Origin of the sequence: Peribacillus sp. NPDC094092, from assembly GCF_050279365.1 — a bacterium.
Taxonomy (GTDB): Bacteria; Bacillota; Bacilli; order Bacillales; family DSM-1321; genus Peribacillus.
On the sequence record NZ_JBNNUC010000001.1, the window covers coordinates 1,038,089 to 1,268,774 of the forward strand.

232 protein-coding genes, 1 pseudogene and 2 other annotated features (2 of these 235 cut by a window edge) are annotated in these 230,686 nt (G+C 41.6%); of the genes and pseudogenes, 49 read left to right on the forward strand and 184 right to left on the reverse strand.

Annotated elements, in window-relative coordinates:
• The 13 genes from ftsY to ACQKNS_RS04935 form a co-directional block, all read right to left on the reverse strand.
• Positions 1-670 carry the 5' portion of a signal recognition particle-docking protein FtsY gene (gene ftsY / locus ACQKNS_RS04875; protein WP_427641445.1) on the reverse strand. The gene continues 347 nt to the left of window position 1, outside the view, so the window shows 670 of its 1,017 coding nt (coding positions 1-670); the start codon lies at positions 668-670; its stop codon lies beyond the left edge, outside the window.
• 27 nt (positions 671-697) lie between these two features.
• A complete protein-coding gene (gene smc, locus ACQKNS_RS04880; protein WP_427641446.1) occupies positions 698-4,261 on the reverse strand; it encodes a chromosome segregation protein SMC in 3,564 nt (1,187 codons plus the stop codon).
• Between the two features lie 24 nt (positions 4,262-4,285).
• Positions 4,286-5,026: a ribonuclease III gene (gene rnc / locus ACQKNS_RS04885; RefSeq protein WP_427642134.1), complete on the reverse strand. Its 741-nt coding sequence runs from the start codon at positions 5,024-5,026 to the stop codon at positions 4,286-4,288.
• A gap of 264 nt (positions 5,027-5,290) precedes the next feature.
• Positions 5,291-5,524, reverse strand: a complete 234-nt coding sequence (locus ACQKNS_RS04890) for an acyl carrier protein (protein ID WP_034313729.1) — start codon at positions 5,522-5,524, stop codon at positions 5,291-5,293.
• A 57-nt stretch (positions 5,525-5,581) separates the two neighbouring features.
• The gene (gene fabG / locus ACQKNS_RS04895) at positions 5,582-6,325 is read right to left on the reverse strand and encodes a 3-oxoacyl-[acyl-carrier-protein] reductase (RefSeq protein ID WP_427641447.1); all 744 of its coding nucleotides are present in this window, start codon (positions 6,323-6,325) and stop codon (positions 5,582-5,584) included.
• The gene (gene fabD / locus ACQKNS_RS04900; protein WP_427641448.1) at positions 6,322-7,269 is read right to left on the reverse strand and encodes an ACP S-malonyltransferase; all 948 of its coding nucleotides are present in this window, start codon (positions 7,267-7,269) and stop codon (positions 6,322-6,324) included. The genes fabG and fabD overlap by 4 nt, the downstream gene beginning before the upstream one ends.
• 17 nt (positions 7,270-7,286) lie before the next feature.
• Positions 7,287-8,282, reverse strand: a complete 996-nt coding sequence (gene plsX / locus ACQKNS_RS04905; RefSeq protein WP_427641449.1) for a phosphate acyltransferase PlsX — start codon at positions 8,280-8,282, stop codon at positions 7,287-7,289.
• Between the two features lie 24 nt (positions 8,283-8,306).
• Complete coding sequence (gene fapR, locus ACQKNS_RS04910; protein ID WP_427641451.1) at positions 8,307-8,864, reverse strand: transcription factor FapR; 558 nt, start codon at positions 8,862-8,864, stop codon at positions 8,307-8,309.
• 119 nt (positions 8,865-8,983) lie between these two features.
• On the reverse strand, positions 8,984-11,035 hold the full coding sequence (gene recG / locus ACQKNS_RS04915; RefSeq protein WP_427641452.1) for an ATP-dependent DNA helicase RecG: 2,052 nt from the start codon (positions 11,033-11,035) through the stop codon (positions 8,984-8,986).
• Entirely contained in the window at positions 11,032-11,916 is an 885-nt protein-coding gene (gene sdaAA / locus ACQKNS_RS04920; RefSeq protein WP_427641453.1) for an L-serine ammonia-lyase, iron-sulfur-dependent, subunit alpha, read from the reverse strand. Before sdaAA ends, recG begins: the two co-directional genes overlap by 4 nt.
• Positions 11,917-11,953: 37 nt before the next feature.
• Positions 11,954-12,616, reverse strand: coding sequence for an L-serine ammonia-lyase, iron-sulfur-dependent subunit beta (sdaAB, locus tag ACQKNS_RS04925; protein WP_427641454.1), 663 nt, complete (start codon positions 12,614-12,616; stop codon positions 11,954-11,956).
• 202 nt (positions 12,617-12,818) lie between these two features.
• On the reverse strand, positions 12,819-14,489 hold the full coding sequence (locus ACQKNS_RS04930; protein WP_427641455.1) for a DAK2 domain-containing protein: 1,671 nt from the start codon (positions 14,487-14,489) through the stop codon (positions 12,819-12,821).
• Between the two features lie 18 nt (positions 14,490-14,507).
• On the reverse strand, positions 14,508-14,870 hold the full coding sequence (locus tag ACQKNS_RS04935) for an Asp23/Gls24 family envelope stress response protein (protein ID WP_048684651.1): 363 nt from the start codon (positions 14,868-14,870) through the stop codon (positions 14,508-14,510).
• Between the two features lie 253 nt (positions 14,871-15,123).
• On the opposite strand from ACQKNS_RS04935, the gene rpmB reads away from it, so the two are divergent.
• Positions 15,124-15,312, forward strand: a complete 189-nt coding sequence (rpmB, locus tag ACQKNS_RS04940; RefSeq protein ID WP_034313767.1) for a 50S ribosomal protein L28 — start codon at positions 15,124-15,126, stop codon at positions 15,310-15,312.
• 186 nt (positions 15,313-15,498) lie between these two features.
• Here rpmB and spoVM read toward each other — a convergent pair whose 3' ends face one another.
• The 17 genes from spoVM to ACQKNS_RS05025 form a co-directional block, all read right to left on the reverse strand.
• Positions 15,499-15,579, reverse strand: a complete 81-nt coding sequence (gene spoVM / locus ACQKNS_RS04945; RefSeq protein ID WP_034313769.1) for a stage V sporulation protein SpoVM — start codon at positions 15,577-15,579, stop codon at positions 15,499-15,501.
• 122 nt (positions 15,580-15,701) lie between these two features.
• Positions 15,702-16,355, reverse strand: coding sequence for a thiamine diphosphokinase (locus ACQKNS_RS04950; protein ID WP_427641456.1), 654 nt, complete (start codon positions 16,353-16,355; stop codon positions 15,702-15,704).
• A gap of 101 nt (positions 16,356-16,456) precedes the next feature.
• On the reverse strand, positions 16,457-17,104 hold the full coding sequence (gene rpe, locus ACQKNS_RS04955) for a ribulose-phosphate 3-epimerase (protein WP_427641457.1): 648 nt from the start codon (positions 17,102-17,104) through the stop codon (positions 16,457-16,459).
• Between the two features lies 1 nt (position 17,105).
• Positions 17,106-17,987: a ribosome small subunit-dependent GTPase A gene (gene rsgA, locus ACQKNS_RS04960; RefSeq protein WP_283901805.1), complete on the reverse strand. Its 882-nt coding sequence runs from the start codon at positions 17,985-17,987 to the stop codon at positions 17,106-17,108.
• Positions 17,988-18,010: 23 nt separating this feature from the next.
• Positions 18,011-20,044: a Stk1 family PASTA domain-containing Ser/Thr kinase gene (pknB, locus tag ACQKNS_RS04965; RefSeq protein WP_427641458.1), complete on the reverse strand. Its 2,034-nt coding sequence runs from the start codon at positions 20,042-20,044 to the stop codon at positions 18,011-18,013.
• Positions 20,045-20,049: 5 nt separating this feature from the next.
• The gene (locus ACQKNS_RS04970; RefSeq protein ID WP_427641459.1) at positions 20,050-20,799 is read right to left on the reverse strand and encodes a Stp1/IreP family PP2C-type Ser/Thr phosphatase; all 750 of its coding nucleotides are present in this window, start codon (positions 20,797-20,799) and stop codon (positions 20,050-20,052) included.
• A 4-nt stretch (positions 20,800-20,803) separates the two neighbouring features.
• On the reverse strand, positions 20,804-21,898 hold the full coding sequence (rlmN, locus tag ACQKNS_RS04975; protein ID WP_427641460.1) for a 23S rRNA (adenine(2503)-C(2))-methyltransferase RlmN: 1,095 nt from the start codon (positions 21,896-21,898) through the stop codon (positions 20,804-20,806).
• Positions 21,898-23,250, reverse strand: a complete 1,353-nt coding sequence (gene rsmB / locus ACQKNS_RS04980; RefSeq protein WP_427641461.1) for a 16S rRNA (cytosine(967)-C(5))-methyltransferase RsmB — start codon at positions 23,248-23,250, stop codon at positions 21,898-21,900. The genes rlmN and rsmB overlap by 1 nt, the downstream gene beginning before the upstream one ends.
• Complete coding sequence (gene fmt / locus ACQKNS_RS04985; protein ID WP_427641462.1) at positions 23,237-24,196, reverse strand: methionyl-tRNA formyltransferase; 960 nt, start codon at positions 24,194-24,196, stop codon at positions 23,237-23,239. Before fmt ends, rsmB begins: the two co-directional genes overlap by 14 nt.
• Positions 24,193-24,678 (reverse strand): peptide deformylase, encoded by a 486-nt coding sequence (def, locus tag ACQKNS_RS04990; RefSeq protein WP_427641463.1) that lies wholly within the window; start codon positions 24,676-24,678, stop codon positions 24,193-24,195. The genes fmt and def (ACQKNS_RS04990) overlap by 4 nt, the downstream gene beginning before the upstream one ends.
• 95 nt (positions 24,679-24,773) lie before the next feature.
• Complete coding sequence (priA, locus tag ACQKNS_RS04995; protein WP_427641464.1) at positions 24,774-27,185, reverse strand: primosomal protein N'; 2,412 nt, start codon at positions 27,183-27,185, stop codon at positions 24,774-24,776.
• A 6-nt stretch (positions 27,186-27,191) separates the two neighbouring features.
• On the reverse strand, positions 27,192-28,400 hold the full coding sequence (gene coaBC / locus ACQKNS_RS05000; protein WP_427641465.1) for a bifunctional phosphopantothenoylcysteine decarboxylase/phosphopantothenate--cysteine ligase CoaBC: 1,209 nt from the start codon (positions 28,398-28,400) through the stop codon (positions 27,192-27,194).
• Positions 28,401-28,660: 260 nt separating this feature from the next.
• Entirely contained in the window at positions 28,661-28,864 is a 204-nt protein-coding gene (gene rpoZ / locus ACQKNS_RS05005) for a DNA-directed RNA polymerase subunit omega (RefSeq protein WP_076366615.1), read from the reverse strand.
• A 3-nt stretch (positions 28,865-28,867) separates the two neighbouring features.
• The gene (gmk, locus tag ACQKNS_RS05010) at positions 28,868-29,482 is read right to left on the reverse strand and encodes a guanylate kinase (protein ID WP_076366617.1); all 615 of its coding nucleotides are present in this window, start codon (positions 29,480-29,482) and stop codon (positions 28,868-28,870) included.
• A 10-nt stretch (positions 29,483-29,492) separates the two neighbouring features.
• Complete coding sequence (remA, locus tag ACQKNS_RS05015) at positions 29,493-29,756, reverse strand: extracellular matrix/biofilm regulator RemA (protein ID WP_034313813.1); 264 nt, start codon at positions 29,754-29,756, stop codon at positions 29,493-29,495.
• 53 nt (positions 29,757-29,809) lie between these two features.
• On the reverse strand, positions 29,810-30,685 hold the full coding sequence (locus tag ACQKNS_RS05020; RefSeq protein ID WP_427641466.1) for a YicC/YloC family endoribonuclease: 876 nt from the start codon (positions 30,683-30,685) through the stop codon (positions 29,810-29,812).
• 155 nt (positions 30,686-30,840) lie between these two features.
• On the reverse strand, positions 30,841-33,519 hold the full coding sequence (locus ACQKNS_RS05025) for a calcium-translocating P-type ATPase, SERCA-type (RefSeq protein WP_427642136.1): 2,679 nt from the start codon (positions 33,517-33,519) through the stop codon (positions 30,841-30,843).
• Positions 33,520-33,915: 396 nt separating this feature from the next.
• Here ACQKNS_RS05025 and ACQKNS_RS05030 point away from each other — a divergent pair, with 396 nt between their 5' ends.
• Complete coding sequence (locus tag ACQKNS_RS05030) at positions 33,916-35,637, forward strand: Rqc2 family fibronectin-binding protein (RefSeq protein ID WP_427641467.1); 1,722 nt, start codon at positions 33,916-33,918, stop codon at positions 35,635-35,637.
• A gap of 53 nt (positions 35,638-35,690) precedes the next feature.
• Here ACQKNS_RS05030 and pyrE read toward each other — a convergent pair whose 3' ends face one another.
• The 23 genes from pyrE to spoIIGA form a co-directional block, all read right to left on the reverse strand.
• The gene (gene pyrE, locus ACQKNS_RS05035) at positions 35,691-36,326 is read right to left on the reverse strand and encodes an orotate phosphoribosyltransferase (protein ID WP_427641468.1); all 636 of its coding nucleotides are present in this window, start codon (positions 36,324-36,326) and stop codon (positions 35,691-35,693) included.
• On the reverse strand, positions 36,320-37,036 hold the full coding sequence (gene pyrF / locus ACQKNS_RS05040) for an orotidine-5'-phosphate decarboxylase (RefSeq protein ID WP_427641469.1): 717 nt from the start codon (positions 37,034-37,036) through the stop codon (positions 36,320-36,322). The genes pyrE and pyrF overlap by 7 nt, the downstream gene beginning before the upstream one ends.
• On the reverse strand, positions 37,008-37,949 hold the full coding sequence (locus ACQKNS_RS05045; protein WP_427641470.1) for a dihydroorotate dehydrogenase: 942 nt from the start codon (positions 37,947-37,949) through the stop codon (positions 37,008-37,010). The genes pyrF and ACQKNS_RS05045 overlap by 29 nt, the downstream gene beginning before the upstream one ends.
• A complete protein-coding gene (locus ACQKNS_RS05050; RefSeq protein WP_427641471.1) occupies positions 37,946-38,725 on the reverse strand; it encodes a dihydroorotate dehydrogenase electron transfer subunit in 780 nt (259 codons plus the stop codon). The genes ACQKNS_RS05045 and ACQKNS_RS05050 overlap by 4 nt, the downstream gene beginning before the upstream one ends.
• Positions 38,722-41,928, reverse strand: coding sequence for a carbamoyl-phosphate synthase large subunit (carB, locus tag ACQKNS_RS05055; RefSeq protein ID WP_427641472.1), 3,207 nt, complete (start codon positions 41,926-41,928; stop codon positions 38,722-38,724). Before carB ends, ACQKNS_RS05050 begins: the two co-directional genes overlap by 4 nt.
• On the reverse strand, positions 41,907-43,013 hold the full coding sequence (locus ACQKNS_RS05060; RefSeq protein ID WP_427641473.1) for a carbamoyl phosphate synthase small subunit: 1,107 nt from the start codon (positions 43,011-43,013) through the stop codon (positions 41,907-41,909). The genes carB and ACQKNS_RS05060 overlap by 22 nt, the downstream gene beginning before the upstream one ends.
• A complete protein-coding gene (locus ACQKNS_RS05065) occupies positions 43,010-44,296 on the reverse strand; it encodes a dihydroorotase (protein WP_427641474.1) in 1,287 nt (428 codons plus the stop codon). The genes ACQKNS_RS05060 and ACQKNS_RS05065 overlap by 4 nt, the downstream gene beginning before the upstream one ends.
• Positions 44,259-45,194, reverse strand: a complete 936-nt coding sequence (locus tag ACQKNS_RS05070; RefSeq protein WP_427641475.1) for an aspartate carbamoyltransferase catalytic subunit — start codon at positions 45,192-45,194, stop codon at positions 44,259-44,261. Before ACQKNS_RS05070 ends, ACQKNS_RS05065 begins: the two co-directional genes overlap by 38 nt.
• Positions 45,195-45,390: 196 nt before the next feature.
• A complete protein-coding gene (locus ACQKNS_RS05075; protein ID WP_427641476.1) occupies positions 45,391-46,680 on the reverse strand; it encodes a solute carrier family 23 protein in 1,290 nt (429 codons plus the stop codon).
• 176 nt (positions 46,681-46,856) lie between these two features.
• Positions 46,857-47,399 (reverse strand): bifunctional pyr operon transcriptional regulator/uracil phosphoribosyltransferase PyrR, encoded by a 543-nt coding sequence (gene pyrR, locus ACQKNS_RS05080; RefSeq protein ID WP_427642138.1) that lies wholly within the window; start codon positions 47,397-47,399, stop codon positions 46,857-46,859.
• 196 nt (positions 47,400-47,595) lie between these two features.
• Positions 47,596-48,513 (reverse strand): RluA family pseudouridine synthase, encoded by a 918-nt coding sequence (locus tag ACQKNS_RS05085; RefSeq protein WP_427641477.1) that lies wholly within the window; start codon positions 48,511-48,513, stop codon positions 47,596-47,598.
• Complete coding sequence (gene lspA, locus ACQKNS_RS05090; RefSeq protein ID WP_063231919.1) at positions 48,506-48,976, reverse strand: signal peptidase II; 471 nt, start codon at positions 48,974-48,976, stop codon at positions 48,506-48,508. The genes ACQKNS_RS05085 and lspA overlap by 8 nt, the downstream gene beginning before the upstream one ends.
• 207 nt (positions 48,977-49,183) lie before the next feature.
• Positions 49,184-51,952 (reverse strand): isoleucine--tRNA ligase, encoded by a 2,769-nt coding sequence (gene ileS / locus ACQKNS_RS05095; protein ID WP_427642139.1) that lies wholly within the window; start codon positions 51,950-51,952, stop codon positions 49,184-49,186.
• A 393-nt stretch (positions 51,953-52,345) separates the two neighbouring features.
• Positions 52,346-52,861 (reverse strand): DivIVA domain-containing protein, encoded by a 516-nt coding sequence (locus ACQKNS_RS05100; RefSeq protein WP_034313857.1) that lies wholly within the window; start codon positions 52,859-52,861, stop codon positions 52,346-52,348.
• Between the two features lie 85 nt (positions 52,862-52,946).
• Positions 52,947-53,720 (reverse strand): RNA-binding protein, encoded by a 774-nt coding sequence (locus ACQKNS_RS05105; protein ID WP_427641478.1) that lies wholly within the window; start codon positions 53,718-53,720, stop codon positions 52,947-52,949.
• Positions 53,721-53,852: 132 nt separating this feature from the next.
• Positions 53,853-54,119: a YggT family protein gene (locus ACQKNS_RS05110; RefSeq protein ID WP_053345253.1), complete on the reverse strand. Its 267-nt coding sequence runs from the start codon at positions 54,117-54,119 to the stop codon at positions 53,853-53,855.
• Positions 54,120-54,125: 6 nt separating this feature from the next.
• Positions 54,126-54,590 carry a cell division protein SepF gene (locus ACQKNS_RS05115; RefSeq protein ID WP_427641480.1) on the reverse strand — a complete coding sequence of 155 codons (465 nt, stop codon included), beginning with the start codon at positions 54,588-54,590 and terminating at the stop codon, positions 54,126-54,128.
• Positions 54,591-54,611: 21 nt separating this feature from the next.
• Positions 54,612-55,283, reverse strand: coding sequence for a YggS family pyridoxal phosphate-dependent enzyme (locus ACQKNS_RS05120; protein ID WP_427641482.1), 672 nt, complete (start codon positions 55,281-55,283; stop codon positions 54,612-54,614).
• A 2-nt stretch (positions 55,284-55,285) separates the two neighbouring features.
• Positions 55,286-56,113 (reverse strand): peptidoglycan editing factor PgeF, encoded by an 828-nt coding sequence (gene pgeF / locus ACQKNS_RS05125; RefSeq protein WP_427641483.1) that lies wholly within the window; start codon positions 56,111-56,113, stop codon positions 55,286-55,288.
• Between the two features lie 55 nt (positions 56,114-56,168).
• Positions 56,169-56,438, reverse strand: coding sequence for a YlmC/YmxH family sporulation protein (locus ACQKNS_RS05130; protein WP_076366653.1), 270 nt, complete (start codon positions 56,436-56,438; stop codon positions 56,169-56,171).
• 227 nt (positions 56,439-56,665) lie between these two features.
• Entirely contained in the window at positions 56,666-57,445 is a 780-nt protein-coding gene (gene sigG, locus ACQKNS_RS05135) for an RNA polymerase sporulation sigma factor SigG (protein ID WP_034313871.1), read from the reverse strand.
• Between the two features lie 150 nt (positions 57,446-57,595).
• Positions 57,596-58,315: an RNA polymerase sporulation sigma factor SigE gene (gene sigE, locus ACQKNS_RS05140; RefSeq protein WP_034313874.1), complete on the reverse strand. Its 720-nt coding sequence runs from the start codon at positions 58,313-58,315 to the stop codon at positions 57,596-57,598.
• Positions 58,316-58,373: 58 nt separating this feature from the next.
• Complete coding sequence (gene spoIIGA / locus ACQKNS_RS05145) at positions 58,374-59,300, reverse strand: sigma-E processing peptidase SpoIIGA (protein WP_427641484.1); 927 nt, start codon at positions 59,298-59,300, stop codon at positions 58,374-58,376.
• Positions 59,301-59,672: 372 nt separating this feature from the next.
• Between spoIIGA and ACQKNS_RS05150 the strand changes: the two genes are divergently transcribed.
• Both ACQKNS_RS05150 and ACQKNS_RS05155 read left to right on the forward strand, forming a co-directional pair.
• Entirely contained in the window at positions 59,673-59,789 is a 117-nt protein-coding gene (locus tag ACQKNS_RS05150) for a helix-turn-helix domain-containing protein (protein WP_427641485.1), read from the forward strand.
• Positions 59,749-60,082: pseudogene (locus tag ACQKNS_RS05155) on the forward strand (zinc ribbon domain-containing protein); the annotation flags it as partial. The gene ACQKNS_RS05150 and the pseudogene ACQKNS_RS05155, both read left to right, overlap by 41 nt.
• Positions 60,083-60,415: 333 nt before the next feature.
• On the opposite strand, the gene ftsZ reads toward ACQKNS_RS05155, so the two are convergent.
• The 19 genes from ftsZ to ACQKNS_RS05250 all read right to left on the reverse strand — a co-directional run bounded on the left by ftsZ (position 60,416) and on the right by ACQKNS_RS05250 (position 81,826).
• Positions 60,416-61,573 (reverse strand): cell division protein FtsZ, encoded by a 1,158-nt coding sequence (ftsZ, locus tag ACQKNS_RS05160; RefSeq protein ID WP_134783292.1) that lies wholly within the window; start codon positions 61,571-61,573, stop codon positions 60,416-60,418.
• A gap of 44 nt (positions 61,574-61,617) precedes the next feature.
• A complete protein-coding gene (ftsA, locus tag ACQKNS_RS05165; protein WP_214750823.1) occupies positions 61,618-62,916 on the reverse strand; it encodes a cell division protein FtsA in 1,299 nt (432 codons plus the stop codon).
• Between the two features lie 264 nt (positions 62,917-63,180).
• The gene (locus ACQKNS_RS05170) at positions 63,181-63,546 is read right to left on the reverse strand and encodes a small basic family protein (RefSeq protein WP_427641486.1); all 366 of its coding nucleotides are present in this window, start codon (positions 63,544-63,546) and stop codon (positions 63,181-63,183) included.
• A complete protein-coding gene (locus ACQKNS_RS05175; protein WP_427641487.1) occupies positions 63,546-64,256 on the reverse strand; it encodes a DUF881 domain-containing protein in 711 nt (236 codons plus the stop codon). The genes ACQKNS_RS05170 and ACQKNS_RS05175 overlap by 1 nt, the downstream gene beginning before the upstream one ends.
• Positions 64,257-64,298: 42 nt before the next feature.
• The gene (locus ACQKNS_RS05180) at positions 64,299-64,991 is read right to left on the reverse strand and encodes a DUF881 domain-containing protein (protein ID WP_427641488.1); all 693 of its coding nucleotides are present in this window, start codon (positions 64,989-64,991) and stop codon (positions 64,299-64,301) included.
• Positions 64,978-65,760: a cell division protein FtsQ/DivIB gene (locus ACQKNS_RS05185; RefSeq protein WP_427641489.1), complete on the reverse strand. Its 783-nt coding sequence runs from the start codon at positions 65,758-65,760 to the stop codon at positions 64,978-64,980. Before ACQKNS_RS05185 ends, ACQKNS_RS05180 begins: the two co-directional genes overlap by 14 nt.
• Positions 65,761-65,891: 131 nt before the next feature.
• Positions 65,892-66,800, reverse strand: a complete 909-nt coding sequence (gene murB, locus ACQKNS_RS05190; RefSeq protein WP_427641490.1) for a UDP-N-acetylmuramate dehydrogenase — start codon at positions 66,798-66,800, stop codon at positions 65,892-65,894.
• Between the two features lie 354 nt (positions 66,801-67,154).
• The gene (gene spoVE, locus ACQKNS_RS05195; RefSeq protein ID WP_098371083.1) at positions 67,155-68,255 is read right to left on the reverse strand and encodes a stage V sporulation protein E; all 1,101 of its coding nucleotides are present in this window, start codon (positions 68,253-68,255) and stop codon (positions 67,155-67,157) included.
• Positions 68,256-68,413: 158 nt separating this feature from the next.
• Positions 68,414-69,766, reverse strand: coding sequence for a UDP-N-acetylmuramoyl-L-alanine--D-glutamate ligase (gene murD / locus ACQKNS_RS05200; protein ID WP_427641491.1), 1,353 nt, complete (start codon positions 69,764-69,766; stop codon positions 68,414-68,416).
• On the reverse strand, positions 69,767-70,744 hold the full coding sequence (gene mraY / locus ACQKNS_RS05205) for a phospho-N-acetylmuramoyl-pentapeptide-transferase (protein ID WP_034313901.1): 978 nt from the start codon (positions 70,742-70,744) through the stop codon (positions 69,767-69,769).
• A gap of 90 nt (positions 70,745-70,834) precedes the next feature.
• The gene (locus ACQKNS_RS05210) at positions 70,835-72,307 is read right to left on the reverse strand and encodes a UDP-N-acetylmuramoyl-L-alanyl-D-glutamate--2,6-diaminopimelate ligase (RefSeq protein WP_427641492.1); all 1,473 of its coding nucleotides are present in this window, start codon (positions 72,305-72,307) and stop codon (positions 70,835-70,837) included.
• Between the two features lie 158 nt (positions 72,308-72,465).
• On the reverse strand, positions 72,466-74,388 hold the full coding sequence (locus ACQKNS_RS05215; RefSeq protein WP_427641493.1) for a stage V sporulation protein D: 1,923 nt from the start codon (positions 74,386-74,388) through the stop codon (positions 72,466-72,468).
• Between the two features lie 112 nt (positions 74,389-74,500).
• Positions 74,501-76,657 (reverse strand): penicillin-binding transpeptidase domain-containing protein, encoded by a 2,157-nt coding sequence (locus tag ACQKNS_RS05220; RefSeq protein WP_427641494.1) that lies wholly within the window; start codon positions 76,655-76,657, stop codon positions 74,501-74,503.
• Between the two features lie 2 nt (positions 76,658-76,659).
• A complete protein-coding gene (ftsL, locus tag ACQKNS_RS05225) occupies positions 76,660-77,016 on the reverse strand; it encodes a cell division protein FtsL (protein WP_427641495.1) in 357 nt (118 codons plus the stop codon).
• Between the two features lie 32 nt (positions 77,017-77,048).
• Positions 77,049-77,981, reverse strand: coding sequence for a 16S rRNA (cytosine(1402)-N(4))-methyltransferase RsmH (gene rsmH, locus ACQKNS_RS05230; RefSeq protein ID WP_309076670.1), 933 nt, complete (start codon positions 77,979-77,981; stop codon positions 77,049-77,051).
• 52 nt (positions 77,982-78,033) lie between these two features.
• On the reverse strand, positions 78,034-78,465 hold the full coding sequence (gene mraZ / locus ACQKNS_RS05235) for a division/cell wall cluster transcriptional repressor MraZ (protein ID WP_034313914.1): 432 nt from the start codon (positions 78,463-78,465) through the stop codon (positions 78,034-78,036).
• A gap of 341 nt (positions 78,466-78,806) precedes the next feature.
• Positions 78,807-80,435 (reverse strand): bacillithiol biosynthesis cysteine-adding enzyme BshC, encoded by a 1,629-nt coding sequence (bshC, locus tag ACQKNS_RS05240; protein WP_427641496.1) that lies wholly within the window; start codon positions 80,433-80,435, stop codon positions 78,807-78,809.
• A 109-nt stretch (positions 80,436-80,544) separates the two neighbouring features.
• Positions 80,545-80,937: a DUF3397 domain-containing protein gene (locus tag ACQKNS_RS05245; protein WP_427641497.1), complete on the reverse strand. Its 393-nt coding sequence runs from the start codon at positions 80,935-80,937 to the stop codon at positions 80,545-80,547.
• A 4-nt stretch (positions 80,938-80,941) separates the two neighbouring features.
• Positions 80,942-81,826, reverse strand: a complete 885-nt coding sequence (locus ACQKNS_RS05250) for a 2-dehydropantoate 2-reductase (RefSeq protein WP_427641498.1) — start codon at positions 81,824-81,826, stop codon at positions 80,942-80,944.
• A gap of 447 nt (positions 81,827-82,273) precedes the next feature.
• Here ACQKNS_RS05250 and ACQKNS_RS05255 point away from each other — a divergent pair, with 447 nt between their 5' ends.
• Positions 82,274-82,762: an N-acetyltransferase gene (locus ACQKNS_RS05255; protein ID WP_427641499.1), complete on the forward strand. Its 489-nt coding sequence runs from the start codon at positions 82,274-82,276 to the stop codon at positions 82,760-82,762.
• Between the two features lie 44 nt (positions 82,763-82,806).
• Here ACQKNS_RS05255 and ACQKNS_RS05260 read toward each other — a convergent pair whose 3' ends face one another.
• The 4 genes from ACQKNS_RS05260 to ACQKNS_RS05275 form a co-directional block, all read right to left on the reverse strand.
• Positions 82,807-83,427, reverse strand: a complete 621-nt coding sequence (locus ACQKNS_RS05260) for an RsfA family transcriptional regulator (protein ID WP_427641500.1) — start codon at positions 83,425-83,427, stop codon at positions 82,807-82,809.
• An 81-nt stretch (positions 83,428-83,508) separates the two neighbouring features.
• On the reverse strand, positions 83,509-84,273 hold the full coding sequence (locus ACQKNS_RS05265) for an enoyl-CoA hydratase/isomerase family protein (RefSeq protein ID WP_427641501.1): 765 nt from the start codon (positions 84,271-84,273) through the stop codon (positions 83,509-83,511).
• Between the two features lie 147 nt (positions 84,274-84,420).
• A complete protein-coding gene (rpmF, locus tag ACQKNS_RS05270; RefSeq protein WP_034313929.1) occupies positions 84,421-84,594 on the reverse strand; it encodes a 50S ribosomal protein L32 in 174 nt (57 codons plus the stop codon).
• A 65-nt stretch (positions 84,595-84,659) separates the two neighbouring features.
• Positions 84,660-85,181: a YceD family protein gene (locus ACQKNS_RS05275; RefSeq protein WP_141992222.1), complete on the reverse strand. Its 522-nt coding sequence runs from the start codon at positions 85,179-85,181 to the stop codon at positions 84,660-84,662.
• Positions 85,182-85,399: 218 nt separating this feature from the next.
• Here ACQKNS_RS05275 and ACQKNS_RS05280 point away from each other — a divergent pair, with 218 nt between their 5' ends.
• Positions 85,400-86,605: a nucleotidyltransferase gene (locus tag ACQKNS_RS05280; RefSeq protein WP_427641502.1), complete on the forward strand. Its 1,206-nt coding sequence runs from the start codon at positions 85,400-85,402 to the stop codon at positions 86,603-86,605.
• A gap of 79 nt (positions 86,606-86,684) precedes the next feature.
• Here the strand turns inward: ACQKNS_RS05280 and ACQKNS_RS05285 are convergent, their stop codons facing one another.
• Both ACQKNS_RS05285 and ACQKNS_RS05290 read right to left on the reverse strand, forming a co-directional pair.
• Positions 86,685-87,710, reverse strand: a complete 1,026-nt coding sequence (locus ACQKNS_RS05285) for a SepM family pheromone-processing serine protease (protein WP_427641503.1) — start codon at positions 87,708-87,710, stop codon at positions 86,685-86,687.
• The gene (locus ACQKNS_RS05290) at positions 87,700-88,497 is read right to left on the reverse strand and encodes a patatin-like phospholipase family protein (protein ID WP_427641504.1); all 798 of its coding nucleotides are present in this window, start codon (positions 88,495-88,497) and stop codon (positions 87,700-87,702) included. The genes ACQKNS_RS05285 and ACQKNS_RS05290 overlap by 11 nt, the downstream gene beginning before the upstream one ends.
• Before the next feature lie 306 nt (positions 88,498-88,803).
• Here ACQKNS_RS05290 and ylbJ point away from each other — a divergent pair, with 306 nt between their 5' ends.
• Positions 88,804-90,021 (forward strand): sporulation integral membrane protein YlbJ, encoded by a 1,218-nt coding sequence (ylbJ, locus tag ACQKNS_RS05295; RefSeq protein WP_427641505.1) that lies wholly within the window; start codon positions 88,804-88,806, stop codon positions 90,019-90,021.
• Positions 90,022-90,062: 41 nt separating this feature from the next.
• Here the strand turns inward: ylbJ and coaD are convergent, their stop codons facing one another.
• Complete coding sequence (coaD, locus tag ACQKNS_RS05300; protein WP_098371098.1) at positions 90,063-90,554, reverse strand: pantetheine-phosphate adenylyltransferase; 492 nt, start codon at positions 90,552-90,554, stop codon at positions 90,063-90,065.
• Positions 90,555-91,130 carry a 16S rRNA (guanine(966)-N(2))-methyltransferase RsmD gene (rsmD, locus tag ACQKNS_RS05305; RefSeq protein ID WP_427641506.1) on the reverse strand — a complete coding sequence of 192 codons (576 nt, stop codon included), beginning with the start codon at positions 91,128-91,130 and terminating at the stop codon, positions 90,555-90,557.
• Between the two features lie 469 nt (positions 91,131-91,599).
• On the opposite strand from rsmD, the gene ACQKNS_RS05310 reads away from it, so the two are divergent.
• The gene (locus tag ACQKNS_RS05310; RefSeq protein WP_427641507.1) at positions 91,600-91,989 is read left to right on the forward strand and encodes a DUF7147 family protein; all 390 of its coding nucleotides are present in this window, start codon (positions 91,600-91,602) and stop codon (positions 91,987-91,989) included.
• 54 nt (positions 91,990-92,043) lie between these two features.
• On the opposite strand, the gene ACQKNS_RS05315 is transcribed toward ACQKNS_RS05310, so the two are convergent.
• Complete coding sequence (locus ACQKNS_RS05315) at positions 92,044-92,319, reverse strand: YlbG family protein (RefSeq protein WP_048684554.1); 276 nt, start codon at positions 92,317-92,319, stop codon at positions 92,044-92,046.
• 137 nt (positions 92,320-92,456) lie between these two features.
• On the opposite strand from ACQKNS_RS05315, the gene ACQKNS_RS05320 reads away from it, so the two are divergent.
• A complete protein-coding gene (locus tag ACQKNS_RS05320) occupies positions 92,457-92,780 on the forward strand; it encodes a hypothetical protein (protein WP_427641508.1) in 324 nt (107 codons plus the stop codon).
• Positions 92,781-92,925: 145 nt separating this feature from the next.
• Here the strand turns inward: ACQKNS_RS05320 and ACQKNS_RS05325 are convergent, their stop codons facing one another.
• From ACQKNS_RS05325 to ACQKNS_RS05345, 5 genes are all read right to left on the reverse strand, one after another.
• Positions 92,926-93,375, reverse strand: a complete 450-nt coding sequence (locus ACQKNS_RS05325; protein WP_427641509.1) for a YlbF family regulator — start codon at positions 93,373-93,375, stop codon at positions 92,926-92,928.
• 60 nt (positions 93,376-93,435) lie between these two features.
• Positions 93,436-93,861, reverse strand: a complete 426-nt coding sequence (locus ACQKNS_RS05330) for a hypothetical protein (protein WP_427641510.1) — start codon at positions 93,859-93,861, stop codon at positions 93,436-93,438.
• Positions 93,862-93,921: 60 nt separating this feature from the next.
• Positions 93,922-94,164 (reverse strand): YlbE-like family protein, encoded by a 243-nt coding sequence (locus ACQKNS_RS05335; RefSeq protein ID WP_076366714.1) that lies wholly within the window; start codon positions 94,162-94,164, stop codon positions 93,922-93,924.
• A 12-nt stretch (positions 94,165-94,176) separates the two neighbouring features.
• The gene (locus ACQKNS_RS05340; protein WP_427641511.1) at positions 94,177-94,608 is read right to left on the reverse strand and encodes a YlbD family protein; all 432 of its coding nucleotides are present in this window, start codon (positions 94,606-94,608) and stop codon (positions 94,177-94,179) included.
• Between the two features lie 327 nt (positions 94,609-94,935).
• Positions 94,936-95,970 (reverse strand): CAP domain-containing protein, encoded by a 1,035-nt coding sequence (locus ACQKNS_RS05345; RefSeq protein ID WP_427641512.1) that lies wholly within the window; start codon positions 95,968-95,970, stop codon positions 94,936-94,938.
• Between the two features lie 345 nt (positions 95,971-96,315).
• Between ACQKNS_RS05345 and ACQKNS_RS05350 the strand changes: the two genes are divergently transcribed.
• Positions 96,316-96,678, forward strand: coding sequence for a YugN family protein (locus ACQKNS_RS05350; protein WP_427641513.1), 363 nt, complete (start codon positions 96,316-96,318; stop codon positions 96,676-96,678).
• A 113-nt stretch (positions 96,679-96,791) separates the two neighbouring features.
• Here ACQKNS_RS05350 and ACQKNS_RS05355 read toward each other — a convergent pair whose 3' ends face one another.
• From ACQKNS_RS05355 to cyoE, 7 genes are all read right to left on the reverse strand, one after another.
• Entirely contained in the window at positions 96,792-97,253 is a 462-nt protein-coding gene (locus tag ACQKNS_RS05355; protein WP_427641514.1) for a DUF420 domain-containing protein, read from the reverse strand.
• 207 nt (positions 97,254-97,460) lie between these two features.
• Entirely contained in the window at positions 97,461-98,363 is a 903-nt protein-coding gene (ctaG, locus tag ACQKNS_RS05360; RefSeq protein WP_427641515.1) for a cytochrome c oxidase assembly factor CtaG, read from the reverse strand.
• Between the two features lie 150 nt (positions 98,364-98,513).
• The gene (ctaF, locus tag ACQKNS_RS05365; RefSeq protein WP_048684534.1) at positions 98,514-98,849 is read right to left on the reverse strand and encodes a cytochrome c oxidase subunit IVB; all 336 of its coding nucleotides are present in this window, start codon (positions 98,847-98,849) and stop codon (positions 98,514-98,516) included.
• A gap of 3 nt (positions 98,850-98,852) precedes the next feature.
• Complete coding sequence (locus tag ACQKNS_RS05370) at positions 98,853-99,482, reverse strand: cytochrome (ubi)quinol oxidase subunit III (protein ID WP_098371107.1); 630 nt, start codon at positions 99,480-99,482, stop codon at positions 98,853-98,855.
• Positions 99,482-101,353 (reverse strand): cytochrome c oxidase subunit I, encoded by a 1,872-nt coding sequence (gene ctaD / locus ACQKNS_RS05375; RefSeq protein WP_098371108.1) that lies wholly within the window; start codon positions 101,351-101,353, stop codon positions 99,482-99,484. Before ctaD ends, ACQKNS_RS05370 begins: the two co-directional genes overlap by 1 nt.
• A 26-nt stretch (positions 101,354-101,379) precedes the next feature.
• The gene (coxB, locus tag ACQKNS_RS05380) at positions 101,380-102,462 is read right to left on the reverse strand and encodes a cytochrome c oxidase subunit II (protein ID WP_427641516.1); all 1,083 of its coding nucleotides are present in this window, start codon (positions 102,460-102,462) and stop codon (positions 101,380-101,382) included.
• Between the two features lie 250 nt (positions 102,463-102,712).
• Positions 102,713-103,651 carry a heme o synthase gene (gene cyoE / locus ACQKNS_RS05385; protein WP_427641517.1) on the reverse strand — a complete coding sequence of 313 codons (939 nt, stop codon included), beginning with the start codon at positions 103,649-103,651 and terminating at the stop codon, positions 102,713-102,715.
• A gap of 593 nt (positions 103,652-104,244) precedes the next feature.
• On the opposite strand from cyoE, the gene ACQKNS_RS05390 reads away from it, so the two are divergent.
• A complete protein-coding gene (locus ACQKNS_RS05390; protein ID WP_427641518.1) occupies positions 104,245-105,231 on the forward strand; it encodes a COX15/CtaA family protein in 987 nt (328 codons plus the stop codon).
• Between the two features lie 189 nt (positions 105,232-105,420).
• Here the strand turns inward: ACQKNS_RS05390 and pyc are convergent, their stop codons facing one another.
• Both pyc and ACQKNS_RS05400 read right to left on the reverse strand, forming a co-directional pair.
• Entirely contained in the window at positions 105,421-108,858 is a 3,438-nt protein-coding gene (pyc, locus tag ACQKNS_RS05395) for a pyruvate carboxylase (RefSeq protein WP_427641519.1), read from the reverse strand.
• 621 nt (positions 108,859-109,479) lie between these two features.
• Positions 109,480-109,761, reverse strand: a complete 282-nt coding sequence (locus ACQKNS_RS05400; RefSeq protein ID WP_034313996.1) for a YlaN family protein — start codon at positions 109,759-109,761, stop codon at positions 109,480-109,482.
• Positions 109,762-109,982: 221 nt separating this feature from the next.
• Here ACQKNS_RS05400 and ACQKNS_RS05405 point away from each other — a divergent pair, with 221 nt between their 5' ends.
• The gene (locus ACQKNS_RS05405; protein ID WP_427641520.1) at positions 109,983-110,486 is read left to right on the forward strand and encodes a peptidyl-prolyl cis-trans isomerase; all 504 of its coding nucleotides are present in this window, start codon (positions 109,983-109,985) and stop codon (positions 110,484-110,486) included.
• A gap of 63 nt (positions 110,487-110,549) precedes the next feature.
• Here the strand turns inward: ACQKNS_RS05405 and ACQKNS_RS05410 are convergent, their stop codons facing one another.
• Positions 110,550-111,881: a PhoH family protein gene (locus ACQKNS_RS05410; RefSeq protein ID WP_427641521.1), complete on the reverse strand. Its 1,332-nt coding sequence runs from the start codon at positions 111,879-111,881 to the stop codon at positions 110,550-110,552.
• Positions 111,882-112,147: 266 nt separating this feature from the next.
• On the opposite strand from ACQKNS_RS05410, the gene ACQKNS_RS05415 reads away from it, so the two are divergent.
• The 3 genes from ACQKNS_RS05415 (at position 112,148) to ACQKNS_RS05425 (ending at position 113,528) form a co-directional block, all read left to right on the forward strand.
• Positions 112,148-112,753: a YhcN/YlaJ family sporulation lipoprotein gene (locus tag ACQKNS_RS05415; RefSeq protein ID WP_427641522.1), complete on the forward strand. Its 606-nt coding sequence runs from the start codon at positions 112,148-112,150 to the stop codon at positions 112,751-112,753.
• 159 nt (positions 112,754-112,912) lie between these two features.
• Complete coding sequence (locus tag ACQKNS_RS05420; protein ID WP_427641523.1) at positions 112,913-113,113, forward strand: YlaI family protein; 201 nt, start codon at positions 112,913-112,915, stop codon at positions 113,111-113,113.
• Complete coding sequence (locus tag ACQKNS_RS05425) at positions 113,097-113,528, forward strand: hypothetical protein (RefSeq protein WP_427641524.1); 432 nt, start codon at positions 113,097-113,099, stop codon at positions 113,526-113,528. Before ACQKNS_RS05420 ends, ACQKNS_RS05425 begins: the two co-directional genes overlap by 17 nt.
• Positions 113,529-113,566: 38 nt before the next feature.
• Here the strand turns inward: ACQKNS_RS05425 and ACQKNS_RS05430 are convergent, their stop codons facing one another.
• The 3 genes from ACQKNS_RS05430 to typA are packed head-to-tail and all read right to left on the reverse strand — an operon-like array spanning position 113,567 to position 116,034.
• A complete protein-coding gene (locus tag ACQKNS_RS05430) occupies positions 113,567-113,851 on the reverse strand; it encodes a hypothetical protein (RefSeq protein ID WP_427642140.1) in 285 nt (94 codons plus the stop codon).
• A 4-nt stretch (positions 113,852-113,855) separates the two neighbouring features.
• Positions 113,856-114,164, reverse strand: a complete 309-nt coding sequence (locus tag ACQKNS_RS05435; RefSeq protein WP_034314008.1) for a YlaH-like family protein — start codon at positions 114,162-114,164, stop codon at positions 113,856-113,858.
• A 22-nt stretch (positions 114,165-114,186) separates the two neighbouring features.
• Complete coding sequence (gene typA, locus ACQKNS_RS05440; RefSeq protein ID WP_427641525.1) at positions 114,187-116,034, reverse strand: translational GTPase TypA; 1,848 nt, start codon at positions 116,032-116,034, stop codon at positions 114,187-114,189.
• A gap of 124 nt (positions 116,035-116,158) precedes the next feature.
• Between typA and ACQKNS_RS05445 the strand changes: the two genes are divergently transcribed.
• Positions 116,159-116,341 (forward strand): YlaF family protein, encoded by a 183-nt coding sequence (locus ACQKNS_RS05445; protein WP_427641526.1) that lies wholly within the window; start codon positions 116,159-116,161, stop codon positions 116,339-116,341.
• A 62-nt stretch (positions 116,342-116,403) separates the two neighbouring features.
• On the opposite strand, the gene ACQKNS_RS05450 is transcribed toward ACQKNS_RS05445, so the two are convergent.
• Together ACQKNS_RS05450 and ACQKNS_RS05455 are read right to left on the reverse strand one after the other, a co-directional pair.
• Complete coding sequence (locus ACQKNS_RS05450; RefSeq protein WP_427641527.1) at positions 116,404-117,207, reverse strand: inositol monophosphatase family protein; 804 nt, start codon at positions 117,205-117,207, stop codon at positions 116,404-116,406.
• 409 nt (positions 117,208-117,616) lie between these two features.
• The gene (locus ACQKNS_RS05455) at positions 117,617-117,814 is read right to left on the reverse strand and encodes a hypothetical protein (protein WP_034314018.1); all 198 of its coding nucleotides are present in this window, start codon (positions 117,812-117,814) and stop codon (positions 117,617-117,619) included.
• 194 nt (positions 117,815-118,008) lie between these two features.
• Between ACQKNS_RS05455 and ACQKNS_RS05460 the strand changes: the two genes are divergently transcribed.
• On the forward strand, positions 118,009-118,629 hold the full coding sequence (locus ACQKNS_RS05460; RefSeq protein ID WP_427641528.1) for a YktB family protein: 621 nt from the start codon (positions 118,009-118,011) through the stop codon (positions 118,627-118,629).
• 89 nt (positions 118,630-118,718) lie between these two features.
• On the opposite strand, the gene trpA is transcribed toward ACQKNS_RS05460, so the two are convergent.
• The 9 genes from trpA to ACQKNS_RS05505 form a co-directional block, all read right to left on the reverse strand.
• A complete protein-coding gene (trpA, locus tag ACQKNS_RS05465; RefSeq protein WP_427641529.1) occupies positions 118,719-119,498 on the reverse strand; it encodes a tryptophan synthase subunit alpha in 780 nt (259 codons plus the stop codon).
• Positions 119,491-120,696 (reverse strand): tryptophan synthase subunit beta, encoded by a 1,206-nt coding sequence (gene trpB, locus ACQKNS_RS05470; RefSeq protein ID WP_427641530.1) that lies wholly within the window; start codon positions 120,694-120,696, stop codon positions 119,491-119,493. Before trpB ends, trpA begins: the two co-directional genes overlap by 8 nt.
• Positions 120,697-120,700: 4 nt before the next feature.
• Complete coding sequence (locus ACQKNS_RS05475) at positions 120,701-121,315, reverse strand: phosphoribosylanthranilate isomerase (protein WP_427641531.1); 615 nt, start codon at positions 121,313-121,315, stop codon at positions 120,701-120,703.
• Positions 121,316-121,325: 10 nt separating this feature from the next.
• On the reverse strand, positions 121,326-122,102 hold the full coding sequence (gene trpC, locus ACQKNS_RS05480; RefSeq protein WP_427641532.1) for an indole-3-glycerol phosphate synthase TrpC: 777 nt from the start codon (positions 122,100-122,102) through the stop codon (positions 121,326-121,328).
• Entirely contained in the window at positions 122,102-123,124 is a 1,023-nt protein-coding gene (gene trpD / locus ACQKNS_RS05485) for an anthranilate phosphoribosyltransferase (RefSeq protein WP_427641533.1), read from the reverse strand. The genes trpC and trpD overlap by 1 nt, the downstream gene beginning before the upstream one ends.
• A 23-nt stretch (positions 123,125-123,147) precedes the next feature.
• Positions 123,148-123,753 carry an anthranilate synthase component II gene (locus tag ACQKNS_RS05490; RefSeq protein WP_427641534.1) on the reverse strand — a complete coding sequence of 202 codons (606 nt, stop codon included), beginning with the start codon at positions 123,751-123,753 and terminating at the stop codon, positions 123,148-123,150.
• Positions 123,750-125,144 (reverse strand): anthranilate synthase component I, encoded by a 1,395-nt coding sequence (gene trpE, locus ACQKNS_RS05495; protein ID WP_427641535.1) that lies wholly within the window; start codon positions 125,142-125,144, stop codon positions 123,750-123,752. The genes ACQKNS_RS05490 and trpE overlap by 4 nt, the downstream gene beginning before the upstream one ends.
• A 169-nt stretch (positions 125,145-125,313) precedes the next feature.
• Positions 125,314-125,549, reverse strand: a binding site (T-box leader).
• Between the two features lie 35 nt (positions 125,550-125,584).
• Positions 125,585-125,815: a binding site (T-box leader), on the reverse strand.
• A 66-nt stretch (positions 125,816-125,881) separates the two neighbouring features.
• The gene (locus ACQKNS_RS05500; protein WP_098371129.1) at positions 125,882-126,157 is read right to left on the reverse strand and encodes a UPF0223 family protein; all 276 of its coding nucleotides are present in this window, start codon (positions 126,155-126,157) and stop codon (positions 125,882-125,884) included.
• A gap of 53 nt (positions 126,158-126,210) precedes the next feature.
• Positions 126,211-127,170 carry an NAD(P)H-dependent flavin oxidoreductase gene (locus ACQKNS_RS05505; RefSeq protein WP_427641536.1) on the reverse strand — a complete coding sequence of 320 codons (960 nt, stop codon included), beginning with the start codon at positions 127,168-127,170 and terminating at the stop codon, positions 126,211-126,213.
• A 416-nt stretch (positions 127,171-127,586) separates the two neighbouring features.
• Between ACQKNS_RS05505 and ACQKNS_RS05510 the strand changes: the two genes are divergently transcribed.
• Positions 127,587-129,044, forward strand: coding sequence for an aminotransferase class I/II-fold pyridoxal phosphate-dependent enzyme (locus ACQKNS_RS05510; protein ID WP_427641537.1), 1,458 nt, complete (start codon positions 127,587-127,589; stop codon positions 129,042-129,044).
• 178 nt (positions 129,045-129,222) lie between these two features.
• Here ACQKNS_RS05510 and ACQKNS_RS05515 read toward each other — a convergent pair whose 3' ends face one another.
• Positions 129,223-129,348: a GapA-binding peptide SR1P gene (locus tag ACQKNS_RS05515; protein ID WP_072272684.1), complete on the reverse strand. Its 126-nt coding sequence runs from the start codon at positions 129,346-129,348 to the stop codon at positions 129,223-129,225.
• Between the two features lie 337 nt (positions 129,349-129,685).
• On the opposite strand from ACQKNS_RS05515, the gene ACQKNS_RS05520 reads away from it, so the two are divergent.
• On the forward strand, positions 129,686-130,120 hold the full coding sequence (locus tag ACQKNS_RS05520) for a DUF1885 family protein (protein WP_098371132.1): 435 nt from the start codon (positions 129,686-129,688) through the stop codon (positions 130,118-130,120).
• Positions 130,121-130,145: 25 nt separating this feature from the next.
• Here ACQKNS_RS05520 and ACQKNS_RS05525 read toward each other — a convergent pair whose 3' ends face one another.
• The 7 genes from ACQKNS_RS05525 to ACQKNS_RS05555 all read right to left on the reverse strand — a co-directional run bounded on the left by ACQKNS_RS05525 (position 130,146) and on the right by ACQKNS_RS05555 (position 137,847).
• Positions 130,146-130,973, reverse strand: coding sequence for a polysaccharide deacetylase family protein (locus tag ACQKNS_RS05525; protein WP_427641538.1), 828 nt, complete (start codon positions 130,971-130,973; stop codon positions 130,146-130,148).
• A 44-nt stretch (positions 130,974-131,017) separates the two neighbouring features.
• Positions 131,018-131,275 carry a hypothetical protein gene (locus tag ACQKNS_RS05530; RefSeq protein WP_306804763.1) on the reverse strand — a complete coding sequence of 86 codons (258 nt, stop codon included), beginning with the start codon at positions 131,273-131,275 and terminating at the stop codon, positions 131,018-131,020.
• A gap of 271 nt (positions 131,276-131,546) precedes the next feature.
• Positions 131,547-132,959 carry a dihydrolipoyl dehydrogenase gene (gene lpdA, locus ACQKNS_RS05535; RefSeq protein ID WP_076366776.1) on the reverse strand — a complete coding sequence of 471 codons (1,413 nt, stop codon included), beginning with the start codon at positions 132,957-132,959 and terminating at the stop codon, positions 131,547-131,549.
• 3 nt (positions 132,960-132,962) lie between these two features.
• A complete protein-coding gene (locus ACQKNS_RS05540) occupies positions 132,963-134,321 on the reverse strand; it encodes a dihydrolipoamide acetyltransferase family protein (protein ID WP_427641539.1) in 1,359 nt (452 codons plus the stop codon).
• Between the two features lie 121 nt (positions 134,322-134,442).
• Entirely contained in the window at positions 134,443-135,420 is a 978-nt protein-coding gene (locus ACQKNS_RS05545; protein WP_427641540.1) for an alpha-ketoacid dehydrogenase subunit beta, read from the reverse strand.
• Positions 135,421-135,423: 3 nt separating this feature from the next.
• Positions 135,424-136,539: a pyruvate dehydrogenase (acetyl-transferring) E1 component subunit alpha gene (gene pdhA / locus ACQKNS_RS05550; RefSeq protein WP_241590432.1), complete on the reverse strand. Its 1,116-nt coding sequence runs from the start codon at positions 136,537-136,539 to the stop codon at positions 135,424-135,426.
• Between the two features lie 645 nt (positions 136,540-137,184).
• Positions 137,185-137,847, reverse strand: a complete 663-nt coding sequence (locus tag ACQKNS_RS05555) for a YkyA family protein (RefSeq protein WP_427641541.1) — start codon at positions 137,845-137,847, stop codon at positions 137,185-137,187.
• Positions 137,848-138,059: 212 nt separating this feature from the next.
• On the opposite strand from ACQKNS_RS05555, the gene ACQKNS_RS05560 reads away from it, so the two are divergent.
• Complete coding sequence (locus ACQKNS_RS05560) at positions 138,060-138,215, forward strand: YjcZ family sporulation protein (protein WP_283917331.1); 156 nt, start codon at positions 138,060-138,062, stop codon at positions 138,213-138,215.
• Between the two features lie 238 nt (positions 138,216-138,453).
• Positions 138,454-139,008, forward strand: coding sequence for a peptide deformylase (gene def, locus ACQKNS_RS05565; protein ID WP_427641542.1), 555 nt, complete (start codon positions 138,454-138,456; stop codon positions 139,006-139,008).
• A 48-nt stretch (positions 139,009-139,056) separates the two neighbouring features.
• On the opposite strand, the gene ACQKNS_RS05570 is transcribed toward def (ACQKNS_RS05565), so the two are convergent.
• Positions 139,057-139,824, reverse strand: coding sequence for a Cof-type HAD-IIB family hydrolase (locus tag ACQKNS_RS05570; protein ID WP_427641543.1), 768 nt, complete (start codon positions 139,822-139,824; stop codon positions 139,057-139,059).
• A gap of 882 nt (positions 139,825-140,706) precedes the next feature.
• On the opposite strand from ACQKNS_RS05570, the gene ACQKNS_RS05575 reads away from it, so the two are divergent.
• The gene (locus tag ACQKNS_RS05575) at positions 140,707-140,916 is read left to right on the forward strand and encodes a DNA-dependent RNA polymerase subunit epsilon (RefSeq protein WP_427641544.1); all 210 of its coding nucleotides are present in this window, start codon (positions 140,707-140,709) and stop codon (positions 140,914-140,916) included.
• Between the two features lie 3 nt (positions 140,917-140,919).
• Positions 140,920-142,590, forward strand: coding sequence for a ribonuclease J1 (gene rnjA, locus ACQKNS_RS05580; RefSeq protein WP_034314071.1), 1,671 nt, complete (start codon positions 140,920-140,922; stop codon positions 142,588-142,590).
• A 78-nt stretch (positions 142,591-142,668) separates the two neighbouring features.
• On the opposite strand, the gene ACQKNS_RS05585 is transcribed toward rnjA, so the two are convergent.
• The 4 genes from ACQKNS_RS05585 to ACQKNS_RS05600 form a co-directional block, all read right to left on the reverse strand.
• Positions 142,669-143,328: a potassium channel family protein gene (locus tag ACQKNS_RS05585; protein WP_427641545.1), complete on the reverse strand. Its 660-nt coding sequence runs from the start codon at positions 143,326-143,328 to the stop codon at positions 142,669-142,671.
• A 67-nt stretch (positions 143,329-143,395) separates the two neighbouring features.
• Positions 143,396-144,520: an N-acetyldiaminopimelate deacetylase gene (locus tag ACQKNS_RS05590; RefSeq protein WP_427642141.1), complete on the reverse strand. Its 1,125-nt coding sequence runs from the start codon at positions 144,518-144,520 to the stop codon at positions 143,396-143,398.
• A 74-nt stretch (positions 144,521-144,594) separates the two neighbouring features.
• Positions 144,595-145,305, reverse strand: coding sequence for a 2,3,4,5-tetrahydropyridine-2,6-dicarboxylate N-acetyltransferase (dapD, locus tag ACQKNS_RS05595; RefSeq protein ID WP_427641546.1), 711 nt, complete (start codon positions 145,303-145,305; stop codon positions 144,595-144,597).
• A 124-nt stretch (positions 145,306-145,429) separates the two neighbouring features.
• The gene (locus ACQKNS_RS05600) at positions 145,430-146,314 is read right to left on the reverse strand and encodes a LysR family transcriptional regulator (RefSeq protein WP_427641547.1); all 885 of its coding nucleotides are present in this window, start codon (positions 146,312-146,314) and stop codon (positions 145,430-145,432) included.
• A gap of 112 nt (positions 146,315-146,426) precedes the next feature.
• Here ACQKNS_RS05600 and ACQKNS_RS05605 point away from each other — a divergent pair, with 112 nt between their 5' ends.
• Both ACQKNS_RS05605 and ACQKNS_RS05610 read left to right on the forward strand, forming a co-directional pair.
• A complete protein-coding gene (locus ACQKNS_RS05605) occupies positions 146,427-146,558 on the forward strand; it encodes a hypothetical protein (protein WP_427641548.1) in 132 nt (43 codons plus the stop codon).
• A 238-nt stretch (positions 146,559-146,796) separates the two neighbouring features.
• A complete protein-coding gene (locus tag ACQKNS_RS05610) occupies positions 146,797-147,162 on the forward strand; it encodes a sulfite exporter TauE/SafE family protein (RefSeq protein WP_427641549.1) in 366 nt (121 codons plus the stop codon).
• A gap of 39 nt (positions 147,163-147,201) precedes the next feature.
• On the opposite strand, the gene ACQKNS_RS05615 is transcribed toward ACQKNS_RS05610, so the two are convergent.
• The 4 genes from ACQKNS_RS05615 to ACQKNS_RS05630 all read right to left on the reverse strand — a co-directional run bounded on the left by ACQKNS_RS05615 (position 147,202) and on the right by ACQKNS_RS05630 (position 149,872).
• Entirely contained in the window at positions 147,202-148,716 is a 1,515-nt protein-coding gene (locus ACQKNS_RS05615) for an MDR family MFS transporter (protein ID WP_427641550.1), read from the reverse strand.
• Positions 148,717-148,831: 115 nt separating this feature from the next.
• The gene (cbpB, locus tag ACQKNS_RS05620) at positions 148,832-149,272 is read right to left on the reverse strand and encodes a cyclic-di-AMP-binding protein CbpB (RefSeq protein WP_427641551.1); all 441 of its coding nucleotides are present in this window, start codon (positions 149,270-149,272) and stop codon (positions 148,832-148,834) included.
• A 121-nt stretch (positions 149,273-149,393) separates the two neighbouring features.
• The gene (locus ACQKNS_RS05625) at positions 149,394-149,540 is read right to left on the reverse strand and encodes a hypothetical protein (protein WP_202190634.1); all 147 of its coding nucleotides are present in this window, start codon (positions 149,538-149,540) and stop codon (positions 149,394-149,396) included.
• 92 nt (positions 149,541-149,632) lie between these two features.
• Positions 149,633-149,872: a YkuJ family protein gene (locus tag ACQKNS_RS05630; RefSeq protein ID WP_034314086.1), complete on the reverse strand. Its 240-nt coding sequence runs from the start codon at positions 149,870-149,872 to the stop codon at positions 149,633-149,635.
• A 182-nt stretch (positions 149,873-150,054) separates the two neighbouring features.
• Between ACQKNS_RS05630 and ACQKNS_RS05635 the strand changes: the two genes are divergently transcribed.
• Both ACQKNS_RS05635 and ACQKNS_RS05640 read left to right on the forward strand, forming a co-directional pair.
• Positions 150,055-151,014 (forward strand): MBL fold metallo-hydrolase, encoded by a 960-nt coding sequence (locus ACQKNS_RS05635; protein WP_427641552.1) that lies wholly within the window; start codon positions 150,055-150,057, stop codon positions 151,012-151,014.
• A 91-nt stretch (positions 151,015-151,105) separates the two neighbouring features.
• The gene (locus ACQKNS_RS05640) at positions 151,106-151,339 is read left to right on the forward strand and encodes a glutaredoxin family protein (protein WP_427641553.1); all 234 of its coding nucleotides are present in this window, start codon (positions 151,106-151,108) and stop codon (positions 151,337-151,339) included.
• A gap of 75 nt (positions 151,340-151,414) precedes the next feature.
• On the opposite strand, the gene ACQKNS_RS05645 is transcribed toward ACQKNS_RS05640, so the two are convergent.
• The 4 genes from ACQKNS_RS05645 to ACQKNS_RS05660 form a co-directional block, all read right to left on the reverse strand.
• Positions 151,415-151,903 carry a DUF3993 domain-containing protein gene (locus ACQKNS_RS05645; protein ID WP_427641554.1) on the reverse strand — a complete coding sequence of 163 codons (489 nt, stop codon included), beginning with the start codon at positions 151,901-151,903 and terminating at the stop codon, positions 151,415-151,417.
• 181 nt (positions 151,904-152,084) lie between these two features.
• Complete coding sequence (locus ACQKNS_RS05650; protein WP_427641555.1) at positions 152,085-152,312, reverse strand: hypothetical protein; 228 nt, start codon at positions 152,310-152,312, stop codon at positions 152,085-152,087.
• A gap of 73 nt (positions 152,313-152,385) precedes the next feature.
• Positions 152,386-153,591 carry an EAL-associated domain-containing protein gene (locus ACQKNS_RS05655; protein WP_427641556.1) on the reverse strand — a complete coding sequence of 402 codons (1,206 nt, stop codon included), beginning with the start codon at positions 153,589-153,591 and terminating at the stop codon, positions 152,386-152,388.
• A 187-nt stretch (positions 153,592-153,778) separates the two neighbouring features.
• A complete protein-coding gene (locus ACQKNS_RS05660) occupies positions 153,779-155,635 on the reverse strand; it encodes an SLC13 family permease (protein WP_427641557.1) in 1,857 nt (618 codons plus the stop codon).
• A gap of 163 nt (positions 155,636-155,798) precedes the next feature.
• Between ACQKNS_RS05660 and ACQKNS_RS05665 the strand changes: the two genes are divergently transcribed.
• On the forward strand, positions 155,799-156,662 hold the full coding sequence (locus ACQKNS_RS05665) for a metallophosphoesterase (protein ID WP_427641558.1): 864 nt from the start codon (positions 155,799-155,801) through the stop codon (positions 156,660-156,662).
• 167 nt (positions 156,663-156,829) lie between these two features.
• Here ACQKNS_RS05665 and crcB read toward each other — a convergent pair whose 3' ends face one another.
• Together crcB and ACQKNS_RS05675 are read right to left on the reverse strand one after the other, a co-directional pair.
• On the reverse strand, positions 156,830-157,192 hold the full coding sequence (gene crcB / locus ACQKNS_RS05670) for a fluoride efflux transporter CrcB (RefSeq protein ID WP_427641559.1): 363 nt from the start codon (positions 157,190-157,192) through the stop codon (positions 156,830-156,832).
• Positions 157,189-157,569 carry a fluoride efflux transporter FluC gene (locus ACQKNS_RS05675; protein WP_427641560.1) on the reverse strand — a complete coding sequence of 127 codons (381 nt, stop codon included), beginning with the start codon at positions 157,567-157,569 and terminating at the stop codon, positions 157,189-157,191. The genes crcB and ACQKNS_RS05675 overlap by 4 nt, the downstream gene beginning before the upstream one ends.
• Before the next feature lie 117 nt (positions 157,570-157,686).
• Here ACQKNS_RS05675 and ACQKNS_RS05680 point away from each other — a divergent pair, with 117 nt between their 5' ends.
• Together ACQKNS_RS05680 and ACQKNS_RS05685 are read left to right on the forward strand one after the other, a co-directional pair.
• Complete coding sequence (locus tag ACQKNS_RS05680; protein ID WP_427641561.1) at positions 157,687-158,046, forward strand: hypothetical protein; 360 nt, start codon at positions 157,687-157,689, stop codon at positions 158,044-158,046.
• 290 nt (positions 158,047-158,336) lie between these two features.
• The gene (locus ACQKNS_RS05685; RefSeq protein ID WP_427641562.1) at positions 158,337-158,843 is read left to right on the forward strand and encodes a YkyB family protein; all 507 of its coding nucleotides are present in this window, start codon (positions 158,337-158,339) and stop codon (positions 158,841-158,843) included.
• 54 nt (positions 158,844-158,897) lie between these two features.
• On the opposite strand, the gene ACQKNS_RS05690 is transcribed toward ACQKNS_RS05685, so the two are convergent.
• Together ACQKNS_RS05690 and corA are read right to left on the reverse strand one after the other, a co-directional pair.
• Positions 158,898-159,803: a chemotaxis protein gene (locus ACQKNS_RS05690; RefSeq protein ID WP_427641563.1), complete on the reverse strand. Its 906-nt coding sequence runs from the start codon at positions 159,801-159,803 to the stop codon at positions 158,898-158,900.
• Positions 159,804-160,314: 511 nt separating this feature from the next.
• On the reverse strand, positions 160,315-161,289 hold the full coding sequence (corA, locus tag ACQKNS_RS05695; protein ID WP_427641564.1) for a magnesium/cobalt transporter CorA: 975 nt from the start codon (positions 161,287-161,289) through the stop codon (positions 160,315-160,317).
• Between the two features lie 157 nt (positions 161,290-161,446).
• Here corA and ACQKNS_RS05700 point away from each other — a divergent pair, with 157 nt between their 5' ends.
• On the forward strand, positions 161,447-162,595 hold the full coding sequence (locus ACQKNS_RS05700) for an aminotransferase A (RefSeq protein WP_427641565.1): 1,149 nt from the start codon (positions 161,447-161,449) through the stop codon (positions 162,593-162,595).
• A 100-nt stretch (positions 162,596-162,695) separates the two neighbouring features.
• Here ACQKNS_RS05700 and ACQKNS_RS05705 read toward each other — a convergent pair whose 3' ends face one another.
• From ACQKNS_RS05705 to ACQKNS_RS05735, 7 genes are all read right to left on the reverse strand, one after another.
• Complete coding sequence (locus ACQKNS_RS05705) at positions 162,696-163,061, reverse strand: hypothetical protein (protein WP_034314117.1); 366 nt, start codon at positions 163,059-163,061, stop codon at positions 162,696-162,698.
• Positions 163,062-163,126: 65 nt separating this feature from the next.
• The gene (locus ACQKNS_RS05710) at positions 163,127-164,029 is read right to left on the reverse strand and encodes an NAD(P)-dependent oxidoreductase (protein ID WP_427641566.1); all 903 of its coding nucleotides are present in this window, start codon (positions 164,027-164,029) and stop codon (positions 163,127-163,129) included.
• Positions 164,030-164,035: 6 nt separating this feature from the next.
• Positions 164,036-164,821, reverse strand: a complete 786-nt coding sequence (locus tag ACQKNS_RS05715) for an SDR family oxidoreductase (protein ID WP_427641567.1) — start codon at positions 164,819-164,821, stop codon at positions 164,036-164,038.
• 319 nt (positions 164,822-165,140) lie between these two features.
• The gene (gene ptsP, locus ACQKNS_RS05720) at positions 165,141-166,859 is read right to left on the reverse strand and encodes a phosphoenolpyruvate--protein phosphotransferase (RefSeq protein WP_427641568.1); all 1,719 of its coding nucleotides are present in this window, start codon (positions 166,857-166,859) and stop codon (positions 165,141-165,143) included.
• Complete coding sequence (locus ACQKNS_RS05725) at positions 166,859-167,125, reverse strand: phosphocarrier protein HPr (RefSeq protein WP_076366836.1); 267 nt, start codon at positions 167,123-167,125, stop codon at positions 166,859-166,861. The genes ptsP and ACQKNS_RS05725 overlap by 1 nt, the downstream gene beginning before the upstream one ends.
• Positions 167,126-167,339: 214 nt before the next feature.
• A complete protein-coding gene (locus ACQKNS_RS05730; protein ID WP_427641569.1) occupies positions 167,340-168,125 on the reverse strand; it encodes an ABC transporter permease in 786 nt (261 codons plus the stop codon).
• Positions 168,125-168,757: an ABC transporter ATP-binding protein gene (locus ACQKNS_RS05735; RefSeq protein ID WP_427641570.1), complete on the reverse strand. Its 633-nt coding sequence runs from the start codon at positions 168,755-168,757 to the stop codon at positions 168,125-168,127. The genes ACQKNS_RS05730 and ACQKNS_RS05735 overlap by 1 nt, the downstream gene beginning before the upstream one ends.
• Positions 168,758-168,942: 185 nt before the next feature.
• Between ACQKNS_RS05735 and ACQKNS_RS05740 the strand changes: the two genes are divergently transcribed.
• Positions 168,943-169,728 carry a thermonuclease family protein gene (locus ACQKNS_RS05740; RefSeq protein ID WP_427641571.1) on the forward strand — a complete coding sequence of 262 codons (786 nt, stop codon included), beginning with the start codon at positions 168,943-168,945 and terminating at the stop codon, positions 169,726-169,728.
• A gap of 451 nt (positions 169,729-170,179) precedes the next feature.
• Here ACQKNS_RS05740 and ACQKNS_RS05745 read toward each other — a convergent pair whose 3' ends face one another.
• Positions 170,180-170,314 (reverse strand): hypothetical protein, encoded by a 135-nt coding sequence (locus ACQKNS_RS05745; RefSeq protein WP_427641572.1) that lies wholly within the window; start codon positions 170,312-170,314, stop codon positions 170,180-170,182.
• A 281-nt stretch (positions 170,315-170,595) separates the two neighbouring features.
• Between ACQKNS_RS05745 and ACQKNS_RS05750 the strand changes: the two genes are divergently transcribed.
• On the forward strand, positions 170,596-171,084 hold the full coding sequence (locus ACQKNS_RS05750) for a sigma-70 family RNA polymerase sigma factor (RefSeq protein WP_427641573.1): 489 nt from the start codon (positions 170,596-170,598) through the stop codon (positions 171,082-171,084).
• 48 nt (positions 171,085-171,132) lie between these two features.
• Here the strand turns inward: ACQKNS_RS05750 and ACQKNS_RS05755 are convergent, their stop codons facing one another.
• Positions 171,133-171,327 (reverse strand): hypothetical protein, encoded by a 195-nt coding sequence (locus ACQKNS_RS05755; protein ID WP_098371164.1) that lies wholly within the window; start codon positions 171,325-171,327, stop codon positions 171,133-171,135.
• Positions 171,328-171,780: 453 nt separating this feature from the next.
• Between ACQKNS_RS05755 and ACQKNS_RS05760 the strand changes: the two genes are divergently transcribed.
• Entirely contained in the window at positions 171,781-171,957 is a 177-nt protein-coding gene (locus tag ACQKNS_RS05760; RefSeq protein ID WP_064505160.1) for a YkvS family protein, read from the forward strand.
• Between the two features lie 199 nt (positions 171,958-172,156).
• Positions 172,157-172,783 (forward strand): hypothetical protein, encoded by a 627-nt coding sequence (locus ACQKNS_RS05765; protein WP_427641574.1) that lies wholly within the window; start codon positions 172,157-172,159, stop codon positions 172,781-172,783.
• A 52-nt stretch (positions 172,784-172,835) separates the two neighbouring features.
• Here the strand turns inward: ACQKNS_RS05765 and ACQKNS_RS05770 are convergent, their stop codons facing one another.
• The 3 genes from ACQKNS_RS05770 to ACQKNS_RS05780 all read right to left on the reverse strand — a co-directional run bounded on the left by ACQKNS_RS05770 (position 172,836) and on the right by ACQKNS_RS05780 (position 176,462).
• Complete coding sequence (locus ACQKNS_RS05770; RefSeq protein WP_427641575.1) at positions 172,836-173,876, reverse strand: YkvI family membrane protein; 1,041 nt, start codon at positions 173,874-173,876, stop codon at positions 172,836-172,838.
• A 240-nt stretch (positions 173,877-174,116) separates the two neighbouring features.
• On the reverse strand, positions 174,117-175,811 hold the full coding sequence (locus ACQKNS_RS05775; protein WP_427641576.1) for a M3 family oligoendopeptidase: 1,695 nt from the start codon (positions 175,809-175,811) through the stop codon (positions 174,117-174,119).
• Between the two features lie 213 nt (positions 175,812-176,024).
• Positions 176,025-176,462: a MarR family winged helix-turn-helix transcriptional regulator gene (locus tag ACQKNS_RS05780; protein WP_427641577.1), complete on the reverse strand. Its 438-nt coding sequence runs from the start codon at positions 176,460-176,462 to the stop codon at positions 176,025-176,027.
• Between the two features lie 156 nt (positions 176,463-176,618).
• Here ACQKNS_RS05780 and ACQKNS_RS05785 point away from each other — a divergent pair, with 156 nt between their 5' ends.
• The 3 genes from ACQKNS_RS05785 (at position 176,619) to ACQKNS_RS05795 (ending at position 180,327) form a co-directional block, all read left to right on the forward strand.
• Positions 176,619-178,115, forward strand: coding sequence for an ATP-binding protein (locus ACQKNS_RS05785; RefSeq protein WP_427641578.1), 1,497 nt, complete (start codon positions 176,619-176,621; stop codon positions 178,113-178,115).
• A 142-nt stretch (positions 178,116-178,257) separates the two neighbouring features.
• Entirely contained in the window at positions 178,258-179,481 is a 1,224-nt protein-coding gene (locus ACQKNS_RS05790; protein WP_427642142.1) for an MFS transporter, read from the forward strand.
• Positions 179,482-179,595: 114 nt separating this feature from the next.
• A complete protein-coding gene (locus tag ACQKNS_RS05795) occupies positions 179,596-180,327 on the forward strand; it encodes a ZIP family metal transporter (RefSeq protein WP_427641579.1) in 732 nt (243 codons plus the stop codon).
• A gap of 307 nt (positions 180,328-180,634) precedes the next feature.
• On the opposite strand, the gene ACQKNS_RS05800 is transcribed toward ACQKNS_RS05795, so the two are convergent.
• Together ACQKNS_RS05800 and ACQKNS_RS05805 are read right to left on the reverse strand one after the other, a co-directional pair.
• The gene (locus ACQKNS_RS05800) at positions 180,635-180,877 is read right to left on the reverse strand and encodes an aspartyl-phosphate phosphatase Spo0E family protein (RefSeq protein ID WP_427641580.1); all 243 of its coding nucleotides are present in this window, start codon (positions 180,875-180,877) and stop codon (positions 180,635-180,637) included.
• An 877-nt stretch (positions 180,878-181,754) separates the two neighbouring features.
• On the reverse strand, positions 181,755-183,914 hold the full coding sequence (locus ACQKNS_RS05805) for a PAS domain S-box protein (protein WP_427641581.1): 2,160 nt from the start codon (positions 183,912-183,914) through the stop codon (positions 181,755-181,757).
• 276 nt (positions 183,915-184,190) lie between these two features.
• On the opposite strand from ACQKNS_RS05805, the gene ACQKNS_RS05810 reads away from it, so the two are divergent.
• Both ACQKNS_RS05810 and ACQKNS_RS05815 read left to right on the forward strand, forming a co-directional pair.
• Positions 184,191-185,216 carry an acyltransferase family protein gene (locus ACQKNS_RS05810; protein WP_427641582.1) on the forward strand — a complete coding sequence of 342 codons (1,026 nt, stop codon included), beginning with the start codon at positions 184,191-184,193 and terminating at the stop codon, positions 185,214-185,216.
• A 202-nt stretch (positions 185,217-185,418) separates the two neighbouring features.
• Complete coding sequence (locus ACQKNS_RS05815) at positions 185,419-187,179, forward strand: B12-binding domain-containing radical SAM protein (RefSeq protein ID WP_427642143.1); 1,761 nt, start codon at positions 185,419-185,421, stop codon at positions 187,177-187,179.
• 37 nt (positions 187,180-187,216) lie between these two features.
• Here the strand turns inward: ACQKNS_RS05815 and ACQKNS_RS05820 are convergent, their stop codons facing one another.
• Together ACQKNS_RS05820 and ACQKNS_RS05825 are read right to left on the reverse strand one after the other, a co-directional pair.
• Positions 187,217-187,363, reverse strand: a complete 147-nt coding sequence (locus tag ACQKNS_RS05820) for a hypothetical protein (protein WP_427641583.1) — start codon at positions 187,361-187,363, stop codon at positions 187,217-187,219.
• Entirely contained in the window at positions 187,363-187,521 is a 159-nt protein-coding gene (locus ACQKNS_RS05825; protein ID WP_098371175.1) for a hypothetical protein, read from the reverse strand. Before ACQKNS_RS05825 ends, ACQKNS_RS05820 begins: the two co-directional genes overlap by 1 nt.
• A gap of 121 nt (positions 187,522-187,642) precedes the next feature.
• Between ACQKNS_RS05825 and ACQKNS_RS05830 the strand changes: the two genes are divergently transcribed.
• Entirely contained in the window at positions 187,643-187,978 is a 336-nt protein-coding gene (locus ACQKNS_RS05830; protein WP_427641584.1) for a DUF3905 domain-containing protein, read from the forward strand.
• Between the two features lie 75 nt (positions 187,979-188,053).
• Here the strand turns inward: ACQKNS_RS05830 and ACQKNS_RS05835 are convergent, their stop codons facing one another.
• The 14 genes from ACQKNS_RS05835 to ACQKNS_RS05900 all read right to left on the reverse strand — a co-directional run bounded on the left by ACQKNS_RS05835 (position 188,054) and on the right by ACQKNS_RS05900 (position 201,879).
• Positions 188,054-189,031, reverse strand: a complete 978-nt coding sequence (locus tag ACQKNS_RS05835) for a quinone oxidoreductase family protein (protein ID WP_427641585.1) — start codon at positions 189,029-189,031, stop codon at positions 188,054-188,056.
• Between the two features lie 16 nt (positions 189,032-189,047).
• Positions 189,048-189,827, reverse strand: a complete 780-nt coding sequence (locus ACQKNS_RS05840; RefSeq protein WP_427641586.1) for an enoyl-CoA hydratase/isomerase family protein — start codon at positions 189,825-189,827, stop codon at positions 189,048-189,050.
• Positions 189,828-189,843: 16 nt separating this feature from the next.
• On the reverse strand, positions 189,844-190,620 hold the full coding sequence (locus ACQKNS_RS05845; protein ID WP_427641587.1) for an SDR family NAD(P)-dependent oxidoreductase: 777 nt from the start codon (positions 190,618-190,620) through the stop codon (positions 189,844-189,846).
• Between the two features lie 28 nt (positions 190,621-190,648).
• The gene (locus ACQKNS_RS05850) at positions 190,649-191,407 is read right to left on the reverse strand and encodes a 2-phosphosulfolactate phosphatase (protein WP_427641588.1); all 759 of its coding nucleotides are present in this window, start codon (positions 191,405-191,407) and stop codon (positions 190,649-190,651) included.
• A gap of 4 nt (positions 191,408-191,411) precedes the next feature.
• A complete protein-coding gene (locus tag ACQKNS_RS05855; RefSeq protein WP_427641589.1) occupies positions 191,412-192,473 on the reverse strand; it encodes a phosphotransferase family protein in 1,062 nt (353 codons plus the stop codon).
• 30 nt (positions 192,474-192,503) lie between these two features.
• The gene (locus ACQKNS_RS05860; RefSeq protein ID WP_427641590.1) at positions 192,504-192,905 is read right to left on the reverse strand and encodes an acyl-CoA thioesterase; all 402 of its coding nucleotides are present in this window, start codon (positions 192,903-192,905) and stop codon (positions 192,504-192,506) included.
• Positions 192,906-192,920: 15 nt separating this feature from the next.
• Positions 192,921-193,700 (reverse strand): enoyl-CoA hydratase, encoded by a 780-nt coding sequence (locus tag ACQKNS_RS05865; RefSeq protein WP_427641591.1) that lies wholly within the window; start codon positions 193,698-193,700, stop codon positions 192,921-192,923.
• Positions 193,700-194,584, reverse strand: coding sequence for a 3-hydroxyacyl-CoA dehydrogenase family protein (locus tag ACQKNS_RS05870; protein ID WP_427641592.1), 885 nt, complete (start codon positions 194,582-194,584; stop codon positions 193,700-193,702). The genes ACQKNS_RS05865 and ACQKNS_RS05870 overlap by 1 nt, the downstream gene beginning before the upstream one ends.
• 43 nt (positions 194,585-194,627) lie before the next feature.
• Positions 194,628-195,191 (reverse strand): TetR/AcrR family transcriptional regulator, encoded by a 564-nt coding sequence (locus tag ACQKNS_RS05875; protein WP_427641593.1) that lies wholly within the window; start codon positions 195,189-195,191, stop codon positions 194,628-194,630.
• A 72-nt stretch (positions 195,192-195,263) separates the two neighbouring features.
• On the reverse strand, positions 195,264-196,874 hold the full coding sequence (locus ACQKNS_RS05880; RefSeq protein WP_427642144.1) for a long-chain-fatty-acid--CoA ligase: 1,611 nt from the start codon (positions 196,872-196,874) through the stop codon (positions 195,264-195,266).
• A 37-nt stretch (positions 196,875-196,911) separates the two neighbouring features.
• Positions 196,912-197,685: an SDR family oxidoreductase gene (locus tag ACQKNS_RS05885; RefSeq protein WP_427641594.1), complete on the reverse strand. Its 774-nt coding sequence runs from the start codon at positions 197,683-197,685 to the stop codon at positions 196,912-196,914.
• Positions 197,682-198,911 (reverse strand): acyl-CoA dehydrogenase, encoded by a 1,230-nt coding sequence (locus ACQKNS_RS05890; protein ID WP_427641595.1) that lies wholly within the window; start codon positions 198,909-198,911, stop codon positions 197,682-197,684. The genes ACQKNS_RS05885 and ACQKNS_RS05890 overlap by 4 nt, the downstream gene beginning before the upstream one ends.
• 105 nt (positions 198,912-199,016) lie before the next feature.
• On the reverse strand, positions 199,017-200,339 hold the full coding sequence (locus ACQKNS_RS05895; protein WP_427641596.1) for an ATP-binding protein: 1,323 nt from the start codon (positions 200,337-200,339) through the stop codon (positions 199,017-199,019).
• A 187-nt stretch (positions 200,340-200,526) separates the two neighbouring features.
• Positions 200,527-201,879 (reverse strand): TrkH family potassium uptake protein, encoded by a 1,353-nt coding sequence (locus ACQKNS_RS05900; protein WP_427641597.1) that lies wholly within the window; start codon positions 201,877-201,879, stop codon positions 200,527-200,529.
• 243 nt (positions 201,880-202,122) lie between these two features.
• On the opposite strand from ACQKNS_RS05900, the gene ACQKNS_RS05905 reads away from it, so the two are divergent.
• Positions 202,123-202,314 carry an alpha/beta-type small acid-soluble spore protein gene (locus ACQKNS_RS05905; protein WP_034314196.1) on the forward strand — a complete coding sequence of 64 codons (192 nt, stop codon included), beginning with the start codon at positions 202,123-202,125 and terminating at the stop codon, positions 202,312-202,314.
• Positions 202,315-202,370: 56 nt separating this feature from the next.
• On the opposite strand, the gene ACQKNS_RS05910 is transcribed toward ACQKNS_RS05905, so the two are convergent.
• The 5 genes from ACQKNS_RS05910 to ACQKNS_RS05930 form a co-directional block, all read right to left on the reverse strand.
• Complete coding sequence (locus tag ACQKNS_RS05910) at positions 202,371-203,630, reverse strand: anti-sigma-I factor RsgI family protein (protein WP_427641598.1); 1,260 nt, start codon at positions 203,628-203,630, stop codon at positions 202,371-202,373.
• The gene (sigI, locus tag ACQKNS_RS05915; protein WP_427641599.1) at positions 203,627-204,370 is read right to left on the reverse strand and encodes an RNA polymerase sigma factor SigI; all 744 of its coding nucleotides are present in this window, start codon (positions 204,368-204,370) and stop codon (positions 203,627-203,629) included. The genes ACQKNS_RS05910 and sigI overlap by 4 nt, the downstream gene beginning before the upstream one ends.
• Before the next feature lie 577 nt (positions 204,371-204,947).
• Positions 204,948-205,730 (reverse strand): TerC family protein, encoded by a 783-nt coding sequence (locus ACQKNS_RS05920; RefSeq protein WP_427641600.1) that lies wholly within the window; start codon positions 205,728-205,730, stop codon positions 204,948-204,950.
• A 259-nt stretch (positions 205,731-205,989) separates the two neighbouring features.
• On the reverse strand, positions 205,990-207,549 hold the full coding sequence (locus tag ACQKNS_RS05925) for an aldehyde dehydrogenase family protein (protein WP_427641601.1): 1,560 nt from the start codon (positions 207,547-207,549) through the stop codon (positions 205,990-205,992).
• 54 nt (positions 207,550-207,603) lie between these two features.
• Positions 207,604-207,807 carry a hypothetical protein gene (locus ACQKNS_RS05930; protein WP_427641602.1) on the reverse strand — a complete coding sequence of 68 codons (204 nt, stop codon included), beginning with the start codon at positions 207,805-207,807 and terminating at the stop codon, positions 207,604-207,606.
• A gap of 513 nt (positions 207,808-208,320) precedes the next feature.
• Here ACQKNS_RS05930 and ACQKNS_RS05935 point away from each other — a divergent pair.
• Positions 208,321-209,514, forward strand: a complete 1,194-nt coding sequence (locus ACQKNS_RS05935) for an FtsW/RodA/SpoVE family cell cycle protein (RefSeq protein ID WP_427641603.1) — start codon at positions 208,321-208,323, stop codon at positions 209,512-209,514.
• Between the two features lie 100 nt (positions 209,515-209,614).
• On the opposite strand, the gene nhaC is transcribed toward ACQKNS_RS05935, so the two are convergent.
• Together nhaC and ACQKNS_RS05945 are read right to left on the reverse strand one after the other, a co-directional pair.
• Complete coding sequence (gene nhaC / locus ACQKNS_RS05940) at positions 209,615-210,994, reverse strand: Na+/H+ antiporter NhaC (protein ID WP_427641604.1); 1,380 nt, start codon at positions 210,992-210,994, stop codon at positions 209,615-209,617.
• A gap of 487 nt (positions 210,995-211,481) precedes the next feature.
• Positions 211,482-213,056: a peptide chain release factor 3 gene (locus ACQKNS_RS05945; protein WP_427641605.1), complete on the reverse strand. Its 1,575-nt coding sequence runs from the start codon at positions 213,054-213,056 to the stop codon at positions 211,482-211,484.
• Positions 213,057-213,929: 873 nt separating this feature from the next.
• On the opposite strand from ACQKNS_RS05945, the gene ACQKNS_RS05950 reads away from it, so the two are divergent.
• Positions 213,930-214,133: a cold-shock protein gene (locus ACQKNS_RS05950; protein WP_061462203.1), complete on the forward strand. Its 204-nt coding sequence runs from the start codon at positions 213,930-213,932 to the stop codon at positions 214,131-214,133.
• 75 nt (positions 214,134-214,208) lie between these two features.
• Here the strand turns inward: ACQKNS_RS05950 and ACQKNS_RS05955 are convergent, their stop codons facing one another.
• The 3 genes from ACQKNS_RS05955 to ACQKNS_RS05965 are packed head-to-tail and all read right to left on the reverse strand — an operon-like array spanning position 214,209 to position 217,430.
• Positions 214,209-216,176, reverse strand: a complete 1,968-nt coding sequence (locus tag ACQKNS_RS05955; RefSeq protein ID WP_427641606.1) for a DUF6449 domain-containing protein — start codon at positions 216,174-216,176, stop codon at positions 214,209-214,211.
• The gene (locus ACQKNS_RS05960) at positions 216,151-217,050 is read right to left on the reverse strand and encodes an ABC transporter ATP-binding protein (protein ID WP_427641607.1); all 900 of its coding nucleotides are present in this window, start codon (positions 217,048-217,050) and stop codon (positions 216,151-216,153) included. The genes ACQKNS_RS05955 and ACQKNS_RS05960 overlap by 26 nt, the downstream gene beginning before the upstream one ends.
• Positions 217,047-217,430 (reverse strand): GntR family transcriptional regulator, encoded by a 384-nt coding sequence (locus tag ACQKNS_RS05965; protein ID WP_427641608.1) that lies wholly within the window; start codon positions 217,428-217,430, stop codon positions 217,047-217,049. The genes ACQKNS_RS05960 and ACQKNS_RS05965 overlap by 4 nt, the downstream gene beginning before the upstream one ends.
• A 181-nt stretch (positions 217,431-217,611) precedes the next feature.
• On the opposite strand from ACQKNS_RS05965, the gene ACQKNS_RS05970 reads away from it, so the two are divergent.
• Positions 217,612-218,028, forward strand: coding sequence for an organic hydroperoxide resistance protein (locus ACQKNS_RS05970; RefSeq protein WP_427641609.1), 417 nt, complete (start codon positions 217,612-217,614; stop codon positions 218,026-218,028).
• Between the two features lie 51 nt (positions 218,029-218,079).
• Here ACQKNS_RS05970 and ACQKNS_RS05975 read toward each other — a convergent pair whose 3' ends face one another.
• A complete protein-coding gene (locus ACQKNS_RS05975) occupies positions 218,080-219,396 on the reverse strand; it encodes an MFS transporter (protein ID WP_427641610.1) in 1,317 nt (438 codons plus the stop codon).
• 206 nt (positions 219,397-219,602) lie between these two features.
• Here ACQKNS_RS05975 and ACQKNS_RS05980 point away from each other — a divergent pair, with 206 nt between their 5' ends.
• The 3 genes from ACQKNS_RS05980 to yidC all read left to right on the forward strand — a co-directional run bounded on the left by ACQKNS_RS05980 (position 219,603) and on the right by yidC (position 221,920).
• The gene (locus ACQKNS_RS05980; RefSeq protein ID WP_427641611.1) at positions 219,603-220,424 is read left to right on the forward strand and encodes a glycerophosphodiester phosphodiesterase; all 822 of its coding nucleotides are present in this window, start codon (positions 219,603-219,605) and stop codon (positions 220,422-220,424) included.
• A gap of 395 nt (positions 220,425-220,819) precedes the next feature.
• Complete coding sequence (locus ACQKNS_RS05985) at positions 220,820-221,107, forward strand: hypothetical protein (RefSeq protein ID WP_427641612.1); 288 nt, start codon at positions 220,820-220,822, stop codon at positions 221,105-221,107.
• A 27-nt stretch (positions 221,108-221,134) separates the two neighbouring features.
• Positions 221,135-221,920, forward strand: a complete 786-nt coding sequence (gene yidC / locus ACQKNS_RS05990) for a membrane protein insertase YidC (RefSeq protein WP_427641613.1) — start codon at positions 221,135-221,137, stop codon at positions 221,918-221,920.
• Between the two features lie 95 nt (positions 221,921-222,015).
• Here the strand turns inward: yidC and cphA are convergent, their stop codons facing one another.
• Both cphA and ACQKNS_RS06000 read right to left on the reverse strand, forming a co-directional pair.
• A complete protein-coding gene (gene cphA, locus ACQKNS_RS05995; RefSeq protein WP_427641614.1) occupies positions 222,016-224,637 on the reverse strand; it encodes a cyanophycin synthetase in 2,622 nt (873 codons plus the stop codon).
• Positions 224,634-225,446: a cyanophycinase gene (locus tag ACQKNS_RS06000; protein WP_427641615.1), complete on the reverse strand. Its 813-nt coding sequence runs from the start codon at positions 225,444-225,446 to the stop codon at positions 224,634-224,636. Before ACQKNS_RS06000 ends, cphA begins: the two co-directional genes overlap by 4 nt.
• A gap of 175 nt (positions 225,447-225,621) precedes the next feature.
• Here ACQKNS_RS06000 and ACQKNS_RS06005 point away from each other — a divergent pair, with 175 nt between their 5' ends.
• Positions 225,622-226,044, forward strand: a complete 423-nt coding sequence (locus ACQKNS_RS06005) for a pyridoxamine 5'-phosphate oxidase family protein (protein ID WP_427641616.1) — start codon at positions 225,622-225,624, stop codon at positions 226,042-226,044.
• A 111-nt stretch (positions 226,045-226,155) separates the two neighbouring features.
• On the opposite strand, the gene ACQKNS_RS06010 is transcribed toward ACQKNS_RS06005, so the two are convergent.
• The 6 genes from ACQKNS_RS06010 to opp4B form a co-directional block, all read right to left on the reverse strand.
• On the reverse strand, positions 226,156-227,202 hold the full coding sequence (locus tag ACQKNS_RS06010; RefSeq protein ID WP_427641617.1) for a M42 family metallopeptidase: 1,047 nt from the start codon (positions 227,200-227,202) through the stop codon (positions 226,156-226,158).
• A 92-nt stretch (positions 227,203-227,294) separates the two neighbouring features.
• On the reverse strand, positions 227,295-227,432 hold the full coding sequence (locus ACQKNS_RS06015) for a hypothetical protein (protein ID WP_427641618.1): 138 nt from the start codon (positions 227,430-227,432) through the stop codon (positions 227,295-227,297).
• A 31-nt stretch (positions 227,433-227,463) separates the two neighbouring features.
• Complete coding sequence (locus ACQKNS_RS06020) at positions 227,464-227,652, reverse strand: hypothetical protein (protein WP_427641619.1); 189 nt, start codon at positions 227,650-227,652, stop codon at positions 227,464-227,466.
• A 108-nt stretch (positions 227,653-227,760) separates the two neighbouring features.
• Positions 227,761-229,524, reverse strand: coding sequence for an oligopeptide ABC transporter substrate-binding protein (gene opp4A / locus ACQKNS_RS06025; RefSeq protein WP_427641620.1), 1,764 nt, complete (start codon positions 229,522-229,524; stop codon positions 227,761-227,763).
• Positions 229,525-229,543: 19 nt separating this feature from the next.
• Entirely contained in the window at positions 229,544-230,443 is a 900-nt protein-coding gene (locus tag ACQKNS_RS06030) for an ABC transporter permease (RefSeq protein ID WP_427642146.1), read from the reverse strand.
• 22 nt (positions 230,444-230,465) lie between these two features.
• On the reverse strand, positions 230,466-230,686 hold the 3' portion of the coding sequence (gene opp4B, locus ACQKNS_RS06035; protein ID WP_427641621.1) for an oligopeptide ABC transporter permease. 745 nt of this gene lie beyond the right edge of the window; 221 of the gene's 966 nt are visible here — the last part of the coding sequence; its start codon lies beyond the right edge, outside the window — the gene reads right to left on this strand; it ends in the stop codon at positions 230,466-230,468.

Here is a 230,686-nt window from a genome sequence, read left to right on the forward strand (position 1 = left end):
GTAAGCGGCCGGCAGTGTCGCAGATCAGTATATCCGCTTTTCGTGCCTTGGCGGCCTGAATGGCATCAAACATTACCGCTGCAGGGTCAGAACCTTCACCCTGTTTGATTACACTGACACCGACACGCTCTCCCCAAACCTCAAGCTGTTCGATCGCACCGGCACGGAAGGTATCCCCGGCAGCCAATACAACAGATTTACCTTCTGTTTTGAATTTATGGGCAAGCTTTCCAATGGTCGTCGTTTTACCTACCCCGTTAACCCCTACAAACAAAATGACCGTCAAACCTTCTTCTTGTATGTTCAGGCTTGAAGTCGCTTCATCATTACCTTGGTAGATTTCAACAAGCTTTTCGGAAATAACGGACTGTACTTCCCTCGTATCAGAAATATTTCGAAGCTTGACTTCCATTTTTAATTGGTCAATCAGTTCCATGACAGTATCAAAGCCTACATCAGCCTGTATCAGGATTTCTTCAAGTTCTTCAAAAAAGTCCTCATCCACTTTCCGATATCGGGCAACAAGTTCATTAACCCTTCCCGTAAAAGAATTTCTCGTCTTTGTCAAACCTTGTTTGAATTTTTCCCCTATGGATATTTCTGCTTCAACTGATTTTTCTTTTTCATCCTGATTCGTAAATTTCTCTTTTAGCTTTTTGAAAAAACTCATTGTCCCACTTCCTCTTATTCATGAATTTTAAACTTCAATAAAGTTTTCTGACTCTTCCATCCGGACGGAAACAAGTTTGGAGACACCTGACTCCTGCATCGTAATGCCATATAGGACATCTGCCTCTTCCATCGTGCCTTTACGGTGAGTGATCACGATGAACTGCGTTTCCCTGCTGAACTTCCTTAAAAATTGACTGAACCGGACGACATTCGCCTCATCAAGCGCTGCCTCTACCTCATCAAGGATACAGAAAGGCACCGGACGCACTTTTAGAATGGAGAATAAAAGGGCAATGGCTGTCAATGCTCGTTCCCCCCCGGATAAGAGGCTCAAATTTTGCAGTTTTTTCCCGGGGGGCTGTGCAATGATATCCACCCCTGTATTTAGTAAATCATCCGGATTTGTCAGCTTCAGCTCTGCTTTGCCTCCGCCGAATAAAGCTTTGAAGACTTGTTCGAATTCTTCACGGATTGAATAGAAGGTATCCGCAAAGCGCCGCTTCATTTCATCATCCATTTCATCGATGACTTGGAATAATGTATCTTTCGCCTGTTGCAGGTCTTCCTTTTGACTAAGGAGGAATTCATATCGTTCAGCTACACGTGCGTATTCATCAATTGCACCTAGATTCACCGTTCCCAGTTCCTCGATTGCAAGCTTGATTAACTTCACCCTTTTTTGAGCTTCTTCTGCAGGCATCATCAGAGGATACTGTTCTTTAGCACCTTCAAAGGAAAGGGTATATTCTTCTCTCAAGTGGTCAAGGCGATTTTCCAGTTCGACATCCAGACGAGTTAATTTCACTTCTTCATCCTTTATCACTTCGACAATGCCTTTATAAAGTCGGTTTTCCTCTTTCATGGACAGTTCAAGAGTTTCAACTTGCGTTAGAAGCTCGTTCTTTTCCTGTTTTTTCATGGTAATTCCTTCAATTGCTCCATTTTTATCAAGCAATTTCTGCTGAGCCATATCTTCCAGGGACTCTTCCCCGCTTGAACTGTCTGTCATTTCATTGGTCAGGAGCCCTAAATCATCTTTGTTTTCGGCAAGCCTGCTTGCTTCCTTTGAAAGGTCCGATTCAATGCGTTCCATCTTCTCTTTTTGGTTTTGCAGCTGGCCGCGCTTAGAGGCAAGCATTACCCTCAGTTCATTCGTTTCTTCAGCAAGGGTCTCTTTTGAGGATTGTTGAGATTGTTTTTGTTCGGTCATTTCGGAAATCAACCGATCCAGCCCTTCAATCTCAGTTTTACACGAATCCAGAAGTTCTTCCAGCTCTTCAAGTCTTGCTGTTTTTTGCTGTTGTTCTTCCAAATATGAATTTTTATCCAAATCATAAAGATGCAGCCGTTCATTCACATTTCTTTCCTGCAGCTCCACTTCCCGGAGTTCGCCCTTAAGGGTTTGTTCTTGTAATCGAAGTCTCTCTCCTGTTTTTCTGGTTTGTTCAAGCGTTTGCTCTTGAACACCCACATCCACTTTGAGCTGTTTGACTTGCTTTTCTAGCTGATTCGTTTTAGCTTCCATTGCAGCAAGTTTTTGATGGAGCTCTTCCAATTCCGTTTTCCTTGAAAGAAGGGAGGTCGTTTTTTGCTTTAAGGCCCCACCAGTCATTGAACCACCTGGATTGACGATATCCCCTTCAAGTGTTACGAAGCGGAAACGGTGCTGCATCATTTTCGCCAGGTCATTTGCACCTTTTAGATCGGTGGTGATCATCACGGTGCCTAATAGGTTTTCGGCAATCGCTGCATGCCTATCATCATATTGGATCAATGAGGAACCCGTCCCCACAAAAGCTGGATGACCCTTCAGCATCGATAGTTGGTTAGCTGATATCTCTCTTGCCTTTATGACTGATAAAGGCAAGAACGTCGCACGCCCATATCTATTTTTCTTCAAGAAAGAAATGGCTTCCCGTGCATGCTCTTCGCGTTCGACGACAACATGCTGCATCGCTCCGCCCAGAGCCGTTTCGATGGCCGTTTCATATTCCTTTGGAACCTTTATCAATTCCGCAACTGCCCCTTCAATGCCTCGAAGGGTTTCTTTCGCTTTCAAAACCTCTTTTACACCTTGAAAAAAGCCTGCATAATCATCTTCCATTTCTTCAAGAAGTTCCTTACGAGATTTTGCCTGTTGAAGGAATTGATAGGCCTTGTAAAGGGTGGTCTCCTGTTTTTGATACGTATCTTTTGCAGCATTCAATTTATTCTGCTGATTTCGGAAATAAGTGACATGCTCTTCAAGCTGCTTGGTCATATTTTCCATCAGCTGTGAATATTCCATTTTTTTAGCAGTGATATCCAATCTTTCGGTTAAAAACTTTTCATTTTCCATATCAAGTTTGGCATTTTTATGCTCCTGCTGCGTTAATTGCTGGAGCAAGTATTGTTTTTCGTTTTTAGCCGATGCCTGCTTGTTCAACCACTCGATATAGTCACTCTTTTTCGCTTCGATCATCGCTTCAATATCACTATTGAAAAGGCCTAGGCTTTTTTGTTTTTCATGTAAGGTTTCAGAAATCCCTTTCACTTCCATGTTCAGTGCATTCAGGATTTCCGTTTCTCTTTCCTTTTGCAAAGCCAAACGTTCGACGGCAGCCTCACCTTCCACAATCGCTTTTTCTAGCTGTGACTTGTTTTGGGCAGCATTTTTTTTCCGTTCTTTCAAAACCTCTTTACGGCCTTCAAGCTTTTCAAGTTCTTCGCTTGCATTCAGGAGAACTTCCTGAAGTCCATTGATCGATGTCTCAAGCGTCGCAAGACTATCCCTTAGTTTTTTGAGATGCGCTTCCCTGTCATGAAGCTGTCCTGCCATTTGCTGTTCCATTTCATTATGCTTTTCAAGTTCTTGTGAAAGTTTTTCCCATTTTCCATAAAGCTCTTCTATTTCAAAAACGGTTAAAGCCACTTCTATTTGCTCAAGCTCTTCTTTCTTCGCCAAAAACTCCTTGGCGAGGGAGGACTGAATTTTTAACGGCTCCACCTGCCCCTCCAATTCATGGAGGATATCATGGACACGGTTTAAGTTATCCTGGGTTTCCGTCAACTTCGATTCCGCTTTTCGTTTTCTGGTTTTATACTTCAGGACACCTGCTGCCTCTTCAAAGATCACTCGTCTTTCTTCAGCCTTACTGCTTAGGATTTCTTCCACTTTCCCTTGACTGATGATGGAAAAGGCTTCTCGTCCAAGACCAGAATCCATGAAAAGGTCTATGATGTCTTTCAGACGGCAACCTTGATTATTAATGAAAAATTCACTTTCTCCCGATCGATATACACGTCTTGTCACACTGACTTCATGAAAGTCGATCGGTAGGGAATTGGTCTCGTTATCAAGGGTCAATGATACTTCCGCAAAATTCAACGCTTTCCTCGTGTCACTTCCCGAAAAGATGATATCTTCCATTTTTGCTCCACGCAGTGATTTCGCAGACTGCTCTCCAAGTACCCAGCGGACTGCATCGGTCACATTACTTTTACCGCTTCCGTTTGGTCCAACCACTGCCGTGACACCAGGTACAAAATCAATCGAAATTTTCTCTGCGAAAGATTTAAATCCTACAACGTCCAAACGTTTGAGGAACATGACCTTTCCCCCTCTACTGTTAAACTATCTTGTTGATTTTTTATCTTTTAAAACGATTAATGCATGCTCGGCAGCATGCTGCTCTGCTTCTTTTTTTGACTTTCCTATTCCAGAACCCAGCTCTTCCCCATTAAGGGAGACGGTCGAAACAAACTCCCGATTATGTGCCGGTCCCTTTTCCTGCAAGATCTTATATTGCAGGACACCGATGGCATCCCGCTGGATCAGCTCCTGAAGCTGGCTCTTATAATCCATCACATGAGAAAAAGCACCCTCGTCTATCTTTGGAAACACGACATTCGTCAAAAACTGCACAACCGGCTCTAATCCTTGATCAAGGTACAAAGCACCAATGTAGGCTTCGAATACATCCGCAAGCATGGCAGGGCGTTCTCTTCCACCTGTCATTTCTTCCCCTTTTCCGAGTAATACATATTCCCCGTAAGAAAGGCTATTGGCAAAAGAAACAAGTGAAGGCTCACACACAATGGCTGCCCTTAGTTTGGTAAGTTCACCTTCGCTCATCATCGGATATTTTTGATATAAGTATTTAGAGATGGTCAATTCAAGTACAGCGTCCCCTAAGAATTCAAGCCTTTCATTATCTTCATAAGGCTTACGGCGATGCTCATTCACATAAGATGAATGCGTAAAAGCTTGTTTTAATAGATTTTCATCTTTGAAATGAAAACCCAGATTTTCTTGCAACTGTTTAAATTTATTATCCTTGATTGATGGTTTACGATTATTTCCGTTCCTACGCATCACACAAAACCCTCCACAACGGTTCAAAAAGCATATTTTTCCAATATATAAAAAGAAACCTGGCAGGAATTCCTGTCAAGCTTTCCTATGTACCATCATACATTATTATCCCCTTAAAGAAAACTAATGGCAAAAGACCACTGCACTGCAGGCGGAACTTACCGAGTACATGCTCATTTCCTTCTCTGCCGCTGCATCGAACTTCTTTAAGCAATAAGAGAAAGCCCCGTTAAAAAACGGAGCTTTTAGTCAAATGACAATTCATTACATAGTGCTTTGTATGTAATTCACAGCATCACCCACTGTGGCGATTTTTTCAGCGTCATCGTCCGAAATTTCCATATCAAACTCGTCTTCGAATTCCATGACTAGTTCAACTACATCAAGGGAATCGGCACCAAGATCTTCTTTGAAAGAAGCTTCAAGTTTTACCTCTGATTCTTCTACGTTCAAACGATCTACAACGATTTTAGTTACTCTTTCTAATACATCTGCCAATGTGTTCACCTCCCCTCAAAACATTATAAATTAATTTCGAAAAAAATCAAAGAAAACTTACATGACCATGCCGCCATCTACATGAAGAGTTTGCCCAGTCATATATTTGCTGCCCTCAGAAGCAAGGAAAGTCGCTACTGCAGCAATATCTTTAGGATCACCGAACCGTGCAAGCGGGATTTGGTCCAGCATGGCTTTTTGGACGTCTTCAGGCAATTCACCAGTCATATCCGTTGAGATGAAACCTGGGGCAATCGCATTGACCGTAATGCCTCTCGATGCAAGTTCCTTTGCCGTCGTTTTAGTCAGGCCGATCACACCAGCTTTAGCCGCTACATAATTAGCCTGCCCTGCATTTCCGCTGACGCCGACGATCGATGCCATATTGATGATCCTGCCGCTACGCTGTTTCATCATTTGCCTTGTAACCGCTTTGGTGCATAAGAACACGCCTTTTAGATTCGTATTGATCACAGAATCCCATTCATCTTCTTTCATGCGCATCAATAGGTTATCACGTGTGATGCCAGCATTATTGACCAGGATATCCACCCTGCCAAACTGTTCGACGACCTCTTTGATCATGCTTGTCACCGAATCACTATTTGCAACATCGCATTGTATGGCGAATGCTTTACGGCCCAATGCCTTGATTTCGTCAACCACTTCATTCGCTTTAGCTTCACTGCCAGAATAGTTGATGGCAACATCCGCTCCCTGACGGGCAAGTTCTAATGCAACTTCCCTGCCTATACCTCTTGAAGCTCCGGTTACAAGTGCTTTTTTTCCTTCGAGGATCATGCTTGTACCCCCTTCAATGTTTCAATTGTTTTAGTTAGAGAATCTATATCGGATACCGAGTGAATTTGAACGGAACGATCAATTTTCTTAATCAATCCGCCCAATACTTTCCCAGGGCCCACCTCGATGAACGTATCCACGCCCAAATCAAGAAGATTTTTCACACTGTCCTCCCAAAGGACCGGTGAATACAGTTGTTCGATTAATTTTTCTTTTATTTCGGCAGGTGCTGTAATGGGATTAGCCGTTACGTTTGAAATAACAGGAATTTCTGCCTGTTTGAAGCTTACTTCATCAAGGACACCCTGTAACTTTTCTGCTGCCGGTTTCATCAATTCCGAATGGAACGGTCCGCTCACTTCAAGGGGAAGAGCCCGTTTAGCGCCATTTTCCTTGGCTTTTGCACTCGCAAGTTTAACCCCTTCCGAAGTGCCTGAAATGACGATTTGCCCTGGACAATTAATATTGGCCAATTGAACGGATTCCCCCGTGGCCGTAATTTCAGAAGTGACTTCAGATAGAGCTTCCCGGTCCATTCCCAAAATCGCAGCCATTGAGCCTTGACCATTCGGTACCGCAGCTTCCATGAATTCACCACGCTTACGCACTGTATATACGGCATCCTCAAAAGAAATTGCACCAGATGCCACTAATGCCGTATATTCACCTAAACTGTGCCCGGCTGTATAATCGGGTTTAATGCCCGCTTCTTTCAACTCCTTGACAAAAGCATAACTCGTAGTCAATAAAGCAGGCTGTGCATTATAAGTCACCGTTAATTCTTGTTGTGTGCCATTAAAGATCAATTCGGAAAGTGGAAAATCAAGTTTTTCATCAGCTGTTCGAAAAATTTGCTGAGCACGCTCGTTTTCCTGAAATAAGTCATGCCCCATTCCTATTGATTGTGAACCTTGTCCTGGAAAGACAAAAGCAATTTTACCCATCTGTTACTCCCCTGCCTCTATGATTTATTATTTTTTTCTATTGTCTCCGCAATTGTGGAAATGACGTCATTTCCAACCATATCGCGAGTCTGGCGTATTGCATTATAGACCGCATTCTCATCTGAAGAACCATGAGCCTTAATGACAGGGGCCTTCAAACCGAATAGGCCGGCACCGCCATACTCCGAGTAATCCATTTTATTTTTTATGCCTTTTAGTTCAGGCTTTACCATTGCTGCAGCGAACTTACTCTTGAGATTGCTCGTCAAAGCCGTTTTCACCATTTTGAATACGCCCATAGCAGTACCTTCAAGCGTCTTTAATACCATATTTCCCGTGAAGCCGTCCGTTACGACAACATCAGCCGGCCCGCTCAGGAGGTCCCTTGCCTCTACGTTGCCTATAAAGGATATCTCCGAAGATTGCTGCAGTAATGTAAAGGCATGCTTTGTCAGTTCATTCCCTTTTTTTTCTTCTGTGCCAATATTAAGTAATCCGACACGGGGCTTTTCGATTCCCCGCACTTTTTGGGCATAAACAGAACCCATTATGGCGAATTGAAGGAGATGCTCGGGTTTCGAATCGGAGTTCGCACCTACATCCAGTAGCACAAATCCTTTACCATCGATTGTCGGAAGGGTGGGAGCCAATGCCGGACGTTCAATTCCTTCTATCCTTCCGACCACAAACAAGCCCGCAGCCATTAGCGCCCCCGTATTGCCTGAGGAAATGCATGCATCGGCTTCCCCGTCTGCCACTTGCTGTGCAGCCAACACCATCGAGGCGCTTTTCTTGCGCCGGACCGCACGAACCGGTTCATCGGTACTCAATATTTTTTCATCAGTATGTATAACCCTTATACGGTCATGTTTCGCTAAGTATTGGTTAATTTCAGCTTGATCGCCTATCAAGGTGATTTCCACATCGGAAAAATTCTCGACAGCTTTCATCGCTCCCAAAACCTGTGCCTCGGGAGCATTATCGCCACCCATGGCATCTATCGTAATCTTCATTTTCTTTCATCCTTTACTAGAAAGTTAAGAGCGATACATTTCGAACTCACCTTTAAAAACCAGTTCATTACCCACGTAGCTTCTGACTTCCACCACGGAACGATCGTTGGTGTGGTCCACGCTTTTAACCCTCGCTTTAGCTACCACTCTTTCATTTTCCTTTACAGAACGAGTAAATAAAATGGATGCTTTTGCGGTTAATGCCAGTTCATCATTTATGACTGCCACAGCCAATGAATTCGCTTGAGCAAAAAGGTGATGTCCCCTGGCAATTCCATTCCGCTTAAAGACATGCTCTTTAGTTATATCCAAAATCGAAATTGCATTATCATCTAAATTAAGGTCAATTACTTCCCCGATGATTTCATCCAAAGGCAATGCCCTGATTTCGTCACTGAATTTTTTTTCGGCCACGCTTTTAATACGCTCACGCAGTTCCGGTATCGACAATTCAAGACGGTCAAGCCTAATGGTCTGGACGCTCACCGAATATTTTTCAGCCAGCTCCTCATCCGTTACAAAAGGATTCTGTTTAATCGTTTCGATTAATAATTGCTGGCGTTCCTTCTTATTTCTTCGCATTTTGAAGGTCACCATCCGTAGTATTATGACTAGGTACTAATAGTAGTATATATATTTTAAAAACAGATTGCAAGATATTGCGTAAAATCTCACAATCTGCTATTGGTTTTTCATTCAGTTCAGTCCAGCTTTTCTCCCGTGAATACGCCCGTCCCCTCTAAATAATTCCGAAGCGGAGCATACTCCGGGGAATGCCAAAAGCTTTGGGAGTCAATCAATTTTGCCGCATCCGTCCTTGCCACTTCCAGCGTCCTGTAATCATGGACCATGTCGGCCACCTTAAACTCGGGAAGGCCGCTTTGTTTTTTACCAAAGAAGTCACCGGGGCCACGAAGTTCCAGATCTTTTTCGGAAAGGGCAAAACCATCGTTTGTCTCGGTCATGATTTTCATCCGTTCTTTGCCGACTTCCGTTTTCGGATCAGCCAGCAGTATGCAAAAGGACTGATCACTTCCCCGTCCAACCCTTCCGCGTAACTGATGCAACTGTGAAAGCCCAAACCGCTCCGCATCATAAATGACCATTACCGTGGCATTTGGAACATTCACCCCAACTTCGACAACCGTCGTGGAAACAAGGATTTGTGCTTCATTGGCACTAAACTGCTGCATCACTTCGTCTTTTTCATCAGCGTGCAGCCTTCCATGCATAAGACCCACTTTGTACCTGTTGGCAAAGTAATGTGTCAGCATTGCATGAACATCGAGGACATTTTGTAAAGAATCGAGTTTCTCCGACTCCTCAATCAATGGACAGATGACGTAAGCCTGCCTCCCTTTTTTTAGTTCCTTTTCGACAAAGGTTAAAATCCGATCAAGCATTTGGTGTTTCGCCCAATAGGTTTCTATCGCTTTTCGCCCGGCAGGCATTTCATCGATCGTGGAGACGTCCATTTCCCCAAACACAGTAATTGCAAGCGTTCGCGGAATCGGTGTAGCCGTCATGAAAAGGACATCAGGATTCGTACCTTTTTCACGGAGGATGCGGCGCTGTTCCACTCCGAAACGATGTTGTTCATCCGTTATGACAAGACCTAAGTTCAGAAAATTCACTTCATCCTGTATCAATGCATGGGTTCCTATCAAAAGATCCAGCTCCCCGGATTCCAGCATATTCAATACTTCCTTGCGTTTTTTGCCTTTTACAGAACTTGTCAACAATGCGACTTTGACTCCACTCGGTTCCAACATTGCCTTCAGGGATTGTGCATGCTGCTCAGCCAAGATTTCCGTCGGGACCATAAGTGCACCTTGGAAACCTGCTGTAATCGTCGCCTTCAGGCATATGGCGGCAACCACCGTTTTCCCGGACCCGACATCCCCTTGAAGTAGACGGTTCATCCGGTAAGGAGATTTCATATCATTCATTATTTCCTGGACGACCCTATTTTGAGCGTTCGTCAAAGGAAAAGGGAGACTTCCAATGAAGGCTTCCAGCTGCTCCATGTCAAACTCCTGTCCTATCCCTTTTGACTGCTCCCTCTGCACTTTACGAAGTGCCTGCATTTTAAGCTGAAACAATAAAAACTCTTCATACACAAAACGGCGTCGAGCCTTTTTCACCTCATTGGCCGATAGAGGGAAATGCATGGTACGAAGAGCATCGTTACGAGGCATCAGTTTGTATGCCGCCAGTAATTGCGGGGGCAGATTCTCTTCTATCATTGCCCCATATTCAGAAAATGCATTGGAGATAAAGCGGCGTAGACCCTTGACAGTAATGCTGCCTTTCACTGAGTACACCGGTTCGAACTCTTTCTCCCGGCTGCGATCGCCAACGTGGCATTCCGACCCTGTAATGGTTTGCCGGTGACGATCCCACTTCCCTGTAACCGTTACAGTTTCACCTATCGCAAGTTTTTGCTTCAGGTATGGCTGGTTGAAAAAAATGACATTTATTAAATATCTCCCAGTCAATACCTTAATCGTAAGCCTGGATTTTTTCTTTCCGAAATATCCTAAAGTGGGCACCGTATGAACCTTGCCTTCCACGGTAACCCGCTCATCGTGCTCGACCGTTTCCAAATCCCTCAACCGGTAATCTTCATAGCGATATGGGAGATGCTCAAGGAGATCCGCGACGGTATGGATCCCCATTTCCCCCAACGCTGCCGCCGTTTCGGCCCCAATTCCTTTTACTGCTGTTATGGGTTCCTGTAAAGCTGCTTTCACTTCTTATTCAGCGGCAAGCCAAAGATTTTCGCTTCCAACTCCCGCCCAGTCGGTGTAGCCGCTAATCCTCCTTGTGCAGTTTCCCTAAGTGCCGATGGCATCGTTTGCCCGATTTTATACATCGCATCAATTACTTCATCACACGGTATGCGGCTTGTGATCCCCGCTAACGCCATATCTGCGGCAACCATTGCATTGGCTGCACCCATGGCATTTCTCTTCACACAAGGCACTTCCACAAGCCCAGCAACAGGGTCACATACAAGACCAAGCATATTCTTCAATGTGATCGCCATCGCTTCTGCACTTTGTGCCGGTGTCCCTCCTGCCATTTCAACGATGGCTGCCGCTGCCATGCCCGAGGCAGAACCGACCTCCGCCTGACAGCCCCCAGCGGCTCCAGAGATCGAAGCATTATTTGCTACAACAAAACCAAAAGCCCCTGCTGTAAATAGGAACTCAATTTTTTGTTCCCGAGTCGGTTTTAATTTATTTTGCAAAGCAAAAAGTGTTCCAGGCACAACACCAGCAGATCCGGCAGTCGGTGTCGCACAAATCGTTCCCATGGCTGCGTTCACTTCGTTTGTTGCCACGGCTTTGCTCACCGCATCCAACAGCAGTCCACCGGATAAGGAATTACCGGATTTAATGTAATTCTGAAGAAGAACTGCATCCCCTCCCGTCAGTCCGGAAACGGACCGTACACCTTGAAGTCCCTTTTCAACTGCCTGTTCCATTACATCCAGGTTGACTCCCATCTGGCCAATGATTTCTTCACGGCTTTTTCCCGTTACTTCCATTTCCTGCTCTATCATCAGCGTTGAAATTCTTTTCTGCTTTGATTCAGCTAACTCTACTAATTCCGCTACATTTCGAAACATGATTCATTCTCCTTCCTAAGTGGAAACGATTGCCCAGTCAATCCACAATCCTTGCTACTTGAGTGATGTTGGGGAGTGCCGTAATTTCAGCGATGACGTGATCCTCCAGGTTATGGTCCACTTCAATCGTCATCAAGGCCATCTTCCCTTTCTCTTTTCGGGAGACCTCCATCTGGCCAATATTGATTTGATGCTTGGCTAATATGTTTGAAACATTGGCAATGGCACCAAACCGATCATCATGAACGACGAGTATGGCAGGGTTGTGCCCGGAGAGCCTCAATTTAAACCCATTCAGTTCGACGATTTCGATCTTTCCCCCGCCAATCGATATTCCGACAAGTTCCAGTTCACCATCATCATCACCAACTGTTATTTTTGCAGTATTGGGATGTTCCGGTACTGCTTCTTCTTCCCGAAAAGTAATTTTCATTTTCCTTTTGCGGGCTAATTCCAGCGATTCTTTGATTCTCTCATCAAATGTATCAAAATCAAGTAAGCCTCCTACGATGGCTACATCCGTCCCATGGCCCTTATAGGTTTTTGCAAACGATCCGTAAAAAGAAATATGGGCCCATTTCGGTTCCCGGTCGAATAAATTCCTGGCAACCCTACCGATCCTAGCAGCTCCTGCTGTATGGGAACTAGAGGGGCCGATCATAACAGGACCAATTATATCGAATACACTTCTGAATTTCATGATATGCTCCTCCTTCTTTACACTGGGAGTATTTAAATAAAAAAGCCTGATATATTGTAATTACAATCACGCTGTCCGTAATCCTTCTTTTCAAAAAAATAAAACTGCATAGCCTAATGACATATGCAGTTTATTGCTTTTATTTTTTTCAGGATCCTTCAAAATTTATGACCAAACAATCCTTATCTTCATGACCCTCTATTTATTCAATTGAAAAAATAAAAGAATATAAAGGTTGTTTCCCATTATGGACTTCAACTTCAACGTCTTCAAAATTCTCATTACAAAACGTAACAAGACTTTCGACATCTTCAGCAGTGGCATCTTCCCCATATAAAATGGTAAGGATTTCCGAATCTTCGTCAATCATATCGGAGAGAAGATCTTTTGCCGCCTGAGTCATGTCTTTATCCTTCACTTTGATGGTACCTTCGGCAATTCCCATGAAATCCCCGGTCTCAATTGTTAGACCGTCAATGCTGGTATCCCGGACAGCATAAGTAATCTGGCCCGTTTTCACATGCGAAAGGGCTTCGATCATCGCTTTTTTATTCTCTTTTGCATCAAGTGAAGGGTTGAATGCCAACAATGCAGCCATTCCCTGAGGTACTGTTTTCGTTGGAATGACAGTCACATGGTCCCCAAGCACATCTGCAGCCTGATTGGCCGCCATGATGATATTTTTATTATTAGGCAAGATGATGACATGATCTGCATATGCCTCTTCGACAGCTTTAACGATATCTTCCGTGCTAGGATTCATCGTTTGTCCGCCTTCGATGATGGACTTAGCGCCGATGCTTTTGAATAATTCGCTGATGCCAGCACCCATCGCCACTGACACTACAGCGTATTTCTCTTTGGTGGACGGTTTAGTTTGAAGCGGTGTATTCGTCTCACCTACAATCGCAGTATGCTGTTCACGCATATTATCGATTTTCATTTTTATTAAACTGCCATATTGCTGTCCATAATTCAGGCACGTGCCAGGCTGTTCAGAGTGAATATGTACTTTGACGACTTCATCATCTGAGATGACTAATAAAGAATCTCCGTATTCACTTAAATCATTTCTGAATTTCTCTTCATCAAATGGTTTATCGGCAAGATTTTCACTTTCCAATCGGACCATGAATTCCGTACAGTAGCCATACACGATATCTTCCGTATTCATATGCCCTTGTACATTCATGTGATGTTCGGCACTGATCATGTCGTCCATGCTTGGACCATTTGAAGAGCGGACTGGTAGGGCTTCACCTTTCAGCTCAGCTAGGAAGCCTTCATAAACGAACACCAACCCTTGCCCACCGCTATCTACGACTCCCACTTCTTTTAAGACCGGAAGAAGATCCGGTGTGCGTTTTAATGAGGCATTGGCCTCCGTAACGATTTCTTCCATTACTTGAATAAGGTCTTGGTGCCTTGCTGCTGATGAAACCGCTTGCTTGGCTGCATCTTTTGCAACCGTTAAAATGGTTCCTTCAACAGGCTTCATTACAGCTTTATAAGCTGTCTGAACCCCTGCTTCAAAAGCTTGGGCAAATTCTTCACTATTGATTTCCGATTTATGTTCAATCGCTTTAGCAAAACCGCGGAACAGTTGAGAAAGGATTACTCCTGAATTGCCGCGTGCGCCCATTAGCAGTCCTCTTGAAAGGGACGTACCCACTTTCCCGATGTGTTCCTGGACGTTATTTTGCACTTCCTTCGCTCCCGAAGTCATCGATAAATTCATATTCGTTCCTGTATCTCCATCTGGAACAGGGAAAACATTCAACGCATCAACCATTTGGGCATTGGCCGCTAAATGGTTGGCACCTTGAATGATCATTTCTGCAAAGCGCTTTCCGTTTAAACTTGTAATTGACACAAAACTTTCCTCCTATACTTAAGGGTTCGTCACACGAACTCCCTGTACAAAAATGTTGACGGAATCAACAGCTAATCCTACAGTTTTGTCCAGAGTATACTTTACCTTTGATTGCACATTATGTGCAACTTCCGAGATTTTCGTTCCATAACTTACGATAATATACATATCGATATGAACTTCTTCCTCTTCTTGACGGACTATTACACCCTTAGTAAAGTTTTCTTTTCTTAAAATTTCGGCAATGCCGTCTTTAAATTGTTTTTTGGAAGCCATTCCTATAATTCCGTAGCAATCCACAGCTGCTCCGCCTGCTACAGTAGCGATAACATCATTAGAGATGTCAATTTGTCCATACTTCGTTTGTAATTCGATAGACATTTTCTTTTCCCTCCCAAAAAATCAAATCAACTAAAGACATTTTACTATAATGTCTATGGTTTTAAAAGTAAATGTCATACGGTACTACATATAATTCAATTTTGAAGTATGTATGTCAAGGTTTTTTTCTTGAAAGTAATTAACTGAAGTATTGCATTCTAACGGTAGGTATGATAAATTATTAAAGTATTTTACAAAGACTTAAGACGACTGCAAAAAACTTAAGCTTGTTGTAGTTAGGAGGGAAATTAACATGGCACGTAAATGTGTAATCACTGGAAGAAGAACTCGTTCTGGTAACAGCCGCTCTCACGCAATGAACGCTAGCAAGCGTACATGGGGCGCTAACCTTCAAAAAGTACGTATTTTAGTTGACGGTAAACCTAAACGTGTATACGTTTCTGCAAGAGCTCTTAAATCGGGCAAAGTAGAACGCGTATAATGTTACGGCATCCTCTTAGGATGCCTTTTTACTTATAATGGCCGGTATTAATGGGGTTGGTTTCAATAAGTTGATCAAGGCTGGACTGCATCAAGGAAGAAAGCCTTCACCCATTAATGGATGGCTGTCCCTTTTTACCGAAAAATAACACCTCCCTGATTTTGAGAGGTGTCATGGAGATAAGTATCAGCCTTTTTTAAACGCTCCGAGCATAGCCCTTACCAAACTGCCCAGAACTTTTGGCAATTTAATCGTATAAAATTTCATAATGCCCCTCCTCTTTGCATCCCACAATTAAAGATGAAGTGGAATTTTTCTATTACAACATAAGCTTTTAAGCGGATATAGGATGATCGTAATTATATCCGAATCTGCTCTAAGCATGAATTTTAATCACTGCTTCTTATCACCATTAATATGCCTTTCTCAAATGAAACATTCCCAGATTCGGAAATTAGTTCATTGCTGATGCAAAGTGTCGAACCTATTTCCAAGCTTGCATCATTCAGTGGATATTTGAAACCCGACAGTGTAATGCCGGTGACTCCCGCCGTTACAGGGAGCAATGACAAGTATTTTTTATCTTTTAAAGCAGTGACTTCATATGAACCCGCTGTCTTAACTGTGAATATATTTTGCCGATCGACTATGTATATTTCTATATCGCCATGATAAGGGAGGACACTTTCTTTTTGGAGCAGCTGGATATTTCCAAGAAAATGGTCCATTCTTCCCCCTGTAGCGCCCAGGATATGAATTTCACTTGGCTTTTGCCCTATTGCCCATTTAAATGCGATCTCTAAATCCGTTTCATCCTTTTCAGAAGAATATAGATCGATTTGTTCCAGCCTTTGCTCAATCTTCTTGTATTCGTCTTCCGAAACTGAATCAAAATCCCCAAAGCCGTACTTAGGTTCGATACCTTTTTCCAGCAAGGACCATACTCCCCTGTCAACCCCGACCCAAAGATCAGTCTTCTCCTCATACCATGTCAGATCCGGCCAAAAGCATTCCGGACCTCCAGCCATAATACTAATAATCATTGAAATCATCCTTTTCTATATCTAATCATATCCATGTTGCCTTTGTTAATTGCTAAAAAAAGCCGACCACCATCATACGAATATGATAGTGTCGGCTTATATCACTTTCCCCGAATCTTTTGAATCGCTGCGTGTCGATCTTCTTGATTATATATTGCCGAGCCGGCCACCAGGACTGTCGCCCCTTTTTCAATACATAGTTTAGCCGTTTCTTCATTCACTCCACCATCAACCTCTATTTCAAGGTTTTGATTATACATTTCTGCCATCGCCTTCACTTCGGCAATTTTCGGCAGAACGGATTTAATGAACTTTTGCCCGCCAAAACCCGGATTGACCGTCATCAACAATACCATGTCAATATCTTCGATTATAGGTTGGATCAAGGAAGCTGGAGTGGCTGGATTAAGCACCACGCCTGCCTTTACACCAAAAGATTTAATCAATTGTATCGTCCGATGCAAGTGAGTGCATGCCTCCACGTGTACAGTTATATAATCGGCTCCCGCTTTCGCAAAGGCCTCGATATAACGATCAGGTTGTTCGATCATTAAATGAACATCAAGCGGAAGTTTTGTCACCGGGCGAATAGCATCAACAATTAGTGAGCCTATCGTTATATTCGGGACGAAATGCCCATCCATGACATCCACATGGATTAAATCCGCTCCGCCCCTTTCCACATCAAGTATTTCTTCTCCCAATTTTGCAAAGTCAGCTGATAAAATGGATGGTGCGATTTTAACCATTTTAATACCTCGGCTTTCTATCTCTGATTTCTTCTAAGAATTGCATATAATGCTCATATCGATAACGTGGAATTTCCCCGGCATCAACCGCTTCCTTCACTGCACACTTCGGTTCTTTATCGTGCAGGCAAGCACGGAATTTACAGTCTTCCCCATACTTATGCATTTCCGGGAAGCAATAAGATAACCGTTCAGCTTCCATTTCCATGAATTCAAGTGAACTGAAGCCTGGAGTATCTGCGACAAGTCCAGAGCCGATATGAATCAATTCAACGTGCCGTGTGGTATGCTTCCCACGTCCCAGGTGTGATGAAATATCATCCGTCTTTAAAGCCAAGTCAGGATTGATTGCATTCAGCAAAGATGATTTCCCAACGCCGGACTGACCGGCAAACACACTGGTTTTTCCTTCCAAATACGGCACTAGTTCTTCGATTCCCCCAGCGGTAACTGAAGATGTCTCCAGTACTGTATAGCCAAGTTTCTGATAGTCCTTGATATACTGTGACAATTTTTTTTGGTTTTCAGCAGTAACCAAATCAAGTTTCGTCACGACGATAATGGGTTCGATTTCGTTATCTTCAATCAGTACGAGAAATCGATCAAGCAAGGCCGGACTGAAATCAGGCTCTACTGCTGAAAAGACAAGGATTGCCTGGTCTACATTCGAGATTTGCGGACGAATCAATTCATTCTTACGCGGTTTTATTTCGGTCACGGTCCCGTCCGTTTTATTTTCCGCTTCAAAAACCACATAATCACCCACAAGCGGAGTTACCTTATTCTTCCTGAAAACGCCCCGTCCGCGGCATTGATAGACCTCTTCACCATCAAGGACATAATAAAATCCACTTAATGCTTTGATAATTTTTCCTTCGGGCATAACCACACTCCTAATTATTAAATTTATTCCGGATATGAGACGGATTCGTCAATGATGACCTGATTGTCCCTCATGACTTTATATCCTGCTTTTTTATCAGGGGAAACCATTAATTCGATCGTTCTTTTGGCATCTTCCAAGATAAAGAATGTTTCTTGAGGCTCCGTCATGCTATTGTCGATATCCTCGATGAAAATTTGAATTTTTTGCGTTTTGCCTGGCTCAACCGGATCATACTCGATGTTGATTTCCTCCGTTACACTCTTGGGAGGAATCTCTTCTTTCCCTTTTGAAAGGACCACTTTCACAGTACTGCCCTTTTCCACCTTCGTAGCAGGTTCCGGTGACTGGGAAATGACAAGCCCCTCTGCTACTGTATCATCATAGATTTCTTCTTCAACATCGATCTTTATTCCACTTTCATTGGAATAATCATCAAGGCCAGCTTGATTGAACCCCGTTAAGTTCTTCAAGCTCAGCAGATCTGCCCCTTTACTGACCGTTAGCTCAAGCTCTGTTTCGGATGGTACGACCTCACTGGCACCTGAGGGCGATTGATCTATGATCGTGCCGGCAGCACTGTCATCATATTTTTCGGTCACGCTTATGTTTTTGAATCCCATTTTTTCAAGCAGGGATTTAACATCAGAATAGTCTCGACCTTCATAGCTGGACAATGAAATCGTTTCTTTCCCAATGCTTTGATAAATATCGATCACTGCACCTTCCTTGACCGTCTTACCTTCCTTAGGGTTGGTTTTGATCACAAGACCAGCTTCAACCTCTTCATCTTCAATTTCGATCGTGTTCCCAATTTCCAAATCCATTTCAAGCAATTCAGTAATGGCATCATCCAACTCTTCCCCTTTAAGGTCCGGGATCGTCACTTCTTTCGAAACAAGGAGGGGGGGTAAAACAGTGACAGATAAAACAGCAAGCAGGGCGAGAACTAAAAAGGTGGTCACCAAGATTGCAGGCATGTTCTTTCGTTTTTTACCTTTATGTACCGACTTGATTTTTTGTTTTTTCTGTTTCTTTTGTTTTTTCGGTTTCTTTTTCGTTTTACTCTCTGCTTCTGATTCACTTTCTTCATTGTCCGCATAAACCAATGTATTTTTTTCAGGACCCCTTATGATAGTCTCATCGACGCTTGAAATCTGATCATCCGTTATGACGGGGATCGCTTTTGTTGCATCATGATCTTCTGGAATAGCAAAAGGCAGTTCATTTGAACGCTCAGGATTAAGTGAAGTCCGCATGTCATCTTCCATTGAGTCCACGCTATCATAGCGGTGATATGAATCTTTGGCTGTCGCTTTCAGGATGATATTTTCCACACTCTGAGGTATTTCGGAGTTCCAGCGTTTTGGCGAAGGAGTTTCCGATTGTAAATGTTTAAGCGCTATCGAAACGGCTGATTCACCCGAAAAAGGCAATCTCCCCGTCAACAATTCAAACATGACGATACCAAGTGAATAAATGTCCGATTTCTTATTGGCCATGCCGCCCCTGGCCTGTTCCGGAGATAAGTAATGAACCGAGCCCAAGACTGCGTTGGTCTGCGTTATGTTCGTTGCACTTAGGGCCAAGGCAATGCCGAAGTCCGTAATCTTGACAGTTCCTTCTTTATCTATCAAAATGTTCTGTGGCTTGATGTCCCGATGGATGATCCCATTATGATGGGCATGGGAAATCGCTGCCGTGATTTGCTTCATGATATCCAGGGCTTCATCAACTGGAATTGGATAATATTTTTGTATGTATTGCTTTAGTGTAAAACCGTCCACGTATTCCATTACAATATAATAGATTGAATCTTCTTCACCAACATCATAAATACTTACAATATTGGGATGGGCCAAACTGGTTGCCGATTGGGCTTCCCGATTGAAGCGCTTGATGAACTCTTCGTCATTATTAAAATCCATGCGAAGGATTTTCAATGCAACGTCCCTATCCAAGATCATATCCCTTGCAAGGTAAACATTCGCCATACCGCCGCCGCCGACCATCTCGATCAGTTTATAACGGTCGTTGATTCTTCTACCAATCAACATTCAATTCACCTGCTTTCACTTTCTTCAGTAAATTGAACAAGCACAAGGGTGATATTGTCTTCCCCACCGTAGTGATTGGCCTTATCTATTAATGAATTCGCCTTTTCTTCAAGTGACTGTCCATTGGTTATGGTTTCTTCCAGTTCCTGTTCACTCACCTTGTTCGTCAATCCATCCGAACAAAGCAGTAGTAAATCATTTTCCTCGAAGATGACAGTCATAATGTCCATTTCCACTTGTATTTCTGTCCCAAGGGCTCGTAATAAAACATTTTTCCGTGGGTGGTTTTCGGCATCTTCCTTTGAAATCTGCCCGGAACGGACCAATTCATTAACAAGTGAATGATCTTCCGTGACCTGCTTAAAACCGCTCTCATTATACAAATAACATCGGCTGTCCCCGATGTTGGCAATGGTAGCAAACTTGTCGGTGCAAATGGCTGCAACAATGGTGGTTCCCATACCCTTGCATTCCGTATTCGCTTCTGCATGTTCAAATAGCAACTGATTGACCAAGACGATTTGCTGCTTCAGCCAATCCTCGGCATCATTTGCCGTTTCGATACTTTTGGAAGCTTCCCAACCCTTTTTCAGAAGGTCTATCGTCATGGCACTGGCTACATCCCCGGCACGGTGGCCGCCCATGCCATCTGCAACGATGGCAAGGCGAACGCCTTCCGAGTTCTTAAAGATTCCGCCATTATCTTCATTATGCTGGCGGACTTTTCCACGGTCTGTCTTAAATATTGCCCTCATAGGGTCACCTCGTCTCTTCTTTGCGCTCCTTGGCCCGAAGCTGGCCGCAGGCTGCGTCAATATCACTGCCTTGTTCCCTTCGGATCGTTACATTAATGCCGCGCTTCTTCAATGTTTTTTCAAACTCAAAAATTTGGTCACGAGGTGTACGTACATAGTTGCGTTCGGGTACGTAGTTAACCGGTATTAAGTTAACATGGCATTTTATCCCTTTAATTAAACTTGCTAATTCTTCTGCGTGCTCCACTGTATCATTTTCGCCACCGAATAGACCATATTCAAAACTTACACGGCGACCTGTTTTTTCTGTATAGTATTTGATGGCTTCAATCAAGTCCGGGAGTTTGTAGGCCTTATTGATTGGCATCAACTTACTTCTCAATTCCGTATTCGGTGCATGAAGGGAAACAGCAAAGTTTATTTGCATGCTTTCTTCGGCAAACTTATAGATTTTAGGAATGATTCCACTTGTGGAAACGGTAATATGACGCGCCCCGATGTTCAAGCCCTTTTCATGGTTTATATTTTTCAAGAATGACATCATGTTATCGTAGTTATCGAACGGTTCACCGATTCCCATGATAACGACGGAACTAACACGTTCTTCCGATTCGTCAAGTGCTTGCTGAACTTTAACGACCTGGGCAACAATTTCCCCTGATTCAAGATTACGCTTTAAACCGCCTAATGTCGATGCACAGAATGTACAGCCAATTCTACATCCTACCTGCGTTGTCACGCAAATGGAGTTTCCGTATTCATGGCGCATAAGCACCGTTTCAATCGAATACCCATCATGGAGTTCAAATAAAAACTTCATTGTTCCGTCATTGGACGTTTGCTGAATCAACGTTTTCAATGTCGTGAAGGTGAATTGTGATTCCAGCTTATCCCGTAATGTTTTCGAAAGGTTGGACATATCTTCAAAACTGGAGACACGCTTTTTATAAAGCCAGTCATATACTTGATCGGCCCGGAATGCCTTCTCTCCATTTTGAATAAGCCATTCTTTGATTTGGTGAAGCTCTAATGAGTAGATTGATGGTTTTTCTGGTGTCGTGTCTTTTCTTACTCTAGATGATTTAGTTATTTCTGCCATTACAGCACCTTCTTTCTAAAACTCGCAATAAAGAATCCGTCACTGCTAAAATATTGCGGAAAAACTTGCAGCGTATGACCCTCGATAAATGGCTGAACGCTTTCAGGCATTCTTGTGGACAAGGTTGCATCGCTTTCAAAATCCGGATGGCTTTCCAAAAATGCTGCAGCGACTTTGTCATTTTCTTCTTTATCCACCGTACAGGTACTATATACTAAGCGTCCGCCTTGCTTAACAAGCGGAGCAGCCGATTCCAATAATTGTTTTTGTATACTTGAGAGTTTCATTATATCATCTTTTGTTTTAGTGTACTTTACATCAGGCTTCCGGCGCATGACTCCCAATCCGGAACATGGTGCATCGATCAGGACCCTGTCAAACCCTTCCTTATTAAAGTGTTCTTGCACTTTCCTGCTATCAAGGGCCATTGTCTTAATATTGTTTCTGAGTTTTAGGCGCTCAGCCTGCTCTTTAATGAGCTTGACCTTATGCTCATGCAGGTCCAGCGCATATACTTGTCCAGTGGTCAAGCCTTCTGCGATATGTGTCGTTTTCCCTCCAGGTGCAGCACAGCAATCGAGTACAGCATCATTTTCATTTGCACCTAATGCATGGGCTACAAGCATCGAACTCTCGTCCTGAATCGATAAGTACCCTAATTTGTAGCTTTCTGAATGAGCAAGATTCCCTTTATAGCTGACGATTGCTTCAGGAACGACTTCACTTGCTTCAACATCATATCCTTCCTCCGTTAATATGCTGATCAGTTCACGGCGTGAAATCTTCTTTAAATTAACCCGCCCCGTCTGTAAAGGCGCAGTTAAGTTGATTTCACACATTTCCTTGGTTTTTTCATGACCAAATTGCTCTACCCAACGCTTGACCAACCAGATTGGGTGACTTACTTCTATGGAAAGCCGTTCCAGATCATCTTTAATATCACCTAAAGAAGGAACACCATTTCTTTGAATATTACGAAGTACACCATTTACCATCGAAGATGTACCTTTGTGCCCGCGCTTTTTGGAAATTTCGACGGCCTCGAAAATGATTGCATGATCTGGCACTTTATCTAAATAGACCATTTGATAAACGGAAAGTCTAAGTAAATTGATGACCCAGCTTTGCGTTTTTTTCGGTTGTTTAATAAATGGGTTGAGATAATAATCCAAGGTCATCTTCCGCTGTATGGTACCGTAGCTTATTTCTGTAAGCAGTCCGCTGTCCACGGCGGATAACTGGTGCTTTTTAATCAAATTGTTCAATAATAGGTTACTGTAGGATTGGTTTTTCTCTACAGATTCCAAGATATCGAGAGCGATTTCACGTACTCCCTTTTTAGTTTGCTTCATTCTGTTCTCCTAACTTCATGCCTGCTTTAATGAACGATCCGGCTCCCCGTAAATAATCTTTCGCCGGCATTTTTTTCTTCCCCGAAGGCTGCAGTTCCGTAACCAGTATTGCCGTCTCATTGCCTGTCGAAACGATGAAACCATCACTTTGTACATCAATGACCGTGCCCGGCACTGTCTGATTGCCATCTTCAAGTTTCTTTACCTGCCAAATTTTCAAAATGACCCCGTCTAAGGTTGTATAAGCAACAGGCCAAGGATTCAGGCCACGTACATGGTTATAGATGTCTTCCCCTGATTTCGACCATTCGATTTTTTCCTGAGACCGCTTTATGTTAGGCGCAAAAGTAGCTTTTGCCTCATCCTGCTTGATCGCCTCCAACTCCTGATTTATAAGTTTTGGAAGCGTCTCTGCAAGCAAATCCGACCCTATCTTGCTTAATTTATCATGCAGTGAACCTACATTGTCTTCTTCTTCTATAATAACTTCCGCCTGAGTCAATATATCACCGGCATCCAATTTTTCCGCCATATACATGATGGTTATTCCCGTCTTTTCTTTCCCTTGCAAAATGGAATAATGAATTGGCGCCCCTCCACGCAGTTCAGGTAGCAGGGAGGCATGTACATTAATACATCCGTACTTAGGGGCATCCAGCAATTCATTCGGAAGGATTTGACCGAAAGCCGCCGTCACCACTAAATCAGGATTCAATGCAATGATTTTTTCAAGTTCTTCTTTTTCACGGATTTTTTCGGGCTGATAAACGGGAATCCCCTGCTTTTCGGCTTCGACCTTAACTGGCGGCGGCGTCAGCACTTTTTTGCGGCCTACTGGGCGATCGGGCTGTGTGACCACAGCGATCACATCATACCCTTCATCAATGATTCTTCTCAATACCGGCACTGAAAAGTCCGGCGTACCCATAAAAATAATTTTTGTCATTCTTCTCCTAACCTTTCTAACTCTTCTTCCGAAATATACCGGGAAATCTTACTTGTAAATAAAACGCCTTGCAGATGATCAATTTCATGCTGAAGCGCCCTCGCTAGGAAATCCTCCGCTTCTATCTCGAAAAAAGATCCTTTTCTGTCTTGTGCCCGGACTTTGACACGGTATGGACGCGATACTTCTCCATATAAACTCGGGAAGCTCAAGCATCCTTCAACACCTGTCTGTTCGCCTTCCATTTCCAGCACTTCCGGATTAATCAGTTCGATAGCACCTGATCCTTCCTCTATTTCAACGACGGCCACTTGCTTTTTCACGCCGACCTGAGGTGCTGCAAGTCCAACGCCATCCGCCTCCACCATCGTTTCATACATATTATTTAACAGCTTTGCCAACTTTTTATCAAAACTTGTTACTTTATCGCATTTTTGTTGTAAAATTTTTTCAGGAAACAAGACAATCGGTAAAATAGCCAAAATTAAAGGTACCCTCCTAGATATGAAAAACAACACTTCATTATATAAAAACGCAAGCTGGAACAGCTCGCGGTAATCATCCATCTCTCAAACAATTACATCATGATCTGTGGATTCAAATCTATTGAAATCTGCAGATGGTTTTGGGCGGTTTCTTTTTGGTAATGCTCCAAAAGTGTGCGTAGATGCTGATTAAGGTCAGGCTCTCGTTTGTATTTTATCAGACATTGATAGCGATATCTATTGTTGATTCGACTAATGGGCGAAGCAACCGGACCTAGTACGATAGAATCCCGATTCAATCGTGAGCCTAAATAATTGGTGATTTTTTCAGTAACACTGACCGTCTTCATCAAGTCTTCATGTGAAACGGTTATAAGGACAACATAATAATAGGGAGGGTAGTGACTTTGCCTCCTTAGATGCATCTCCCGTTCATAAAAAGCATCAAAATCCTGTAAGGCAGAAAGCTCGATGCTATAGTGCTCAGGCGTATACGTTTGGATGACCACTTCTCCCGGAAGCTGATGACGTCCCGCCCTTCCGCTTACCTGTGTCAGCAGCTGGAATGTCTTTTCAGATGAACGGAAATCAGGCAGATGCAGCATCGTATCAGCTGATAGAACCCCAACAAGAGTGATATTAGGAAAATCAAGGCCCTTGGCTATCATTTGGGTGCCTAGCAATATATCTGCCTTCCCTTCACCAAAAGCATTCAGCAACCGCTCATGTGAACCTTTCTTGCTCGTCGTGTCAACATCCATTCGTATGACCCGAGCTTCAGGCAGAATTTTCGCTAACTCTTCTTCAACCTTTTGAGTGCCTGTACCGAAGAACCTTATATGCTCGCTTTCACATTCAGGGCAAACGGAAGGCATTCCCTCTTCAAACCCGCAATAATGGCATTTCATTATATCATTAAAGCGATGATAAGTGAGTGAAATGTCACAATTAGGGCAGTTGATGACCAATCCGCAGCTTCGGCACATCACAAAAGAGGAATGTCCCCTTTTATTTAGCATCAGGACTGTTTGCTCCCCCTTCTCAAGCCGGTCTTTCAGCTTGGTAAAGAGCAGCTCCGAAAACATGGAACGATTTCCCGTTCTTAGTTCTTCTCTCATATCTACAATATCCACTGATGGCAACTCATTTTCATTCATCCTCTGGCTAAGGGTCAATAGTTTATAGACGTTTTTCTTGGCACGTGCAAAAGATTCAAGTGTAGGTGTCGCGCTTCCAAGAATTACCGGACACCTATATGATTTTGCTCTTTCAATGGCAACATCCCTGGCGTGGTACCTTGGCGTTTCTTCTTGCTTATAACTGGATTCATGTTCTTCATCAATGATGACCAGCCCCAGGTTTTCAAATGGAGCAAACACGGCTGAACGCGCCCCCACCACCACTTTAACTTCCTTCCGGTGAATTTTCCGCCATTCATCATATTTTTCACCTACGGATAAACCGCTATGCATGACAGCTACCTGCTCACCAAATCGTTCTTTAAACCGTTTCACCGTCTGTGGCGTCAAGGAGATTTCAGGAACAAGCATGATGGCTTCCTTGCCTTTTTCAATGACGGAGGCAATTGCCTGTAGATACACTTCCGTCTTCCCGCTGCCGGTTACACCATATAAAAGAAAGACATCATGTTCATCATGATGTATTTTCTCGTTGATGGGCTTCAATGCAGCTGTTTGCTCAGCTGTTAGCGTAAAGGGTGTGGATTTTTCGAATACACGGTTTTCATAAGGATCACGGTATATTTCTCGATCCAATTCCGCCAAAGCCCCTTTTGACACAAGGGATTTGACGGTACCGCTTGATGTGTTTATCAATTCAAGCAAGTCCTTTAACGGAATTGTTTCTTGATGTTCAATAAAGTATTGAAGGAGTTCCTGTTGTTTTTTTGCTTGGCTGGAGAGGGCTGATGCCATTTCTTTCAGTTCCTTAGGGGAAAGCAAAGGTTTAATGACACGGACCATCTTCTTATTTAGTCGGTTTTTCACATTATATATAAGCTCAAGATTGCCATTTTGCATTTCCTTTTGGAAAAGGGAGGCGTTTTCCCCTTCAATCACATCTTTCCAAGATATTGAATCATTTTTCCCGAAAAGATTTTGAATGAAGAGAGGCAGCTGATCCTTTTTATCTTCAACGACTTTAATAACTTTTTCATACTTTGCTTTCATCGCTGCCGGAAGCATGGCCTGCAGCGCTGAAATTTTAAAACACATCGCTTCTATGGTCAACCAGTCACCAAGCTGCAGCAATTCATCATTAAGGATGGGCTCCAAATCCATTGGTTCCTTTATGTTGCGTAATTTCGCAAAGTCGCTTTTAGCTTTTAAGCCTGTGACGAATCCCTGCACCATTCTTGGACCGAATGGGACGATGACTCGCATTCCGGGCTTGATGACTTGGTTCCACTTTTCAGGAATGCGATAGTCGAATTCTCGATCCGTTTGTTTAGCAGGTACATCCACGATAACGGATGCTATATCCATAAGACATCATTCCTTTTGCATGCGGGATACTTCTGCCAGGATGCTTTTAGCTATATCCGCTTTACTCATTTTTGGAAGTTCGGTCGCACTTCCATCTTTATCGTAAATGGTCACGATGTTCGTATCCGTACCAAATCCTGCCCCTGCGACGGTAACATTATTGGCAACGATCATATCTGCATTCTTTTTTACTAATTTTCCCCTTGCGTATTCTTCAACGTTGTTCGTTTCAGCCGCAAAACCTACCAAGATCTGATGAGTTTTATTTTCACCGAGTTCCTTAAGGATATCCTTAGTCCGTTCAAATTCAATCACATTTTCCCCTGGCTGCTTTTTCATCTTTTGAGCATGAAAAATCTTTGGTTTATAATCCGCCACTGCAGCCGTCATGATTACGACGTCACTGGAATCGAACTGTTCGAATACCGCATCATACATATCCGCTGCAGATTCCACTTGAATTACTCTTGCCTTCGAAGGTGGCGTCAAGTTCACGGGGCCAGTAATCAATGTCACTTCAGCACCCATTTCAATTGCCTCTTCGGCTAGGGCATAGCCCATTTTGCCGCTGGAATGATTCGTCACGTAACGCACTGGATCAATGGCTTCACGAGTCGGCCCTGCCGTTATTAAATATTTCTTTCCTTTAAGAGGCTGTTTCTGTGATTTGCGTTCACCGAAATATCGATCAAGATGTTCCACTATTGTTACCGGTTCCTCCAATCGCCCTTTTCCTACATAGCCGCAGGCTAAATACCCTTCACCCGGTTCAATGAATTGATATGCAAACGACCGAAGTGTCTCCATGTTTTTCTGAACCGCTGGATGGGCATACATGTGCACGTTCATTGCCGGCGCAACCCAAACAGGTGCTTCCGTTGCCAGAAGTGTGGTAGTGATCATATCATCCGCGATTCCATTGGCTATCTTGCCAATGACATTGGCTGTAGCTGGAGCCAAAAGGATGATATCAGCCCAATCAGCCAAGTCGATGTGGGCAATGACTGAAGAATCCTTCTCATCAAAAGTATCTGTATAAACATCATTTCTCGAAAGTGCCTGAAAAGTGAGCGGCGTCACGAACTTACGTGCCGATTCACTCATGACCACTTTTACATGGGCACCTTCCTGAGTTAATTTACTTGTCAGGGCAGCAGCCTTATATACAGCAATCCCGCCGGTGACACAAAGAAGTACTTTTTTATCGATAAGCATGCAAATTTCCCCTAACTATACATTCTATTTTTTCTAATTATGACGGAAAACCGAAGAAATTTCATTTGAAATGCGCAATAACATATGGACGCCTCGGTCGTTCCATATATTCCCTTATTCAATCAATGTACTTGGTTACTCTTAAAAAAATCAAAACAAACAGGCCTGACACCTTGGCCGCAGGAAGGAAGCACTTTCCAAATGTAACGCTCCTGTTTGCTTTAGGGTGTCAGGCCCGATAGGTCAAGCTATGTGTTCTCTTAGTTTTCCTCGTAAGAATTATCATAAGTCAATTTACCGGAATGAATTTCTTCAAGGGCACGACCTACCGCTTTATGGGAAACCGGTTTTACGAGGCAATTATCTTTAATTTGCATTTCCCTGGCGCGTTTAGCCGCCACTGAAACAAGTGAGTATTTAGAATCGATTTTAAGTAATAGAGAATCAATTGATGGGTATAACATAATTTATTCCGCCTCCAACATTTTTTTATATAAAACAGCAACTCTTTCCCGACGGCAATGCTCGGCAATTACAATGGCATTAATTCGTGCACATGCGGCATCCACATGATCATTTTCAACAACATAATCGTACAGATCCATAAGTTCTATTTCTTCCTTAGCCACCTTCATCCGTCCTTTTATCGCTTCCTCCGTCTCGGTTCCGCGAGTAACGATGCGGCTTTCGAGTTCAGTCAAACTCGGAGGCGCAAGGAAAATGAAAAGTCCTTCAGGGAATTTCTCCCGAACCTGTTTAGCTCCTTGAACTTCTATTTCCAGAAATACATCTTTTCCAGAATCGATTGTTTCACGGACATAATCCACGGGTGTTCCATAATAATTACCGACGAACTCAGCATATTCAAGCAATTTTCCTTCTTTGATAAGTGCTTCGAATTCCTCGCGCTTTTTGAAGAAATAGTCCACTCCGTCCACTTCACCATGGCGAGGCAGCCTGGTCGTCATCGAAATGGAATATTCAAATGCCGTTCCTGGCTGAGAAAAAATTGCCTTCCTTACAGTTCCTTTACCAACACCGGATGGACCGGACAAAACGATTAATAAACCTTTTTCTCTCATATTGTTTCAGTTACCCCTCTTCTACGCTGTCATCTCTATCTTGGAGCCGTGCAGCAACCGTTTCCGGTTGAACGGCAGATAAGATAACATGGTCGCTGTCTGTAATTATTACGGCCCTGGTTCTTCTACCATATGTAGCATCTATTAAGGATCCGCGGTCCCGGGCGTCTTGGATGATCCTTTTAATCGGAGCCGACTCCGGGCTCACGATGGATACGATCCGGTTTGCGGAAACGATATTCCCAAAACCAATATTAATGAGCTTAATTGACATTTTTGTCCCCCATTCATATCTATTGTCACCTTGTTAGGTTCATCATAAACCGACTACTCGATATTTTGAACTTGTTCCTTTAATTTTTCAAGAAGACTTTTCATTTCCACCACTTCTTTGGTAATGGACGAATCATTCGCCTTTGATCCAATGGTATTGACTTCCCTATTCATTTCCTGGACAAGGAAGTCAAGTTTCCTTCCAATTGGTTCACTATGGGTAAGCGTCCTTGAAAATTGCTGTACATGGCTATCGAGTCTGGTCAGTTCTTCATTTATATCACATTTATCAGCAAAAATGGCCGCTTCTGTAACAATGCGGCTATCTTCAATCAATCCTTCAGTCAACTCGGCCAGTTTGATTTCCAATCGCGCTTTATATTTCTCGACGACTGAAGGTGCATGGATCTTGACCCCCGCTACAATTTCGCTAAATTTCTCCAGCTGGCGTTTCATGTCCAAGGCCAGTTCCTGACCTTCCAGATTCCGCATTTTTATCAGATTTTCCAATGCCCCAGTGACGGCTTTCAATAGTAGGGATTCCAAATCGGCAGGAACCGCAGGTACTTCTTCCGTTATGAAAATCGATTCAAGTTTCAGCATATCCTGTAATGTGATGGAACTTTCCAGGTTGTATTTTCCCTTGACTTCATCCATCAATCCCGCATACTGATCAGCAAGATTCCAATCGATCTTCACTTTTTTGGAAACAAGGCTCTCACCTTCCACTGTGATGAAGATTTCCACCCGTCCCCTTCTTATGTATTGATTCGCCTTCTTCTTCACCTTTTCTTCCAAAACCAAAAGCTGGCGCGGCATCCGAATCGTATATTCACAAAAACGATGGTTAACGGTCTTAATTTCGGCAAAAACCTTTACCTGTTCGTTTTCCGCTTCTTCTCTTCCATAGCCCGTCATACTGGTAACCATGGTTCCACATCCTATCAAACATAATGTAGTAATTTGGCCTTTAACTTTCATTATATATTAGCTACAGCACGAAAACTTTAGCTCACAAATAAAATACTACAAAAATAAAAAGGCAATAGAGCATGACTCTACCACCTTAAAGATTATATCATATATCATTGTGCTTTTCTTGCTAAAAAGGTTCCAGCCAGTAAAAAAGTTGGAATGGATGCCATCCCTATAACTAATAGCCAATCCCTTCCCGAAATCGGTACTGTATGAAAGATTGTTTGTAAAGGCTGAACATACATGACGGCTATCATCAATAATAGGGAGGATAGTACCGCCCCCACTAGATAAAGATTACCGAATGGATTTCTCGAGAAGATCGAACGTTCGCTTCGGCAATCGAATACATGTATTAGCTGAGCCAGGACCAAGGTAGCGAACGCAATCGTTTGTGCATAAGCAAGATTATCCGGATTTGCACGGTATACCACATAAAATGCGATCAAGGTAGAAATCCCGATCAGAAAACCACGAGAGATGATCTTCCAACCAAGTCCTCTTCCAAAAACACCTTCATTTGCATTTCTTGGATTTCTTTTCATTACATCTTCTTCTGCGGAATCCAGTCCCAATGCCATCGCAGGCAGTCCGTCGGTAACAAGATTCACGAATAAGATCTGGATTGGTATTAAAGGCAACGGCAAGGCACATAGCATCGCAAAAAACATGACCAAAATCTCCCCTACATTGGAAGCAAGCAGGTAACGGATGAACTTCCTGATGTTTTCGTAAATATTCCTGCCTTCATTGATGGCCGATTTAATTGTGGCAAAATTGTCGTCAACCAATATCAACGAAGAAGCTTCCTTTGCGACATCAGTACCCGTGTTACCCATGGATATCCCAATATCCGCTGATTTTATCGCGGGGGCATCATTGACACCATCCCCTGTCATTGCAACAACATGTCCTTTATTTTGCAAGGCTTTAACGATTTTAAGCTTATGTTCCGGGGAAACGCGGGCAAATACCGAAACACTTTCAACAACTTCCTCAAGCTCCCCTACTTCCATGTCGGCCAATTGCCGTCCTTCCAGTACACGGTCTTTTCCTTTTAAAATACCAAGTTCTTTAGCTATTGCCTTTGCGGTTATTACATGGTCGCCAGTAATCATGACCGTTTTGATCCCGGCATCCCTGCATTCCTTAACTGCCTGCTTTACTTCCGGACGTGGGGGATCGATCATGCCCTGCAATCCCATGAAGGTCAAATTGCGCTCAGCTTCGGTTTCATGAAGCAAAATCGTTCCTTTGGGAAGGGGTTTATAACCAACAGCAATCATTCGAAGTGCCTGCGAGGCAAGACCATTCATGTCCTGTTGCACCCTTTCTTTACTCTTCTGATTCAATATTTCCGACTTTCCTTCCCAAAGAATCGTGTCGGACTGGGCAATCAATACGTCAGGGGCCCCTTTCACGATGACGAAATGATTATCTTTATCATCCTTCACTATGACACTCATCATTTTGCGGCTCGAGTCAAATGGAAACTCCTTGACTATCGTAAACCTCTTAGACAAGTGTTCCCTCGTCAAGCCCGCTTTCATTGCCGCGACCAACATCGCCCCTTCTGTCGGGTCACCGTCCAAAATATATCGTTTACCATCCTCATTTAACTCGGCTTTATTACAGAGCATGCCAAATGTAATTATTTGAAGCAAGGCATTATGGTTTTTCGGGGCGACTGAAACTCCCTCTAAAGAAAACTCTCCGACAGGATTATACCCAGTACCACCGACATCCCAAGTTTTCCCCCCACTCCAGATCTTCGTCACCGTCATTTTGTTTTGTGTCAGTGTACCTGTCTTATCTGAGCAAATCACCGTTGCGCAGCCAAGTGTTTCTACGGCAGGAAGCTTACGGACAATCGCTTTTTGTTTAATCATACGCTGAACGCCCAATGACAATGCTACGGTCACAATGGCTGGCAAGCCCTCGGGAATCGCCGCAACAGCCAAAGATACCCCGGCCAAGAACATCGTATAGAGGTCATGTCCTTGAATGACGCCAGTCAGGACTACAATGACAGTTAATATTAAAGCCGTGATGATCAAAATTTTGCCTAGCTGCTCCAACCGCCGTTGAAGCGGTGTTTCCTTTGTTTCTGCAGTCTGCAGGAGATCCGCAATTTTGCCCATAGCCGTATTCATTCCTGTAGCGATTACGATTCCGGCTCCATTTCCTCTTGTTACCATCGTTCCCATAAACGCCATATTTTCCTGATCACCGATACCTTCAACCTCATTCATCATGGGGTCAGAACATTTAACGGCCGGGAGTGACTCACCGGTAAGGGCGGACTCTTCTATTTCAAGGCTTGAATGATCGATGATCCGTAAATCTGCACCAATCCGGTCACCACTCGAAAATTTCAGGATATCCCCTACTACGACTTCTCGCGATGGGATTTTCAGCCACTGACCATCCCGAAGTACGTTAACTTGCGGCGCAGCCATTTCCTTAAGAGCATCCAAGGATTTCTCAGCTTTCCGTTCTTGGAAAAACCCAAGTAATCCATTCAAAAAAACAATCGCCATGATGGCAATCGCATCGATATATTCACCCAAAATCCCGGAGACCAAGGTCGCGGCAAGTAAAACAATGACCATGAAATCTTTGAATTGAGCGAAAAATAAAAGAATGGCTGACTGTTTTTCTCCTTCCTTCAATTCGTTAAAGCCATGCTTTCGCAGCCTGTCCTTTACTTCATCATCTTCCAAACCGTGTGTAACGTTTGTTTGAAGCGCTTTCTCCATTTCTTGATTATTCATTTCCTTGAACTCCATCAAGTATCACACATCCCTTTGAATAGAATGAAATAGGCTCCTGTATACATCTCAACAGGCGCTTTTTGCTTTACTCATCCAACACCTGCCTGCTTACCGATACATAAAACAACCTGCTCTTCTTCCATGATTATTCAGACTCGTCCAAAATAATGCTATAATTAAACAGAATTGCGAAAAGAAGAACGATCCGGATAATTTAATGAATGAAGGACCTCTAATCATGATGAATGGACAAATTTGCAATTAATATCTGGAATCATAAAAAGCAGCCATTCAAATTACCTGAAATAAACCCCCGGCTTTTCACCCAGTTCGCTAAAAAATTGGGGTTAGCTAAAATGGGCAGCCAAAATGAGTTCTTAGAAAATCTTATGTAAAGGAAGTAAAAATAGAATGTCATTTGATGGATTATTCACGAAAGCGATGACGGAAGAAATCGCTTCTTTATTAAAAGGTGGACGAATCAATAAGGTACATCAGCCTTATAAAAATGAAGTAATACTGGTTGTTCGTGCTGGAGGTAAGAACCATAAGCTCTTATTATCAGCCCACCCAAGTTATTCGAGGGTGCAAATGACCGAAGAGAGTTATGAAAATCCCAAAGAGGCACCCATGTTCTGTATGCTCCTTAGGAAGCACCTTGAAGGCTATACGATAGAAAATATTTATCAATATGGACTTGATAGGATGATCATTTTTGAAGTGAAGGGCCGCAATGAGCTTGGTGATGTCTCTCAAAAACAGTTAATCATCGAAATCATGGGACGTCACAGCAACATTGTTTTAGTCGATAAAGAACGGAATATGATTTTGGACAGCATCAAGCATGTTTCACATGCCGTTAACAGTTATCGTGCGGTATTGCCCGGCCAGGAATATTTGGCACCGCCAGCACAAGAAAAGAAAAATCCCTTCGAGGCTACAGAGGACGACATAAAGAAGAATATTGACTTCAATGCAGGAAAGCTGGATCGACAGTTTGTTGCCCATTTTTCTGGAGTTTCACCATTAGTTGCAAAGGAAGCCGTTTACCGGGCTGGACTTGCCAACAGCACGACCCTTCCATCAGCTTTTTTAAAGATCATCCAAGAAATCTCGGAGCAAAACTATACAGCGATGATCAAACAAGATGGAAATAAAGAAGTTTTTTATATGCTTTCTCTAGATCATCTGACCGGGAATCAACGTACGTTCCCTTCATTGAGCGAGATGCTCGACCGCTATTACTTCGGAAAGGCAGAAAGAGATCGGGTCAAGCAAAAAAGCCAGGATGTAGAACGTTTCATTACTAATGAAATAGAAAAGAACTCAAAAAAGATAGGGAAGCTCGAACGTACATTAAAAGATACGGAACGCGGAGAGCAGTATCAGTTGTTCGGTGAGCTGCTTACCGCTAATTTATATCAAATGAAAAAAGGCATGAAGGAAATAGAAGTCGTCAATTATTATGATGAAGAACAAAGTATGGTGACCATCCCGCTTGACCCATTAAAAAACCCATCAGATAATGCACAAAAGTACTTCTCCAGATATCAAAAGTCCAAAAATGCAGTCGGAGTCGTCCAAGAGCAAATCGAAAAAACAAAAATGGAATTGTCCTACTTCGAAGCCTTGCAACAGCAGCTCCAATCAGCTTCACCCAGAGATATAGAGGAGATTCGCGAAGAACTGCAAGAAGAAGGATACATTAGGCAAAAAAAGAAAAAAGGCATGAAGAAGCCTGCAAATGCAAAACCGCAGCTTGAAACATATTATGCTACAGATGGAGATCTCATTTTTGTCGGGAAGAATAATAAACAAAATGATTATCTAACGAATAAATTTGCACGCCGTGATGAAATATGGCTTCATACCAAAGATATACCTGGCTCGCATGTTGTGATTCGAAATGGATCGCCAAGTGAAAAAACGATAAAAGAGGCAGCCATATTAGCAGCTTTCTTCAGTAAAGCACAGCAATCGAGCTCAGTTCCCGTTGACTTCACACAAGTTCGCCATGTTAAGAAACCGAATGGTTCCAAACCCGGGTTCGTGATCTACGACCAGCAGCAAACCGTATATATTACACCTGATGCCGATACTGTCATACGCTTAAAGGAAGCGGTAAAGGATTGAAAGGTTAAAAAATAGAGGTGGCCCAATCCTTTAAGATTGGGCCACCTCTATTTTCATGCAGAAATCCAAGCCGTATCAGCCGGATTCTCACGCCATTTTTTTAGCTTTTCCAATTCTTCTGCTGTAATGTACCCTTTTTCATTAGCGACTTTTATCAAAGTCGAGTAGTCACTCAATGAATGGTTAATAATACCCTCAGCTTCGAATTTTTCTTTTCCTTTTTCCAATTCGTAAGTGAAGATAGAAACGACTCCTAGAACATCACATCCAGCTTCTTTCAGCGCGTTAACAGCAGTAATCACACTTCCGCCTGTTGAAATCAAGTCTTCCACAACCACCACTTTTTGTCCTGGAACAGCACGGCCTTCGATTTGATTGCCCTTTCCGTGCTCCTTGGCTTTGGATCGAACATAGCACATCGGTGCATTTAATTTTTCACTCACCCAAGCTGCATGCGGAATGCCGGCAGTTGCTGTTCCTGCAATCAGTTCAGCCTCAGGGAAATTCTGTTCAATCAATCCTTTCAATCCTTCCGCTATTTCATTGCGAACCGCCGGGTATGAAAGCGTCAAGCGGTTGTCACAATAAATGGGTGATTGAATTCCAGATGCCCAAGTAAATGGGTCATTCGGCTGTAGGTACACTGCTTTTATTTCCAATAGATGTTCAGCTATCTTATTATTTAACATGATATTCCCTCCCAAGCTGCTTTCATATCCAAATACGCCCTTAATGGATCTGCTGTCCCCGTTATGGCTCTCCCTACAACGATGGCATCCGCTCCAAAATCCCTAGCCTGTTCAGGCGTGGCAATTCTCTTTTGATCATGCGCCTGTCCACCTGCACTTCGGATTCCAGGTGTTACGGTTAAGAATTCATGACCGATGCGTTCATGTATGTTCTTTACTTCATGGGTGGAACAGACGACGCCATCCAATCCTGCCTGTCTAGTAAGTTTTGCATAATGGAGGACCGAATCTTCCAGGGATCCGGCAATGTTTTGCTCAACGTTCATTTGTTCTTGTGATGTACTCGTCAGTTGGGTAACCCCTATGCATAATGGACGTTTTTTACCGGCGGACGTTCCCTTATCCAAACCTTCCAGGGCTGCTTCCATCATCTTTTGTCCACCAGCCGCATGTACATTGACCATGTCAGCCCCTAAAGTTGCCAATCCAGTCATGGCCATTTTGACCGTATTCGGAATATCATGAAGCTTCAAATCCAAAAACACATCGTGACCTTGCTCTTTTATAAAGGAAATTATTGACGGTCCATTCTGATAAAATAATTCCATCCCCACTTTTACAGCCAGTTTTTCCGAATGGAACTGTTTTAGGAATTCTTCTGTTTGAATGAGGTCAGGGAAATCAAGAGCGATAATTAGTGACTGTTTCATTCTGCTTCCAGCTCCTTCCGGTACATTCTGAAATATGGTCAAATCCTAGCTCATCCAACAATGTCGGTAATTCTTCAATGATGGTCGGGCATACAAAGGGATCCACGAAGTTAGCTGTTCCCACCGCAACAGCACTTGCACCCGCATAGAAAAATTCAATGACGTCTTCCGCTGTAGCGATGCCGCCCATTCCGATGATCGGAATAGACACTTGCTGGCTTACCTCATAAATCATCCGGAGCGCAACAGGTTTTATTGCCGGGCCAGATAACCCACCCGTTCTGTTAGAAAGAATCGGTCTGCCAGTTTTTAAATCCAATCGCATGCCGACTAATGTATTTATCATTGTCAAACCGTCAGCCCCGCCTTCTTCCACGGCTTTGGCCATTTCCACAATATTACTGACATTCGGTGAAAGCTTCACATATACAGGGACGGAAGACACTTCCTTGACCGCCTTTGTCACCTCTTTGGCAACTTCAGGCACCGTACCGAAAGCAATGCCACCTTCTTTTACATTCGGACAAGAGATATTCAATTCAAGTGCTTTTACATTCCCCACCTTACTTATATCACTGGCTACCTTTACATAGTCATCTATTTGCGATCCTGCAACGTTGGCGATGATGGGAACATCATACCCGCCTAGCCAGGCCAATTCTTCACTGATGACCTTTTCTAACCCTGGATTCTGCAGACCGATGGCATTCAGCATTCCCGAAGAGGTTTCCGCAACACGGGGAGTCGGGTTACCGAACCTAGGCTCAGGAGTGGTCGCTTTGATCATGATCGCCCCAAGGATATCCAAGTCGAAAAATTGGCTGTATTCACGGCCGAATCCAAAGCATCCAGATGCCGGCATGACTGGATTTTTCAAATTTAATCCTGGTAATTCAACTGAAAGCCTGCTCATAATACCACCTCTCCTGCCCGGAATACGGGTCCATCACTGCATACCTTTTTATAACTGAAACCAGTTGGATCATCCCCTGTATGACACACGCAGGCAAAGCATGCACCGATACCGCATCCCATCCTTTCCTCAAGGGACAGGTAAAGCTTTTTCTCACGATGGCCCGCTTCCAACGCTCTTAACATTGGTGTAGGTCCGCATGAAAAGATCGTTGCAAACTCTTGCTCCAGTTTGTCTATTACAGTCGTAACAAATCCTTTTGTCCCATATGAACCATCCACCGTGGCAATATAAGTATCACCTAATTCACTGAATTCTTTTTCGTAAAAGATGGCTGACTTGGTCTGGAAACCCAATACATGGATTACCTTGACACCTTTCGCAACCAACATCCGTGATAATTGATACAGGGGCGGGACCCCAATCCCGCCACCAACCAATAATGCCGTTTCACCCTTTTTGGCCTCATGAACGGGAAATCCGTTGCCAAGGGGTCCAAGGATATCAACCGATTCCGCCTCTTTACGCTGTGATAACAGCGTCGTTCCCTTACCTTCAGCACGGTAAATCATCGTGAACTGCTTTTCACTGTTGTTGTAAGAAGAAATTGAAATCGGGCGTCTTAACAATGGCTCAGTGCCATCTGTTGTCTTGACTTGGACAAACTGACCTGGCTGGTTCATCTCTGAAACCAATTCACCTTGCAGTGTAAGTTCAAAAATGGATGGGGCCAGTTCCTTATGATTTAACACCTTCATTCTTTCCTTCTTGATCATATATAGCTCACCTCACGACTTTTTTCCGTTTTCCCCATTGCTTCTGCCGAGAAAGTCATGGATTCTATCACTCTTAAAATAGCTTCTGCCGTATCGAGTGATGTCAGGCATGTCACTCCATTTTCAACCGATTCACGTCGGATTCTGAAACCATCCCGGGCTGGCTGCTTACCTTTTGTCAACGTATTTATGACAAATTGTGCTTCCCCGTTCCGGATAACATCCAGCAGATTTGTCCCTTCTTCGCCAATTTTACCGACGATCGCAGTCGGGATGCCGGATTGCTTCAATAATGCAGCAGTGCCGCTGGTGGCTATCAGCTTGAAACCGATATTATGGAAACGTCTTGCTAAAAGTAGCGCTTCTTGCTTATCTTTATCAGATATCGTCAATAACACCGAACCATGCCCCTTAATTTTGAACCCGGAAGCGACCAGTCCTTTGTATAAAGCCTTTTCAAGAGTGCTATCTTTCCCCATTACCTCACCAGTCGATTTCATTTCAGGTCCGAGTGAAATGTCCACGCCTCTTAATTTTGCAAAAGAGAAGACCGGCACTTTCACATAGACCCCAGTTTGTTCTGGCACTAACCCCGATTTGTAACCTTGGCTTTCAAGTGTATGGCCCAAGATGACCTTCGTGGCTAAGTTAGCCATCGGCACGTTCGTAATTTTACTTAAGAATGGAACGGTTCGGCTTGAACGTGGGTTTACTTCAATCACATACACTTCTTCATTGCTGATGACATATTGAATGTTCAAGAGACCAATTATATTCAAGCCTTTTGCCAAACGGGTCGTATAATCGATGATTACTTCTTTTTGTTTTTCCGTTAAATTTTGAGGCGGATAGACTGCAATCGAATCACCTGAATGGACGCCGGCACGTTCAATATGCTCCATGATTCCAGGGATAACGACCGTTTCGCCATCGGAAATTCCATCGACTTCGATTTCCTTACCCGTTAAGTAGCGGTCAATCAGGACAGGATGATCCGGATTTATTTTTACGGCATTTTTCATGTAATGCAGCAATTCTTCTTGTTTATAGACGATTTCCATCGCTCTTCCTCCGAGAACATACGATGGCCTCACTAAAACCGGATAACCAATATCTTCAGCGATGACGATCGCTTCATCAACCGATGTTGCGGTTTTACCTTTTGGCTGCGGAATGCCTAAATCCTTAAGTGCTCTTTCAAATTTATTGCGATTTTCTGCCCTATCCAGGTCTTCAAGTGAAGTACCAAGGATCTTCACTCCTCTTTCAACAAGACCATCTGCAAGGTTGATTGCTGTCTGTCCACCAAACTGGACGATGACCCCTTCCGGTTTTTCCAAATCGATGACATGCATGACATCTTCAATAGTCAATGGCTCGAAATAAAGTTTGTCGGAGATACTGAAATCCGTCGAAACTGTTTCGGGATTGTTGTTGATGATGATCGCTTCATATCCCGCTTCTTTAATGGCCCATACCGAATGTACAGTCGCATAATCAAACTCTACTCCTTGACCGATCCTAATTGGACCTGATCCCAGAACAATGACACTTTTCTTGTCAGTAACGATGGATTCATTCTCATCTTCGTATGTCCCATAAAAGTACGGTGTTTCCGATTCAAATTCTGCAGCACATGTATCAACCATTTTGTATACAGGGACGATTCCTTGCTGTTTCCGGAAATCATAGACGTCAATTTCGGGAACTCCCCATATTTCTGCAATCGTTTTGTCAGAAAACCCTAATTCTTTTGCCTTTTGCAATACTTCACAATCAAAAGAATGTTCTTTAAGCTGTTTTTCAAAGTCGATTATCTTTTTCAACTTATGCAAGAAGAATAAATCGATCTGGCTCCATTCGTGTATGGTTTCAATCGTTATTCCCCTTCTTAACGCTTCACCGATATAGAATAACCGTTCATCTCCCGCTTTCCTGATCCGTTTCTCTATTTTTCCATCTTCAAACTCGTCATTCAAATTAAGATGGTAGATACCCGCTTCAAGGGAACGGACCGCTTTTAAGATTGATTCCTCGAATGTACGGCCGATTGCCATGACTTCTCCGGTCGCCTTCATTTGGGTTCCAAGCCTACGGTTTGCGCTTTCGAACTTATCGAAAGGCCAGCGCGGAATTTTCGTAACAACATAGTCCAGTGCCGGTTCAAAGCTGGCATAAGTTTTGCCAGTGACAGGGTTCATCATTTCATCAAGCGTCAAACCAACGGCTATCTTTGCTGCAAGCTTTGCAATCGGATATCCTGTTGCTTTTGAAGCAAGTGCCGACGAACGGCTTACCCTTGGGTTCACTTCAATGACATAATATTGATAGCTATTTGGATCTAGCGCCAGCTGAACATTACATCCACCTTCAATCTTCAAGGCACGGATTATCTTCAAAGATGTGTTTCGAAGCATTTGGTACTCTCTGTCACTTAATGTTTGGCTTGGTGCGGCAACAATTGAATCGCCTGTGTGGACACCGACAGGATCGAAGTTTTCCATATTACAAACGACTATCGCATTATCATTTGAATCTCGCATCACTTCATATTCGACTTCTTTGAAGCCGGCAATGCTCTTCTCAAGCAGACATTGGTGTACCGGGCTGCTTTTCAGGCCACCCTCAACAATCTCGATCAGTTGCTCTTCATTATCACAAATCCCACCGCCTGTTCCGCCAAGCGTGAAGGCAGGGCGAACAATGACTGGGTAGCCGACTCGTTCAACGAATGTATAAGCCTCTTCCAAGTTATGAATAATGTCGCTATCAGGTACTGGTTCCCCTAAATCGTTCATTAGCGTACGGAAAAGATCACGGTCTTCCGCTTGTTGGATAGCGGAAAGTTTGGTGCCAAGAATCTGTACATTGCATTCTTCCAGGATTCCAGCTTCGGCAAGCTCGACTGCCATGTTCAAGCCAGTCTGTCCGCCCAAAGTAGGTAACAGTGCATCCGGGCGCTCTTTACGAATGATTTTGCTGACAAATTCCAATGTGATCGGTTCGATATAAACCGCGTCAGCCATTTCACTGTCTGTCATGATTGTAGCAGGGTTAGAGTTAATAAGGATCACTCGATAGCCTTCTTCTTTTAAGGCTATACACGCTTGGGTTCCTGCATAATCGAACTCGGCGGCCTGTCCGATGACGATCGGACCGGAACCAATTACTAGGATGCTTTTTATATCAGTGCGTTTTGGCATGTTTTTTCCCCCTTGTTGGTTGCAGCTTCAATCATTTGTAAAAATTCATTGAATAAGTAGTTGGCATCTTCCGGCCCTGGTGATGCTTCCGGGTGATATTGTACGGTGAAAGCCGGATACTCTTTATGACGCAGACCTTCAATCGTACCGTCATTCAATGCTGTATGTGTCACGATAAGATTTGTATTTTCAATGGAAAGCTCTTCTACTGTATATCCATGATTTTGAGATGTGATCGATACTCTTCCGGTACGAAGGTCCCTAACCGGATGATTAGAACCTCGATGGCCGAATTTTAATTTTTCCGTATCCGCCCCATTTGCAAGTGCGAATAATTGATGTCCTAAACAGATTCCGAATAATGGCACTTGCGTTTGGATTGTACGAATCATTTCAAGCGTCTCATGAACACTTTTCGGATCTCCAGGGCCGTTTGAAAGCATCACGCCATCCGGATGATATTGCATCACTTCTTCGGCCGTGACGTTATAAGGCACAACCACGACATCACAGCCGCGCTTCGTCAACTCACGTAAAATCCCATGCTTCATGCCATAATCCACTAGAACTACACGCGGGCCTCTGCCTGGGCTGGAATATGGTGCTTTTGTTGAAACCTGTTTGACTTGATTGGAAGGAATCACCGTTGCTTTCAACTGGGAAACCACTTCATTTGCATCTTTATTGATATTGCAGAGTGCCCCTTTAAGTGCACCTGATTTCCTGATGATTCTTGTCAGCTTTCTTGTATCGATTCCGCTTATTCCAGGTATGTTCTTCATTTTCAGATATTCATCAAGTGATAATTGGTTCCGCCAGTTGGAAGGAAACTCTGCTGTTTCCTTAACGACGAATCCTGATATCGCTGGATTGATGGATTCGAAGTCATCCCGGTTAATCCCGTAGTTCCCGATTAATGGATACGTAAGTGTAACGATCTGACCGCAATAGGATGGATCAGATAGAATCTCCTGGTACCCCGTCATTCCTGTGTTAAAAACGACTTCCCCTATTTTTTCTACGTCCCCTCCGAATGCTTCCCCAAGGAATACTGTCCCGTCTTCTAAAATTAGCTGTCTTTTCATCCTTGAACACGTCCTTTTTCCCATGCTATTTTTCCTTCTGCAATCGTCATGACTGGCCAGCCATAACATTTCTTTTCATTAAAAGGTGTATTTTTCCCTTTTGAAGCAAACTCATCAGCATGAATTTCTTTTTCTGTTTCCAAATCGATGAGCACGATATCCGCAATGGCACCTTCCTTTAGCTCTCCATAAGGAAGGGAGAAACTTTCAGATGGTTTGATTGTCATGAAATCGATCAATTGCTTTAATGTAATGATGCCCTTTTTAACCAATTCGGTGTAAAGCAGCGGGAAGGCCGTTTCCAATCCGACTATTCCGAAAGGAGCCAGCTGCATTCCCTGCGCTTTTTCCTCTGCCGCATGCGGGGCATGGTCTGTTGCTATAAAATCGATGGTTCCGTCAAGCAGTCCTTCTATCAATGCATCCCGATCTTCACGGCCCCTTAATGGCGGGTTCATTTTATAATTCGTATCAAGTCCCGGTATATCATCTTCACACAATAATAAGTGATGCGGAGTAACTTCGGCTGTGACGCGGATACCGGCTCGTTTCGCATCCCTTACCGTCCTTACCGATTCCTTCGTGGAAATATGGCAAACGTGATAATGGCAATCCGCCGCTTCAGCAAGGAGGATATCCCGGGCAATATGTACAGCTTCACATACTGACGGAATTCCATTGATTCCCTGTTCTTTAGAGAATCTTCCTTCATGGACGGAGCCTTTATTGATTAAGCTATTGTCTTCGCAATGCGCAACTATGGCCATATCTTGAGCAGCCGCCCGTTTCATTGCTTCCAGCATCATTCCTGCTTCTTGAATTCCCACGCCATCGTCCGTAAAGGCGAAAGCACCCGTTTGTTTTAATGAAGAAAAGTCGGTCAACTCCTTGCCTGCTTCCCTAATCGTAATGGATGCATATGGGAGTACCCTTACATGAGCCGTTTCTTCAATTTTCCTGTTAAGCGCTTCAAGGTTCTCCACTGTATCGGGAACTGGCCTTGTATTAGGCATCGCCGCTACCGTAGTGAAACCGCCTCTTGCCGCTGCAAGCGTTCCACTTGCGATTGTTTCTTTATGTTCACCGCCCGGTTCGCGTAAATGGACATGCAGGTCAACGAATCCTGATGTAATAAGTAACCCTTCAGCGTCAACCACTTTACAATTTTCCGTTGCCAAGTTCTCGCCGATTTTTGTGATGACCTTGCCTTCCATTTCAATGTCCGCTTTTTTGAATGAGTTTTGATTATCTAGCAATACTCCATTTTTGATTACTGTTTTCATGAATGTTTCCCCCTTCGGATTGTTCAAGCACATTTTTTAATACGGCCATTCTAATGAACACGCCATTCTCCATTTGTTTAAAAATTCTTGAGCGGCTGCATTCGACTAAATCACTGTCTATTTCAACACCGCGGTTTATTGGAGCAGGATGCATGATGATCGCATCCGGTTTCATATTTTTTTCACGTTGTTTGGTCAGGCCAAAACTTTCCAGATAATCCCCATTTGCCTGATCATATTTTTCAATATGCCTTTCATGCTGTATTCTGAGCAGCATGACCACATCCGAGGTAGCTACCGCATGGTCGATGTCTTCATACCTTCCTAAACTGTTTGTTCTGTCAAACCATTCAGGCGGACCCGAAAATACGACATTTGCTCCTAAACGTGTTAATGCTTCTGCATTCGATTTCGCAACCCGGCTATGCCTTACATCACCGATTATCGCAATCTTCAGACCTTTGAAACTTTTAAACTCTTGTTTTATCGTCAATAAATCCAGTAATGATTGGGTTGGATGATTTCCGCAGCCATCCCCTGCATTGATTATTGGAATCCCGATCTTCTCATTTAATTCGTCAAAATAATTATCCTGTTCATGACGGATGATCAAGGCATTTACACCTATTGCTTCTAACGTTTTAACAGTGTCATATAAGGTTTCACCTTTTAACACGGATGATGTACCCGCATCAAAAGGAATGACCTCAAGTCCCAATTTTCTTTCAGCCATTTCAAAGCTTGACTTTGTACGTGTACTTGGTTCAAAGAAGAGATTGGCAACTGTGGTCTGCTGCTTTGGATTCCAGCTAGATCCGTTGGCAAAACACTCTGCCTCATGTAAAATCTTTTCAATATCAGTTAATGTCAATTCATTCATGGTCAATAATTTTTTCATCGATCCTGCTCCTTTCACATGTGTGATGCGGGCCATAAAAAATACCCCGCCATTAAGGACAGGGTGTAGGTCATAAAGAGTGTGAGGACACGGATGATTTACACTTCATCCCGTTCTCATTCATCTTTACAGCAACACCCTTTTAAGCCTCTCTGGACTTCTTTTAAAAGGTGATTTATTTTTTTGATGCAGTATCTTATTTTTCAAATATATCTCCGGATATTTTTTCACGGTCCGGAAGAATCAAGTTAAGAAGGATTCCGACGATGGCTGAAAGTGCCATTCCGGAAAGCGATACCGTTTCCGATAGTTGTACGAACGCTCCTCCGATTCCTAACACCAGGATGACTGAAGCTATCATCAGGTTCCTTTTCTTGTCAAAGTCGACTTTATTATCAATCAGCATCCTCAATCCACTTGATGCGATGATTCCGAAGAGCAAGATGGAAATACCGCCCATCACAGCTGTAGGTATCGAGCTGATGACTGCTGAAATCTTACCGTTAAAGCCAAATATGATTGCAGTCAACGCTGCCCCGCCGATGATGTATACGCTGTACGCCTTTGTCATAGTCAGGACCCCAATATTTTCGCCATATGATGTCAGCGGCGGCCCACCGATTAAGGAACCAATCATGATTCCTGCTCCATCTCCTAAAATCGAGCGATGCAAACCGGGATTTTCCAAAAAATTCCTGCCGACTACTTTGCTCAGTACCATCTGGTGTCCGATATGTTCTGATAAAGTTACGATGGCAACCGGTACCATGATGGCAATGACTTCCCATGAGAAGGACGGTGTATAGGTTACATATGGAAACATGAAATCAGGCATTTCCCACCATTGTGCTGACTTGATCGGTTCATAATCTATTATTCCTGCAACAGCCGAACAGCCGTAGCCGACTATGATTCCGATTAAAATCGGGATCAAGTTAATGAATCCCTTAAAGAACACGTTACAGATGATGGTTACCGCTAAAGTAATCAGCGCTATCACGATATATGTGACACTGTATTTATCTTGTGGATCATACATTGCCATGTCCACGGCCGTTCCAGCAAGGCTTAATCCGATTACGATAATCACCGGACCTACCACAACCGGCGGAAGTATATTCATCAACCAGCGCAATCCGACTTTTTGGATAATCAAAGCCACTATCCCATATATGAACCCTGCTGCAAAACAGCCGATCATGGCCGCTTCCGGACCCCCAAGGGCCTTAGCCGCGATGATTGGCGTAATGAAAGCGAAAGATGAACCGAGATAAGCTGGTATCTTACCTTTGGTTATCAATAAGTATGAAAGTGTGCCCAATCCGCTTGAAACCAGCGCTACCGCCGGGCTTAATCCTACCAAGAATGGCACCAGCACCGTTGCACCGAACATGGCGAACAAATGCTGGATGCTTAACGTAATCCACTGGCCAGCCTTTGGCACATCCTCGACATCCAGTACGATATCCCTTTTCGTTTCTTCCATTTCCGTATCCCCCTCATGAAAATTCCATCAAAACCGTAAAAACCCTCTTTGCAATATACAAAGAGGGTTTCTCAGAAGGCAAATTCCTATGCGTAGGCACAGCTCTCCCGATTGACTCCCCTTTGCCAGCCTCTCTGGACTGTCTTTAAAAGGGTAATATGAAATTTTCATGTTGTTTAGTTTTCTAATATAGTAACTTGATCTACTTTATCTACTTCTGTTAAAGTAACCGTAATTTTTTCAGATTGGGAAGTCGGAACGTTTTTACCGACAAAATCCGCACGGATCGGCAGCTCCCTATGTCCCCTATCCACTAATACGGCGAGCTGGATCTGAGAAGGTCTTCCCAAATCCACCAGAGCATCCATTGCCGCTCTAACGGTTCTGCCTGTGAAAAGAACATCATCCACTAAAATCACTTTTTTGTCAGTGATATTGACCGGTATGTCTGAGCCTTTTACGACGGGTTCCCCATCATTGGTCTTTTTCGTAAGGTCATCGCGATAAAGTGTAATATCCAGTTCGCCAAGTTCTATTTCCTTGCCTTCTATTTGATTGATGCGCTTTGCAAGTCGGTCAGCGAGGAAAATCCCGCGGGTACGTATCCCGATTAAGACGCAATTCTCAATACCCTTATTTTTCTCAATAATTTCATGGGCAATTCTCGTCAAGGCTCTGCTAATGGCCTGCTCATCAAGTACTATGGCTTTCTCATTCAACACGTCGGCCACCCCGATTCCTTTTTTCTGATAGGTCAATTTCAACAAAAAATCCTCATGCCAAGAAGGCATGAGGATTTTATCGCCATGGGCATGGTTAGCCCATTTTGCGTATCCGTTTCCTTCTCAGTCTCTCTGAACTGTGTTAAAGGTTCTTGTTAAGTTGTTATTATAATATATCAGAAAAACGAATTTGTCAATCCTTACTTCTACGTAATTGATTAATTAGATTTTCAAACTCTTCCGGAACCGGAGCTTCGAATTCCATATACTCATTTGTACGTGGGTGAATGAATCCTAGAAGACCCGCGTGCAACGCTTGTCCATCTAATTTCAGTGTCTTTTTCGGGCCATATTTCGGATCACCCGCCAGCGGGAAGCCAATGTATTTCATATGAACACGGATTTGATGAGTTCTCCCTGTTTCAAGCTGGCATTCCACCAAAGTGAAAGCTTTAAAACGTTCTATGACACGGAAATGCGTGACAGCATGTTTGGAATTCGAATCTGTGACAGTCATGCTTTGGCGATCTTTTTTATCGCGGCCTATCGGTGCATCTATCGTTCCGAAGTCATGAGGGATCACACCATGAACTACAGCTTGGTACTTACGGGTAACCGTTTTGTCAACAAGCTGCTGTACCAGTTTCTCATGTGCCATATCATTTTTGGCAACCATCAATAAACCTGATGTATCTTTGTCGATCCGATGAACGATTCCAGGCCGCATGACTCCGTTAATTCCAGAAAGATCCTTGCAGTGAGCCATCAATCCATTTACAAGCGTGCCAGATACATGTCCCGGTGCCGGATGGACGACCATGCCGCTCGGTTTATTAACAACGAGTACATCTTTATCTTCATAATAGATATCCAAATCCATTTCCTCTGCCACCGCATCCAATTCCTCAAGATCAGGAATCGTCACTTCAATTGTATCGCCAGGAATAGCTTTGTAATTCGTCTTTATCGCCGTGCCATTAACCAAAACATGGTCATCCTTAATCCATTGCTGGACCTGAGTGCGTGACCATTCCTCATTCAAAGTGGAAAGGGCCTTATCAATCCGAACTCCTTTTAGTGTTTCATCGATGCTGTATAACCTTTTATCCATTATCTTTCTCCTTAGCGTTTTTTTCTTCTAAAAACATATGAATCACGAGCAGTCCGACACCAATTGAAAGCGCAGCATCAGCAACATTAAATACCGGGAAACTGTAGCTGAAAATATAGGTATGAACGAAATCCACTACTTCCTGACGAGCAACACGATCGATGAAATTACCAATCGCACCGCCCAGCATGAGAGCAAGTGCAACTCCAAGCAAAATGCTTTCCTTCGCCATTTTCTGAATATAATAGACAAGTCCAATAATGACAGCGATGGTGATGATGTAGAAAAACCACATTTGACCTTGTAGAATTCCCCATGCTGCCCCACGATTACGATGCGAGGTGATATATAGAAGGTTTTCAATAATTTCAATGCTTTCTCCGTACTCCATTTTTTTCACAATCATCCATTTTGTCAGCTGATCGAGAGCTATGACCAAAAGGGCAATCAAATAATAAAACACATTTTTTCCCCCAAACTAATCAAATCTTCACTTTTGAATTGTAGCACAAACTAGAAATAATGACTAATCCGAAAATCATAAGTCTGCTAACTGTACTTGAAGAATATCGGGAAGATTGGAAAAAGGTAAAATTCCCTATTCGGTTTTAGCTTTCTTTCCCGCAAAAAAGCCGGCCCTTTATATAGGGACCGGCTTTATTTGTGGGAATTATTGATTCACGTAATGCTCTTTCACGACTGTTGCACAACGCGGGCAAAGTGTTGGATGTTCTTCCACTTGACCTACTTCCTTAGAAACATTCCAGCAACGTTCACACGTTTCGCCTTCTGCTTTTGTAACAAGGATCGCTATATCCTCAAGTTTAACCGCCTCTGCTGGGGCACTTGCCACATCGCCAGCGATTTCGAATTCGGATACGATGAATAGCTGTTCAAAGCTTTCCTTGATGCCATCAAGCAGATTCTTCGTCTCATCATTAACATATACCATCACTTTAGCGTTCAGTGATTTTCCGATGACCTTCTGGTTACGTGCTTCTTCTAAAGCTTTCAGAACATTATCCCGAAGATCCATGAACGCCGTCCATTTTTCTTCAATGACTTCAGCATCATTAACGGAAACTTCTTCAGGCATCAATGTCAACTGTACACTTTCTTCCGTTACACCCGGAATGAACGCCCATACTTCATCAGCTGTATGAGAAAGGATCGGTGACACCAATTTGGTTAAGCTGACCAATGATTCGTAAAGGACCGTTTGAATGGCCAAACGCTCTTTACCATTTGGAGCTTCACAATAAAGGATGTCTTTTGCATAATCAAGGTAGAACGAACTTAAATCCTGTGTACAGAAATTATTGACCATATTATAAATTGTAGCAAACTCATAATTTTCATAACTTAGCTTAGACTGTTTGATCAGTTTATTCAATTTAACGAGCATGTATCGATCGACTTCAGGCAAGTCTTGGACTGCCACTTTATCGGTTTTTGGATCGAATCCATCCAAGTTCCCTAACAGGAAGCGGAATGTATTACGGATTTTACGGTAAACTTCCGAAACTTGTTTTAAAATGGGATCGGAAACCCTGACATCCGATTGGTAATCCACAGAAGCTACCCAAAGGCGCAAGATATCTGCACCAAGTTGGTTCATGACCTTGGAAGGCAGTACAACGTTCCCGATCGACTTACTCATTTTACGGCCTTCGCCATCCAATGCGAAACCGTGGCTAAGTACACCTTTATATGGTGCTTTGCCTGTAACTGCAACACTTGTTGAAAGCGATGAGTTGAACCAGCCGCGATATTGATCGGACCCTTCTAAATAAAGGTCTGCAGGCCGTTGCAAGTCGTCTCTTTCTTCAAGTACCGCTTGATGAGAAGAACCGGAATCGAACCAAACGTCCATGATATCCGTTTCTTTCGTGAAGATACCATTCGGGCTGCCTTCATGTGTATAGCCATCAGGCAGAAGATCTTTCGCTTCACGCTCAAACCAGATGTTTGAACCGTGTTCGCGGAATAGATTTGAAATATGGTTGATTGTTTCATCCGTAATGATCGGCTCACCATTTTCTGCATAAAACACTGGAATTGGCACTCCCCATGCACGTTGGCGGGAAATGCACCAATCCCCGCGGTCACGGACCATATTGAATAGGCGCGTTTCGCCCCAAGACGGTACCCACTTGGTTTCTTCAATCGCTTCCAGAAGTTCACTGCGGAAGTCTTTGATCGACGCAAACCATTGTGCTGTTGCACGGAAGATCGTTGGCTTCTTCGTCCGCCAGTCATGTGGGTAAGAGTGCGTAATGAACGTCAAGTTCAATAACGCGCCTGCTTCAGTTAATTTTTCGGTAATAGGTTTATTCGCTTGATCATAAAATAATCCGGCAAATTCTCCCGCCTCTTCCGTCATGACTCCTTTTTCATCCACTGGACAAAGTACGTCCAAGCCGTATTTTTGCCCAACGATAAAGTCATCTTCACCATGGCCAGGCGCAGTATGAACGCAACCCGTTCCAGCTTCAGTCGTTACGTGCTCACCCAACATCACTAAAGATTCGCGGTCATAAAGAGGATGTTTGGCAACAGCACGGTCCAACTCGCTTCCTTTTACTGTTTTCAGGATAGACGGGTTTTCCCAGCCTAATGTTTCCGTAACCGACTCAAGCAGTGCCTCAGCAAGTAAGAATTTTTCATTTTCGACAGCCACTACTACGTAATTCAATTGCGGATGCAATGAAATACCAAGATTAGCCGGAATCGTCCATGGAGTTGTCGTCCAGATGATGATTTTGACGCCTTCTTCGATTACACCTTTGCCATCTGTGACTTCAAAAGCAACATAGATGGACGCAGAACGTTTGTCTTGATATTCAATTTCTGCTTCGGCAAGAGCTGATTCACTTGAAGGGGACCAGTAAACAGGTTTTTTCCCTTTATAAATATAGCCTTTTTTCGCCATTTCACCGAACACCTTGATTTGCTGGGCTTCATATTCAGGCTTTAATGTGATGTAAGGATTATCCCAATCACCACGGACCCCTATTCTCTTAAACTGCTCACGTTGATTGTTAATCTGACCATAAGCATACTCTTCACAAAGCTTTCTGAATTCGGCAACGCTCATTTCTTTCCGTTTCACGCCTTTTTTTGTCAATGCCGTTTCGATCGGAAGCCCATGCGTATCCCAGCCAGGTACATACGGTGCTTGAAAACCGCTCATTGATTTAAAACGGACAATGAAATCCTTTAAAACCTTATTCATTGCATGGCCCATATGGATATCGCCGTTGGCATACGGAGGTCCATCATGCAAAATGAATAAAGGACGTCCTTCCGTGTGTTCTTGCACTTTTTTATAGATGTTCATTTCTTTCCATTTTTCTTGGATTTCCGGTTCACGTTTCGGCAAATTCCCCCGCATTGGAAATTCAGTTTTAGGCATCAATAAGGTATCTTTGTATTCCATCATAAAATCCTCCATCCGTCTTTACATAAATTCATTCGAACCGATGACTTGATATCCGGCCAAAATAAAAAGCCCTCTCATCCCTAAAAAAGGGACGAGAAAGCTTAGCTTCCCGCGGTACCACCCTGGCTAGAAAGATTCACAAAGTGAATCCAACCTCTCGAGCATTCGTAACGTGAATGAAACGCCTCATTTACTTACTGCAAAAGCAGGTTCAACTCAGAACTCAAGGGTGATCTTCAATTTCTTCGCTTATTCCGGGCTTTCACCATCCCCGGTTCGCTAAAAATAAGTGTGTGAAGAATTTACTTTCCCTGTCATCGTCTAATTTCATAATGAATAGTATTGTTAAAAAATTATATGCGAAAAAAGTGTTCAAAGTCAAGGAATCGTTTAAATTTCCTCTTCCACTCTCTCATTTAATTCTATTTCAGTCGCATCCACTTCATAATCCAGAAGATGATCCCAATCGTCATTGTCCAGCAAATCGAGCTGTGCACCGACAAGCATTTTGAAACGCGTGCGGAATACTTTGGATTGCTTTTTCAAATCCTCAATATCCATCGCTATTTTCCTTGCTTTCACGAGTGACTCATTGACGATCCTGTCCGCGTTTTTCTCTGCTTCCTTTATGATCAGTTTCGCTTCTTTTTGGGCATTGCGCCTTAATTCTTCGGCTGCTTCCTGAGCGACAATAATCGACTTGTTAAGTGTTCCCTCAATTGTCGTAAAATGTCCCAAACGATCAAAAGTCTCGTTCAGTTTATCTTCAAGTTCCTTCTTCTCCCTCAAAATCAGTTCATAATCTTTAATGACCTGGTCGAGAAATTCATTTACTTCATCTTCATCATACCCACGAAATACTTTGTTAAACTCCTTGTTATGTATATCTATCGGGGTTAAGGGCATTACGGCACCTCCAGAACGGTTTCTACTCTAGTATGTTAAAACTCTATATTCGACAATAAATTTATAAATCCTGCTTTTTATTGAATTATTTTTGTCTGCCTAACGAGATCCTCCACTTATCCTTCTTGGTTTTCCCATCGATTGAAGCTATTTTACATCTGCCAAAACCTCTGATGGAAAGTGCATCACCTTCACGGCATTCTTCCGAGACGTTTTCCGTTTGCTTGAAATTCACCTTTACTTTACCTGACGTTATCAAGGCCTGCGTTTTTTGACGGGACATGTTCAGGACGGATGATAGCACACTGTCAAGCCTAAGAGAACTGACGGTGGTCACTTGCTCTTCCCATTTTTCTTTAACTTGGACGATATCCTCGATCGGAAGCTGTCTGATGGAAACAGAAGCATTGCCAATTTTCTCAAGATTCCCTGTGAGATATGAATGCATCTCCCCCGCAGCTATAAATTGAGTATGCTCCTCCGTCACTATTATATCACCAAATTTTTCACGTTTTACCCCTAGTGACATCAAGGTTCCAAGTATTTGCCTATGTTCAAGCGTAACAAACTTTTTTGGATAGGAGATATCGTATAAGGAGATATTGAAATCCGATGGTTCAGGAGAGTAATAATCAGGGTAAATGAGTACACGTTTTCGCTCTACGAAATCGCCCCCGCCATTGAATTGCAGTTTCGCATCCGGATCATTCCCCAATAGGGAAGTAAGGATTTCCTGCTGACGCGGATCAAGAAAATCAGATAGTTTCGGAGCGTAGGAATTTTTAACCTGGTCGATCCAATTCATGGCCTGGTCAATAAAATCTTTTTCCTCCGGCCTGAAATGCTGATAAATACTCATGATTGAATGAATGCTCCTTAGGTATCAAATTAATGGACGATCATAAGGAATTGATTAAACGGCTCTGCGTTGCTACTACACAGCGGAGAATCTTCCGGCTGTGTAGTAAGATCATGTCAGGTTAGTTGTTGATCATCCTATTAAAGTCTGTAAGTAATAGATTCCATAACCGCTGGCAAAATTAAGTACCAGCAAAGCCACAAGAGGTGAAAGATCGATCATGCCAAGCGGCGGGATGAACTTTCTGAACGGTTCCAAATAAGGTTCGCAAATCTTTTCCAGAAATTGACCAATCGATGTCTCCCTTGCATTGGGGAACCATGACATCAATATGTAACCGATTAATGCCATTGAATAAATTTCAATTAAATAATATAAACCCTGAAGCACTAAACCCATTAACCATTACCACCTCGCTTCTTCGTACTCCTCATCGGCGGCGAAACCGGTAATATTACCGGAAACATCGACATTGTCCGGGGTACATAAGAATATATCTGTTCCGATTTTTTGGATATCCCCGCTGATTGCATAAACAGTCCCACTTAGAAAATCAATGATTCGCTTTCCTTGGTCATGCTGGATTCGTTGAAGGTTCACGACTACAGCGCGCCTGTTTTTTAAATGGTCAGCTACCTCCTGGGCTTCTGCATAAGCACGAGGCTCCAATAATACTACTTTAGAAGATTTCTGTACGCTTTGCAAACTTACGATATTCTGATTGGCATGATTCCCTGCCGAAGCGGACTGATGCTGTTTAGCTGACTTCACGACTTTTGGTTCAGCCTCCTCTTCTTCCATCACTTCATCCTTGTACTCATACTCATCATCCAGCGCGAAATAAGATTTAAATTTTGATACGAACGACATCTATAGGGTACCTCCTTAAAATTATTCGCCTACAAGTGCTGTACCAATCCTGATCATTGTAGCGCCTTCCTCAATGGCAATCATGAAGTCATTGGACATCCCCATGGACAATTCAGTACAGGGTGCATGCTTCAACCCTAGATTTTGAACTTCAACCTGGATGCCTTTCAGTTTTCGGAAGCATTCCCGCAAAACCTGTTCATCATCGGTCAGTGGAGCCATCGTCATCAATCCTGCTACATTCACCTTATCGAACTTAGATAATCCTTTGATGAAATCAATCGTCTCCTCGGGACCCAGGCCATGTTTTGATTCCTCACCAGAAACATTCACCTGCACTAAACAGTTTATCGGCTCATTTGCACGTTTTTGAATTTCTTCTGCCAAAGAAATGCGATCCAATGAATGGATATACGAAATTTTATCGATGACATTCTTTACTTTGCGTGTTTGCATGGAACCGATATAATGCCAGTTGGGCTTGTCCTTCAACACTTCATATTTAGTCAAAAGCCCTTCGTCACGGTTTTCACCCAAATCAAGTATCCCCGCTTCCAATGCTTCATTCGCTCTCTCGACCGAAACATATTTCGTCACTGCGATCAACTTGATCGCTTCACGGTGCCTTCCACTATTTTCACATGCTCTATTTATTTTTTCTTCGATGTTTTTTAAATTGTCCACTACTTTCACTGTTACCCTAAATCCTCCTTCCAACCGATAAAACTCATCAATCTGCCTGTCTTCCCATTATCACGGCGATGTGAAAAAAACAATTCATGATCACAACTTGTACAGTATGATGTAACTTCGATCTGACTTTTTGGAATTCCTGATTTTTGAAGAATCAAAGCATTAAGTTGCTTAAGGTCTAACTGATATTGTCCTTCACTGATTAAATTATAGGGCTTTTCGTCAATATCTACCAGCAAATTATGCACTAGATCCATCACATAATCATCAACAACATAGCATTTCGAACAAATCGACGGTCCGATAACGGCATATATCTCACTTGCTTTTATACCCTCACTCAGCCATGCCTCAATCATTTTTCGTGCAATGCCATTAACCGTACCCTTCCAGCCGGCATGTGCCACCCCAATCATACCATGTGCCGGAGCAAGAAAGTATAAGGGCACGCAGTCTGCATAGCAAAGGGTCAATAGAACATCCGGATCCTTCGTATAGAATCCATCAGTCGCTTTAAAGGCTGACTCATAATCCGCAGCACCTCTACCGCCATCGCGGCTTGTAACTTTATGGATTTTCGTTTCATGTGTCTGCTCGGCGCCTATCCATTCATTAAGCGGAAACATAAGCTTATCAGCTATAATCCTGCGGTTTCCCTGAACATCTTCAAGTTTATCCCCGACATGAAAACCGGTATTCAATGTTTGAAAATCACCTGTACTGACCCCACCATTTTTTGTGGTGAAGCCCGCTACGAGCTGGAGATTATTTTGTCTCCAGCTGTCAATGAGCATATATTGGTCTTTTATTAAAACAAATGGCTCTTTCATGCTATAAACCTCTTTATTTTTAGTCTAGTGTATCATATATTTGCGCCAAGCACCTTTAAAACCGTTCATCTTTCACTTCTGCTTGAAAAACGGTCTGATGCTCAACAAGTATGACATCTGCACCGATTTTTTTTATTTTACGCCATGGGATCACAATATCCTGCTCCCTTCCAAAAAAGCCCATTAATCTAGTTCCATTTGAAACGATGATGGCCTCAATTTTCCCTGTGGCCGTATTGATTTCAAGATCTGACATATTACCTAATTTCTTACCATCCGCTATATTGACGATATCCTTAATTTGAAATTCGGAAATCCTGGTCACATCACTCAGCTCCTCAAAATTTCATCATAGATGAAGGTCCTATTCCTATGTATATGACATGATGAGCTCAAGGATGAAGAATACGGTAAATAAACGTCCTTACTCTCACGATCCCTCCAGGAAGTGATTTTCAACAAAATAAAAAAGCCGCTATGGATAATTAGCCGTTAAGCGGGTATTGACATTTTTGCCCTACCCGCTTCAGCTAACTTTCTCATGCTCAGCTTCTACTGTTGGATATTTTTATTCATTTGTTTGATTGCCGCTTTTTCCAATCGGGAAACCTGTGCTTGTGAAATGCCGATTTCCTCGGCTACCTCCATTTGCGTCTTCCCTTGGAAAAACCGTTTGCGAAGGATCATTTTTTCCCGGTCATTCAACCGTCTCATGCCTTCATTTATAGCTATTTCATCAATCCAGGTACTATCTTTATTTTTTTCATCACTCAGTTGGTCGAGTACATAAATCGGATCCCCGCCATCATTATAAATCGGTTCAAAAAGTGATACTGGATCTTGTATAGCATCTAGTGCAAAAACAATTTCTTCATGAGGTACTTCCAACACCTTGGCGATTTCTTCAGCTGTCGGCTCACGAAGGGTCTGGCTTATGAGCTTTTCTTTTACCTGCAAAGCTTTGTAAGCGATGTCTCTTAAAGAACGGGATACCCGAATCGGATTATTGTCACGAAGATATCTTCTGATTTCACCAATAATCATCGGAACAGCATACGTTGAAAACTTAACATTTTGACCTAGGTCAAAGTTATCTATCGACTTCATCAACCCTATACAGCCTACCTGAAATAGATCATCTACATACTCTCCCCGATTGTTGAAGCGTTGAATGACGCTTAAAACGAGTCGAAGATTCCCGTTTACCAGTTTCTCTCTTGCTGAAATATCGCCATCTTGCAGTTCTTTAAAGAGTTTTCTCATTTCCTCATTCTTTAAAACCGGTAATTTTGATGTATCCACACCGCAGATTTCAACCTTATTACGAGACAAAATTATTCCCTCCTCACAGGAGCGCTGTACAAAAAACAGTATCTCCGCGGGAGGAAAAAATATGCACATGGCTAGAACGGAAAATCCCCATTATTTTTCAATATAGCTACCAAAGTATTGATTTGATTGACATTTAAGCACTTTATTTTTTTACACCATTTTATTAAATTCTTTACGAAGCCTCTTAATAATCCTTTTTTCCAAACGTGAAATGTATGATTGGGAAATCCCCAGCATGTCGGCGACGTCCTTTTGGGTTTTTTCTTCTCCGCCTGCAAGCCCAAAACGGAGTTCCATTATCTGTTTTTCACGTTCGGATAACTGTGTAAGTGCTTTTGTCAGCAGCTTACGGTCAACATTGGCCTCAAGATCTTTCGTGATAATGTCATCGTCCGTTCCAAGTACATCGGATAACAGAAGTTCATTACCATCCCAATCAATATTCAGGGGTTCATCAAAAGATACTTCAGACCGGATTTTGTTATTTCTGCGTAAATACATTAATATTTCATTCTCGATGCATCTCGAAGCATATGTAGCCAGTTTTATTTTCTTCTCAGGATTGAATGTATTCACAGCTTTGATTAAACCTATGGTACCAATGCTGATTAAATCCTCAATATTGATGCCGGTATTTTCGAATTTCCTGGCAATGTAAACAACCAGCCTTAAATTACGTTCAATCAAGATCGAGCGTGCAGCTTCATCGCCATTGGGTAATTTATTGATCAGTATTGCCTCTTCTTCCTTCGAAAGGGGCGGCGGCAGTGCCTCACTCCCTCCTATATAAAATATTTCGTCCGTTTTCAATCCGAGCTTGAACAATAGTTTGTACCAAAAATAAGTGAGCCGAAGAATGAATTTCTTCAAAATAATTCTCCCTTCTAATAAACGGATTATGGGTCAAATTAAAGAGTGAATTGATGGTTCAGGAGGCATTTTGCACCGGTATCCCGGTTAACATTTTCGGGTGTACGATAGATTGATAGCTATTGTCGGGAGAGAGTTGCTGAAAGGTAAACGAAACGAGACCTTGCTTGACATGGAATTCTTTTTCTCCTTGAACGATTTTAATGTAATCCGGTTTGATTGCGGTTAACAGCTGATGTTCATGCCCCACGACTTTATAAGGGATGACACGCATTCTTCCTGTCCATGAATATTCGGGCTGCGTTTCCTGACTGATCAGGTTATCGGGGTTCTTAAAGAGCTCTAGCATATCGTCCGGAATTCCTGCTTCCCCTCCTGAAAGAGAGATGATCATGACTGGGGAGCGTGTAATCGGATCATATAGTTGATTGCCGCTATCCACCAATCCATGAAATTTTCCTTCAAAGTCAGAAATTTTAACCGAGACCGAAACCATTTGTTCATGTGTAAGCTTGGTCATCTCCATCCCTTCAAGTGTTCGCTTGGAAAATTGCCATGCGAGCGGGAATCCGATCATTACGAATATCCAGCTGACAGGGTCGCCAAAACGGTTGATCCCTGCATATTGGCCAGGATCCTTTGACACGATTTGGAATTCAAATAAGTAGTGAAGTCCCAGAAGGATTCCTCCCGATAAAAACGTCACGAAATATAAAGTGGCCACCGATTTCACAAAAAGTTTCAACCTATTAAACCCAAAGGTTGCCAGCACCATGACAAGGGATACTAAAATCTTCATGTACACTCGGTCGGCAATTGCATAAAAAGGAGTGAATGCCAATACGATAATGAAGGAACCAATCAGCCCGCCGATGCATACCCGCCAAAGAGCCACCCTTCGTTTGAGAATGATTGCGGTCCAATATAAAAGGAGGCAGTCAAATAACCAATTCAACAACCAGATCACATCTAAATATAAAGTCAAACACCCTCCCCTCCTTTTATGAGCAAACCTTCCACTAGCAAAAAGTATAGCGTACCTGCCCTTAGGAAGTGTGTCACTTTTTGTACTGAAAACTTAAGAGTTTTTCAGTCATTTTTACCCTTTTTGTAGAAAAACAGCCATTGATATTTTCAAAACTGTCTCAGAGACTATCCTGCTCCCTTTTACTTCTGTCGATTAATGTTATAAAAGTTTCATAATTTATCATTTCCCTCCAGAAGACCCCCTCTTCAAGCTTGTGAAGGGCGAGAGTCCAACGGTAAGGGGGAGATGAATGACGGTTGGCAAAATCCAAAGTAATCCTTTGACAAACATACGTTCCCTGAATGATAATAACTATAAAGGGGTGAACCAATGGTCGTAAACCAGGCTTATAATTTTCGAATCTATCCAACGAAAGAACAACCAGTTCTCAGCAAGAAATCAGGCAATCAAAATGTCCAATATGATGAAAAATCAAAAACTAGCTAAAGCTATCAGTGAAGTATCTTGGTACCAATTTAAAACAATGTTGGAATGCAAAGCAAAATGGTATGGTAAACAAATCGTGACCGTATTTAAACGTTTGCTTCTAGCCAATTGTGTTCTGGCTGCGGGAACCAAAATAAAGACGTTAAACATCTGAACCTTCGTGAATGGGATTGTCCTTCTTGTTCTACTCACCACGATCGAGATATTAACGCAGGACTCAATCTAATGAACGAAGCCATAAGCTTCTAACCGTAGGAACTACGGGGATAGCCTCATTAAAATTTTACCAATAGGCTAATGTCCTTAGGAATCTCCCACTACAATCAGACCGTAAAGTCGATAAGCGGCGGGAAGCTCTCTCATCTTTTTACATTAATGAATGAAAGTGAACAAGTTCCTTTGTGGCAAGGCACTCCATCCAAAACAATTCCGTCTTCCAGCTCCCAGGACATTCAGACAAGAACATCGATCCAATATTGCTGATTTCATTTATCACTTCGGTCCGAGTGATAAAACTCGATAAACGGCCCATCATTATAAGGTCCATTGACACAATCACTTTTAAGTATTCATTTTATTAACGACAAAAAACCGTCCCCAAATGGGAACGGCATATGACATCGGTATTAACGGCGTCTGTTACGGTTACGGAGGAAGGTCGGAATATCCAGCGCCTCATCACCTTGATTGGCATTACGTGCAGGCTGTTCATTGACTTCTTCCCTCTTCACTTCACGCTTCACGTTTGTTTGTGGCGTTTGTTGTGTCTGAGGTCTAGATTGCTGCTGTTGTCCGAGTGTCGGACGTCCAGTAGGCCGTATTGAAGCTTCAACCTCGTTAAAGCCTGTCGCAATTACCGTAACGACGATTTCGTCTTTAAGGTTTTCATTGATGACCGAACCGAAAATCATGTTGACATCTTGATCGGATGCAGTAGCCACGATATCGGCCGCTTCCTGGACTTCAAAAAGACTTAGGTTCGTGCCACCTGTAATATTCATCAGTACCCCTTGGGCACCATCAATCGATGTTTCAAGCAACGGACTGGAAATGGCTTTTTTCGCCGCTTCCGCCGCACGGTTTTCCCCTGAGGAAATCCCGATTCCCATAAGTGCGGAACCTTTGTTGGACATGATTGTCTTCACATCGGCAAAGTCCAAGTTAATAAGACCTGGAACAGCAATCAAATCTGAAATCCCTTGTACACCCTGGCGAAGTACATTATCGGCTTCACGGAATGCTTCAAGCATCGGAGTGCTTTTATCGACGATTTCAAGGAGGCGGTCGTTCGGAATGACGATCAGTGTGTCAACCGATTCTTTCATGGATGAAATGCCGCCTTGTGCCTGTGTTGCACGTTTTCGGCCTTCGAAAGTGAATGGACGTGTAACTACACCCACTGTAAGAGCCCCTAGATCTTTAGCAATGCCCGCTATGACAGGAGCAGCTCCTGTTCCCGTACCGCCGCCCATTCCAGCCGTTACGAAAACCATATCGGCACCTTTAAGCGCTTCTTCAATCTGCTCTTTGCTTTCTTCAGCAGCTTTTTTTCCTACCTCGGGATTGGCACCTGCTCCCAAACCGCGTGTAAGCTTTCCACCGATTTGCATTTTGATTTCTGCTTTTGATAGATTAAGAGCCTGTGCGTCAGTATTGACAGAAATAAACTCGACACCCTGTACACCATGCTCGATCATTCTGTTTACCGCATTGTTTCCGCCGCCGCCAACACCTATTACTTTTATCGTTGCTAATTGTTCTAGATTAGAATCAAACTCCAACATGACAATCCTCCTATTTTGACGAAATTCCCGATTCTTAATGATTGTTATTCAAAAAAGTAACCCAGAATTTTTTTGAATTTAGATTCACCTTTTTCACCTTGTTTTTTAGCCGTGTTCTCTTTGTTTTTCTGAGAGACCTTCTGGCTGCGCTGGTCGTTATCTTCTTGAGCTTGTCCAGCTGCTACAGGAGTTTTATTAGCGGTGTTTTTTTGCATTCTCTCTTTCTTGCATGCGTGTTTAATCAAACCAACAGCTGTCGTGTATTGGGGTTCCCTGACACCGATGTAATTCGGTTCAGCTGTCCTTACTCGGTTTTGGAATACATATTGAGCTAGTTCCAGAACTCCCGGCATCTTGACGACGCCCCCGGTCAACACGAAACCACCCGGTATATCCTGGAAGCCAAGCCTCTTCAAATCATCTTGAATCAACTCGAATATTTCGGTGACCCGCGCCTCAATGATATCCGAGAGCATTAACTGGTTGCAGGTCTGCTGCTGATCGCTGCCGATGATCGGTATTTGGAATACTTCATCTTCAGACGCGTCATCATAAAAGGCATGTCCATGCTTTACTTTTATTTTCTCAGCTTCCTCCATCGTTGTCCTTAGAACGATGGAAAGGTCCTTCGTAAGTGTTTCCCCGCCTATAGGTATCACAGACGTATATTGTAAATAGCCTTGTTCGAAAATTGCCAGGGTCGTGGAACCACCGCCAATATCGACAAGTGCCACACCAAGTTCTTTTTCATCCTTGGATAAAACAAGGGAACCTGCGGCTAACGGCTGTAGGGCGATATCGGTTATTTCTAACCCTGCCCTTTCCACACAGCGCAGTGTGTTATGTAAAATTGTCCGAAGACCTGTGATTAAAATCCCTCTCATTTCCAACCGAACACCTATCATGCCCCTTGGATCACTGATTTCATCAAGTTCATCAACTTTGTAGTGAATCGGCACCACGTCGATGATTTCCCTGTCGGATGGTATCGTTATTAACTCCGCTGCTTCCCTAACACGGAAAACGTCATGCTCGGTAATCTCTTTATTGTCACTGGATACCGCTACTACCCCATGACACGGCTGAAGCGTCACGTGATTTCCGCTTATGCCGACGATTACCTTCTTTATCTCCATCCCTATCATCCGTTCTGCTTGCTCTATAGCCTTTTGAATGGATTGGACGGTTTCATCTATACCGACGATCGAACCCTTTTTGAGCCCTTCTGATTTAACATTTCCTACGCCGATTATATTTAATGTGTCATTGACCATTTCCCCAATGATAACTTTTACACTGGATGTACCGATGTCAAGACTTACGTATATTTCGTTGCTGTTCATTCCATGGCACCTCCTTCAGTTTTATACATGTATTAGTAGAATAACATTTTTATATCGAAGACTTATACATTATAGAATAACAGAACTGATTACAACAACTCGCAAATTTCATAGATATGCGGTTCATTTTGCATTTCCCGAACAAAACTCGTAGATTCCCCACTTTATGGTGTTTATTGTTCGCTTCTCAACGAGACTGATACACTTAATAAACTAGATACTGCCATAAACTATTCGTCATTTATAACTTAATTCCCTTTAAAATTATAGATTTTTTTTCTGCTTTTTCCGGGAAATGGACCATTTTTCTATCAGGATCCTTCTAATCAGGGCGATATTTTGAAAGAGCCTTACACCGAACACAAAGATTGCGGCTAAATATAAGTCTACACCAAGATGTACACCTAGAAAAGCCAAACCTGCGGCTAAAACAATATTAAAGAAGAATCCTGTTACAAATACAACTTCATCATAAAGATTTTGCAAATGGGCCCGTATGCCCCCAAATAAGGTATCAAAAGCAGCAAGCACGGCAATGGACAGATAATTTGAATATTCGTGGGGGATATCAAAATCCGCCAAAAAACCAAGGGTGATTCCAATCAATAGTCCAAAAATTGGAAGCCACATTACGATTCCCCCCCATCCATAATGGGTTCCATATGTTCCACATTAATTGCATTTTGGTAGGCCGGCAAAGTCAACTCACCGGAAGGCACATTGATTTGCACTTCAAAATTATCTATAAAGAAATCATCCATAAGTTCGGAACCTTCAATGCGCTGCTTCAGTTTCTTTGGATTTACGGTTATTGCCTGTATTTCGACCGGGTAATGAACAAGAGGATACCCGTCCATTTTCGGCTGCCCATTAATATCACGAATAACCGATGTTGATATATACCTTTGTCCTGAAATGGAAATTTCGTCAGCGCCGTACCTATACATTTCATTAATGAGCCGAATGATCAAAACAGGTGAAATATACTCGACCTTCTCACCAAGAAGGATATCTGCTTCGATAGGCTGTATAGATATGATGACCCCATTACCTTTAATTTCAGTCAAACCTGCGTCTGTCTTTAGTTCGGTCAGGGTATCACGCAATACTTCTTCTTTACTCTCATTTTTCTTTGTTTCATAGGATGCTATTTTCCCCTCAAGCTCTCTGATGCCCTCTATTAAATCCGCCTGGGTCTGCTGTTCTTTCAATAAATCATTTTTCAGCTCCCACATATCCCTTGTATCGGAAACGACAGGCTGATTCACCAAATTGAATTGAATAGCGAGCATGAAGCCAGCAATCAATGTAACCACACTAAAAGAAAGCTTTTTTTTCATTTCCAGTTTCTCACCAATCTTTCATCGAATCCGGCGGTCCTATCACCCTCCAATAATTGGATCAAAAATGATATTCTTTTGCTTTTCCACTGTAAAGATAATATTCTCATTAACCAATTGTTCTTTGATGCCACCGGGTAAGTCCAGTGAAGCACCCAAGACATCCGGGTCCCCGATCGCAGATATGATGAAGGGGGCAGGATGCTGATGGCCATCGATTGAAATCACAGGCCCATTACAGATTATGTATGAATCATGATTTAACCTTTGGCCGTTAATCGCAACAGCCTCTGCACCTGATATGTATAGTTCATTGACGACCTTGAAGACATGCTGTTCATGGACGAGGTAATTATTAACATTGGCTTCTGAATCCATATCCGTACCATCTTCTAGCGTAACCTGCAGGCCTGAGCCTTTCACTTTCACTTTCCCGAGAAACATACGGTATTTTTCCGTATCCTTTGCCAAATTGAAAAAAAGCTGCTTTTCCTGTGCTAGGTCTTTTTCTATTTGGGATACATTTTCTTGCTTCTGAAGGAGTTCCTTCTGAAGTTCCCGGTTCTGCTTCTCCTGTTCGATCAGCTGCTGCCTGAGCTCATATTCCTGATCCCAGGCTTTGTTCTTCCCTGCACCTTCGCCTTCTTTGGTCAAATTGTAAGAAAAGGCAATCATGAATCCCAGCACCATGCAAACCAGGGGTAAAACCACCCGTTTGCCATTAATTTTCCTCATTAGTGTCTTCCTTTTGTTCAGAGTCTTCATATGCCTTAAAATAAGAACCCACTTCCAAATCGATGACTCCCTTTACATTTGGATCCAACTGGCTGACAATTGATGGATAGTGAATCATTTTCTCATATAAAGTCCGGCTTGTCGCACTTACTTCAAACCCATCGTTCATATACATGACGATATGGTAGACATCAGTTTTGGTTGGAGCGTAATGGATTTCCGAAATGGCATTCTGAATCTCGACAGGAAGCTTATCCAGCTCTTCTAAAAGCAACTTTAATGCTTTACCCTCTTTGAAACCAATTAAAACGGGGGCAAATACTGGAATTTCGCCTGTTGCCAACTCCTCTAAAACGGACCCGTTTTCCAAAATGGGTGCATACTTCCCATTATTGGACAGATAGGCCATCCTATTATGTTCCGAAACCGTAATTTTGATGGAATTAGGAAATATCGGTGTCACCTTAACGCTTTTTATTTCTTGATTTTTTTTGATATTGGCAGCAGCTTCCCCTGTATCGACCTTCCAGATGCTTCGGTCCTTCTTCACCTTACTCAATTTAATGATCTGTTTGGAAGTAATATATCGATTCCCCTCTACCTGCACGGATTTCACATAGCTTAACGGAGATAAGAAATATAGCACACAAGCAACCAGAATGAAGAAAAGGGAAAGCAAAAGAACAAGCCGCCTGTTTGCTTTGCTTTTTCTTAATTGTTTTAATTTCGGGATGCGGTCCTCAATGGAAACGATTTTCCCCTTTTCCATCCCCTTCACCTCTTCCTGAAAAAATGGATGGTTCTTGACAGTGCGAAATCAAGACATACTCTATATTTGATTATTTACAAACTTTAAAAGGTAACACATTATATCACAATATTTGGATATATTGAATCCTATTATTTTCTGCCGATAATTTCCACTTCTGTTTCCATTTCAACTTCAAATTTATCAAACACAGTATCCTTCACATGCTGTATCAAAGCTTGAACATCCGCTGCACTTCCATTACCTGTGTTAACGATAAAGTTCCCGTGCATCGGTGAAATCTGTGCTCCGCCAATAGAATGTCCCTTCAGGCCTGCGTTCTCGACCAATTTACCAGCATGGTGTGGAAGTGGATTCCTGAATATGCTCCCGGCACATGGAAGATTATACGGCTGGGTTTCTTTACGATAATTCTTGTTATTCTGCATTCTTTCAACGATTTCGGTTTTGTCACCCTCCGTCAATTGAAAAATTGCTTCCAGTACGATACCAGGTCTTTTCTTCTGAAGCAGGGAGGTTCGATAAGAAAACTCCATTTCTTCTTTCGAGAGCCAAGCTAGGGTTCCATCTTCAAAAAGAACATGTGCCTCCTTGAGAATTTCACTCATATCGGAACCGTGTGCACCAGCGTTCATATAGACTGCACCGCCGACTGAACCAGGAATCCCACTGGCAAATTCCAATCCTGCATATCCTTTTTTACTGATCTGTACGGACAGGCTGACAAGTGATACCCCAGCTCCTGCTTTTATCTCCGGCCCATTTATCTCAAGATGATCAAGTCCTTTACCCAATTTAAGTACGGCGCCTTCAATTCCGCCATCACTTACAAGTAGGTTCGAACCCCTGCCGATCACCGTCCATGGAATCCGATTTTCTTTGATGACCTTCATTGTTTTTTCTATATTTTCAATGGAGGACGGCACAATGAATAAATCAGCCGGACCCCCAATTTTCATAGTTGTATGATTTGCAAGCGGTTCCTGTTCTAGAACTTTGCCGATTTTCATTTCAGTTAATTGCTTTATCACATTATCCATGATAAACCTCCTTGTTGTTCCAAAAATTCCTGATTATCCTTTTCATTTCCTCTTCCATGAGGTCACTTAAATTACAAGATTAATAACGCCTTTTTAGCAGAAAAATGAACAGAAGCAAGCCCCAGTACGGCCTAACCCTCTTATACTATAGTCTAAACAAAGACGTATTGCCAATATTTATTGTGGATTCCTCAACATTCCTACATGGTAATATTTAAGCGGCATTTCATTTATTTCTAAATTTCGGCAAGGCACCATCCAAAATCGTTTTCCTGCAAGGGTTTTCAACATAAAAAAAGGAAGCCCTGCGTTTAACAGAACTTCCCTTTTGCCAAACCATAAATTCACTTATTTTCAGAACCTTGAATAACGGCTGATATTCAGGAGCACACCAATCGCCATCAACATGAGCGTCAGTGATGAACCGCCATAGCTTAGGAGGGGCAAGGTGATACCCGTAACTGGCATCAAACCCGTTACAACACCTATATTGATCATCACTTGAATGGCGACCATTGCAATGATCCCCACTGCTACAAGGCTTCCATATAAATCAGGGGCACCAAGTGCGATCCGAATGCCCCGCCAAAGCATAAGCGCAAATAATAAAATGACCAGAGAACCCCCGATGAAGCCAAGTTCCTCGGAAAGTATGGCAAAGATGAAATCAGTCTGCGGTTCCGGTAAATAGAAAAACTTTTGGCGGCTTTGCCCGAGTCCCAATCCGAACAATCCCCCGGGTCCAATTGCATAAAACGATTGAATCATTTGAAATCCACTGCCCAAAGGGTCTTCCCAAGGATCCAGAAAAGACGTGATCCTTTTTATCCGGTAGGGCGCTGACAAAATCAGACCGATAAAACCCGCTACCCCGATTAGACCCAAGCCGACAAAATGACTGATTTTTGCCCCGGATATAAAAATCATCACGATGCACGTTCCAACCATCACCGTTCCCGTTCCAAGGTCTGGCTGTAACATGATCAATCCAAATGCCAAAAACACTAAACCCAAGGATGGAAGCATCCCTTTTTTAAAGGAGGTGATCAGCTTTTGCCGTTCCGATAAAAACTTAGCTAAAAAAGCGATCATCGCCAGCTTCATGAACTCAGAGGGTTGCACCGAAAAGGCACCTACACCAATCCAGCTCCTCGAACCATTTCTCGCCATCCCTATACCTGGTACAAGCACAGCCAGTAACATAATGAAACATATGATGATAAGGATCTTGGCCCATGTCCGCCACGTCCAGTAATCCACATTCATGATGAAAAACATGGCTATGACACCAACGCAGGCAAACAGCAGCTGCCTTTTAGCAAAATAAAACGAATCATCAAATTTATATGTTGCCCAAATGGCACTCGCGCTGTAAACCATGATTAATCCAACAGTCAAAAGACTTAAGGTGACGATAATGAGAATGAGATCAGGATTTGATTTTTTTAATGGCACGGACATCCACCTCTAGGAAGTTTTTCGAGCCTGCGAATATAAACATCAATGCTGATGCTTGTCAGCACTTTAGTCAAAAAAAAAGCGATAACGGCTCATTATCGCTTTTTTCCATGGTGTCAACGTAGAAGCAAATTCACTTCTCTCTGCGAAAGCTCTTACTTAAGTTTATGCACGGCCTCCATAAACATGTCTCCTCTTTGCTCAAAAGTTTTATATTGATCCCAGCTTGCACAAGCCGGGGAGAGAAGAATGCAGTCGCCTTCATCTGATAATTCAAATGCAGCCGGCACGGCCTTTTCTACATTATCGACACGTTTTATATTCGCTATTCCTAATTCTTTGGCTACCCGTTCAATTTTTTCTGCCGTTTCGCCAAAAGTTATCACGGCTTTGACATTTTTCATCGCCGGTTTCAACTCATCAAATTCATTTCCGCGATCCAAACCGCCCGCCAGTAAGATGACAGGTTCCGTAAAGGAAGTTAGCGCTTTGGATGCTGCAAGAATGTTCGTCGCCTTCGAATCATTATAAAATTTACGGTTATCGATCGCTGCCACAAACTGCAGGCGGTGCTCCACACCATAAAATGTTTTCAGTACAGTCTGAATGGCTTCATTTTCTACACCCTTCAGTTTGGCCGCTGAGATGGCCGCGAGCACATTTTCCAAATTATGCTTCCCAGGTAGAGCTATCTCTGAAACTTCAATAATTTTTTCTCCTCGGAAACTGACAGCACCATCTTCCACATAGGCACCATTCTCATGCTTCACTTCAGCTGAAAAAGGAACAAGTTCAGCCTTGGTCTTTTTCGCCATGGACAAAACAAGATCTTGATCTGCATTAAAAATCATGAAATCTGAAGCTATCTGATTTTTCGTAATGGCAGCTTTCGCTTCGACATATTCCTGTTTGGAACTGTGATAATCCAAATGTGCATCATACAAATTGGTCACGATTGAGATTTCTGGACGGAATTCGTCTATTCCCATTAGCTGAAACGATGATAATTCAATGACGATCGAGTCATCGGGTTTTGCATTTTCAGCAACACCAGAAGCCACTGTCCCGATATTACCGGCAACCAGCGGGGATTTTTCACCGACCTTCAACATTTCGTATATCAATGTTGTCGTGGTCGTTTTCCCATTTGTACCTGTGATCCCTATGAAAGGTGCTTCACTTATCTGATAGGCAAGTTCAACTTCCGTGATAACGGGGATCCCTTTTTCCAATGCCCCTTTTACGATGGGGTTCCGATAGGGGATTCCCGGGTTTTTCACGATCAGCTCGAAACCCTCATCAAGAAGCTCGATCGGATGACTGCCGCAAATGACTTTGATCCCCTGTTCCAGAAGTCCTTGAGCCTCAGGATTTTCCGATAATGGCTTCATGTCATTAACCGTCACGAAAGCGCCTAATTTATGTAGAAGCGAAGCTGCAATCACTCCGCTTTTTGCCAAACCCAATACCAATATCTTTTTCTCTGAATACTTTGCAGTCTCTTTCAATTATATCCACACCTCTAAATAGATTCCGAGTACCGCACACAGCAGCCCCACTGTCCAGAAAGTCACGACGACGCGCCATTCCGACCAGCCGGAAAGCTCATAATGGTGGTGAAGCGGACTCATTTTAAAAATACGTTTTCCAGTCGTTTTAAAAGATCCTACCTGCAGGATGACCGAGAGCGTCTCAATCACGAATACTCCGCCGATGATTACCAGGAGGATTTCAAGCTTCGTTAACAAGGCGATGGTTGCGATCGCTCCCCCAAGGGCCAATGAACCCGTATCCCCCATGAAAACCTTTGCCGGATGTGCATTGAATACCAAAAACCCGAGTACTGCACCGACCACCGCCACCGAAAAAATAGCGACATCATATTGGGACTGACTCCAGGCCAAAATGGCAAAAGCACCAAAGGCAATGGCTGATGTTCCTGATACAAGTCCATCAAGCCCATCCGTCAAATTGACGGCATTCGAAAAACCTACGAGCCAGAAAATAACGATAAACAGATAAAACCAGCCAAAATCAAAAGCAAAGTCAGTACCTGGAATCGTCAATTCAGGATTAAAACGGTCTGTCTGCTTAAAGACGAAGTAGAAGATAACAGAAATCACAATTTGTCCAAGCAGTTTTTGCTTGGAAGTCAGCCCCAGGTTTCGCTTCATGACCACTTTGATGAAATCATCCAGGAAACCTAATAAACCAAAACCTAAAGTTACGAATAATAATAAATACGTCTCGGTAGAAGGTGCCGAAAATTTCAAAGTCATGACTAGTGTAGCGATGGTAACAGATAATAATATGACCAAACCGCCCATGGTGGGTGTTCCCGTTTTCTTCAGATGCGATTGTGGGCCTTCTTCCCTAATACTTTGCCCGAATTTCAATCTTCTTAAAAACGGGATGAAAATAGGCGAAAGAAGAACGGTTACTAAAAACGCCACCAAAATCGTATAAAAAATCACTTGTTCCAACATTCCTTACTCCCTCATTCCTAACACAATTCAAATATAAAAATCTGCTTGATGTCTTTTCTTATTTGTTGCAATGGCAATTTAAGCTTTGGTTCAAACTGAACCCAAACGACTTTGAATCGCCTTTTCCGCTTCTTCACGGTCATCGAAGTGAAGAACTTCGTCACCGACCAATTGATAGGTTTCATGACCTTTTCCGGCTATTAATATAACGTCGCCCTCTTCCGCCTTGGAAACAGCATAAGCTATCGCCTGCCTGCGGTCTTCGATAACCGTATATTCTTTGCCCACTACACCAGCTTCCATATCCTTGAGGATCTGGGCAGCATCTTCACTGCGCGGATTATCCGAAGTGAAGATCGGGTCAGTCGCCAAGCTGCATGCAATTTCGGCCATGATGGGACGCTTTGTCTTGTCTCGGTCCCCGCCGCAGCCCACTATCACGAAAATTTTCTTTCTGGCGAACTCACCAACAGTCTTGAGAACATTTTCTAAACTGTCTGGAGTATGGGCATAGTCCACAATGACAGGGAAGTCCTGATTCGCTGTAATGAGCTCAAAACGGCCTGCAACACCTTTTATATCCTCGATGGATTTAATTGTCTCATCCAGATCGTTACCGGCGCACAAAGCAGCTGAGATTGCAGAGAGCACATTATAAACACTGAATTTACCAATCAGCTTCAGCTGAATGTAACGCTCTTCTTTACCTGCTGTCAAGGTGAATGATGTGCCATTCGCATCAATTTGTATATCCTTTGCCCTGATATCTGCTTCCTTGTCTATGCCGTATGTTACGACTGTAGCAGCAGTCGCTTTGATGAAATCAGCCGTTGCCTCATCATCAGCATTGAGCACAGCATATTTAGGACGATTTTCTATGTAAGCATTGCCTAGCTGTGAGAAAAATAAGGATTTTGCCTGCCTGTATCTGTCCATGGTTTTATGAAAATCCAAATGATCTTGTGTGAGATTCGTAAAGACGGCAATATCATAATCACAGCCATGGACGCGTCCAAGCTCAAGTGCATGCGATGAAACTTCCATAATGGCAGTGGTAACGGATGCTTCGGCCATTTCATGAAAAGCCTTCTGCAGCGTCACGCTATCTGGCGTCGTATTCTTAGTTTCATATACCGTATCGGCAACCTTTGTATACATCGTGCCAATCAAGCCTGTTTTTTCTTGTCGATCCTCAAAAATCTTTTCCAATAAGTGACTCGTCGTCGTCTTTCCATTCGTACCTGTAATTCCGATCAAGCGCATCTTTTGAGTCGGATGGCCATAGAATGCATCGGCAAGCACCGCCATCGCCCTGCTCGAATCCCTGACCACGATCACGGGTACATCGAGGTCAAGCGGCCTTTCGGCAATGACTGCTGCAGCTCCATGTTCTACAGCAAGTTGGGCAAAATCATGACCATCGACTGTATAACCTTTTATACAAACAAATAAACTTCCGTCTATGACTTTACGGTTATCATTTTCAATGGAGGTGATTTCAGGATTTTCTCCTTCATACATAAATAAGGAGTGTAAATAAGATAGTAATTTGTGAAGCTTCATTTTTCCATCCCTCTCAACTTAATTTGAGGATTCATTATATGTGATTAGCCTTGGCTTGTCGAGAAACCAATTTCAATTATACGGGTTTATCCCAACTCCGTAAACAAAGCGGCTGATGATTCTTCAGCCGCTTTAACTATTCATATATTATATTATACTTATTCTGTATTTTCGCCAAGATAAATTCTTATCGTGGAGCCTTGTTTTACTTTTACACCTGGATCGGGGGCTTGATCTATGACTTTATCCCCATTGCCGGCAATATCAAGCTTAAGGTCGATGAGCTGGGTTTGCAGCTCTTTTTTGCTGAGACCCACAACGTCAGGTACCTCGACCATGACCGGATCCGTCCAGACCGTTTCCTTCTCAATCTGGTTTTTCCTTGGCTTGACGCCCATGGCCCTGAGTGAATCCTCCATGATATTCCCAACGATCGGTGCGGCAACGACCCCGCCGAACTGTACCGTTCCTTTAGGATTATCCACAGCTATATAAACGACGATTTGCGGATCATCCGCTGGAGCGACACCAATGAATGAGAGAATATAATTATTTTCAAGGTATCTGCCATTTTCAGCTTTTTGGGCTGTCCCCGTTTTCCCGCCGACTCGGTACGACTCCACGAATGCTCCTTTACCGCTACCTTTGGCGACAACGGATTCAAGTGCTTCTCGGACTTTCTTCGAGGTTGCTTCTGAAATCACTTTTTTCTTCGCCTGTGGGGTCTTTCGCATCAGCACTTCCCCATTTTTTGGATTCACAAGTTCCTTCGCTATATAAGGAGTATACAAAGTCCCTCCATTCACAGCCGCCGATACCGCTGTTACCTGCTGAATGGGCGTTACGGCTACACCTTGTCCAAACGCTGTCGTTGCCTGCTCGACCGGACCCACTCGATCCATGTTGAACATGATTCCTTTTCCTTCTCCTGTTAAATCAATTCCCGTTTTTTGCCCAAACCCGAAATCATTTATATATTTAAACAGCTTGTCTTTACCAAGCCGGTTTCCTAATTCTACAAAACCAGGGTTACATGAGTTCTCGACGACTTCAAGAAAAGTTTGGTCCCCATGCCCTCCGCTTTTCCAGCAATGCAGTGTAGACCCTGACACTTCAACATGTCCGGAATCATAAAAATGTTCCTTTTGTAAGTCGACCTTCCCTTCCTCAAGCGCCGCAGCAAGCGTGATGATCTTAAAAGTCGAACCTGGTTCATATACACTCCAAACCGGTAAATTACGATTATACACTTCTGAAGGGACATTCTGAAAATTGGCCGGGTCGAAGGTTGGCCTGCTTGACATGGCCAATATTTCCCCTGTATTCGGGTCCATTGCAATGGCAATTATACCATCGGGATCATATGTCGCCTCCGCATTATCGAGCTCCCTCTCCACAATTGTCTGGATTTTGCTATCGATGGTTAGCTTCAAGTTATCACCATCGACAGGAGGCTTATAGTCATCGGCCATATTTTCAAGTCTTTTCCCTTTAGCATCGGAGTAAAATTTAACGAACCCTTTTTCCCCGCTTAGTTCCTTATCATATGACAATTCAATGCCCATCAACCCTTGATTGTCAGAGCCTGTAAAGCCAAGAACATGCGAAAGGTATTCACCGAATGGGTAATGGCGCTTTGAATCTTCAGCGATGTAAACGCCCTTTATCGCTAATGCTTTAATTTCCTTCGCCTTTTCATGAGATATCTTTCTGCCTTCCGGAATTCTGACGCTCATCGCCTGTTTCGTTAACCATTGATAAGCCTTTTCCTTTGTCATATCCAATATTGAAGCAAGCTGTTCCGCCGTCTCCCCTGGATTCTCAATCTGCCTTGGGATGACATAGACTGTTGGCGCGGATATATTCGTTGCCAGCTCAACACCATTCCGATCCAGGATTTCTCCTCGTTTGGCTTCAAAAGGAATATTCCTGCTCCAGGAATCTTTAGCCAGCCCCGTCAACTTATCCCCTAGATAAAACTGTACAATTCCCAATCGGATATCAATGATAAAAAAAACAATGATACCAATCGCCAATGCGATTGCCAGCCGTTTTCGGACAGTAACATTCGAAACACGCAAAAACAGGCACCTCCATTTCATACATGCTTCAATATATGCTTGTCTACTCGACGCTAGACTACAAACTTTTAAAGAATTAAAGAGGGGATCCATTTGGATCCCCTCTTTATCTTCACTCTGTTTTCTCTTTTGTCGGTATATCTTCACCAGCTCCTTCAGGCTGGGATAATTCAATATTGAATGTGTCTCCTTCCGTTACTTTTTTCCCGGCCTCAAGACTTTGTTTACTCACATATCCAGTACCTTCAGTTTTTAGATCCAGTTTTGCAACCTTAGCCAATTTCATAACATCGCGCAAGGACCATCCTTTCATGTCAGGAACTTTCATTTCGCCCTCGGTCCTCAGGATTATCTTTTCACCCTGTAAGAGTATGCTCCCCGCTTTTGGGGATTGATCGAGCACCTTACGGCCACTTCCGATCGTACTTACATCATAGCCAAGTTCCTTCAGTTCTTTGACTGCTGAACTCTCCGTTTGATTCGCATAGTCAACGATTTTATTTGCTTTTTGTTTTTTAACTTCCGAAGGCTTTATGTTTAGATATTGCAGGCTATTTTGCATGACTGGATTAAATATCTCTGACAATGGGTCAGCCCCGACATAAGATACACCTAACTTCGGCTGCTTGACAGCCACATACATGACCAACTGTGGATCATCTTTTGGAGCCATGCCTAAAAAGGAGAATACGTAGTTATTTTTCCCTTCTAAATATCTGCCTGTCGGACCAGCAATTTGTGCAGTACCGGTTTTCCCCGCCACTTCATATCCATCAATGGCATATTTCTTCCCAGTTCCTTTTTTCGCGGAAATTACCGTTTCCAAATAATCACGTACTTGTTTTGCAGTTTCTTCCGAAATCGGTTGCCCTGTCACCTTCGGCTTTGTCGTTTTCAAAATTTTTCCGGAATCTTGATCGGAAATACTTTTTATCACGTACGGCCGCATCATTTTTCCGTCATTGGCTATTGCGGATGCAGCTTGGATTTGTTGAATCGGTGTAACGGTCGAACCCTGCCCAAAGGAAGTAGTAACTTGTTCAAGCTTATACTTGTATTGAATCTTCCCAGTTATCTCGTTCGGCAGGTCGATTCCCGTTTTTTTATCAAATCCGAACTTGGTCAAATACTCACGGAAAGTATCCGCTCCGATCTTATCCATTGCAAGAGTGGCAAAAGCGACGTTGGAGGAACGTTGAACCCCTTCAAGAAAGGTCATGCTCTTCCCTCTTTCGATACCGCTATGATCTCCGATTTTCCCCGATCCGGCTTTGTAGGTTCCAGCGACAAAACTTTCATTCGGATTAAAGACCCCTTCCTCAACAGCCGCGGCAAGGGTGAATGTTTTCATGGTTGATCCCGGTTCGAAGGTTTCTTCAATGGCCAGGTTACGCCAAGTATCCGTAAGCCCTACTTTCGTTGTCGGATGGAAGGTAGGCCTTTGCCCCATCGCCACGATTTCCCCCGTTTTCGGATTGGAGACAATCGCTATGATTTGTTCAGGATCGTATTTTTCCTGCACTTTGCTCATCGAATCTTCCAGGAATGTTTGTATTTTCTTGTCGATGGTAAGCATGACATCATTGCCATTATCCGGAGCAACAACCTTTTCCTCCTTATCAGGTAAGAGGAAGCCCCATGAGTCACTGTCATATGTCAGCTTCCCATCCGTTTCCTGCAATTCTTTATTAAGGTACCTTTCGATGCCGAACTTACCAGCCATTTCTCCCGTTTCTTCATCCTTCTCTACATAGCCAATCAGATGGGAAGCGAAAATTCCATTAGGATAAAAACGTTTATTGGTTCTTCCGAATGTAATTCCCGGCAGTTCCAATTTTTCTATTTTCTGCTTGACGACCTGAGTCAAATCCTTGCCGGCACTGCCGAACTCCACCTGATATGCCCCTTTTTTCGTAAGTCTTTCATAGATGTCCTGTTCATCCATGTCGATATATTTGGCAAGCTTATTCGCGGTCATCTCCGGATCCTTGACATGCTCCGGCTCCTTTTCACTGAGTACAGCCCTTAATATATAAGAGGAAGTATCCTCGGCGATGACTTCACCTTTAGTATCGAGTATGCTTCCCCTTTTTGCTTCTATGACCTGTTTTTTTTCATATTTCTTGTCGATTTTTGAAGCCAGTACCTCCCCGCCGGCTGTACCTGTCACCTGAATATACAAAAAGCGGCAGACTAACACAAAAAAGAGCAGGCCGAATAAGAAGAATAATCCGGCTGCCCCATGCTTCATATTTTTTTGTTTCTGCATTATCACTGCACACCCTTCACATTATTCTCATTTAACTTGAACCCTAGCGCTGCAGCTTTTTTCCAAATTCTTTCGTATGTACTAAGTTCAGCAACCTGCACTTTCAAATCATCATTCACTTTACCCTGTTCTTCAATCGACGTTTCCACTAGCTGGATTTCTTTATTCGTTTCATAGATGGCCGCTTGATTAGAGACTATTTTCACTCCCATAAAGGTAACCATGATAGCAAGGGCACATAGTAAGAAAACTTCACCAAGGGATATCTTCGCTTTACGGATGACCACTGTTTGATGCGTCTGTTGCTGCTGTTGGTCTTCATATTGCTGTTCTTGTATTTTTTTGGCAATGGAACTCATTCATGTTCCCCCTCTACTGATTTTTTCTGTGTTTATTGCTTTTCGGCGATTCTTAGTTTAGCCGACCGGGAACGATTATTCCCTTCCAATTCTTCTTCTGATGGCAAAATCGGTTTTCTCGTAATTATTTTCATAGTTGGTTTGAATTCATCCGGGATTACGGGAAGTCCAGGCGGAAGGTCCGGCATGCTACTGGCTTTTTTAAATACCGTTTTACAAATTCTATCTTCTAGTGAATGGAATGTAATGACAGATATTCTTCCTTCTTTATCCAAAAGTGATATGGCTTGCTCCAAGGAATCTTCAAAGACACCAAGTTCGTCATTTACAGCGATTCTTATTGCTTGGAACACTCGTTTCGCAGGGTGTCCGCCTTTACGTCTTGCCGGGGCCGGTATTCCATCCTTAATTAACTCCACAAGCTCGAACGTCGTTTCAATCGGTTTTATTTCACGTGCCGCTTCAATTTTCCTGGCAATTTGTTTCGAAAACTTTTCTTCGCCATATTGGAAGAAAATTCTCAGCAAATCATGGAATGACCAAGTATTCACGACATCATAGGCAGAAATGGCAGCACTTTGGTCCATCCTCATATCCAAAGGTGCATCATGGTTATAGCTGAAACCACGCTCTGGTGTATCCAATTGTGGGGATGACACGCCTAAATCATAAAGGATCCCGTCCACTTTCTCGACTCCCCGGGCATTCAACTCTTCTTTTAAGTATTTAAAATTATTGGGAACAAGAACAATGCGTTCGCCATAGCTTTCCAATTTTTCCTTAGCATTCCGAATCGCCGTTTCGTCCTGATCAAAAGCATAAAGCCTACCCTTGTCAGAGAGCTGTGAAAGTAAGTATTCGCTGTGACCGGCTCCTCCTAAAGTACAATCCACATAAATTCCATCAGGTTTGATGTTCAATCCATCAACCGTCTCTTTTAATAACACTGTTGTATGTTGAAACATGTTAGACATCCTTCCAATCGGTTATTGAGTGACCCTATTTCTGGGGGCAGCCTTAAATATCAAAGCCAATCATATTTTCTGCTATCTCAGCGAAAGAATCCTCAGAAGCTGAAAAATAGTTTTCCCAAAGGGATTTGCTCCAAATCTCAATACGATTGGTAACACCAAGAATTACACATTCTTTTTCCAATTGGCCATATGAAGTAAGCGGCGTGGGGATATTAATTCGCCCTTGTTTATCAATTTCGCATTCTGTAGCTGCAGAAAAGAAAAAACGGGTAAAGGCTCGGGCATCTTTTTTTGTTAAAGGCAGGGCTTTCAGCTTTTCTTCTAGCAGCTTCCACTCTTCCATAGGGTAACCAAATAAACATTGATCGAGTCCGCGGGTAAGGACAAATTGCTCCCCGAGATTTTCCCTGAATTTCACAGGGACTATCAAGCGGCCCTTTATATCGATGTTATGATGGTACTCTCCCATGAACATACCCAATACCCCCACATTCTAATCTCAATGTACCACATTCCCCCACCTTTCTCCACTTGTTTTTACTTTTCTCCTTTCAAGTAAAAATTCCCTTCTTTTCTACTTAAGTTTATTTAGCCAAATTATTCACAGAAACGTGCAATTTCCTCGAATGGACTCAGACTAAGACGCAGTCCCACCATTACTGTCGAAGCACCACCTGACAAGTGCCCGGGAAATTGAAAAAAAGACAGGCATTAGCACCTGTCTTTTTTCCACATTTTAACTCCGCCTGGATTGGTTTGTGGTAACCCTATTCAAAATGTAGTGTCCGCCACTTTTCCCCAAAACGGATGGTTTTTCTAAATGAAAATCAATTTATGCTGATTATTGAAGCGGTATTCCAGCTTCATCATATCACGTACGAACTCTGGCCCGTATTGATTCAAGTAATAAAACACATTCCAAATCCTCTCCTGGGGTGATCCAAGAGGGTACAGTGAGTTTTCGATCCGTTCATATTTTTTCAATATGACCGAATGCCGTTCCTTTGTACGGTCACCGATTTTGCCGTACATGAAATTCAATTGCTTTTGAATGAATTCAATGTTTTTGTTCAACATCGGCTCAAGCCCTCTATCTAAAGAGACAGCGTGGGCAAATAGCTTTTCATGGTTCTCTTCAAGCTGTGATTTCAATGTTCCGAATAAGGTATCAATCGTCTCATCTTTCACCGAATCAAGGTAACTTTTCACAGCATTAGCGGTTCCTTCAGTCAGAACAGTTTCCAAACTGAGTTCCATTTCTTCAAGATCGCTATGGATACTGCGCTCTACCAGCGTGATGTTTAACCTAGGAATGATTGGCGGCATCTTCATGGAAAACAACTCAAATGCCTTTTTTAATTCTGCCCAATAAGCTATTTCCCCAGGTCCAGAAACAAAAGCCAATACAGGGAAAAGCATTTCCTGCATGAGCGGGCGTGTAATGACATTGTTGCTTAATCGTTCAGGATGATCTTTGGCTATCCGCAAGAGTTCCTCACCGGTAAATGATACCTCACCGTTTTTGCCGCTGAAACCGCCTTCTACACGTTCGAGTAAACATCGATCTTTTTTTTCTGGATCATAATAAAATAAATTAGCTGCCCGTTTATCCATTTCAATCATTTTTGCATACCCTTTTGCACGCATGAATGATTGCTGTTCCTCGACCACTTCTGCAATCCGTCCACTTTCATTGACCATCGTTTCAAAGTATGCCTTCTCAATTCGCCTTAATTCCGGATCTCCGGCATCGACCAGTAAAAGGCCATATTCCTTGAACCATTCATGAATCAGTCTCGCGAAGAAATCGACGAAAGTATTCGATTGCTTAATGGTTTCCTTCATATCATTCAGGAGTTGATTCGTAAAGGCCGTTTCACCATAAGTTTCAATGATCTCCTCAAGCCACTTCTCAGCCTTATCCGTTTCCAGCTCTACATCAGAAACCATTGTTTTATACGGCTGATAGGAAGGATAGGTTTTTTTATTTGGTTTACCGTTTTTCATAACATAAACATGATTGACTTCAGCCAAATCATGATCTTCTCCAGCTATCCAAAAAACTGGAATGACTGGCTGCCCCAGTTCTTTTTCCTGTTCTTCCGCAAGCTTAATGATTGAAATCACTTTATGAATGGTATACAGCGGCCCTGATAATAACCCGGCCTGCTGGCCTCCAATCACCACCACGGAATCATCCCTGCGCAACCTTTCAATATTCCCCTTAACTGTCTCATTGATTGAAAAACGAGACATGTATTGTTGTATGTAATCCGACATTTCACCGCGTAAAAAAGAGCGGTTCATCAATTCATTATATCTATTGGGATAAATGTCATGTTTAGACAAGTCATAGTGAAAATAATCCTCCGTTTCAAGACGGTTTTGTAAATAGTCCGATGCAAAACGGTTTAAAGATGGTAACGCGAGATCTTTCATCTCCATTTCTGTTCTCCCTTTCTCTGCAACTACAATTCTTTTTAGAGTATAACATTCCGGTTTAAGAAAACAAAAGAAGTTGCCCAGCAGCAGAAAATTGATGCGATGTTCTATTTTATGTAGTCAATACCTTCGTAATACTTGTTATTATCCCAATGGAAAATAGTAGAAGGTAAGCTACGAAAAAGAAGGCGAAGTTCACTCTCCAGAAACCCTTTAATACCTTATGGAAAATGATTTCTTCTTTTACCTTGTAATGGACAAGGACCACCACGAAAGCGTTAATGATCATGATAAGCATGATCACCCAAAGAATTTGCTTATCCCAAATCGTAATGATCAAATAATGGACGGATAATACGAACAGCAGCGTACTCATGTCCATTGCAAATTGAACGGAGCGCCTATGGTTTCCTGTGACTTGTTTGGCACTTATAAAAAAAAGCAAATACCCTACGAAAGGCAAGGTAATAAATATCGCGGCAAGGCTTGAAACTACGTCCGGCACATTCTCATCCCCCCTGAGACTCTTTTCCTTTGATCATCTTATATAGAGAAGATGTCAGGCAATCACTTTTCCCTTTACTCTTTGCCTCCGAGAGGATATGACCTAAAATGGCATCAATTTCAGTTTTACGGCCATTTTCTATATCTTTTAGCATTGACGACCGATTTTCTGCAGTTGCCATACAAACGGATTTCACATGCTCGAATGACTCATCCTTATTTTGAATTTCCAGAATACCGGAGATTTCTTCAAAAAGATCTTGAAATAATTGGTAGTAAAAGGAGTTAGTGATTAACCCGCCATTTTCCACATTAAGTATAGCTGTCAGAGGGTTTATCACTGCATTGACGACAAGCTTATCGATCAGCATCAAGTGAAAATCCTCACTCCTCGCAAAAGGAAAATGATCGATCCTTTCATTCACTAACGGCAGTTGCTCAAGATCCCCTTTAAAGGATGCGACCCTTGTAATGCCGTGCCCTGTATGCTCCACGGTATTCCCGTCATGTTTCAGCGCACCATGCTCCACTACCCCCACAAATATGGTCGGGGATTGAAGCTGATTTAAATAAGAAATATGTCCATATCCATTCTGCAAAAATAGCAATGGAACCTGAATGCCTTTGATCCTAGGCAGTATCTCAGGCAGGTGATATTGCTTGACGGCCACTATTAGAAGATCCACATTTGATATCCCATCATCCAGGCACTTGGAAAGGATGCCTGTCAGCAGCCTGCTTTCGCCATTAGCAATAAGACGGATTCCATCACGTTGGATGATGGACGCCTGATCCGCAGTATGAGTATAGAGTGTCACACCATGTTTTTCACTTAAACGAGACGCAAACAGCAGCCCTATGGCTCCTCCACCAATGATTCCAATTCTCATAATACCCTTCCTTACTTTTTGAAATATATCCATTATTTTATCATATTATCTTTTTTATCCTGCAGCAATTTTCCCATCGTTGGAAAACGCAGCACACCTGATTGAATGAAAAAGACTTGTCATAAAATACCCATGGAAAGAATTATTAATACGCCATTGAAGATATATTCTCTTCTTTAAGCGTTAATTTAATGGTATATTAGATACGAAAAGCTTAGCCATTTTGAATACTTTTGGAACAAAAGATAACTCCAAACTTAACCCACGAGAAATTTAAGGGAAAAGGGCGGGGGATAAAAGGCTATAAGCATTTAGACAGCTAGGATAAGTCGATGATGCCATACTAGATTTGACCTAAGCTGGAATTCCACATGGTAAAGATCAGTGGGATGACTTTCAAAGGGTACTATCGGAAGAGGTTTATCAGAATTAAGGGGGAGCTTTTTTATGGAATACAAGGTAGAACGATTACTTGTAAATTTTAAAACGCTTGAGGAATTCAAAAAATTCAAAGAATACGGGATACAGGAACTGTCAATGCTAGATGATTTAGAGGGTAACATCATTGAAAATGACAGCCAATCACCTTTTTACGGAATCTTTTATGGTGACAAACTTGTAGCCCGCATGAGCCTGTATAAAAGAAGCGCTAAATTCGACCAGTATTTTGACAAGTCTAAGGACTTCCTTGTTCTTTGGAAACTTGAAGTCCTGCCTAACTATCAGAAAAAAGGGTATGGAAGAGCTTTAGTCGAATTCGCCAAAAGCCTGAACATGCCTATCAAAACCAATCCAAGAGTTCATTCACAGGACTTTTGGAAAAAGATGGGCTTTTCTGCTGTTTCTTATGATTTGGACAGGGACCTCGGAGAAAACCCGCTGATTTGGAGCCCATTTGGCATACAAGATAATAAAGAAATAGATACACAAGAATAAGGAAGCATCGAGAAAATGCGGGCGGATTTTCCCACCCGCATTTTTTATTTATTGACCCTTTCTAAATTTCCATTCTTATCCATTTGAAAACTCACCTTCGGATTGGTCTTTTCATCCTCTTGTACACTAAGTTTTCTTGCTCGCTCCATAATCTGCATTAACGCACGGTAATCTTCCTCGACAGCTTTCAGGTTTTCTTTAAGCAATACATTCTCTTCCAATAATCGGACATTTTCCCGCTCAAGAAATAGGGACCGCTCAGAAATCCGTTCTTTTTCCTTATTATCAAGCTGAAAGAATTCATCCATTTTAGTTAAATATAAGATAACTTCCTGAAGGGTAATAGATTCTTTATCTTCATGCTCAAGCGCTTTTTCTTCAACCGTGACATTCTCCACCGCTGCAACCGAATCCCTTTCCATTTCAGGATTATTGACTACCTGTTCTTTCCTTTGTTTTTTCGCCAGCTCTATCCCTGACTTATATTGCTTCCTTACAAATGAATTCCAACGGAACCCACAAGCTGCAGATGTCCTCGATAACTGTTTCCCCACTTCTTCAAACGCCTTTAATTGTGTACTGCCTTCTCGTATATGCCTCAGTACCACTTCAGCCAACAACAGATCCTCATCATGAGTCCATGCATCTTGTCTCGCAATCGTCATCTCTCTACCTCCTTAGCAAGTTTTAATTCATAATATGCACATGCTAGGAAAGATAGAAGATATATAGAGCGCGTGTAATATTTATTTTTTCTTATTTAAAAAACGATCGACTGCAGCATGATGTTCATCACTTGCCCACAGTTTAGAACATTCCCTGATTTCCGCATCCATTCTCCCTTTAAGCCCGCTTCCCTGCCATTTTTGGACCAGCAATCGTTTATAGGCCATCAACACCCCTGTCTCATGGCGAAGAAAATCTTCTGCGAACCTTTCCCATCCATCGGTACCTTCTCCGACTATCTCATCTACGAAACCAAATTCCTTTGCTTCCTCAGCTTTATGTATTTTTGCATCCAATAATAGCTTTAGCGCTTTTTGCTCCGGTATTTTTTCAAGTAAAAGTGAAGCTCCGCCCCAGCCTGTCGTTATTCCCAGTGTACCTTGCACAAACCCTAACTTGACTCCGCTCTTTGCTAATCTGAAATCACAGGCTGTGGCTATTTCGCATCCACCCCCGAAAGCACTTCCATTGATGAGCGCTATTGTTGGTTTTGGGAAAACTGCTAGTTTATACAGAATTTCACCCATTTTCGATAACATAGCAAAGGCCTCTTCTTCTGTGCGCAAATCCTGAAATTCCCTTAGATCCCCACCTGAACAGAATGCCTCGGAGCCCGCCCCTGTCAGGACTAGCAACTTAACTTCATCATCGGATGCAGCTTCTGACAATATCGACTCAAGTTCGTCCATCAATTGATAATTCACGGCATTCCTTTTCTCCGGTCTATTAAATAGGAGCTTCATGAATCCGCGTTTATCCTTTTTCACTTCAATAACCTGATCCACGTATACACCTTCTCCAAAATCACCGCAAACATGGATGATTCAAAATATTCTGCCAAATGTATTTGTAAAAAAAGCACAGAGAAAAATCCCTGCGCTTTGATTAGCGTGTTGCATCAAGAAAGCAAAGCTCTCAAGAAGGTCAAGAAATTATTTTGCGACAACTTCTTTTCCTTTATATGTTCCACATTCTTTACAAACGTGATGTGAAAGAGTCATTCCACCACAGCTCGGGCATTCTACCATACCAGGTACTTGAAGCTTGAAGTGCGTACGACGTTTTCTTTTTACAGTTTTCGACGTTCTTCTAAAAGGTACAGCCATTATTCCCACCTCCTTAAAAAATATAAAAAAGCTGGAAAAATCGGATTAACGATTTTTCGTTCCAATCAAGATTCTTTATTGTTGTCAAAAAAGTCGGCAAGCTTTGCAAATCTCGGATCAACCTTATGCTCATTTTCCTCTTCTGAAATAACGGCCCAGTCTTTCCCGGATTGAGGAGCAGCTTCGTTCGAATCGACATCCTCACAAAAAACCTGCATCGGAATTTCTAGCAATAAATTTTCTTTAATTACCGGTATTAGGTCTACAACTTCACCTTCCACAACAGTGACATCATCCCCGTAGAAATCAGCGCCATCTGCCTTTAAAAGAAAGGTTTCCTTTGTATCAATATCAATCGGATATTTAACGTCTACCAGTGTACGGGAGCAAGGTAATGTTAATTCACCTGAAAGATGCAAGTGAAAAGTAATCTCGGTCGAGCTGATATCAGCTCTTCCTGCTACTCTGATTGGAGAAACATCGCGAATTTGCGGGTCTCTTTCTCTAATGTCCAAGACATCCACCAGTTCATCAAACCGTAAATCTTTGTCCCGAATTTTTTGAAGTTGACTAATCGTCCATTTCAATTGAAATCACCTCAAGGCAACAAAAATAATTATAGCTTTCAATTATAAGTTTGTCAATATTTTTTCTTTACACTATAATGTAGTCATCCTAACTGATTGTCTAGGTTTAAGAATCATTTCAAACAAAGAATCCGGACGATTACATATAGTAAATTTACTTGAAATACTATTTTAGCACTAAGTTGATAAAATACAAAGTTTTTCTCTGAGGTGAACGAATGAAAGCTTGCGGTTTAGTAGTCGAATATAACCCTTTTCATAATGGACATGTTTTACATGCAAGAGAAAGTAGAGAAAAAACAGGGGCGGATGTTGTGGTCGCTGTAATGAGCGGACCCTTCTTACAGCGTGGCGAGCCCGCTATCGTCAGCAAGTGGACACGTGCCGAAATGGCCTTGAACGGCGGCATAGATCTTGTCATTGAGCTGCCCTATGCTTTCGCGACACAGAAGGCGGAAATATTTGCAAAAGGATCTATATCTCTTTTGGAATCCCTTGGCTGTGACTCCTTTTGCTTTGGGAGCGAGGATGGCAGGATTGAACCATTCATCACCGCCCACAGAATTCTTTCGGATAATTCCGCTGCATTCGATGCCGCAATCAAATCGGCCATGGATGATGGCAATAGTTATCCGGCAAGTGCTGCCCAGGCTTATCGATCGATCATCAATGGTGATTCCGGATTGGATTTGACGAAGCCTAATAATATTCTTGGGAAGGAATATGTAAGTGCTGCACTTTCAAACGGCTACTCCATTCGCCCTTATACGATTCAAAGGGTCGCTGCAGGATACCATGAAACAAAGTTGTCCAAAGACCCTATTGCCAGTGCAACGGGGATACGTAAAGCCATCCATGAACACCAGGAGTTGAATTCGGTTTCCAGCTATATTCCTCAACCGACGATGAATGGTCTTGAGCAATACTTAATGCACTACCATGCCTTGCATGACTGGGAAATGTATTGGCCCATGTTGAAATACCGAATCCTTTCTTCCTCTATAACCGAATTGGCAGGGATATACGAAATTGAGGAAGGCATCGAACACCGGATAAAGGAGATGGCCAAACAATCTTCGAGCTTTTCTGCCTTCATGGCAGCGCTGAAGACAAAACGCTACACATGGACACGGCTACAACGGATGTGTGTCCACATATTGACTCATACATTAAAGGATCAGGTGATTCAAAATGACCAACCAGTCTATATCAGGCTTCTTGGCATGAATGGCAAGGGCCAAGAGTATCTTCGCTCTGTAAAAAAAGGCTTATCCCTCCCGCTCATCTCTAAACTTTCGTCCTATCAGAAACCGGATATCGAAACGGACTTGCGAGCGGCACAGGTGTATGCATTGGGCTTGTCCGAACCATATCAAGCTGCATTGATGAAACGGGAATATGAATCTCCCATCATTTTTAAATGAAGAATGGTTTAAGCTTGGCCCGTCCACCCATCAATCATAAAAAAAGCGCAAACAGTTGATGACTGCCTGCGCTTTTTTATCATTTTTCTTTTCCTTTTAGCTTCGTTAAATAGGCTATTGCATCATCAAAGTTGTCCACCGGCACGATCTTCATGTCCGTATCGATATCCTTTGCTGCAATAAGTGCATCTTCATAATTCGAACCTGCTGCCCCGTTTTCATTCGGGGCAAAGAATATTTGGGCTCCAGACTTATCTGCTGCAACTATTTTCTGTTGAATTCCGCCAATCGGACCGACTGTCCCATCGTCGGACATCGTTCCTGTACCCGCTATGTCATATCCATTTGTAAGATCGCCCTTTGTTAATTGATTATAAATTTCCAATGAGAACATTAAACCAGCCGAAGGACCGCCTATTTGTTCTGAATCTATGGAAATCGCCGGTTTTGTGATCACTTTTCGATTATCATCCAGCGAAATGCCTATCCCTACCCTATTTGGTTCATTTTTAAAAGGCTGCAAAGAAAGAACGGCCGTTTTCTCCGTCTCTTCCCGCTTATACACTATTTTGACTTCGTCTCCAGCCTTCTTTCCGTTAATATAGTTCATGAATTCCTGTGCAGACTTGAATTTAACATCATCGACCTGAATGATTTGATCGCCGGCTTTCAATTCTTTAGCTGCGGGCATTCCTTTTAGCACGTCCAAAACATATACACCCAGGTACTCGTATTCGACTTCTTTCCCAGCTTTTTCATAGGCGATCTGAATGGCATTATTTTTAGAACCATCCATTAAGTGCAGCTGCCTGATATTATATTCTTCATCTGTTTCATCTTCGCTTCGTATGGAGGTTTCCGGATAAAGTTCCTGATATTTGCTCCACTTTGCCAGCATGTAGGAATATACATTCGCCCGGCCCATCCTTACAGTGGTTAACATAAAACTTCCTTTTGCTTCATCTCCTCCGGATACCTCAATGATCGGCTCCAATTCTTTAGCCATTCCTGGTTTTGATACATAAAAAGGTAGGGAATAAAGGGCTGATGCTATGAGAAGTATAGCCACCACCAGGAAAGTGCGTACATACATTTTACGGCTCATCTTCAAAGGACTCCTTCCAAGTAACAATACTCTGCTTTATTTGATCTATCTTTCCCCTTGCAGCTTCTTCTCCAATACTAATTATTTCCTGTACGTTTGTAAATGATTTCGAGCTGTATTTCTCCACCCTGGGGCGTATCATGACATGTGAAGCAAACTCCCTGCTTTTAACCAGCTCCATTTGCAGGATATCGAGGCTTTGCATGATGACGTCATAGATGGAATTTATCTCCATATCCTGTTTCACGTGGGCTACATCCACACCAATTATGATGTCTGCTCCCATATCCTTCACGACTGAAACAGGAACCCTATCAACAACGCCTCCATCAACAAGCAGTCTGTTTCCGATTTTTTCAGGAGTGAAAATGCCGGGAATGGAGATGCTTGCCCTTACAGCCGGTGCGATGGGTCCTTCCTGAAAAATGACTTTTTCCCCCGTTTTTATATCAGTGGCGACCACCGCCACAGGAATATCAAGTTCTTCAAATTTCTTGCCATATGTAAAAACCCTGATTAAATCCTTCGTCCGTTTACCCGAAATGAAGCCCATTTTAGGTATGGTGAAGTCTAAATAATACTTACGCTTAAATGCACGGGACAACTTATACAGCCTCTCGATATCCGAACCCGCTCCATAAAAGGCAGCAACCATAGCCCCCATGCTGCTTCCGGCAATCATATCTATCGAAATGCCTTCTTGCTGCAATACCTTTATCACGCCAATATGTGCAAACCCCCTAGCTCCTCCTGACCCAAGTGCAAGCCCGACCTTTGGTTTCGACAAAGATATCCCCCCCGCTGTAACTAGTTCAAAATATTGAAATAACACTCATTCAAAGTTATGGTCTTAAACGGATTTATAGAAGCATATTATTTATATTGACAGTGAAACAAGCATGGCGGATATAACCTACGTAGCCAATAAAGTGAGGTCTTCATTGAATTCCATAATGCGGATCAGCCTCATTTATACATGTCGGTACAATCCATATTCCATCCTGAACTTACTTTTCGAGAAAAGGAAGTTCATATTTTATTATATACGAAACGAACTGCCCTTATTTAGAAACCTTCAAGAGGAGGCTGAATTTTGCTAAAATCAAAATCCAAAACAGTACTGTTAGCTACCTCCGTCACGATGATGGCAGTTGGCTTGATCATCTTTCCCCAAGAATCCTTTGAAGCTTCCAAAGGCGGACTTAATATTTGGTGGACAATTGTATTCCCTTCGCTTCTGCCTTTCTTGATTCTCTCGGAGTTATTAATCAGTTTTGGTGTAGTCAGGTTCATTGGCGTCATGCTCGAACCATTTATGCGTCCCTTATTCCGTGTACCAGGAGTTGGCGGTTTCGTTTGGGCGATGGGACTTGCATCAGGGTTTCCAGCTGGAGCGAAATTCACTGTAAGGCTTCGCCAAGAAGAACAATTGACACGCATCGAAGCTGAAAGACTCGTTTGTTTTACTAATTCATCCAATCCATTGTTCCTGTTCGTTGCCGTTGCCGTTGGTTTTTTCCACAATCCTCATTTAGGTATCATCCTTGCACTTTCACACTACCTAGGAAATTTTTGTGTAGGCATCATCATGCGTTTTTACCGTTGGAAAGAAGAAAAATCCCATACAAATGTAATGGCCAAGCTCCCCTCCATAAGACAAGCCTTTAGCCAAATGCATCGAACCAGAATAAAAGAAACAAGACCATTTGGCAGTTTACTTGGAGATGCGGTACTCTCATCCATTCAAACCCTATTAATGATCGGGGGGTTCATCATTCTCTTCTCGGTGGTGAACAAGCTTTTATTTCATATGAACATTACCGGATTGCTGGCATCTGTGGTCGGAGGAATTTTACATATTTTCACTTTTCCCGATTCCTTAAGCCTCCCTTTCATATCAGGCATGTTTGAGATGACTCTTGGTTCAAAATTAACCAGTACAGTCGAAGAGGCGACACTCTTTCAGCAAACCGTGATGACAAGCTTCATCTTAGCTTTCAACGGTTTCAGCATTCAAGCGCAAGTTGCCAGCATCATTGCCGCAACAGACATTCGTTTCACTCCCTTTTTTCTGGCAAGGATAGCACATGGCTTTCTGGCATCCATCATTACCATCTTACTTTGGGAACCATTATATAAAGGCAATATGTACAGCTCCAACCCGATAAATGCATTCCCAGTCAGCAGTTCCGGTGAACACGCGAATTCCCTATATCAAAACATGCTTGATTTCGGCCCCATTCTAACACTCGTATTTTTGATCCTATACATCATCATATTTACCAAAAGGCTATTCAAAGGCCTTTCGTAAACCGAAAAAAGAGCATTGCGCGTTGGCAATGCTCTTTTTTTCTATCCTTTCAGTTCCTCGTACTTTTTGGCAAGAGCTTTCTCGACGACGCTTGGCACTAGTTCGGAGATATCCCCGCCATACTTCGCAACCTCTTTCACGATACTTGAACTCAAGAAAGAATATTGATTTTTCGTCATGATAAAGAATGACTCTATTTTATTATTAAGGAATCGGTTCATCGAAGTACCCTGCATTTCATATTCAAAGTCAGAAGTCGCCCTCAATCCCCGGATGATGGCATTCGCGGAAACGCTTTCAGCATAGTCGACTGTCAATCCCTGATAGAAATCCACTTTAACATTCGGCATATGGGCAGTCGCTTCAGTGATCAATTCCAGTCTCTCCTCCACAGTAAAAAGTGAATTTTTCGCTGAATTGTTGACGATTACGACATATACCTCATCGAAAACATTCGCTCCCCTTTGAATGATATCAAGATGACCAAATGTTATTGGATCAAAACTCCCCGGACAAATCGCTATTTTGGACATTCATAGTTCCCCCTGTTCGTGTACGTTTCCCCATTGATAAATCGTAACGGCAATGACGCCATAAACTTCTTTTCTCTTAACGGTAAAGTCACCAACTTTTTCTGGCAATGCAACATCATGGCCATGCTCACAAACAATGTATCCCATATCGTTCAGCAATCGGTATTTATGTATTTCTTCTAGAATCTCGACAAGCTTTTGTTTCTTATAAGGTGGATCAAGAAAAATCAATTCAAAAGTCATTTCCCTTTTCACCAAAGCCTTCAGTGCACGCTCTGAATCATTTTTATAAACTTCTGCACGGTCTGAAAACTTGCATAGTTCCAAATTCGCCTTAACCGTTTGATTTGCTTTAAAATCCCGGTCGACAAATATGGCTTTATCCATGCCTCTGCTTAACGCTTCAATTCCCAGTCCACCGCTCCCTGCAAACAAGTCGAGAACCAGTCCCCCTTCGAAATAAGGACCAATCATATTGAAAATGGATTCCTTGACTTTATCAGTAGTCGGCCGGGTTCCTGTACCCGGTACAGCCTTAAGCGGTCTTCCTTTGCAAATTCCGGAAACGACCCTCATCATCCTCACCACATTTTATGACAAATTTCTGTTACTTTCCTATCCTAACATATTAGAAAAAGCTAGCCAATATTTTAAGCGATTTGGCTTCATTTCCAAAATGATTATCGACTTATCATTTCGGACCATGAAAGGAAGATATCCATTCTTTTTATAAATCTTTTAGATTTTGAATAATATAGTGGTTTTTGGCAATAATGTGAATAACAACATTCCTTTTTAGGTGTTGTTGCCAACCGCGGAGAAGGCTTACGTTTCCCCATAAGTTCTTCCTCCGGTTTCTCCTCTCCCTTTGCCTTCTGGTCCTTAGTTAGACATAGAAGGACCCTGCATATTTTTGCAGGGCTTTTTTTTTTGATAAACCTCTGATATCTAATTTTCTTTGTCTTGACGCCAATGAAGTTGTCCTTCTCTTTTATGAGGGATAATGATAAAGTAATGAATAATAAGTTAGTTAGGAGAGGTTTAATTGATTCAACGTTTTATTGAAATTGGACAAGGATTTTCGGATATATATGAGTTGCTGGAAATAGGCCGCAATCAGAAACATCGAGTTGAAAGGCTTTTGGCCATGCATACTGTTATTGATGATAAAAAGGTAACGTCATTGGTCATCGTCATGCAGCCCACTGATCCTGGGAAATTCCAGCCGCTTTACATTTGCCGTGAAGGTATACCGAACCCTCATGCCACCAAAAACAAACGCTATGAGCTTTTTGAGAACTTGGCGGAGGAACTGGATAGACCCATTATTGAAATTGACGTGAAACCTTCGGTGCTCTTTGCAGAAGTCGAGTTGTACTACCAGCACTTAATCGGCATTTTGCGAATGAATAGATATCTGCCCCCATTAGGTTGAAAGATGCTGATGCCAGAAATTGAAAAAGGCTGACTCCGCATGAGTCAGCTTTTTTCAAATTCCCATTTTATAATCATATTCTTTCGCTTTATCCGGTTTGGAGTTTTCGAACTCCACCTTCAAAAAAGGCTTGTAAGAAAGGTCCACTTTTTTAACGAAAGAATAATTATTCAGCTTTTCCACCAGTGGTTCCACTTCATCCATATTCGTATAAAGCACTACATATTTCAATTTTTTTGAAACATAATGAATATTTCCGAATTTCCTAAGCATTTTGGCTTGTTTTAATGTATGTAAATAGACGATGATTCCCTGTCTCGCTCCAAGCATATCAATAACTCCCTTTTATAAAGGTTTTAACTAAGTGTAGCATAGCAGAATCTTTACTTTCAACCAAGAAAAAAAGATTATAAACAAAATTCTCTCACTATTATGAATATACGCACTGTGAAGGGAGCCAAACAACGATGGATTTAAACCAAATTTGGAGTCAATTTATTGATCATCTATTAGATAATGATGAAATTACCCAAGCTTCGATAAAAAAGTTCACAGGTATACCATTTATATATATTCATTATCATCCGGCACAAAATGGTGATAGCAGGCTTTCTTTCTTAATAAAAAAAGCCGCAAGCCTTTCAATGCGTGGCAAGCAGCTTCATAGTGAAACCATTTTCGTACGGCAGGAAGAACATTTATATGTATTCCGGCATCGTTTTTATGTTCCGCAGCAAAAGATGTTTTGCTGCGGCAACCTTTGTCCGGATTGTATCTTATATCGCAGTTAATCGCTTTGTAACATATCCGGTTGACCCACTGTCTCGACGAAGGGTCCTTACATGCCACAGCCACCGAACTCCGTAGCAATGCCGAAATTCGATGGCTGCAAGTTCTTATATACTGGCCGGAATGTTTACGATTCTTGCCATTACCTTAAGCAGAGCATCCACAACTTCCGCCGGTTCCGCAGCTTCCGGTTGAACATCCACCTGACGAAACAAAAAATGGATTCCCCGCTGGGGTTTTGACCTGTTCCGAAACGGCTCGGCCAATTTTCCCGCTTATTTCATCAAGTACGGATTGTAACTCCGTCTCCGCCAGCTTAAACCTTGCTACGGCAGGATGCATATCCATGTCTCGTTTAGCTTGCCTGGTTTCTAAATTGATGCGTTTATAATCCGGATGATATTTACCGAACCTTTGAACATCTTCAAATAGATCCTTTAGCGAAGTAAACTTGGAAATTATCCGCTGAGCCTCTTTGTCGCTTTGTAATTTATATAAACTAAGAAGGTATTCTTCCCCTATTTCAGAATGAATGATCATTTCAGCTAATCCATCAGCCTGTTGTAAAATGTCGATGATTTCCATAGTAGCAAGCATTAACAAGCTCACCTCCACATCCATTTTACCATTTCTCTCTTTTAGATGCTAATGGTTTGATTAAATCGATGAAGTGATATGTACCTCAATCTCTTTTTCCAACCCTGTTTTTTCACCTGAACCATTCATGACTTCCAGCTTAATTTTATGCATGCCATTCGGGACATCCTTTAAGATAAATGCTGCCGTTTTCATATCTACTTTCTTTTGATTATCAATAAATACGGACACAGTCGCCAATTGTTCAGGATTCGATTCTGAAAAACCATAGTTTTTCAAGTAGCACTCGACATAGACGGAGTTGCCTTTTACAAAAGTTTTTACCCGAAAGTCCTCATCTGAGTTTCGGATGCTCGATACAGTGGTGGCAGCTGTAAGTGCCGAAACATCTTGCATGGCCACTCCTGAATTTTCAGGTTCCGGTATTTTCTTTCCACAACCAGACGCTGCCATCAACACTGTGAGAGCAAAGATCAACTTTCTCATTCCATCGTCCCCCTTTTGCCTTTATTGTTCGCCAAAAGGAGTAATTTACTCATATTTTCTTCATTCACCTGAAGCATTCATCGCTTGAAACATATGAAGCATCATTGAGGCAACCTGAACGCTTTCCGAAAATTTAGAGACCCGATGTGGAATCGACTTCTCAAAATAATATTTCGCTTCGGTTTCAAACACATCCACTTCATGAGGATTACGCATTAACCTTTTGTACCACGCAGGCTGAATCCTCAAGTAATTGCGCATATCTTCGTTCGTTTGAATGAATTCATATATATTCTGACGCATGAAAAACCCTCCTTAATCTTTGGTGAATAAAAAAGGGTTAGCTCTCTGCTCTTTTTCTTTTGGGGGAGGACTGGTATCACCTGATTTATTCCCTTGGAAAGCAGATAGCACTCCTTGGATTGCACCGATGGCCTGATTGGCATTCGTAATATATTGTTGAATCTGCCCCATATCCATATTTTTAACTGCACTCATTAACGAACCGATCAACTCAGTGCTTTGGTCTCCCTTTTCAACCGGCGGTGATGGAGATCCAGTATTCACTTCGGACCCGCCCACACTGCCGTCAGCCTGCCAGCGTGGATGATCTTCTCCGAGTAAATACCACTCTTCAAAAAGTTCCTGCCATGTTGCTTGTTTGCTTCTCACTTCATTCACTAAATGAGGATGTTCTTTTACAAACTTCCGAAATCCATCCACGGAGGGCCGCTTTCTTTTTGCCATTACTCTCACCTCACACTTAGACATCGCCTATTGCACCATATGCTAAAGGTAAATAAAAAGTGCATAACATTCCTTTTAAAATGCAATTGGATGAATTGGGGATGAGTGCCCTTATAGTTCCAATGGGGTATGCTGGCGTGACTGCAGGCATCCAAGTTCGTTACTAAACCTCTTCATCGGAGATCGATTCCATGCAATTAATACAAAGTCATACAATCATCATCAAGAAAGGTCCACAGGTGATGATGGGGAACTTACGCTATACAGGGACCTTTTTCATTTTCATAATCCAGAACAAGAAAACGGACCCAAATCGGATCCGTTTTTTTATCTCTTTATGAAATTCTGGGTGTAGTACTTTTTATATACCCCGACGCCCAGACCTGTAAATTCCTCATTCAGCATCGCATCCCGATGCCCTTTGCTATTCAGCCAACCTTCCATGACTGCAGCTGCGTCAACATAATTAGCCGCTATATTTTCACCTGCTGCCCTGTATTTTACATGGCCTGCATCGAGACGCTTTTCCAAATCTCCCTTTGTTTCAGAAACATGGGTTCCTTCTGGTGCATCCGTCATTTCCCGGCTATGAAGGGAAGCAACCTCTGCAGTTGGCGCATCCCATTCTAAAGGCTTCAAATCAAACCTGCTGCGCATTATATTCGTAATATCGAATATTTGCTGCTCATTGCCCTCGTCCACTTTCGCCAAGTCTTCATCAGAAAGGTCTTTAACTGTCACAAGTTCACCATGATAGGTCAGCTCATATGGCTGTTGTTTCAATAAGGCGGAATCATTCAAAAATCGGATGCTCGAAACAGTCCCGGTGAATTTATCCAAATATAGCTGAACATTAATATTCCCTAAATCAATCAATGGCCTCATATTCATATCTTCCTCCGACAATTCAAAACGATAGGAACTTTGACCAACTTCAATATCAACAGTGGGTTCCACATATAAGCTGGAATAGATGGCATCAATCGACTGACCAATTTTAAAAGGAGCGACATTGACCTCATCACCGATTCCATAAGCAGATACCACTTTTTCATTTTCAACGGCTAATTGGAAATAATTATCATAGTCCTTTTTATAAACCCACCATTCATATCCATAGGCGGACATATCAATCCGATCTGGCTTACCATATTCCTTTTCTATTTCTTTTACATTTTTCCCGATCGTTACCCCCAGACCTTCTTTCACGTCAGTAACCCCTTCCTTTAAAGAGGAAGGGCTTTTTTCATTTATATGCCCATTGGGGTTAACACCTTTGTTACCATCAATAAGAGGGGTTCCTTCATCTTCATCGCCGATATTAAGATAAATACCGATTACGAAAAAAATAATAATTAACACCAACACCTTACCTAAACCGCGCAGAGGAACACTCCCTCTCTCTATCTAATTTATGTATCCAATGCAAAAACCTTTCTTTCCTGATTATATCACTGTTCAATCATAATTTTCTAATTTACGATAGACTGTCCCTTCATTAAATTTATTTAAAAAATGGAACTTTTGTGAATGATTAAAATACCATGGTTGAGTTCATTGCAACTTCCACCATTTCGTACTATTATAAAATATAGGATAAAATGGTATATTATAAACATACTTGGAGATTTTTAATATATTCATGTACATAATATTTTCCCGGTATGTCATTTTAATTCTCAATAGTAAACATAGGAGGTACTACTCGTGAAATTTGAAAGCTTTGGAATCGAAAACATCACAGCCGACTTAAACCGTTTAGATGACCTAATGCCGCAATATGGTTTAATACGTGCAGAACAATGGGATTACGAAAGAGTCAGTTACGATCGTAAGTTCGACTTAAAAGAGGGCACGTTTTACCTGAGAATACTTGGCTATGCTACAGAGGGCGATGTAGGCGCTCACAGGGCCGCCATCAAACTAATGGTTCCTCTATTAGGAAAACACTATTATCCACATGGAGTTGAATATGGTGAAGGAGAGGATTTCCCAGCATCACTAGTGAAACAAAGTGAAAAAATCCTCGCTCAAATCAAAGAAGAACTTACACAATTCAACGGCTTGTAAAAGCCGTTAGTGAAAAGCAGGTACAAAGAGAGAGAATCATGTGTGATGCTCTCTTTTTTTATATCCATTACAAAAGCCTGATGCTTTTTTTGCACCAGGCTTTTTTGGTTATTTTAAAATCCTAGGATCGCCTTTATTAAAGATGTTGTTTCGCCGCCATGATAAATGACATAAAGCAGGATGTAAACAGCTACTCCAGTAATCCCTGTGAAAAACCAAATGATGCTTGTCGCAGGCCCAATTTTTTTATGGATGGCGAATTTACCTTTAAACCCCGTGGTAAGCATGATGATCCCCAAAACAGCTCCAGTTGTTGCAAGCGTTATATGGAAAATCAAAAAAATCGTATAATAAACTTTAATGTCAGCGGGTCCGCCAAATGACGTACTACCAATGAAGACCGTCCGGGAAAGATATATAGTGAAAAAGATTACCGCAAAAACCGCAGCTGCCATCATGGTCTTTTTATGGGTCTCGATTTTGCGTTGTTTAATTTGATACCAGCCTATTGCAACAGTGATGGCACTTAATACAATGAAAGCTGTACTTATCGTTGGAAGGATTGGTAAAGACATATGGATTGTAGTCCTCTCTATATTTATTAATCAACTACCATTTTATAAGAGGCAATCATAAAATTCAATAAAATCAAGGATTATTAACAGAATGCTCACTTTTATAGAATAGGCAAGTCAATTCACTGGCTATTTGGTGTAAATCGAAAATCAGGCAAGGGCAGATAAAAGACTTGTCCTCCCAAAGACAAGTCTTTTATCATACAATTATTCTACAGTCTGAAGATCCGAAGGTATCGGATCGATATCATTTTGGCCGCCATTCTCCTTTTTGAACCAAGCAAAGAAAATGACACCCAATACATAGCCTAAAACGATTTCTTGAATCACCTTCATCAAAACCCCGCCAAGCTGCTGATCTTCAAGCAATGGCAGTCCATTGAACATTTCCGGGCCACTAAGCGTTAAACCTGACAGTGCTGAAGCCGGAACGCAAAGTTCCATGGCACTGGCCCAAGATTCCGCATTGGTGAATGTATCATACATAGGATCATTAGCAAAAATGATCAAAGCGCAGGCAGGGGTCATTAGAATACCACTGCCGAATATATAAGCTACTTTTTTCACACCTGATAGACTTTCACGTTCGGGTAGCTGATTGACAAGCGGGAACCACATCAAAACAGCAGTCGTAAATAAAAGGATCGTGTAGCCGGCATGAATCCACATCCCTGTTTTGATATAGTCGAACACTAACGGGATATGGTACAGCGAGAAAAGAACATTAAATAGCAAAAGAGCCACAAGAGGTCTCGTGAAAAATTGAAATAACGTCTTCACTCCCCTGGAATTTATGAACGTTCTCATAAGCCAATCTGGAATCGCAATGATAAATAAAGGCGGAATCACGAGATAGAGCAGTGCCATTTGAAACATGTGTGCACTGAACATGATATGGCTCAATAAATCCAATGGGGATCCTTTTACCATATAAAGGAGGAATATCGCTACCAAAAAATAAGTTGCCTGTTTAACGGAAAGCGATGAACTGTCAGGAAACTTCCCCCTTTTTTTTGTCACCAGCCAAAAATAGCCTACGGTTATAAGTACGAGGGCTGCAAAATAATAAGGACTCCACAAAGCGCGAAATCCGAAAATATCAATAGACAAAAAAATCACCTCGTTCATAAACTTTTTCTTACTTTCATTATACCTAAAATGAAACATTGTAACAAATATAGATAAACTTGGATTACCCTTCTTAAAAATCACCACATAAGAAAAACCGGCTATCATTCAATAGCCGATTTTCTTTATGGTTTATAACCAAACAATCGTTGTGAACACAAGGACAGTTATCAAGCCGACTGCAAGGCCGGAAAATAAGAACAATGCAATGGTGCCATGCCCTTTATGCTTCATGTGCATGAAATAATACAATTGGAAAATCACTTGTACGACTGCCAGCAGCAAAATGACTGGTTTAATGAACCAATGTGAAAAACCCTCAATTCCTACTGCAGCAAAAGCAAGTAATGTAAAGAAAATCATAAGTGTAAATGATATCACTTGGTGTTTCATCTCTTCAGCATTTTTCTTACGGCGATATTTTAAATCGACATTCGGGTTCGCTGAATTTGATTGTTCATTCGCCATCAGTTATCCCACCATTCCCATTAAGTATACGACAGTAAAGATAAACACCCAGACTACGTCAATGAAATGCCAATAAAGACTCGCAACAAAAAATTTAGGAGCGTTATACAAATTCAAGCCCCTTCCTGCATTACGTACCATAAGACATATGATCCAAGCTAAACCGAATGCAACGTGTCCTCCGTGAAAACCAACTAACGTATAAAACGCGGAGCCGAAGGCACTGCTCGTAAATGTATGATGGAATTCATGAACATAGTGATTAAATTCATAAATCTCGAGTCCAAGAAAACCTAAACCAAGTGCAACCGTAATGACAAGCCAAGCCTGCATTTGTTTGAAGTGGTTATTTTTCATATGGTACATCGCATACACACTAGTCAATGAACTGGTCAATAACAGCATGGTTGCCACAAAAGTAAGTGGTAATTCGAATAAATCTTTAGCTAGGGCTGCATCACCATTTGGAACTTTATCCTTCAATGCCAGGTAAGTTGCAAACAATGAGGCGAATAATACCGTCTCTCCACCAAGAAACAACCAGAATCCCAAATATTTATTTTTACCTTCTAAAGTCGCTTTCTCGGGAGAAGCAGGCCAGGTAGCATCCGTGAATCTTTCATCTGTCTGCATTATGCCTTACCTCCCTTGTCTTTATCGTCCATAAGGTCTTCTTTATGAATATGGTACCCATGATCGTCTTTAACGGAACGGATAAACATTGAACCAAATGTTACCAAGAGCCCCACTATCATTATAGGCAGGGTCCATGTCTTATCATCCATATGGTATAAAGCACCGAATGCGGCGATGAATAAACCGGAAGCGATCGTTAAAGGAAGAATGGATGAATTGGGCATATGGATATCCCCAAGTGGTTCTGCAGGAGTCATTTCCTTTTTCCCTTCCATTTTTTCAACCCAGTAAGGATCTAATCCCCGGACTAGCGGCAGTTGTTTAAAATTATAAAAAGGCGGTGGTGATGGAATGGCCCACTCCAGCGTACGGCCATCTCCCCAAGGATCATTGCCGACTTTTTCATTCTTCACAGATGTAATGATGATATTGATGACCATAACCAAGACACCGAATGCCATCAAAAAAGCTCCAACAGTACTAATCATATTACCTGTATTGAAACCTTGATCGTCCAAGAATGTAAATACGCGACGAGGCATCCCCATCAAACCTAAGAAATGTTGAATGAAGAATGTTAAATGGAAACCAATCAAGAAAGTCCAAAATGTGATTTGCCCCAATTTTTCGCTTAACATCGTTCCAAACATCTTCGGCCAATAGAAATTGATTCCAGCCAGTAAACCTAATACAACCCCACCGACGATTACATAGTGGAAATGAGCAACAACGAAATAACTATCATGGTATTGATAATCAGCAGGTGCAGATGCGAGCATGATACCTGTCACGCCACCCATTGTAAATGTAGGGATAAAGGCAACTGCATAAAGCATCGGAACCGTGAACTTGACGCTTCCTCCCCACATCGTAAAAATCCAGTTGAATATCTTAATACCTGTCGGTACAGCGATAGCCATGGTCGCCACGGCAAAGATTGCATTCGCGATCGGACCCAGACCAGTGGTGAACATATGATGCGCCCAAACCATGAAACCTAAGAAACCGATTAAAACGGTTGCAAATACCATCGATGAATAACCGAACAATCTTTTTCTTGAGAAAGTAGCGAATATTTCGGAAAAAATACCGAACGCCGGAAGAATCAGGATATAAACTTCCGGGTGACCGAATATCCAGAACAAATGCTCCCAAATAATCGTATTTCCCCCTGCCGCTACATCAAAGAAATTCGCGCCAAACATCCGATCGAACATCATTAACACCAATCCCACGGTAAGCGGGGGAAAAGCGAATAATATCAATGCAGAAACGACGAAAGTTGACCAGGTGAAAAGCGGCATACGCATATACGTCATACCAGGCGTACGCATATTAATGATGGTTACAAGGAAATTGATCCCTGCAATTAGTGTTCCAAAACCTGATATTTGTAATCCCAGGACGTAAAAATCAATTCCATGACCTTCGGAGTGCAGGGAAAGTGATGCATACGATGTCCAGCCTGCATCTGGAGCCCCCCCTAAAAACCATGATAGATTCAGAAAGATTCCGCCAAAGAAAAACAACCAAAAACCTAAAGAGTTCAAGAATGGGAACGCAACATCACGTGCCCCTATCTGTAATGGTACAACCGCATTCATTACAGCAAACACTAACGGCATGGCCGCCAGAAATATCATAGTCGTTCCGTGCATGGTCAAAATTTCATTATAAAATCCGGCACTTACGAAATCATTGTTTGGGATTGCCAGCTGGATACGGATAAACATCGCTTCCAAACCGCCGATTACAAAGAATAACCCGCCAGAGATAAGATATAAAATGGCGATTTTCTTATGGTCTACCGTCGTCAGATAATCCCAAACCGTAGCGCCAAATCCTTTTTTATTAGCGTACGTACTCACGATTTAACCTCCTTAATCAATGTTCTCTATTTGTCTTCCACCTTAAGCTCCAATAGATAAGCTGCCAGTGCATTAATATCTGAATCTGAAAGTTCGCCGTAAGTACCGGTCATCGTGTTGCCCGGTTTATACTTCTCAGGATCCTTGATCCATTTTTTCACATTCTCTTCCGTATGATCCAAAACGCCAGCTACTTTTTGACGCTCACCGAATGTAGCCAGGTTCGGAGCCTGACGAGCTGCCTCAGGCCTGCTGTCATTTGGTGTCACCGCATGGCAGCCTATACAGCTTTGATTAAAGACATCTTCACCCTGTTTGGCTAAATCACCTTCAACGACAGGTTCCTTCGCGGCTTTCATATCTTTAGTCCACGCTTCAAAATCGCTTTTAGACTTCGGTACGACCTTAAAATCCATCAAAGCATGTGAAGGACCGCAAAGTTCAGCACATTTTCCGTAGAACAAGTTGTTCGAATCTTCTGCCTTTTTACTATCGAATTCTAAGAAAAACTGATTGACCCCGTCTGTATTTGTATCCATTTTTCCTCCGACAGCCGGTACCCAGAATGAATGCTTAACATCTGAAGCAGTTAAATTGAAGTACACTTTTTGATCTGTTGGCACAACCAAATCCTGGCTTGTTACAACGCCGAGGTCTGGATATTCAAACTCCCACCAATAAAGGTTTGCCCTTACATTCACGACAAGTGCATCCTTCGTTTTTCCATCCTTATCTTTCTTATCCATCGCCTTTGTGTCGGCTAAGTCGAAAGTCGTGACGACGGTCGGAACAGCCAGAACAATTAAAAGAAGGATAGGAATAACAGTCCAGATAATTTCGAGTTTATGGCTTCCTTCAATTTGTTTCGGTATTGTTTCGTCGCCTTTCTTCCGGCGGAAGCGTAGTAAAACTACAACGAACAAAATAATCACAACAATAATAACCAGTACCATGATTAGTGTACTCAATATCAGTAAGTCATACTGAGATTGCGCAACATCGCCAGCTGGCTTCAGCGCGGATAGAAATGGTTCGCCGCAGCCCGAAAGGACAAGTCCTACAATACCCAGCAGAGCAATCAGGCGCCATTTGTGCAGCCTTTTTTTCATAGCTTCAGAAACCCCTCTTTCGTCAAAATTTTCTCACAAAAATAAAAATGGGCGCAATTGCGAATATTCTCTCTATGTCAATTTCTAAAAAAGAAAGAATCCCTAATCTAAGGAATTATTAAGATGATTCATGTAACCGCTCTTATGTATGACCCCTTTGGTTCCTTTAATATGTATGAATGGCGGTCATTGCGTTATTTATCAGTAAGCCGGGGCCTGTATAGACAGGCCGCCAGTTATTTAACCAATACTAGATGAGAGTGACAATAACCATCGCTACAAATAAAATGGTCATATAATTTAAAGAATATACAAACATGGATGTTGCCCATTTAACATCATCTTTCTTTTTATACCCTTTAATCCCCAAAATAAGCCAACCCGTGCTCAATAATGCAGCAAGAATAACTAACGGAGTTCCTAATGGAGTTAAAAAGAAAGGAATGAACATTAAACAGACGATCCATAGCATAATCGATCTTTTTGCCGCCTTGAATCCTTTTACTACCGGAAGCATCGGTACCCCAGCTGCACGATATTCTTCTACACGCCTCATTGCCAGAGCATAAAAATGAGGAGGCTGCCACAAGAACATGATCGCGAACAGGACCCAGGCAATCTTATCAAGGCCCGGGTCGACTGCAGCCCACCCGATAAGTGGAGGCACCGCTCCGGATATACTGCCTATGATCGTATTCGAAACAAATCTACGTTTGAAAACCATGGTATATAAAACAACATAGGCAAAGACGCCGAATGCTCCTAGTATGGCAGTTGTCATATTAGTCAATGCAAGTAAAATCAGCCCTGCAGCAATTAATCCGAAACTTAATGCCAATACCTTTGAAGGCTGTACTTTCCCAGTTACCGTTGGACGGTTTTTCGTTCTTTCCATTAAATGATCGATATCACGGTCATAATAATTATTGAAACTGCAAGATCCCGCCATTATGAGCGCCGAACCTGCAAGTGTATAAAACACCACATCTAGATTGTTTAAGAAGCTAAGCCCCGAAAAATGAAGAGCTAACCACACGCCGGTAAAAGCTGTAATTATATTTGAATTGACAATCCCCACTTTTATAAGTGCAAGAAAATCCTTCCAAGCTGTTGTTTCAGGTATATCCGATTGAAGGGCGGCTTTACTGTCCTCCATGACAGCTTCTGACAAACCCCTTGTTTCTGACATTTGTTTTCCTCCTTTAAATCATTCAAAACAGAAGCAAATGCAAAAAAAAACTTACATATGCTATAGAACATTATTTCATACTTTTTGATATTTGTAACCAAGGAAGCGTAAACAAAAAGTAAATTATTTACCAATGAGCGTTGTCAATGGAATCCATCGAGAGCTTTCATTCTTAATGGTCATGCTTAAAAACAGTAAAATTTAGTAAAATCATTTCTTCAATATATTAAAACACATTTTTGGAAGCTTTTGTGAAAATTTTTCGGATATTTTTTGACCAATTTGTGTCTCAATAATTTGTATGATGTTCGTCAAGAACATGAATAATATGCTATTATCATCATCCCCTAGGCTCTATCCCTATTTTGCTCCTACTTGAAGGTTTACACTCCCTTTATTTCTATCAAAGTCTTTAGTAACTTTCAACTATTTCAGGCATTTTAATTAATAGTTATAATATTAACTGAACTTGTAAAATCATTCTATTTTGTGTAATATCGAGGAAGTTCGACAAATATTATGAAAAACCTTATGCTATTATTAATTTTATGGAACAACCCTAATTTGCTACAGAGAAAAAGGTGGGGCTACTAGTGAAATCATCTCTTAAATGGTTTGCTGTTTTAACTACGGTTGTAATGCTCTTCATCTTACTTGGTGGAGCTCTAGTCACGAAGACGGATTCCGGCATGGGATGCGGCAGGTCCTGGCCATTATGCAATGGGCAATTGATCCCGGACAAAATCACGATTGAATTGGTCATTGAGCTTTCCCATAGGCTCGTTTCAGGTGCTGGAGGTTTCCTTGTTTTATTATTATCGTATATGTCTTGGAAAAAAATCGGCCATATCCGTGAAGCGCGTTTCTTATCCGTCCTTTCTTTTGGTTTTCTGTTACTACAAGGACTGATCGGAGCCGCTGCCGTCATTTGGTCACAATCCGATTTCGTCCTTGCCCTTCATTTTGGCATATCGCTCATTTCCTTTGCTGCCGTCTTTTTACTGACACTGTTGATTTTTGAAGTGGACAAGAAGTTCGAAGCAGAAAAACTTATCGTTGACAAACGAATGAAATTCCATATTATTGGCGTATTGATTTTTTGTCTGGTGGTCGTCTATACAGGTGCTCTTGTAAGGCATACAGAATCAAGTCTTATCTGTAAGGATTGGCCTTTATGCGTAAATGACAGTCTTGCCCTCCCCTCCAACCTTTATGAATGGATTCAGATGGGGCACCGTGCAATGGCAGGCGCTATTTTCATTTGGGTATCTTATGTGGCTTATATCGCAAAAAAACATTACAAAAATCAAAAAGTGCTATATGGCGGCTGGATTGCTGCATTCATTCTCGTATTTTTACAAGTTACCGCTGGTGCCTTTATCATTTTCTCAAGGCAAAACTTATATATCGCACTGACACACGCATTATTCATTGCCTGCTTTTTTGGTGTAATGAGCTATTTGATGCTCTTGACATCAAGAAGCAAAAAAAATGCCCTTGCCAAGCAAAAAAAGAACTCCGTGCACTCTGTCAAAGGACAGGATGAACAGGATATAACACCAACGGTACCTGCCCGTTAATGTCTGATTGTTCAATCAATAATGAAATTAAGATAAAACAAAACCACCATTCCCGGGAATGGTGGTTTTGTTTTATCTATCAGGGAAGTTCAATGACCGTACATTGCCTAAAAAGAGGGTATAGGGCAGCTTAAAACCTCAAGCCTACATATATACCCCAAATCATTTACAAGGTCACAGCCAGCGATATTACTTAGTTAGTTCAATCAATAAGTCCCCAGTACTGATCGCTTCTCCATCTTTTACATAAATATCCTTAATGGTCCCTGAGAACGGTGCTTGCACGGTAGTTTCCATTTTCATCGCTTCCGTAATGATCAGATGATCACCCTGCTTGACCTGATCGCCTTTCTCGACCACTACACGAATAACTGTACCTGGCATTGTCGCACCGAGTTGTTCTTTATTTTTAGGGTCAGCTTTCATTTTTGATACAACGGAAGATTTAATGTTTTCATCCTTGATGATCACTTCACGTGATTGACCATTCAATTCAAAATACACAACCCTTGTTCCATCAGCCAATGGCTGACCGATTGAAACCAATTTTACGATGAGTGTTTTACCCTTCTCAATTTCCACTTCAATCTCTTCCCCTAGTCTCATGCCATATAGGAAAGTTGCGGTATCAAGGTTGGAAACATCGCCAAACAGCTCGATCGTTTTATTGTAGTCCAGGAATACTTTTGGATATAAGGCATATGCAAGTACATCGAAATCAGTGACTTCCCGTCCCAATTCCTTGAATAATTCTTCTTTAAGAGCAGTAAAATCCACTTCTTCCAATAATTCACCCGGCCTTACTGTTATAGGTTTCTTCCCTTTCAGGATAACTTCCTGAAGCTCTTTAGGGAATCCCCCTACCGGCTGACCTAGATAGCCTTCGAATAACTCTATGACTGAATCAGGGAAATCGATGGATTTGCCTTTTGTCAGAACATCTTCTTCAGACAGGTTATTTTGTACCATGAATAAAGCCATGTCCCCAACAACTTTGGATGAAGGAGTTACTTTAACGATATCACCGAACATTACATTGACACGCTGGTACATTTCTTTAACTTCATGCCAGCGATCTCCCAGCCCCACTGCTTTGGCTTGCTGCTGCAGATTGCTATATTGACCGCCCGGCATTTCGTGTTTGTACACTTCAGTATGAGGTGCATTCATTCCGCTTTCGAAGTCGTGATAGAATTTCCTGACCTCTCCCCAGTATTCTCCTAAACGCTCTAGTGAATCGACTTCCAACTTAGGCTGTCTGCTTGACCCCTCCAACGCATAATGAAGTGTTTGTACACTTGGCTGCGAAGTCAGTCCAGCTAAAGAACCAATCGCCGTATCAACGATATCCACACCAGCTTCGATCGCTTTCGAGTACATGAAAATACCATTTCCGCTTGTATCATGAGTATGCAGATGGATCGGAAGTGATGTCGTTTCTTTCAGTTCTGATACAAGGCGGTAAGCAGCATCAGGTTTCAAGAGGCCTGCCATATCCTTGATCGCTAAAATATGGGCACCGGCCTGTTCTAATTCCACAGCCATATTTTTATAGTAGTCGATATTATACTTGCTGCGTGATGGATCATTCAAATCCCCGGTATAACAAATGGCCGCTTCCGCAATTTTGCCGGATTGACGGACTGCATCAATAGCCAGTTCCATCCCTTTTACCCAGTTTAAGCTGTCGAAGATACGGAAAACATCAATGCCTGCATCCGCTGATTTCTCTACGAATTCACGAATGACATTATCAGGGTAGTTTTTATAACCAACTGCATTTGAAGCCCTTAAAAGCATTTGCAATAGGACATTAGGTGCTTTTTTCCTGAAACTTATCAGTCTGTCCCATGGATCTTCTTTCAAGAATCGATAGGCAACATCGAAAGTTGCCCCGCCCCACATTTCCATTGAAAACAAATCAGGAAGTAGCTTTGCTGTAGGCTCAGCGATATCAAGGATATCTTTCGACCTGATTCTCGTTGCCAGTAAAGATTGATGAGCATCGCGGAAAGTCGTATCGGTGATCAATACCTCTTTCTGTTCTTTGATCCAATTGACCAGACCCTCTGCACCTTGCTCTTCAAGTATATTTTTTGTACCCGAGATAAGCGGCAGGCCACTTACATTCGGAATTGGAGCAGGGTCAAATACAGGTTTTTTCTTTTTCTCGACTCCAGGGAATCCATTCACGGTCACATTTCCGATATATGAAAGCATTTTTGTCCCACGGTCTTTCCTAATTGGGAAGCTAAATAATTCCGGTGTTGAATCAATGAATGATGTATCATATTCCCCATTTATGAATTTTTCATGCTTTACAACATTTTCAAGGAAGGGAATATTTGTTTTAATCCCACGAATCCTGAACTCCTTAAGGTTACGAACCATTTTGGAAGCTGCCTGTTCAAATGAAAGTGCATGAGTAGAAAGTTTAACGAGAAGGGAATCATAATATGGTGTGATGACCGCACCTTGGAATCCATTCCCAGCGTCCAGACGAACACCGAATCCGCCACCAGAACGGTAAACCATCATTTTCCCGGTATCAGGCATGAAATTATTCAATGGGTCTTCAGTCGTTACCCGTGATTGAATCGCATATCCATGTGTTTTGATTCCTGACTGTTCGGGAATCCCGATCTTTTTGCCATGGAGTTCATGCCCTTCCGCTACCATGATTTGGGATTGAACGATATCAATGCCCGTAATCATTTCAGTAATGGTATGCTCAACCTGAACCCGTGGATTGACTTCAATAAAGTAAAATTCGCCATTTGCGACAAGGAATTCGACTGTACCGGCGTTTACATAATCAATATTTTTTGCCAACTTGACGGCTGCCTCACAAATCCTTTCCCTTAAATCCTCTGAAAGGGAAACGGAAGGTGCCACTTCCACAACTTTTTGATGCCGTCTCTGAACGGAACAGTCACGTTCATATAAATGGACGATATTCCCATGAGTATCAGCCAAAATCTGAACTTCGATATGCTTCGGATTTTGAATGAATCTCTCTACATAGACTTCATCATTACCAAAAGCTGCTTTAGCTTCTGATTTTGCGCGATCATAAGCCTCTTCAACTTCTTCAATTTTTTCGACAATCCGCATTCCGCGTCCGCCGCCGCCTAAAGAGGCTTTTATGATAATTGGAAAACCGTATCGTTCACCAAATTCCTTTACTTCTTCAACACTGGTCACCGGTCCATCGCTACCAGGGATAACCGGAATATCAGCCAGTTCAGCTTGCGTTCTGGCTTTTACTTTGTCACCAAACATATCTAGGTGTCTTGATTCTGGTCCGATGAAGATTATGCCTTCTTCCTCACAACGTTTCGCAAATTCGATATTTTCTGAAAGGAAACCATAACCGGGATGAATCGCATCGACCCCGCTCATTTTGGCGATCGCAATGATGCCTTCAATATCCAGGTATGCATCAATCGGCTTTTTGCCTTCCCCAACCAAATATGCCTCATCCGCTTTATATCGGTGATAAGAACCATAATCTTCCTTTGAATAGATTGCAACTGTGTGAATGTCTAATTCCGTACATGCCCGAAAAATCCGAATCGCTATTTCTCCACGATTTGCCGCAAGTACTTTTTCTATACGTTTCCCCATTGCTACCACCCTAATCAATATGTATTTTTATTGAATATATAGAAAAAAAGCGTGAAAGACTTTCACCACTTTTTATTCAAGAATTTATATCCCAACCAAGGAGACCATTCTGATCAAGCTCATTTTATGGCGGATGTAATTATTTCGATATATTTTATATTTTCGTTTTTCTCATCCGATTAAGACTTAGAAGAGCCTTGCACCAATAGCAAATAAAAATTTAGCTATAATAATATATTATCGAATTGATTTAACATTCAATTAATATAACCATAATACTAAAATTAACTGAATACAATAAAAAAATAAAAAATTACATATATTCGTATAAAAAAACAAGGAATTAGCTCTGCCTTTCCGACTAACGTCCCATTGTTAATCAAGGGCAAAATCCCACATATTTAATGGTTGATAGAGGAATTTGAAATGTGAAGATTACCATTGAACAGTAAATAGAAAATTCAAAAAATAAAAAACAAAAATAAAAAAACACAATTGAGCTTCTATAGCCCAATTAGTATGTCACTATGGAATATAGTATAACACTATTAATTAATTATGTACATAAATAAAAAACTCAAACAATCATCGAGATTTGTTTGAGTTAGTATGTTTTATCCATTATTTTTTTAATGATGCTTCATGCAAAACTGACAATTCCTGTTCAAGGGTCTCCAAAAGGGACTTACCCTCGGTTTCCTCTACCAAACCTAAGCGTACGGCAAAATCAATTTCTCGTGATAGGCCGAACATTTGTGTATCAAGTACCTCTTCATATAAAGGACATTGAGGCATAGTGAGATTTTCCATTTGAACTTTTATCAGTTTTAGAATCTTGTCAGCATCTGCTTTTAATAAAGCATAAGCTTTTTCTCGATGATTGACAAGCATATCAGATGCCATGTTAAATCCCCCCGCTCAGAGCGATTAAATCTTATCTCTAAATTCTACCTTTAGTTTTGTGAAAAAGCAAGGACATTGACAAACAATTTGCCATTGGGAAATCACTTCCACCTCTCGAATGAATATATCCAGCCAAGGAAATTGTTAACCATCGTGCAGATGTGACATTTCAATTATAATTGATTATAATCATTAAAGAGCAACAGAAAGGAATGAGATATTTGGAACCTATCGTATTTATAAATGGAAAAGTGAAATATCCAATTACGCTAGATCCTGGGGTATGGATTTTTGATGATCGTAAAGTTGAAATCGATACATATTTCCACGCTGAAAGAGTCCAAGTCAATGAATTAGAAGAATATACGATTGCCGCCTCCAAACATTGGCAAAAAGAAATACAGGAAGGCGCAATAATGCCACCAACGATAAAAACGGAACGAAAGTTCGAGAAGCAAAGATTGCTTGAAGGGACTTTCGGCATCCCTTTTGAACCTTTTTTAAAAAATGCCGAACCTGAAAATGGGGTAACTGAAGTCATCGTTACAACCGATGATGAGGAGCTTACATTCCCGTTGGAAACGGCACTTGAATTTTTCCTGGGCTTTTCCAAGAATGGAAAGCCGCTTAAAATATCTGATGGCGGCCCTATGGAAATTTATTTCGGGGACGCTTCCAACATCAATGATCCGATAAAAAATGTGCGGTCTTTCACTGTTAAATAAGACTCAGTCCATTCTTAACAAAATTATGAGCAATCGGCAAGGGACATCCCTTGCCGATTGGATTTATAAAAGCGTAGCTGCGAGTTGAGCCAATCCAGATCTTTCCCCTTTTATCAATTTGACATGGCCGGCAATGCGCTCTGTCTTGAATTTTTCCACCACATAGGTCAAACCATTATTATATTCATCTAAATAGGGATGATCTATTTGCTCCGGATCCCCCATTAATACTATTTTGCTTCGCTCCCCTACTCTCGTCAAGATGGTCTTGACCTCATGTTTTGTTAAGTTCTGCGCTTCATCGATGATGATGAACTGATCCGGGATGCTCCTTCCCCTGATATAGGTCAGGGCTTCCACTTCAATCGAACTCATGCCAGCTAGAATGGCATCCAATTCACCAGGTTTTTTCGTATTGAACAAAAATTGGAGATTATCGAAAATAGGCTGCATCCAAGGTCTTAATTTTTCTTCTTTTTCCCCTGGAAGATAGCCAATATCTTTACCAACAGGAACAATCGGCCTGGCAACCAGGAGTTTCTTATATTGTGACAAATCTTCAGTTTGCATCAATCCTGTAGCCAATGCCAATAATGTCTTGCCTGTCCCCGCCTTACCAATGAGCGTCACAAGCTGGATATCCGAACGAAGCAATAAATCAAGGGCCATCGTCTGCTGGACATTTCTCGGTTTAATCCCCCAAATATGTTCCCCTTCATACATCAATTTCTTGACTAGCCTGCAGTTCTCATCCACTATCCCAATCGCAGAAGCTGAACTGCCCAGCGTGTCCTTCATCAACAGGAACTGATTTGGATAATATGAATCTTTTGTCAATTCCTCCAGTGCCAGAAAACTTTTTTCATAAAACTTATTCAGATTATCAATCGATACATACACTTCTTTGTGCCCAGCGTAAATATGGTCCAGTTCTACGACACGATCATTTAAAAAGTCCTCTGCCTCAAGTCCAATGGCATCGGCTTTAACCCTGACGAGAGTATCTTTGCTTACCAAAATGACCGTTTTTCCATCTTCTTTCGTCTCTTCTTCCAAAGATAAATTTTTTGCGACTGCCAATATCCTGTTATCATTCGTTTTCTCCACAAAAATTTCCTGAAGCTTATGAAATGAACGGTGGTTGAGTTCAATCCTTATACTGCCTCCATTATGAAGCGGAATGCTCTGATGAAGCTTCCCTTTTTCACGAAAGCCATCGATCAATTTCGATACTTGTCTGGCATTCCTTCCGATTTCATCCATATACCGTTTTTTCGAATCTAATTCTTCTAATACGACTGCCGGAATGACAACTTCATTATCTTCGAATGAATAAATCGAGTACGGATCCTGCAACAGGACATTCGTATCTAAAACATAGATTTTTTTCCCCAATATGACGCCTCCTGCCTGCACTTTAGGATATGCCTTACCATTTACTACACTCAGAAGTTATGTAGCGGACGAGACTGTTGATAAAATATATGTTCCTTTGCATAAAGATAGAAGAACATTTACAGACTATAAAGAAAACTTCCAGCAAAAAATGCAATCCCCAACATTGATGACAACATGTTTGGCTGCATTTTACACTTCATGAATCAGACTTGATCATTGGTGGACAGGCTGGAACCAACAAAAAACATTAAGGAGGTTGCACATTGCAAAAATTCATATTGTCGCTCGCTGCTGTTTTGTTGATGACAGGCTGCTCAATGAATAATAATAATAATAATGAAGTGGCTGAAAATAATGCGAAAAACAATTTAACGAAAGTCAATAACTCGACCATTAAGGAAGCAGACAGAAATACAGGTCAGCAAACAGCGGAAAGACTTACCGGCTTGGCTAAATCCATTCCTGAGGTGAATGATGCCACCGCAGTCGTTCTTGGCAAATATGCCATAGTCGGAATAGATATCGACCAAGATATTGAGCGTTCACAAGTCGGAACGATAAAGTACTCAGTTGGAGAAACGTTAAAACATGATCCTGAAGGTGCAAATGCACTCATCGTAGCTGACCCGGATATGAATGAGCGGATCAGGGAGGTGGCTAGAGACATTAAAGACGGCAAACCGGTAACCGGGATATTAAATGAACTGGCTGACATCACAAGCCGGGTCATTCCCGAGGTTCCTGGTGATATATTAACCCCAACGCCGTCCAAGAACATTGAAAAGGAAAAAGACAAACTTGATAATGAAACGGAAAGAAAAGAACTCGATAAAGAACAAAATGATCAATCCAATCACTTTAAAGAATGAATATTCCTAACCCGAAGTCAATCTTCGGGTTTTTGTCTTTTTCCTCCATGTCCCAAGTAACGTTAACGTTCATCTGTTAGTTTCACTTTATCCTCGTTTTACCATAAAAAAATTGGTATACTTAAAAGCATATTCAAATTGAAGTGAGGTTCAACTAATATGAAGGTTAAATGTGTAATATGCGATCAAATTGAATCCATACCTGATGATAGCCCAGAAGCTAAGAAACTCCGCAACCGACCTATACATACCTATATGTGCAATACATGCAACCGACGCATTGAAGAGCGTACGAACGAACGGATTGCAACCGGAAACTTCCGTCTTTACCGGACAATCAAAAATGAAGATGAATGGTAGAATACATTATAAAGTTGCCCTGATTGGTCTCATCAATGGAATTCTGCTTGGATTGATAATGAAGTGGGTCGAAATGTTTTCCGGTAAACAAGTGTATAAGCTCCTATTGAATGTGGATTTCCTTCCTGTAATCGGAGCTGTTTCCTGGAGTGAGGCAACATTGTTCTTTTTCCATCTCCTATTCTCACTGGCAATTACGTTCAGTTACGTTTATATTCTTCATCCTTTGAAGATTTTCAGGAATTGGAACAAACACACACTTGCCTTTTTCACGATCATTCCTGCAATCATGCTTTACTTCCCATTATCGGCGCTGTCGAAAACAGAAGCTGTCCTTCCTTCTGATTTGACAGCTTTCTTTTTGTGGACAATCTTACATCTTTTTTACGGACTTTTCCTCCCTAAAGCAATATAAAAAAGAACCGTGCGTATATCGCACGGTTCTTTTTATCATCACTCGATATTTTTATACTTATCTGGCTCTAACTGTATTTGGTCCAACATGATATCAATCAATTCAACCGGATAACGTTGCTTTTTCATTTCGTTCGCCAAAAGATACTCGACGAAATAAAAAGGTTCTGTTTTTGTAACCGAATCGATTATCACCTGATGATCATCTTTCAGCATCTGCATGAAAAACATTTCCGTATCGCGTGCAGCTGTGTCATCAGGCCTAGCATCACAGACAACTTTGATCGTCAACCAATTGTATAAAGCATCCTGTAATGATTTCATCATCTTAAGCCTGTTCTTCTTTTCTCGAATTATGAAGGCGGATTCGATAAATCCCCAGAACAAGCGAAGCGATGACTAATGCTTCCCCCATAGGAAGAAACACTGCAAAGAAAGAAAGAAGGGTACATCCAAGTGCCATTACCACATAAATGACCACATTTTTCAGCAATGGTAACTTTTTGGCAAAACCTAACTGATAGACAAGGATGCATAATCCAAAGACCGTCAAATATAAATACCACATTCCTGCTTCAGGATTTTCATCCACTCTATACAATGCTGCAAAAAATGATAATCGCTCTTGGATATCCAATCTTTTCTCCTCCTCTTGCTATTTATTTTTCTTCAAGTGCAACTTTTTTTCTTTTAGCTGCTCTTTCACGCTCGTTTTTATCAAGAATTTTTTTACGAAGGCGGATTGATTCCGGAGTTACTTCACAGTACTCGTCATCGTTCAAATATTCCAGAGCTTCTTCAAGGGACATGATTCTCGGTTTTTTCATCGAAGAAGTTTGGTCTTTATTTGCCGAACGCATATTTGTCATTTGTTTCGCTTTAACGATATTGACAGTCAAATCGCTATCACGGTTATGTTCCCCGACGATCATGCCTTCATAAATATCCGTACCTGGCTCTACGAAAATAACACCGCGGTCTTCAACTTGCATAATACCATATTGTGTAGTTTTTCCTGATTCCATGGATACAAGTACACCTTGACGTCTTCCGCCGACTTGGCCTTGTGCCATTGGCTGGTAGCTGTCAAATGAATGGTTCATGATACCATATCCGCGTGTAATCGTTAAGAACTCAGTGGAATAGCCAATAAGTCCACGAGCTGGAACCGTGAACAGTAAGCGAACTTGACCGCTTCCGCTATTGATCATGTCCAACAATTCACCTTTACGAGCTCCCATTGACTCCATGATCGAACCTGTGTGCTCCTCAGGTACGTCGATTTGTACACGTTCAACAGGCTCACAACGGACACCATCAATCAAACGAACGATAACTTCCGGTTTAGAAACCTGCAGTTCATAACCTTCACGTCTCATGTTTTCGATCAGGATGGAAAGGTGCAGCTCCCCACGACCTGAAACAATCCAGACATCCGGAGAATCGGTATTTTCGACTCTTAAGCTGACATCAGTCTGTAATTGGTTTCTCAAACGCTCTTCGATTTTACGAGCTGTAACGAATTTTCCTTCACGGCCTGCGAATGGGCTGTTATTTACAAGGAAAGTCATCTGTAATGTTGGCTCGTCAATACGCAGGATAGGTAGTGCATCAGGGTGTTCAGTCGGACAAACCGTTTCACCTACGTTAATATCCTCCATACCGGAAACGGCAATTAAATCACCGGCAACGGCTTCTTGGATTTCAACTTTCTTCAAGCCAATATAACCAAAGATTTTCGTTACACGGAATTGTTTAACCGTCCCATCAAGTTTCATTAATGAAACCTGTTGACCTACATGCATTTTACCGCGGAATACACGGCCAACTCCGATACGTCCTACATAATCATTATAGTCAAGTAAAGCCACTTGGAATTGAAGCGGTTCATCTGAGTTATCAATTGGTGCAGGGATCGTTTCGACGATTGTTTCGAAAAGTGGGGTCATATCTTTTTCTTGTTTAGCAGGATCTGAATCCAAGCTTGCCGTACCAGCGATACCTGAAGTGAAGACAACTGGGAAGTCTAACTGCTCTTCTTCAGCCCCTAATTCGATGAATAAGTCAATTACTTCATCGACCACTTCATCTGGACGTGCAGAATCTTTATCGATTTTATTCACGACAACGATTGGTGTGATCTTTTGTTCCAATGCTTTTTTCAACACGAAGCGAGTTTGCGGCATACATCCTTCATATGCATCAACTACAAGAAGAACACCATCAACCATTTTCATGATCCGTTCCACTTCACCGCCAAAGTCGGCATGACCAGGTGTATCCAAAATATTGATTCTTGTATCTTGGTATTGAACTGCTGTATTTTTCGCAAGAATCGTGATTCCGCGTTCTTTTTCAATCGCATTAGAATCCATCGCACGTTCTTCCACATGTTCATTTTCACGGAAAGTACCAGATTGCTTAAGCAACTGATCCACTAACGTTGTTTTACCATGGTCAACGTGGGCAATGATGGCTATATTACGAATATTTTCTCTTAATTTCAAAAAATTCACTCCTAAAAAAGTTTGTGTATAACGTATCACTAGTATTAGCTTACATATTATATCACAAACATACTAGAAACAAATACAGAAATTATGTACAATAGATATATTAGGGGTGATATTAATGAACATTAAATGGAATTTCTTAATATTAGCAATATTGGCAACATCCAGCATTGGCTCCATAGGCATCTTCATTGCTGAAAAGAGCTTGATTGGAATATTAGCTGCAATCGTCATTCTTTGCGGAATCATGGGGTTCGGCTTTACTCAGAAGAAGAAATTACGCGAAGCCGGGAAGTTATAATATAAAAAACTCGCTGACAGACAGCGAGTTTTTTTGTTAATTATTTCAATTAGGCCTTGATACTAATTACTGGAATTTCCTGATAAGTATTTATCGAATACTTCTTTATGGAGCCCTGGTTTAGATACGAAAAGTGAGTCACCTTTTAAAAAGTCCAATTTGTCCCCTTTAATATTACTAACTTCCCCGCCCACTTCCTCAACCAGTAAAACTCCTCCGGCAAAGTCCCAGGGCATGAGTCTCATGGTTATGTATGCATCAATCCTTCCAGCCGCGACGAAAGCAAGCTCCAATGCTGCGGATCCATAAGAACGTGTTCCCCTTGCATCACGAACAAGCGGTGCCAAAAGAGACGGATCGATCCTACGGTTTTCCGTTACCCAGCTTGCATTAATGGAAATGATCGCTTTGCTTACTGATGCCTCTTCAAGAGATGGCAGCCTTTGATCATTCAAAAATGCGCCTTGTCCCTTAATCGCATGATATAATTCATCACTAAAGACATCATAAACCATGCCGATCTTTCCGATGCCATCCACATAAACCCCAAGGGAAATTGCAAAATTCCTCTGTTGATGAATGAAATTCAACGTTCCATCAATTGGATCGATGATCCACACTGTACCTTTTAGGTCTTTAATATCATTGCCCATTCCCTCTTCCCCGAATATGCGGTGTTCAGGAAAAACTTCGCCGATTTTTTCGCAAAAAAACTTTTCTATCCCCTTATCCATATTAGTAACCAAATCATTCGGATTCGTTTTCATTTCAATATTCAACTTGGTTTTAAAGGACGCCCTTAGCCTAGTACCCGCTTCTTTCATCCATAACTTCGCATATGTATCCATTTCCTTGACCGATGCCATTATAATATCCCCGTCCTTTGTGATCAGAAACTACATTAAAATGATCCTCTTCTAAAGATTAAAGCAAATACAGCTTGCCTTCAAGTTTTTAACATCTTGAATTTTCCATTTTTTAAACATATGAGGAAAGAAGATTCCTTGACCACATACCCATTAATCGGGTTCGCAATCATGAACCAGCTTGCACGAATCCTTTCAAACCACTTTGAGTTAACGTTTCCCTTCCTTATTAAAAGGACCCTTACCAAAATAAAATACTACTTAATATTTATAGTGGACATTTAATGAAAAACGGACACATTATTTTTTTATAAAATAAAGTGTCCGTTCATCTATAATAAAATTCCTTGTATTGAAATTGATTCATTTCCTTTATTCATTCTCCTTCAAGATCTCTGCAGCCAATCACTTACAAGGCTTTCAGTTTCAACAATTCCAAGCGGATGCGTTCTAGCCTTTGCTTGCATTGTGACCTCTTTTGGTCATTCTCTTCACCGATAGCTTCAAAAAGGGTTGCTAATTCATAGTCCATTTCCATCCTTAACACTGCAGCTCTATGTCTTTCAACTTCTTTAGCTTTTAATGCTTGGTTCATGACTTGTTTCATAATTAACATTCTCCCTTCATCAATTAACGTAATTTTCTGAATTTATTTTATCATATGACTTCCTACCTCAAATAGCAACTAATTTGTGTTATAACCTATAAGGAAATTTACATTGCGAACCGAAATCGTATTTTTTAAATTTTACTTTTACTTATGCTACAATATGTGCAGATATTACGGTAGGAGAGATGAAAATGATTATAGCAAGTTTTACAGCAGATGATTTTGATGTTTTTAACATTGATGGATTGGAACCGCGCATGGATGCTTTAAAAGAACGGATCCAGCCTAAATTACATGCACTTGGAGAGCACTTTTCTCAAAAACTGTCAGTTATGACCGGCGATGAAATGCACCCTCACGTTGCAAAGCATGCCAGGCGGTCAGTGAATCCTCCTAAAGATACTTGGGTCGCTTTCGCTGCCAATAGCAGAGGTTATAAAATGATGCCGCATTTCCAAATCGGGTTATGGGAAACGCATATGTTCATCTGGTATGCCGTGATTTATGAAGCCCCCAATAAAGCTGAAATCGGAAAGCGACTGGAGCAGCAGGCAGGCCGATTAGTTGATAGCATTCCCTCCCATTATGTTTGGTCAATGGACCATACAAAACCTGATGTCATCACTCATGGTGGTCTTGGAGTAGGTGATTTGAATTCAATGTTCACGCGTTTGCAAACTGTAAAAAAAGCAGAAATACTTTGCGGTATAAAAATTTCCCGTGATGACGCCATTAAGTTAAAAGATGATGAATTCATTCAAACCATTCAAGATGCGTTTGAACATCTTTTACCCTTATATCAATTAAATTAAACACAGTTGCTTCGTATTCGGATTGAATATCGGATGCCTTCAATTAAACTGGTTAAGTAAAAAGGAGAGCCTTGATGGCCCTCCTTTCCTTATTTTTGCACTACTCCTTTGCTTGCTTGTATCAAATCACCAATTTGATCTTCCTTACCTGTTTCGAAGCATTGGATGATTTTGCTGCCGACAATGACACCATCGCAGTATTGTATTGCATCACGGACATGATCTGGCGTCGATATGCCGAACCCGGCAAGAACGGGAACCGGGCTTATCTCTTTAACCTTCTTTAAATAGCCTCCAAGTTCTTCCCCAAAGGCGTCACGGGCCCCCGTAATGCCTTTGACTGTAACTGCGTAGATGAATCCCTCCGCCCCTGCGGTAATCTCAGTGATACGCTCTTTCGAAGACGTGAGTGTCACAAGTCGGATAAGAACGATTCCTGCAGTTTTGATTGATGAAAAGATGGCTTCTTCTTCAATCGGTAAATCGGGGATGATGCACCCGGATATCCCTGCTTTGAGACAGTCATTCGTAAATTCTTGAAGTCCATATGCCAGGATTGAGTTCGTATACCCCATTAAAATGATTGGGATGGTCACTTCATTTTTTATTTCCATTACTTTTTTTAGGACAGCTTTTAAAGTTGTTCCATTTTCCAAAGATCTGATGCCGGCTTGTTGTATGACCGGTCCATCAGCGACAGGGTCAGAGAATGGTATGCCTAGTTCAACCGCAGTCGCACCGCTGTTTTCAAGGAAAAGAAGCTGGCTCTTTAACCGCTCAAGACCTCCATCCCCTGCCATGATATAAGGGATGAATGCTTTTTCCTTCCTTGTTTGGCATTCTTTGAGCGCATTTGTTAATTTATTCATGTTCACTACCCCCCATCAATGATTGGACCGTTTCAACATCCTTATCACCACGGCCGGACAGGCAAATGACCAGCCCTGTTCCTTTCTCCATTTCTTTAGCAAGCTTTAAACCATAGGAAATGGCATGTGAACTTTCTAAAGCAGGGATGATCCCTTCCTCCCTTGAAAGCATCGCTAGAGCATCCAAGGCTTCATCATCGGTTACGGAAGTATATTCAACCCGATTTGTATCTTTTAAGTAACTATGTTCAGGTCCTACTCCTGGATAATCCAGCCCTGCTGAAATTGAATGTGCCTCTTGGATCTGGCCGTCCTCGTTCTGCAATACGTACATGAATGCCCCGTGGAGAACCCCGGGTTTCCCTTTAGTCAGACTTGAAGCGTGTAATGGTGTTTCAAGTCCGTGCCCTGCCGCTTCCACACCGTATAATTTTACCGTTTCATCCTCAATGAAAGGATAAAACATTCCCATTGCATTACTTCCTCCGCCTATGCAAGCAACTACTGCATCCGGTAGGGTATGAACCGCCTCCAAATATTGACGCTTTGTTTCATTCCCTATCACGCTTTGAAAATCACGTACAATAACGGGGAATGGATGCGGACCAAGAACCGATCCCATTATATAATGGGTGTCATCCACATTCGCCACCCAATATCGTAACGCCTCATTCACTGCATCCTTCAGTGTCCCGCTTCCTTGTGATACTGATATGACCTTAGCCCCCAAAAGCTCCATCCTGAATACATTCAATTTCTGTCTCCTGATATCTTCTTCCCCCATAAAGATGATGCATTCCAGCTTCAGCAAAGCACACACAGTCGCCGTTGCGACCCCATGCTGTCCTGCACCCGTTTCGGCAATCACCTTTTTCTTGCCCATTTTCTGAGTCAGCAGAGCCTGACCGATCGTATTATTTATTTTGTGGGCTCCGGTATGGTTCAAGTCTTCCCGCTTCAGATAAATATCTGCTCCACCAGCAAGTCTCGTCAAGTTCTCCGCAAAATAAAGGGGTGTTTCCCGACCGATATATTGTTTCAGGTAATAATTTAGCTGCCTTTGGAATTCAGGATCATTTTTCGATTGTTCATATACCTCTTCAAGCTCCGTAATCGCCGCCATTAAAGTTTCCGGAACGAAACGGCCTCCATATGCTCCAAAATGTCCAGTTTGATCAGGCTGTGTATAAGTGTTCATTTATTCATTCCCCTTTTCCGGCTGTATATTTTGCCTCTTTGATAAATGCATTTATTTTTAAGGCATCTTTTAATCCGTTTGTTTCAACGCCGCTGGCTACGTCAACTGCGAATGGTGAAACGGCATTAATCGCTTTTCCGACATTTTCCGGAGTCAACCCACCTGCTAGAATTACTTTCCCCGGCGGCAGATCCGCCTTTCGGATCATATCCCAATCCAAAGTCAATCCCTTTCCAGATGAACTCTTAGGAAGATCTACTAATAGATAATCCGCTGGGTATTCATGAAGGTTTTCAAGGTCTTTCTCCGAATGGACGGCAACGGCCTTGATCACCGGTAGGGGCATTCTGCGGGCAAAGCCGGCAGACTCGTTACCATGAAGCTGAATATAATCCAACCCTGCAATTTCAGCACTTTTTATCACTTCTTGTTCAGTTTGATTGGCAAACACCCCGACTTTTTTAACCCGTCCAGCTAGATTCGCTCCAATTTCTCCTACTATCTCTGGCTCAACCTTCCTGCTGCTCTCGGCAAAAATGAAACCAATGAAGTCCGCCCCGGAACTAACGGCAGTCTGAGCGGCTGCCAATGTCTTTATCCCACAGATTTTCACTAACATATTAATCTCCTTATATACTCATTTGCAGTTCGGCCATCGTGTGCGGAAGGTTTGATGCAGTCATCAGTGTCTCCCCGACTAAAATCGCTTTTGCACCAGCCTCCTTCACACGCATCACGTCTTCTTTAGTTTTGATTCCACTTTCACTGATAATGATATGGCGTTTTGGATCAAGTAACTTCGCCAGTCGTTCCGTTACAGCCAAATCCACTTTGAAGGTCTTTAAATTCCGATTGTTAATCCCTATTAGCTCTGCATTCAGCTCTAGAGCACGTTCCAGTTCGGCTTCATCATGGACTTCCGTCAATACTTCAAGCCCTTTTGTTTTTGCATATTGATATAATTCATGAAGGCGTTCTTTAGAAAGTGCCGCCACAATCAATAGAATGATAGTGGCACCAGCTTGATGGGCGCGATCGATTTGAACTTCATCGATGATGAAGTCCTTGCACAACCTGGGAATCCGTATGGCCTCACTTACGATTCTCAAATCTGAAATTGACCCTTTAAAGAAAACCTCATCCGTCAATACGGATATCGCTGCCGCTCCGCCGCTTTCATATGAAAGGGCCTGCTCGATTGGATTTACATTGATTTTAATGTCCCCTTTTGAAGGGGAAGCCCGTTTTATTTCCGCGATAACCGCCATTGATTTCGCCGTTTTCAAATTTTCCACCAAAGACGGTCTGACTATATTGATCATTACCGAATCGTCTAAGCCCCTTTCTTTTAATTTTGCGACTTCCACCTTTTTCTGTTCGATGATTTTCGTTAAGATATTTTCCATTACATGACCACCTTATTTCTATTGCCATAAGCAATCAGATTTTCTAACTTTGCAAGAGCCGATCCGCTATCAAGGCTTTCTTTGGCCATGGAGATTCCTTTTTTGATCGTTGTTGCCGTACCATGTGCATATAATCCCAATCCAGCATTCAATAAAACGGTATCACGATAAGCCCCTTTTTCACCTTTGAGAAGCCTTAGCATGATATCGGCATTTTGTTTTGCGTCACCGCCGCGGATGGCTTCATTTCCGTAAACCGGCAGATCCACTTCTTCGGGATGCAGCGTAAATGGGATAATATCCCCTTGTTCCAAAAGCACGAGTGAATTTTCACCCTGTAGGCTCGCTTCATCCATAAACCCGGCACCATTTATCACGACCGCGCGTTTCCTTCCTAATTTATGTAGGACTTCCGCAAAGAGCTCGAGCATATCACGTCGATTGATTCCCATTAATTGCGTGTCGAGTTGGACCGGATTTGTCAGAGGGCCGATCAGATTAAATATCGTCGGGATTTTCAGTTCTTTTCTCACTTTCATTATCCGTGCAATATTAGGATGGACCGATGGGGCAAATAAGAATGCGATCCCATTTTCCTCCAACAATTCTTTTAACATGTCAGGCTCCAAGTACAAATTAACACCCAATTCTTCCAATACATCCGCACTGCCCGTTTTGCTTGAAATGCTGCGGTTCCCATGTTTGGCAACCTTGACACCGGCCCCGGCAAGTACGAAAGCTGATGCTGTACTTATATTGAAGCTTTGTGACCCGTCTCCTCCAGTTCCGCAATTATCCATAACATTAAGTGAGCTTGTTCGTACACTTCTTGCTTCTTTTCTCATTACCCTGACAAGGCTTGCTATTTCACCTGCCGTTTCCCCTTTGGATTTTAGGGCAATGATGAAAGCTGCCATTTCGCTTTCGGTGATATCCTTAGAAAATAACGCTTGGGCTGCTCTGCTCATCTCTTCTTCCGTCAATGTTTGACGCTCTGCTAACTTCGCTAAATACTCCTTCACCGCTAACTCCCCCAGTCGTTTTTTTATAAGATGGATTGTTCCTTCTCAGATTGGAAGGTTCCCGCAATCTCATAAAATTGATGTAATAATTCCTTGCCGATTTTCGTCCCGATTGATTCAGGATGGAACTGTAACCCGTAAAGCGGGTAATCTTGATGTTTAAGTGCCATGATCTCGCCATCATCCAGTGCTACTGCCGTCACAGTCAATTCATCTGGCAAACTTGCCCTTTCGACTACAAGAGAATGGTAACGCATTACCTGGAATTGTAAGTCCTGTTTGGCAAATACACCTGTTCCATCATGTTCGATAACCGATGTTTTCCCATGCATGATTTGTTTCGCTCCAACCACATTCGCACCAAAAACTGCCCCAATGGCCTGATGCCCCAAACATATCCCTAATAGCGGAACCTTTTCATAAAAATTACGGATGATTTCCATACTGATACCAGCATCTTCCGGCCTGCCGGGTCCCGGGGAAATGACGATTGCCATTGGATTCAGTTCCTCAATTTCCGCAAGGGTGATTTCGTCATTCCTTTTTACGATGATTTCTTTTTCCACCTCTCCTAAATATTGATAAAGGTTATAAGTGAATGAGTCATAGTTATCAATTAATAAAATCATTTTGTGTGAACCTCCATTAAAGCGCGTGCTTTATTTTGTGTTTCTTCATATTCCGTTTTTGGATCTGAATCATAAACAATTCCTGCCCCTGCCTGTACATAGGCCTTGCCATCTTTAATGATCATCGTCCGAATGGCTAAAGCCATATCAAGATCCCCTCCAAAACCTATGAACCCTATCGAGCCCGAATACATTCCCCGTTTACAATTTTCCAGTTCATTGATCAGCTCCATTGCCCTGATTTTAGGAGCACCTGAGACTGTTCCCGCAGGGAGGCAGACCGTCAGCGCATCTAAACTCGTGAACCCTTCCCTAAGCTTTCCGCTAACCTTCGAGGCAATATGCATGACATGCTGATATCTTTGAATTTCCATTTCCTCGGTAAGGTGGATTGAACCGATTTCGCAAACCCTGCCAAGGTCATTCCTCCCCAAATCAACAAGCATCTTATGCTCGGCAAGTTCCTTTTCATCCATCAGCAGGCTTTTTTCAAAGCCCTTATCTTCTTCATCCGTTTTCCCTCTCGGCCTTGTACCGGCAATGGGATTAACATGAACCATTCCTGATGAAACACTGATCAAACTTTCTGGAGACGACCCAATAATTGTATAGTCACCAAATTCTATATAAAACATATAAGGAGAGGGGTTAGCTAAACGCAAACGTCGGTAGGCATCGAAAGGCTCCCCATCGAAGTCCGCTTTGAACCTTTGTGATAAAACAACTTGGAACACTTCACCAGCTACAATCGCTGATTTAACCTCAAGGACCATTTTCTCGAATTCATCCTGACTGAAATTCGATTTGAATTCCAAATATTCCGACGATATTTCCTTTGACGGTTTGCTTGCCTGATTGATTTTTTCCTTCATCCCCAATAAACTTTTTTCACTATCTTCTTCCGCAGTCAAGAGATGGATCTTCTGCAGAACATGATCGAATATATAAAGTTCTTTATAAAAGAGAAAATGAGCATCAGGCATTTGCAGAGAATCAGGAGGCACGGGTCCTATATTTTCATAAAGACGAATGATATCATAGCCCATATATCCGATTGCACCACCGTTAAATGGCGGAAGATGGATGGGAGCCTCTCCTATCTCCACTAATAATTCGTTTTTTAGAAACTCGATGATATTGATGTTCTTAACAATTTGATCACCTGTTACAATATCTTTCACATTCACTTGGCCAGCAAGTGATGTCACCTCCAGATAAGGTTTTGAACCTAGATAAGAGTAGCGGCCGTTGTCATGATGCGAATTCGAGCTTTCCAATAAAAACTTCTGGTCACCATCTAATTTCTGAAATATGGCAATGGGTGTGTGGATATCCCCTTCAATTGTGTCCATTTTGAAACGGAGTATTTTTTTTTCATCCAAATTATTCATCTCTCAATTCCCTCCCGATTCTTATGCGCTTTTATAAACCCCTGAAAGGGAAAACCCTTTTGGCCAAGTGCCGGGGCTTTCATTTCCTCTGGTTTTCGATTCTTTCTAAAAGGTATATATATATTGAAATTCCAATAAAAAAATCCCCCGCAAACACAAATATGTGTTTGCAGAGGACGGTAAACCGCGGTGCCACCTCAAGTTGGAAAAATCATCATTTTTCCCTCTCAAGCAAGAAATGAAAATTCTTGCGAATACCCTTTAACGGTGGCAGCCGAGTTTCCCTACTTATTTCAAGAAACCACTCATAAGTCCATTCATCTTCTTATATCGTACCGGTTTCCACCTATCCCGGCTCTCTGTTACGCATCTAAAAAGATTACTACTCTCATTCATAGATTTAATTATCATTTCCATAAAAACGCAAAAAGGTCCCTCATCCAAAGGACGAGGAACCCGTGGTACCACCTTAATTAGCTAAATTAGCTCACTTTACGGCATAAACATGCCTATCTCCACTAACGATGAGATAATCGCCAAAGCCTACTCCGTTCATCCGTTTCGGTTTGGGGCTCGGAAGTCCATTCGCTTAAATTCGTTCACCAGTTTTCAGCAACCACTGGCTCTCTGCAGAACATCATTAAGGTACTCTTCTTCGTCACTGCCTTTATCATTTTCTTGCTTATTATGTTAAAACAACCTTTTCATTAAGTCAATGGAGTTTTCTAAAAATATTTTTAATTTTTCATTTTTATCCATTCCCCGTCATCGATTCCTTTTGCCTTCTTGATAACAAGATAGGCTGAATAAGTGCTGACAGACTCAAACTCATCCGTATACTTTTTTTCATCCGCCTTACCGGGGACTATTTCCTTGAATCTTCGGTAAGCCTTCATAAATTCTTCCTTTTGTATTTTATTTTCATAAGCTTTTTCTACAGCCTCAAAGAATTTGATCACATCCACGATTTCTTCAGTAGACCAATCAAGATCCATTGGATACTGATAATCCATACCCTAAACACGCTCCTTCTAGATAGTTTTTCATGCCGTCAGACCATGCATCATCAGTCTGCCCATTTTGAACGAATTGCTTCCGCCTGGTCGATAATCCGACTGAATAATTCAGCAGTCGATGGTACATCATGAATCAGCCCCATCACTTGTCCGGCCCAAGCGAAGCCCTCACCTTCGACACCTTCATGGATATAACGCTGATTCGCTTTTCCGCTTATGTAGTCCTTCAATCGTTCATATCCGCCGTTTTCTTTTTCTATTTCAAGAATCTTATCTGTCCAGCTGTTTGCAATTACCCTGGCTGGTGCACCAATGGAACGCTTGATGACAACCGTATCATTTTCTGTGCCGGAAACCAAGGCATTTTTATATAATTCATGTGCATGGACACATTCCTTGACTGCTATGAATCGTGTTCCCATCTCGATTCCTTCGGCACCAAGTGCCAATGCTGCCATCAAGCCGCGTCCATCGCCAAAACCACCAGAGGCGATCACTGGAATATTAACGGAGTCCACAACTTGGGGAATTAACACGGACGTTCCAATATCATCTCGGCCTAAATGTCCTCCTCCCTCCTGACCAACTACCATCACCGCATCTGCACCAAGCTGTTCAGCCTTCATTGCCTGCCTTCTTGCAGCAACAAGCACGAGTTTTTTCACCTGGGTGCCTGTGACGTAATCAAGAAATGGTGCAGGGTTGCCGCCGGTCACGGAAACAGCTGCGATACCCTCTTTCAAGGCTGCTTCCAGCATGTGTTCATAAGGTCTTCCATGCTGACCGATCGCAAAGTTCACACCAAACGGTTTATCCGTCAATGATTTGGTTTTTCTAATTTCATCTGTCAGCTGCTCCGGGCTGTCCAAGGACATGGCCGTTACCTGCCCCAGCCCTCCTGCATTCGAAACTGCCGCAGCCAGGTCTGCATATGCTAAATGGGCCAATCCCCCCTGTACGATTGGGTATTGGATACCTAACAAATCGGTCACACGCGTTTTCCACTTCAAACTCCCCAGCTCCCTTTTCATTTTATGTAGTTTGTTTATTTAACTGCATTCAAAAATCATTAGCTTCATTATGGCAAATATTGTTTAACCGTTCAATTTTTATACTCACCTACAATATTAATAAAAGAAGAATTCTTAAGTAAATCCAGTAAATACTAGGGAAATGGACATTTATAATCTGCTGATCATTTTTTTGAGCCCCATAACAACAAAGACCAATATAAATTGTTTAAGTCAGGACATTAAAGTCACTCTAGGCATTTATTATAAGACGTGCTATAATTCATATGTTTTATGTCTATCCAAAAGCTTACTAACCATACGATGGAATCGGAGAAACATACGATCATTAATAGAAAGGGAGTATATGCTCCCAATATTACGTACCTATTTTATTGAAAAGGGGCCACAAAGAATTGTCACAGAATGAAACACCCTTATACACTGCCTTATTGCAGCATGCAAAAAAAAATCCCGTCCAATTTCATATTCCAGGTCATAAAAAAGGAAAAGGAATGGACGCTGATTTCCGTAATTTCATTGGAGAAAATGCATTATCCATAGATTTAATCAATATCGCTCCACTCGATGATCTCCATCAGCCAAAGGGGATCATTAAACAAGCTCAGGATCTTGCCGCTGAAGCCTTTGGGGCAGATCACACATTTTTTTCCGTTCAAGGAACAAGTGGAGCAATCATGACGATGGTCATGACAGTCTGCGGACCTGGGGACAAAATCATCGTTCCGAGGAATGTACATAAATCCGTAATGTCTGCCATTGTATTTTCCGGAGCTGTTCCCATTTTCATCAATCCTGAAATAGACAAAGATTTGGGCATCTCACACGGAATCACTGTCGATGCCGTCGAAAAAACTTTAAAGGAACATAGCGATGCAAAAGGATTGCTTGTCATCAATCCAACCTATTTCGGCATTTCGGCTGATTTGCAAAAAATAGTCGAAGTTGCTCATTCCCACCATATCCCAGTACTGGTGGATGAAGCACATGGTGTCCATATACACTTCCATGAAGACTTGCCGATGTCTGCCATGCAAGCTGGAGCAGATATGGCTGCAACGAGTGTTCATAAATTGGGTGGTTCATTAACTGGAAGTTCCATATTAAATGTTAAGAATGGATTGGTTTCCGCAAATCGTGTTCAAGCCATATTGAGCATGCTCACAACCACCTCGACCTCCTATATCCTTCTGGCTTCCCTGGATACGGCCAGAAGACAACTTGCGACGGTAGGAAGGGGAATGATTGATGAAGCGATCAATCTCGCAGGGTATATCCGTGAGGCCGTTAATGAAATTCCTTACCTTTACTGTGTCGGCAGCGAAATTCTCGAGAGTGAGGCAGCCTTTAGTTATGATCCGACTAAATTGATCATATCCATCAAGGAATTGAATATTACCGGATACGACGTTGAGAAATGGCTTCGTGAAAAGCATAATATCGAAGTGGAACTTTCTGACTTGTACAATATCCTTTGCCTGATAACACCTGGAGACTCAAAAACAGAAGCAGATCTTCTGATTGCTGCCCTTAGAGACTTAACGGAAGAGTTTAAGGAAATGGCAGCTGAACATGAAAAGATCGAAGTCCTGCTTCCTGATACACCACCATTGGCTTTATCACCAAGGGAGGCATTTTATGCAGATACCGAAGTGGTTCCCATTGAGGAATCTGTCGGTAAAATTAGCGCTGAGTTCATCATGGTTTACCCGCCTGGAATCCCGATCTTCATACCAGGTGAATTGATTACTGAAGATAATATCAATTACATCCGGAAAAACATCGAGGCCGGCCTTCCTGTTCAAGGCCCTGAGGACCCAGAAATAAAATATTTACGTATCATTAAAAATTGATTGATCCCATCAAACCAGAGCAAAGTGCTGCTCTGGTTTTTTTGCCCCTTTCATTATTGAACAAGTAGCTCCCGGCATACTGAAGAACTTCGAATCATTAACTTCTATAAAAAGGGTGCTCCAGGTTACAATCCTGAAACACCCTTACATTCTATTAATCTTATAATCCTATTTACATTTATTTTTCAGAGGCAGCTGTATCACAGCTTTGGCAGTTGTGATTGTGTGTATATAGTACACTTACTTTTTCATCTTCAAAATGTTCAATCGTGCTATTGCAAGTTTGACATACGATAGTTCCCATTTTTACAACCCCTTCCTCTATATTGTATGCATCAATGACGTAATGTAACCGCTTTACATGAATTATAATATAACACATTTATTATTTCAAGCTAAAAAGTATAACATATATACTTTTTCCCCATTTAATGAACCTCCATGTTGGAAGAAATTAATTCCGACAGTTCGTTAGAACTGATTCCTTTTTGGACCCTGGCGCTCATTTCATAAGCCCCCTTGCTTTTTCATAGTAAGTTGAAAAAGGAATTTCGCCTTTTAATTTACATATAGATATGTATATAATACATCCATAAAATGTTAATATAATCTTACATCCTATCGATCTAAGGGGGAGTCATATGACTGAAAATGCCTATATCAAACTTGTTCCTGAGTCCGTGAAAGGGACTGTAACCATCGAAGATGTGAAAGAATTACTGAACTATTATCAAATGATCACCGCAAAAACCGGAAAGCAATTGGATTGGGACTATGATAAGAAAGCATTTCCTTATGAAATGAAAGAACCGGAAAAGATGAAAGATAAGGCCATATATCTCCAATCCAAAGAAGATCGATATCACATGATATTGATAGGCGTTGACCAGGAAGTCGTTAAGGATGAAGATGGATCAGAGCGGATTCAATCTTATATCCAATTCACCCTCCCTGAAACAGCAACCTTCGGTGATAAGGGAAAAGCTAATGAACTGTGCAAGTTCCTTGCAAAGAAATTGCGGGCTCAGCTACATCTCTTCAATAAACGGGTGATGTATTATTATCCAAGGAAATAAAAAACCTGCAGAAGCCGGAACTGACTCATGCAGGCGTTTCAATTAACTTTGGGTCAAGGATTTCATAACCTTTCTTTTGAAAACCTTTCACGATATCTTCAATGGCTTCACTCGTCCATTTCCGGTCATGCATCAGTAAGTTCGCACCATTTCCTAAATAAGGACTGTTCAACATGATCTCCGTTAACGCTTTTTCATCCTGATACTCATTTTCCCAGTCATATCCATATGTCCAATTCATGACCAACATTTTTTCTTTCTCAGCGACTTTTTTTGAATGCTCGGTATTCGATCCAAATGGCGCCCTGAAGTACTTAGGGCGTACTCCTGTAATGCCTTCTACCAAATTGTTCAATTTTACGATTTCCCGCTCTTGTTCCTTTTCGGTCAACTGTTTTAAATTCACATGGGAATAAGTATGATTACCGATAGAAAAACCCATTTCATGTATTTCTTTTAACATCGCTTTATTTTCATCATTTTCAAGAAAGTGACCGTTCACGAAAAAAATAGCAGGTACTTCAAGGCGCTTCAGGGTCTGGGCGATTTTCAGCGAATATTCATCAGGTGCATCATCAAATGTCAATAACACAACTTTCGGATTTGCATCCCCAATTGGTTTAAATGACCAATCCCCTTCGTCCACCCGAAATTCTGACTTTACATTCCCATCGACAACCGTTTTTGACGCTTCATTTTTCAAATCTTTCTCTTGCTGGCTTTCATCTTGGACCGTTGTTGTCGTTTCCACACTTTTTTGATCATCTTTTTCTAGTCGAACGGAACTCGGACCATTGCATGCCATCAATAAAAATGATACTAATGTAAATAATGCTACTCCTTTGTTAATCATGGTTCCTCCGTGGTTTCTTGTGTCATAGCGATTTGCTTAAAAATTCAATAAACGGGTACTAGCGTTTCCAAAAGGATTTGCAAAATACCGTAGCATAATAGACTTATAACGGTAACAAGCATTGTTCGCCTATTGGACTTTAAAATCATTTTACCAATGTAAATGGCTAGATAGGAAAAGACCAGAAACATGAATACTTTGAAAACGAATCGATCGTTAACAGACAGCCATTCAACTAATGTATACCCACTCCAAACGATTAGTTGAAAGAGGATTACCAGATAATTTTTCAAGTGATCCACCCCATTTTAATATGAATATATCTGCCCTGATCTTTTTATTGGCAAAAAATATTCCCTTACCATCGCTCATCTTATTTTTTATCCTTAAATACCTTTCTCAAACCCTTTCAAGGAAAAAAGTAAGAAGTCCTTTTTATAGCTTATGCCCTTTTTGTCCTTTTCATTTAACTAGCATGAAGAAAATGATGGCTGGGAGCCATCATTCATATTTGTACTCTGGCCAAACAAAAAAGCGTACTGCTCAATGCAGTACGCTTTTTAAAAAAATCAATTACTTGATGATGTGAATAGGAGTTCCAAGGGCAACTTCAGCAGCTTCCATTGTGATTTCCCCTAAAGTTGGATGTGCATGGATTGTCATTGCGATATCTTCTGCAGTCATTCCTGCTTCGATAGCCAAACCAAGTTCTGCAATCATATCAGAAGCGTTTGGTCCTGCAATTTGTGCTCCTATAACCAATCCGTCTTCTTTGCGAGTGATAAGCTTCACAAATCCGTCCGTATTATTTAAAGAAAGAGCACGTCCATTTGCAGCGAATGGGAATTTAGAAGCAAGCGCTTCGATTCCAGCTTCCTTCGCTTCTTTTTCATTATAACCGACAGAAGCAAGTTCCGGTTCAGAGAATACAACAGCCGGAATAGCAAGATAGTCGATTTCAGATGAATGTCCTGCAATGGCTTCAGCTGCAATTTTACCTTCATAAGAAGCTTTGTGAGCCAACTGAGGTCCTGAAACGATATCACCGATTGCATAAATGTTTTTCACGCTTGTACGGCATTGTTTATCAGTTTCGATCAAACCGCGGTCAGTCATTTTGATTCCGACTTGCTCCAGGCCGATTTCGGCTGTATTTGGACGACGTCCAACTGTTACTAAAACGTAATCGGCTTCAACTTTTTTCTCTTCGCCTTTTACTTCATAAGTAACGGTTACACCTGTTTCAGTTTCTTCCACACCTTTAGCATTTGCTTTAGTAACAATTTCAGCACCCTTGTTTTTAAGATTACGCTTAACAAGTGCTGCCATTTGTTTTTCAAAGCCTGCAGAAAGGATTTCTTCCGTACCTTCAAGGATGGTCACTTTAGTGCCGAAGCTAGCGAATGCTCCGCCAAGTTCAGTTCCAATGTAACCTCCGCCGATTACCACGATTGAACCTGGAACTTCTTCCAAAGCAAGAGCACCAGTGGAATTAAGTACACGTTTCGTATATTTAAATGACGGAATCTCGATTGGCGATGAACCAGTGGCGATGATTGCGTTTTTAAATGTATATGTTTGAGCTGAGTCTTCATTCATAACACGGATGCTGTTTTCATCAACGAAATAAGCTTCTCCAGTTACAACATCAACATTATTACCTTTTAATAGGCTGCTTACACCGCCTGTTAATTTTTTAACAACAGAACCTTTCCAAGCTTGTACTTTAGAAAAATCAACAGAAACTTTTTCTGCAAAGATCCCCATATCTTCTGAATGCTGAGCTTCATGGAAACGGTGTCCAGCTGAAATTAAAGCTTTCGATGGGATACAGCCTACATTCAAACAAACTCCGCCGATTGTTCCTTTTTCAACGACCGTTACTTTCTGTCCAAGCTGTGCTGCGCGAATTGCGGCAACATATCCCCCTGGGCCTGAACCGATCACTAAAGTATCTGTTTCGATTGGAAAATCTCCTACTACCATTGTTTACGCCTCCATTAACAATAATTCTGGGTCGTTCAATAACTTTTTGATATGATTCAATGCATGTTGAGCTGTTGCTCCATCAATCATGCGGTGATCAAAGCTCAGTGATAATGCCAGAACTGGAGCGGCGATAATTTCCCCGTCGCGTACAATTGCTTTTTCGGCAATGCGTCCAATCCCTAGAATGGCAACTTCTGGATGATTGATTACAGGTGTGAACCATTGACCGCCTGCGGAACCGATATTCGTAATGGAGCAAGAAGCACCTTTCATTTCGTTAGGAGCCAATTTGCCGTCACGGGCTTTCGTCGCTAATTCATTAATTTCTTGTGAAATAGCAAAAGTTGATTTACGATCTGCATCTTTTACAACTGGAACGAGCAGTCCTTTGTCTGTGTCTGCAGCAATTCCGATATTGTAATAGTGTTTATGGATAATCTCACTAGCCTCATCATCAAATGATGTGTTAAGCATAGGGAATTCACGCAATGCACTTGTTAACGCTTTAACAACATAAGGTAGGAATGTAAGCTTGATTCCTTTTTCTGCAGCAATTTCCTTGAATTTCTTACGGTGAGCAACCAATTGCGTCACATCGACTTCATCCATTAATGTAACATGCGGAGCTGTCTGTTTGGATTTTACCATAGCTTTGGCGATCGCTTTTCTCATGCCGCTCATTTTTTCGCGAGTTTCAGGATATTGCCCTTCTGGAATCGTAACTTTTTGTTTTTCGGTTGTTTCCGTATCATTTTGTTGTGAAGCTTCACTTTGAGCTGCCGGTTGCTGTGGAGCAGCTTTACCGTTTTTGAAAGCATCTATGTCATCTTTCATGATGCGGCCGTTATCCCCAGAACCAGAAACCTCGCGAATATTAACCCCTTGTTCGCGTGCATATTTCCTAACAGAAGGCATGGCGATGATACGTCGTGAAGGATCTGCCTCGACTTGTGGTTGTGATCCCGCGCCCGTTACACCATTATTTTCTTGAACCGGAGCAGCCTCTTTCTTGACTTCCTGTCCAGCTTCAGCAGTTGCTTGAACCTGGGCCTCCGTATTCTTCTCACCTTCTGCCTTCGCTTCTTCTCCATGGTCCCCTTTAAACTGAAGATTTTCATAACCTGGAGCATCGAATGTTACAAGTACATCGCCAACAACGGCAACCGTTCCTTCTTGAACAAGGATTTCTTCAACGGTACCTTCCACCGGTGATGGGATTTCAACAACGGCCTTATCGTTCTGAACTTCGCAAAGCACGTCATCTTCTTGAATCTTATCTCCTGGTTTTACAAACCATTTCACTATTTCACCTTCGTGTATACCTTCTCCGATATCTGGGAGTCTAAATTGGAATGCCACTGAGTTCAACCTCCTATATTAAATCATACTTAGTGCTTTGAATAAAGTCCTTTATCTTGCATTACCGTTAATGCAAGATTACTTTCCCAAGCAGGACATTCATTCCGATTACTTAAGATTGTTAAAACTTCAAGACTTTATTCGCCGTTTCAATAATGTCTTTATAATTAGGGAGCCATACTGTTTCAGCTTGTGAAAACGGGAATACCGTATCAGCAGCCGCCACTCGAAGTACTGGAGCATCCAAGCTCAAAATGGCACGTTCGTTAATTTCCGCTACGACATTCGCTGCAATTCCAGCTTGCTTTTGTGCTTCTTGAACAACTATAGCGCGTCCAGTTTTTTCTACGGAAGCAATGATTGTATCGATATCCAACGGAGATACAGTACGTAAGTCGACCACTTCGACGGAATGACCTTCTTTAGCCAATTCCTCAGCTGCCTTGATGGATTCCTGTACCATCGCACCATACGTAATAATGGATAAATCCGTTCCTTCTCTTTTCACATCTGCTTTTCCTAATGGAATTGTATATTCTTCTTCTGGCACTTCCTGACGGAAAGAGCGGTACAATTTCATGTGCTCAAGGAAAATGACAGGGTCATTATCACGAATCGCTGAAATCAATAAGCCTTTTGCATCGTAAGGTGTGGAAGGGATAACTACCTTTAACCCTGGTTGCTGAGCCATTAAACCTTCCAAGCTATCAGCGTGCATTTCCGGAGTATGCACTCCGCCCCCAAAAGGTGAGCGAATTGTAACCGGTGCACTGTATCGTCCGCCTGAACGGTAGCGCATACGAGCGAGCTGACCGCTTACGGAATCCATTACTTCATATACAAACCCGAAGAATTGAATTTCAGGAACAGGACGGAAACCTTGTAAAGAAAGACCGACCGCTAATCCACCGATTCCAGATTCAGCTAGAGGTGTATCGAATACACGATCTTCACCGAATTCTTTTTGAAGATTTTCCGTTGCACGGAAAACTCCTCCATTAACACCTACATCTTCCCCAAAAACGAGTACATTCTCGTCATTCTTAAGTTCTGTACGTAATGCTTCTGTAATTGCTTGAATCATCGTCAATTGAGCCATGGCTTACTTCGACTCCTTCTCTTTATAAATTTCATATTGTTCTTTTAAGTTATAAGGCATTTCTTCATACATGATTTCAATAAGGTCTGTAACCTTTTGCTTAGGTTCTGCATCTGCCAATTTGATTGCTTCTTTAATATCGTCTTTTGCTTTTTCTATCGTTTCGTTCTCTAATTCTTCATTCCAAAGTTTTTTGTTTTCCAAGAACTTGCGGAAACGAACCAATGGATCTTTCAGTTCCCACTCGTTATCCATTTCGGAAGTACGGTAACGTGTCGGGTCATCCCCAGCCATCGTATGCGGACCATAACGGTAAGTTAATGTTTCAATCAATGTTGGGCCTTCACCATTAATTGCACGTTCACGCGCTTCTTTAACGGCTGTATAAACGGCCAGCGCATCCATACCATCAACTTGGATGCCAGGGATACCTGCAGCCACACCCTTTTGTGCTAATGTTTTTGCTGCTGATTGCAAATCAACCGGTGTCGAGATTGCGAAACGGTTATTTTGCACGATGAAGATAGCCGGCGCTTTAAATGCACCTGCAAAGTTAATTCCCTCATAGAAGTCACCTTGTGAGGTTCCGCCGTCACCCGTATATGTGATGGCTACTGCTTTTTTTCCGCGTTTCTTCAACCCAAGAGCAACTCCTGCAGCTTGGATATATTGAGCGCCGATAATGATTTGTGGGGAGATTACATTGACGTCTTCAGGAATTTGATTTCCCTTAAAATGTCCCCGGGAGAATAAGAATGCTTGCCAAAGCGGAAGGCCATGCCAAACGATTTGCGGAACATCACGGTATCCAGGCAGAATGAAATCTTCTTTTTCCAAAGCATACTGGGAAGCGATTTGAGAAGCTTCTTGACCGGCAGTCGGTGCATAGAAACCTAATCGGCCTTGGCGGTTCAGTGATATGGAACGTTGATCCAAGATGCGTGTATAAACCATACGACGCATTAATTCTTGCAATTGTTCATCACTTAAATCAGGCATAGCCGCTTCATTAACGACTTCTCCCTCTTCATTTAAAATTTGAAAAGTTTCAAATTGTTCTTCTACTTTCTTAAGCTGATCCTGAACATTAATTTTAGCTTGTTTAGTTTTTTGAGCCATTTGGCACCTCATCCTTTCATTAAAAAGGTTTGCTATTATTATTCTATAAAGCAAAAATAGTTTGCTTTTTAGTTTCTTCAACAATTCATTCTTTTATTTTTCCCTTAAGACCAATCCTCAAACGTGGATATGCTTAATATGTCTCAATCTTATTCTGTACCATAAAAAAAATCAAGGAAAATGATACAAGAATTTTTATAGATTAAGTTTACAAGATGAATTAACATCAAGTCAATCACTTGGAGTTCCTTATAATTTTGATTTAATAGAATTTCCAATAATCATACTTCTTCTCTGTATTAGTTTTCACTTTATAACTGTACTATTAATTTTCCCCTCATATTCAATTTAAGGATGGCGAAGGATAACATTTAAATCCCCCAGCATATCGGATCGATTCCAAAACCGCTTTAACTATAGGCATTCGAGCCTTCGGAATAATATTCCAAAAAAATTTTCAAACGCTTTCATATAAGCCTGCTGTTTGAATTTTGATTATCGTTTTTTTTTAGTACAGGTATGAAAATTACTCATCAAGCGGGATGCACAAAAAAAGACCATTCTAGAAATTTTTCAGTCCCTGAATGAACCTGATTGAACAAAATATGGGCTGTGAGTCAGAATCACAGCCCATCATTACTTATATTATTTTGTTGAATCAGCCATTTCTATGCCGGAACTATCATAAAAACTTTCTTTTTTTTGATTTGATTTTTCCGTCAATGCATTAAATTCCTCATTCGCTTTCAAAACTTTTGTATAAGAGGTATTTATTTTCTTGATTTGCACTTGTAATTCATCCATTTTTAAATCCTCTTTTTTAAAAAGCTCATATAATTCACGATCATAAGCCAAACTTTGTTGATAAGCATCATATAAATTATCGTAGGTGCTATATCGCTCACTCATGACCTTTTTCATTTCAGTCGCTTCTTTTTTTATTTTTTCATCCTCTATTTTCCCGATTTGTTCATCTATCTGATTGAACTGTTCTTTTGAGGATTGCATACTGCTTTGTTCCTTTTCAATTATTTTTTCCCTTTGGTCGATATTCTTGGTGGCTTCATCTGAAAGCTCGACGATCTGCTCATAATCATCCAATCCAAGCTTAATGATTTTCTCATATTTTTCTTTTTCTTTTTTCTCCAAATCATTAAGAGGCTCTTGATGCTCGGTGAAATCACTTTCCTTTTCTGCAGTTTTCTCTAGGATTTTGTGGATTCTTTCTTCCGGTGAACCATCAAAACAACCAGTCAAGATCACTAAAGAAAGAAGTAAAATAACATATGGACCAAAACGCTTCAACATAGACAGCTCCTTCTGATAGTACTTCGAAGATTCATTTTTCTCCAAATTCCCTTTTTAGCGGCAAACACTTGTTACAATCATATTCCGAACAGGTTTTTTTCATTACTGGGCGCTAGCCTACACCCTTTAAGCCATACTGCATAGGCTGTAGGGACCGTTTCAAATAAGAGTGGTCAGCATCTTAATAATACAAAAAACGGAGGTATGAAATTATGTATGGAGGTTACAACCAGGAATGCTGTTATCCGGTTTCCGTTGCACCCAGCTATGGTTATGGTGATGGTGGGGGCTGCGGCTTTGGAAGCGGCTTCGCTCTAATCATTGTCCTGTTCATTCTGTTAATCATTGTCGGCGCGTGCTTATGCTAACCAGGTAATTTCTATTACCTTTACCCGAAAATGTTAACTATTTACCCTAATTCAAAAAAAATGATTTATTTTTTTAAATAGACCTCAACACACAAATAATATAATGGCTGGGATAGGAATTAATGACTTGATTCCCTCCCTTCCATTTTTCTTTCATCAGATCCTACATTAACTTTCCAAGTTTTTTTTGTTAAAATGATCCTATACATAATTAAAGAATTTTGTGGGGTGAAAGATCATGCTTACCATGGATGATTTTGTTAATGAAGATGATCCAATCTTAAGACAAGTCGCAGTAGAGGTTCCGCTTCCGGCATCATATGAAGATAAGCAACTTTTAACCAGCTTGATGGAATATGTCCAAAACAGCCAGAAGCCCGATATTGCTGCACTATACGGATTAAGGGCAGGAATTGGCTTGGCTGCACCACAGGTGAATGTTTCAAAAAGGATGATTGCCGTTCATTTGAAAGAAAAAGATGGTCAACTGTATAGCTATGCACTTTTCAACCCTAAACTCATCAGCCATTCAGTGGAAAAAGCATATTTGACAGCCGGAGAAGGCTGCCTTTCCGTAAATCGTCCCGTTTCCGGCTATGTGCCCCGTTATGCTCGAATAACGGTTGTGGGTACGGACCTGGAAGGAAAATCGGTTCAACTCCGCCTGAAAGGCATCGCAGCCATTTGCTTTCAACATGAAATCGACCACCTTAATGGAATCATGTTTTATGATCATATCCATCCGGAAGACCCCTATGCCATTCCGGAAAACTCAATTGCCGTGGAAAGGTAACGTAATATGCAAATCCCCCGTCTGTTGGCTGACGGGGGTTTTGTTTTTTTATATCAGTTCAAGTTCCTTCAAACCAAAAAGTATGCCATCATCATCGACATCCTTCGTTACAAAGTCGGCCTCTTGCTTCACAAGTTGACCGGCATTCCCCATTGCCACGCCATATCCTGCTACTTTTAACATCTCTATATCATTTAAGCCATCTCCAAAGGCGTAAACATCCTCCAAAGCAAACCCGACTTTTTCCATTAATATTTTAATGCCTTCGGCTTTTGAACCCCCGAATGGAAGTACATCCGTTGAATGCTCATGCCATCTAATGAAATGAAAGTCATCATATTTCCCAACAAAGTTCCCTTCTTCATCTTCCGAACAGAATAATAAGGCTTGGTATATATCATGGTCCTCATAGAAATCTGCCGAATGTTCAGGGTGGGGAAACTTCAGGCTGCTTAAAGCTTCTTCAATTCTGCTATGATGCGGAACACTTGATTTCATCGTCTCCTCATTCATGAAAACGATCGGTATTTCATTTTTTTCCGCATGTTCGTGGAGCCGTTTTATCTCAGTTATGCTCAAAGGATTTTTATAAACGACTTTCCCTTCAAAAACAACGTATTGTCCATTGAAACTTACAAATGTATCGATGCCAAGCTCTTCCCTTAAAGATTCGAACATGAACGGAGCCCTGCCCGTGGCTATCGCTACAAAAACCCCGCTATCCTGCAGTTGCTTAATGGCTTTTTTTGTTGAAGCAGGCAATTTTTTTTCATGATCGAGCAATGTTCCGTCAATATCAAAGAATACGATTTTCACTAACGATTCACTTCCAATTCATTCATTTTTTCCTTTTTTAATATGTACCCATTTAATAATTGTCATCAAGATAAGTCAAGTAACACAACCGGATTCCACTCAATTTACGTTTTTTCTTCATGAATGGGCATATACTATCCTTAATAGAAACAACTCAGGCTTTCTTAGATTCCTTCTCCCATCCTTCTTGCCCCCAAAATCCCAGCTGCTTGTTTGAATGAGCCTTTTTTTTCAAAAATGGGCCAAGTACCTGTAAAGACGTATTTACATTATTGAATAATCCTATACAATAATAATTAAGGGAGCGTGATCGCCATGTTAAAAAAGCTTCGTAAAAAGCTTGCTAAACAGTGGAATGATCTTTTAAGAAAAAAAACTATCGCATGATTTGTCACTCAATCCTGACTCGGCCGTCATCCATATGCGAATTTTTTTCGGACAGCCCTTCAAAAACTTGCGGAGGGCTTCTTCCTTGTTGTAAAGTTCTAGTTAAGCATTCTTTCTATCTTGCCATTAATATGGTCAGGTGAATACATATTTCAATAAAGATATGAGTCGTTGCTTTTCATGAAACGGTCGTACACAGTCATATTGTATTAATCAGAAAGAAATCGTTTGCGAAAAAAAGATCCCATGATTTAAGTTTTACACATGGCAAAAACGGATAGGATATAAGATAGAGGAAGACATAATTGGATTGATACCAGAATCGGCCACCTATTTTTTATATACTTTTAAACATTGGTATATTTAATTCATCAAACCCCTTCCATTTTTATGGCGGAGCTGGGTTTATTTTTACATGATGTTGAAAAACATGAAAAAATTGTTGTTTTTATATATAATGAAAAAAGCAATGCAAACAAGTGAGGAGAGATTAAAATGGTTTTTAAGGTATACTATCAAGCAACCATATCAGAGGTTCCCATCAGGGAGAATACTAAAACAATGTTTGTCGAAGGTGAATCCGTTCGTGACGTTCGTTTAAAATTAAAAGAGGAACCTTATAACGTAGAAATCGTATTACCCGTAACTGGAGCATATTTAGAATACGAAAAACAAAATGAAGATTACAAAGTATTGGAGCTATAATTTATGAAATTTGTAAAAAACGATCAAACAGCTGTATTCGCCCTGGGCGGTTTAGGCGAAATCGGTAAGAACACATATGCTGTTCAGTTTCAAGATGAAATCATCATCATTGATGCTGGAATTAAATTTCCTGAAGATGAGCTTCTCGGTATTGACTATGTGATTCCAGATTACAGCTATTTAGAGAAAAATGTAGATAAAATTAAAGGTGTTTTCATTACTCATGGCCATGAAGACCATATTGGCGGGATTCCTTATTTACTTAGAAAAGTGAATGTCCCTGTGTACGGCGGGAAACTGGCACTTGGACTACTTCGTAATAAATTGGAAGAACACGGCCTTTTACGTCAGACGACCATGATTGAAATCAGTGAAGATGAAGTGATCAAGTTCCGGAAAACGTCCGTCTCATTCTTCCGTACAACTCACAGTATCCCTGACTCTTATGGAATCGTTGTAAAAACACCACCTGGACAAATTGTCCATACTGGTGATTTTAAATTCGACTTCACACCAGTGGGCGAGCCTGCAAACTTGACCAAGATGGCGGAAATCGGTAAAGAAGGTGTATTGTGCCTACTCTCGGATAGCACAAATAGTGAAGTGCAGAACTTTACTATGTCCGAAAGCCGTGTCGGCGATACCATTCAAGACATTTTCCGTAAGGTTGACGGCCGGATTATTTTTGCAACGTTTGCATCGAATATCCATCGCCTTCAGCAAGTTGTTGAAGCAGCCGTGGCTAACGGCCGTAAAATAGCGGTCTTTGGCCGAAGCATGGATTCAGCCATATCAATTGGACAAGATCTTGGTTATATCGTAGCTCCTAAAGATACATTCATTGATGTACAGCAATTGAATCGAATGCCTGCGAATAAAGTAACCATCCTTTGTACAGGCAGTCAAGGTGAACCAATGGCAGCGCTGTCTCGCATAGCTAATGGCACTCACCGTCAGATTCAAATCATCCCTGGTGATACCGTGGTATTTTCATCTTCACCTATCCCTGGTAACACAATCAGCGTTTCCAGAACGATCAATCAATTATATCGTGCAGGAGCGGACGTCATTTCAGGTCCATTGAATGACATTCATACATCAGGTCATGGCGGACAGCAGGAACAAAAGCTGATGCTTCGTTTGATTAAACCGAAATTCTTCATGCCAATCCATGGTGAATACCGTATGCAAAAACTACATGCCCGGCATGCAGTCGATTGCGGCGTTCCGGAAGAAAATTGCTTTATCATGGATAATGGTGAGGTTCTATCCTTAAGTGAAAACACAGCACAAATCGCTGGCAAGATCCCTTCAGGTTCGGTTTATATCGATGGAAGCGGCATCGGGGATATCGGTAATATCGTTCTCCGTGATCGTCGCATCCTTTCCGAGGAAGGCCTTGTCGTTGTCGTTGTCAGCATCAATATGAAGGAATTCAAAATTGCATCAGGACCTGACATCATCTCACGCGGATTCGTTTATATGAGAGAATCAGGAGACCTTATCAGCGATGCTCAATCCTTGATAACTAAGCATTTAAATAAGGTGATGGACCGCAAAACTACACAATGGTCTGAAATTAAAAATGAAATTACAGACACTTTATCTCCATTCCTATATGAAAAAACTAAACGCCGTCCAATGATCTTGCCGATCATCATGGAAGTCCAATAATAATAGAAGCCCAGCCATTGATGGCTGGGCTTTTTAGTGGAAAAAAGTGCGCGCTGCCCGGAATTGGGCAATGCCTGCTTATTCCACGATTTTTTTTTCAAAGCGATTGATGTCCGAATCCGCGCCGATGACGATCAATATATCACCTTTATGAATTAAATCGCTCGCCTGGGGGGAGACATTTATTTCGTTCCCTCTTTTGATCGCGACTATATTCAGCCCATAATGAGCACGGATATCAAGGTCGAATATCGAGTTCCCATTCATCTTTTGGCTTGCAACAATTTCGACGATGGAGTGTTCATCAGAAAGCTCCAAATAATCCAGAATATTATTGGAGACGATATTATGGGCGATCCTTCTCCCCATATCCCGTTCGGGGTGCACGACATGGTCTGCCCCGATTTTACGAAGAACCTTCTCATGATAATCATTTTGCGCTTTAACCGTAACATTCCCGACACCCAATTCCTTAAGCATGAGCGTCGTCAATATACTAGCTTGGATATTCTCGCCAATCGCTACAATGACGTGATCAAAATTCCGAATTCCTATGTTTCTCAGTACATTTTCATCTGTCGTATCCCCTACTACGGCATGCGAAGCTATTCTGGCAAATTCATTCACTCGATCTTCGTCAGCATCGATAGCCAGAACCCCTAAACCTTCTTCAGCTAATGTCTTGACTATGCTGCCGCCAAAACGGCCAAGTCCAATCACCGCAAATTCTTTTTTCACAATAAGCCCTCCAACGTCATTCGTTCTTTCTGTAGAGCATGTTCATGTTCTATACTGAAGAACATTTTTACGCTCCGCTTCCTTTAAACGTTATATAGTCCGTTAAGTGATTGATCGCGAGTTCAATCGCAGTTTCATCCGGACTTAACTTAGCGTGGTGCAATCCGTAATCTGATGAAACCCCCAGCCAGAACATGAATCCTGGAATCTCCTTTAACATATAACCAAAATCTTCACCAGTCATCGCTTCCGTACAGCGATGCAAATGAACAGCAGTTGATTCCTCAGTAAATTCCATGAATTCCCGGGTCAACCGTTCTTCATTATACACCTGGTGATACATCGCGCCATAGTCGATTTCAGCCAAGCACTCATATCCCACTTGTATGCCATCCACAAGCGCTTTTATTCTTGATTTGACCTTTACCATCGATTCGGGGTTAAGGGTCCGTATTGTACCTTCTAACCGCGCTGTCTCCGCAATAATATTTTGAACGGTGCCTCCAGTAATTTTCCCAATCGTAATGACAGCTGAATCAAGTGGATTGACATTCCTGGAAACGATTGTTTGCAGCTGCCCTACAAGCGAACAAGCCGCAATGACCATGTCCTTTGTTTCATGCGGATAGGCTGCATGGCCTCCTTTCCCCCTCAAATCGATGAATAATTCAGATGTGTTGGCAAATAGAAGCCCTTCTTTGACGGCAATCGTCCCAACTGGGTACTCAGGAGCAATATGTAAAGCAAGAATCATATCCGGCTTCCATTTTTCCATCGTTTCCGATTTAAGCATCGGTTCAGCTCCGCCAGGTCCCTCTTCTGCAGGCTGGAAGATGAATAGCAAGTCATCATCGATCGGATTTTCGGTGAAATACGTCAATAATCCCAAACCTATGCTCATATGAAAATCATGACCGCAGGCATGCATATATTCCTCGTGGGTGGATGCGAACGGCAATCCGGTTTCCTCTTTTATCGGAAGACCGTCAATATCAGCCCGGTAGCCAATCGTTTTTCGGGGGTTCATTCCCCTCAATTTCACGAATATCCCAGTCCGCCAAGTTTCTATTTCCATTCGCTCCCGGGACAATTTCGTTATGTAATTCAGTAGATACTGCTGTGTCTTGAATTCTTTGAATCCTATCTCCGGTATTTGATGCAAATCACGCCGGATCTCGGCAAAATGATTTATTTTCACATTATTTCCTCCTATACAGAAAGCGTGGATATATTTATCCACGCTTCAGGCAATATTCACTTAAGAAATTAAAGTTGACGAAGTTCTTGCATGATTTCTGTTTTTGATTTTGTTTTTTCGTCAATTTGTTTAATGACCCTCGCTGGGATACCAGCAGCAACGGAGTAAGGAGGAATGTCTTTCGTTACAACTGCACCAGCCGCCACAACTGAACCTTGACCGATTTTAACACCTTCAAGAACGACCGCATTGGCTCCGATTAAAACATCATCTTCCAAAATGACCGGTTGTGCGGAAGGCGGCTCGATGACACCTGCTAAAACGGCACCTGCGCCTACGTGACAGTTTTTACCCACTGTTGCACGACCGCCCAATATTGCGTTCATGTCGATCATTGTGCCTTCACCGATGACAGAACCGATATTGATTGATGCACCCATCATGATGACTGCGTTGTCTCCAATGGATACTTGGTCACGGATTATTGCGCCAGGCTCGATACGGGCTTTGATGCCTTTAAGGTCCAATAAAGGAATAGCAGAGTTACGGCGATCATTTTCAACTACATAATCCTCGATTTTTGTTCCTGCTGCCTTGATTGCTTCTTCGACTTCAGACCACTCACCGAATACAACACCTGTATTTCCAGTTATGAAAGTTTTAGAAGCTGAACCAAAATCCAAGCCTTCTAAATCACCTTTGACATATACCTTTACAGGTGTAGATTTTTTACTATTTGAGATAAAAGAAATAATTTCATTTGCATCCATTTTATTCATTCCGGGTAAACCTCCTAAATATGTATCATTACTCGTTTTAAATTTACCAGACAACTGCCGGCAAGACAAGTTGAATGTCATTCTTATATATTATTCTCCCCTATTGACATTTTCGTCAGGGGACCTATAACATTCCTTTGTCGCGTATATGCTCCTTCACCACTTCCGTGAATGCTTGCACTTGTTTTAACTGGAAGGCAGATTCATAGCCGCAAAGCCATGTATCCCTTTCGATTGAGTGGTTATGCCCATCCAAAAGAGGGATTTTAAAAACATTCGTATCTTTATCATGTAAAGTGATGGCTGGCAGGATTGCATATCCAATTCCATTGAACACCATTTGTTTGCATGTTTCGATTTGATCCACGACAATGGTGTTTTTTGGTGTCGTTTTAAATTGCCGATGCCACCAGTCCTGGATTTCCTGATAATAATTCGAATCGCTTTTAAACTGAATGAATGGCCGGTCCGTTTCGAACACTTGATTCAGTTCCTTCATTTCAGTATCCACCAAATAAAGCATATCCGTAAATAAATGTTGTTTTACCCCTTTCCAATCCGGGGCTCCCCTTATGATGCCAATATGCACCTGTCCTTCATACAAAGACTTTAAAATCTCACTGCTCCAGCCAGTGATTAAGGAAATTTTGGCATACGGATATTTTTGAACGAACTTTTTCAATACTTGCGGGAGCCAATTTTGACCGACAATCGAAGCACAGGCTATTTTCAAAGTCCCATATACTTCATGGTCCATAGCTTGAATGCTTTCCCTGACCTTTTCTTCTTTTTCGATAACCTCATTGGCCAAACGAATTACCGCTTCACCTGCTGGCGTCAGTGACAGCCCTTTTTGTGAACGCAAAAACAGTTTCGAGCCCCAATCTTTTTCTATGGATTGTAAACGCTGTGATAAAGCCGGCTGGGAAACGAACAACCGCTCAGCTGCTTTTCTCATATTCATTTCCTGAGCAAGCACGGATAATAAATGAAATTCTGAAAATGACATACACACCAACCTCTTGATAATCAATTCTTATCATGATGATTTAATTTATTCAAATTTTATTATCAACAAAGTCGGCTTATAATACAAGAGAAAAGAACGGAGTGAATATCCTTTGACGATCATTTTACTGCTTGTCATCAGTTTTGCAGCATCCTTTGTCGGCACATTGGCAGGGAGCGGCGGCCTTATCGGAATGCCATCGCTTCTTTTGATAGGTTTACCCATTCACCAGGTGATCGGTTAGGTCAAATTTTCCAATATGTTTTCTTCTTTTTCCAGCTTTTGTATTTTATTCAAGAAAAAACAGATAAAATTGAAGGATGCCCTGCAGTTAATCCCATTTGCCCTTTGCGGTGGCTTTTGTGGTGGCCTGCTTGCTATTCATTCTCTGAGAAGGCAATGAATTTGTTAGCCATCTGTCTCTTAAGTGTCGCTTTGATCATGAATTCCGTAAATAAACCGCAACCTTCCGATGAATCGGATTGGCATCTACCAAAAAAGTTTATCCATCCCTATTCGGAATCAGTGTCTATGACGGAATGTTCGGACCCGGTCAGGCAACCATGCTCATGTATACCTTTTTGAGAAATGGTGCCACTTACCTTCAATCCCTGGCCTTTACTAGATTCCAAACTTTCATAAACTGTACAGCTGCATTCATTACCTATTTCATTGCCGGTAACATTGCATGGGGCATTGCCATTTATTACACGATCGGTTCCTTTATCGGATCACAGCTGGCCTTGCGTGTGGCACAAAAAATCTCCACTCGACAATTGAAATTCATTTTACATTTGGTGACGATCGCATTGTTGATTCAATTGGTCATCAGAGTCGCATTTCCATAAATACAAAGGCAAACTCCATTTAAAGAGTCTGCCTTTTTTCTATGCCTCCTTATTCTTTCTTAGTCTCGTAAGTAACAGGAAGCTAATTACAGAGAAGACTAGGACAATGAGATAAATCGTCTGTAATGACAATGTAAGTCCTTCCTGTAAAACATTTACCACATTTTCAGGAAGTGCCCTGCGTTCTTCACTGTTCAACAGTTTATTTGCCGTATCTATCGTCACTCCCGAGCCGGCTGGAGCATGCTCGTTCAAGTAGGCTTGGAGCCTCATATTCATGATTCCTCCAAGTAATGCAGCTCCAACAGTATTTCCCAAATTACGCATGAACATATTGGAAGCTGTCGCAATGCCCCTTCGTTCCCAGATGACGTTTTTTTGAATGACGACAATGAATGAGGTAGAGGTCAAGCCCATGCCTACACCGACGAAGAAGGATCCCATGGCAGCAATAAGAGGCCCGGCTTCCGGCTTCATCCACACTAGGATCAAGCTCCCAACGATCAATGAACATCCTCCAAGGAGGGAGGTTGATTTGAATCCTATTTTCATCAATAACCTGCCAGAGACCATTGATGCAATCGGCCAGCCAATTGACATGGCTGTCAATGTAAAACCAGCTACCGTAGGCGAGCGTTCCATCACACCCTGAACGAATGTCGGAAGGAAGCTTGATAATCCGATCATCATCACCCCTGTCGTCAGGGAAACAAGATTGGCAATCAGAATGGAACGCTCCTGCCAAATTTCAAATGGCATCATCGGTTCGGCCGCTTTCTTTTCCTGAAGGATGAATAAGATGAAGGTGATGGTGGCCAATGATGCCAAGGATATGACCGGAGCTGAAGCCCATGACCATTTCACTCCTCCTTCTACGAGTATCACCATAAGGGTGGATATGGATAACGTCAATAGCGTTGCACCTAGGTAATCGATATCACGTTTTTTCTTTTCGATATTTTCATGAAGGAAAAACCAGATTCCAATAAAAGACAATAGGCCCAAAGGGATATTTACCCAGAAAACAAGCTTCCAAGTCAGGGATTCAACGAGCAAGCCGCCCAAAGCTGGCCCCATGACAGCCGAAATGCCCCACACGCTCGAAAGATACCCTTGAACGCGTGCCCTCTCTTCATTTTTATAAATATCACCAACAATTGTCGAAGCTACAGGAGCTACAGCCCCCGCACCAAAACCTTGTATAAAGCGATATATGATGAGTTCAGTCATGGAATCCGCAAAACCGCAAAGAAGGGAGCCAATTAGGAAGACAATGATTCCAAATAATAAAACAGGTTTTCTCCCGAGAATATCCGATAGCTTTCCATATATCAAGACTGTTACCGCGTTCATTAGCAAATAACCTGAAAACACCCAGCTGTAAAGTGAAAAACCGCCTAAATCACTTACAATGGCAGGCATTGCCGTCGAAACGATCGTTCCTTCAATTGCATTCATAAACATAGCCAACATGATGGAAGCTAATATGAAGGGACGTTTCAATTTTCTATTCTGCACCTTACCACTATTCACTTCTTGGTCCAATTTCAGCATCCTCCCCTAATAGACCCTAACTGTTTATAGACTTTACCACTAGCAGGATCAAATATGTAAAAACAAGAAAACTCGCCAACTGGCGAGTCTTGAGGTTAACCATTTTAAGCCTTGCTTATTTATCGGGTGGATTTTGTTTAAATACCTTTTTCAGGATTGCTCTTCTTGTTAAGATACCTTCAAATACATGTTCGTCATTCTCCACACAGACAAAAGGATGATCAATCAATAATTCCACACCCTTGGTCAATGTATCTTCAATATGCAGGCGAGGTATTTCTATATTCATTATTTCGGAAACTTTTTTATTCTCAAGATTATCAAATTCAATTCGTTCCAGTCCCAAGATTGAATCAAGAATGACTGGTGTGCTAATTAAACCATGCAGTTTATACATCGGATCTAACACAGGAATGGCCGTATAACCGCTCTTTGTTAATACCAATAGTGCATGTTCTAAATTATTGGTTACCTGCACGTGGGCCACGCGTTCAGAAGAAATCATTAAGTCTTTAACGCTGGATTCCAATAAATCCCCATCATGAGTACCGATCATGTTAAAACCCCTTACCATATGTTTTTATATACAGCTCTTTCTATAGTTTAACATATGTAAGCAGAAAAGGCTCATTCCTAGACAATAAAATCCCAAACGGCGGGATTTCCGCAAGTGATATTTAGCCTTTACTAGTTTTGATGTTAACCTGTTTAAAACCGCATTCCGGGCATTGATAAATCACATTTTGGTTGGATTGTGCTGTTAATACATTTTCCATTTCTCTTTCCTCACCGCATGCTGGGCATATTACCATTGGATTTTTCATTTTACATCCCTCCAATTAATAAGATGTGTAAATTTCACTGCTTCATTCACAATAAAAAAGCCGCTTCAAAGGAGGCGGCTTTTCGTGATTATTTAAGATTGAAGAAGATCAAAGATTTCAATGGTAATCATATCAATATTATCGAATTGATATTTGGATGATTTCCCTTTATCACTGTATACTTCAAGCTCGAACATTTCTGTTTTGCTGAAATATGTAACCTGGCACTTTTTCACACCATCTATTTCAAAAAAACGTTGAGCAGATTCAGATTCCTTCGCTTGCTCTTGAAGACTTTTCAATCTGGTAAGGATGCCCTGTAATTGAGACATACTCCCTCTCCTTTCTGAATAAAACCTTTTCGATAGGTTTCACTATACCATACTTTTCTATCCAGTAGCCACGCTGAAATAAATTCAGAAAATTTAAAACTTCATTCTTTACATGGCACTATTAACAGAATAAAATAAGGAATGGATTTTGTACATGAAAAATTTTTTGGGGGTAGATTCTGTTGCAAAACATTAGTGAACTTGGTTATCGCATTTCATTGATTGATGGTTTTGATTTGGATAGAAGAAATCGAACAGGTACATATGTAATTGCCGATGAAGACATCACCTTAGTCGAAACTTCCGCCAGCCCTTCCATCCCCCACTTAATGAAGGGGCTCGAACTTTTGGGAATCGCCCTCGAAGATATTACATATATCATTCTTACCCATATTCATTTAGACCATGCAGGTGGAGCTGGACTTTTTTTACAGCATTGCCCGAACGCCAAAGTGATCGTCCATCCAAAAGGTGCACGTCATCTAGAAGATCCAACCCGTTTGATCGCTGGGGCCAAAGCAGTCTATGGTGAAGAGTTCAACAAGCTTTTCGACCCGATTTTACCTATTCCGTTTGAAAGAATGCTGATTAAACATGGTCGGGAATCCCTTCAAACAAGTGATGATTCAAAGTTGACCTTTTATGACACTCCCGGACACGCAAACCATCATTTAAGCATATTCGATTCGGTTTCGAAGGGGATGTTTTCAGGTGACACCGTAGGGATCTATTATCGTGAACTCGATGAAGAAGGTCTGGAATTTTACTTACCTTCAACATCGCCTAACCAATTTAACCCCGAAGCGATGCTTGCAGCAGCGGAATTGTATGAAAGCATCGGTGTCGAACGTATATATTTTGGCCATTATGGGATTTCCGAAAACCCTAAGGAAGTGTATAAACAACTTCATTACTGGTTGCCTAAATTCGTCACGACTGCCAAATCGGCATTCAGGGAATATGCAAGCTTTGAAGAACGAGTGGCAGCGACCAGTAAAAATATTTTCACGGAAGTCGCCTTTCATTTAGGCGAAAAAGGAATCACCACAGATCATCCTGTTTTTGAAATCATCGCAATGGACCTGAACGTTTGTTCCATGGGATTGATAGACTATCTGGTCAAGCAGGAAAAAGGAAAGTAAAAGGGTACTAGGGGTGTTTTCCTATTCAAATGTATTGCCATCCTCTATAATGAAAAAATAAACTTACCTAAATCATACTTGGAGGATTGAAATGAAAGACGTTACGCTATATACCCAACCTGATTGCCCTCCCTGCAAAATCATGAAAATGTTTTTTGATGATAATAATATCGTTTACAAAGAAAAGGATATTAAAGCAGATGGACAGGCTCGAAAAGAATTAACGAATAAATACAGCGCCTATTCCACACCAACGGTCGTCATCAATGGGAAAGCCATTGTTGGTTTTGAATTGGACGAAATAAAAAAAGAACTGAACATATAAAAAAAGTCTAGAGAAGGCTGTGACCTTCTCTAGACTTCTACTTTCAGCTCCATATTTTTCTACTATGAAGTACTTTCATTCTTTCATTTTTTCACTTTCATACTTTACATCCATTACCTTCCAAACGCCATTTTCCTTTTTCAAAGTAACTGATTCAACATGTTTTTCCATCGATACCGGTCCGTCCCCACTGTCCTGGAATTCCTCCTGAACATAAATGACATCACCTTTTTTCCCATATACAATTTCCGTATTCTTGTCGTAACTGAAAAAAGGGATGTAATACGGAGCGAAATCCGATCCAAATGCCGTATAACCGCCATCGACTTTCACTACATTCGCTTTGACAAATTTCTTGATGAAATCGCCCGAGAAATGTTTATCCAGTTTCCCTTCAATCGCTTCCTTAGTACGGACTTCCTCACTGATCGAACCTTGATTCTCCATGGCATCCTGTACTAAAGATAGTACTTCTTCTCTATGTAAGCCCTCCGCTGAAGTTGTGTATCCTCCACTTAAAAATAAAAGGGCACTGGCAAGACATGCAACTAGATATTTCCTCATTACAATCATCTCCTTGTTATAGAATTTCTCATAATGTTTCTTATTTTTGCCTATGCCTTTCAATACCCGTCAAAATCAAAGCCAAACTAAAAAATAAAATTCTCCGGAATACCCTGATACCATTGTCCATTCTTCACAATAAAAAAGGAGATTTCATGATATTGAAATCTCCTTCTCACAATTATCGAAATGCATAGTAAAAAATAAAACCGGCAACCAAAATCGTCCCGACGAAAAGAGAAACGAATACCGGGTTCTTTAAATAAGGATGTTCTTTAACAGAATCATCGATAGTCGAATCATATCTGGCCTTCACTTTCTGTGCCCTTGCGACAGAATAAGTATAAAAGAGCAGATATAATGCCATGAGTGTAACGATTATGATTAAAATCCAGATGTACGTGCTCAAATATGTCTCCTCCAAGCGCATCATTTCTGCTTATCGTTACACATTTAAAGCAATTATATTCATGAATCGTTTTTTATAATAGTGCTTCATTTTCATATAAATAACTATAGGAAAGATCACAAAAAATGTATTCCTTATTATTCAGGGGATATGAAAAGGTCCGTATCGTTTCCCCTGTTTCGATATCACTGTATAAATCGGATAGTCTTCCTTTTTTCTCATTGCGCATCTTTACGATATTTTCGAGAAAATAAGGTCTCCAGCTCCAATTTTTATTCATATAACTGGGTTGGACTAACCATTGCCCGTCTTTATGTAGGATATTGGGAGATTTTTGATACCCCTCTTCATCACAAATATAAAGCCGAAAACATACGGAATCCATCTTTTTCGCCAAAATACCAAGAAACTCTTCATGGGAGCCGTTCCGCTTTTGCTGTTTTAAGAAATTTTGCATATTCTCGTTGAATTGCAAAGTTTTTTGATAAACGGCTTCAAGCTTCTTGGTCTCTAAAGAAATGAAGGATTGACATTCTTGATGGAATTTTTCACGAAGTAAATCTTTATTAATGAATTCGCCTTCCGGTTTCGCCAAAAAATACCCTTGATAATATCGTCCCCCATTCTTCCAAGCAAAACGAAGCTGGTATTCGGATTCAATGTTCTCAAATAGTAAATTGGCGCCGATTTTTCGCGCAAGCATGCTTAGAGAAAACAGGATGACCTGATAGGCATCCCCTCCTGCAATGCGAAGCTGGTCCAGGTTAACTTTTAAAATATTCGGAGAAATCTGTGCGATTCGGTCCAATTGCGTATCTTGTCCTAAATGATCTAAAGCTATCTTAATCCCATATGTTCTAAAGTAAGCAAGTACATGCTGCAAAGGATCCAAATTTTCCGGACTGATCGTGTCTGATAATTCCAGCACGATCCGGTGCATTTCCTCCGGTTGAAAATGACGATGTAAAATTTCCATGAATTCTTCGCCATGATCCAGCATAAGCAAATTAGGATCTCTGTTGATAAAGATAAGAAAATCTTCACCGTAGTCTTTTATTCTCTCAAGTGCAATTTCAAGTACGTAGTTATCCACTTCCACCCTATACTCTTCCGGTACTTCGGAATCGTGAAAAAAAGGGCCAAGGCTCTTATATTCCGATTGTTCCTCATAGCGCCCTAGAATTTCATACCCGATTACCTGATGTTGATCTGCACTGAAAATCGGTTGAAAGAATGGTGTCACCCTGTCTAAATTCTTTAATATCTTTTCTGTATCCATGATGCATCTTCCCCCTAATTACGAAAACACCAATATGCCAAAATTATACCATTAGTTTCTTGCCTTGATAATAAATAATTTTAATTCCTACTGCATAACTCTTTTTTCAGCACCACATTTATCCAATCCATTAGAAAAAAACATTGAAAAAGCATTGTCCATAAATGGAACAATGCTTAATTACTTATCAAAAAGGGAAGAACCATGGTATCGTGATCACCATGATAACACCAATGAAGATCTGTATCGATATCCCGATCATGATAAAATCTTTATGCTTGTAATCACCTGCCGTCATGACAAGCGCGTTGGTAGTGGCAACCCTTGGAGTCGATAACGCCAAACTGCCAGCAATGGCAAGGCATATAAACACAGGAAGGGGATCGATGCCTTGGTTCACCGCAGATGTCAGTGCAATTGGCGTCATGATTACCGTCGCGGCCCCATACGGGATGAATTGGCTCAGGATCAGTGTCAGGAGGTAAAAGACCGCTAATATGCCGTGTGCCCCGATATTACTGAATAAAACGGCCAGCCAGTCACTTATCATCCTCACTCCGCCCGTATTATCCAATGCAGCCGTTATTCCGAACATGGCGGCTATCAAAAGAACAGGTTCCCAGTTGATCTTTTGGTAAGCATCCTCCACCGAACGGACACAGCCAGTGATCACCATCAACAATGCGGCCGTCAATACCGATAGTACGGCAGGGACGGACTCCATCGATAATAGAATGACCATCAATACAGTGATTCCCAAGGCAATCCATGCTTTGCCTTTGGAGTTGACCGGAGAGCCGTCTTCCGATGTACTTCCAATGACGATGACATCCTGTAAATCCGAGGAAATCCTCTCGATGTTCTCCCATTCCCCATGTATCAGGATTGCATCCCCCGGTTTAAGGCGTTCCGTTCCGACATCGGCTTGAATATATTCACCATTCCGATTGATTGCAAGTACATTGCATTGGTATTTCTCACGAAAATGCACATCTATCAAGGTTTGATTTTCATAATCCGAGTTCGGGACGATCAATATTTCTGTCAATCCAAATCTACTGCTAAGAAAATGTTTCTTGATTTGTTCGGTATTGAAATGTTTAAACTCCAGTTCATAGTTAAGTGCCAATCTCTCAACTGCTTCTTCTTCACCAAACACCAAAATGATATCTTCAGGATGAAGAACCTCATCCGCCCTTGCTGAAATCGTCTGCTGTCTTTGCAACAGCGGTAATTGCTTATCCTTTGTCTTCCGTTGGATTTCGATTAAAGTCAATTCATACTGAATAGGAAGCTGGAGGTCAGATAGTCTTTCTCCAACAATATCCGAAGTAGCGGGTATATGCAGGTAATGCAATCTGTCATATACTTTGTACATCCCTGCAAGCTCCCCTGCCGACAGCCCCTTGACACTATTGTTCGCGGCAATCGTCTTCTCGGGCAGCAACAGGCGTCCGAGAGTCAACATGAAGAATAATCCTGCCGCAAAGGCGACCAAGCCCACTGGTGTAAAGTCAAAAAATTCTAATGTCCCTATTCCGTTTTGCCGTAACTCATCAGCAACGATCATATTGGAGGGAGTACCTGTCAGTGTTAATAGCCCTCCAATACTGCTTGCATAGGCAAGTGGCAATAAATACCTTGTCGGACTTGTTTTTTGTTTTAGGGCCATGCTCATAACGAGCGGAAGCAGCAGGGAAACTATTCCTGTTCCGCTTAAAAAGGCACTTAATATGCCTGCTGTCAGCATGACGATAAGCAGCGATTTCCATTCACTGCCCCCACATAACCCCAACAACTTATTTCCTGCCTTTTCCACGATTCCTGTATTCAACAGGCCGGCACCGACTATAAATAGCCCGGCCAGCATGATGACCACCTGATTCGCAAAACCGGCCACCAGTTCATCCAATGTAAGAATCCCCAGTAAACCCAGAATGGATAGTGCACTAAGTGCAATTAAATCTGCTCGGAATTTCCCTTGTATAAAAAGCGCAATCGCGCATAGAAGTATAATCAGTGTAATAAACATTGGTTCGGTCATCATGTTACCTCCGTATAGATGTTCAATTTCAAACCGGATACGGTTTCATCAAACCCCAGTTTACATGTTTTTCATATGCCCATAGAAGATATTTTCTTCATTTTATGTATATTGTTTGTTAGTATGAGGAAGTAACATTTTTATATTAGATAGGTTGATTAATTTGAATAAACCCATATCCAGAAGAACATTCTTAAAGAAAAGTCTTGGTACATTGGCTACCATAACCGGTTTAGGTATTGGCGGAAACTATTATGCCCATAATCTGGAGCCGAAATGGTTGGAAATCAAGCATAAAATCATCAGCCATCCGCTTATCCCAAAAGGTTTTCATGGCATGAAAATGGTCCAATTCAGTGATACCCATTTAGGCTTTCAATTTCAGCTTAAAGATTTACAAGCAATTGTCAATAAGATAAACCAGCTGGACCCTGATGTTATTTTATTTACCGGAGATTTGATGGACCATCCTAATGAATACAAGGATTACCAAAGAATCCCCCTCGTTTTAAATCAGCTCAAAGCGCCACTTGGAAAATTCAGCATCTACGGTAACCATGATCATGGGGGATATGGCTCAGAAATTTACAGCGATATCATGGAGAAATCCAATTTTACCATGTTGCAAAATACCTCAACTAAGATTACCTTAATAACGGCTGAAGAAATAGTCATTGCCGGGGTTGATGATGCCATGCTAGGAAAACCGGATTTTGAAAAAGCACTAGTTGGAATCCCTGAAGAAGTGTTCACCATTATGCTTTCGCATGCCCCTGACCTTGCCGACATATCAAGGACTTATGACATTCAGTATCAAATAAGCGGCCACAGTCACGGAGGTCAAGTACAAATCCCCTTTGCAGGTGCCCTTGTAACTCCCCCATACGCTGAAAAGTATCGGGAAGGCACGTATGAACTCGATTCATTAACGTTGCATGTTAATAGAGGGCTAGGCACTACCCGTCTCCCATATCGTTTTCTTTCACGTCCGGAGTTGACTGTTTACGAATTCCAATCCGAAAAATGATAGGAAATGAATACAGGGGAAAACAGCCAGACTTTTTAAAAAAACCTGTGCGAATGACTTGTTGCCATAAATCATGTGTAATGGACTCCTATGAATTATAGCATTAGAAGTATATTTGAGAAAACCAGGTTTTTTTTACCAGTACCAAATGGCAATTGCCATAAAGGTTATACCATACTTAAATAGCCGCACAGGAAAGTTCCGATACACCCTAAAACAGACACCGTTATATAGATAAGGCTATCTATATAACGGTGTTTCTTAATAAGTTCAAGTGTTTCCATGCTGAATGTTGAAAAGGTCGTAAAAGCACCCAGGAAACCTATTGTCAGAAAAACATGCAAAGATACGGCCCAGCTTTCTTTCTGTGGCAACGCCATTCCGAGCCCAAAGGAACCTATAAGGTTAATCAGTAAAATGCTCATGGGGATCGAGACGGCCGGCAATAGCTTATTAAAAATAATTTGCAAGATATATCTTGAGGCTGCTCCAAAAAAGCCTCCTATAAAAACTGAAAGGACCTCAATCAAAGGGACTCACCTCTCCGTCTATTAAAAAGGCCCAGTCCGAAGAAACCAGCAACCAAACCCAAAAAAAGCGTGGCACCAATATACAGTCCCGCCAATGCCAGGGAAGTCTGCAGTAGCTCCACCACTTCTTGGGAAAATGTGGACATCGTGGTGAATCCGCCGCAAAACCCGCTGCCCAGAGCTAAAAAAACAAGCGATTTCTTTTTCGTGGCGAAATAGCCATTGATCATTCCAAGTAAAAAGCTGCCTACTATATTTATTAAGAGGGTTCCAAACGGAAAGAAGGAATGGCCAGCATTCAAGATTACGCAATATCGCAATATCGCTCCGGCCGCTCCTCCAAAACCGACTGCAAAAATGCTTTTAAACCGATCCATCAAGGTCCCCCCAAATTTTTCTCATAAGTAGATTCATTATAACAGATTAAGATGAAACAGGCTCTTTTCTTAAAAAAATCCATACTATGTAAAGAATTTGAGAAAAGGAGGCAAATTATGCAAACACAGTATTTTCCTTACTACCACTATCCGCATACCATTATGATGCAGAACGATTACAGAAATGCATTCGGGAATGAATATGGACCTGAATATTGGAATGACGAGCGCTTCTTTCCTTTCTTTCCGCTATTGGCGCCTGTAGCTTTTGTTGCAGGATTGGCAATTGGACCGTTGCTATTCAATAACCGTCCACCTGTCTATCCATATCCTCCTCCATACCCTCCCGCTTACCCTCCTTACCCTGCTTACCCTGCTTATCCACCGTACCCTGCTTATCAAGGCTTTCAGGGTTACCAGCAACAAGTCGGCGCACAGGCCGGGGTATCTGAAAATATCAATATATACACTCAATAAGGGTTGGACAGAAGGCGACATGAACGCCTTCTTTTTTTGGACCAAAAGGCGTCGGATTGAATTTTACTTCCCTATATATTTTGAAGTGGTATAATATGAAAATGAATAGATGGTAAAGTGTTGGGAAATGATGGTCATACCCTAGAGATGTACATGCAGTATTTTTTCACTATTTTCTGCCTGGTTGCACACACGTCTCTATTTCAACCAATATATATAAACGGGTTTTATACTGAAGGAAGTCTGTTTGTAACGTCCTTCTAACCTCATTAAGAAAAGGAGTTTCCGCAATGAACCAAACGAAAGGACATTCTGAAAGGGATGAGTTTTCGATAAACTCCCTTGCCCAAGCCGTGTTTATCGTCAATAAACATGCAAAGACTGCATTGGAGCCCAAAAATTTATATCATTTAAAACGGCTCGCATTAAGCAAGCTTATGCAAGAAGGAAAAGCGAAGAAGATTGGACTTCACTTCTCTGATAACCCTCGCTTTGCAGCACAACAATCCGACGTCATTGTCGAATGCGGATCATATGTTTTTCATTTGCCTCCCACAAAGGAAGATTTGAAAAAACTACCCCACCTGGGCAGCCGGGCAGCTTCCATACGGAACCCAAAAGCCGCGTTGTCATTATCCAAGGCAAAACAGATCCTGCAATCTTACGTTGGACAAGCAGGTGAAAAACAACCGAACAATACGAACACCGAGAAAAGGGCTCACGGTCGTGGGTCGGTCAAGCAACCTTTTCACAATCCGTTCCCATCCTCCTTTTTAGGAAAAGGTTCCAAGTATTAATCATTGATAAACCAAACGGGCCATGAGGTAACGCCTCATCGGCCCGTTTCACATTCATAATACCAATCTGTCTATCAACTTTATAAGCTCTGCAATTTCAGGCTTGCTGATTTGAGCGTCAGCCCCTACTACCTGACCTTTATGACGAAGGCTTTCAGTAATCAAAGAAGAGAAAATAATCACCGGCAACCCAGCGAGTTCCCCGTTTTCCTTTATTCTTCTAGTCAAATGATGGCCATCCATTTGAGGCATCTCAATATCGGTAATCACAAGATGCACTTCTTCTTCAACCACTTTTCCTGATTCAATTAAATTCTCCAGATAATTAAATGCATCAAGTCCATTTTCATAAAACTCCAAGCACTTGAATCCAGCTTCTGACAATGTATCAAAAAGCAATTTTCTCAGTAATGGAGAATCTTCTGCAATCAGGATTCTCTTGTCTGAATTTTGCCGGGTACCAAGCTTTTTCACCTGTTGGATGTTTATTCCAGATTCTGGATTGATTTCGACCACTATTTTTTCAAAATCGAGCAACAGTAACATTTCACTATTTAATTTTATTACTCCGATAATCTGACTTTCAAGGCCTTGATACATATTCGAAGGCTTTTCGATTTGGGACCAGGAAATACGGTGGATCTGTGTTACGGTATGGACATGGAGAACCACTTTTTGCTGATTGAATTCAGCCACTATGAATTTATCCTGCCCAGGAGTTTCAGATGGCGGAAATCCTAAAGCATCCGCCACATTCACAACTGGCAGGACTTCTCCACGAAGTTCAATGATTCCCTCCACATTTGGATGGGAATGGGGGACAAGCGTGATGGGGACAGGATTAATGATTTCCTTCACCTTGATTACATTTATGCCGAATTTATTCTTTCCAAGACCGAATTCCACTATCTCAAGCTCATTCGTTCCGCTTTCCAGTAATATTCCTTTATGTGCTTCCATTGTGTCATCTCGCCCTTCTCTTACTTTTTCATTTCATAATTCCACGAAAAAGTTCATGGTTTTATCAATGAACTCCTACCTAATAATTCGGTTAAATATTTCTTTTATTTAGAGCACAGATAAAAAAAGGACCAGGAAGTGATGAGGATCTATTGAAGCCAAACTAAAAAGGGGCCCATCAGGGTTCCCCTTTTTTTCAGATTCATTTTTCACCACTGCCATCCCGGCCATCCTATTGATAAGTAAAGAGCCTGTCTCTTCGACATAACCCGCTCCATGATATAACTGACATGGATATAAGCAGACCTGATAGGCTTTCCCCTAAACCCTATTCGCATTTAGGGGAAAGCATGAGGATGGTCGTTCCGATTAAAATGAATGATCGCCCATTTTCCATCTTCGCTCCATTCAAAAAGTACTGCCCCGCGATGATATTCCCGCCATGCAACAGTATGCGGCATATCCCCAATTCCTAACCTGAAACTAGAATATCAGGCTCATTTGGCTCAGTTCATCTCTTCCGTGACCTATTCTTTGGATTGAGCCAACCCTTTTTAACAAAGAATAAAAACATCATCAAGGCAATTCCGCCCATCATTCCAAGAATGAGGAAATAGCCATAATGCCAATTTAATTCCGGCATATATTCAAAATTCATCCCATATACGCCCACTATGAAGGTCAGCGGCATGAAAATGGTAGTGATGACAGTCAATGTCATCATCGTTGAATTCATATTATTGGAGTTCACGGATAAATAACTATCACGGATATCGGAAGAAAAATCCCGATAGGATTCAAGCATTTCAGTCAATTTAAGAAGATGATCGTACACATCATTAAAATAAAGGTGCTGATCTTTCAAGTAATTCAGCCGCTCTGATGAAATCATTCTGTACAATAAATCCCGCATCGGCAATATGGTCCGACGGAGCCTGGACATATCTGTACGTAAATCGAAAAGCTGATCCATCAATTCGTTAATCGTGTCATTTTCAGTATTTTCCTCAATGCTGCCCAATTCGCTTTCAATTTTATAAACAGGTGGGAAGAATTCATCGACGATCCTATCAATTATCCTATGCATCAAGAAAAAGGGACTTTGCTTCAACATTTTATTACCAGCAATTTCTTCCCGTACCCTTTCCAGTTCAAGCATCTCTTCCTTATGAAAACTGACTATCCATTTTTCACCAACGAACATATCCAATTCAACTGCTTTAAATACCTTCTCCCTCAGAGCGTGAATCACTAGAAATTGATACCCCTCATAAAAATCCATTTTGGGACGTTGATTAAAATCATCCAGGCAGTCTTCAATGGCCAGCGGGTGAAAGTGAAAATGATTGGATAAAAGTTCGATTTCCTTGTTTGTGGGGTTGGAAAAATCCACCCAGAACCACTCGATATCCGGATTATTCATTTCCGTTAACGGTAAATCAAAACTGATTTCTTGATTAGAAGTAATGGCGCAAGTCCTTATCAAATGTATCAATCCTCAAAATTTTCTTATCATCCATTATACCTTTAATTCATTAATCTTAAAAAGTTTTCTCCCCCACCCAAACAAAATGATAAAATAGAATGAATGAGTCAAACATAGTACATAATCCATGTAGTTAGATAAGGGAGGATATTCATAGATGGAGCATTTAATAAACCCTCTAGTAAAAGACGTTCAAATATCGGGAATCCGTAAATTCTACAATATGGTCGCTGATATCGAAGGCACCATTTCCTTAACGATTGGACAGCCTGACTTTCCAACACCAATGCATATTAAAGAAGTGGCAAAACAAGCCATCGATAATGACTACACCGTTTATACTCACAATGCCGGTTATCTGGAATTAAGAGAAGCCGCTTCAAAATATGTAAAGGATAAATACAACCTTACCTATGATCCGGCGAATGAAGTCCTAGTGACTTCTGGTGCCAGCGAAGGCATAGACATTACCTTTCGGACGATTCTCATCCCAGGGAACGAAGTGATATTACCCGGTCCGGTGTATCCAGGATATGAACCCATCATTAAGATGTGCGGTGCAACACCTGTTTATGCCGATACCACAAAAAATGGATTTCGTTTGACTGCAGATATAATTGAAAAGTACATAACTGATCATACACGGTGCATCGTTCTGCCCTATCCATCGAATCCGACCGGGGTTACCTTATCTGCCGAAGAATTAATGGACATTGCCGAACTTGTAAGGGACAAGGACATATTCATATTGGCAGATGAGATATACAGTGAACTGGTATTCGATCAGGAACATGTTTCGATTGCCACCTTCCTAAAAGAACAAACCATCGTCCTGAACGGATTGTCCAAGTCCCATTCCATGACCGGGTGGAGGATAGGCCTTCTGTTTGCACCTGTAGCCATCTCTCAGCATATCCTGAAGGTTCATCAATACAATGTGACTTGTGCCGCCTCCATATCGCAGAGAGCTGCCTTGGCAGCATTGACGGCAGGCATGGATGATGCCATTCCAATGAAGAATGAGTATGCCCGGAGAAGGGAATACGTATACAGCCGCTTACAAGCGATGGAACTGGAAATAGTCAAACCAAATGGTGCCTTTTACTTCTTTATTAAGCTGCCCGAAGGCTATGCCTCTTCCCTTGATTTTTGCCTCAAGCTTGTCCAACAGGAAAAAGTCGCAGTGGTCCCTGGAGATGCCTTCTCTCCGCTTGGCGAAGGGTATTTCAGAATATCTTATGCCTATTCCATGGAAACCCTTGAAAAGGCTTTGGACCGTATTGAAGCTTTCTTAGCTAAAAAGTAACCGAAAAAAAAGTGGCCTTCAATTGAATGAACATTTGAAGGCCACTTTCCTATTATTCAAAGGTGTCAGGCTACCGAAGGTTTTTCACCAAGCAAGTCAACTAATACAATCTCCGTAAAAAACGAATTTCCCGATATCCTTCTTCCTTATTTGTCGTGGTAAGGCTCACTTCAACGATGGACCCAAGTAAATCAGCCATCACTTCTTCAAATTCTTTTGCGGAGCGCGGCTTTGAAAAACCTAAACTCTTCAATTCGCGCATCAGGATCTGAAAACCGGCATTCGTTTCGATATGACTGAATTTCACCGGCAAGATTAGCGGACTTTCATTCATTAATTTCAAATCCCAACGAATGGGCTTTGTTTGATGAATGGTTTTTTCCCGTTTGAAGCCTTCAATCCTTACAATATATCGACCATCTTCTAATTCCTGGAATTTCATATTGATATCATCGAATTCGCCCATAGCTTTCACTCCTTTTTGTAAAGGCTGTCGCTATCAGCTTATTCATGATAAAGAAATGCTAGCACTTAATTATAATGTTTATATAACGCCTGTGTACCGCTATTTTCCTCGCCAGCTTCTGCCAATCCCTCATATAAGGATTTGCTTAGGCTTAATCCAGGAGCGTCCATTCCCATTCTTTCCGCTTCATCAAGTGCAATCTTCATATCCTTGATAAAATGCTTGATATAAAAACCGGGTTCAAAATCCCCTTCAACCATCCGCGGCACAAGATTGGACAGTGACCAGCTTCCGGCAGACCCCGATGATATGCTTCTTAATACCCGTTCCGGATCCAACCCCGCCTTTTGGGCATAGGAAATCGCTTCAGTCACTCCGATCATATTAGATGCAATGGCGATTTGATTGCACATTTTCGTATGCTGTCCCGAACCAGCAGGGCCTTGATGGACAACATTGCTGCCGATGATATCAAAAATGGGCCGGACTGCTTCAAACGCCTCACTAGACCCGCCGACCATGATCGTAAGCTTTGCATCACGGGCACCGATATCTCCTCCGGAAACAGGTGCATCCAATGATTCCATGCCTCTTTTCTTGGCTTCCTCCGCTATTTTCACTGCCAAAGACGGAGTGGAGGTCGTCATATCGATTAAATGGGTTCCTTGTTTCCCGTTCTCGATAAGCCCACTTTCCCCAAGATAGATTTCCTCCACATCACTAGGGTATCCCACCATGGAAATGATCACATTAGCTTTCTGCGCAATTTCCTTTGGTGCAGATGCCCACTTCGCACCCTGTGAGAGAAGTTCACTTGCCTTATCTTTCGTCCTTGTATAAACAAATACCTCAAACCCCGCCTTAAGTAGATTTGCGGCCATACTTTTTCCCATAACTCCTAAACCTATGAATCCGATCACTTTGTTCGATTGAATCACTGCAGATTCCTCCCAATCATTTTGTTTCAAAAATCCTTAAATGGACTTTATCATTCCCCCGTCAACTAAATAGGATTGACCCGTTAAATATGTATTGGCACCTGAAACGAGGAAAGTAACGAACTTTGCAAATTCCTCGGGTTCCCCATAACGGCCAAGAGGGATTTTGTTAATGGATTGTTCAGTCATTTCCTCAGGAGTGACGCCTTGTTTATCTGCATTCATTTTATCAAGGTGCTGAACGCGGTCCGTTGCGATTCTTCCTGGTCCGACTGTATTGATCAATATCCGGTCTGGTGCTAATTCAGAAGCTAACGTCTTTGACAATCCAACGATTGCAGTGCGGAATGTATTCGATAAAATCAATCCTGGAATCGGTTCCTTAATGGATGAAGAAGCGATATTAACGATTTTCCCGCCTTGTTTCTTCAAATGTGGCAAGCTCTCACGGATCGTCCTTATGAAGCTAAGTAAATTAAGTTCGAAAGATTGTTGCCATTCTTCATCATTGAAATCAGTAAATGAACCCCCTGGAGGACCTCCGGCATTATTTATGAGAATATCGATACCTCCGAACTCTTCAGCAGTTTGCCTAACCAAGTTTTTAATATCTTCAGGTTTTGTTATATCCGTTACCATATAAGCAACTTTACCAGCCCCAAGCTGCGATATTTCCCTTTGCACAGCGGCAAGCTTTTCTCCATCACGGCTGGCTAGCATGACATTTGCTCCTTCTTTAACCAATTCAGCTGCCATGGCCTTCCCCAAGCCTTGACTTGAAGCTAAGATCAAAGCATTTTTCTTTTCCAAATGTAATTCCATATTTTATCATGACCTCCATTTTCTCGAATTTATAATTCCATTATATCGCCATATCCGAAAAGTGAAAAATCTGAATAATCATTCTTGTGTTTTTTTATATCCAGAGGCCAAAAAAATGGCCGGTTGGATAACCCAACCGGCGTCAAAGGGGGAAATGAGAATGTCAGCTGCCCTATTAGAGCTAAAACAACTGTGCTTGCTTTTTATTTACCCCCATTTTGGTGCAATAAACATTTTTTCTTAAATGTTCAATTAAAAATTACAGAAAAGCACCCCATCCGAAGATTCTATGGATGGAGTGCCATTTTTTGTCATTTTTTTATTTCTTCAAAGCGTTTATTACCGCTTCTTTCACATTATCATTCGTATCCAACCCTAAAACTTCCTGAGATAGTTTTTTCATCTCTTCAAGCGAAAGTTGGCTAATTAAAGAACGTGCTTTTAAAATCGAAGTGGCACTCATTGAGAATTCATCAAGTCCCAAGCCGATCAAAATCGGTATGGCAATTTCATCTCCAGCCATTTCCCCGCACATCCCGGCCCATTTCCCCTCTTTATGAGCGGCATCTATGACCATTTTAACCAGGCGTAGAATCGCTGGGTTATATGGTTGATATAAATAAGATACTCTCTCATTCATTCGGTCAGCGGCCATCGTATACTGAATCAAATCGTTAGTGCCTATGCTGAAGAAATCGACTTCCTTCGCAAATATATCAGCCATCACTGCAGTTGAAGGGATTTCAACCATAATTCCGACTTCAATTTTTTCGGCAACTTGAATGCCATTATCAAGCAATTCCTGCCTAACTTCAGCCAAGACGGCTTTAGCTTCGCGGAATTCGGCTAGTGTGGCGATCATCGGGAACATGATTTTCAAATCCCCGTAAACGCTAGCGCGAAGCAGGGCACGGAGCTGGGTCCGGAAAATCTCCTGCTCATTTAAGCAAAGGCGAATCGCACGGTATCCAAGGAAAGGATTCATTTCCTTAGGAAGCTCTAAATAAGGCAACTCCTTGTCTCCGCCTATGTCAAGCGTTCTGACGACTACAGGCTTACCTGACATACCTTCCAGCACCGCTTTGTATGCCTCGAACTGCTCTTCTTCACTTGGAAAGTCATTTCTGCCCATATAGAGAAATTCCGTACGATATAACCCGATGCCTTCACCGCCATTTTGATGAACGCCATCCAGATCTTTCGGAGTGCCTATATTTGCAGCCAATTCCACATGATGGCCATCATGTGTAACGGTTTTTTCATGAACCAGTTTAGCCCACTCAGCCTTTTGCATGGCATAGGCTTCCTGCTCCTCTTCATACCGTTTCACGAGTTCAGGAGTAGGATTTATGTGCACTTCACCCTTTAACCCGTCAATAATGACCAAGTCACCATTTTCAATGGACGAGGTTACTGATTTTGCTCCGACGACTGCAGGAATTTCCAACGAACGTGCCATTATGGCTGAATGGGATGTACGTCCACCGATATCAGTCGTAAATCCTTTGACGTATGCAGGATTCAACTGTGCTGTATCGGATGGAGTCAAATCTTCCGCAATGATGATCACTTCTTCAGCAATCATGCTTGGATTTGGAATATGAACACCTAAAAGATGCGACAGTACCCGTTTTGTGACGTCACGGATATCCGCTGCCCGTTCCTTCATATATTCATTATCCATTTGTTCAAACATCGTAATGAACATGCTTGCGGTTTCATTTAAGGAAAACTCAGCGTTGACGCTTTCAGATTGTATTTTATCCTGAATGGGAGTTATAAGTTCCGGATCAGCCAAAACAAGCAGGTGTGCATCAAAGATTGCGGCTTTATCGGCCCCTAAATCCTTTTCGGCTTTATCCCTGATTATCTCCAATTCATTTGTTGACTTTTGAATAGCTTCCTTAAAACGGGATATTTCCGCCCCGACATCTTCTATGCTTCTTTTTTCAATCGATAAATCCGGCTCTGTCAGTCGATAGGCTTTAGCGATGGCTATTCCGTTTGAAGCTGCTATTCCACTAATCAAAGTGGACATTATTCTGCTAATCCTTCTCTGTTCAACGTTTCAGCAAGTGTATTTAGTGCATCATTTTCATCGCTTCCTTCAGCAGAAATCGTAATTTCCGCACCTTGGCCAATACCCAATGACATAACACCCATAATGGATTTCAGGTTTACTTTTTTCTCTTTATAAGAAAGGTTTATTTCTGAATCAAATTTTCCTGCAGCTTGTACAAGCAACGTTGCCGGACGAGCGTGAATTCCTGTTTCTGCAGTTACTGTAAATGTTTTTTCTACCATATAAATCAATCTCCTTTAAGATAAATTAACAAAAATAGGTTATGTAAGGGGGTTTCTCCATCCACTCAGAAAAGAAATGAAAAAAAGAAATGCCCTTTTCCTTATCAGGATAGCATTATCATTCCCAACAAACAAACCAAAACTATTGGTACCTACAAAATAGTACAAAAATATAGATGGAACTGCAACTATTACTTTTCAGATTCTTCAATGATTAAATGGATAACTGGGCGTTTTTGGTAAAAAAGGCCCTGAAACTCAGCATTATGAAAAGGACCACCGTTAATGAAACACTTCCGAGAATCCCGATTAATATGGCAATCTGGTATTCAATAGCGATGAGCGGGCTTATCCCCGACAGGATTTGCCCCGTCATCATTCCTGGAAGGAAGATAATCCCCATCCCGAGCATATTGTTCAAAGTCGGGAGCACTGCGGAGTCGAATGCAGCATCCACATATTTCTTCACAGCCCTTGCTGGAGTCGCCCCAAGCATCAACATCGCTTCCACCTTTTCACGATTACTGCTAATCCCATCATGGAGGTTTTTAAGCGCCAATGTCACTCCAGTCATGGCATTCCCCACGATCATCCCTGCAATTGGAATGAAATACCTCGGCTCATACCATGGCGTGAAATGGATCACGACCACATTAAAATAAAACAAGGCCGCCATAGGTCCTGACAACATACTTAGGATAACCATCTTTTTGATTTTCTTATTAATTGTATAAGGCACTTGCTTAAAAATATTATGGATGGAAAACAGGGCCATCGCACATAAAAATCCTAAAGAAAGTAAAGGGTGGGGATTTTCAAAAATATATGTCAAAACATATCCGGCGAGAATGAGTTGGACCGTCATCCGTACTGTAGCGAGCATGATTTCCTTTTCCCGTGAAATCCCCCGCCATTTCACGATTATGAGCAAAATCACTACAAAGACGTAGGCCGCACAAAGACGCCAGAACTCAATATCTATTATCCCATTCGCCTCCATTAATAGTCACCCTCCTTTGCCTTTTTCAGAACGATCCTCTTTTCAGCACATATTTCCGTAAGCTGTTTTGAATGGGTTATCATGATCACCGTTCCTTTTTCGCTCTTCACTTCTTCTAAAAAACGGCCCATGACCGTCAGCTCGGCTTCTTCATCAAGAGCTGAAGTTGGCTCATCCAGCAAATACACCTCGGGTTTCAATAAAAGTAACCTAGCCAATGCCAATCTCTGTTTCTCCCCGCCAGAAAGATTCTCCGCCCCCTCGTCTAAAGGCTTCTGCAACTGGACGGTTTCTAGGGCTTTAACCAATTCGGCTTCATCCTTTTTTTTCCGTTCTGTCAATTCCAGGCCAATCTGCAAGTTTTCTTCAATCGTACCAGGTAAAATGAACGGTGACTGGGAAAGCATTGTGACTTTACGCCGGAGCTCTATCGGGTTGAATTCATCCAGCAACCGATCCTGATAATAGATCGAACCGCTATCCGGGTCATCCATCCTGTTCAATAATCGGAGCAGTGAGGTTTTCCCTGCACCGCTTTCCCCCGTCAAGCATGTAACCATATAAGCGGATATTCTCAAATCATCAATTTTCAAAATCCCTTTATGCCTAATATTTTCAAGCCTAAATATCATTTTACACGCCTGCCTCCCTTACTCCACCATATCATTATAAGAAACTATCTTGATATGAGGTAGCGATGCATGTAAAAATTTCAATGATTTTCATTTTCTTTCCCTTTTTTATAGGTTAGTATTATTTCTGCCGAATATATCCATGATGGACTTGGAAAACACCTAAATAAATGGAGGGACTTAACATGAACGGAAATTCCTTTTTACATTCTTATCTGAATGTTTTTCTCCTGACTGCACTTTGCCTGATCACGTTGTCTGGCTGCCAGGCTGCTTCAGATAACTTAATTAATCAATCCAAACAGGAAGATTCAATTTCAAATGAAGAAAAAGGCAAGACATTCACAGCTGAAATCATTAAAGTTGTTGACGGAGATACTGTAAAAATCAAAATGGCTAATGGAAATGAAGAAACGGTCAGGCTTCTTTTGGTAGATACTCCAGAAACCGTGCACCCATCCAAGCCCGTTCAGCCTTTTGGACCTGAAGCAAGCAAATTCACCAAGGAACTAATGCCAGCGGGTTCTGAAGTGGAAGTAGAAACCGGCATTGGTGAAAGAGATAAATATGGCCGGCTGCTGGCCTATTTTTATGTTGACGGTAAAATGGTGAATAAACTCCTGCTTGAAAAAGGACTGGCCAGGGTGGCTTATGTTTATGCACCGAACACGAAATATCTAGATGAATTGGAAAATGTTCAGAAACAAGCCCAAAAAGATGAAATCGGTATTTGGTCAATTGAAAACTATGCAACTTCAAAAGGGTTTGATGATTCGAAGTCCATGGAAGCTTCAGTGGAAAAGCCAAATGCATCTTGCAGTAACCCGCAAATTAAAGGGAATATAAACTCTAAAGGCAACAAAATATATCACATTCCTTCGGGCCAATATTACGAAATAACCAAACCGGAAGAAATGTTTTGTACCGAAAAAGACGCACAGGATGCTGGATTCCGAAAATCGCAAAGTTAACAAATACAATGGTTATTGGCATGCCCGCTTCCGAACTCGCATTTGGAAATTCCAGGGGGTACATAATGATATATAACAGGTATGAAGCATAACTTTTTCTCCCCCACTTCCGTATTTTAATGAGGAGGAGTAAGAAGACATATCTTTATATGTACAGACTGTAGACAATTTAAAGGAAGAACAGTTTAACTTTATTGAAAAAAGTTCCAGCTTGATTGAAGGAAAACCATTGAAGGTAAGCTAGTCTCAAACTTGATTTGGGATGAGTCCAGTTGATTGGAACGGAAGGTACGAGACTCCTGCAGGAAAAGCGCGTACAAGGGGGACCCCACAGGTAAAAAAGCGCCGAGGAGGCTCCCGGACCGTCCGAGGAAAGCAAGTGCCTGTAGTGGAAATCAACGTTCTTTTTACAGACCCTCAACTAATCGTTTCAGTGATTTCAGAAACCCGCTCACTTTCCGCCGACTGTCTGCCTACCCTCATCAAAGCAAGCATCAAGAGGGGCTCGGCTAGCCAGTTTTTCGGCAGGAGTGTCGCAAACTGTTTTATTTACATATGACCATTCCGAACTCCCTTTTGTCGACAAACTGAACGCCTCTCATGATCTATGGCTTTACATTAAATGGAGAAGTATTGAATGGTTTTGGCACATCCAATCCAAGGATGTGTTTTTCATTTGGCCATCGCCTCATTAAAATCAGTTGAATCAACATTTTCCTATTAATAAGATCCTCGTTATTCCCTTTAAAACCCACTTATTATTCCTTCCATTTACCCGTTATGCCATTTGGCTTTTGCCGAACGATTTATATATGGTAGAAGAACCCGGGAATACAGGAAAGTGCACTTTCTATAGGTGGCTGCTTAATGGAAGATTTCTCAGCACTAACGTCCGAATTCACGCCGATGATCCATCATATAATCCGCTCACTTTCCATCTATAAAAATAAGGAAGAATATTTTCAAATAGGATTGATTGCTTTATGGGAGTCATATGGAAAATTCAATGAGGAATGCGGTCAGTTCTCCAACTATGCCTTTACGGTAATCAAAGGCAAAATTCTGAACGAATTAAAGCACCACCATAAATATGAAGCCCACACCGAACCATTTGATTCCTTCATACTAGAGATTAAAGATCCATTTTCAATACACGATGAGGCCTTTGCCATCGATAATATCTTAACCTACACGGATGGATTGACACTGAATCAGCAACGCTGGCTTTTACAGACGTACTTGGGGAATAAAACGGTGACTGAAATTGCTGAGGTATATCAAGTTACTGCCGCAGCCGTCAAATCATGGAGAAGGTCCGCTTTAAATAAATTAAGGAAACAATTGATTTCTCCATAATGAATAATTCAGGGTGGCTCAATCATGAGCCACCCTGAATTATTTCCATTAACTTCTCGCTTCTTCTAAATACGTATAAATTATCACACCGTTATGTTGAGCGTTCCCCCGAAAATGTTTAAAGTCTTCCCTTTTAACAAGAACCTCACGAAAAGGTAAAAATTCTTCTTTTGTTATCCTGAATTCATCCATTTCCCGATTTGCCAGTTTATCCAGTACATCTTTTGCTTCTTCTGCATTCATAAGATTATCCTCCTTACTCATCAAATGTTCCATCATTTCTACAGGAGAAATTCCGTTTTTATTTTAACATAAGCTTGCCTCTTAATATAATTCCAGAACTTTTTGGGCCCCACTGCTACTTAATTCTTTACGAATGCTTTAAAATAGTGCAAACTGTATAGTAAAATATCATAATGTAAAATGATTGGCATTTTTTGTACATATAATTACATACTGGTACGCATAACTGCGTTCGCAAGACATACCAAATTATGCCACATCATTACAGCTGCTCCATTACAAGAAATCGTACCTTCCTTTAAAAGTTTAGCTTACTGTACCGACATAAGAGATAACTTTTTCTCTTACTAGCACTTCCCACGTCAAAATCTAAAACGCAAGATGTTCGAATAATCCAATTACTCCATAGTTACTTTTTGATCATTGGAAACAAAATGGGAAAGGATGATTGCCATGAAGAAAGCGGAAGTTGGAAATATCATTGAATTTAGAGAAGGCTTAAAAGGAATCGTCGAGAAAGTGAACGAGAACTCAGTAATCGTGGACGTCACGTATATGGAAAATTATCGTGATTTGGAACTTGAACAAAAAACCGTCGTCAACCATAAAAATTATAAAATCATAGGATAATTGAATGTACTCAAACGGGATGGTTACTAGATGACCATCCCGTTTTTCACTTTATCGCATCCTGCGAATTGATTTCCCCGCTTTTTGTAACCATTTCCATTTCATTCCGTCTAATTCATTAAAGGGCAAATTACCTGTATTCGATGCAGGTGACTCCAAATTCAGATTGAAATTTCTATCAGAAAGATGAGGGAAACACATGACTAGTTGGACACGTTATATTGGCTGTGTCACATTCGCCGCATTTCTTCTGACTGGCTGCGGCTCGACCACAGACGAAAATGCAGATGAGCCACAGGAAGACTCAGTAACAGAGGGGAACGAAAGCAATACCTCTCAAGGAGATAATCACAATAACCGAAGTGATAACAAAGTAAGACTGATGGAGCAAAACCTGCAATATTCTATTAACGGGGAAGCAAAAGAAAAAACTGCTTTCCTAAAGAAAAGTGATAATCAACCGTTCAGCCTTTATGTTTTGCAACAATTTAAGTTAAGTGCCGAAGAACCTGGAAAGGATATCGTGTTCCTGACTGAAGATGACTCCATTTATATGAGAATCGAATTGTTGAATGCGGATGTCAATTGGGATGAGGTGGAAAAAAATGTTCAAGCCCAACTGAAAAGCATATCAGAAACAATTAGCGATCCTTCACTTGATGTCGAGGGAGGAACGGGCTTTGAAGTGGAAAGCGGCGATGATGTGATTACATCCATATTGCTCAAAGATGAAAAATCACCCATCCGCTTAACTATATTCACGAAAAAAGATAGAGATTACCGGGATGCTTTTCTAGAGATGGCTAAAACGCTGATGAAAAGGTGAACATTCATTATACCCTGATACGGAGGGCTAAGGACAGGCCCTCCGTTCTTCATTACTCCTTCCCCGCCTTGCTTTTCCAGACCAGCATTAAAAAAAGGAGGCTTATGTATCCAAAAACAGGATAAATATATCCTAGTAACCTTCCATATCCGAATTCACTGATAATCAAAGCTATTAAAAAAATCACCGCTATGATCATCATGCTTGGCAATTTAATATAATTGCTGATTTGCCTCTGTAATCCATATATGTTTCCGATGACCGAAGTGAATATCTCCCCGTAAATCACCAAAATGAACATCCAATATAACTGACTGGCTGCCGTTCTCATAATAACCGCTGAAGGAATTTCATACCTATTCACGTCAGGAAGTGTCATAAGCGAAAAATGCCCCGTCAATAAAATGATCGTCAGGAATATCCCACCAAGAATTGCTCCATTCTTAATGACCTTCTCATCTTGAACTTCATATGCAACCGGAACCAGCACAGCCTGTGCCAAAGCAAGGTTAAAAGCTGTATAGGCAAATGGTGACAAAATCATTTTCACGGTGATCACATCATCAGGAACTTTTGTAAGTGTCTTAAAGAAATCCCCATTGTCCAAAGTCGAGAAAAAAAGGATCAAGCTAAAGCAGATCATGATTGGTACAACAAAAGAGTTCACAGTGAAAACACCGCGCATGCCCATCATCAGGACCAAGGATGCCAGGATGATGGTAGACCAACTCCCTATGCTTTTAGGCACGCCAAGTTGTTCTTCGAAAACGGCCCCTGAACCCGAAATCATGACAGCCGTCACCCCTAACAGCATGATAAGGAAAAAGAAGTTGATGATTCCCGCTACTTTCCTCCCAAAAAGAAATTGATTGAACTCCTCATAAGAAGATGCTCTTATCCTTGAGGAAATGAGCATGATTTTCGTCCCAGTAAAAATGAAAATATAACCCGCTATTAAAATCCCGATAAAGCCATAAAAGCCATAACGGGTAAAAAACTCGACAATCTCTTTTCCAGTTGCAAATCCCGCTCCGACGACTGTGCCCACATAAACTGCTGCAATCTGAAAACTCCCTGACCACCTTGACAGCATACTCTCCCCTCCTCCCTTACATTTATATGTAAGGAAGAGACTTTTAAGACAGCGCAATATTCCTTACGCCTGCTGTTTTTTCCTGTGCCAACATTTTCTCATTGTGAAGTCAAGAACTCGCTATGCATTTCACACTGACGGGCTTAAATCATCATATTTCAAGCCCACACTCCGAACGTATGAAAGATTAAAAAACGCTTGGCATAATCTCCAAGCGTTCGTTTCATACAGCCTAATATATCATAATGCCTGATCATCTACAGTGGAGAGCCATTCGTCTATCACCTTGACAACGGACTCTACAGTACCGTCATCAAATGGGGATTTCAAATTCGCAGATTCAACAAGACCAAGGAACGACTTGCTGCCTCCAAGTTGGCACAGATTCAAATAATCCCCCCAAGCCGTTTCATCTTTTTCAGTCGACCTTTTCCAGAATTGGAAAGCACAAATCTGGGCCAATGTATAGTCGATATAATAGAAAGGTGATTGATAAATGTGGCTTTGCCGCTGCCAATACCCGCCATTCTCCAAGAATTCATTTCCTTCATAATCGCGGTGTGGCAAATACTCCATCTCGATCCTACGCCAAGCCTGCTTTCTTTCAACGGGGGAGGCATCAGGATTTTCATAGACAAAATGCTGAAATTCATCAACAGCTATCCCATACGGTAGGAATATGAGGGCCCCGCTTAAATGGGAAAACTTATACTTTTCCGTATCTTCCTTGAAAAACAGCTCCATCCATGGCCAAGTTAAAAATTCCATGCTCATCGAATGGATTTCACACGCTTCATATGTAGGCCAATAATACTCAGGAATATCAAGTTCACGGCTGCGATACACTTGAAATGCGTGACCTGCCTCATGCGTCAAAACATCTATATCCCCGGAAGTACCATTGAAATTAGAAAAGATGAATGGTGCTTTATAGTCCTCTATAAAAGTACAATAGCCACCGCTTTCTTTTCCTTTCTTCGCCACAAGGTCCATCAGGTCATTATCAATCATATAGTTGAAAAACTGATTAGTTTCAGGCGAAAGCTCCTGGTACATCCTTTTCCCATTTTCGATGATCCACTCAGCATCGCCTTTCGGAATGGAATTACCCGTTCTGAAATGAAAATTCTCATCATAATAGTTCAGTTTTTCCAATCCAAGACGTTTACGCTGACGTTCTTTCAGCCGGGTGACAAGGGGTACAACTTCCTCTTTCACCTGCTTGCGGAATGCAGCAACCATTTCAGCATCATAATCAGTGCGTGTCATTCGATAATACCCGAGTTCCACGAAATTCCGATAACCTAGCGTTGTCGAAATCCCATGCCTCACCTTGACAAGCTCATCGAATATACGATCCAATTCCTCCTGCTTATCTTCAAAGAAACCGTAATATGCCTCACTTGCATTTTTTCTTAACCCACGGTCAGAGGACTCCATAAAAGGCTGAAGCTGCGCAAGTGTTAATTCTTTTCCATCAAATTGAATTTTTGCAGAGGCAATCAATTGTGAGTATTCACTTGATAATTTATTTTCTTTTTGCAGCTGTGGTATGATTTCCGGCGAAAAAGTTTTGAGTTGGGCCTCTGCCAGGTCAAATAGTTGAGTTCCCCATTTCTTCTCAAGCTCCTTACGATATTTCGAGGAAACGAGTTCAGTGTAATATTTTGAAGTTAATTCTTCCATTTCAGGGGAGAAGTCATCTAAATAATCATTCTCAGCTTTATAAAAATCATCTCTGGTATCAATGGAATGCCGTATATAAACCAAATTAAACATCGTACCTACATAATTTCGGATTTCATTAATTTCTTCCATGGCTTTTATTTGCGCATCAGCATTAGCAGCGCCAGTAAACTTTTCCAAAGCTTTCATGAATCGGGTTTTAATTTCATCCATTTCAGGACGTTTATATTCATACTCATTAAATTTCATATGTACGCTCCTTTATAAAAACATTTTTCCAACCTGAGTGACGTTATTCATCGCATTCGTTTTCATGACACATTCACCATTATCGCGGTTATCGTAATATAATTTAATTCGCCACAGCGTTATTAAAAACCTTTATGTCCCCAAAACAAATTCAGAATTTATCAAACATAAAAAAACAGCACCTGCAGACAAATCCGGGTGCTGGTTCTTTAGCTAATTTTGAGCGGAATACCCTATCTTTTTAAGCAATTCGATAACGGTGGCCTTTTCATCGTGCGTAAGTACGCTCATGATATCATCGATTCTTTTTTCATGCTCAGGAAATACTCCCTCAATAAAGGCCTTGCCTTTATCCGTTATTTTTGCAAAGGTTACACGGCGATCCTCTTTACATGCTATGCGCTGTAGATATTCCTTTTTTTCAAGTTTATCGACGACATAGGTAATGCTGCCGCTAGCCAGCAGGATTTTTCCGCCTATTTGCTGTAAGGGCTGATCCCCTTTATGATAAAGTAATTCCAGTACTGCAAACTCAGTTGGATTCAAACCCTCTTCGGCTATATGTTTATTTACCACATCATTAATTGATCGATGGGCTCTAGACATCACTATGAACAGTTTCAAAGACTGTTGGATGTTATTATTCTCCATAACTTCACAACCTTAAAAATTTTTAATTAAAATATCTTGAATTAAAAGTTATTATATGGCATAAAGACTTTTTTGTCAATCTGCCCTGTTAGTATGCACTATTGTTTAATCATTCATTTTGATATACTTGAAAAAAAAGCTAAAGTAGTGACAATCATGAAAACAAGGCATAAATTCACCGCATATCTACTTATTGTTATTTTACCATTAATTATTCTTTCAATCATTTATTGGATGCATTTAGAACGTTCCATTCAGAAAGAAAGACTGGAACAAGCTGAATGGGCGGGAACGGTTTATCAAGAATACATAGATCAAGTTATTAGAGAAACGAAGGAAAACCTTGAGCTGCTTAGCCTTAGCAGTTCCGTGCTTTATATGGATAACGAAAAAACCGAACTTCTTTTGAAATGGATCAAAGATACAGATTCCAGGTATGCCGGAATATATTGTCTCAATCGCGACGGTGTCTCCATTTCAGGGACAAATAAGAATTTCAATCATTACTATTTAATTGAACAGAAGGATATAGAACTTGCAGTAAAAACCCAAAGAGCCGTTGTTGTAGGAACAAAGGAGCTATATAACCCTGCTTACAATTATTTTTCCATTTTTGCTCCCATTCTGGATCATGATAAAAAAGTGCAGGGTTTTTTATTGGCACATATCAGGCTGGATCATATGGAAAATATGTTAAAGATTCTCAGCCCGACTCATACCTTTATATTGGAAACAAAGGACAAAACCCGAATTTTAGATAGAAATGCCGACGGATTCACTGGACATTCTAAATGGGTGGATATCCCTTTGACCGAGGTCGATTGGAAACTGTCCGTAAAAGTGCCCGACAAGATAAACACAAATAACATGAATGTATTTTTAATGCTTGTCTTTTTCACCTTCTTTTTTACACACATGATTTATACCATCATCGAGGAGCTGATCGTTCGCAGGAATACCAAAAACCAAAAGTTACTAAACGAAAGGCAAAAAATAGATTTTGTCGGTACTTTGGCTGCCAGTACGGCACATGAAATAAAAAACCCGCTTACCGGCATAAAGGGGCTAGTTCAGTTATTGGTTGAAAAACACCCTGAAGAACAAGATCAGTTCTATTACTCTGTCATCATGAAGGAAATTGAACGGATCAATAGTATCGTCAGCGAATTTTTGATATTGGGGAAGCCGATGGCCCAGACTTCATCCTTATATGATATTCGCAGTATCATTGCAGAATTGAGACCAATAATAGAATCAGAAGCACGCCACTTCAATATTGAAGTGGAATGGAATATCATAAAGGAGCCGATCCTGGTCCATTGTACAAAGGACCAACTAAAACAAGTCATTCTCAATATTGCCAAAAACGGTTTCGAGGCCATGGAAGTTGGGAAAAATTTAAGGGTTCGAATCCACCATGAAAATGAATGGGCTAAAATCATGATCATCGACGCCGGGCAAGGACTGAGTGAAAAAGAAATAAGCAAAGTGTTCGATCCCTTCTATACATCGAAAAAGGAAGGAACGGGATTAGGGCTATTTGTGTGTAAACGAATAATTGAATCTTTTAACGGTACCATCGAGTTTTCGAGTAAACCTCTGAACGGTACAACCGTAACAATCAGCTTACCGCTGATAAAGGACCATCCTTAGCAATCATTTGAAGAGTTTCATTTTTTTGTGAGGGCCAGTAACGATTCCGGTTTATTTAAAGGTGTTATGCATACGGTGCATGCTTATTGAATCTATTTATGGAATAGGTAAAAAACTTAATCAGGAAGAAGGAAATATACAGATGGGAAGTATCGCTGCCATTAAAACAAAACCGCAAAAACAAGATATGACGCTGAAAATCATGATCATCATTGGCATATGCCATTTAATGAATGATTCTCTTCAGGCCGTCGTACCGGCCATGTTCCCAATCCTCGAAAAATCAATGTCGCTTACATATACACAGCTGGGAATGATTGCATTCTGCCTGAATATCGTCTCATCCCTCCTGCAGCCGGCAGTTGGGTTCTATACGGATAAAAAGCCATTTCCATATGCATTGCCCATTGGATTGACCAGTACTTTAATAGGGGTCATCATACTCGCTATTGCCCCAAACTATACCATTATCCTTGGTGCAGTCATCTTGATGGGCTTTGGGTCGGCCATATTCCATCCGGAAGGCTCCAGGGTTGCCTATATGGCAGGCGGACCAAAGAGAGGCCTGGCACAATCCATTTATCAGGTCGGCGGGAATAGCGGGCAGGCACTTGCCCCACTCATCACAGCCATCGTGCTTGTTCCTTTTGGCCAAAAAGGCGCACTCTGGTTTGCGTTGGTTGCCTTATTGGCCGTGATCCTATTGCTGTATATCGCCAAGTGGTATTCCCAAAAATTAATTCACTTCCAGCCTAAAAAGCTTGCTGCAAAAATAATCAATAAAGAGCGAACCCATAAAGTGGCCAAAGCCCTGGTATTGATTTTATTCATAATCTTTGCCCGTTCCTGGTATGTATCGTGCATGACGAACTTTTACAGTTTTTATTTGATCGAGCAGTATTCGTTCACGATAAAATCCGCACAATTTTTCCTATTTGCCTTTTTGGCTGCAGGTGCTGTAGGTACATTTTTCGGAGGTCCGCTTGCCGATAGATTCGGGCGTAAAAATGTCATTTTCTTTTCTTTCGCTGCCAGCATGCCAATAACCGCAGTTTTACCATTCGTACCTCCTACAGCCGCTTTTATTTTATTATTGATGGCGGGATTCATTATAATGAGCAGTTTTTCCGTCACTGTAATATACGCACAAGAATTGGTCCCGGGAAAAGTCGGAACGATGGCAGGCTTGACAGTGGGGTTAGCCTTTGGAATGGGTGCCATTGGATCCGTTTCATTGGGAGCCATTGCAGATGTAATTGGAATCGAATCCATGATCAAGCTGGTGGGATTCCTGCCATTACTGGGAATCATCAGCATACTGCTGCCGACTGATCTGACATTGAAAAAATGGTATTCAGAAGAATGACTGAAAAATAGTTTTTTCCTGGAACATTTTCATTATGTCTAAATACAATAAATTATTGTTCCACCCAAAAATTCACTAATGGGTAACGATACGTACCATACAAAGGAGAAATTTATGAGTGGAGTTTTATTAGGCAGCATCCTTTCTGCTATGTCTACAGGGTTTGGTGCGTTACCAATCTTGTTCATTCAAGGTTCAATCACACATCGATTCAGAGACACGCTTCTGGCATTTACGGCTGGAATTATGGTGGCTGCTTCGTTATTGAGCCTTATTCCGGAGTCTCTGGCCACAGGAGGGTATATGCAGCTGGTCGTTGGGGTTTTTCTCGGAGTAATGACATTAACGATCATGGAAAAAAACATTCCCCATATCGATCTCAGCCATACGAAAAGTGGCATTCAGTTCGATGAAAAGGCTTTGCTCATCATCACTGCCATTACACTCCATAATATTCCTGAGGGTCTTTCTGTTGGGGTCAGTTACGCCTCTGATACGGCTGATACAGGTAATTTGATCGCTTTTGCCATCGGCCTGCAAAATGCTCCGGAAGGCTTACTGGTCGCCTTGTTTTTAATTAATCAAAAAATCGGTAAACTTACAGCGTTCCTGATAGCAACCTTAACCGGGACCATCGAAATAATTACCGGTTTACTAGGTTTTTATTTAACCTCTTACATCGGGTTCCTGGTTCCATACGGTCTGGCTTTCGCCGCCGGGGCCATGCTTTTCATCGTTTATAAGGAATTGATTCCTGAAAGCCATGGGGATGGTAATGAACGCACATCTACCTATTCCTTCATTGTCGGCCTTTTGTTCATGGTCATATTATTGGAAGTTTTGTAATTCCCGAACTTCCATGGCTGGCTCCATCAAGTGAGTCAGCTCTTACTTTTTATTTAACAGTGCAATCCAGTCAGAAAATATAAGACTTCTAAACCATCCCGATGCCCTGAAGGACACCTTCTGGTGGCCTCCCCTCGATATATGCCCCAAATCCATAGGAAATTCAAAAGATATATTGTCTTGTTTATATAAGTCTTTCATTAATTGTTTTCAGATATGTTTGCAAAAGTTCATTGCAAACATCACACAAAGTTGCTGGTCTCCTTGCCTGCTACTTAAACAGTCATGCATGCATTCAAATCCCCTCTTAAAAGGTAATGTCGTCATTAAAGGGCTGCTGCACAATAACGACCATCTCTTCTCGCTTATTTCTCACTTCCACTGCTGAATGATGTTGAAGGATCAAATACTCATTTATAAGTTTGTCAAGCTGCTCACTTTGACGAAGGGTATACTCATGATTTAGACCATACATTTTGGCCAACTCCATCATTTCCCAACGCTTCATTCGAATCTCAGAACAAATTTCCGTTGCACACCTAGATTTCATAACAACATTCACTACTCCTGCCTTTTTAAAGTTACATTATAATAAAGAAGTATTACAAAATATGCCTTATATGTAAATAGATTCGCAAAAAAAGACAAAACTTCTTAAATTGCGATAATGCTTTACCCACCAGCAGACAGGATATGACGGAAATTTCTAAGCATGAACCTCTTATATGGATCATGACGATTTAAGATGAAGCCCGCTCCGAAAATCGATTCGAAAGTCCTGCAACTTTGATGTGATTCTGATTTTCCGCTTAATTACTTCAGCAGCTTCTCTATAATGGAATTCATGGTTACTACCCTCAATCGTGATTCCAATATAATAAATAAATGATAGAACAAAAAAAGAATCCAATAAAGGATTCCCATACTGTATACAAACCCGAAGAAGTGCCAGTTTGCCTGCAGTTTTTTAGTAATGTACCATTTGTCCACTTCAAGCGGGCGGTCCGGGGGCCTTCTCGACAAGCGCCTGTGGGGGTGTTGGACGCGCTCCGCAGGAGTCTCGCTACTTCCGTTCCAACCGCATTTGTTTAAACCTATTTTTACGAAAAACGGACCAACTATTTTCAGAATCCGCTCCCTTTCCGCAGACTGTCTGCCAAGCCTTTTCGACACAAGCATCCAGCGGACCTAGGCTACCCAGGCATTCGGCAGGAGTGTCGCAAATTTCTTCAATCCATTAGGGGTTTCATCCGTATAAAATAGTAAAAACATAACCAAGTTTTCTATTGAGACCATGGTATGGGATTAGATCATTCCGCCCCCCTTTTTGTCAATAAACGGGGGAATCCAGTAAGGGATCCCCATTAACTAATGAATATCCATGCTTTCTGTTAGCTTTTTAACGGTATAGGGCATTCCCTTCTACATTACTCGAATGGCAAATAAATATGAAAGCTCGTCCCTTTTCCCACTTCACTTTCCACTTCTATATAACCATTGTGCTCCTCAATGATTTTATAGCTGACCATGAGCCCGAGCCCGGTTCCCCTATCTTTCGTCGTATAAAAAGGTTCGCCCAATTTTTTTAGCATTTCCGTTGAAATCCCCATGCCTTTGTCAGTAATTGAAATGCAAACGTATTTCTCTGAAAATCGGCTTGTTTTAATGGAAACAGATCCCCCATCCGGCATGACTTCCAATGCATTTTTGATGATGTTAATGAACACTTGCTTTAACTGGTTCGCTTCACATAAAACGTTACATTCATCTTCTTCAAAGTCTGTCTCGAATTGAATATTTTCCAATAGTGCCTGAGCAGCCAGTAATTCCAGTGTCTCTCTCAATATGGTATGAACATCCTGTTTGAAAACTTTTAGCGCCTGCGGTTTTGCCAGTACCAAAAATTCCGTGATAATGGTTTCGATTCTCTTAATTTCGGAAGTAATTACATGAAAGTATGTGGAAAACTCCCCTTTAACACCATCCTCAAGCAACTGGATAAAACCTTTTAAGGCTGTCATTGGATTCCTGATTTCGTGAGCAATTCCGGCAGCCAGTTCACCAACGACATTCAAAGTATCCGATTTTCGGATTTGTTCCTGCATTTCTAGATTTTTACTCACATCACGGAAAATGCTCAAATTCAAGTTCGAATATAAATTTTTCCTCGTCAAAAATTCAATATGCTTAACTCTTCCATCTTCGTATGTTATCGGAATGATCGAAGAGTAGACCTCATGCTTATAAACATTTTCAATGTGAGCGTTCAAGACAGGAGCATTTTCAGGAATTTTTTCGATGAATCCCTTTACGGATAATGATAGCAGTTTGCGCTTCGATATCTCCAATATTTTCTGACCCGCTTCATTAATATCGGTGAACCCTTCATGATTCCATAAAATCAAACCGTCTAATGTTCCCTCAAAAATCTTCCTGAACTTCTTTTCACTATCCCTTAATTCCTTCTCAATCAGCCAGCGTTCACTGACATTTCGAAAAATCGTTACGTTATATCCGTCACCTTCATGTTTTTTGGCCGTCAATTCAAGCAATTTAATTTGGTTATTAGGCATTTTATAAATCAGCTCACCCCGCACCTGGGTGTCTCTTTCAAACGTGTCCATCATCTGGCCAAAATGGTTATTATTGCTGTACACATATTTCCAGATATGACTGCCGATCAAGTCCTCTCTGCTGGATTCGAATATTTTACATGCTGAATGATTGACCCGAAAAATGATCCCGTCATCATTCCAGAATATGATTGCGTCCATGGACTGATCGAATAATTCGGCAAAAATCCGTTCGCTCGTCTCTAACTTTTTTTCTATTATATTTGATTCTGTAATTTTCCGAAGCACCGACATATATAATTCATTTCCTACCGTTGAACTTATCGAGAAAGTGAAATGATGCAGTTCATCCCCAACCTTTATCTCTACCTCTCCTTTGAAGTTCGATTCATCAAAGGCTCTTTGTATGCTCTCATCCCAATACTCCCTATATTCTGGGGATATGAGGTCCCTCATATCCTTACCGACAATCTCTTTTTTCGGAATGCCCAAGACATGGATAAAGGCATGGTTCACTTCCATTATTATTCCTGAACTGTCGAATAGAACGATGCTTTCTATGGCTGTATCGAAAATGTCCAAAAACATTTGCTTTGACACCCTTGTTTCCCTTGACGAAGAAACATCCAATGACACATCCCCCAAACGGTAGAACTGCTGGCCTTCGAAAAGTGAACCCATACGTATAAACTCTATTTGCTTAAGGACACCGGTATGTAGCTGGATAATTTGCCTTTCACTTTCATTCGAGGTTTTTAGGGAACTTGACACTTCCTGGTTATTTAAAGGGATGACATCTAGAAAATCAGTTATTTTCATGGACTCCAGCTGCTCTTTCGCGGTTTCCAGCAGGGCACACGCGGCATCATTGGCATAAGTGAGATGCAGTTCCTCATCAACCCTAATATAAGGCTCTGACATCGAATTGAAAATGTTCAAGAACCCTTCGATCTGTTTATTCAATTTTAAAATTTCTCGTTTATATTCCGTTTCATTCGCATAATCGACTTTCATAGTAACCCCCCTCATCAAAACCCATACCTACCAAATTTATTCGACATCCATCATGAATTTCCTCGGTATTTTTCAAAAATCGGCGCAATCATCCTATTCCAAAATTATCCTATATATCAAATTATAGTATATTGAATACTATAAAACTTAGCGTTAAGCTTAATTTAAGGTTTTTATAATAAATTTAATAAATATTGATTTAGTACAAGGTATTTAGGGTATATGAAATAACAATGCTTTCTAGCTACCTTAAAAATTTATTAAATGGAGGCAACGATGAAACAACGTGATTTTTTCTTCGATAACGCCAAGTTCATTCTCATGGCCTTTGTCGTCTTTGGACATTTGCTGAATACGTATATACATGACAGTGAAACGATATACGCTTTATATAAAACCATTTATTCCTTTCACATGCCTGCCTTTATCCTTGTTTCAGGGTTCTTTGCGAAAGGTTTTTATCAAAAAGGGTATTTAGGTAAAATCACTAAAAAACTGATTTTGCCCTATATCATTTTCCAATTGATATATACCGTTTACTACTATTTCTTATATGAGCGTTCTGCCATCACTGTAGACCTGCTTGACCCGCAATGGTCGCTATGGTTCCTAGTCAGTTTATTCTGTTGGAACATCATGCTCCTTGGTTTCTCAAAGCTGAAGCCATCAGTAGGCATAGGTTTATCTTTTTTAATCGCATTATTGATTGGATATATTGACAATATCTCCAATTATCTTAGTCTCTCCAGGACATTCGTTTTTTTCCCGATGTTTTTGATCGGGTACCATTTAAGCAAGGAACATTTAAAAAAACTATTCACACCCAAAGTTCGTTTGGCTTCACTTAGTGTCATGTTAGTGATCTTTATCGGTTTTTATCTAAATGCCGATATCAATTATAAGTGGCTGCTCGGTTCGAAACCATATGCCGAACTTGAAGATGCGACAATCGTGTCCATGTTTAAACGCCTTGGATTTTATGGATTGAGCATAATTTCAGTGTTCAGCTTCCTTTCGTTCATCCCACGCGGACAATATTTCTTTACGAACTGGGGTAAACAAACCCTTTATGTCTATCTGCTGCATGGTTTCTTCATTCGATTTTTCCGTGAAAGCTCCATCCAGGAATACTTCAGCAATACAGAGAGCTTTATCATGCTCGCCGGCCTCTCTTTCTTGATCACCGTGTTATTATCAAGTGAAATGATCGCTACCATGGCGCAGCCGATCATCGAGTTGAAAGCGACCAAGACAAAACGTTTCATGACTAAAACGAAAGAGTATATTAAACAAGCTTTTTAAATAAAACGGATGGAGCATTTTCTGCTTTATCCGTTTTTTCAAATTCCATCTCATTTCGACTTTCGAGCTGAAAAGATTCCCCTTAATCCCATAACTCATTTTTCAAATGGAGCACGCTATGGTAAAATTACTCGTTAGTGCTTGTTGGCTTAAAAAGACATGTACACGAAAGGAGCCAGGCGTTTCTTTTACGCCCTTTAACATGAATATAATAATCAGTACTCTTAATGCAAAATATATCCATACATCGCTATCCATCCGATATTTAAAAGCTTATGCCCAGCCAGATTATGATGTACAGCTGGCAGAATATACGATAAAAGATCCAATCATGAACATAGTTGGTGACCTTCATTCCAAAAAACCCGATGTCATAGGGTTCAGTTGCTATATTTGGAACATCGAAGAAACAATGAAAGTCGTAGCCATGCTGAAGAAGATCAATCCAGAATTGGTCATCATCCTGGGCGGACCTGAAGTCACCTATGATGTTGGGGAATGGCTTGATCAGATTCCCGGTGCTGATTTCATCGTAATTGGCGAAGGTGAAGTCACTTTCAAGGCCCTTTTATCTGAAATTGAAGGTTCGAATGACTATAAGAAGGTTGGCGGCATTGCGTATCGACAGGATGGAAAAAAAATCATCCAGCCTCAGAACGGCAAGGTTGATTTGAAATCCCTCCCTTCTCCATATCGTTTGGAGGAAGACCGCGGCGACCTATCTAAACGTGTCACCTATATCGAAACTAGCCGAGGGTGCCCGTTCAGCTGCCAATTTTGCCTGTCATCGATTGAAGTGGGTGTCAGGTATTTTGATCGTGAGAAGATTAAGGAAGATATCAGATACCTTATGGCTAATGGTGCCAAGACCATTAAGTTCGTTGACCGAACCTTCAATATTAGCCGAAGCTATGCCATGGAGATGTTTCAATTCTTAATCGATGAACATCTTCCCGGTGTGGTTTTCCAGTTCGAGATCACGGCGGATATCATGCGTCCGGAAGTTATCCAGTTCTTGAACGATAATGCCCCTGCAGGACTGTTCCGCTTTGAAATAGGGGTACAATCGACGAATGATCATACGAATGATCTAGTAATGAGAAGGCAGAATTTCGAAAAACTGACAAGGACCGTAACCATGGTTAAAGAAGGGCAGAAAATTGATCAGCATTTAGACCTTATTGCCGGTCTACCAGAAGAAGATTATCACTCTTTCAGAAAGACTTTCAATGATGTTTTCGAGCTCAGACCCGAAGAGATGCAGCTTGGATTCTTAAAGATGCTTCGTGGCACTGGCTTACGGATACGTGCCGCGGAACACCAATATATATACAGCGAACATGCTCCCTATGAAATCCTGGGAAATAATGTTTTATCCTTTGATGACATTGTCCGCATTAAACAGGTGGAAGATGTCCTTGAAAAATACTGGAACGACCATAGAATGGATCATACCACGGAATATCTTGTCAAAACGGTATTTCAATCACCATTCGACTTCTTTCAAGATTTCGGTACCTATTGGGATGAACAAGGATGGTCACGAATCGGTCATCAGCTTGAGGACTTGTTCAGACGTTTACAGCAGTTTTTGACTTCCAGGGAATCTGCTGAACTGAAAAACATTATCGGACTCATGAAATTGGATTATTTCATGAATCAAAAATACAAACCACGTAAACCTTGGTGGGAAGCTTCATTAGATAAAAATGGTCGGAAAGAGATATATGAAGAGATTCTGAATAAGCCTGAAAAGCTTGGATCCTCTTTCGCTGCTTTGTCGCTTAATGAAAAAGAATTACACAAACACACATTGCTCGAGGCACTTCCCTTTGATTTGGAAACGTATTTAGCTGAGGGACTAATCGTCGAAAAACCATCGTTCATGCTTGCCTATTTTGATCCGAGTGGTAAGGGCTCAACGATATTCCCCCTCTCAAAATCTGGAAGTATCATTTTTTAAGAATAAGGACGGACCCTAGAATTGGGTCCGTCCTTATTTACTTATCACTATCACGTTTTTTATTTTCTTTAGCCAAAATTTCATAAATTTTAGTCGCGTTCATATCACCGCTGAATTCGATTCCAAATTCAGTCCGTACATGTTTTCCCAGATTTTCCTCGCTGTTCAGTTTTTCTTTATCCATTAACTTCTTCCTTTTCTGCCTTGCTTTGAATTGCGGTTGGCACCTTTCATTGCGTTTTCCTCCAATGCGAACTCATTGGAAAATTCATTTTCTGCTTGATTTCTTTTTGGCGTTTTACTTGCTTTGACAGCACCATCCACATTGGCTTTCCGTTTCATTTTCATCCACCCTTTTCTTTTGGTTTACATTTTAGAATGGGGTAAAAATGACTGAAATTATTCAGGGATAATATAGGGACAGACGAGAAAAATAACCGTAAAACGGAAAGGGAGACACTACATGAAAAAGAAATTGGATTCACCAATCATCGATGATACACAACCACACCAAATTAACGCACCAAGCTTTAAAGGGACCGGCATAAAACCACAGGCTCCATTCGTCAATGATTATGGAGTCGTCATTGGCGACAGTAAATATGCATCCGAAAACTCACCACTCGAAAATTGGAGCGAAGATACGGATCCTGAAATCATGGCTGGGGACGAATGGATACACCCCACTAATGATATAGGCTGGAATTCAACTGAAAACCGTGAACTGTTAGAGGCTGAAAAAGCGCCACAGCCACCTTTCATGCATCCCGATAAGGATGTGAGCATTGATACGGATTGAATCGTTCTTGAGGGGGTCAAGGAACAAGCAATCCCATTAAAATACAGGGGTGCATCATATATACACCCCTTCTTCTCATTTCACCTGCAAAATCAATTTCCCTTTCGTTTGACGGGCGTTCATTACCTCATGGACGGCTGCAGCCTTTTCAATCGGGTAGATGCCGCCGATGGTTAGCTTAAGCTCCCCGGACGCCACGTATGCAAAAAGGTCTTGAATGCTAGGCAACAGTAAATCTGGGTGCCTCATGATCTGTGGCAGGAAAAAACCTACGACGGATTGATTGCGCCTCATTAATTGCTGCGGGTTCATCGTATAAGGCTTACGGCTGGCATTTCCAAAAACAACAAGCCGTCCAAATGGAGCCAAACATTTCAATGTTTTATTGAAAATATCCCCTCCGGCCATCTCCAACGCCACGTCGACTCCCTTTCCTCCCGTGACCTCACGGACTTCCATTTCCCATCCTTCTTTCGTGTAATCGATGAGCTCATCTGCCCCCATCTCTTTAGCCAGTTCCAATTTTTCCACTGTGCTGGCGGTTGCAATCACTTTTCCTGCCCCGAAGATTTTGGCTAACTGGACTGCAATCGTTCCCACACCACCTGCAGCAGCATGGACCAAAACCGTATCCCCCTGTTGCATGCGTCCCATTGTCTTTAGAATATGATAAGCGCTCAGACCTTGAAGGGGCAGGGCAACAGCTTCATGGAACTGAATGGCATCAGGAAGCGGAATGGCAGAGAATTCATCAGATAGGGCATATTCTGAATATCCACCTGATTCAATTAAACTCACGACCCTTGTACCAGGTTTGATTTTAGTCACCTTTCCACCGACTTCCACCACAACGCCAGCCACTTCCGCACCTGGAATGAATGGAAGCGGCGTAGGTACTACATATTGACCTTCCCTTCTGGCTGTATCTGCATAATTGACACCGACACAATCGATTTCAATCAGAACTTCATGTCCAGTTGGCACGGGTCTTTCCATTTCAGTCAATTTCAGTACTTCCGGTCCGCCGTATTCCTCAAAATGAATGGCTCTCATCTTTATCCCTCCCTTATTAATTTCCTGTGAATTCCGGTTTTCTCTTCTCTTTGAATGCTGAAACTCCCTCTAGATGATCTTCTGTAGAAGCCATCAAGGTTTGTGTGATGCGCTCCTGTTCGAGTATTTCATCAAGTGTAGCCGTAAATGAATGGCTAACGAGCTTTTTCATCATTCCATAAGCTTTAGTCGGTCCATTTGCCAGCTTTTCCGCAAGTTTCAATGATTCTTCTTCAAGTTGATCGAGTGGATAAATATAATTAATGACACCTAACTGGTATAAGCGCTCCGCGGAAATCGGTTCGGCAGAAAAGAAGAGCTGCTTTGCAAGGTGGGGCCCCACTAATTTAGGTAAGAAATAAGAACCCCCTCCATCAGAAATCAGGCCTACCTGTGAAAAACTCATGGCAAATTGACTATCATCGGAAGCCACGATCAAATCACAAGCGAGTGCCAAATTGAATCCTGCCCCTGCCGCAAATCCATGGACGGCTGCGATTACGGGAACCTCAGAAGCATCCAGAGCCAAAATGCATTCGTTCATTCTGCCGACATGATCGTACAACTGACCTGCAGAGGACTTCCCCATCGACTTTACGTCTCCTCCTGCAGTGAACGACCTTCCCGCCCCTTTGATGATGACGGCCCTTATATGTGGTGTATATTTTACATCCTTAATCGCTTTCGTCAAGCTTGCGATCATATCCGGACTAAATGCATTTAGGCTTTCAGGACGATTCAAAGTCAGGATCATTACATTATCGATTACTTCTCTCAATAAGTGTTCTTTTAACATTTACCCATCCCCTTTTCTATTTGATCAACCAGCCGCCATCCACCAATAAATCCGTCCCAGTCATATAAGAAGCCTCCGAGGAAGCGGCAAAGGTAATGACATTACTTATTTCCTCCGCTTTCCCCACTCTTTCCAGTGCCGTGTTCCGACGGATCGACTTTACGAATTTTTCATTCTGCAATTTATCCTCCGTTAATGGCGTTTCAATGAATCCCGGTGATACGGAATTGACCCGAATGCCGGCTGCTGCGAGTTCCAATGCCAGTGATTTCGTTAAACTGATGACTCCTGCTTTAGCAGAGCTGTAATGCGGGATGAATGCCCCTGCCTGATGTCCTGACAGTGAAGCCACATTCACGATTGCCCGATTGGTGGCTTCATTTCCACTGCCCGCTTTTTCTTCCATCACTTTCCCCAAGTACTTGGAAACAAGAAAGACACTTTTCAAATTGACTTGTTGAATCATGTCCCAATCAGCTGCAGAAGTATCCAAAAGCTTCGATGACTTTGATCCACCTGCGTTATTGATCAAAATGTGAAGGTCACGATAATGTTCCTTCACATACATGGCCAGCTTTTTCACCTCTTCCTCTACGGTAACATCTGCAGCGAAAATGTCAGCCATGGGAATCGTGTGCCTGCTATTGATTTCTGCAGCTGCTTCCTCCAACTTTCCTTTCGTCCTCCCTACCAGCAACACTTTTGCCCCTTCGTCCGACAAGCGCATCGCTGTAGCCTTTCCAATACCGGAACCTGCACCTGTCACCACCGCTATTGATTGTGAAAACCTCATCCCCTTCACTCCTTATCTGGAATTTGAACTACGTTTCCTGCTTTTTCAATTCAGCTTCGATCCTTCCATCCACTAGCTCTGGGACAAGATCCATCGAACCTTTTTGCGCCGCCAATTCCAAATCGGCGATCAAGCTATGTTTATCAAACAACTGTCCGACAAACGATGATTTCAGGATATCAAAGGCATTTTCGCTATTCTTGCGATAAAGTGCATTGGCTGCCTTGGCTGCATCGTTGAGTATGAACGAGCCTCGAGATCCGGCAATCAGGCAATCTATCAAATGGCCTGCACCGTAAAAGTCCTCCAGACTGAATTCACCTGAGTTTCCCGAACAAACAATGATGATCGATTCTGTTTTATGATTTTTTGTTATTTTTTCCGCAACAGACGGATTATTCAACAAGGATGCGATATACACCTTTTTGGCAGCGGCTGAATTCCTCAGCGCAACCGTTCCATTAGTCGTGGACAGTATTAATGTTTTGCCAGGTACCAACTTACTCAATAGGGTCGGACTTGGATACATTAAATCCTCAACCGGCTTAGCTTTTAGTTCCCCTGCCACTACAAAATCCCCATGGTCCAATTCCTTGCTTTTCACCATTGCATCCACTGGATCCATGACGGGGATCACCTGGCGTGCTCCCTCATGAAGTGCTGAAATAATCGTAGTGGTCGCTAATAACACATCAAGTACGACCACGACTTTCTCCCCTTCTTGAAGCTTTTTCCCATCTATCTCTTCTTTTTTTAGCAGTAAATGAATGTTTTGTTTATATTCCATTGTATTAAACTTCCTTCGCAGATACATTTGCTGCATGAGTGAGTAAGCTTTTAACCGTTTTTCCGAGAGTGGAAAAACGGGGATCCTTAGTCTGGCCCTTTTTATATCGATAATAGATTTGCTGAAGAATGACGGCCAACTTAAAGTAACCAAATGTTAAATAAAAATCGACGTTGGAAACATCCCTTCCGCTTCTCGCTGCATACATCTCGATGAATTCCCTTCGTGTCGGGAAACCAGCTAAAGTCGTGATGGACGCTTGACCGACACCGATTTTGATAAGTTCGGGATCACCGCTATCCGTCCAGTAACTTAAAGCCACTCCTAGATCGGCTAACGGATCACCAACGGTGGACATTTCCCAATCAAATAAACCAACCATCTCTGTAAGGTCCTTGTTAAACATGGCATTATTAATCTTATAATCATAATGGATAATGGAAGTCTGGCTATGTTTCGGGATATTCTGTTGAAAATAATCGATAAGCGGTCGAATTTCCTTGATTTCATCAGTTTTTGCTCTCTCATAGCGGGAAATCCATCCGTGCACTTGTCTTTCAATGAATCCTTCAGGTTTGGATATTTCCGCCAACCCGGTTTTCTCAAAGGGAATCGAGTGAAGATCAGCAAGCCGATTGACCATGACATGAGAAAGCTGTCGGCACTTTTCGACCGTTGGCTCGATTTCCTTTGGAAATTCGGTATCTATTACTATTCCATGTTTCCTTTCCATTAGGAAAAAAGGGGACCCCGCAATCGATTCATCATCCGAGAACAGAATAGGCTCGGGCGCCGCTTGGAAATATGGGTGGATTGAGGAAAGGATATGATGTTCACGCTTCATATCATGTGCCTTTGGAGCAACAGGGCCAAGCGGGGGCCTTCTGAGAACAGCCTCCCATTCGCCCATTTTCAGCTGATAGGTCAAATTGGAATAGCCCGTTGAAAACTGTTGCAATTCTAACGGTCCATTTGGAAGGTCCAATATATTTTTTCTTAGGAAACCTTCTAGTGCACCAACATCCAGTTCCTCGCCGGGCCGAACAGGAATCGTATCGTCAACCATGTTCTTCCACTCCTTTAGAATTTTGTCATTCTAATTTTGAACAAGATGTGAAATGAGCTTTTCTTTAATCATTTCAGGGATAGGCTCACTTTTTTGATTCAAAAAATTAAAACAGACTAAAACAGCACTACCCTTGGCAATGACTTCCCCAGTTTGCGAGCAGTGGATATCATGAACCATTTCACAACTTTTCGTACCTACCTTTTTTATAGATGAACGAATGGTCAAGAATTGATTGAAATATCCCTGAGCAATAAAGTCGCATTTAGTGGAAGCTAACAAAAAGTTCCATGATTCAACATTCGTCGCTACGCCCAAAGCTTCAAAAAATTTCATGCGTGCTTCTTCGAGATAAATGAAATAGCTTGTGTTATTGATGTGGCCCAAGGCATCCGTTTCGGAAAAACGAACATTGATTTCGAATTCATGCATAAAATCCCTCCTTGATTAACGATGTACAAAAGCAGGTTTACGTTTATCCAAGAAGGCGGAAACCCCTTCTTTAACATCCTCAGTTTGGAAGATTTCTTCAAAAAGATTCGTTTCAATCTCTAGACCTTGTTCAAGAGTTGCCTCACTTCCTTCATCAATCGCTTTCTTGATTCTCGAAAGTGCCTGAAGTGAGTGCCTTGTCAATCGTGAGGCCAAGATTTTCGCTTCCGACAAACCGCAGCCTTGCTCAACGACTTTATTGACAAGCCCGATTTTTTCCGCTTCAATGGCACCAAGCGGATCACCGGTAAATATAATCTCTTTTGCTTTTGCATTCCCTACAAGTCTGGACAAACGCTGTGTACCGCCAGCTCCAGGAAATAATCCCAATTTCACTTCAGGCAGACCAATTTGAACCTGTGTTTCTGCCACTCGCAAATCACAGGCCAGAGCCAGTTCGCATCCTCCGCCCAAAGTCAGGCCATTTAATACAGCTATCGTAGGTTTAGGTAACTGATCGATTTTGGTTAGGACTGCATGACTTTCCTTTACCATTTCTTTCATATTCGGGTTCCCCATCATATTAGGGAATTCTTTTATATCAGCACCAGCCGCAAATGCGATATTGCCTGCACCGGTTATGAGTACTGCCACAGTTTCAGTATCTTTTGAAAGTTCATCGAACGTTTCCCCTAATTCTCTGAATACTTGTTTACTGATTACGTTTAATGGAGGATTATCGATGGTGATGACCGCAAGCTTATTTTCCTTAACCACTTTAATAAATTTTGTCATCAATTCTTCACTCCTTGGTTTGGATAATCATACCAGCCTTTTCCGGTTTTCCTTCCTAATTGTCCTTTATTCACCTTTTCTTCTATGCAAGCATTTGGCTTGTCCTCAGGATTTCCTGTTTCATTGTATCGCTGCTGCATGACAAAATATCCTACATCAATACCTGATAGATCCATCAGTTCAAAAGGGCCGATGGGATGGCCTAAGGCTTTCCTGCAAATTAAATCGATATCCCTATAGTCCACGATCCCTTCTTCATACAAATGTAAGGCCTCACGCTGCAAAGCTCCCAAAATTCGGTTTGCTACGAATCCCGATATCTCTTTCCTCAACAAAACTCCTGTCCTATTCATTTTCTCTGTGACCCCCATCGCAAGCTTCGCTGTTTCCTCCGATGTTTGATCACTCATGACAACTTCAACACAATCCATTATTAAAGGCGGGAAAAAGAAATGCATATTAATGAACTTATCCGGACGCTTCGTCACACTCGCAATCAGGCTATTGACAATCGTTGAACTATTCGTTGCAAAAATGGTTTCTGCTGGGGCCAATTCTTCAAGTCTAGTGAAGACTTCCCGTTTCACATCAAGTTTTTCAACAACCGCTTCAATGATCAAATCAGCTCCACTGGCCGCCTTCTCAAGATCGGTTGTATATTGCAGCCGGCTAAAAGCAGCCAACTTACGATCTTCAGACAATTTCCCTTTTTGAACCCATTTAGTCAAAATGACATCCAACTTTTCTTGGGCTGTATTCAACGCGTCCTCCTGAACATCCTGAAGAATCGTTTCGTAACCCCCAAGTGCAGCTAGCATCGCAATTTGATGCCCCATCTGCCCGGCACCAATTACGGTTATTGATTGAATTTGCTTGTTGGACATGCCTTCTATCTCCCTTCTACTAACTGGTTAGTATGTAACCTGCTCACGCCTCGATTCCATGCAGAATCATCCCCATAAAAATGGCTGCAACTTCCTGTTCGGTTTTTTCACCTTCCGGATCGAACCAATGATAGCTCCAATTGGCCACACCCAAAATAGCAAAAGAGATGATGGATGCATCGAGATTGGAACGTAGTTCTCCGCTCTCGATGCCGCCAATCAGCACTTGCTCGATTTTTTTACGGAACTCATCACGCTTAGGAAGGATTTGTGCAAGTTTTTCGTCACTTAGATTTTTCATTTCACGGAAAAAGACCGTTGCACTGGATTTTTTGGTTTTGATGCTCTTCAAAAGCATCAATACCATATCGAAAAGCATATCCTTACAGCTCTTCCCAGGCTCCAACATGATTATTTCCTGCTCACTAAGCAACTCGTCTATATAAGCTAGATGAATATCCATTAGCAATTGCTCTTTGCTCGTAAAGTAATAATAAAACGTTCCCTTCGTAACCCCGACCGACTCAACGATATCGGAAATCGACGTTTCACTAAAGCCCTTCTTTTCAAATAAGCGTATGCTATGTTCTGTCATTTTTTCTTTCATGTTTGTATCCTCGCAATCTGTTAAAATTTCAGCTGAATTGATATCATACGCGTTCGTACTATCAAAGCCCTCTTATTTTCTGGAAAGTTCTTCCCTTAAAGCCCGCCTTAGAATCTTTCCGACATTTGTTTTCGGTAACTCTTCACGAAATTCAACGAACTGCGGAACTTTATAAGCCGATAGGTTTGCTCGGCAGTAATCGATGATTTCCCGTTCATTTGCCGTTTTATTATTTTTAAGTACAAGCACAGCTTTTACCGACTCCCCTCGGTAAGCATCTGGAACTCCGATGACGACCGCTTCCTGGACAGCAGGATGTTCATAAAGAACTTCTTCCACATCTCTCGGATAGATGTTATAACCACTTGCGATGATCAAATCTTTTTTCCTGTCGACAATATAGAGGTAACCGTCTTCATCAACCTTGGCGATATCACCCGTATAAAGCCAACCATCCCTAAGGGTCACCGCCGTTTCCTCCGGCATATTCCAGTAACCTTTCATCACTTGAGGTCCTTTGACGATCAATTCCCCCAATTCACCAGGGGCCATTTCTTTTGTCCCGTCTCCCAGGTCCATCACTTTATATTCAGTCGAAGGGAAACCAATTCCGACGCTCCCAGGCTTCCTTTTTGCAAATGCCGGGTTACAATGCGTTGTTGGCGAAGCTTCCGTAAGACCGTAGCCTTCCAATATCTTCGCACCTGATTTCCGTTCGAACTCACGTAGCAGTTCCATGGGCATCGGAGCACTTCCGCTGTTACAGACCTGAATTGAGCCCATTCCATATTCTTCCGCCTTTGGATGATTCGTCAAAGCTACATACATGGTCGGTACTCCAGGAAAAGTGGTCGGCTGTTCACGTTTAATCGTTTCCAGCACTTCTTCTATTTCAAATCGTGGCAGCATAATGGAATCACCCGCGATATACACGGATAAATTCATTGCGGATGTCATTCCAAAAACATGAAAAAGCGGGATGACCGACAGCGTTCTTTCAGAACCCATTTTTAATTCATGCTTAAAAAATTCATACGATTGAACGACATTGGCCAGAATATTGCTGTGAGTCAGCATCGCCCCTTTTGATCGGCCGGTCGTTCCTCCTGTATACTGAAGAACGGCTATATCATTTTCCGGATCGATTGATACGTGATTGATTTTGCCGTCCCCTGTCTTCATGAACTGTTCAAATGAAGCATCAGGCTGGAAATCTGCATCCGAAGGCTGAAGGCTTACGGCGATGATATTTTTCAGGTTTGCATGTTGCTGCACACTTTTCACTTTCGGGTACAATCCATCCAATACAACGATCGTTTCAGCACCGGAGTCCTGTAAAATATGTTGCAGCTCCCTTTCAACCAGCATTGGGTTGATTTGGGTGATAATGGCTCCTGTTGCCAACGATCCATAATAAGCGATCACGTATTGCGGACAGTTCGGTAGCATGATGGCGACACGATCGCCTTTTTGAACACCTTTTTTTTGCAAGGCTGAAGCAAAGTCTTGCGACGCATGAAAAAGTTCCTGATAGGATATCTTTCGGTCATAAAAGGTAATAGCTGTATTGTTTGGATAAGACTTACATGCATTTTGAAGGATCCTTTGCATCGGAAACTCAGGGACTTTTATTTCCTTTGAAATTGAATCAGGATAAACGGAAAGCCATTTCTTTTCATTCATCATTTCATACCCTCCAGCCATATTTACTTACCTTTCATCACTTTGCATGTGAACCCCCATCAACAACCAAGATATTTCCAGTCACAAAATCGGATGCCTTTGAAGCCAGGAAAACCGCTGCCCCTTTCAAATCATCATCACTCCCTAATCTTTTTAGCGGTGTGGAATCCAAGATAGGATTCTTTCCTTGCTCAAGAACCCCTTTCGTCATTTTTGTGGGAAAGAATCCAGGTGCGATTGCATTAACATTGATATTATGCTGACCCCATTTAACAGCTAAATCCTTCGTTAAAGTAATGACCGCCCCTTTACTCGTATTATATCCGACCGTATCGAGCACCCTCGGGTCGGTCCCTCCCAATCCGGCAACGGAAGCGATGTTTATGATTTTCCCATGCCCCTGTTCTATCATGACCCTGCCTGTTGTCTGGCTCATGATAAAAGTTCCGGTTACATTGACATTCATCACCTTCTGCCATGCTTCAAGGGGCATGTCGACGGCTGGTGCCCCCCAAGATGCCCCGCTATTGTTCACTAAAATGTCGATGGCACCAAATTCACGGTATGTTTCGTTAACAACTTCCTGTACATCTGACGGATTGGTGATATCGCACTTAAGGGAAAGCGCCTTGACTCCAAGCTTTTCGATTTGTGAAGCAACTTCGTCGCATGCCTCCTTCTTCCGTGAACAAAGAACGACATTTGCCCCAGCTTCGGCAAAACCGGTCGCTATTTGTGCTCCCAATCCTCTCCCTCCACCGGTTATGATCGCCGTCTTTCCAGTTAGATCGAATAAGTCGGTAACTTTCATATTTTCACCTCATGCTTTTGTTGGTATTTTCGAAGTTCTATCTTGGCAACTTGTGAACGATGAACTTCATCGGGACCATCAGCAAGCCTTAAAGTCCGTGCATTTGCCCAATGTGCAGCAAAAGGGAAATCATCGGAAATCCCTGCAGCTCCAAAGCCTTGGATGGCCCTGTCCAGCACATTCAATGCCATATTTGGTGCCACCACTTTTATCATGGCGATCTCTGCCTTCGCTTCCTTGTTCCCGACAGTATCCATCATATAAGCAGCTTTTAAGGTCAGCAGTCTTGCTTGTTCGATTTCAATGCGTGAATCAGCAACCCACTCCATGACCACACCTTGTCTCGCCAATGTTTTACCAAAAGCGACACGATTTTGAATGCGCTTACATAATTCTTCAAGAGCTCTTTCAGCAGCGCCTATCAGCCTCATGCAGTGATGTATCCTTCCGGGTCCGAGTCTTCCTTGGGCAATTGCAAATCCTTTGCCTTCCCCCCAAAGAATATTCGTTGCCGGGACCCGTACATTTTCAAAAGTGATTTCGGCATGGCCATGTGGGGCATGATCATAACCAAACACAGGGAGCATTCTCTCGATTTTGACACCCGGTGTATCCAGCGGTACAAGAATCATGGACTGTTGTTCATGCTTGGACGCCTCAGGATCTGTCTTCCCCATGACGATGGCAATCTTGCATCGGGGATCGCCTGCTCCTGAAGACCACCATTTTCGGCCGTTTATGACATACTCATTACCCGTCTTTTCTATCCTGCATTCGATATTGGTCGCATCGGAAGACGCCACTTCCGGTTCTGTCATCGAGAAGCACGAACGGATTTCCCCAGCAAGCAAGGGCTTCAGCCAGCGCTCTTTATGTTCATCTGAACCGTATCTCACCAATACTTCCATATTACCAGTGTCCGGAGCATTACAGTTGAAGATTTCAGGCCCTATCATCGACCTACCCATGATTTCACAAAGCGGGGCATACTCTAGATTTGTTAAACCCGCGCCATAACCGCTATCAGGTAAAAATAAATTCCATAATCCTTCTTCTTTTGCTTTTGCCGTCAATTCAGATAATATCGGGGGTATTTCATTCCAGCGGCTCTTCTGTGCTTCAAGCTGCTTTTTGTATATTGTTTCATTTGGGTAAACGTGCTTTTCCATGAATTCCGTTAACTTCTTTTCCAGATCTTTCACCTTTTGAGTATGTTCAAAGTTCAAATTGAATTCCTCCTTTTAAACCTACTAACCGGTTAGTATGTTATGACTCTTAAATTATATACATAATATTCAGATTTTTTCAACGATTAAATCATTATTTTCTTGTCATTCGTTGCCCTGCATCCGGAACTTTTCGTTCTCACTGTATTCGCTTTGTTGGACGGTTGGAAGTATACAAACGATTTTGGTACCTTTTTTCAGTTCACTAGTGATGAAAACTTTTCCGCCGTGCTTTTCGATGATTCTAAAACAAACGGAAAGACCCAATCCCGTTCCTGATGTTTTTGTAGTGAAAAATGGTTCTCCTACTTTTTGAAGGGAGTTTTCCGGGATACCCTCCCCTTCATCCAAAATGCTCAAAAAAACTTCCCCACTTTTTTCATTTATGCTCACAAAAATACTTCCGCCATTCGGCATCGATTCTATGGAATTTTTTATCATGTTTATTAATACTTGCTTGATTTGGTTTTCATCAAAGTACATAAAAATAGGTTCTGAATCATAATTTTTATGTATTTGAATATTGTTCAGTACGGCATTTGTCTCCAACAGCGTTACGACATGGTTGCAGCTTTCCTTTAAATCCTTCTCAAGAAAAACCGCCTCAGCAGGTTTCGATAGCAGCAAGAGTTCATTCAGCACTTGCTCGATTCGATTTATTTCCGAAAAAATAATATCATAGTACTCCTGCTTTTCGGAACCGCCATCTTTAATCAACTTCACGAATCCCATTATCGCTGTCATCGGATTCCTAACCTCATGTGCAATCCCTGCCGCAAGTTGGGCAGCCGTTGATAATTTGCTTGAAGTGATTGCCAAGTGTTCGTTTAGGCTCACAAGCTTCTCCTCCGCATGTTTACGTTCATTGATTTCCGATAATATGCCCGCCGTCCCGATGAATTTCCCAGCGTCATCGTAAATTAGTTTAACGAATGCTTCAACCCAACTTGTTCCCTTTTTCGCATTTAGTTTAATGTCCGCACGAAAATATTTATCCCCTCGGTGAAAGGAGTCCGCAAAGGTCTTCAATACATCTTGATAAGAAGCGTTATCCATATGTTTGGAAAAGTGAAGCCCCAGGGATTCATTCACGGTTGCACCACTCATCGATTTCCATGCCGGGTTTAAATATAACCATTTCCCTTTCTCATCCGTTTGGAAAATGACCTCATTGAAGCTATTGATCAATTCTTTAGAGTAATTGGAAATGATGCGATAACGCCCTTCACTATCCTGCAACAAAGCAATCGTTTTCCGGTTATGATCGAAGATGGCACCCAAACACCAGGAAATGGCTAAAATTACGATTAAATAAATTCCTGCAAAGGCGGAAAACCTTCGTTCCTCATTTCCCAGCCACCCTATATAGGGTAATATCAATAGGAAGAAAAGGGCTGGGACAAAAATCCTTCCAGTATATTTCTTCATCTCTTCCACCTCCTCACCAAAATGATTTATACTTCGTCCGAATGATTTCAAAGTAAGAGGGCAATATTTTTGTATGTTTGAATGTTGAATACTCACTTATAGGTAAATTTCAACATTTTGTCCATGATTCCTGCAAACAAAACAAAAAACCTCTCCTGATGGAAAGGTATTGTTCTACTCAAATCAATCACCCAATGATGACACGTTCCTTTGGATAATGATAAATTTCCGTAACTTCTTTATGGCCTATGATATACAGGAGGGACGTTATCCCGACACGGCCAATGAACATAATGACCATAATGACGATTTTACCGATATTACTGAGTTCAGGCGTAATTCCCATTGAAAGTCCAACGGAACCAAAAGCTGAACATACTTCAAAAATGATTTGCATCAAAGTAAAATTCTCAGTAATCGATAAAATGAAGACCGCGATTATGCAAAGGAGCGATCCCATGATCATAACTGCTGTTGCCTTTCGAATATCATCGGGATGAATCTCCCGCTTGAACACTTTAATGGAACGCCTTCCCCTCATGAAATTCCATAAAAATAGAATCATGATGGCCAGAGTCGTTGTCCGTATCCCTCCCCCGACTGAACTTGGGGATGCTCCAATGAACATCAAAATGCTCAGCAATAAAAGGGTCGGTTCCGAGAAATCGCTCACATTCATCGTTGCAAGGCCGCCACTTCTCGTATTCGATGACATAAATAGAGAGTAAAAAAAAGATTCATGCCAGCCCTTATCTTTAAAAAACCCGTTCATTTCCAGCAAGTAAATCAGGATCGTTCCCCCAATGATAAGGGAAAAGAAAGTGACTGATGTCAGCTTCGTGAACAAAGAAAAATGAAACTTATACGTACGGGCTTTATTGGATAAAAATTCTTTCAACTCAATCAGGACAGGAAATCCGATAGCTCCAAGGGTAAGCAGGATAATCGTGATGAACTGTACAAAATAATCGTCTTTAAATGGAATCATTGAAATACCGGTAATATCAAAACCAGCATTCGTGGTGGCACTTATGGCTAAAAATAAGCCATTTAAAAAGGCTTCTTGCCAGTTGGGAAAATAATTCAAGAAGTACAAGCCTAAAACAAGAGCTCCAATCATTTCAATAACTACAAATATCTGAATGATTTGAATCAATAATTTAACAAGCCCCGAAAGATTCGATTGGTTTTGATCTGTCATGATCAATTGTCTTTCCTTCAATCCGATTTTCTTACCCAAAATCAGCCAGAAAAACGTTCCAAGTGTCATAATGCCAATACCGCCAAATTGGAGAACAAACATTAGAATGAAATAGCCTACCTCATTATACACTTCGGGTAAACTAACAACTGTTAGACCAGTCACACTAACTGCACTTACGGCTGTGAATAATGCATCCATGAATTTAAATTCCACGCCTGGCTTAAGAGCAACCGGCAGACTCAACAGTATGGTCGAGATACTTACGGCCAAAAAGTAATAACCGACGATAAGCTGAGCGGGTGTTAACTTAGATAATATTTTTTTGATAGCAAACATAAAGAGTTTCCTTTCTTACTCCTTTATAGTTATGTGAATCACATAACCACTAAAAATCTAGTTTACCCTTTTTTGATTCTTTTTTCATTCTTTTTTCCATTCTCTTTTAAAACTGACTTACTTACAACAAATAGGCAGGTTTACCAATAAGTTTGATGCTGCTCATATAAGTAAAACTCCGCATTCTACTTATACTATCAATACAGCGGCAATAGCCGTTGAAAAAGTAAAGGGGAGATTCAAATGGCTAACAGCAGTAACAACCTTCTTGTTCCTGGAATCGAACAAGCATTAGAACAAATCAAATATGAAATTGCATCTGAATTCGGTGTACAATTAGGTTCCGATACTTCAGCACGTGCCAATGGTTCAGTTGGCGGAGAAATCACGAAACGTCTTGTACAACAAGCACAATCTCAACTTAAAGGTCAATAATTTTCATTACAATTTAATATCCATGGCTAAGAGTCCAGCTGCATGCTGGACTCTTTTTAATCATTATGTCCATTTCCGTTTCCATTATTGCCTTTACCCCATTTCGAGTTATCCCAATCTTTCTTATCTTGTTTATATTGCTTATCATGGATATCTTGCTCACCTTGTTTATCATGCCTATCCTGATTATTTTGCTTACCCTTTTCATCATTCCTGCCGTGCTTTTCATGATCATTATTATACTTTTTTTTTGCTATTGGAACTTTTTTCACTTCGGACTTTTTATCATTTTTTTCATTTTTCCGCTTGTTCTTTGATTGGTTGCTGTGATCGCTATTTGATTTTCCTTTTGCCTTGCTTTTTTCCTTGTTTTCATTTTTGGCATTCCGTTTTCCAATTGTATCTACCCGTTCGGTTTGCTCCTTAATTTTGGTGAATTGCTTTTCCGGGCCTTTCTTTTCAGTCGGTTTGGCTTCATTGGCCGGCTCTTTCTTTATTTCAGTTGAATCATTCTCTTTTTTCTTTCCCTCATCCGATTTGTTTTCCGCACTCAGCGTTACGCCCTTCTCTTTCGGAATAACAACCTTTTCTACGACTTTTTTATCTGGCGCTGGAGCTGGCTCCCTCTTATTGACTTTTACCTTTCCTTTATCTTCATTCAACTTCTTTTCGAGATATTTACCCGTGGATATGCCTTGTTCCCTTGCATGCTTCCAATCGCTTTTGGTTGCCTGGATCACTTTCATTCTTGTATCAGAAACATTATCCTGCTCAGATATTTCTTTTATCTCTTCTTTTAAATTCTTATCCAGCTCTTTATTTTTTTCCAATAACGTTGTGGAAACGACTATTTGTTTATTTCCCTTCAAATAACCAAGTTGCTTCGTCGTTTCAACGATTCGGCTTGTGACAGTCTTTATATTCTTGCCTTTCCAGTCCTTCAGATGATCAATCACAAGCTTGCCGTCTTCATTTAAACCGGTAAGTTTGAGAACATCTAAATCATCGTCGAGCTCCAATTCAATGCTTGGATTCACATCTATCGTCATATATGCCGACACGGGACCAGAGAAATAAGAAGGAAGAATCGAAAAGAGTATCAAGAAGGTGGAAGCAATGCTTAGCACGGCCGTTTTTTTGAAAGATGAATGAAAATTGGAAAAAGCTAAAGTGAACTTTTGTTCAGCAGGTGAAAAAGTGATTTCCTCACCCACTTCATATACCCGTTCCTGCCTTTTGGTTTTCAGAAATTCACCCTCTGGGGTCAATAGGGTTACATATCGCTTATTAACTGAAAGAATAACTCCTTTTTTCATTCATCGATAGCCCCTTTTATATAATCATTCAAATACAAAAAATCTCCGTTTAATATGATAGCCACAGCAATGATGTATTTTCTATTCCGTTCAATCGTTTTTCTGCTTACTTCCACTTTTCCCTCAAGCTGTTTTACGGGCAGCCGTTTTTTTGCAAAAAGGGTTTCTTTCAGTTCGTCATCTTCCATTAACAATTTAGCGATCATGATAGCTCCCTTCCTGGCATCTGCATGTTTGGGAGAGTTTTCAACTAAATCCTCAAATGACAGACCAAAATCCTGTAGATGGCTTATATAAAGATGAATTTCTTCTTTTCTTCTTTCCGATTCCTTCTGCTTCTCGTATTCATTGATTGAATTTTCATTATCGATATATATATGGCTTTGATCATTATCATCATTCAATGATAAATCCAATAAAACTTCTTTTTGTTTTGACTGGCTTCTTAAATAATCTATAACCCTTCGTTTAACGAGGGTTTCGGCAAATGCCAATAAAGAACGGCCTTTTTCCGGGGAATATTTATCGATTGCCTCGTTAAAAGCAATCATACCAATACTGAATTCATCATCTGATTCATATATGTACCGTTTGCAAACCGATGAGACGGTTTTCGCAATAAAAGGTTTGAATGACTCTATAGTATCATTACGAAGGCTAATATCGCCTTGTTGAATTTTCAATACGGTTTCTTCTAAAGAACGCTTTTTTTTGAATGCTGTAAACAACAAACCAAGCATTTGCTCACCTCGCTCCTGTTGAACATAAAATACGCATCAACATACTTATCTTAAGCGGAGGGAGTCTAAAAGACAGTACCAAAAGAACTATTTTTGCGATTTAAATGAAATCACATAATATATCAACATGATAAAATACTTAGTTTTTTCTCGTTTATTACAGTGCAATTACAGTAAAATAACTTTTTTCGGATTTTCGTCCAATTCAATGGGACAAATGTCATTTTTATAACCAGAATTTAATATTCACATCTTTTAACATATCATACGTAAACATACCTGCGCTTTTGAGGGTCATCTACATAAATACATTAAAAAGCAAAAAAAAAAGCGTGACCAGCACCACGCCTGCAGACTCGATGAAAACCAAGTTTGTGTCAGTTTTTATGAAGGTTTAAAATACAAAAGCTGACTTTCACTCCAGGCACTCGCTTTCCGCGGGCGGTCCGGGAGCCTCCTCGGCGCACTTTCCCCGCAGGAGTCTCGCTCCCTCCGTTCCAATCAACTTTGTTTTGAAATTTAGATACAACCCCTTGTGTTTACAAACTCTAGGCGTGACCAGCACGCCCATTTATTTTTAAGCTTCCTGTATTTTTTTCTCTTCTTTTTCTTTTTTTTCTTTTTTGCTTGAAATGATCCATGCACCTGCTGCAATTCCAATCAAAAAGGTCCAGAAAATCGATTTCCAAAGAGTTGATTCAGGAAAATGATGATCGATGACAGCCAGTGAAGGGTGTGCGAGTGTGTGTACCGCCAATTTCACTCCAACCCACCCCACAATCAAAAATGCTGCCATTTCAAGTGAAGGACGCTGATGAAGCAGCTTCACGAATCCATTTGCTGCAAATCGCATAATGACCAATCCAATCAAACCTCCGAGAAACATGACAGCGAATTGCCCTCCGTCAATACCGCCGACTTTCATCCAGCCTGTAGCAGGAAGTGTAACAGCCAGTGCGACGGCAGCCAACATGGAATCGATTGCGAAAGCTATATCTGCCGCTTCAACCTTTACCACGGTCATCCAGAAGCCAGATTGCTTTTTGGGTTTCGTGATTTCCTTCTCACCTTTACCGGCGTATTTTTTGTAAATGTTCTGAAAGGCAATGAAAAGTAAATAAATCGCACCGATCGCTTGAACTTGCCACACGTCGACAAGAAAGGAAATAAGGAATAAACTTGCAAAGCGGAAAACAAAAGCTCCCATTAAACCATAAAACAAGGCTTTTCGCTGTTGTTCTTTTGGCAAATGCTTAACCATTACAGCCATGACGACTGCATTATCCGCAGCAAGTATCCCTTCCAAACCAACCAAGATAAGAAGGACCCAGCCATACTCCAATAATATTGATGCTTCCATCCATTCAACCTCCAATAGTTAGTATTTCCTTCCTATTGGCATTGGCAAAATAAAAAGACCTCTGCCATATAGGCAAAGGTCTTGCTGAACATGAAATCATGTCAACAAAGCCGATGAATGTTTAACATCCACGTAATGACGACTTTGTTTTAGGGCGAACCCTAACGCTACTCCCCTTTGAAAAGGAAAATCAGTTATTAAGTATATTAATAGTATACGCGCGAGTTATGAAAATAACAATCTTTTTTATAAATGGATCTCATTTTCGGTTCCCTTTGGATAATTTAATCAATCGCAAATATTCTTTGCCGAAACGAATCCAGTTCGGTTTGGCGGAAAAGTAGTTCTGAAACAACGATAAAAAACGCGTGTATTTCCCTTCATATGGATACCATTGTATTTCTGTATTCTTTTTACCATTATCGATCATGATCGCTTTTTCATGACAGAAAATCTTCAATCCATGATCGCCATGATAGCGGCCAATCCCACTTTGTTTGGCACCGCCAAATGGTAAATGATGATTAGCAACCGTAATCAGCACATCATTGATCGTCACCGCCCCGGTTACTAACCGTGACGCAATCCTGCTTGCTTTTTCCCTATCCATCGTCCAAACGCTGGAATTGAGTCCATATTCACTTTCATTTGCAAGGGCGATCACTTCTTCTTCCGTATCGAAAGGTATTACAGGCAATACGGGGCCGAACGTCTCTTCTTTCATGATTTTCATGGAATGATCGACATTGGACAGAATTGTCGGCGGAATGAAATGGGTCTGTCCCATTATCCACTCTTTCGGAGGTGTTCCGGTTTCAAGTACGGCCCCCTTATTCAGTGCATCCTCCAGGTGTCCAGCCACAATATCAACTTGTGCCGGGAAAGTCATTGAACCGATATCATCGTTCGATTGAACTCCCTGCCTCATGGACTTCGTTTTTCCTTTAAGTAGCATGAGGAATTCTTTATAAACAGGACGTTCCACATAAACCCTTTCAACACTCATGCACACCTGCCCACTATTTGTGAAAGCGCCCCATAGAGCCCCGTTCACGGCCCGCTCCAAGTTAGCATCTCGCAGAACGATCATCGGATCCTTACCGCCAAGCTCCAGAGTCGTTGGGATCAGGTGTCTTGCTGCGACCTCACCAATCATTTTCCCAGTCCTTACAGATCCAGTAAAAAATATATAATCTGGTTTTTGCTCAGTTAAAGCCGCACCAAGTTCCTTCCCTCCATGGGCAAACTGTATAGTCCCTTCAGGGAAACCAGCTTCAAGGAACAGATTTTCGATGCACACCCCAACTAAAGGAGTTACCTCTGATGGCTTGGCGATGACTGTATTTCCCGCTGCTAGAGCATTAAGAATGGGTACCATGGAAAGCTGCAGGGGATAATTCCATGGTGAAATGACGAGAATCGTTCCACGGGGCATATAATGGATATAAGATTTCTTACCAATTAACATGAGTGGAGTGGTAACCTTCCGCCCGGAAAGAATCTTCCCTGCATGTTTCTCGATATGCTTGATTGCATCAATCGTTGGCATGATATCGGCAACCAGCGCTTCTATTTTCACTTTTCCCGTATCTTTTGAAACGACTTCAGCTATTTCATCCATTTTTTCAACCATCAATAAACGGAGCCGTTTTAAATAGTGCAGCCGTTCCATGATGGGAAGATTCGACCATGATGGGAACGCATGTCTTGATTTCTTATATATATGAGGAATCGACTTCAATTGCGTTGGGACGATTTCCGCAATCTTCTCACCTGTTGCCGGAGAAAACACTTCCAATTTTTCATGTATTTCTTCCATAAATACTCTCCTTGCTTTACCTTATTTTATTGGTATTCCATATCTTTTCTATCCTTAAATAATGATCGGCTGAGGAGTAACCCCTCCCCATGAATGCAGAAAAATTATCGGCTTCAGCGCTGTCAATACCCCTGTCCAAGTGAAAGTAAAAAGCGTTTCAATTCCACTCCTTAATATGCCAGGACGGATTGATGAGAGCGCCTGACTACTATTATTTAACAGTACATGAGAGGAACGTTCATAAACTTCACTAGACATACGAGGTTTTTCCTGAACCCTCTTATATAATGCCAGAGACGCAGCAGCCTGTATAATATAATCGATTTGGAACCAAGTCCACAACCGTAATCCTCTCTCCATAAAATCCCTGTCCGGCTCCCTGCCACATAATCGGGGCTAAAATAAGTATACCTCTTAAGATGAGTTATTCCTTTTACGGATTCGTATATAGTATCGACATCACATCAAGTTTTACAACCCATGAACTACAGCTTCTCTATAACACTCCTCAAATGGAATATATAGTAAAAAGTTTTCGATTTTAAAAGGAGTATTCACGTTTGCCATCGAAGGTAGTGTATAGTAATCCAAATTCGGAAATAAGCAAAAAGGAAATCCGGGAGACTAGTTTATCGGTTTTAGTGTTTAATATAGGGTAATGGGGGATAAATTCATATTATCGGATAAAAATTATTATCTATATAACCGATTTTCCGTTACTATATAAGAAGGCGATTTTTTCGCGCATACATATTTGAGGTGAGCGCACAAGTGAAAAGAATAATTAAAGCATACGACTTCCCTATTTTCATCGCTGTCGTATTACTCTGTTTGTTTGGTTTAGTCATGATTTACAGTTCGAGCATGGTTACTGCGGTTGCTCGATACGGTCAGCCCATGGATTACTTTTTTGAGAAACAAAAAACGGCCTTTCTCATTTCCTTCCTGGCAATGATCGTCACGATGATTCTTCCTTATAAGATGTACAAAAACAAAATGTTCTTGATGTCCATGATGTTTGGAATGGCCGGTATCCTTTTGCTGCTATTTATCTTCGGCCATACAGCCGGGAATGCCACAAGCTGGTTCAAGTTAGGGACAAAGTCGATACAACCAGCAGAATTTTCTAAATTGGCAATGATCATTTATCTGGCCGCCATTTACGGAAAAAGGCAGGATCGAATCAATAGTATTGATAAAGCCGTCATCCCCCCGATTTTCTTTCTGGTATTCATCTGTTTTTTAATCGGGATACAACCTGACTATGGAACGGCAGCGGTCATTTTCCTGATTTCAAGTACCATGATCATTTCATCCGGGATGTCTTTTAAAAGCATATTCAAACTTTCTTTGATAACTGCGATATTCGTTGCGATATTCGCACTTGGAACACTCGTGACAGGTAATTTCTCATCCGTCCTCTCTGAAAATAAGGTGTCTCGTTTTACGGGGTTTGCCGATCCATTTGGAACGGCAGGAGAAAGCGGGTATCAACTCGTCAATTCATTATTTGCGATAGGATCCGGTGGCCTTACCGGAGTGGGACTTGGTGACAGTGTACAAAAATACGGGTACCTGCCTGAATCACATACTGATTTCATCATGGCCGTCATTGCAGAAGAGCTTGGGATATTCGGAGTCGGTTTCGTTCTATTGACACTAGGTTTCATCGTCCTAAGGGGATATGTGCTTTCAGCAAAATGCAAGGATCCTTTTGGAAGTCTTTTATTGATCGGCATCTCATCCATGATCGGCATTCAAGTTGGCATCAACGTTGGCGGAGTGACTGGTCTTATCCCAATTACGGGAATCACCCTTCCATTCATCAGTTATGGAGGATCTTCCTTACTGTTGCTCATGCTTTCAATGGGCATATTCCAAAATGTCGTAATGCGAATGAATTTACTTGAACAGAATGAAAAGGTCGTGTCCATTCCAAAAGATGAGATTGCGTCTTCAAAATAAACGTAAAATCCCATCCCCCCTGACATTTCTGTTCATGTCAGGGGTTCCTCTATTGAAGCCATATAAAAAAACAGGCAGTCGAAACAGACCGCCTGTTTTTTCATTTATAATGGATACCGATTTTCGTAAAGCCAGAAATCAGACTGAGCAAAGGACAAAGTAGGCAGAAGAATGCAAATGGGGCATATTCAAGGGTTGAAACACCCAATACCTGTGTCAAGAATACACCGCAGACCCCCCAAGGAACCAGAGGGTTCACAACTGTTCCCGCATCTTCAAGTACCCTCGCAAGCGTTTTGGGCTGCAAGCCCAAATCTTCATATTTATGCTGAAAGGCTTTCCCAGGCAGTATAACTGACAAATACTGTTCACCCACCAGGAAATTCACGCTGACTCCTGCAAATACAGTAGCGGAAATCACTTTCGCTACACTCGTCAATGAATCCTGGACCGCTTTTAAAATAGAAGGGATGACTCCCAATTCGAACAATAGTCCGCCCATGGCCAATGCCAACAACACCATCGAAACGGAGAACATCATACTTTCAATGCCACCCCGCGATAGGATTGAGTCAAGTTGATCCATTCCACTCTTGAGTACGAATCCGCCGTATAAAATATCCGCTAGTTTCGCAACGGTCAAATTAGGCGTTTGTATGAGAGCAGTCACAACCGCCGAAATGATTCCTGCCGAAAGTGTCGGAATCGCCGAAACCTTTTTCAAAGCCATGACTAGAACGATGACAAACGGAACCAAACTCCATATGCTTATATTCGTTTCCATTTCCAGGGCTTTGGTCATGGCTTCGATTTCCTCAACACGAGCCACTTTGATATTCGGTGAAAGGAAGTAAAAGCCGATAAGTGATATTAAAAAACCTGGAATGGTCGTCCAAAGCATATTGTTAATATGTTCAAATAATGGTGCTCCAACCGTTCCCGACGCAAGGTTGGTCGAGTCGGATAATGGAGACATTTTATCCCCAAGAAATGCACCGGAAATGATTGCACCGGCTGTAATCGCCAACGATAAATCCATCGCAGCCGCCATACCTATTAAAGCAACGCCGATTGTGGCTGATGTTGTAAGTGAACTCCCGATACAGAGCCCTATTAGCGAACACACCAGAAATGTGATCGCATAGAAATATTCACCAGAAATCCATTCAAACCCATAGTACATGATGGTAGGGATCGTCCCGCTTGCCATCCAGATGGAAATCAGCATTCCAATGAAAAAGAATATATAGATGGCACCCATTCCAGAAACTGCACCTTTGACGATAGCTGCCTCCATAATTGAAAATGGCAGCTTCTTGATCTTTCCATAAACAAATAGAAATAGGATTGCCGCTATAATTGGGATATGTGGGGCAAGTCCATAATGTATGATACCAATTGCAATGATTAATAATAAAACGGCCAAAACCCCAATTGCTTCAGGTAAGGAGAGTTTTAGCTTTGCATCTTCAAGACGCATAATGTATTTCCCCGCTTTCATGTTGTATATTCTCTGAGGTAAGGATCGGACCTTTTTCACCCTCATAATTACTGAAACGCTTTTAAGCACTAAAGTACTAGCTAAATATAAAGGAGTTTCAGGAGATTGTCAAAGGAATATTTTAGTAGATATTGATTTTTCCCAATGATATTTCCCTATAATGACTTTTATGTGATTCGATCATTATCTGGCCTAATTGAAATGCCTTGGTCGTCTCATTGTCCTTCGCCAAATAATGAATAGTTTTTTCTCATACTGATTGTCAGGAGAATGCAGCCTATTTTACCGAAAAAAATGGCCGACTGGACTTGGCGAGGGTCAAATGTGGTCTAATATCGAAGAGGTCAAAGATACTGCGTAACTGCTTCAAGTACAATAAAAATCAAAAGGGTTTCCGAATGAAACCATTCCGAAACCCTTTTTTCTCCAAACTAAAAAGCCCGTGTATACTACACGGGCTTCTCCATTATTTCAAATCCATTGGATTATATAAATCCACGTCAGGATTTTTATCTTGGAACCAACGAAGTGCAAACTCATTTTCAAATAAGAATGCATATTTATCAAACCGGTCTTTAACAAGGATGCTTCTTGAGCTATGAAGGTTTTCATCAAGCTTTTCATCTTCAGCCCAACGTGTAATCTTACTGCCCATGCGCTCCATGACGACTTCAACATTGTACTCGTTCCTCATTCGATGCTCGAATACTTCGAATTGAAGTTGCCCAACCGCACCTAGCAGATATTCTTCCATCCGAACCGTTTTGAAGAGCTGAATTGCACCTTCTTGTACAAGTTGGTTAATTCCTTTATGGAAATGTTTCTGTTTCATGACGTTTTTCGCTGTTACTCTCATGAATAGTTCCGGTGTAAACTGAGGCAGCCGTTCAAACTGGAACATGTTTTTGCTTGTTGTGATCGTATCTCCAATCTGGTAGTTACCGGTATCATATAAACCGATGATATCTCCGCTCACCGCTTCATTTACGGTGTTCCGATCATCAGCCATGAATTGGGTAGAAGAAGACAGGTTAATCGGTTTCCCGGTCCTGCTCAAGTTTACGCTCATTCCGCGCTCGAATTTACCGGAGCAAATACGAAGGAAAGCGATCCGGTCACGGTGTTTTGGATTCATATTCGCTTGAATCTTGAAAATGAAGCCAGAAAAATCATTACTGACAGGGTCCATTTCGCCAGACGTCGTCATCCGTGCTTGTGGAGCGGGTGCAAATTTCAAATAAGCATCCAAAAACGTCTGAACACCGAATGTCGTTAAAGCACTTCCGAAAAATACGGGACTTAGTTTTCCATTTGCAATGTTTTCTTCAGAGAATTGGTTACCCGCTTCCGTCAACAGCATGATTTCTTCCAAAGTTTGCTCATATAGCTGGGAATCCTTAATTTTATGATCCACTTCGAGTTCACCTTCGTCATTCAACGGAAGGAAACGCTCTTCCCCTTCAGTTTTGAACTGTTCAATCCGATTATTGAACCTGTCGTAAATGCCCACGAAGTCTTTTCCCATCCCAATCGGCCAGTTCATTGGATATGTTTCTATACCCAATACCTCTTCAAGTTCGGCAAGCAATTCAAGCGGCGTTTTACCTTGTCGGTCCATTTTATTGATAAAAGTGAAAATCGGTATGCCTCTCATCCGGCATACTTTGAATAATTTAACTGTCTGATCCTCGATACCCTTTGCCGAATCGATAATCATCACGGCACTATCAACAGCCATCAGTGTACGATATGTGTCTTCACTGAAATCTTGGTGGCCAGGTGTATCGAGAATATTGACACGGAAATCATCATAATCGAATTGCATGACTGAAGATGTAACGGAAATTCCCCGTTGTTTTTCTATCTCCATCCAGTCACTTGTTGCATACTTCCCTGTTTTTCTAGCTTTAACTGTTCCGGCATCACGGATCGCGCCGCCAAACAGCAATAATTTTTCTGTCAAAGTCGTTTTCCCGGCATCCGGGTGAGAGATGATTGCGAAGGTCCGTCGGGATTGAACCTCGTCTTTTAATGTAGTCATAAAATGTTCCTTTCATTATTGGATTCATCAAAAAATTTATAAGAGGTTTACTGTATTTTTCACATTGGTATGGCAACCTTTCTTTGTATGCAAAAATCCTGATCCTACACAATATATGTAAGAAAAAATATATCATAAGGCATAAGCCTTGGCTACTCTGCATTCAAGTCAATCAACCTTTCTATTTTAACACGATATGAAGGAAAGATGTAGAGGTGAATGAAACACCATAAGCGGATTTGTTCAGAAGGCAAAACAAAAGACGCTTAATAAGCGCCCCTTATCTTAATCCATATGGTTATCGTTCATTTATTCATGGTTTATCATTTACCTTGCAGTTTTAATCGCTTTTTGATCCCGCTTGTTCTTCCAGCGTTTTTTTACTTCCTTGAATATGATGGGAGCAGCAAGAATGAGGGCCTTTTTTAATAATTTCTTCATTTCATCAGTCCTTTCTTTCTTAAACCTATACCCGATTATTTTCAAGAAAAACTTAATGCCAAATAGTTTTTCCGTTTTCAGCCATAAAGCCTTTTGCTCTTGGACATGGTACTCTCGAGGAAAATCCTGCACGGCAATACCGTTATGCTTCCCCTTTTTAAACCTTCCTAAAATTATTTTCCCCAAACGGGAATGTATAATTTGCTTCCATTTGTTTTATCCTTTATAAAGGTGGGTATATACTAAAAAATTGGAAATTGCTCCAGAGGTTAGTGGATTCATTTTTCCGGTAGGCTTTCACATATTATCAATCATCTTCGTATGATAACTTTAACTTGAATGAGGGTGCTGGATAATGTGTGAAATTGATTTTTCCATCCGGGTAAAATCATCACCATTAATATTTTTTAACTTTTTAGGAGGATTCATCGAATGACAGTAACAGGTAAAGTGAAATGGTTCAATAGTGACAAAGGATTTGGATTCATCGAAGTACCAAACGAAGATGATGTTTTCGTTCATTTTTCCGCCATTCAAGGAGAAGGTTTCAAGAGCCTTGATGAAGGCCAAGAGGTTGAATTTGAGATTGAAGAAGGAAACCGTGGACCTCAAGCTAAAAACGTCGTAAAACTCTAAAGCATAGATACACAAACATAATTGATAGGCAATGCAAAAGGAGGCCGCCCTATTGGGCGCGGCCTCCTTTCCACGTTATCTTTCATTAAAATGATCCAAAATGAAGCCGGGAACATGTTCGCCAGAAAAACTCTTGATATCCACATCTCTGCTTTCTTTATAATAAAAGGCAGCTGAATACTCTCCGCCCCAATCGATTTGAGCATTATCAATGGCCGTCTCGATTTCCAAAGCCGTCTTGATCTTCATGCGATTCGGCTGTCGTTCAATATGCTGTGCAAGTTCACTTTCAGAATTCGAATGATAAATTTTCGAATCAGTCTTCGCAACCAGGATATAAGAGATATCATCAGCCATTAACCGCGCTTTTTTAGATTGCCCGGTACTTTCCATCCATTTTGAAAACTCAGTATATGAAGTGTCCCAATTCATATAAATGGTTTTGTCATTATTCAAGAGAATTTCGATGGAGGCATAATCACCGAATGAAGATGTCATTTGGGCGAACGATTGATTATTCAGATCCTCCGACAATGCCTTTACAGCAGCCTCCAACTGTTGACCGTCCGTGACCGTTATTGATTTGTCCACTTGTCCGCTTGCCGTTATCTTGATTTTAGAAACGTCTTCAGCGGATACATTCAATAACTCATTAACCATTCTTTTATATTCATTCGACTCATAAATTTTCGCCAACAGTGGCATGTATGAGTCGTAATTTTGCAAATGATACTCTCTTGCTAACCGCTTTCCATCCTTGAGTTCATACATCAGAAATACGGTTTGCCCATCATTCACATCACCAATGGATACTTTTTTACCCTTATCGATGATTTCCTGATGCAATAACCTGATCGCTTCTATATTATCCTTCTCTTTAAGATGATTGAAAGCTTCATTCGAGGTGCCATCATCTTCAAAATATAAAGGAGAATCGCCAATATAAATTTGGCTGATCATCTTTTCATCAGGAATCTTGGCCTTATACTGAAGGGGATCTAATTTAATAATGAGTGCCAGCACAATGATAGCCACCATAAATGCTACATAACCTTTCAGGTTGACCCGTATTCGCCAAGTCTTTTGCAGGACGATTTCCCCTAAATAATAACCAAGCAAAGAACCGACGGCATATCCGAAGAAAATCCACCAAGGTTCACCTGTCGTTTCGCTAAAATAAAGCCCTGTAAACAGCATCATGCATAATGTCAGGACGAATTTAAATAATGGCTTAATCTTCGGGTAAACAAATGCCTGCGACACATGCTCCAGCTTTCTCCTCTCATAGAGAAAAAGAGAAGTGATCAGAAATAGAAAGGTCAATATACTATAAATTAATGTATTAATAGAGAAAAAGGTCATCTTTTCCATCTCCGTTGCTGCTAATAAGGGGGAGATGCCATTCATATTGGCACTTAGATAATAATCTGCAGAAAATCCTGCTACCAAAAACTTCACATTGGCTGCGAACAAAACAAACAGCCCCACCGGCAAAGCAAGAAAAATATAGGTCAGCAATCCTTGAAATGCTGATAATCCCGTCACCATTCCAATTAAAACGGCAACAGAAAAGATCAAAGCTTCCAAAATAAATGTAGTCCCCATCCAAGACCATATATCCGTCATAGTATATAGCCTTTCTATATCAATGGCCGAGTGAAATAAAATCAATATTGAACCTGTAAGTAAAATGGGCAAACCCATGAAGCCAATTCCAGTCCCAATCATATGAACGTAGATGCTGCGTCTAGTAATCGGTAAACTATGAATAAAGTCTGAAGCTTGTTTCATTTGCAAGAACCGAAAAAGGAAGATGGCAAGTAATACCGGAATGACGATGACCAGGACAAACTGTATCATCTGCTGAGAGGAAAAAAGGTTTTCGAATTCAACATATTCATTGTTCTCATTCAAGATGATCGCTAACATTTCCAGGGGCAGTGCAAATATGAGGCCTACGAGATACAGGAAACCAATCCAGCCAGTGCTTCTGAAAATATAGATAATCAGTTCACTATTAAACCAGGTTATTCTGGATGACATAACCGATATCCCCCATTTCATAAATGAATATCTCCTCTAGAGTAAGTGGGAGAATATCTAATATTTCTGGCTGAAACTGATTAAAGTGCGATTTAATCATGGATTCTTTACCTTTAACGATGCAAACGATCACGCTGCCGCGTCTTTCCTTGTTAAGAATTTGAATTCCGCGGTATAAACCGTGGGGAATTTTATGTTTAAAGGCAATTTGCACTTTGTGTACATCCGCTTTTAAGTCATTCAAATCCTTTTGGATAACGAGTTCACCCTTGTGCAAAATCCCTACATGATCGGCTAAATCTTCAATTTCCCGGAGATTATGGGACGATAGTAAAATCGTCATATCCCTTTCCGATACATCCTGAATCAACAACTGTCTCACATTCTTACGCATGACCGGATCTAATCCATCAAACGGTTCATCCAGGATGAGAACTTCCGGCATCGTCGAGAGTGCGAGCCAAAAAGCAACCTGTCTTTGCATCCCCTTGGATAGTTTATGTATTTTGGATTGGATGGGGATCTGGAATACTTCCTGTAATTGATAGAAACGTTCTTGATTCCACTCACTATAAATCTGATTATAAAAACCGGCCATTTGCATGATCGTATAGTTAGCCAGGAAATAAGGCATATCAGGAAGGAAGAAACAACGATTTTTCACTTCACGGTTTTCAAACACATATGATCGATCAATAAGAACCTCACCTGCGTCCTGTATCAGATTGCCTGATAGCATTTTTAATAAAGTCGTTTTCCCCGCCCCATTCGAACCTAATAACCCGAATATGGAGCCTTTTTGTATGACCAATGTGACGTTTTTGATTGCTTCTTTTCCCTCATATAATTTACTCACCTGTTTCATCTCAATCATGATTCCCCCCCCTTTGCCAATGGACTGATTTCCTTTATTAATCTATAAATTTCATGTTTATCGATTCCGATATACAGAGCTTCAGCAAGTATCTTTGAAAGCTCGTTTCTGATTTTTTCTTCTTTTAATGAGTTTTTTAAAGCTTTAGGAGGTGCCACGAAATTCCCTTTGCCTGGCACAGCATATATAAACCCGTCGGATTCAAGCTGCTTGTACGCTTTCTGGATCGTATTTGGATTGAGGGTCAATTCCTGGGCCAATATTCGTATGGAGGGGAGCTGATTATGTTCCTGTAAAACTTCATTGATCATTAGTTCCTTAAACTTATCAATCAATTGCTCATAAATCGGCTTTCCACTTTGAACATCCAACTCAAACATCATCAATCCCTCCTAGCAAATGGGTGTATTACATCTCCTAATACAGTCCATTATAAAACAATATCTTCCAATTTAAAACCAATTTCAGACATTACTATCCATAGATTTGCTATCATTTTGTTTAACAAGACTTACAGTAGGGAACTGAAGATAGTAAGAATGAACAAAGGAGTTGTTTTCATTGAAACCATTATATACAGCTACAGTTACCGTACACGGCGGTCGTGAAGGACATGTTAAATCGGAGGACGGGATTCTGGATTTCGATGTGAGGTCACCGAAGGAATTAGGTGGTTCCGGTGAGCACGCGACAAATCCTGAACAGTTATTTGCAGCAGGTTATGCAGCTTGTTTTGACAGTGCCTTGAATCTTGTTCTGCAAAAAGAAAAGAAAAAAGTCGATACTTCCGTGACGGCAAATGTCACGATCGGTAAAGATGAGGAAGACGGCGGTTTTAAATTGGCTGTAAGGTTGGATGTTTCGATCCCCGACCTAAGCAGGGAAGAAGCAGAAGACTTTGCCAAAAAAGCTCACATGACCTGTCCTTATTCAAAAGCGACTCGCGGGAACGTCGATGTCACCTTGATTTTAGTATAAAAATATGCAAAGGAATGGATACGGCATCAAGGCCCGCTCCATTCCTTTTTTCTATTTCACTTCTTCCAATCCCTTCAGCTTCAAAAGAAAGCCCAGACCTATTACTGTCATGATGATCAGTGACCCTAATGCCATCCGGCTCGCCAATGTACCGAGGTCATGGAATACCAACGTGATCGTTCCATATAAAAGCGGACCGATTATGGAAGAAACTTTTCCGGAAAATGCAAAGAGTCCAAAAAATTGCCCCCTCTTATCTACCGGGGTCAATTCAATGATATATGTCCGAGATGTCACCCACATCGAACCTAGAGAAACGCCGAACATACTCCCTGCAACCCAGAACCAAAGAGCCGTTTGTGCGAAGGCCGCTATAAATAAAGCGACCAAAAGCAGAACTCCTACATATGTCACAGCTAGCCGCGGTCCCTTGGACTGTGTGACATATCCAAACAGAAACGATCCGGCAATACTCGATACTGTCGAAACTAAGTAAAGCAAAATGAATCCGCTTGAGGAAAATCCAACAACAGTCTTGGCGTATACGGCCATCATGCCGATAGTGGTCGCAATTGCATCATTTAAAAAGAAATAAGCGATCATGAATGTAAAAACCGATCGATAGGATTGCATCTCTTTAAATGTTGATTTAATTTCCTTATAACCGGATAAAAAAGGTTGTTTCGCTTTTTGCTGTTTTGGAGTCTCTTTTAAAAAAAAGAATAAAGGAAGGGAAAAGATCAGAAATAAAATGGCAGTAGGAATAAAGGCTTCATGTGAACTCCCTTTACTAATGAATGGATAGATCGACAGTCCCACTAACGTTCCAAGATAGCCCACCGCCACTCCAAATCCTGATATAAGCGGCAATTGCTGTTTCGTTCCTAAATCACTCATCATCGTATCATAGAAAACAAGGCTCGAATGATAGAAGAACTTTGCTATCACAAATAAAAGAATGACGATTGCTAAGGAAATTGGAATGCCCAGAAGCTTTCCATCGAACGGAGCCCCACCAAATACCCCCATTAAAAATGTACATACAACAGAAATGAGTGTAAAAATAATAATGTATTTTTTCATTTTTCCTGTTCGATCAATCATGACACCGAACAGCGGCGAAAACAAAACAAGAAACAAACTGGCAATCGCATTAGCGTAGGAGATGAAGGTACTTGCAATCTGATCAAGAACGGCATTTTCCCCGATCTGTTCCTGGAGGAAGAATGGAAAGAAAATCGTATTGATATTAGAAGAAAAAATCGTATTGGCAAAATCGTAAAACGCCCAAGAGAGAATGGGCAGGGAAAAATATAAACCAAAATTCCCCTTCCATTTTTTAGACTTCGGTTTCACCTGCAATTCCATCCGCTTTCCCTCCTTTATAGATGCTTAAATTATATGTATTCCATACCTTTCCAATAAATCCTTTAAGTCTGGATTATAACATTTTGTAAAACATGATTTTTTCCTGCCTAACAGGTAAAATGATGAAATGAGCCGTCCTGCTGACTTCTTCATTTAAGTTTGGGTAAAGGATATTTAAAATAATGTGCCTAAAAGGAGTGTGAAAGATGATTGCATTTTTTCTTATTATCGCTGTAACCATACTTGTCCTTTTCGCTATCTACGCTAAAAGATCAAAGAGTGCTTTCCCAGAAAGCATCATAATGCAGCATTCCCCCCTTAAAATTGGACATCGCGGTGCATCTGGATATTGCCCCGAGAATACAATGGCATCTTATTATAAAGCAATTGAATTGGGAGCTGATTTTCTGGAAGTGGATATCCATCTTAGTAAAGATGATGTACTTGTGGTTCATCATGATCCCACACTGGACCGAACCACAAACGGCAAAGGAAACATCCGTGATTACACGGCTGCCGAATTAAAGGAACTGGATGCAGGAAGCTGGTATCATTCTCGCTATAAAAACGAAAGGATTCCTTTACTGAGTGAGGTATTGGAGAATTTCGGGTCAGAAGTCGGAATCTTAATCGAAATAAAACACCCATCCGCTTATCCTGGGATTGAACAGAAACTTGCAGAAGAATTAGAGAAGTTCCAAGAATATTCAACAAGTAAAAATGGGATAATGGTACATTCTTTCGATATGGAATCCATGAAAAGGTTTCATCAATTAATGCCGGACATACAAGTGGGCGTTTTGATAAAACGGCGAATCAATGACCAAAAATTAAAGGAGATTGCCGAGTTTGCATCATTTTTGAATCCAAAGCAAACGATTTTAAGTACGAAGCTGCAAATGCGAATCCAAGAGCACGGGATGAAAGTATATACATGGACCGTCAACAATAAAAAACAAATGCGCATGTTCAAAAAAATGAAGTTAGATGGCATCATTTCTGATTTTCCTGATTATTTCCTGGATTGAAACTTTGAATGTGTTGCTTATTATGAAATCCACCCCCTTTCAGCATCTAGCCGGATCTTGGCTAGCCCGTTATTCGTTAGGGGTGACGCAATTTTCATCAATCCAGTCAGGATTTCATTTCAAGTCTTCTTTTATAATCATGGTTCGGGATGATACCATTTCGAGCCCCCCTTTTGTCAACAAACTGAACAATCCGTAAGTCAGAAGAGTGACCATACTTTAAAACTGTAAAATATTCCCTGTTTATTTTTTGAAAAAAAACCTATATTTTTTGGCTTTCTTACACTAGAATTTGATATAGTGTTCTTAATGATTTAAACTTATTCCAGTCCCTAAATCATTTTTGGGGCCAACCGAACTAAATTTCCTTATCTTAGAAAAAACGAGGGATTCCTATGTGGGAATTATTATTAGAATTCGATTATCAGACGGTTCGCCATGCGGTATGGGCAGGTTACTTACTTACCTTTGTCTTTCCACTGGCTGCGTTTTACTTCTTAAATAAAAAGCAATCACTCTTGAACGACAAATACCAAGCTTCCGTTCATTCAGATAAAAGTAAATCCCCTATTCAGAAAGGCAGCACTTTTGACTGGCGCGGTGCACAGCGCTTTTTCACATTCATCCGGAAAAAGGATTCACCAGATGATTCCGATGAGCCAAGCCTCCTTCTCGTTGTTTAAACATTAACAATTCGAGGAGGAAATTATATGAAGAAGAAAAACATGTTTCTACTTGCCGTACTATTTTTGGCAACGACCCTCTTGTCAGGTTGCTCAGCAGCTACGAGCGGTCCATTTCATACTGCATTGGTTAACCCGATGACAAAAATGCTGGAATTCAATGCTGATTTATTTAATGGCAACTATGGTTTAAGCATCATCATGATGACATTTTTGATTCGCCTTGTCTTGCTTCCTCTGACTGCCAAGCAATATAAAACGCAGCTTAGCATGAAAACGAAGATGAATGGGCTGAAACCGGAAATGACAGCAATCCAGCAGAAAATCAAAGAGACGAAAGATCCAGCTAAACAAAAGGCCCTTCAACAGGAAATGATGCAGCTTTACCAAAAACATGGAGTCAATCCATTAAACATGGGCTGTCTGCCGCTCTTAATTCAAATGCCGATACTAATGGGCTTTTATTATGCGATTCAAGGTTCCCATGAAATTGCGACACATAGTTTCCTTTGGTACAGCCTTGGCCAGCCGAATATTGCCATGGCGATTATTGCTGGTGTCATTTATTACTTCCAATCGGTCATTTCCATGAGACAAATGCCGGAAGAACAGCAGAAACAAATGAAGCTGATGAGCCTGCTCTCACCAGCAATGATTTTATTCATTTCTTTCTCCGCTCCTGCTGCATTGCCGCTGTATTGGTCGATCGGTGGTATATTCATGATTGTTCAGTCAATCGTGCTTCAGCGAATATATAAAAAAGACCATGCCGCTGTCCCGGCTGTAAATGAAACGGTTATTAAAAAAAGCTAATCCACTTGGATTAGCTTTTCCATATCATTCACTTTCCCTTCACTGAAACTCCTCAAGCTTGCCTTGATGAACAGTGAAGGGATTTTCGCTTTGTTTTATTTCTTCGGCAATGGATTTATTGAAACCTTTTCGAAAAAGCTCTCTACATATTCGAAATCCGTGTAAAAGAACAATAATAGATCACCCGGTTGTGATGTTTCCCAGGCTTTTACGAATGCGTCCAATTCATTAGGTTCGATGAATGTCCGATCTTTATGTAACCCAGCTTCTACGGCAGCTTCCTGAAGCAGCCCGGCTACTTCGAACGGCTCCCTTCCCCGCAAATCATCGTCTTCTTTAATGATGAACAGATCAGAATTCTTGGCCGCCATCTTGGAAAGCCTGATAAGCTCTTCATCAATACGGTCCCCCGGTCCTGCCAAAACAGTGATAAGACGATTTTTGTTATAGGCACTGACCGTTTCGAATATAGCTTTCAATCCTGCTTCATTATGGGCATAGTCGATGATGATCGTGCGTTCTTTCAATTTTTTTAAATTGAAACGTCCTTTGGACAAATTCGTATCAGGCATAAATGTGGCAGCCTTCCTTCTTAGTTCTTCCATTGAAACGCCTTGTGTTTCGGCTGCGGCCAATGCCTGAAGTAAATTTTCGATATTATGACGCGCCATGCCTGAAATCGTAATTGGTATAATGCTGCAATCCATAAATTGCTGAATGCCCCCCTTAGATGAATGACAAATCATGCCTTGTTCATTGACGTACCAAACTTTACACCCCCCATTAATCGCAGCCTTCACGTGAGGCTGGTTAACGTCAGTAGATGTGTAAATGACCTCCCCATCTGTGTAGGCGTTCATGGCAGCTACATTCGGATCATCTGCATTCAGCACACAATAGCCTTTTTTCATTACGACCTCGGCTACCAGCCTCTTTAATTTTATGAGATCATCCAATGTATCGATTCCATCACGGCCGAGGTGATCTTCACTTACATTGGTGATGATCCCCACATCACATTTACGAAATGCCAGACCTTCACGCAGAATTCCGCCCCGGGCCGTTTCCAATACAGCTACATCAACTTCGGGGTGGGCCAATACCATTCTTGCACTGACAGGGCCACTGCAGTCACCTTGATCCAACACCTCATCACCGATAAATACTCCATCGGAATTTGTCATACCCACCTTTGTTTTATCATTAGTAAGAAAATAATGAACCAATCGCGTCGTTGTCGTCTTTCCATTTGTACCGGTCACTGCGATGATCGGTATAGCCGCCTCTTCCCTAGTCGGAAATAAGTAATCGACAATGGCTTTGCCTACATCCCTTTTTTTTCCTTCACTCGGATAATGATGCATCCGGATTCCCGGTGCAGCATTTACTTCGATAATCGCAGTCCTTGAATGCTCGATTGGTTTTGATATATCTTCACAGATAAAATCTATTCCTGCTATATCCAAACCGATCGCTTTCGCGGCAGCAACAGCCATATTTTTAATGGTGGGGTGAACCTGGTCCGTTACATCGATTGCCTTTCCACCAGTCGAAAGATTTGCATTGCCTACAACTTGAACCAATTCCCCTTGATTCGGAATGGTATCGAGCGTTCGATTCGATTTTTCCAAGTAACACGTCACGGTATGTGTCAGTGGAATTTTTGACATCGGCTTTTCATGTCCTTCTCCCCGCAACTCATTACCATTTTCTTTTTCTATCAAACTGCGTATCGTTTCCTTACCGTTTCCAATAACATAGGGAGGTAGCCTCAAACTAGCGGCAATAAGTTCTCCGTTGACTATCAGTAACCGGTAATCATGTCCTTCAATATGCCTCTCGACAATGTACTTCTCCACATGCAACTCCAAACAATTAATTACATTGAATAGTTCATCCTTATTTTTGATATGTGTGATGACCCCCTGCCCCTGTCTCCCATTATACGGTTTAATGACCAGTGGAAAACCTAGCCTGTCCGCCGAAGCAAAGATATCTTCAATGGAATGGGCAACTTCCCCTTCAGGTACAGGGAGGCCACACCCTCTTAATATTGATTTAGTCAAAGATTTGTCACATGAATTCTCAACGGCAATATTCGAAGTTTGGCTAGATATTGTTGCCTGGACATACTTCTGTTTTGTACCGGTTCCTAAACGCAGTAAGCTTTCATCACCCATTCGCTCGACAGGGATATCTTTTGCCTGTGCTGCCTTAAAAATGGCTTCGGTACTTGGCCCCAGTTTATTTTTATAATATAACTGCTCTATTTGTTTTACATATGATTGTACATTTATCATTTTCTCACCATTCAGGATGGCTTCGACGATATCTTTTGCTGCTAAAAATGCCTGAAGACCTGAGTGAGGCTCCTGATAGTCAAAGGTAACATTATAAACACCCTTCTTTTCCATCATAACCGTTTTTCCACGAATGGCTTCGATTCCGGCCAAGTTTTGAAGCTCAATCGTCATATGCTCCAATATATGTCCCATCCATGTTCCTTTTTTCAGCCTTTCGGCGAAGCCGCCTCGATACCCTTTTGAACATGTATGGCTTCCCAAGTTCGGGAGCGCCTTTAACAATTTTTCATTGAACCCAGGTATTGAATCAGATGGTTTCTGTTCAAGTTCCCCTATATCCAATTCAATGGAAATTGTAGGTGTATAAGCAAAATAATTAGGTCCTTTTAAATAACGGACTCGATTGATCATCATTGTTGGATCCCCTTTTTCATCAACAATTTCCTGGTAAGCAGGTCAAAACGGTATCCCCTGGTTAGTGCATGAAGGTTAAATCCAGAAAGAGTCAACTCTTCACTGCCATTATCAGAGGATGTGATATTGATATAATCACTGGTGCTGCCATCAAGAACCAATACTTGATGTTGGCCAACTACTTCAAACTGACCGTCTTTAACTAAAATTGCTGTATTTTCATCAATGCCAATACCCATGATTTCTTTATTCCCTGCTATCGCACTTAACAGCCTGTCAAAGCGGCCACGCTGGGAAAAATGTTGATCGATTATCAGGCCATCAAGGAAGCCGAAGCCTACCCCAATATCAACCTTTAATTTATTGTCATTCAGCATCGTATCAGCAGCGACAATCATGTACTTACCTAAAATCGAAGCACCAGCACTTGTCCCTGCTATCACCATTCCCTTATGCCAGGCTTTAGAAAGGGCATCGTGGAACTTGGTTTTTCCAATCAGTTCAGACAATCGGCTTTGGTTTCCCCCTGAAATAAAGATAGCTGAAAAAGATGGCAGCTGTTCACAAATTGCTGGATCGTCTGCATCCTGCCTTGAATCCAGCTTGATCACTTCCACCCTGTTCACGCCTAAATTCCTGAAGATCTTGATATATTCTGCACTCACTTCCTCAGGAATTTCACTTGCTGTAGGCAATATTCCTATTCCGCCGTCGTTATGGGTTGCAAGCTCGACAAATTTATTTAATACTTCACCTTCAAGGCACTTATCCTCTGCCCCGCCAATGATAAGTAATTCACCACAATTCATTCATCATACTCACCTTTACAAATGGATTAACATCATGAAAACAGAACACATAATGACTAGTATGGCAACTTCTTTCAGTTTTCATACATAAAAATGGCAAACTGCATGATTTTGTTTATCTTAATGGAAAAAGAGGAAAAGTAATAAAGTAAAAAATTAAAAGGAGTGTGCAAAAATGAGCCAAAACCAATTAAAAGAAAAAGTATTGAACATCATTCGTGATCATAAAATAGGAGTTTTATCTACAGTTGAAAACAATAAACCACATTCACGCTATATGACATTTTTTAACGATGAATTAACTTTATACACACCAACGAGTGGAAAGACGGAAAAAATTGATGAAATTGAAAAGAATCCTAATGTTCATATTCTGATCGGCTATGATAATGAAGGATTAGGTGACTCCTATCTGGAAATCTCAGGTACCTCGAAAATAAACGATTCACAGGAACTGAAGGATGAATTATGGAATGAATCATTTGAAGATTGGTTCGAAGGTCCGAAAGATCCCAATTATTTAATTCTTCAAATTAAACCGGAAAGCATTCGGTTGATGAACAACAATGGTGAACCTCCACAAGAATTATCATTATAAATCCATTAGTATTTGTCACCCACGAGTTAAGGGAACAAACTCACGAGTATTATAAAAATAAACACCAGTAAAAGCCCGCACTCATATGATGAGTGCGGGCTTTCTTCACGATTAAACCAACTCTGATTGGATATAATGTAAAATCAGATTGGCTGTATGCATTAATGAAGATACATGCGTCCGCTCGAAGGCATGTGAAGCATCAATCCCCGGTCCGATCAGACCATGTACGACATCATAGCCTGCCCGTATCGCAGCGGAAGCGTCAGAACCATAATATGGATAAATATCAACGCGGTAATCGACAGCATTTGCTTTGGCAAGGGCGACTAGATGCTGCCGTAATTTATAATGATAAGGACCCGAGGAGTCTTTTGCGCAAATGGAAACGCTGAATTCATCCGTCGATTGTCCATCACCGATCGCCCCCATATCGACAGCTAGATATTCGACCGTTTTCTCAGGGATATTGGAATTGCCGCCATAGCCGATTTCTTCATTGTTTGAAATCAGGAAATGGGTCGTATATGCCAATTTTATCTTTCCTGCGGAAATGAGGTCAATGATATGAAGCAGGATGCCCACGCTAGCTTTATCATCCAAATGCCTTGATTTCAAAAAGCCTGTATCCGTAACTTCCACTCTCGGTTCAAAGGAGACAAAATCTCCAACAGAAATGCCAATGGCCTCGGTTTCCGCTTTAGTTTTTACGACAGCATCTATCCGGACCTCAATTGTCTCATCATCACGCTTGGCATCCCCGGCATTTTTATATACGTGGACAGAGGTCTGATTGATTAAAATGGTCCCGGTGATAATCGCTCCGTCACCTGTATGGATTTTACAATACTCCCCTTCCACTGAGTTCCAGCGAAAACCGCCGATCATCGTCAATTTAAGACGGCCATTTGCCTTGATTTCCTTTACCATGGCTCCCAGGGTATCGACATGGGCAGTCAGCAAACGATGTTTGCCATCATCTTCCCCTTTTAATGTAGCAAGCAATGCCCCTTTATTCGTGATCTTGTAAGGAACCTTCCTTTGCTCCATGAAACCGGCCGCGTAGCTAATGGCTTGATCTGTATAGCCGGAGGGGCTGGGTATGGACACCAATTCTTTTATGTAAGAAACGATTTCTTCTTCTTCGATCACACTCATGTACATCTCTCCTTTCCTTTTTGTTCATTATATCTTTTCATGGCAACTTTTAACATATTAAAAGACCGCCAAATGGCGGTCCTTTAATTGATTTAACCCAACTGGGCCAGAACAGGCAAGATGGCCATAACTAATGTTGAAATGCCATATAACGCCAAATTCTCCATATTAACTTTTCTTCTCCACTTATCGCGCCATACTTTGTATCTGCCCATATCTTCATTCCTCATAGAAAGACCTCCTACATGATGAAAGTTCAACTTACTTCAACTGTCTTTGTTTGTTGGACATTTCCTTCATATATTCCAAGAAGGCAATTCTCTTCTCGTCTGGATAGGCTACAATGTCAGCAATGATTTCCTCTTCAAGAGGTTTCAGTAACCGGCCAACCGATTCAGTAAACAATATTTCTAACTCTCTCTTTGTTTCATTAGGATTTCTCTCTTCCATCCATATCACCCTTCCAATTACTTACTATTATCTATATAACCTTTATCCACTTCATTGAAACGTAAAAAAATCGGCTGCCTTTAAAGGCAGCCGATAGTCATCAATCAATTATTTCGTTACCCCCACATTATGCCACTGATATTGGCGGCCTGCGAGATAATCATAACCCGTAACTCTTTCATTCACTCCTGCCAATTGATAGCGGAATAATGTCGGAATGACCGGAACCTCTTCATGGATCAATTCTTGCCACTCATTATACGTATCGATCCGATATTGATCATCAAAGGCTTCCTCTGAAATCCCTTTAGCAAGAAGCTCATCATTTTTTTCATTTACCCAGCGGGTATAGTTAAATTCCGCAGATCTAGCCCATAGACCAGATGGATCCGGATCGGAAGCGACTCCCCATGCAGCTGAATAAACATCAACTTGATCATTATCCTTTTTCAATAGGTCATAGAAGGAATTGAACTCATGCAGCCTACCATCCTGCAATTCAACGTCCAAACCTACTTGTTCCCATTGTTGGATATAATACCTTGCAAGAGGCTCGGAAACATCGGAACCGCTCATGGACGCAAAATTGATCTTGAACTCTTTTCCATCTGCATCTTCACGAATGCCATCCTTGTTCGTATCTACAAATCCTGCTTCATCCAAAAGTTTTTTTGCTTTTTCAGGATTGTATTCATAAGGTTTTACATCTTTATTATTATATTTAAAGTTCGGTGTAATGACAGAGTTGGCAGGGAAGCGAAGGCCCTTGTACATCTTTTCGCCAACTTCTTCATTATTGATGGCATATGCCATCGCCTGACGAAGGCGTTTGTCTCCGAATTTAGGATTCTCATCCATAATATTTTCTTCTTTTTCTTTATCATAGTAGCCGAAATTGAAACCAATATAGGAATAAGCCAATTCAACTTTCCCCAATAATTCGACATTATCCAATTCCTTGGCCTGATCATATTGCTCAGCCAAGACCTCCGCTACATCGAGGTCACCATTCTCAAGTGACTTGACGACGACGGACGGATTCACGACTTTTAATGTGATACTGTCCAATTTAGGTTCACCGCGGTAATAATCTTTATTCGCTTCAAATTCGACGGCTTCCCCTTGAACGATTTTCTTCACTTTGAATGGTCCAAAACCAATCGGGTTTTTACGGATTTTATCCGAAGATTCCAACTCTGCAATCGGAACATCTTTTAAGTATTCTTTATGTAGCGGGTATGTCCATAATCCAGTCGTGACGGAAGGATTCGCTTTTTTGAATGTGAAAGTGATTTTCTTGCCGTCGGCTTTAATGCCTGAAATCTTATCGGCTTTCCCTTCATGATACTCTTCCATACCCTCGATTAAAGCCATTTGTTCATCATAGCGTACACCTTTGTAATCTTTGCTTCCCATGACAAGATATGCATACTCTAAATCGGCACCTAGCACTGGTTTTCCGTCTTGCCAATTTACATTATCCTTAATCGTCAGTGTAACCGTTTTATGATCGTCTGAAATCTCATAAGAGGCGGCACCTTCATTCGTATATACATAGTTTTCATCTGTATCCAGTAAATCTTCATCAAAGAATGTGATAACTTGATTATCTGGTTCGCCTTGATAGAACACTTTGTTTAATATCCCTTCAAACGGAGTATCGGATACCAAACCATATGTCAAATGGCCGCCTTTAATCGGCTCCCCTTGATTTGTCGTCTTTGTCGGGAATTTAGAGGTATCGACCTGTTCGACATCCTTCCCTTTTTTCTCTTTCGTTGACGATTTCTCCGTATCATTCGAACATGCAGCAAGCAGTAGAGACGAAATGGCCAATGCACTTAATACCTTACTGTAGCTTTTGATTTTCATATCCTACACTCCCCTTTTTTTATCCTCTTCTTTGTCTTGCATCGGCGGCGCGTTTTAACGCTTGACCAACGAAATTTATACTCAGCATCAACACAAGAATCATGAGTGATGCGGGTACCCATATCCACCACTTGTTTTCCAGAACATCTGGATTTCGAGCATAACTGATGAGCGTCCCTAAACTCGGTGTGCTCTCCGGAAGACCGAACCCTAAGAAAGTCAAACTGGATTCTAAGCCTATATTGCCTGCAAGGTTCAAAATGAAGTTGACGATGATCAATGAACTGACATTGGGCAGAAGATGAAACAGGATGATTTTCCAATGTGGTGTCCCCAGTGTCTGTGAGGCGTGGATATAATCCAGCTCACGCTCAGACAAAGCCTTTGAACGAATCAGCCGTGCCTTTCCTGTCCATAAAAACATCGTCATGATTAAAATGAAAACATATACATTGAAGATCGGCACAATCGTCACTACAACGATGATGAACATCATTTGCGGCAAGGCAATCACGAAATCGATAATACGCATGATGACATTATCGGTTGCCCCGCCGAAGTAGCCTGCCAGAAGCCCTAATGATAAACCGATGATAGCCGTGAATAATGTAATGAATAAACTGATCGTGAATGAATTTCTGGTACCTATTATCAGTTGGCCGAATACATCCCGGCCACCATAATCGGTTCCAAGCCAATAGTCTGAAGATGGCTCCAAATAGATGGAGAGAAAATCGACCTTGGCTATTTCCTTGGCGTCCATGAAAAACGACGCACCGTAAACAAAAAGCAATATGGATGCTAATAAAATCAATGAGCCCATGGCAAGTTTATCCTTTTTGATTTCCTGCCAGATGATCTTGATTCCTGATGGACTCACATCGTTAACTTGTATGTTCTTTCCGGTTTCGACTTTCATTTCCATACGACTCACCCCGCTCCTATTCTATCCGTATGCGCGGATCGACCGCACTAAGTATGATGTCCGAAAGAAGGGTGCCCAGCAGAGTGGCAAAACCCGTCATCATGACGATGGCCGTGACAACGCTGAAATCTCGCAGACTGACTGAACTAAGGAAAAGCTGCCCAAGTCCCGGATAACTGAAAATGGTCTCGATTATGACCGCGCCGCCGATCAATCCAGTAATTTCATAACCTAAGA

Excerpts from the sequence above, each read along its gene's own strand:
- ACQKNS_RS05945 (WP_427641605.1), bottom strand. The coding sequence starts at position 213,056 with ATGACTACATTAAAAGACGAGGTTCAATCCCGACGGACCTTCGCAATC.
- ACQKNS_RS06020 (WP_427641619.1), bottom strand. The coding sequence starts at position 227,652 with ATGGAAGAGAGAAATCCTAATGAAACAAAGAGAGAGTTAGAAATATTG.
- ACQKNS_RS05210 (WP_427641492.1), bottom strand. The coding sequence starts at position 72,307 with ATGAAGCTTCACAAATTACTATCTTATTTACACTCCTTATTTATGTAT.
- rpoZ (WP_076366615.1), bottom strand. The coding sequence starts at position 28,864 with ATGTTATACCCATCAATTGATTCTCTATTACTTAAAATCGATTCTAAA.
- ACQKNS_RS05740 (WP_427641571.1), top strand. The coding sequence starts at position 168,943 with ATGAACGGAAATTCCTTTTTACATTCTTATCTGAATGTTTTTCTCCTG.
- ACQKNS_RS05675 (WP_427641560.1), bottom strand. The coding sequence starts at position 157,569 with ATGGATCGGTTTAAAAGCATTTTTGCAGTCGGTTTTGGAGGAGCGGCC.
- ACQKNS_RS05770 (WP_427641575.1), bottom strand. The coding sequence starts at position 173,876 with ATGCTGTCAAGGTGGTCAGGGAGTTTTCAGATTGCAGCAGTTTATGTG.
- smc (WP_427641446.1), bottom strand. The coding sequence starts at position 4,261 with ATGTTCCTCAAACGTTTGGACGTTGTAGGATTTAAATCTTTCGCAGAG.
- pgeF (WP_427641483.1), bottom strand. The coding sequence starts at position 56,113 with ATGAAAGAGCCATTTGTTTTAATAAAAGACCAATATATGCTCATTGAC.
- ACQKNS_RS05430 (WP_427642140.1), bottom strand. The coding sequence starts at position 113,851 with ATGAAATCATTACAGGATGCTTTATACAATTGGTTGACGATCAAAGTT.
- ACQKNS_RS05845 (WP_427641587.1), bottom strand. The coding sequence starts at position 190,620 with ATGAGGTTTTCACAATCAATAGCGGTGGTGACAGGTGCAGGTTCCGGT.
- ACQKNS_RS05655 (WP_427641556.1), bottom strand. The coding sequence starts at position 153,591 with ATGGATACAGAAAAGATATTAAAGAATTTAGACAGGGTGACACCATTC.
- gmk (WP_076366617.1), bottom strand. The coding sequence starts at position 29,482 with ATGAGAGAAAAAGGTTTATTAATCGTTTTGTCCGGTCCATCCGGTGTT.
- ACQKNS_RS05765 (WP_427641574.1), top strand. The coding sequence starts at position 172,157 with ATGACTAGTTGGACACGTTATATTGGCTGTGTCACATTCGCCGCATTT.
- ACQKNS_RS05250 (WP_427641498.1), bottom strand. The coding sequence starts at position 81,826 with ATGAGAATTGGAATCATTGGTGGAGGAGCCATAGGGCTGCTGTTTGCG.
- ACQKNS_RS05520 (WP_098371132.1), top strand. The coding sequence starts at position 129,686 with ATGACTGAAAATGCCTATATCAAACTTGTTCCTGAGTCCGTGAAAGGG.
- ACQKNS_RS05825 (WP_098371175.1), bottom strand. The coding sequence starts at position 187,521 with ATGAAACGGAAAGCCAATGTGGATGGTGCTGTCAAAGCAAGTAAAACG.
- ACQKNS_RS05930 (WP_427641602.1), bottom strand. The coding sequence starts at position 207,807 with ATGTCTAGTGAAGTTTATGAACGTTCCTCTCATGTACTGTTAAATAAT.
- ACQKNS_RS05905 (WP_034314196.1), top strand. The coding sequence starts at position 202,123 with ATGGCTAACAGCAGTAACAACCTTCTTGTTCCTGGAATCGAACAAGCA.
- ACQKNS_RS05355 (WP_427641514.1), bottom strand. The coding sequence starts at position 97,253 with ATGTCTTTACCAATCCTTCCAACGATAAGTACAGCTTTCATTGTATTA.
- ACQKNS_RS05105 (WP_427641478.1), bottom strand. The coding sequence starts at position 53,720 with ATGAGTATTTATCAGCATTTCAGGCCGGAGGAAAAAGATTTTATTGAC.
- ACQKNS_RS05175 (WP_427641487.1), bottom strand. The coding sequence starts at position 64,256 with ATGAAAAAAAAGCTTTCTTTTAGTGTGGTTACATTGATTGCTGGCTTC.
- plsX (WP_427641449.1), bottom strand. The coding sequence starts at position 8,282 with ATGAAGATTACGATAGATGCCATGGGTGGCGATAATGCTCCCGAGGCA.
- rnc (WP_427642134.1), bottom strand. The coding sequence starts at position 5,026 with ATGCGTAGGAACGGAAATAATCGTAAACCATCAATCAAGGATAATAAA.
- ACQKNS_RS05500 (WP_098371129.1), bottom strand. The coding sequence starts at position 126,157 with ATGGATTATCAGTATCCAATGGATCTTGATTGGTCTACTGAAGAAATC.
- ACQKNS_RS04970 (WP_427641459.1), bottom strand. The coding sequence starts at position 20,799 with ATGAGGGCAATATTTAAGACAGACCGTGGAAAAGTCCGCCAGCATAAT.
- ACQKNS_RS05525 (WP_427641538.1), bottom strand. The coding sequence starts at position 130,973 with ATGATTAACAAAGGAGTAGCATTATTTACATTAGTATCATTTTTATTG.
- ptsP (WP_427641568.1), bottom strand. The coding sequence starts at position 166,859 with ATGTCCACTTTGATTAGTGGAATAGCAGCTTCAAACGGAATAGCCATC.
- fapR (WP_427641451.1), bottom strand. The coding sequence starts at position 8,864 with ATGCGAAGAAATAAGAAGGAACGCCAGCAATTATTAATCGAAACGATT.
- ACQKNS_RS05775 (WP_427641576.1), bottom strand. The coding sequence starts at position 175,811 with ATGAAATTTAATGAGTATGAATATAAACGTCCTGAAATGGATGAAATT.
- ACQKNS_RS05750 (WP_427641573.1), top strand. The coding sequence starts at position 170,596 with ATGGAAGATTTCTCAGCACTAACGTCCGAATTCACGCCGATGATCCAT.
- spoVM (WP_034313769.1), bottom strand. The coding sequence starts at position 15,579 with ATGAAATTTTATACGATTAAATTGCCAAAAGTTCTGGGCAGTTTGGTA.
- ACQKNS_RS05790 (WP_427642142.1), top strand. The coding sequence starts at position 178,258 with ATGGGAAGTATCGCTGCCATTAAAACAAAACCGCAAAAACAAGATATG.
- bshC (WP_427641496.1), bottom strand. The coding sequence starts at position 80,435 with ATGGAGATGAAAGATCTCGCGTTACCATCTTTAAACCGTTTTGCATCG.
- ACQKNS_RS05880 (WP_427642144.1), bottom strand. The coding sequence starts at position 196,874 with ATGAATGAAAAGAAATGGCTTTCCGTTTATCCTGATTCAATTTCAAAG.
- ACQKNS_RS05100 (WP_034313857.1), bottom strand. The coding sequence starts at position 52,861 with ATGCCCTTAACCCCGATAGATATACATAACAAGGAGTTTAACAAAGTA.
- ACQKNS_RS05835 (WP_427641585.1), bottom strand. The coding sequence starts at position 189,031 with ATGAGAGCCATTCATTTTGAGGAATACGGCGGACCGGAAGTACTGAAA.
- ACQKNS_RS05170 (WP_427641486.1), bottom strand. The coding sequence starts at position 63,546 with ATGTGGCTTCCAATTTTTGGACTATTGATTGGAATCACCCTTGGTTTT.
- ACQKNS_RS05885 (WP_427641594.1), bottom strand. The coding sequence starts at position 197,685 with ATGAAAGTTACCGACTTATTCGATCTAACTGGAAAGACGGCGATCATA.
- ACQKNS_RS05220 (WP_427641494.1), bottom strand. The coding sequence starts at position 76,657 with ATGCAGAAACAAAAAAATATGAAGCATGGGGCAGCCGGATTATTCTTC.
- ACQKNS_RS05900 (WP_427641597.1), bottom strand. The coding sequence starts at position 201,879 with ATGTTTGCTATCAAAAAAATATTATCTAAGTTAACACCCGCTCAGCTT.
- ACQKNS_RS05755 (WP_098371164.1), bottom strand. The coding sequence starts at position 171,327 with ATGAATGCAGAAGAAGCAAAAGATGTACTGGATAAACTGGCAAATCGG.
- ACQKNS_RS05865 (WP_427641591.1), bottom strand. The coding sequence starts at position 193,700 with ATGACAAAATTTATTAAAGTGGTTAAGGAAAATAAGCTTGCGGTCATC.
- cphA (WP_427641614.1), bottom strand. The coding sequence starts at position 224,637 with ATGATGATCAATCGAGTCCGTTATTTAAAAGGACCTAATTATTTTGCT.
- ACQKNS_RS05685 (WP_427641562.1), top strand. The coding sequence starts at position 158,337 with ATGAACCAAACGAAAGGACATTCTGAAAGGGATGAGTTTTCGATAAAC.
- ACQKNS_RS05785 (WP_427641578.1), top strand. The coding sequence starts at position 176,619 with ATGAAAACAAGGCATAAATTCACCGCATATCTACTTATTGTTATTTTA.
- ACQKNS_RS05490 (WP_427641534.1), bottom strand. The coding sequence starts at position 123,753 with ATGATTTTATTAATTGATAACTATGACTCATTCACTTATAACCTTTAT.
- trpE (WP_427641535.1), bottom strand. The coding sequence starts at position 125,144 with ATGAATAATTTGGATGAAAAAAAAATACTCCGTTTCAAAATGGACACA.
- ACQKNS_RS05705 (WP_034314117.1), bottom strand. The coding sequence starts at position 163,061 with ATGGGCGAATTCGATGATATCAATATGAAATTCCAGGAATTAGAAGAT.
- ACQKNS_RS06005 (WP_427641616.1), top strand. The coding sequence starts at position 225,622 with ATGAGCCAAAACCAATTAAAAGAAAAAGTATTGAACATCATTCGTGAT.
- ACQKNS_RS05460 (WP_427641528.1), top strand. The coding sequence starts at position 118,009 with ATGATTATAGCAAGTTTTACAGCAGATGATTTTGATGTTTTTAACATT.
- rlmN (WP_427641460.1), bottom strand. The coding sequence starts at position 21,898 with ATGGCAGAAATAACTAAATCATCTAGAGTAAGAAAAGACACGACACCA.
- ACQKNS_RS05420 (WP_427641523.1), top strand. The coding sequence starts at position 112,913 with ATGAAGGTTAAATGTGTAATATGCGATCAAATTGAATCCATACCTGAT.
- ACQKNS_RS05110 (WP_053345253.1), bottom strand. The coding sequence starts at position 54,119 with ATGGGTTTAGTGCTTCAGGGTTTATATTATTTAATTGAAATTTATTCA.
- coxB (WP_427641516.1), bottom strand. The coding sequence starts at position 102,462 with ATGAAAAAAAGGCTGCACAAATGGCGCCTGATTGCTCTGCTGGGTATT.
- nhaC (WP_427641604.1), bottom strand. The coding sequence starts at position 210,994 with ATGCGTCTTGAAGATGCAAAGCTAAAACTCTCCTTACCTGAAGCAATT.
- sigI (WP_427641599.1), bottom strand. The coding sequence starts at position 204,370 with ATGCTTGGTTTGTTGTTTACAGCATTCAAAAAAAAGCGTTCTTTAGAA.
- ACQKNS_RS05645 (WP_427641554.1), bottom strand. The coding sequence starts at position 151,903 with ATGAGGAAATATCTAGTTGCATGTCTTGCCAGTGCCCTTTTATTTTTA.
- rnjA (WP_034314071.1), top strand. The coding sequence starts at position 140,920 with ATGAAATTTGTAAAAAACGATCAAACAGCTGTATTCGCCCTGGGCGGT.
- rsmB (WP_427641461.1), bottom strand. The coding sequence starts at position 23,250 with ATGAAGCAAACTAAAAAGGGAGTACGTGAAATCGCTCTCGATATCTTG.
- ACQKNS_RS05545 (WP_427641540.1), bottom strand. The coding sequence starts at position 135,420 with ATGGCTCAATTGACGATGATTCAAGCAATTACAGAAGCATTACGTACA.
- ACQKNS_RS05070 (WP_427641475.1), bottom strand. The coding sequence starts at position 45,194 with ATGAAAAAATTATTGACCATGAATGAATTGACATTAACTGATATTGAA.
- ACQKNS_RS05150 (WP_427641485.1), top strand. The coding sequence starts at position 59,673 with ATGGTCGTAAACCAGGCTTATAATTTTCGAATCTATCCAACGAAAGAA.
- ACQKNS_RS05980 (WP_427641611.1), top strand. The coding sequence starts at position 219,603 with ATGATTGCATTTTTTCTTATTATCGCTGTAACCATACTTGTCCTTTTC.
- ACQKNS_RS05850 (WP_427641588.1), bottom strand. The coding sequence starts at position 191,407 with ATGGAATATAAACAAAACATTCATTTACTGCTAAAAAAAGAAGAGATA.
- ACQKNS_RS05335 (WP_076366714.1), bottom strand. The coding sequence starts at position 94,164 with ATGCGTCAGAATATATATGAATTCATTCAAACGAACGAAGATATGCGC.
- ACQKNS_RS05975 (WP_427641610.1), bottom strand. The coding sequence starts at position 219,396 with ATGGAATTGCAGGTGAAACCGAAGTCTAAAAAATGGAAGGGGAATTTT.
- ACQKNS_RS05320 (WP_427641508.1), top strand. The coding sequence starts at position 92,457 with ATGGATTTAAACCAAATTTGGAGTCAATTTATTGATCATCTATTAGAT.
- ACQKNS_RS05960 (WP_427641607.1), bottom strand. The coding sequence starts at position 217,050 with ATGATTGAGATGAAACAGGTGAGTAAATTATATGAGGGAAAAGAAGCA.
- ACQKNS_RS04950 (WP_427641456.1), bottom strand. The coding sequence starts at position 16,355 with ATGATTATTAGTATTATGGCTGGAGGTCCGGAATGCTTTTGGCCGGAT.
- ACQKNS_RS05020 (WP_427641466.1), bottom strand. The coding sequence starts at position 30,685 with ATGGTTACCAGTATGACGGGCTATGGAAGAGAAGAAGCGGAAAACGAA.
- ACQKNS_RS05805 (WP_427641581.1), bottom strand. The coding sequence starts at position 183,914 with ATGAAAGTCGATTATGCGAATGAAACGGAATATAAACGAGAAATTTTA.
- trpC (WP_427641532.1), bottom strand. The coding sequence starts at position 122,102 with ATGGAAAATATCTTAACGAAAATCATCGAACAGAAAAAGGTGGAAGTC.
- ACQKNS_RS06030 (WP_427642146.1), bottom strand. The coding sequence starts at position 230,443 with ATGAAAGTCGAAACCGGAAAGAACATACAAGTTAACGATGTGAGTCCA.
- ACQKNS_RS05830 (WP_427641584.1), top strand. The coding sequence starts at position 187,643 with ATGAAAAAGAAATTGGATTCACCAATCATCGATGATACACAACCACAC.
- ACQKNS_RS05875 (WP_427641593.1), bottom strand. The coding sequence starts at position 195,191 with ATGAAAGAAAAAATGACAGAACATAGCATACGCTTATTTGAAAAGAAG.
- pknB (WP_427641458.1), bottom strand. The coding sequence starts at position 20,044 with ATGTTGATTGGTAGAAGAATCAACGACCGTTATAAACTGATCGAGATG.
- ACQKNS_RS06000 (WP_427641615.1), bottom strand. The coding sequence starts at position 225,446 with ATGAATTGTGGTGAATTACTTATCATTGGCGGGGCAGAGGATAAGTGC.
- ACQKNS_RS05280 (WP_427641502.1), top strand. The coding sequence starts at position 85,400 with ATGAAAGCTTGCGGTTTAGTAGTCGAATATAACCCTTTTCATAATGGA.
- dapD (WP_427641546.1), bottom strand. The coding sequence starts at position 145,305 with ATGAATAAAATGGATGCAAATGAAATTATTTCTTTTATCTCAAATAGT.
- ACQKNS_RS05730 (WP_427641569.1), bottom strand. The coding sequence starts at position 168,125 with ATGGAGGCGAATGGGATAATAGATATTGAGTTCTGGCGTCTTTGTGCG.
- ACQKNS_RS05735 (WP_427641570.1), bottom strand. The coding sequence starts at position 168,757 with ATGATATTTAGGCTTGAAAATATTAGGCATAAAGGGATTTTGAAAATT.
- ACQKNS_RS05925 (WP_427641601.1), bottom strand. The coding sequence starts at position 207,549 with ATGGAAGAAATACATGAAAAATTGGAAGTGTTTTCTCCGGCAACAGGT.
- ACQKNS_RS05690 (WP_427641563.1), bottom strand. The coding sequence starts at position 159,803 with ATGGAAGCACATAAAGGAATATTACTGGAAAGCGGAACGAATGAGCTT.
- ileS (WP_427642139.1), bottom strand. The coding sequence starts at position 51,952 with ATGGAATACAAAGATACCTTATTGATGCCTAAAACTGAATTTCCAATG.
- pyrF (WP_427641469.1), bottom strand. The coding sequence starts at position 37,036 with ATGAAACAGTCACTAATTATCGCTCTTGATTTCCCTGACCTCATTCAA.
- ACQKNS_RS05455 (WP_034314018.1), bottom strand. The coding sequence starts at position 117,814 with ATGAAACAAGTCATGAACCAAGCATTAAAAGCTAAAGAAGTTGAAAGA.
- ACQKNS_RS05330 (WP_427641510.1), bottom strand. The coding sequence starts at position 93,861 with ATGAGAAAGTTGATCTTTGCTCTCACAGTGTTGATGGCAGCGTCTGGT.
- ACQKNS_RS05985 (WP_427641612.1), top strand. The coding sequence starts at position 220,820 with ATGTGGGAATTATTATTAGAATTCGATTATCAGACGGTTCGCCATGCG.
- ctaF (WP_048684534.1), bottom strand. The coding sequence starts at position 98,849 with ATGGCGAATGAACAATCAAATTCAGCGAACCCGAATGTCGATTTAAAA.
- ACQKNS_RS05400 (WP_034313996.1), bottom strand. The coding sequence starts at position 109,761 with ATGGCATCTGATATGCTTGTCAATCATCGAGAAAAAGCTTATGCTTTA.
- ACQKNS_RS05445 (WP_427641526.1), top strand. The coding sequence starts at position 116,159 with ATGAACATTAAATGGAATTTCTTAATATTAGCAATATTGGCAACATCC.
- ACQKNS_RS05660 (WP_427641557.1), bottom strand. The coding sequence starts at position 155,635 with ATGACCGAACCAATGTTTATTACACTGATTATACTTCTATGCGCGATT.
- ACQKNS_RS05065 (WP_427641474.1), bottom strand. The coding sequence starts at position 44,296 with ATGAAAACAGTAATCAAAAATGGAGTATTGCTAGATAATCAAAACTCA.
- ACQKNS_RS05025 (WP_427642136.1), bottom strand. The coding sequence starts at position 33,519 with ATGGAGTTCAAGGAAATGAATAATCAAGAAATGGAGAAAGCGCTTCAA.
- ACQKNS_RS05285 (WP_427641503.1), bottom strand. The coding sequence starts at position 87,710 with ATGAGCCGTAAAATGTATGTACGCACTTTCCTGGTGGTGGCTATACTT.
- ACQKNS_RS05085 (WP_427641477.1), bottom strand. The coding sequence starts at position 48,513 with ATGGATAAAAGGTTATACAGCATCGATGAAACACTAAAAGGAGTTCGG.
- ACQKNS_RS05600 (WP_427641547.1), bottom strand. The coding sequence starts at position 146,314 with ATGTCATTTTCAGAATTTCATTTATTATCCGTGCTTGCTCAGGAAATG.
- fabD (WP_427641448.1), bottom strand. The coding sequence starts at position 7,269 with ATGGGTAAAATTGCTTTTGTCTTTCCAGGACAAGGTTCACAATCAATA.
- ACQKNS_RS05185 (WP_427641489.1), bottom strand. The coding sequence starts at position 65,760 with ATGGAAAAGGGGAAAATCGTTTCCATTGAGGACCGCATCCCGAAATTA.
- ACQKNS_RS05680 (WP_427641561.1), top strand. The coding sequence starts at position 157,687 with ATGCAAACACAGTATTTTCCTTACTACCACTATCCGCATACCATTATG.
- coaD (WP_098371098.1), bottom strand. The coding sequence starts at position 90,554 with ATGTCCAAAATAGCGATTTGTCCGGGGAGTTTTGATCCAATAACATTT.
- opp4A (WP_427641620.1), bottom strand. The coding sequence starts at position 229,524 with ATGAAAATCAAAAGCTACAGTAAGGTATTAAGTGCATTGGCCATTTCG.
- ACQKNS_RS05715 (WP_427641567.1), bottom strand. The coding sequence starts at position 164,821 with ATGGAATTACATTTGGAAAAGAAAAATGCTTTGATCTTAGCTTCAAGT.
- ACQKNS_RS05895 (WP_427641596.1), bottom strand. The coding sequence starts at position 200,339 with ATGAAGAAATATACTGGAAGGATTTTTGTCCCAGCCCTTTTCTTCCTA.
- ftsZ (WP_134783292.1), bottom strand. The coding sequence starts at position 61,573 with ATGTTGGAGTTTGATTCTAATCTAGAACAATTAGCAACGATAAAAGTA.
- ACQKNS_RS05515 (WP_072272684.1), bottom strand. The coding sequence starts at position 129,348 with ATGGGAACTATCGTATGTCAAACTTGCAATAGCACGATTGAACATTTT.
- cbpB (WP_427641551.1), bottom strand. The coding sequence starts at position 149,272 with ATGATCGGTACTCATGATGGGGATTTATTGGAATCCAGCGTTAAAGAC.
- ACQKNS_RS05725 (WP_076366836.1), bottom strand. The coding sequence starts at position 167,125 with ATGGTAGAAAAAACATTTACAGTAACTGCAGAAACAGGAATTCACGCT.
- rsmH (WP_309076670.1), bottom strand. The coding sequence starts at position 77,981 with ATGTTTCAACATACAACAGTGTTATTAAAAGAGACGGTTGATGGATTG.
- fmt (WP_427641462.1), bottom strand. The coding sequence starts at position 24,196 with ATGACAAAAATTATTTTTATGGGTACGCCGGACTTTTCAGTGCCGGTA.
- ACQKNS_RS05920 (WP_427641600.1), bottom strand. The coding sequence starts at position 205,730 with ATGGAAGCATCAATATTATTGGAGTATGGCTGGGTCCTTCTTATCTTG.
- carB (WP_427641472.1), bottom strand. The coding sequence starts at position 41,928 with ATGCCAAAACGCACTGATATAAAAAGCATCCTAGTAATTGGTTCCGGT.
- ACQKNS_RS05630 (WP_034314086.1), bottom strand. The coding sequence starts at position 149,872 with ATGTCTCAATTACAGGGCATCCTTACCAGATTGAAAAGTCTTCAAGAG.
- ACQKNS_RS06010 (WP_427641617.1), bottom strand. The coding sequence starts at position 227,202 with ATGAGTGTGATCGAAGAAGAAGAAATCGTTTCTTACATAAAAGAATTG.
- trpB (WP_427641530.1), bottom strand. The coding sequence starts at position 120,696 with ATGAACACTTATACACAGCCTGATCAAACTGGACATTTTGGAGCATAT.
- rpmF (WP_034313929.1), bottom strand. The coding sequence starts at position 84,594 with ATGGCTGTACCTTTTAGAAGAACGTCGAAAACTGTAAAAAGAAAACGT.
- ACQKNS_RS05625 (WP_202190634.1), bottom strand. The coding sequence starts at position 149,540 with ATGAAAAATCCAATGGTAATATGCCCAGCATGCGGTGAGGAAAGAGAA.
- ACQKNS_RS05910 (WP_427641598.1), bottom strand. The coding sequence starts at position 203,630 with ATGAAAAAAGGAGTTATTCTTTCAGTTAATAAGCGATATGTAACCCTA.
- lpdA (WP_076366776.1), bottom strand. The coding sequence starts at position 132,959 with ATGGTAGTAGGAGATTTTCCAATCGAAACAGATACTTTAGTGATCGGT.
- ACQKNS_RS05260 (WP_427641500.1), bottom strand. The coding sequence starts at position 83,427 with ATGACGATTGCGAGACAAGATGCATGGACTCATGATGAGGATCTGTTG.
- rsgA (WP_283901805.1), bottom strand. The coding sequence starts at position 17,987 with ATGCCCGAAGGAAAAATTATCAAAGCATTAAGTGGATTTTATTATGTC.
- sdaAA (WP_427641453.1), bottom strand. The coding sequence starts at position 11,916 with ATGTTTCGAAATGTAGCGGAATTAGTAGAGTTAGCTGAATCAAAGCAG.
- ACQKNS_RS05370 (WP_098371107.1), bottom strand. The coding sequence starts at position 99,482 with ATGCAGACAGATGAAAGATTCACGGATGCTACCTGGCCTGCTTCTCCC.
- rsmD (WP_427641506.1), bottom strand. The coding sequence starts at position 91,130 with ATGAGGGTCGTTTCCGGAATTTGCAAAGGAAGACCGCTTAAGGCTGTA.
- ACQKNS_RS05425 (WP_427641524.1), top strand. The coding sequence starts at position 113,097 with ATGAAGATGAATGGTAGAATACATTATAAAGTTGCCCTGATTGGTCTC.
- ACQKNS_RS05820 (WP_427641583.1), bottom strand. The coding sequence starts at position 187,363 with ATGGATAAAGAAAAACTGAACAGCGAGGAAAATCTGGGAAAACATGTA.
- ACQKNS_RS06015 (WP_427641618.1), bottom strand. The coding sequence starts at position 227,432 with ATGAGGAATGAAGATATGGGCAGATACAAAGTATGGCGCGATAAGTGG.
- ACQKNS_RS05255 (WP_427641499.1), top strand. The coding sequence starts at position 82,274 with ATGGAATACAAGGTAGAACGATTACTTGTAAATTTTAAAACGCTTGAG.
- priA (WP_427641464.1), bottom strand. The coding sequence starts at position 27,185 with ATGGATATAGCATCCGTTATCGTGGATGTACCTGCTAAACAAACGGAT.
- mraY (WP_034313901.1), bottom strand. The coding sequence starts at position 70,744 with ATGTTGGAACAAGTGATTTTTTATACGATTTTGGTGGCGTTTTTAGTA.
- ACQKNS_RS05870 (WP_427641592.1), bottom strand. The coding sequence starts at position 194,584 with ATGTCCAACAAGCAAATTCAATCAATAACCGTAATTGGTGCCGGGCAG.
- pyc (WP_427641519.1), bottom strand. The coding sequence starts at position 108,858 with ATGGGGAAACGTATAGAAAAAGTACTTGCGGCAAATCGTGGAGAAATA.
- coaBC (WP_427641465.1), bottom strand. The coding sequence starts at position 28,400 with ATGCTTATCGATAAAAAAGTACTTCTTTGTGTCACCGGCGGGATTGCT.
- ACQKNS_RS05840 (WP_427641586.1), bottom strand. The coding sequence starts at position 189,827 with ATGTTAAAAGAACACTTATTGAGAGAAGTAATCGATAATGTAATGATC.
- cyoE (WP_427641517.1), bottom strand. The coding sequence starts at position 103,651 with ATGTCAGAAACAAGGGGTTTGTCAGAAGCTGTCATGGAGGACAGTAAA.
- ACQKNS_RS05315 (WP_048684554.1), bottom strand. The coding sequence starts at position 92,319 with ATGCTTGGAGCGAGACAGGGAATCATCGTCTATTTACATACATTAAAA.
- ACQKNS_RS05815 (WP_427642143.1), top strand. The coding sequence starts at position 185,419 with ATGAATATAATAATCAGTACTCTTAATGCAAAATATATCCATACATCG.
- mraZ (WP_034313914.1), bottom strand. The coding sequence starts at position 78,465 with ATGTTCATGGGAGAGTACCATCATAACATCGATATAAAGGGCCGCTTG.
- ACQKNS_RS05450 (WP_427641527.1), bottom strand. The coding sequence starts at position 117,207 with ATGGCATCGGTCAAGGAAATGGATACATATGCGAAGTTATGGATGAAA.
- ACQKNS_RS05640 (WP_427641553.1), top strand. The coding sequence starts at position 151,106 with ATGAAAGACGTTACGCTATATACCCAACCTGATTGCCCTCCCTGCAAA.
- ACQKNS_RS05045 (WP_427641470.1), bottom strand. The coding sequence starts at position 37,949 with ATGAGCAGGCTTTCAGTTGAATTACCAGGATTAAATTTGAAAAATCCA.
- ACQKNS_RS05855 (WP_427641589.1), bottom strand. The coding sequence starts at position 192,473 with ATGGTTGACGATACGATTCCTGTTCGGCCCGGCGAGGAACTGGATGTT.
- ACQKNS_RS05700 (WP_427641565.1), top strand. The coding sequence starts at position 161,447 with ATGGAGCATTTAATAAACCCTCTAGTAAAAGACGTTCAAATATCGGGA.
- ACQKNS_RS05075 (WP_427641476.1), bottom strand. The coding sequence starts at position 46,680 with ATGGAAGAAACGAAAAGGGATATCGTACTGGATGTCGAGGATGTGCCA.
- ACQKNS_RS05030 (WP_427641467.1), top strand. The coding sequence starts at position 33,916 with ATGTCATTTGATGGATTATTCACGAAAGCGATGACGGAAGAAATCGCT.
- ACQKNS_RS05575 (WP_427641544.1), top strand. The coding sequence starts at position 140,707 with ATGGTTTTTAAGGTATACTATCAAGCAACCATATCAGAGGTTCCCATC.
- ACQKNS_RS05180 (WP_427641488.1), bottom strand. The coding sequence starts at position 64,991 with ATGAGGAAAATTAATGGCAAACGGGTGGTTTTACCCCTGGTTTGCATG.
- ACQKNS_RS05760 (WP_064505160.1), top strand. The coding sequence starts at position 171,781 with ATGAAGAAAGCGGAAGTTGGAAATATCATTGAATTTAGAGAAGGCTTA.
- ACQKNS_RS05560 (WP_283917331.1), top strand. The coding sequence starts at position 138,060 with ATGTATGGAGGTTACAACCAGGAATGCTGTTATCCGGTTTCCGTTGCA.
- ACQKNS_RS05555 (WP_427641541.1), bottom strand. The coding sequence starts at position 137,847 with ATGTTGAAGCGTTTTGGTCCATATGTTATTTTACTTCTTTCTTTAGTG.
- ACQKNS_RS05340 (WP_427641511.1), bottom strand. The coding sequence starts at position 94,608 with ATGGCAAAAAGAAAGCGGCCCTCCGTGGATGGATTTCGGAAGTTTGTA.
- ftsL (WP_427641495.1), bottom strand. The coding sequence starts at position 77,016 with ATGAGTTCCATTGCCAAAAAAATACAAGAACAGCAATATGAAGACCAA.
- pyrE (WP_427641468.1), bottom strand. The coding sequence starts at position 36,326 with ATGTTAAATAATAAGATAGCTGAACATCTATTGGAAATAAAAGCAGTG.
- ACQKNS_RS05050 (WP_427641471.1), bottom strand. The coding sequence starts at position 38,725 with ATGATCAAGAAGGAAAGAATGAAGGTGTTAAATCATAAGGAACTGGCC.
- ACQKNS_RS05780 (WP_427641577.1), bottom strand. The coding sequence starts at position 176,462 with ATGGAGAATAATAACATCCAACAGTCTTTGAAACTGTTCATAGTGATG.
- ftsA (WP_214750823.1), bottom strand. The coding sequence starts at position 62,916 with ATGAACAGCAACGAAATATACGTAAGTCTTGACATCGGTACATCCAGT.
- def (WP_427641542.1), top strand. The coding sequence starts at position 138,454 with ATGCTTACCATGGATGATTTTGTTAATGAAGATGATCCAATCTTAAGA.
- sdaAB (WP_427641454.1), bottom strand. The coding sequence starts at position 12,616 with ATGAAATTCAGAAGTGTATTCGATATAATTGGTCCTGTTATGATCGGC.
- rpmB (WP_034313767.1), top strand. The coding sequence starts at position 15,124 with ATGGCACGTAAATGTGTAATCACTGGAAGAAGAACTCGTTCTGGTAAC.
- ACQKNS_RS05810 (WP_427641582.1), top strand. The coding sequence starts at position 184,191 with ATGAAACAACGTGATTTTTTCTTCGATAACGCCAAGTTCATTCTCATG.
- yidC (WP_427641613.1), top strand. The coding sequence starts at position 221,135 with ATGAAGAAGAAAAACATGTTTCTACTTGCCGTACTATTTTTGGCAACG.
- ACQKNS_RS05860 (WP_427641590.1), bottom strand. The coding sequence starts at position 192,905 with ATGCATGAATTCGAAATCAATGTTCGTTTTTCCGAAACGGATGCCTTG.
- ACQKNS_RS05800 (WP_427641580.1), bottom strand. The coding sequence starts at position 180,877 with ATGAAATCTAGGTGTGCAACGGAAATTTGTTCTGAGATTCGAATGAAG.
- ACQKNS_RS05950 (WP_061462203.1), top strand. The coding sequence starts at position 213,930 with ATGACAGTAACAGGTAAAGTGAAATGGTTCAATAGTGACAAAGGATTT.
- remA (WP_034313813.1), bottom strand. The coding sequence starts at position 29,756 with ATGTCAATTAAGCTCATTAATATTGGTTTTGGGAATATCGTTTCCGCA.
- ACQKNS_RS05795 (WP_427641579.1), top strand. The coding sequence starts at position 179,596 with ATGAGTGGAGTTTTATTAGGCAGCATCCTTTCTGCTATGTCTACAGGG.
- trpA (WP_427641529.1), bottom strand. The coding sequence starts at position 119,498 with ATGAATAAATTAACAAATGCGCTCAAAGAATGCCAAACAAGGAAGGAA.
- ACQKNS_RS05115 (WP_427641480.1), bottom strand. The coding sequence starts at position 54,590 with ATGTCGTTCGTATCAAAATTTAAATCTTATTTCGCGCTGGATGATGAG.
- murB (WP_427641490.1), bottom strand. The coding sequence starts at position 66,800 with ATGGATAATGTGATAAAGCAATTAACTGAAATGAAAATCGGCAAAGTT.
- ACQKNS_RS05325 (WP_427641509.1), bottom strand. The coding sequence starts at position 93,375 with ATGCTTGCTACTATGGAAATCATCGACATTTTACAACAGGCTGATGGA.
- pdhA (WP_241590432.1), bottom strand. The coding sequence starts at position 136,539 with ATGGCTCAAAAAACTAAACAAGCTAAAATTAATGTTCAGGATCAGCTT.
- rpe (WP_427641457.1), bottom strand. The coding sequence starts at position 17,104 with ATGGTTAAAATCGCACCATCCATTTTATCAGCTGACTTTGCAAAATTG.
- ACQKNS_RS05965 (WP_427641608.1), bottom strand. The coding sequence starts at position 217,430 with ATGTTTGAGTTGGATGTTCAAAGTGGAAAGCCGATTTATGAGCAATTG.
- ACQKNS_RS05955 (WP_427641606.1), bottom strand. The coding sequence starts at position 216,176 with ATGTCATCCAGAATAACCTGGTTTAATAGTGAACTGATTATCTATATT.
- fabG (WP_427641447.1), bottom strand. The coding sequence starts at position 6,325 with ATGATCCTCGAAGGAAAAAAAGCACTTGTAACCGGAGCTTCAAGAGGT.
- ACQKNS_RS04935 (WP_048684651.1), bottom strand. The coding sequence starts at position 14,870 with ATGTCTATCGAATTACAAACGAAGTATGGACAAATTGACATCTCTAAT.
- ACQKNS_RS05615 (WP_427641550.1), bottom strand. The coding sequence starts at position 148,716 with ATGCTGAAATTGGACCAAGAAGTGAATAGTGGTAAGGTGCAGAATAGA.
- ACQKNS_RS05060 (WP_427641473.1), bottom strand. The coding sequence starts at position 43,013 with ATGAAAAGACAGCTAATTTTAGAAGACGGGACAGTATTCCTTGGGGAA.
- ACQKNS_RS05475 (WP_427641531.1), bottom strand. The coding sequence starts at position 121,315 with ATGTTAGTGAAAATCTGTGGGATAAAGACATTGGCAGCCGCTCAGACT.